This window comes from uncultured Shewanella sp. (genome assembly GCF_947501225.1).
GTDB lineage: Bacteria > Pseudomonadota > Gammaproteobacteria > Enterobacterales > Shewanellaceae > Shewanella.
In genome coordinates, this window is record NZ_CANMUW010000002.1 from 57,672 (window position 1) to 288,357 (window position 230,686).

The 230,686-nt window shown below is 47.8% G+C and carries 208 protein-coding genes and 2 pseudogenes (1 of these 210 running past the window's edge); 85 read left to right on the top strand and 125 right to left on the bottom strand.

Annotation, left to right across the window (positions count from 1 at the left end):
- Positions 1–152 precede the first annotated feature (152 nt).
- The 5 genes from Q1B47_RS03835 to Q1B47_RS03855 all read left to right on the top strand — a co-directional run bounded on the left by Q1B47_RS03835 (position 153) and on the right by Q1B47_RS03855 (position 12,553).
- Positions 153–1,310, top strand: a complete 1,158-nt coding sequence (locus Q1B47_RS03835) for a serine hydrolase domain-containing protein (RefSeq protein ID WP_299788907.1) — start codon at positions 153–155, stop codon at positions 1,308–1,310.
- Between the two features lie 895 nt (positions 1,311–2,205).
- Positions 2,206–7,260, top strand: coding sequence for a caspase family protein (locus Q1B47_RS03840; protein WP_299788910.1), 5,055 nt, complete (start codon positions 2,206–2,208; stop codon positions 7,258–7,260).
- Between the two features lie 883 nt (positions 7,261–8,143).
- Positions 8,144–10,384: a peptidase U32 family protein gene (locus Q1B47_RS03845; RefSeq protein WP_299788913.1), complete on the top strand. Its 2,241-nt coding sequence runs from the start codon at positions 8,144–8,146 to the stop codon at positions 10,382–10,384.
- Between the two features lie 121 nt (positions 10,385–10,505).
- Entirely contained in the window at positions 10,506–11,453 is a 948-nt protein-coding gene (locus Q1B47_RS03850; RefSeq protein WP_299788916.1) for a LysR family transcriptional regulator, read from the top strand.
- Between the two features lie 320 nt (positions 11,454–11,773).
- On the top strand, positions 11,774–12,553 hold the full coding sequence (locus Q1B47_RS03855; RefSeq protein ID WP_299788919.1) for a nucleoside phosphorylase: 780 nt from the start codon (positions 11,774–11,776) through the stop codon (positions 12,551–12,553).
- A gap of 463 nt (positions 12,554–13,016) precedes the next feature.
- Here Q1B47_RS03855 and Q1B47_RS03860 read toward each other — a convergent pair whose 3' ends face one another.
- The gene (locus Q1B47_RS03860) at positions 13,017–13,145 is read right to left on the bottom strand and encodes a hypothetical protein (RefSeq protein ID WP_299788922.1); all 129 of its coding nucleotides are present in this window, start codon (positions 13,143–13,145) and stop codon (positions 13,017–13,019) included.
- Positions 13,146–13,313: 168 nt separating this feature from the next.
- Between Q1B47_RS03860 and Q1B47_RS03865 the strand changes: the two genes are divergently transcribed.
- On the top strand, positions 13,314–13,610 hold the full coding sequence (locus Q1B47_RS03865; RefSeq protein ID WP_299788925.1) for a putative quinol monooxygenase: 297 nt from the start codon (positions 13,314–13,316) through the stop codon (positions 13,608–13,610).
- Between the two features lie 247 nt (positions 13,611–13,857).
- A complete protein-coding gene (locus tag Q1B47_RS03870) occupies positions 13,858–14,073 on the top strand; it encodes a hypothetical protein (protein WP_299788928.1) in 216 nt (71 codons plus the stop codon).
- Between the two features lie 233 nt (positions 14,074–14,306).
- On the opposite strand, the gene Q1B47_RS03875 is transcribed toward Q1B47_RS03870, so the two are convergent.
- Positions 14,307–15,362 carry an isoaspartyl peptidase/L-asparaginase family protein gene (locus tag Q1B47_RS03875; protein WP_299789855.1) on the bottom strand — a complete coding sequence of 352 codons (1,056 nt, stop codon included), beginning with the start codon at positions 15,360–15,362 and terminating at the stop codon, positions 14,307–14,309.
- Positions 15,363–15,534: 172 nt separating this feature from the next.
- Between Q1B47_RS03875 and Q1B47_RS03880 the strand changes: the two genes are divergently transcribed.
- Both Q1B47_RS03880 and Q1B47_RS03885 read left to right on the top strand, forming a co-directional pair.
- Positions 15,535–17,352 (top strand): autotransporter assembly complex family protein, encoded by a 1,818-nt coding sequence (locus Q1B47_RS03880; protein WP_299789858.1) that lies wholly within the window; start codon positions 15,535–15,537, stop codon positions 17,350–17,352.
- Positions 17,349–21,245, top strand: coding sequence for a translocation/assembly module TamB domain-containing protein (locus tag Q1B47_RS03885; protein ID WP_299788931.1), 3,897 nt, complete (start codon positions 17,349–17,351; stop codon positions 21,243–21,245). The genes Q1B47_RS03880 and Q1B47_RS03885 overlap by 4 nt, the downstream gene beginning before the upstream one ends.
- A 50-nt stretch (positions 21,246–21,295) precedes the next feature.
- On the opposite strand, the gene Q1B47_RS03890 is transcribed toward Q1B47_RS03885, so the two are convergent.
- The 3 genes from Q1B47_RS03890 to fadR form a co-directional block, all read right to left on the bottom strand.
- The gene (locus Q1B47_RS03890) at positions 21,296–22,927 is read right to left on the bottom strand and encodes a hypothetical protein (RefSeq protein WP_299788934.1); all 1,632 of its coding nucleotides are present in this window, start codon (positions 22,925–22,927) and stop codon (positions 21,296–21,298) included.
- A 47-nt stretch (positions 22,928–22,974) separates the two neighbouring features.
- Positions 22,975–23,100 carry a hypothetical protein gene (locus Q1B47_RS03895; protein ID WP_299788937.1) on the bottom strand — a complete coding sequence of 42 codons (126 nt, stop codon included), beginning with the start codon at positions 23,098–23,100 and terminating at the stop codon, positions 22,975–22,977.
- Between the two features lie 205 nt (positions 23,101–23,305).
- Positions 23,306–24,055: a fatty acid metabolism transcriptional regulator FadR gene (gene fadR / locus Q1B47_RS03900; RefSeq protein WP_299788940.1), complete on the bottom strand. Its 750-nt coding sequence runs from the start codon at positions 24,053–24,055 to the stop codon at positions 23,306–23,308.
- Between the two features lie 312 nt (positions 24,056–24,367).
- Between fadR and nhaB the strand changes: the two genes are divergently transcribed.
- Together nhaB and dsbB are read left to right on the top strand one after the other, a co-directional pair.
- Positions 24,368–25,951: a sodium/proton antiporter NhaB gene (gene nhaB / locus Q1B47_RS03905; RefSeq protein WP_299788943.1), complete on the top strand. Its 1,584-nt coding sequence runs from the start codon at positions 24,368–24,370 to the stop codon at positions 25,949–25,951.
- Positions 25,952–26,070: 119 nt separating this feature from the next.
- A complete protein-coding gene (dsbB, locus tag Q1B47_RS03910) occupies positions 26,071–26,580 on the top strand; it encodes a disulfide bond formation protein DsbB (protein ID WP_299789860.1) in 510 nt (169 codons plus the stop codon).
- Positions 26,581–26,753: 173 nt separating this feature from the next.
- On the opposite strand, the gene Q1B47_RS03915 is transcribed toward dsbB, so the two are convergent.
- Genes Q1B47_RS03915 through Q1B47_RS03925 form a run of 3 tightly spaced genes read right to left on the bottom strand, consistent with a single transcriptional unit; the run spans position 26,754 to position 28,558 of the window.
- Entirely contained in the window at positions 26,754–27,194 is a 441-nt protein-coding gene (locus Q1B47_RS03915) for a YcgN family cysteine cluster protein (protein WP_299788945.1), read from the bottom strand.
- 44 nt (positions 27,195–27,238) lie between these two features.
- Complete coding sequence (locus tag Q1B47_RS03920; RefSeq protein WP_299788948.1) at positions 27,239–28,240, bottom strand: lytic transglycosylase domain-containing protein; 1,002 nt, start codon at positions 28,238–28,240, stop codon at positions 27,239–27,241.
- 36 nt (positions 28,241–28,276) lie between these two features.
- Positions 28,277–28,558: a YcgL domain-containing protein gene (locus Q1B47_RS03925; RefSeq protein WP_299788951.1), complete on the bottom strand. Its 282-nt coding sequence runs from the start codon at positions 28,556–28,558 to the stop codon at positions 28,277–28,279.
- Positions 28,559–28,680: 122 nt separating this feature from the next.
- On the opposite strand from Q1B47_RS03925, the gene minC reads away from it, so the two are divergent.
- Genes minC through minE form a run of 3 tightly spaced genes read left to right on the top strand, consistent with a single transcriptional unit; the run spans position 28,681 to position 30,440 of the window.
- The gene (gene minC, locus Q1B47_RS03930; protein WP_299788954.1) at positions 28,681–29,346 is read left to right on the top strand and encodes a septum site-determining protein MinC; all 666 of its coding nucleotides are present in this window, start codon (positions 28,681–28,683) and stop codon (positions 29,344–29,346) included.
- 24 nt (positions 29,347–29,370) lie between these two features.
- Positions 29,371–30,180: a septum site-determining protein MinD gene (minD, locus tag Q1B47_RS03935; protein ID WP_299788957.1), complete on the top strand. Its 810-nt coding sequence runs from the start codon at positions 29,371–29,373 to the stop codon at positions 30,178–30,180.
- Positions 30,181–30,182: 2 nt separating this feature from the next.
- Positions 30,183–30,440: a cell division topological specificity factor MinE gene (gene minE, locus Q1B47_RS03940; RefSeq protein ID WP_299788960.1), complete on the top strand. Its 258-nt coding sequence runs from the start codon at positions 30,183–30,185 to the stop codon at positions 30,438–30,440.
- A gap of 91 nt (positions 30,441–30,531) precedes the next feature.
- On the opposite strand, the gene rnd is transcribed toward minE, so the two are convergent.
- The 11 genes from rnd to Q1B47_RS03995 form a co-directional block, all read right to left on the bottom strand.
- Positions 30,532–31,644 carry a ribonuclease D gene (gene rnd / locus Q1B47_RS03945; RefSeq protein WP_299788963.1) on the bottom strand — a complete coding sequence of 371 codons (1,113 nt, stop codon included), beginning with the start codon at positions 31,642–31,644 and terminating at the stop codon, positions 30,532–30,534.
- 97 nt (positions 31,645–31,741) lie between these two features.
- Positions 31,742–33,415: a long-chain-fatty-acid--CoA ligase FadD gene (gene fadD, locus Q1B47_RS03950; RefSeq protein ID WP_299788966.1), complete on the bottom strand. Its 1,674-nt coding sequence runs from the start codon at positions 33,413–33,415 to the stop codon at positions 31,742–31,744.
- A gap of 176 nt (positions 33,416–33,591) precedes the next feature.
- Positions 33,592–34,488 carry an alpha/beta fold hydrolase gene (locus Q1B47_RS03955; protein WP_299788970.1) on the bottom strand — a complete coding sequence of 299 codons (897 nt, stop codon included), beginning with the start codon at positions 34,486–34,488 and terminating at the stop codon, positions 33,592–33,594.
- Between the two features lie 21 nt (positions 34,489–34,509).
- A complete protein-coding gene (locus tag Q1B47_RS03960; RefSeq protein ID WP_299788973.1) occupies positions 34,510–35,340 on the bottom strand; it encodes a methyltransferase in 831 nt (276 codons plus the stop codon).
- A gap of 97 nt (positions 35,341–35,437) precedes the next feature.
- Complete coding sequence (locus Q1B47_RS03965; protein WP_299788976.1) at positions 35,438–36,145, bottom strand: M50 family metallopeptidase; 708 nt, start codon at positions 36,143–36,145, stop codon at positions 35,438–35,440.
- Complete coding sequence (locus Q1B47_RS03970) at positions 36,138–36,509, bottom strand: hypothetical protein (RefSeq protein ID WP_299788979.1); 372 nt, start codon at positions 36,507–36,509, stop codon at positions 36,138–36,140. The genes Q1B47_RS03965 and Q1B47_RS03970 overlap by 8 nt, the downstream gene beginning before the upstream one ends.
- Before the next feature lie 72 nt (positions 36,510–36,581).
- Positions 36,582–37,301 (bottom strand): tRNA (adenosine(37)-N6)-threonylcarbamoyltransferase complex dimerization subunit type 1 TsaB, encoded by a 720-nt coding sequence (gene tsaB / locus Q1B47_RS03975; RefSeq protein ID WP_299788982.1) that lies wholly within the window; start codon positions 37,299–37,301, stop codon positions 36,582–36,584.
- A 214-nt stretch (positions 37,302–37,515) separates the two neighbouring features.
- Complete coding sequence (locus tag Q1B47_RS03980) at positions 37,516–38,223, bottom strand: GMP synthase (protein WP_299788985.1); 708 nt, start codon at positions 38,221–38,223, stop codon at positions 37,516–37,518.
- 63 nt (positions 38,224–38,286) lie between these two features.
- On the bottom strand, positions 38,287–39,453 hold the full coding sequence (locus Q1B47_RS03985) for an iron-containing alcohol dehydrogenase (RefSeq protein WP_299788988.1): 1,167 nt from the start codon (positions 39,451–39,453) through the stop codon (positions 38,287–38,289).
- 103 nt (positions 39,454–39,556) lie between these two features.
- Positions 39,557–41,002 carry an aldehyde dehydrogenase family protein gene (locus Q1B47_RS03990; protein WP_299788991.1) on the bottom strand — a complete coding sequence of 482 codons (1,446 nt, stop codon included), beginning with the start codon at positions 41,000–41,002 and terminating at the stop codon, positions 39,557–39,559.
- A 53-nt stretch (positions 41,003–41,055) separates the two neighbouring features.
- Positions 41,056–42,423: a glutamine synthetase gene (locus Q1B47_RS03995; protein ID WP_299788994.1), complete on the bottom strand. Its 1,368-nt coding sequence runs from the start codon at positions 42,421–42,423 to the stop codon at positions 41,056–41,058.
- A 356-nt stretch (positions 42,424–42,779) separates the two neighbouring features.
- Here Q1B47_RS03995 and Q1B47_RS04000 point away from each other — a divergent pair, with 356 nt between their 5' ends.
- The gene (locus Q1B47_RS04000; RefSeq protein ID WP_299788997.1) at positions 42,780–44,081 is read left to right on the top strand and encodes an NAD(P)/FAD-dependent oxidoreductase; all 1,302 of its coding nucleotides are present in this window, start codon (positions 42,780–42,782) and stop codon (positions 44,079–44,081) included.
- A 57-nt stretch (positions 44,082–44,138) separates the two neighbouring features.
- Here the strand turns inward: Q1B47_RS04000 and Q1B47_RS04005 are convergent, their stop codons facing one another.
- The 3 genes from Q1B47_RS04005 to Q1B47_RS04015 form a co-directional block, all read right to left on the bottom strand.
- Complete coding sequence (locus tag Q1B47_RS04005) at positions 44,139–44,351, bottom strand: DUF3955 domain-containing protein (protein WP_299788999.1); 213 nt, start codon at positions 44,349–44,351, stop codon at positions 44,139–44,141.
- A gap of 89 nt (positions 44,352–44,440) precedes the next feature.
- On the bottom strand, positions 44,441–45,319 hold the full coding sequence (locus Q1B47_RS04010; protein WP_299789001.1) for an NAD(P)-dependent oxidoreductase: 879 nt from the start codon (positions 45,317–45,319) through the stop codon (positions 44,441–44,443).
- Positions 45,320–45,380: 61 nt separating this feature from the next.
- The gene (locus tag Q1B47_RS04015; protein WP_299789863.1) at positions 45,381–47,306 is read right to left on the bottom strand and encodes an ATP-dependent DNA helicase; all 1,926 of its coding nucleotides are present in this window, start codon (positions 47,304–47,306) and stop codon (positions 45,381–45,383) included.
- Positions 47,307–48,239: 933 nt separating this feature from the next.
- Here Q1B47_RS04015 and hisG point away from each other — a divergent pair.
- The 9 genes from hisG (at position 48,240) to Q1B47_RS04060 (ending at position 56,617) form a co-directional block, all read left to right on the top strand.
- On the top strand, positions 48,240–49,139 hold the full coding sequence (hisG, locus tag Q1B47_RS04020; protein WP_299789003.1) for an ATP phosphoribosyltransferase: 900 nt from the start codon (positions 48,240–48,242) through the stop codon (positions 49,137–49,139).
- A 4-nt stretch (positions 49,140–49,143) separates the two neighbouring features.
- Positions 49,144–50,463 (top strand): histidinol dehydrogenase, encoded by a 1,320-nt coding sequence (gene hisD, locus Q1B47_RS04025; RefSeq protein ID WP_299789005.1) that lies wholly within the window; start codon positions 49,144–49,146, stop codon positions 50,461–50,463.
- A 1-nt stretch (position 50,464) separates the two neighbouring features.
- Positions 50,465–51,520, top strand: coding sequence for a histidinol-phosphate transaminase (gene hisC, locus Q1B47_RS04030; protein ID WP_299789007.1), 1,056 nt, complete (start codon positions 50,465–50,467; stop codon positions 51,518–51,520).
- A 75-nt stretch (positions 51,521–51,595) separates the two neighbouring features.
- A complete protein-coding gene (gene hisB, locus Q1B47_RS04035) occupies positions 51,596–52,663 on the top strand; it encodes a bifunctional histidinol-phosphatase/imidazoleglycerol-phosphate dehydratase HisB (protein WP_299789009.1) in 1,068 nt (355 codons plus the stop codon).
- On the top strand, positions 52,660–53,316 hold the full coding sequence (hisH, locus tag Q1B47_RS04040; protein ID WP_299789012.1) for an imidazole glycerol phosphate synthase subunit HisH: 657 nt from the start codon (positions 52,660–52,662) through the stop codon (positions 53,314–53,316). Before hisB ends, hisH begins: the two co-directional genes overlap by 4 nt.
- Complete coding sequence (gene hisA, locus Q1B47_RS04045) at positions 53,313–54,053, top strand: 1-(5-phosphoribosyl)-5-[(5-phosphoribosylamino)methylideneamino]imidazole-4-carboxamide isomerase (protein WP_299789015.1); 741 nt, start codon at positions 53,313–53,315, stop codon at positions 54,051–54,053. The genes hisH and hisA overlap by 4 nt, the downstream gene beginning before the upstream one ends.
- Positions 54,054–54,111: 58 nt before the next feature.
- The gene (gene hisF, locus Q1B47_RS04050; RefSeq protein ID WP_299789018.1) at positions 54,112–54,885 is read left to right on the top strand and encodes an imidazole glycerol phosphate synthase subunit HisF; all 774 of its coding nucleotides are present in this window, start codon (positions 54,112–54,114) and stop codon (positions 54,883–54,885) included.
- A gap of 67 nt (positions 54,886–54,952) precedes the next feature.
- The gene (gene hisIE / locus Q1B47_RS04055) at positions 54,953–55,582 is read left to right on the top strand and encodes a bifunctional phosphoribosyl-AMP cyclohydrolase/phosphoribosyl-ATP diphosphatase HisIE (protein WP_299789021.1); all 630 of its coding nucleotides are present in this window, start codon (positions 54,953–54,955) and stop codon (positions 55,580–55,582) included.
- Positions 55,583–55,816: 234 nt separating this feature from the next.
- Positions 55,817–56,617 carry a transporter substrate-binding domain-containing protein gene (locus Q1B47_RS04060; RefSeq protein ID WP_299789024.1) on the top strand — a complete coding sequence of 267 codons (801 nt, stop codon included), beginning with the start codon at positions 55,817–55,819 and terminating at the stop codon, positions 56,615–56,617.
- A gap of 44 nt (positions 56,618–56,661) precedes the next feature.
- Here the strand turns inward: Q1B47_RS04060 and Q1B47_RS04065 are convergent, their stop codons facing one another.
- On the bottom strand, positions 56,662–57,414 hold the full coding sequence (locus Q1B47_RS04065) for a transporter substrate-binding domain-containing protein (protein WP_299789027.1): 753 nt from the start codon (positions 57,412–57,414) through the stop codon (positions 56,662–56,664).
- Between the two features lie 111 nt (positions 57,415–57,525).
- Positions 57,526–57,684, bottom strand: coding sequence for a hypothetical protein (locus tag Q1B47_RS04070; RefSeq protein ID WP_299789030.1), 159 nt, complete (start codon positions 57,682–57,684; stop codon positions 57,526–57,528).
- Positions 57,685–57,801: 117 nt separating this feature from the next.
- Here Q1B47_RS04070 and Q1B47_RS04075 point away from each other — a divergent pair, with 117 nt between their 5' ends.
- From Q1B47_RS04075 to Q1B47_RS04085, 3 genes are all read left to right on the top strand, one after another.
- Entirely contained in the window at positions 57,802–58,908 is a 1,107-nt protein-coding gene (locus Q1B47_RS04075) for a phosphoribosylaminoimidazolesuccinocarboxamide synthase (RefSeq protein WP_299789033.1), read from the top strand.
- 666 nt (positions 58,909–59,574) lie between these two features.
- Complete coding sequence (locus Q1B47_RS04080; RefSeq protein ID WP_299789036.1) at positions 59,575–60,327, top strand: DUF2321 domain-containing protein; 753 nt, start codon at positions 59,575–59,577, stop codon at positions 60,325–60,327.
- 91 nt (positions 60,328–60,418) lie between these two features.
- Positions 60,419–61,180 carry a hypothetical protein gene (locus Q1B47_RS04085; RefSeq protein WP_299789039.1) on the top strand — a complete coding sequence of 254 codons (762 nt, stop codon included), beginning with the start codon at positions 60,419–60,421 and terminating at the stop codon, positions 61,178–61,180.
- Between the two features lie 246 nt (positions 61,181–61,426).
- On the opposite strand, the gene Q1B47_RS04090 is transcribed toward Q1B47_RS04085, so the two are convergent.
- The gene (locus tag Q1B47_RS04090; protein ID WP_299789042.1) at positions 61,427–62,164 is read right to left on the bottom strand and encodes a pirin family protein; all 738 of its coding nucleotides are present in this window, start codon (positions 62,162–62,164) and stop codon (positions 61,427–61,429) included.
- Between the two features lie 180 nt (positions 62,165–62,344).
- A complete protein-coding gene (locus Q1B47_RS04095) occupies positions 62,345–62,788 on the bottom strand; it encodes a DoxX family protein (RefSeq protein ID WP_299789045.1) in 444 nt (147 codons plus the stop codon).
- Positions 62,789–62,944: 156 nt separating this feature from the next.
- Between Q1B47_RS04095 and Q1B47_RS04100 the strand changes: the two genes are divergently transcribed.
- Entirely contained in the window at positions 62,945–63,838 is an 894-nt protein-coding gene (locus tag Q1B47_RS04100; protein ID WP_299789048.1) for a LysR substrate-binding domain-containing protein, read from the top strand.
- Positions 63,839–64,013: 175 nt separating this feature from the next.
- Here the strand turns inward: Q1B47_RS04100 and Q1B47_RS04105 are convergent, their stop codons facing one another.
- The 4 genes from Q1B47_RS04105 to Q1B47_RS04120 are packed head-to-tail and all read right to left on the bottom strand — an operon-like array spanning position 64,014 to position 70,597.
- On the bottom strand, positions 64,014–65,036 hold the full coding sequence (locus Q1B47_RS04105; RefSeq protein ID WP_299789051.1) for a diguanylate cyclase: 1,023 nt from the start codon (positions 65,034–65,036) through the stop codon (positions 64,014–64,016).
- Entirely contained in the window at positions 65,036–65,617 is a 582-nt protein-coding gene (locus Q1B47_RS04110; RefSeq protein ID WP_299789054.1) for a chemotaxis protein CheB, read from the bottom strand. Before Q1B47_RS04110 ends, Q1B47_RS04105 begins: the two co-directional genes overlap by 1 nt.
- Positions 65,618–65,622: 5 nt before the next feature.
- Positions 65,623–66,459 (bottom strand): protein-glutamate O-methyltransferase CheR, encoded by an 837-nt coding sequence (locus Q1B47_RS04115; RefSeq protein WP_299789057.1) that lies wholly within the window; start codon positions 66,457–66,459, stop codon positions 65,623–65,625.
- 1 nt (position 66,460) lies between these two features.
- Positions 66,461–70,597: a response regulator gene (locus Q1B47_RS04120; protein WP_299789060.1), complete on the bottom strand. Its 4,137-nt coding sequence runs from the start codon at positions 70,595–70,597 to the stop codon at positions 66,461–66,463.
- A gap of 333 nt (positions 70,598–70,930) precedes the next feature.
- Between Q1B47_RS04120 and Q1B47_RS04125 the strand changes: the two genes are divergently transcribed.
- Entirely contained in the window at positions 70,931–71,131 is a 201-nt protein-coding gene (locus Q1B47_RS04125) for a hypothetical protein (RefSeq protein WP_299789063.1), read from the top strand.
- A gap of 4 nt (positions 71,132–71,135) precedes the next feature.
- Positions 71,136–71,483, top strand: a complete 348-nt coding sequence (locus Q1B47_RS04130) for a DOPA 4,5-dioxygenase family protein (protein ID WP_299789066.1) — start codon at positions 71,136–71,138, stop codon at positions 71,481–71,483.
- A 114-nt stretch (positions 71,484–71,597) separates the two neighbouring features.
- On the opposite strand, the pseudogene Q1B47_RS04135 reads toward Q1B47_RS04130, so the two are convergent.
- Positions 71,598–72,399, bottom strand: a pseudogene (locus Q1B47_RS04135) (transposase); the annotation flags it as partial.
- A 148-nt stretch (positions 72,400–72,547) separates the two neighbouring features.
- Here Q1B47_RS04135 and nhaA point away from each other — a divergent pair.
- Positions 72,548–73,882 (top strand): Na+/H+ antiporter NhaA, encoded by a 1,335-nt coding sequence (gene nhaA / locus Q1B47_RS04140; RefSeq protein ID WP_299789069.1) that lies wholly within the window; start codon positions 72,548–72,550, stop codon positions 73,880–73,882.
- Positions 73,883–74,199: 317 nt separating this feature from the next.
- Positions 74,200–74,616, top strand: a complete 417-nt coding sequence (locus tag Q1B47_RS04145) for a winged helix-turn-helix domain-containing protein (protein WP_299789072.1) — start codon at positions 74,200–74,202, stop codon at positions 74,614–74,616.
- A gap of 69 nt (positions 74,617–74,685) precedes the next feature.
- Here Q1B47_RS04145 and Q1B47_RS04150 read toward each other — a convergent pair whose 3' ends face one another.
- On the bottom strand, positions 74,686–75,654 hold the full coding sequence (locus Q1B47_RS04150; RefSeq protein WP_299789075.1) for a hypothetical protein: 969 nt from the start codon (positions 75,652–75,654) through the stop codon (positions 74,686–74,688).
- Between the two features lie 163 nt (positions 75,655–75,817).
- Positions 75,818–76,732 carry a LysR family transcriptional regulator gene (locus Q1B47_RS04155; protein WP_299789078.1) on the bottom strand — a complete coding sequence of 305 codons (915 nt, stop codon included), beginning with the start codon at positions 76,730–76,732 and terminating at the stop codon, positions 75,818–75,820.
- A gap of 154 nt (positions 76,733–76,886) precedes the next feature.
- Between Q1B47_RS04155 and Q1B47_RS04160 the strand changes: the two genes are divergently transcribed.
- A complete protein-coding gene (locus tag Q1B47_RS04160) occupies positions 76,887–77,210 on the top strand; it encodes a monooxygenase (protein ID WP_299789081.1) in 324 nt (107 codons plus the stop codon).
- Between the two features lie 10 nt (positions 77,211–77,220).
- Positions 77,221–77,592 carry a hypothetical protein gene (locus tag Q1B47_RS04165; RefSeq protein WP_299789084.1) on the top strand — a complete coding sequence of 124 codons (372 nt, stop codon included), beginning with the start codon at positions 77,221–77,223 and terminating at the stop codon, positions 77,590–77,592.
- A 141-nt stretch (positions 77,593–77,733) separates the two neighbouring features.
- Here Q1B47_RS04165 and lpxM read toward each other — a convergent pair whose 3' ends face one another.
- The 4 genes from lpxM to pheS form a co-directional block, all read right to left on the bottom strand.
- A complete protein-coding gene (gene lpxM, locus Q1B47_RS04170; protein WP_299789087.1) occupies positions 77,734–78,669 on the bottom strand; it encodes a lauroyl-Kdo(2)-lipid IV(A) myristoyltransferase in 936 nt (311 codons plus the stop codon).
- A 385-nt stretch (positions 78,670–79,054) separates the two neighbouring features.
- Positions 79,055–79,351 (bottom strand): integration host factor subunit alpha, encoded by a 297-nt coding sequence (gene ihfA, locus Q1B47_RS04175; RefSeq protein WP_299789090.1) that lies wholly within the window; start codon positions 79,349–79,351, stop codon positions 79,055–79,057.
- Positions 79,352–79,356: 5 nt separating this feature from the next.
- Positions 79,357–81,744, bottom strand: coding sequence for a phenylalanine--tRNA ligase subunit beta (gene pheT / locus Q1B47_RS04180; protein ID WP_299789093.1), 2,388 nt, complete (start codon positions 81,742–81,744; stop codon positions 79,357–79,359).
- A gap of 15 nt (positions 81,745–81,759) precedes the next feature.
- Positions 81,760–82,743, bottom strand: a complete 984-nt coding sequence (pheS, locus tag Q1B47_RS04185; protein ID WP_299789096.1) for a phenylalanine--tRNA ligase subunit alpha — start codon at positions 82,741–82,743, stop codon at positions 81,760–81,762.
- Between the two features lie 403 nt (positions 82,744–83,146).
- Between pheS and Q1B47_RS04190 the strand changes: the two genes are divergently transcribed.
- Positions 83,147–84,652 (top strand): methyl-accepting chemotaxis protein, encoded by a 1,506-nt coding sequence (locus Q1B47_RS04190; protein WP_299789099.1) that lies wholly within the window; start codon positions 83,147–83,149, stop codon positions 84,650–84,652.
- Between the two features lie 153 nt (positions 84,653–84,805).
- Positions 84,806–87,430 carry a PAS domain-containing protein gene (locus Q1B47_RS04195; RefSeq protein ID WP_299789102.1) on the top strand — a complete coding sequence of 875 codons (2,625 nt, stop codon included), beginning with the start codon at positions 84,806–84,808 and terminating at the stop codon, positions 87,428–87,430.
- Positions 87,431–87,501: 71 nt separating this feature from the next.
- On the opposite strand, the gene Q1B47_RS04200 is transcribed toward Q1B47_RS04195, so the two are convergent.
- From Q1B47_RS04200 to speA, 9 genes are all read right to left on the bottom strand, one after another.
- On the bottom strand, positions 87,502–88,371 hold the full coding sequence (locus Q1B47_RS04200; RefSeq protein WP_299789105.1) for a RimK/LysX family protein: 870 nt from the start codon (positions 88,369–88,371) through the stop codon (positions 87,502–87,504).
- Between the two features lie 328 nt (positions 88,372–88,699).
- Entirely contained in the window at positions 88,700–89,065 is a 366-nt protein-coding gene (locus Q1B47_RS04205; RefSeq protein ID WP_299789108.1) for an STAS/SEC14 domain-containing protein, read from the bottom strand.
- Positions 89,066–89,097: 32 nt separating this feature from the next.
- Positions 89,098–89,391: a hypothetical protein gene (locus Q1B47_RS04210; protein WP_299789112.1), complete on the bottom strand. Its 294-nt coding sequence runs from the start codon at positions 89,389–89,391 to the stop codon at positions 89,098–89,100.
- Positions 89,392–89,570: 179 nt separating this feature from the next.
- The gene (locus tag Q1B47_RS04215) at positions 89,571–89,927 is read right to left on the bottom strand and encodes a DUF3802 family protein (protein ID WP_299789115.1); all 357 of its coding nucleotides are present in this window, start codon (positions 89,925–89,927) and stop codon (positions 89,571–89,573) included.
- Positions 89,928–90,057: 130 nt separating this feature from the next.
- Entirely contained in the window at positions 90,058–90,633 is a 576-nt protein-coding gene (locus tag Q1B47_RS04220) for a YceI family protein (RefSeq protein ID WP_299789119.1), read from the bottom strand.
- A gap of 173 nt (positions 90,634–90,806) precedes the next feature.
- Positions 90,807–91,448, bottom strand: a complete 642-nt coding sequence (gene pdxH / locus Q1B47_RS04225) for a pyridoxamine 5'-phosphate oxidase (RefSeq protein ID WP_299789122.1) — start codon at positions 91,446–91,448, stop codon at positions 90,807–90,809.
- Positions 91,449–91,512: 64 nt separating this feature from the next.
- Positions 91,513–92,433 (bottom strand): agmatinase, encoded by a 921-nt coding sequence (gene speB / locus Q1B47_RS04230; protein ID WP_299789125.1) that lies wholly within the window; start codon positions 92,431–92,433, stop codon positions 91,513–91,515.
- Between the two features lie 31 nt (positions 92,434–92,464).
- Complete coding sequence (locus Q1B47_RS04235) at positions 92,465–93,394, bottom strand: adenosylmethionine decarboxylase (protein WP_299789128.1); 930 nt, start codon at positions 93,392–93,394, stop codon at positions 92,465–92,467.
- 55 nt (positions 93,395–93,449) lie between these two features.
- Positions 93,450–95,363 carry a biosynthetic arginine decarboxylase gene (gene speA / locus Q1B47_RS04240; RefSeq protein ID WP_299789131.1) on the bottom strand — a complete coding sequence of 638 codons (1,914 nt, stop codon included), beginning with the start codon at positions 95,361–95,363 and terminating at the stop codon, positions 93,450–93,452.
- Between the two features lie 435 nt (positions 95,364–95,798).
- Here speA and Q1B47_RS04245 point away from each other — a divergent pair, with 435 nt between their 5' ends.
- The 4 genes from Q1B47_RS04245 to Q1B47_RS04260 all read left to right on the top strand — a co-directional run bounded on the left by Q1B47_RS04245 (position 95,799) and on the right by Q1B47_RS04260 (position 99,295).
- Positions 95,799–96,632: a S1-like domain-containing RNA-binding protein gene (locus Q1B47_RS04245; RefSeq protein WP_299789134.1), complete on the top strand. Its 834-nt coding sequence runs from the start codon at positions 95,799–95,801 to the stop codon at positions 96,630–96,632.
- 123 nt (positions 96,633–96,755) lie between these two features.
- On the top strand, positions 96,756–97,421 hold the full coding sequence (locus Q1B47_RS04250; protein WP_299789137.1) for a DUF480 domain-containing protein: 666 nt from the start codon (positions 96,756–96,758) through the stop codon (positions 97,419–97,421).
- A gap of 141 nt (positions 97,422–97,562) precedes the next feature.
- Positions 97,563–98,399, top strand: coding sequence for an ABC transporter permease subunit (locus Q1B47_RS04255; protein ID WP_299789140.1), 837 nt, complete (start codon positions 97,563–97,565; stop codon positions 98,397–98,399).
- A complete protein-coding gene (locus tag Q1B47_RS04260) occupies positions 98,396–99,295 on the top strand; it encodes an ABC transporter ATP-binding protein (protein WP_299789143.1) in 900 nt (299 codons plus the stop codon). Before Q1B47_RS04255 ends, Q1B47_RS04260 begins: the two co-directional genes overlap by 4 nt.
- 354 nt (positions 99,296–99,649) lie before the next feature.
- On the opposite strand, the gene Q1B47_RS04265 is transcribed toward Q1B47_RS04260, so the two are convergent.
- The 3 genes from Q1B47_RS04265 to Q1B47_RS04275 form a co-directional block, all read right to left on the bottom strand.
- Positions 99,650–99,856: a cold-shock protein gene (locus tag Q1B47_RS04265; RefSeq protein ID WP_012155714.1), complete on the bottom strand. Its 207-nt coding sequence runs from the start codon at positions 99,854–99,856 to the stop codon at positions 99,650–99,652.
- A gap of 299 nt (positions 99,857–100,155) precedes the next feature.
- Positions 100,156–100,968, bottom strand: a complete 813-nt coding sequence (rlmA, locus tag Q1B47_RS04270; RefSeq protein ID WP_299789147.1) for a 23S rRNA (guanine(745)-N(1))-methyltransferase — start codon at positions 100,966–100,968, stop codon at positions 100,156–100,158.
- A 23-nt stretch (positions 100,969–100,991) separates the two neighbouring features.
- Complete coding sequence (locus Q1B47_RS04275; RefSeq protein WP_299789150.1) at positions 100,992–101,813, bottom strand: hypothetical protein; 822 nt, start codon at positions 101,811–101,813, stop codon at positions 100,992–100,994.
- Positions 101,814–102,130: 317 nt separating this feature from the next.
- Here Q1B47_RS04275 and sbcB point away from each other — a divergent pair, with 317 nt between their 5' ends.
- Entirely contained in the window at positions 102,131–103,543 is a 1,413-nt protein-coding gene (sbcB, locus tag Q1B47_RS04280; protein ID WP_299789153.1) for an exodeoxyribonuclease I, read from the top strand.
- Between the two features lie 96 nt (positions 103,544–103,639).
- Complete coding sequence (gene cdd, locus Q1B47_RS04285) at positions 103,640–104,530, top strand: cytidine deaminase (protein WP_299789155.1); 891 nt, start codon at positions 103,640–103,642, stop codon at positions 104,528–104,530.
- Positions 104,531–104,598: 68 nt separating this feature from the next.
- Here the strand turns inward: cdd and Q1B47_RS04290 are convergent, their stop codons facing one another.
- The 11 genes from Q1B47_RS04290 to yceD form a co-directional block, all read right to left on the bottom strand.
- Positions 104,599–105,474, bottom strand: coding sequence for an NAD(P)-dependent oxidoreductase (locus Q1B47_RS04290; RefSeq protein ID WP_299789157.1), 876 nt, complete (start codon positions 105,472–105,474; stop codon positions 104,599–104,601).
- 120 nt (positions 105,475–105,594) lie between these two features.
- Complete coding sequence (locus Q1B47_RS04295; RefSeq protein ID WP_299789159.1) at positions 105,595–106,071, bottom strand: acyl-CoA thioesterase; 477 nt, start codon at positions 106,069–106,071, stop codon at positions 105,595–105,597.
- Positions 106,072–106,176: 105 nt separating this feature from the next.
- Positions 106,177–106,545 (bottom strand): hypothetical protein, encoded by a 369-nt coding sequence (locus tag Q1B47_RS04300; RefSeq protein ID WP_299789161.1) that lies wholly within the window; start codon positions 106,543–106,545, stop codon positions 106,177–106,179.
- Positions 106,546–106,789: 244 nt separating this feature from the next.
- Positions 106,790–108,028 carry a beta-ketoacyl-ACP synthase II gene (gene fabF, locus Q1B47_RS04305; protein ID WP_299789163.1) on the bottom strand — a complete coding sequence of 413 codons (1,239 nt, stop codon included), beginning with the start codon at positions 108,026–108,028 and terminating at the stop codon, positions 106,790–106,792.
- A 224-nt stretch (positions 108,029–108,252) separates the two neighbouring features.
- Positions 108,253–108,486: an acyl carrier protein gene (acpP, locus tag Q1B47_RS04310; protein ID WP_011496723.1), complete on the bottom strand. Its 234-nt coding sequence runs from the start codon at positions 108,484–108,486 to the stop codon at positions 108,253–108,255.
- A 159-nt stretch (positions 108,487–108,645) separates the two neighbouring features.
- Positions 108,646–109,392: a 3-oxoacyl-ACP reductase FabG gene (gene fabG / locus Q1B47_RS04315; protein WP_299789165.1), complete on the bottom strand. Its 747-nt coding sequence runs from the start codon at positions 109,390–109,392 to the stop codon at positions 108,646–108,648.
- A 9-nt stretch (positions 109,393–109,401) separates the two neighbouring features.
- Positions 109,402–110,328 carry an ACP S-malonyltransferase gene (fabD, locus tag Q1B47_RS04320; protein WP_299789169.1) on the bottom strand — a complete coding sequence of 309 codons (927 nt, stop codon included), beginning with the start codon at positions 110,326–110,328 and terminating at the stop codon, positions 109,402–109,404.
- Positions 110,329–110,379: 51 nt separating this feature from the next.
- Positions 110,380–111,339 (bottom strand): beta-ketoacyl-ACP synthase III, encoded by a 960-nt coding sequence (locus tag Q1B47_RS04325; RefSeq protein WP_299789171.1) that lies wholly within the window; start codon positions 111,337–111,339, stop codon positions 110,380–110,382.
- An 11-nt stretch (positions 111,340–111,350) separates the two neighbouring features.
- Positions 111,351–112,379 (bottom strand): phosphate acyltransferase PlsX, encoded by a 1,029-nt coding sequence (gene plsX / locus Q1B47_RS04330; protein ID WP_299789174.1) that lies wholly within the window; start codon positions 112,377–112,379, stop codon positions 111,351–111,353.
- Positions 112,380–112,394: 15 nt separating this feature from the next.
- Complete coding sequence (gene rpmF / locus Q1B47_RS04335) at positions 112,395–112,565, bottom strand: 50S ribosomal protein L32 (RefSeq protein WP_020913118.1); 171 nt, start codon at positions 112,563–112,565, stop codon at positions 112,395–112,397.
- 17 nt (positions 112,566–112,582) lie between these two features.
- Positions 112,583–113,107: a 23S rRNA accumulation protein YceD gene (gene yceD / locus Q1B47_RS04340; protein WP_299789177.1), complete on the bottom strand. Its 525-nt coding sequence runs from the start codon at positions 113,105–113,107 to the stop codon at positions 112,583–112,585.
- 338 nt (positions 113,108–113,445) lie between these two features.
- Here yceD and Q1B47_RS04345 point away from each other — a divergent pair, with 338 nt between their 5' ends.
- Both Q1B47_RS04345 and Q1B47_RS04350 read left to right on the top strand, forming a co-directional pair.
- Entirely contained in the window at positions 113,446–114,051 is a 606-nt protein-coding gene (locus tag Q1B47_RS04345) for a Maf family protein (RefSeq protein WP_299789180.1), read from the top strand.
- 139 nt (positions 114,052–114,190) lie between these two features.
- Entirely contained in the window at positions 114,191–115,546 is a 1,356-nt protein-coding gene (locus Q1B47_RS04350; protein ID WP_299789183.1) for a GGDEF domain-containing protein, read from the top strand.
- 60 nt (positions 115,547–115,606) lie between these two features.
- Here the strand turns inward: Q1B47_RS04350 and Q1B47_RS04355 are convergent, their stop codons facing one another.
- Both Q1B47_RS04355 and rluC read right to left on the bottom strand, forming a co-directional pair.
- The gene (locus Q1B47_RS04355; protein WP_299789186.1) at positions 115,607–116,251 is read right to left on the bottom strand and encodes an HAD-IIIA family hydrolase; all 645 of its coding nucleotides are present in this window, start codon (positions 116,249–116,251) and stop codon (positions 115,607–115,609) included.
- Positions 116,248–117,207, bottom strand: coding sequence for a 23S rRNA pseudouridine(955/2504/2580) synthase RluC (rluC, locus tag Q1B47_RS04360; protein WP_299789189.1), 960 nt, complete (start codon positions 117,205–117,207; stop codon positions 116,248–116,250). The genes Q1B47_RS04355 and rluC overlap by 4 nt, the downstream gene beginning before the upstream one ends.
- Before the next feature lie 592 nt (positions 117,208–117,799).
- Here rluC and rne point away from each other — a divergent pair.
- Together rne and Q1B47_RS04370 are read left to right on the top strand one after the other, a co-directional pair.
- Positions 117,800–121,402 carry a ribonuclease E gene (gene rne, locus Q1B47_RS04365; protein WP_299789192.1) on the top strand — a complete coding sequence of 1,201 codons (3,603 nt, stop codon included), beginning with the start codon at positions 117,800–117,802 and terminating at the stop codon, positions 121,400–121,402.
- A 133-nt stretch (positions 121,403–121,535) separates the two neighbouring features.
- Positions 121,536–123,095, top strand: coding sequence for a SulP family inorganic anion transporter (locus Q1B47_RS04370; protein ID WP_299789195.1), 1,560 nt, complete (start codon positions 121,536–121,538; stop codon positions 123,093–123,095).
- A gap of 63 nt (positions 123,096–123,158) precedes the next feature.
- Here Q1B47_RS04370 and Q1B47_RS04375 read toward each other — a convergent pair whose 3' ends face one another.
- Entirely contained in the window at positions 123,159–124,061 is a 903-nt protein-coding gene (locus Q1B47_RS04375) for a bifunctional methionine sulfoxide reductase B/A protein (RefSeq protein ID WP_299789198.1), read from the bottom strand.
- A gap of 309 nt (positions 124,062–124,370) precedes the next feature.
- On the opposite strand from Q1B47_RS04375, the gene Q1B47_RS04380 reads away from it, so the two are divergent.
- A complete protein-coding gene (locus Q1B47_RS04380; RefSeq protein WP_299789201.1) occupies positions 124,371–125,210 on the top strand; it encodes a 2OG-Fe(II) oxygenase family protein in 840 nt (279 codons plus the stop codon).
- A gap of 188 nt (positions 125,211–125,398) precedes the next feature.
- Positions 125,399–126,337 carry a ribosome biogenesis GTPase YlqF gene (gene ylqF / locus Q1B47_RS04385; RefSeq protein WP_299789204.1) on the top strand — a complete coding sequence of 313 codons (939 nt, stop codon included), beginning with the start codon at positions 125,399–125,401 and terminating at the stop codon, positions 126,335–126,337.
- A 34-nt stretch (positions 126,338–126,371) separates the two neighbouring features.
- Here ylqF and Q1B47_RS04390 read toward each other — a convergent pair whose 3' ends face one another.
- Positions 126,372–126,875, bottom strand: a complete 504-nt coding sequence (locus tag Q1B47_RS04390; protein WP_299789207.1) for a low molecular weight protein-tyrosine-phosphatase — start codon at positions 126,873–126,875, stop codon at positions 126,372–126,374.
- A gap of 22 nt (positions 126,876–126,897) precedes the next feature.
- A complete protein-coding gene (locus Q1B47_RS04395; RefSeq protein ID WP_299789210.1) occupies positions 126,898–127,743 on the bottom strand; it encodes a DNA ligase in 846 nt (281 codons plus the stop codon).
- Between the two features lie 299 nt (positions 127,744–128,042).
- On the opposite strand from Q1B47_RS04395, the gene Q1B47_RS04400 reads away from it, so the two are divergent.
- From Q1B47_RS04400 to Q1B47_RS04410, 3 genes are all read left to right on the top strand, one after another.
- The gene (locus tag Q1B47_RS04400) at positions 128,043–128,414 is read left to right on the top strand and encodes a diacylglycerol kinase (RefSeq protein WP_299789213.1); all 372 of its coding nucleotides are present in this window, start codon (positions 128,043–128,045) and stop codon (positions 128,412–128,414) included.
- A 225-nt stretch (positions 128,415–128,639) separates the two neighbouring features.
- Complete coding sequence (locus Q1B47_RS04405) at positions 128,640–129,545, top strand: hypothetical protein (protein WP_299789216.1); 906 nt, start codon at positions 128,640–128,642, stop codon at positions 129,543–129,545.
- A gap of 342 nt (positions 129,546–129,887) precedes the next feature.
- Positions 129,888–130,322 (top strand): hypothetical protein, encoded by a 435-nt coding sequence (locus tag Q1B47_RS04410; protein ID WP_299789219.1) that lies wholly within the window; start codon positions 129,888–129,890, stop codon positions 130,320–130,322.
- Between the two features lie 52 nt (positions 130,323–130,374).
- Here the strand turns inward: Q1B47_RS04410 and Q1B47_RS04415 are convergent, their stop codons facing one another.
- The gene (locus tag Q1B47_RS04415) at positions 130,375–131,601 is read right to left on the bottom strand and encodes a spore maturation protein (protein WP_299789222.1); all 1,227 of its coding nucleotides are present in this window, start codon (positions 131,599–131,601) and stop codon (positions 130,375–130,377) included.
- A 178-nt stretch (positions 131,602–131,779) separates the two neighbouring features.
- On the opposite strand from Q1B47_RS04415, the gene rsmF reads away from it, so the two are divergent.
- Complete coding sequence (gene rsmF, locus Q1B47_RS04420; RefSeq protein ID WP_299789225.1) at positions 131,780–133,216, top strand: 16S rRNA (cytosine(1407)-C(5))-methyltransferase RsmF; 1,437 nt, start codon at positions 131,780–131,782, stop codon at positions 133,214–133,216.
- A 222-nt stretch (positions 133,217–133,438) separates the two neighbouring features.
- Here rsmF and Q1B47_RS04425 read toward each other — a convergent pair whose 3' ends face one another.
- The 8 genes from Q1B47_RS04425 to apbC all read right to left on the bottom strand — a co-directional run bounded on the left by Q1B47_RS04425 (position 133,439) and on the right by apbC (position 140,102).
- On the bottom strand, positions 133,439–134,227 hold the full coding sequence (locus Q1B47_RS04425; protein WP_299789228.1) for a YchF/TatD family DNA exonuclease: 789 nt from the start codon (positions 134,225–134,227) through the stop codon (positions 133,439–133,441).
- Between the two features lie 159 nt (positions 134,228–134,386).
- On the bottom strand, positions 134,387–134,713 hold the full coding sequence (locus Q1B47_RS04430) for a PilZ domain-containing protein (protein ID WP_299789231.1): 327 nt from the start codon (positions 134,711–134,713) through the stop codon (positions 134,387–134,389).
- A 7-nt stretch (positions 134,714–134,720) separates the two neighbouring features.
- Positions 134,721–135,635, bottom strand: coding sequence for a DNA polymerase III subunit delta' (gene holB / locus Q1B47_RS04435; RefSeq protein ID WP_299789234.1), 915 nt, complete (start codon positions 135,633–135,635; stop codon positions 134,721–134,723).
- A complete protein-coding gene (gene tmk, locus Q1B47_RS04440; protein WP_299789238.1) occupies positions 135,635–136,267 on the bottom strand; it encodes a dTMP kinase in 633 nt (210 codons plus the stop codon). The genes holB and tmk overlap by 1 nt, the downstream gene beginning before the upstream one ends.
- Positions 136,264–137,271, bottom strand: coding sequence for an endolytic transglycosylase MltG (mltG, locus tag Q1B47_RS04445; RefSeq protein WP_299789241.1), 1,008 nt, complete (start codon positions 137,269–137,271; stop codon positions 136,264–136,266). Before mltG ends, tmk begins: the two co-directional genes overlap by 4 nt.
- Positions 137,268–138,083: an aminodeoxychorismate lyase gene (gene pabC / locus Q1B47_RS04450; RefSeq protein ID WP_299789244.1), complete on the bottom strand. Its 816-nt coding sequence runs from the start codon at positions 138,081–138,083 to the stop codon at positions 137,268–137,270. Before pabC ends, mltG begins: the two co-directional genes overlap by 4 nt.
- A gap of 255 nt (positions 138,084–138,338) precedes the next feature.
- Entirely contained in the window at positions 138,339–138,974 is a 636-nt protein-coding gene (gene udk / locus Q1B47_RS04455; protein WP_299789247.1) for a uridine kinase, read from the bottom strand.
- A gap of 12 nt (positions 138,975–138,986) precedes the next feature.
- Entirely contained in the window at positions 138,987–140,102 is a 1,116-nt protein-coding gene (apbC, locus tag Q1B47_RS04460; RefSeq protein ID WP_299789250.1) for an iron-sulfur cluster carrier protein ApbC, read from the bottom strand.
- Between the two features lie 161 nt (positions 140,103–140,263).
- Between apbC and metG the strand changes: the two genes are divergently transcribed.
- Positions 140,264–142,330: a methionine--tRNA ligase gene (gene metG / locus Q1B47_RS04465; RefSeq protein ID WP_299789253.1), complete on the top strand. Its 2,067-nt coding sequence runs from the start codon at positions 140,264–140,266 to the stop codon at positions 142,328–142,330.
- A gap of 106 nt (positions 142,331–142,436) precedes the next feature.
- Here the strand turns inward: metG and Q1B47_RS04470 are convergent, their stop codons facing one another.
- The 3 genes from Q1B47_RS04470 to Q1B47_RS04480 form a co-directional block, all read right to left on the bottom strand.
- A complete protein-coding gene (locus tag Q1B47_RS04470) occupies positions 142,437–142,937 on the bottom strand; it encodes a CreA family protein (protein WP_299789866.1) in 501 nt (166 codons plus the stop codon).
- 120 nt (positions 142,938–143,057) lie between these two features.
- Positions 143,058–144,431, bottom strand: a complete 1,374-nt coding sequence (yegD, locus tag Q1B47_RS04475; RefSeq protein WP_299789256.1) for a molecular chaperone — start codon at positions 144,429–144,431, stop codon at positions 143,058–143,060.
- Positions 144,432–144,692: 261 nt separating this feature from the next.
- Complete coding sequence (locus tag Q1B47_RS04480) at positions 144,693–145,202, bottom strand: aminoacyl-tRNA deacylase (RefSeq protein WP_299789259.1); 510 nt, start codon at positions 145,200–145,202, stop codon at positions 144,693–144,695.
- Positions 145,203–145,412: 210 nt separating this feature from the next.
- Between Q1B47_RS04480 and Q1B47_RS04485 the strand changes: the two genes are divergently transcribed.
- A complete protein-coding gene (locus tag Q1B47_RS04485) occupies positions 145,413–146,906 on the top strand; it encodes a nodulation protein NfeD (protein WP_299789262.1) in 1,494 nt (497 codons plus the stop codon).
- Positions 146,887–147,687, top strand: a complete 801-nt coding sequence (locus Q1B47_RS04490; protein WP_299789265.1) for a slipin family protein — start codon at positions 146,887–146,889, stop codon at positions 147,685–147,687. The genes Q1B47_RS04485 and Q1B47_RS04490 overlap by 20 nt, the downstream gene beginning before the upstream one ends.
- 125 nt (positions 147,688–147,812) lie before the next feature.
- On the opposite strand, the gene Q1B47_RS04495 is transcribed toward Q1B47_RS04490, so the two are convergent.
- Positions 147,813–148,808 carry a rhodanese-related sulfurtransferase gene (locus Q1B47_RS04495; RefSeq protein ID WP_299789268.1) on the bottom strand — a complete coding sequence of 332 codons (996 nt, stop codon included), beginning with the start codon at positions 148,806–148,808 and terminating at the stop codon, positions 147,813–147,815.
- 211 nt (positions 148,809–149,019) lie between these two features.
- On the opposite strand from Q1B47_RS04495, the gene Q1B47_RS04500 reads away from it, so the two are divergent.
- From Q1B47_RS04500 to ilvN, 8 genes are all read left to right on the top strand, one after another.
- Positions 149,020–149,682: a glutathione S-transferase gene (locus Q1B47_RS04500; RefSeq protein WP_299789271.1), complete on the top strand. Its 663-nt coding sequence runs from the start codon at positions 149,020–149,022 to the stop codon at positions 149,680–149,682.
- 80 nt (positions 149,683–149,762) lie between these two features.
- Entirely contained in the window at positions 149,763–150,251 is a 489-nt protein-coding gene (locus Q1B47_RS04505; RefSeq protein ID WP_299789274.1) for a glutaredoxin family protein, read from the top strand.
- A 77-nt stretch (positions 150,252–150,328) separates the two neighbouring features.
- The gene (locus Q1B47_RS04510; RefSeq protein ID WP_299789277.1) at positions 150,329–151,285 is read left to right on the top strand and encodes a DUF523 and DUF1722 domain-containing protein; all 957 of its coding nucleotides are present in this window, start codon (positions 150,329–150,331) and stop codon (positions 151,283–151,285) included.
- On the top strand, positions 151,282–151,785 hold the full coding sequence (locus Q1B47_RS04515) for a hypothetical protein (protein ID WP_299789280.1): 504 nt from the start codon (positions 151,282–151,284) through the stop codon (positions 151,783–151,785). Before Q1B47_RS04510 ends, Q1B47_RS04515 begins: the two co-directional genes overlap by 4 nt.
- Before the next feature lie 118 nt (positions 151,786–151,903).
- Entirely contained in the window at positions 151,904–152,536 is a 633-nt protein-coding gene (locus Q1B47_RS04520; protein ID WP_299789283.1) for a class I SAM-dependent methyltransferase, read from the top strand.
- A 337-nt stretch (positions 152,537–152,873) separates the two neighbouring features.
- Positions 152,874–154,100, top strand: coding sequence for a multidrug effflux MFS transporter (locus Q1B47_RS04525; protein ID WP_299789287.1), 1,227 nt, complete (start codon positions 152,874–152,876; stop codon positions 154,098–154,100).
- A gap of 516 nt (positions 154,101–154,616) precedes the next feature.
- On the top strand, positions 154,617–156,338 hold the full coding sequence (locus Q1B47_RS04530; RefSeq protein WP_299789290.1) for an acetolactate synthase 3 large subunit: 1,722 nt from the start codon (positions 154,617–154,619) through the stop codon (positions 156,336–156,338).
- Complete coding sequence (gene ilvN, locus Q1B47_RS04535; RefSeq protein ID WP_299789293.1) at positions 156,338–156,832, top strand: acetolactate synthase small subunit; 495 nt, start codon at positions 156,338–156,340, stop codon at positions 156,830–156,832. The genes Q1B47_RS04530 and ilvN overlap by 1 nt, the downstream gene beginning before the upstream one ends.
- A 130-nt stretch (positions 156,833–156,962) precedes the next feature.
- Here ilvN and Q1B47_RS04540 read toward each other — a convergent pair whose 3' ends face one another.
- The 3 genes from Q1B47_RS04540 to Q1B47_RS04550 all read right to left on the bottom strand — a co-directional run bounded on the left by Q1B47_RS04540 (position 156,963) and on the right by Q1B47_RS04550 (position 160,453).
- The gene (locus Q1B47_RS04540; RefSeq protein WP_299789296.1) at positions 156,963–157,403 is read right to left on the bottom strand and encodes an Hsp20 family protein; all 441 of its coding nucleotides are present in this window, start codon (positions 157,401–157,403) and stop codon (positions 156,963–156,965) included.
- Between the two features lie 305 nt (positions 157,404–157,708).
- Positions 157,709–159,415, bottom strand: coding sequence for a bifunctional UDP-sugar hydrolase/5'-nucleotidase UshA (gene ushA / locus Q1B47_RS04545; RefSeq protein ID WP_299789299.1), 1,707 nt, complete (start codon positions 159,413–159,415; stop codon positions 157,709–157,711).
- Between the two features lie 366 nt (positions 159,416–159,781).
- Positions 159,782–160,453: a dienelactone hydrolase family protein gene (locus Q1B47_RS04550; protein ID WP_299789302.1), complete on the bottom strand. Its 672-nt coding sequence runs from the start codon at positions 160,451–160,453 to the stop codon at positions 159,782–159,784.
- A gap of 169 nt (positions 160,454–160,622) precedes the next feature.
- Between Q1B47_RS04550 and Q1B47_RS04555 the strand changes: the two genes are divergently transcribed.
- Positions 160,623–161,642, top strand: a complete 1,020-nt coding sequence (locus Q1B47_RS04555) for a glutathione S-transferase family protein (RefSeq protein ID WP_299789305.1) — start codon at positions 160,623–160,625, stop codon at positions 161,640–161,642.
- A gap of 74 nt (positions 161,643–161,716) precedes the next feature.
- Here the strand turns inward: Q1B47_RS04555 and Q1B47_RS04560 are convergent, their stop codons facing one another.
- From Q1B47_RS04560 to Q1B47_RS04575, 4 genes are all read right to left on the bottom strand, one after another.
- Positions 161,717–161,938, bottom strand: coding sequence for a DUF3389 domain-containing protein (locus tag Q1B47_RS04560; RefSeq protein ID WP_299789308.1), 222 nt, complete (start codon positions 161,936–161,938; stop codon positions 161,717–161,719).
- 83 nt (positions 161,939–162,021) lie between these two features.
- On the bottom strand, positions 162,022–162,504 hold the full coding sequence (locus tag Q1B47_RS04565) for a peptidylprolyl isomerase (protein ID WP_299789311.1): 483 nt from the start codon (positions 162,502–162,504) through the stop codon (positions 162,022–162,024).
- Positions 162,505–162,586: 82 nt separating this feature from the next.
- The gene (locus Q1B47_RS04570) at positions 162,587–163,459 is read right to left on the bottom strand and encodes a WYL domain-containing protein (protein WP_299789314.1); all 873 of its coding nucleotides are present in this window, start codon (positions 163,457–163,459) and stop codon (positions 162,587–162,589) included.
- 151 nt (positions 163,460–163,610) lie between these two features.
- Entirely contained in the window at positions 163,611–164,771 is a 1,161-nt protein-coding gene (locus tag Q1B47_RS04575) for a lytic murein transglycosylase (RefSeq protein WP_299789869.1), read from the bottom strand.
- Positions 164,772–165,053: 282 nt separating this feature from the next.
- On the opposite strand from Q1B47_RS04575, the gene Q1B47_RS04580 reads away from it, so the two are divergent.
- Together Q1B47_RS04580 and Q1B47_RS04585 are read left to right on the top strand one after the other, a co-directional pair.
- Positions 165,054–165,413, top strand: a complete 360-nt coding sequence (locus Q1B47_RS04580; RefSeq protein WP_299789317.1) for a DUF2750 domain-containing protein — start codon at positions 165,054–165,056, stop codon at positions 165,411–165,413.
- 95 nt (positions 165,414–165,508) lie between these two features.
- Positions 165,509–166,168, top strand: a complete 660-nt coding sequence (locus tag Q1B47_RS04585; protein ID WP_299789320.1) for a hypothetical protein — start codon at positions 165,509–165,511, stop codon at positions 166,166–166,168.
- Positions 166,169–166,213: 45 nt separating this feature from the next.
- On the opposite strand, the gene Q1B47_RS04590 is transcribed toward Q1B47_RS04585, so the two are convergent.
- Positions 166,214–167,152: a chemotaxis protein CheV gene (locus tag Q1B47_RS04590; RefSeq protein ID WP_299789323.1), complete on the bottom strand. Its 939-nt coding sequence runs from the start codon at positions 167,150–167,152 to the stop codon at positions 166,214–166,216.
- A gap of 726 nt (positions 167,153–167,878) precedes the next feature.
- Between Q1B47_RS04590 and Q1B47_RS04595 the strand changes: the two genes are divergently transcribed.
- Positions 167,879–168,052 (top strand): hypothetical protein, encoded by a 174-nt coding sequence (locus Q1B47_RS04595; RefSeq protein ID WP_299789326.1) that lies wholly within the window; start codon positions 167,879–167,881, stop codon positions 168,050–168,052.
- A gap of 308 nt (positions 168,053–168,360) precedes the next feature.
- On the opposite strand, the gene Q1B47_RS04600 is transcribed toward Q1B47_RS04595, so the two are convergent.
- Positions 168,361–169,281, bottom strand: a complete 921-nt coding sequence (locus Q1B47_RS04600; protein WP_299789329.1) for a 1-aminocyclopropane-1-carboxylate deaminase/D-cysteine desulfhydrase — start codon at positions 169,279–169,281, stop codon at positions 168,361–168,363.
- A 201-nt stretch (positions 169,282–169,482) separates the two neighbouring features.
- Between Q1B47_RS04600 and Q1B47_RS04605 the strand changes: the two genes are divergently transcribed.
- Positions 169,483–169,890: a YccF domain-containing protein gene (locus Q1B47_RS04605; RefSeq protein WP_299789332.1), complete on the top strand. Its 408-nt coding sequence runs from the start codon at positions 169,483–169,485 to the stop codon at positions 169,888–169,890.
- Between the two features lie 58 nt (positions 169,891–169,948).
- Here Q1B47_RS04605 and Q1B47_RS04610 read toward each other — a convergent pair whose 3' ends face one another.
- Positions 169,949–170,656: a transporter substrate-binding domain-containing protein gene (locus Q1B47_RS04610; protein ID WP_299789872.1), complete on the bottom strand. Its 708-nt coding sequence runs from the start codon at positions 170,654–170,656 to the stop codon at positions 169,949–169,951.
- Positions 170,657–170,892: 236 nt separating this feature from the next.
- Between Q1B47_RS04610 and Q1B47_RS04615 the strand changes: the two genes are divergently transcribed.
- The gene (locus Q1B47_RS04615; RefSeq protein ID WP_299789335.1) at positions 170,893–171,120 is read left to right on the top strand and encodes a PGPGW domain-containing protein; all 228 of its coding nucleotides are present in this window, start codon (positions 170,893–170,895) and stop codon (positions 171,118–171,120) included.
- A 230-nt stretch (positions 171,121–171,350) separates the two neighbouring features.
- Complete coding sequence (locus tag Q1B47_RS04620; RefSeq protein ID WP_299789338.1) at positions 171,351–172,343, top strand: cytochrome-c peroxidase; 993 nt, start codon at positions 171,351–171,353, stop codon at positions 172,341–172,343.
- 90 nt (positions 172,344–172,433) lie between these two features.
- Here the strand turns inward: Q1B47_RS04620 and Q1B47_RS04625 are convergent, their stop codons facing one another.
- Both Q1B47_RS04625 and Q1B47_RS04630 read right to left on the bottom strand, forming a co-directional pair.
- On the bottom strand, positions 172,434–172,790 hold the full coding sequence (locus Q1B47_RS04625) for a DUF6508 domain-containing protein (protein WP_299789341.1): 357 nt from the start codon (positions 172,788–172,790) through the stop codon (positions 172,434–172,436).
- Between the two features lie 459 nt (positions 172,791–173,249).
- Positions 173,250–174,143 (bottom strand): LysR family transcriptional regulator, encoded by an 894-nt coding sequence (locus tag Q1B47_RS04630; RefSeq protein ID WP_299789875.1) that lies wholly within the window; start codon positions 174,141–174,143, stop codon positions 173,250–173,252.
- Between the two features lie 291 nt (positions 174,144–174,434).
- Between Q1B47_RS04630 and hppD the strand changes: the two genes are divergently transcribed.
- The 3 genes from hppD (at position 174,435) to ggt (ending at position 178,189) form a co-directional block, all read left to right on the top strand.
- Entirely contained in the window at positions 174,435–175,475 is a 1,041-nt protein-coding gene (gene hppD / locus Q1B47_RS04635; protein ID WP_299789343.1) for a 4-hydroxyphenylpyruvate dioxygenase, read from the top strand.
- A gap of 160 nt (positions 175,476–175,635) precedes the next feature.
- On the top strand, positions 175,636–176,253 hold the full coding sequence (locus Q1B47_RS04640; protein ID WP_299789346.1) for a LysE family translocator: 618 nt from the start codon (positions 175,636–175,638) through the stop codon (positions 176,251–176,253).
- Positions 176,254–176,440: 187 nt separating this feature from the next.
- Entirely contained in the window at positions 176,441–178,189 is a 1,749-nt protein-coding gene (ggt, locus tag Q1B47_RS04645; protein WP_299789349.1) for a gamma-glutamyltransferase, read from the top strand.
- Between the two features lie 86 nt (positions 178,190–178,275).
- Here the strand turns inward: ggt and Q1B47_RS04650 are convergent, their stop codons facing one another.
- A complete protein-coding gene (locus Q1B47_RS04650) occupies positions 178,276–179,850 on the bottom strand; it encodes a PAS domain-containing methyl-accepting chemotaxis protein (RefSeq protein WP_299789352.1) in 1,575 nt (524 codons plus the stop codon).
- A 275-nt stretch (positions 179,851–180,125) separates the two neighbouring features.
- Positions 180,126–181,652, bottom strand: coding sequence for a dipeptidase (locus tag Q1B47_RS04655; protein ID WP_299789355.1), 1,527 nt, complete (start codon positions 181,650–181,652; stop codon positions 180,126–180,128).
- 279 nt (positions 181,653–181,931) lie between these two features.
- On the opposite strand from Q1B47_RS04655, the gene Q1B47_RS04660 reads away from it, so the two are divergent.
- Positions 181,932–184,112: a M3 family metallopeptidase gene (locus Q1B47_RS04660; protein ID WP_299789358.1), complete on the top strand. Its 2,181-nt coding sequence runs from the start codon at positions 181,932–181,934 to the stop codon at positions 184,110–184,112.
- Positions 184,113–184,213: 101 nt separating this feature from the next.
- On the opposite strand, the gene Q1B47_RS04665 is transcribed toward Q1B47_RS04660, so the two are convergent.
- Complete coding sequence (locus tag Q1B47_RS04665) at positions 184,214–185,314, bottom strand: hypothetical protein (protein ID WP_299789361.1); 1,101 nt, start codon at positions 185,312–185,314, stop codon at positions 184,214–184,216.
- Positions 185,315–185,531: 217 nt separating this feature from the next.
- Between Q1B47_RS04665 and Q1B47_RS04670 the strand changes: the two genes are divergently transcribed.
- From Q1B47_RS04670 to Q1B47_RS04680, 3 genes are all read left to right on the top strand, one after another.
- The gene (locus Q1B47_RS04670) at positions 185,532–186,134 is read left to right on the top strand and encodes a DUF938 domain-containing protein (RefSeq protein ID WP_299789364.1); all 603 of its coding nucleotides are present in this window, start codon (positions 185,532–185,534) and stop codon (positions 186,132–186,134) included.
- A gap of 596 nt (positions 186,135–186,730) precedes the next feature.
- Complete coding sequence (locus tag Q1B47_RS04675; protein WP_299789367.1) at positions 186,731–188,866, top strand: 5'-nucleotidase C-terminal domain-containing protein; 2,136 nt, start codon at positions 186,731–186,733, stop codon at positions 188,864–188,866.
- A gap of 129 nt (positions 188,867–188,995) precedes the next feature.
- On the top strand, positions 188,996–190,210 hold the full coding sequence (locus Q1B47_RS04680; protein WP_299789370.1) for a YibE/F family protein: 1,215 nt from the start codon (positions 188,996–188,998) through the stop codon (positions 190,208–190,210).
- Between the two features lie 159 nt (positions 190,211–190,369).
- On the opposite strand, the gene Q1B47_RS04685 is transcribed toward Q1B47_RS04680, so the two are convergent.
- Positions 190,370–192,160 carry an acyl-CoA dehydrogenase C-terminal domain-containing protein gene (locus tag Q1B47_RS04685; protein WP_299789373.1) on the bottom strand — a complete coding sequence of 597 codons (1,791 nt, stop codon included), beginning with the start codon at positions 192,158–192,160 and terminating at the stop codon, positions 190,370–190,372.
- Positions 192,161–192,428: 268 nt separating this feature from the next.
- Here Q1B47_RS04685 and Q1B47_RS04690 point away from each other — a divergent pair, with 268 nt between their 5' ends.
- From Q1B47_RS04690 to Q1B47_RS04710, 5 genes are all read left to right on the top strand, one after another.
- Positions 192,429–193,277, top strand: coding sequence for a D-hexose-6-phosphate mutarotase (locus Q1B47_RS04690; RefSeq protein WP_299789376.1), 849 nt, complete (start codon positions 192,429–192,431; stop codon positions 193,275–193,277).
- 195 nt (positions 193,278–193,472) lie between these two features.
- Positions 193,473–196,898 (top strand): YdbH domain-containing protein, encoded by a 3,426-nt coding sequence (locus tag Q1B47_RS04695; RefSeq protein WP_299789379.1) that lies wholly within the window; start codon positions 193,473–193,475, stop codon positions 196,896–196,898.
- A 440-nt stretch (positions 196,899–197,338) separates the two neighbouring features.
- Positions 197,339–197,539 (top strand): YnbE family lipoprotein, encoded by a 201-nt coding sequence (locus Q1B47_RS04700; RefSeq protein WP_299789382.1) that lies wholly within the window; start codon positions 197,339–197,341, stop codon positions 197,537–197,539.
- 27 nt (positions 197,540–197,566) lie between these two features.
- A complete protein-coding gene (locus Q1B47_RS04705; RefSeq protein ID WP_299789385.1) occupies positions 197,567–197,887 on the top strand; it encodes a YdbL family protein in 321 nt (106 codons plus the stop codon).
- Positions 197,888–198,245: 358 nt separating this feature from the next.
- Positions 198,246–199,547 carry an anaerobic C4-dicarboxylate transporter gene (locus Q1B47_RS04710; protein ID WP_299789388.1) on the top strand — a complete coding sequence of 434 codons (1,302 nt, stop codon included), beginning with the start codon at positions 198,246–198,248 and terminating at the stop codon, positions 199,545–199,547.
- A 201-nt stretch (positions 199,548–199,748) separates the two neighbouring features.
- Here the strand turns inward: Q1B47_RS04710 and Q1B47_RS04715 are convergent, their stop codons facing one another.
- The 15 genes and pseudogenes from Q1B47_RS04715 to Q1B47_RS04785 all read right to left on the bottom strand — a co-directional run bounded on the left by Q1B47_RS04715 (position 199,749) and on the right by Q1B47_RS04785 (position 212,966).
- On the bottom strand, positions 199,749–200,921 hold the full coding sequence (locus Q1B47_RS04715; RefSeq protein ID WP_299789391.1) for a MerR family transcriptional regulator: 1,173 nt from the start codon (positions 200,919–200,921) through the stop codon (positions 199,749–199,751).
- 301 nt (positions 200,922–201,222) lie between these two features.
- Positions 201,223–201,540: an HPF/RaiA family ribosome-associated protein gene (locus tag Q1B47_RS04720; RefSeq protein ID WP_299789393.1), complete on the bottom strand. Its 318-nt coding sequence runs from the start codon at positions 201,538–201,540 to the stop codon at positions 201,223–201,225.
- A gap of 318 nt (positions 201,541–201,858) precedes the next feature.
- Complete coding sequence (locus Q1B47_RS04725) at positions 201,859–202,275, bottom strand: DUF2784 domain-containing protein (RefSeq protein WP_299789396.1); 417 nt, start codon at positions 202,273–202,275, stop codon at positions 201,859–201,861.
- 384 nt (positions 202,276–202,659) lie between these two features.
- Complete coding sequence (locus Q1B47_RS04730) at positions 202,660–203,109, bottom strand: host attachment protein (protein ID WP_299789399.1); 450 nt, start codon at positions 203,107–203,109, stop codon at positions 202,660–202,662.
- A 283-nt stretch (positions 203,110–203,392) separates the two neighbouring features.
- On the bottom strand, positions 203,393–203,815 hold the full coding sequence (locus Q1B47_RS04735) for a GNAT family N-acetyltransferase (RefSeq protein ID WP_299789402.1): 423 nt from the start codon (positions 203,813–203,815) through the stop codon (positions 203,393–203,395).
- Positions 203,812–204,360: a DUF2087 domain-containing protein gene (locus tag Q1B47_RS04740; protein WP_299789405.1), complete on the bottom strand. Its 549-nt coding sequence runs from the start codon at positions 204,358–204,360 to the stop codon at positions 203,812–203,814. The genes Q1B47_RS04735 and Q1B47_RS04740 overlap by 4 nt, the downstream gene beginning before the upstream one ends.
- A 1,127-nt stretch (positions 204,361–205,487) precedes the next feature.
- Positions 205,488–206,462 carry a transposase gene (locus Q1B47_RS04745; RefSeq protein ID WP_299789408.1) on the bottom strand — a complete coding sequence of 325 codons (975 nt, stop codon included), beginning with the start codon at positions 206,460–206,462 and terminating at the stop codon, positions 205,488–205,490.
- A 93-nt stretch (positions 206,463–206,555) separates the two neighbouring features.
- Positions 206,556–206,855 (bottom strand): annotated as a pseudogene (locus Q1B47_RS04750) (transposase); the annotation flags it as partial.
- A gap of 98 nt (positions 206,856–206,953) precedes the next feature.
- Positions 206,954–207,496 carry an RNA polymerase sigma factor SigZ gene (gene sigZ, locus Q1B47_RS04755; protein ID WP_299789411.1) on the bottom strand — a complete coding sequence of 181 codons (543 nt, stop codon included), beginning with the start codon at positions 207,494–207,496 and terminating at the stop codon, positions 206,954–206,956.
- Positions 207,497–207,525: 29 nt separating this feature from the next.
- Entirely contained in the window at positions 207,526–208,185 is a 660-nt protein-coding gene (locus tag Q1B47_RS04760; RefSeq protein ID WP_299789414.1) for a hypothetical protein, read from the bottom strand.
- An 81-nt stretch (positions 208,186–208,266) separates the two neighbouring features.
- Positions 208,267–208,623 (bottom strand): hypothetical protein, encoded by a 357-nt coding sequence (locus Q1B47_RS04765; protein ID WP_299789417.1) that lies wholly within the window; start codon positions 208,621–208,623, stop codon positions 208,267–208,269.
- A gap of 227 nt (positions 208,624–208,850) precedes the next feature.
- Entirely contained in the window at positions 208,851–209,543 is a 693-nt protein-coding gene (locus tag Q1B47_RS04770; protein WP_299789420.1) for an aspartate/glutamate racemase family protein, read from the bottom strand.
- A 120-nt stretch (positions 209,544–209,663) separates the two neighbouring features.
- Entirely contained in the window at positions 209,664–210,227 is a 564-nt protein-coding gene (yfcE, locus tag Q1B47_RS04775; RefSeq protein ID WP_299789423.1) for a phosphodiesterase, read from the bottom strand.
- Positions 210,228–210,398: 171 nt separating this feature from the next.
- Positions 210,399–211,631 carry an iron-containing alcohol dehydrogenase gene (locus Q1B47_RS04780; protein ID WP_299789426.1) on the bottom strand — a complete coding sequence of 411 codons (1,233 nt, stop codon included), beginning with the start codon at positions 211,629–211,631 and terminating at the stop codon, positions 210,399–210,401.
- Between the two features lie 291 nt (positions 211,632–211,922).
- Positions 211,923–212,966, bottom strand: a complete 1,044-nt coding sequence (locus tag Q1B47_RS04785) for a M43 family zinc metalloprotease (RefSeq protein ID WP_299789429.1) — start codon at positions 212,964–212,966, stop codon at positions 211,923–211,925.
- Positions 212,967–213,382: 416 nt separating this feature from the next.
- Here Q1B47_RS04785 and Q1B47_RS04790 point away from each other — a divergent pair, with 416 nt between their 5' ends.
- Complete coding sequence (locus Q1B47_RS04790; RefSeq protein WP_299789432.1) at positions 213,383–213,718, top strand: hypothetical protein; 336 nt, start codon at positions 213,383–213,385, stop codon at positions 213,716–213,718.
- A 112-nt stretch (positions 213,719–213,830) separates the two neighbouring features.
- Here Q1B47_RS04790 and Q1B47_RS04795 read toward each other — a convergent pair whose 3' ends face one another.
- The 10 genes from Q1B47_RS04795 to Q1B47_RS04840 form a co-directional block, all read right to left on the bottom strand.
- Positions 213,831–214,895, bottom strand: a complete 1,065-nt coding sequence (locus Q1B47_RS04795) for a bZIP transcription factor (protein ID WP_299789435.1) — start codon at positions 214,893–214,895, stop codon at positions 213,831–213,833.
- A 335-nt stretch (positions 214,896–215,230) separates the two neighbouring features.
- Positions 215,231–216,487 (bottom strand): ABC transporter permease, encoded by a 1,257-nt coding sequence (locus Q1B47_RS04800; RefSeq protein ID WP_299789438.1) that lies wholly within the window; start codon positions 216,485–216,487, stop codon positions 215,231–215,233.
- Positions 216,484–217,746: an HlyD family efflux transporter periplasmic adaptor subunit gene (locus Q1B47_RS04805; RefSeq protein WP_299789441.1), complete on the bottom strand. Its 1,263-nt coding sequence runs from the start codon at positions 217,744–217,746 to the stop codon at positions 216,484–216,486. Before Q1B47_RS04805 ends, Q1B47_RS04800 begins: the two co-directional genes overlap by 4 nt.
- Positions 217,743–218,942: an efflux RND transporter periplasmic adaptor subunit gene (locus Q1B47_RS04810; RefSeq protein WP_299789444.1), complete on the bottom strand. Its 1,200-nt coding sequence runs from the start codon at positions 218,940–218,942 to the stop codon at positions 217,743–217,745. The genes Q1B47_RS04805 and Q1B47_RS04810 overlap by 4 nt, the downstream gene beginning before the upstream one ends.
- The gene (locus Q1B47_RS04815; RefSeq protein WP_299789447.1) at positions 218,939–219,961 is read right to left on the bottom strand and encodes an HlyD family efflux transporter periplasmic adaptor subunit; all 1,023 of its coding nucleotides are present in this window, start codon (positions 219,959–219,961) and stop codon (positions 218,939–218,941) included. The genes Q1B47_RS04810 and Q1B47_RS04815 overlap by 4 nt, the downstream gene beginning before the upstream one ends.
- Complete coding sequence (locus tag Q1B47_RS04820; protein WP_299789450.1) at positions 219,951–220,637, bottom strand: ABC transporter ATP-binding protein; 687 nt, start codon at positions 220,635–220,637, stop codon at positions 219,951–219,953. Before Q1B47_RS04820 ends, Q1B47_RS04815 begins: the two co-directional genes overlap by 11 nt.
- A gap of 331 nt (positions 220,638–220,968) precedes the next feature.
- Positions 220,969–221,355, bottom strand: a complete 387-nt coding sequence (locus Q1B47_RS04825) for a hypothetical protein (RefSeq protein WP_299789453.1) — start codon at positions 221,353–221,355, stop codon at positions 220,969–220,971.
- 157 nt (positions 221,356–221,512) lie between these two features.
- A complete protein-coding gene (locus Q1B47_RS04830) occupies positions 221,513–221,884 on the bottom strand; it encodes a hypothetical protein (RefSeq protein ID WP_299789878.1) in 372 nt (123 codons plus the stop codon).
- 149 nt (positions 221,885–222,033) lie between these two features.
- On the bottom strand, positions 222,034–222,606 hold the full coding sequence (locus Q1B47_RS04835) for a GNAT family protein (RefSeq protein WP_299789881.1): 573 nt from the start codon (positions 222,604–222,606) through the stop codon (positions 222,034–222,036).
- 171 nt (positions 222,607–222,777) lie between these two features.
- Positions 222,778–223,290 (bottom strand): GNAT family N-acetyltransferase, encoded by a 513-nt coding sequence (locus Q1B47_RS04840; protein WP_299789456.1) that lies wholly within the window; start codon positions 223,288–223,290, stop codon positions 222,778–222,780.
- Positions 223,291–223,363: 73 nt separating this feature from the next.
- Here Q1B47_RS04840 and Q1B47_RS04845 point away from each other — a divergent pair, with 73 nt between their 5' ends.
- The gene (locus tag Q1B47_RS04845) at positions 223,364–223,993 is read left to right on the top strand and encodes a chemotaxis protein (protein WP_299789459.1); all 630 of its coding nucleotides are present in this window, start codon (positions 223,364–223,366) and stop codon (positions 223,991–223,993) included.
- Between the two features lie 52 nt (positions 223,994–224,045).
- Complete coding sequence (locus Q1B47_RS04850; RefSeq protein ID WP_299789462.1) at positions 224,046–224,780, top strand: MBL fold metallo-hydrolase; 735 nt, start codon at positions 224,046–224,048, stop codon at positions 224,778–224,780.
- Positions 224,781–224,884: 104 nt separating this feature from the next.
- Here Q1B47_RS04850 and Q1B47_RS04855 read toward each other — a convergent pair whose 3' ends face one another.
- The 6 genes from Q1B47_RS04855 to Q1B47_RS04880 form a co-directional block, all read right to left on the bottom strand.
- Positions 224,885–225,433 carry an NAD(P)H nitroreductase gene (locus Q1B47_RS04855; RefSeq protein ID WP_299789465.1) on the bottom strand — a complete coding sequence of 183 codons (549 nt, stop codon included), beginning with the start codon at positions 225,431–225,433 and terminating at the stop codon, positions 224,885–224,887.
- Positions 225,434–225,564: 131 nt separating this feature from the next.
- Entirely contained in the window at positions 225,565–226,158 is a 594-nt protein-coding gene (locus Q1B47_RS04860; RefSeq protein ID WP_299789468.1) for a DoxX family protein, read from the bottom strand.
- Between the two features lie 137 nt (positions 226,159–226,295).
- The gene (locus tag Q1B47_RS04865) at positions 226,296–227,324 is read right to left on the bottom strand and encodes a phosphotransferase (protein ID WP_299789471.1); all 1,029 of its coding nucleotides are present in this window, start codon (positions 227,322–227,324) and stop codon (positions 226,296–226,298) included.
- A 70-nt stretch (positions 227,325–227,394) separates the two neighbouring features.
- Positions 227,395–228,036: a nicotinamide riboside transporter PnuC gene (pnuC, locus tag Q1B47_RS04870; protein ID WP_299789474.1), complete on the bottom strand. Its 642-nt coding sequence runs from the start codon at positions 228,034–228,036 to the stop codon at positions 227,395–227,397.
- A 110-nt stretch (positions 228,037–228,146) separates the two neighbouring features.
- The gene (locus Q1B47_RS04875; RefSeq protein WP_299789477.1) at positions 228,147–228,407 is read right to left on the bottom strand and encodes a hypothetical protein; all 261 of its coding nucleotides are present in this window, start codon (positions 228,405–228,407) and stop codon (positions 228,147–228,149) included.
- Positions 228,408–228,501: 94 nt separating this feature from the next.
- On the bottom strand, positions 228,502–230,686 hold the 3' portion of the coding sequence (locus Q1B47_RS04880) for a TonB-dependent receptor (protein WP_299789480.1). The gene runs 11 nt beyond the window's last position; 2,185 of the gene's 2,196 nt are visible here — the last part of the coding sequence; its start codon lies beyond the right edge, outside the window — the gene reads right to left on this strand; its stop codon occupies positions 228,502–228,504.

A 230,686-nucleotide genomic window follows, 5' to 3' on the forward strand; every position in this document is an offset into this window, starting at 1 on the left:
CCGCTAGCCTAATTCAATTAACGCTATGGGCAAAAATGCGTCAGCCAAACCCGATTGCTCATTAAGCTGTATTTTATAGGCAAGGATTATTGTTATAATTATGATCTATTTTCAGGGCAGCCTTCATCTCACATATTGGAGCCATACAATCCATGTTTCGTTCGCCTGTTCCGCTTATCACCCTCACCCTCTTTAGCCTTTTTTTTTCCGCATCCGGTGAGGCCAGATCCCAGTACCAGGGGATCAGTGATGACTTTAAGACACTATTTCATAAACAGCTGAAAAAAAATAAGGTTCCCGGTGGCGCCTTCGTCATTATCGAAGATGATGCCATTTTAAAGTTAAGTACCTATGGCAAGAGGGAGAAAGGCGGCAAACTCAATGTTAACTCCAACACCGTCTTTCGCCTTGCCTCGGTATCTAAAACCTTTGCCGGCTCCCTGGCCACCATGCTGGTCCACGAAAATCGATTTAGCTGGGAAGATCCCCTGATTGACTATATGCCCGACTTCACTCTGGCCGATCCCGTCGCCTCGAAACAGATCAACTTAGGTCACGTAATAGGTCAAAGTACCGGACTGATGCCGAACAGCTACGACAATATTCTCAATGCTAATCGTAAGCTGGAAAAAATCATCCCCAAATTTTCCAAGTTAGAACCTATGTGCGCTCCGGGAAAATGTTACAGCTATCAGAACATCGCCTTCTCATTTATCCAGCCGGTGATAGAACAACAGACCGGCAGCGACTACGCAGATTTAGTGACAGACAGAATATTTACCCCACTTAAGATGACTTCGGCCTCAATCGGCATGGACAAGTTTCTTGCGACCAAAAACCGCGCTAAGCCCCATATCAAGACCCGCTCAGGGTTTAAAAAGGTGAAGGTAAAACCTAACTACTATCAGGTGGAGCCCGCCGCCGGTGTTAACGCCAGTATTCTGGACATCTCTAAATGGCTGATAGCCAACCTGGGCAATAACCCGGACGTACTCAGCCCCAGACTCCTGAATGATATTAAGACCCCGGGGGTACGCACCAGCAAAGAGCTGAGGCGCCGTGCCTGGAGAGACTACCTCAATAATGCCCACTACGGTAAGGGGTGGCGGGTATATGACTTCGAGGGCGAGGAGCTGGTTTATCACGCCGGTTGGGTGGCGGGTTACGTCGCCGAGGTCGCCTACTCTCCACGCCTTAAGATAGGTATGGCCATGCTGCTCAACGGTGAATCCCGGGTCATCGGAGAACTGGGAGCCAGCTTCTGGCACAGCGTGATGAAACAGCAGGCCACATTGACCGCTAAAAAATAATTCCGTTATCTATGCCCATTACCGATGCCCGTTAAACGTAACGGGCAATAAGCTCACCTTCTAATGAAGGCTTGTTATATTTTTTTAATTTAGCTTCTGGCTGAGTCGGTATTGGATAGTTTATTTGAAGGTTTTACCTTCATTGTTATCTACCGCCTGCCCGGAGAGGGGATGTGCAGATACGTCTTCGGGCCGCTGTGAAGCCATCCTTGGCCGCTTAACGAAAACCTCCCTGTTTTCGATACCCTCAGACGCATCTGCACTGACTGATTTACAAAAAAGTTATCTCTTCGATTAGGCTTCAAACTACCCGCAAGCTTCGGGATATCTAACTTACTTCTGCCCCTTTTCGTGTTAACTAGTGACATATCGCCACCAATGAACAGCCAATATAGCCTTATGTTTTTTATCAATGGGTTACTTAGAACCCGAAAAACATTATGCAAATACACAGCGATAATTTTCTCACAGATAACCCGCGACAAAAGTGAGCAAAAACCTGATGTTTATGCTCAATAAACTGCCGTTAAATGTTTAATCAATTGAATTAAAAGGGTTTGATTGTTTGTTGTAGAGACCTCTACATCAACTTGCTCAGCTTTGCGGGCGGCTTATTCAACTTTTCTGGAAACGATGTTGATTTTGTCGCTTTATTTCAGTGTATTAGCATGGCATAGTTGCTGTAAGTTAAATTTTAGGCAGCAGTTTATTGAGCTGCTATTCAATAAGCTGTTAGGTTTAGGACGTAGGTGCGTATAAATCGACTGAATCATTACGCTGATGTAGTTTTAAAAATGTTCATAGGCTGGAAAGTGGGCGATGAGCTAGAAACATTAGCAATATCTGCCAAATGAAGTTACTGAAGCAAAAATTGAGCATTAAAAGAGATTTACAAATGAAGATAAAAGAAGTAATTGATGATTTATTCAATGAAAATACTAATTATGCAACACCAGATCAAGCGACAAACCAAGCAAGCTCTTTAGTGTCTTTATCTACGGATTTATATACAGATTCAAAACGTTTCATTTACGAGCTTTTACAAAATGCAGATGATTCATCAGAGCCAGAAAGTACGGTAAAAGTTTGGATAAAGATATTCGGAAATTCTCTGGTTGTAGCTCATTCAGGCCGAAAGTTTAGTCCTCGTGATATAAGAGGTATTTGTAATGTTAATAATGGAACTAAAAAAGAAGACTCAAGTAAAACGGGCTATAAAGGTATAGGGTTTAAGTCAGTTTTTGGACAGTCTGATAAAGTTACGATTTTTACCGATAATGAATTTTTTAGGTTTGACGCATCCTATCCATTTGATTGGATATGGGATGGTACAAAAGATGAGTGGGAAGCAAAAAGTGATAGAGAGTTTGTTAACCCGTGGCAGATAACTCCTATTTACACCGAAGTAAGTGAAGGGATTTTGAAGCCTATAGAACTATATCTAAATACAATAAAAGCAAATGTAGCGACAATTATAGAATTACATGATAAAGGCGATGTTCTTTTGGCTCTTAAAGAATTGTCAGAAGATGTAAATATGTACCTTTTTCTGAAAAGTATTTCATCAATTAATTTTGACATAGATAATAGAAAGCATATTGAAATAGATCGTTCTGAAAGTAACCGTATAGTTTTAAAAAATGGTCAAAGCGAACAAAACAAATGGTTGACTAGCTCTATAACATTGAGCGTACCTAGTGATCTAAAAGTCGCTCTTCAAGATGAAAGGAATATACCCGACAAGCTATTAAATGCCGAAACCATTGAGTTAACACTTGCTGCAAAAACAGGTACTGATGGAATAGTTAAACTGTATCAGAATGAAAGACGAATATATTCTTATTTACCTACAGAAGAAACTAAATACTCACTACCTGTTTTAGTAAATACTAGCTTTCTTACCAACGCAAACCGAGAGCACCTTCACGCAGACTCAAAGTGGAACCAATGGCTGTTTAAGAGTATTTCGGTTGAAATATTCAAATGGATTGCACGCTTAGTTGAGACTGAATATCAGTATCAAGCTTATAAGTTGATTCCAGATAAAATACACAATGATGAATTGGGAACGCAATTTAATATAGGTAGGCAAGAAGCTATCGAAACTGTTGCTTTTGTGCGAGAGAAACCGAAATCATTAGTTAAAATTAAAGACTCAATAATCGACTTTACTTTCTTATCGAGAAAGTCATTTATTGGTGAGGAAGCGATAAAATCATTTATTGTCGGTTCTGAATCAACAGGGAAAGAAAGTACTAAAGTCTTTGTCGAAAACACTGGATTTGGTAAGGAGTTTAAAGCATTAGGAGCGAGTACTTTTGAATGGAAATGTTTAGCTGAATTCGTCAAATCAAAAGGCTTTATTGATGCTCATTCGATAGAAAACAACATAGAGTTAATAAAGCACCTTAAATTTCTTTCTGAAAAAGAAACTTTTGAAAGCATTACTAACACACAACTTAGTAAATTAGCTTTTATTTGGGATCATAAAGGGGCTTTAAACGCACCATATGACATTTATTTTCCAACAAGTAAGGACACAAGCTGGAATGTAAAAGATAGTGAATTATCTTTTATTCACCAAAGGCTGCAAGATTGGCTCTCAACTGAAATTAATATCAGGTCATGGCTCGGGAATCTTGGGGTGGTTGAAAAAACAGATATCAGTTTTATTACTAAAACAATAATTCCTAATGCAGAAAGTTATATTACAGAAGAAAATGCAGTTAAAACCATGCATGACCTATTTTCTCTTTATAAAAAAGGTGACTTAACTGCAGGTGTGCTTTCAAGTTTATCGAACCTAAAACTAATGACTGTTCAAGGATGCCTACTAAAGGCAAGTGAGTGTTTTTTATCGAAAATATATTCACCTCGTCTAGAAATAGAAGGTATGCTAAATAAAGATATATTTGTTAGTGATGTTTATTTAACTACAAAAGCAGATACAGATGAATGGAAGAGGTTTTTTAAATTACTTGGTGTTCAAGATGGAATAACTTGTATAACAATTGAAGATAAAACAAGCCGAACAGAGCTGGTGACACAAGGCTATTTAAATAATTATTTTGATGGGAGTGATAAAAAATTCAATCCCTGGCAAACAACGTTTACAGCTGATACTTATAGTAAAATATCAACTCTTAAGTTTATAAACGACTCAATTGATAATTACCAATTCTCTCTACAGTTTTGGAGAGATATTGTTGAAAATTGCTCTGCTACAGATCTAATTTCATTTCCAATAGCATTCTGGGGTAACTCTGGTAGGCCAGGTAGAACAAGTGGTGACGAAGTTGGTAGTTATACCTCATGGTTTATCAAAAACCTCAAGTGTATACCTGTTGTCACTAAGGAATGTGAATCATCAGATAAAGTGCTTCTTAATACAGAAGAAATGAAGAAAATTGCAGGTAATTACCTACCCATATTTGATGGTGTTCAATTAACACCTAATTGGCTCTCATTCTTTGACTTTAAAACTTCTTTAGAGATTGCTGACCATCTAAAACTTCTTAAAGAAATATCAAACGACACAACTGATAAAGGTAATGTTAAAAAGAAAAATATCGAAAGAATACAGTTAGTCTATAAAGAGTTATTGACTCAGTGTGTTAATTGGAATGAACAAGAGTTAAAACAAGTTGAAGAGTGGGCCAAAGACTCACAATTGCAAAATACTAGTGGCACTCCTGTAAGTTGCAGTTCTTTGAAATATTTCTTAGATGGAAATAGCAACATATTCCATGATGAGTTTGATTTTTTAGAATTGAATGCAGAAAACAAAAGAAACCCTAATTTAAAATCATTTTTAAAGGCTTTCAATATTAAGGTTTTGAAACAAGGTGATTTTGAGCTAATTAAAACAACCCCTGAAAAATCTAACGGCTTCATAACTAAACTAGAAAATATAATTGCGTATTTTAAAGCTTGGATAACTAATGAATACAGTGATGATACAACTAAAGAAAATATTGCAAAGTTAGACGATAAACTGTCGAAGTTAGAAGCTATTGAAGCTGATGCATTACAGATTAAATATGGTGATATCGACTTCATTAGAAATGTTAATTTGCATTTTGATGAGAATAAGCTTTATGTGACAAAGCCGTGGAATGCGAATCGAGTATTAATAGAACTTTCAGATAAGCTATGCAATTACTTTGAGTTACTAGGTCACGATAAGAAACTAGATTTTCTCTTAAGGTCAGAAAATAGTGAAATAAACGATCATTTCAAAGAATTGTGTATTGAGATTTTAGATACTGAATTATTCATCAATAAGCAAACATCTGTCACAGGTGAAACTATTCAAGCACCTTTGGCTAGTAAAACTATACGCTCATTTGAAGAGCTTGAAGAAGAAGTAGATATAAAGGGTATTTCCCCAAGTTTTTTTCATATCCCTTCAGCAGATTATGAACGGCTAAAGTATGTCCAAGGGTTAATATCAAGAGCAGTAAAAAACATTGTTAACTACTTAAATTCTTTACCCGAATACGATTGCTCTAATCACTATGAAATAGCCAAAAGTATTATCGGAGGTATCACTAAGAATGGAAAAAGTGTAACCGTAGTCGCTAGACCTTCAGATAATGATGAAGTTCTGCTTTATTACACTTCAGAGTTTGATGTGCTGCAGTATGTAGATGCTGAGCTATGGTGCGAAGATGGCAAAAATACGCCCCAAAAGATCACTTTGGGACAACTTCTCAAGTTAACAGAAATAAATAAAATTCCGGTAACCAGGTTAGCTATTTCAAGTGCTGAAGTAACAGAGTTATGTAACAAACAAAAATCTATAACGCACGAATTTAATGCAGTTCCTTTAGCACCTTTTCAGGTTGCTAAAATAATAGCTTCCTTCGCAAATACAGAAGGCGGTACTTTAGTCTTTGGAATCAACGAGGTTACATCAACTCTGAATGAGACAGTTGGTATAAGCTCTGATTACCGAATTGGTGAAATCATGACGGAAGCAATTTCATTCCTCTCACAGAAGCCTGAGGTTATTTGTGATTGGATTGATAGTAATGCAAAACGGCTTTTTGTTATAAAGACCGAAAAGTCCAAAGATATAATATCCCTCGGCGATGAAATATATATAAGAGAAGGAAGCGAAAATAAACTTAAACATGAGACATCTCCTCAAGCAGAGAAAACTTTATCAAAGCCAAGTTTTGAAAAAACAGTAGCACTTATTATTGGTATTGAAAATTACGCTACTAGAGAACAAAACCAGATTCCTCCGGTGAAATATGCTGAGCGAGATGCTCACTTGTTTAAGACAGTTTTAATTGATGAATTAGGTGTAGAAGAAGAAAATATTCATTTAATTCTTAATGAAGAAGCATTACAAAGCAGCTTGCAGTATGACCTACAAAGCCTTTTCTATGGACTGTCCTCAAAAGATCGACTTATTTTTTATTATGTTGGTCACGGCTTTCATAACGGTGTAACTAATTACTTATCTACTTACGATATGCACCCAATGAATGTTGATAAAACTGCAATTTCACTTCGCGATATCTTATTGGATCCTCTGTCTAAGTCGGAGTGTAATTCTGCGATGATTTTTATTGACGCTTGTGCACAGTCATTTGTATGTGACAATAGCAGGAATACGCTGTCAAATATTGATGTGGATGAAATAAAGCTCGTATTAAGTGATAGTAACTATCTGGCATCATATTTCTCGTGTCAACCGGGACAAAGCTCGTATTCATGTGATAACTTGAAGCAAGGGATTTGGACCTACCACCTATCTCAAGCTATAAAAGGTGAGAAGCCTGAAGCAATTTTGTCAGAAAAATACGTGACAGATAGATCGTTGAGTGACTATTTGGCTAAATCAGTAGCATCCTATGTTAATGACGAGCTTGGATATGCTCAAAATCCAAAGTCAATCTTAGATGCGGATAGCGAAAATGTGTTAGTTCAAATTTCATAAGACCAAGGCCAAGCTATAAATTTTCACCTGAGAAAATGGTCATAAACAAAAAGAAAGTTGTGACGTTCAACTTCAATTGTTCGAGTTATTTATAACCCGATAAAATGCTATGTTGGGGTCTTGAATAAAATACAGTACTGGCATAGTAGGGTTCAAACCTAACAAGCAGTTGCAAGCGACACATTTTATTACGCCATTTTTGTGCATTTGTCGCAGGCTCCAATTATTGCACAAAAACGCTACATAAAATGTGCGCCTGAACGGGGCGTTACGCACATACAATTGCCATACTTTTCCAAATCTAAGCTCATGAGCTAGAGATAAGCCTTAAGCTCACTTCTGTCCAAAATCGAGCTACAACCTGAAAACTTAAATCGAAGAAATAAACACTCAGGTGTAAACGCGGCTGTGACCTTCGGCATCAGGGATGATGTCGCAGAGCGTATAGGGATCGCTTTTCAACGAAATCCATATCTAAAAGCCAGCTCGGCATCCATGCCTCTCGTTCATAAGCTCAGAAACCAACCGTTTCTATTCACCGTGTCACAGAAGTGTTTGCACATTCAGGTCGTTTATTGGCATCCTGCCACCACGACATTTGTGCATCCCTGCACGGCACGAGCCGCAGGCTATAGATTAATTTGAAGCCATGCCATTCAATATGGCATGGCTAAATATCCGCGAAGCCAGATGAATAAATGAGAGATACTTGAAACTTGTTATCCGACAAGTAAACAGTTTTTTGTCCAGAGCTGAGTTAAAAAGCGATAAACTTTATCGCCCCCCTCCCCCGATAACCCAGCCCGTTCCGATAGACACACCAGATGGCTAGCGGGTAGAATACGCGGCCGATAAAATGATCTGTGAAGTGGACAGTCTCGCTATGAAAAACCAATTTGAATTGCTGGCACCCGGTGGCGATATAGATTCGATAAAAGCCGCCATAGTGGCGGGCGCCGATGCTATCTATTGCGGTTTAGATCATTTTAATGCCAGAACCCGTGCGGCTAATATCACATTCGAAGACCTGCACGGCATCCTGAGGCTGGCACACAAACACGACTGCCAGATCTTCCTGACCCTGAATATCATCATTTTGGAGAGCGAGCTGCCTGCGCTGATCCGATTGCTCAATGAACTGGTTAATACGGGTATCGATGGCGTCATCGTCCAGGATCTGGGCCTGTTCTATATCCTCTCCAGATACTATAAAAGCCTTGACGTGCATGCATCGACTCAGGTGACGACTCACAACGAGGGGCAGATACTGTTTCTCAATAAGCTAGGCGCGGGCAGAACAAACCTATCCCGTGAATTGAACATCGATGAAATAAAGCAGCTCACAGAGCTTTCTCATCAGAACGATATGATGACTGAGGTGTTCGTTCACGGCTCTAACTGTATCGGCTTCTCCGGTCTGTGTTATATCAGCTCGGCTCATGGCGGTAACTCGGGTAACCGGGGGCGCTGCAGCCAGCCTTGTCGTGATCAGTACCAGACGACACGGGCAGGCAAAGATTTTCCACTTAATCTCAAAGATAACTCCGCTTTCTCGGACATTGCCGCCCTCGCTGACGCCGGCGTCGATTCACTGAAAATTGAAGGGCGCATAAAGAAGTTTCACTACGTCTATACAGTGGTCAGCAGCTGGAGAGAGCAGATCCAGCGCTATTGCCAATATTCGAGTGTAAAGAGTGACAATGAAGAGTTATATAAGGTGTTCAACCGGGACTTTACCAACTCTTATCTTACAGGGGATATCAATAGAAACATGTTTATTGATAACCCGAGAGACAACTCGGTGCAGTATTTCACCGATCTCAAAGGCTACACCACAGAGGCTGAGATCCAATCGGTGAAAAAAGCGCTCTACGATGAGAAAACCGAAATTATTCAGACCGTCGAGCAGAAGATCAGCGATTTAGATATTGGTAAAATCCCACTCAATCTCACTTTCTCGGGAACGCTGAATACCCCCCTGCTCATCTCGGTTCAGACCCCGGATAAGCACTTCACGGTGCAAGCTGACACGGCGCTGTTCAGTGCCGGTAAATATACCCTGGACGACGCCTGTATCGAGCAGAGGTTCAAGAGCCTCAACAATGCGAAACATCATCTGACGGAGCTCAATACTGACAAGCTGGATTCTGATCTGTTTATCTCTTTTAAAGCGCTCACGGCGCTGAAAAACAAGATCGAATACCGGCTGAACGATGAGCAGGCGATAATCAAGCCGATAACCCTGAATAAGCTGCCAAAACAGCGACAAGCCGGTAAGGCCAGGCTCTCCGTACTCATAGGTTCAAGCAAAGATCTCGAGCTGTGCGACACCTGCTCCGCCGATATCTATTATCAGCTTCCCGACTGTATCGAGAGTCAATACGGTGAGCTTATCGAGCTGTTTTCAAACAATGAAGGTTTAATCCCCTGGTTTCCGTCGATCCTTATCGGTGAGAACTACCGGGCCGCGGTAAAACTGTTAGAGACAATTAAGCCTCGGCTTATCGTCACCAATAATAGCGGTATCGCTCACGCCGCTTATGAGAGTGGCATAGATTGGATAGCCGGCCCCTACCTCAACATCACCAACTCCTATAGTTTGTTAGCGTTGAAGGAGGAGTTTAACTGTTATGGCTCATTTATCTCTAACGAGATAAACAGGAAACAGATAAAGCATATTGCCGGCTGTGGTGATATGAAGCTCTATTACAGTATCTTCCACCCTATCCTGTTGTTATCCAGCAGGCAGTGTCTGTTCCACCAGACAACAGGCTGCCGCAAGGAGTCGATGGACGCAGATTGCCTCACCGAGTGCAAGAAGTCTGTCTCAATCATGAATTTGAAAGACACCTCCTTTGTCATCGATAAGCAGATGGGGGAACATAACAACATGTATGGCAGTCAGCATTTCCTCAACACAGAGATCGTGAACGATATACCCGATATGTTCAGCGGCTTTTTTATCGATCTCAGAGATATCAGAACCACGACCCGAGCCGGGCGGGATAAATTGAAGATAGTGACGCTGTTTGAGAGTCTGCTCGAAGGTCACTGTGATGCGGCGACTGAGCTGCACCGGCTTATTGACCACACCACAGACACCCAATATAAGAAAGGGCTGTAGGGCTAACAGTAAAAAGGCATCACTCTTGTGAGCTGGATTAAGAGGTGCGCCGTTTTATCTTGTTTCAAAGTGCTAATAATTTAAAATCTGGCATCAGTTTTCAACCATATGAGGTAAGAAGATGAAGGACGGCCTGCAACATCAAGCCTATCAGATGGTCCTTTTTAATGCCTTAGCAACCACAGGCAGCCTCACTAAGGCCGCAGAGAAGCTCGAGGTCTCAGTCTCTCACGTCAGTAAACAGCTGCATATTCTGGAGGAGAAGCTTAACGTCCAGCTGATCAATCGTAGCACCAGAAGCCAGGCACTGACTCAGGAAGGCAAAGATTTCGCCGATTATTGTGAGCAGATAGTGAGTCTGATCCAAAGTGCCAATACACTGATGACCGACTCCAGAGATGAGATCTCCGGAAATGTTCGTCTGGCGCTCTCCTGCTCATTTGGCACGCTGCACGTTCTGCCGGCTTTAGACCAGCTTCAGAAAAAATACCCTTCGCTCACCACAGAGGTCAGCCTGTTTGACTATAAGGTCGACATGTTGGAGGAGGAGATCGACCTCTGGTTCACGACATTCGAAGAGATCAATGCCGGCTATGTGGCACAGAGAATCGTCGACACACACTTCATTTTATTAGCATCACCCGACTACATACAGGAACACGGCGCCCCGACACACCCGGATGAGCTTAAGAAGCATAACTGCGTCACCTACCATAGCAAGAATCGCAGCTACACCCACTGGCTATTTGCTAAAGAGGATGAGCAACTCGATGTAGAGGTCTCAGGAAATTATCGGGTAGACAAGGCTGAAGCCATTCGTGATGCCGTATTGGCAGGCCGCGGTATAGGCTATATCGCCAGTTATCTGCTGACCGATGAGCTTGAAAACGGCAAACTTGTCCCACTGATGTCAGACTGGAAGCCCACGCAAAAGATGCCTGTCTATGCCGTCTACCCTAAATACCAGAACCTTCCCATTCGACTGAAAACCATCATAGAGTTTGTGAAGCAGGCCATAGGTCAGCCCCCCTACTGGGACAAGAACCTATCTAAATGGCTTAAACGTTAACAATAATACAGACTCTTTACTCACTAAATTATGTGGCAACCGGTTCATTGACTCGGTTGCTAACACTCCCCCTAGCCTTTTGTATCCCACTGTTCTTCCCCTCCTCTTCTCATATGGAAAAACTGTTTCAAGCGATAGCCGGTAGATGAAAAAAGCCGACTTAATTACCATCTGTTTATCGACGGGGAAATGACTTAGTTGAAATCTCCTTTTAATAGCACCGCTAATTTATCAATATTAAAAGCGAGTTTTTATCTCACGTAATCATCCCCTCCATTTAATTGATAAAACAATATTCAATTTATATTCAGAGGTAATTTATGTCAGTCGTTAATAAAAGCGAAAGAACCAGTGGAATAAAACAATATCATATCGGTATGGTGGAAGGGGATGTTGCCGAATATGTGCTTCTTCCGGGAGACCCATTCAGAACAGATATCATAGCCCGCTATTTAGATGACGTAGAATTGGTCGCCCATAAGCGTGAACATAAGACATATACCGGTTATTACAAAGGGGTCAGAGTCTCAGTCACATCGACCGGCATGGGCTGTCCATCGACGGCTATTGCCGCGGAAGAGCTGGCTAATATCGGTGCAAAGGTGTTCATCCGCTTAGGAAGCTGCGCCGCCCTTCAGGATGAGATCAATATCGGCGATCTGGTTATCACCACAGCCGCAATGAAAAATGAGGGCACATCTAAGTTCTATGTTCCGGATAACCTCCCGGCAGTCGCCGATCTCGAGGTCACTTCGGAACTGATACGTGTCGCTAAGGAGATGTCGAACGGTGATGACTATCAGGTTCACTGGGGGATCAGCTCAACCGACGACTCATTTTACGGCGAGACACCTGAGTGGATCCAGAAGCTTATCGATCTGAACCTGAAGAACATCGAGATGGAAGCATCGGCACTCTTTACCGTCTGCCACCGCCGAGGTTTAAAGGGAGCAACCATATGTGCGGTAGCGGCCAACCATAAGCGAGGCGAAAACTTCTGGGGTAAGCGCAATGTGCTGCTCGAAAAAGGTATCGAGAAGGAGACAGAGGTGGCACTGGAGGCCATCTACCGCTTCCACCACGGCAAGAACCTATTCTAAAAATTGACTATCACCTGGTGCTCAAAATATAGCGCCAAGCTATAACATAGAGCACCACCAGATATCGTTAATAAAAGGCAAATATAATGAGTTATGAAATTATTGGTTACTTAGGTTCCGCCATTATTGCAATATCTTTGTTGCTTACTAATGTAAACAAACTGCGATATATTAACTCCCTTGGCTGCGCAATCATGGTGACCTACGCCCTGTTAATTAGTGCATATCCGGTTGTTTTGATGAATTGTATATGCATCATAATTAACCTCTACCACATAGTTAAAGCGAGTTGTAATAATATAAACTCTGATATTCAATATAGCGAAAATAATTAAACGTTGATATCAACAGACAGAGTAAAAAACAGAAAACCGGATAAACACCATGGTTTATCCGGATGATGGATTAGCCTACTGCCAGCAGGCTATTACCGATAGCCTGTGACGAATAAAAGCGCCAAAGTTTAATCGTTACCTCTGCCCGAATCTCTCTTATTAAGATACTCCACTCCCCAGCTTTGCAGCGCCTCTATAACCTCTAGTGTCGCTTCTACCGGACAGCCAAGGTTACAATCATACTGAGTATGAGACATAAGGTTCGCCTATTAACATTTTTACTCAACCGCTCCTGGGACAGCTTCTGGTATACATTAAGTACTGAGTATACAAAGTGTAACTATATATCCAAAATGTGCGTACTTACATCTTTCCTCCTACTCACTTATGCTGGCCCCCTCTCAACGACAATAAGGTTATAGGTAATGAGTAGTACATTGACAATTGTGGCAAGAATTGAAGCGGTCGAAGACAAGGTCGAACTGGTTAAACGTGAGTTACTCAAGCTAATCGCGCCGACGTTAAATGAGCCTGGCTGTATCCAATACGATCTTCACCAGGACAATGAATATCCGGCAGTATTTATCTTTTATGAAAACTGGCAAAGCCGTGAGTTATGGCAAGCCCATATGGGCAGCACACATCTGGCTGAGTATAAGCGCGCGACAGAGGGCGCGGTCGCCTCTTTCGCCTTAAATGAAATGACCAAAATCCGGGAATAAGCGCACGGTAGCGGGGGCTGAGTAAAAACCGACACTGCAACAGACCATGGTTTAGGCGCTGAAAGTAATCTTAGATTAGCCTCTGAGCCCGCTATCTAAACCCAGTGACTAAACAGTGACTAGGCCCTTATCCAGTCCCAATAGATCACTCAATCGTAAAATGATGGTTCATTTCACCAGCGACAACAGTAGTAAGTGTATGGTACAACAGAGATAAGTCGCTAATAATCAAAAAGGAGTTTTGATAATGAATATAAACGCATCGGTCATGGGGCAGGTTATATTATTTACCGCCGTGATAAGCGGAATATTGAGCTTTTATCTGGGCAAAAGAAAGACTCAAACCCCCATTCTGGCCACAGTTATCGGTGTTATTTTATCCTTCATCCCTCCGCTGGCCTTGATCTACCTGGCCGCATTAGTGTTAAAAAACGATGTTAATCAAGTGGGTAAAGAGGATTAGAAGACTTATGCCGGTAGGTGGTATTTGTTAGTGACAATCAGCTTCTCGGCTAAAGCCGCTCCTACATCTGCCTGCTATTGTTTAACGAACAACTTGCTGAATTAAAAAAGGCAAAGCCCTTAGCTTTGCCTTCCCTGTTTGTCGCTTTCGGTCTCTTGTTGAATCTTAATCCGAAACCCTAAATCCTGGCCCGATTACTGAAAACTAAATTCGCGGCTAAAGCCGCTCCGACATTACATATCCCGCCAGATCATCACATCGGCAGGCTCGCCGTTTTTACGCGTGGCACGGTACATCCCTTCGGTATTAAACGGCGTCGCGATATTACCGCGTTGATCGATTGCGATGACGCCGCCGGTTCCGCCAGCCGTGATAAGGCGTTGATTGATCACCTCATCCGCCGCCTGAATTATCGATTTATTCTGATATTTGACCCGTGCACAGATATCGCCTGCCACATGGTAACGAATAAAATACTCTCCATGTCCGGTCGCAGATACCGCACACACGCCGTTTTCGGCATAGGTGCCCGCGCCGATCACCGGGGAATCACCTATCCGGCCGAAACGTTTCGCAGTCATGCCACCTGTAGAGGTGCCGGCTGCCAGATTGCCACTCTTATCCAGTGCGACAGCTCCCACAGTACCAAACTTATAATCCAGATCCAGATAATCGAGCCGCGGAGGCGTGTTCGATGCCTGATAATCCGGTGACTTACTGCCGATTTCCGACTCCGCTTGCTTCAATTTGGCTTTAGCATCCTGTAACTGCTTATAACGGCTTTCTGTGTCGAAATGGTTAGCCGGAACCAACGTAAAGCCCTGAGTCAGCGCAAACTCCTCGGCTCCCGCCCCCGAGAGCATCACATGGGGCGAGCTGTTCATTACTGCATTGGCCAGTTCGATAGGGTTCTTAATATGTTTAACCCCGGAAACGGCACCAGCATTCATGGTCTTGCCGTCCATGATGGAGGCATCCATCTCATGCATGCCATCATAGGTGTACACGGCCCCAACCCCGGCATTAAACAGGGGACTGTTTTCCAGCACACGGATCGCCGCCTGAATCGCCACCACACTATCGCCGCCCGTCTCGAGTACCTTATAGCCCGCATTCACCGCTTCGGTGAGTTTATCCCGGTAAGCTTGCTGCTGCTCGGGTGTGAGCTTAGCCTTGGTTATGGTGCCGGCCCCCCCATGAATTGCTATCGAAAATGGCTTCTCATCGGCCCAGACACTAGAGCTAAACGAAGTAAATGCAGCAAGAGTTATCGCTAATAAGCTTGAAATTCTTTTCACAAAAGGGTCCTATAATTTTTATTTGCACTCTTTGTAACCATTTTCATCCATAATTACAATCATCAACTTGCCTGAGATCAATAATCTAGCGACAATAGAGAGGCATTCGATTATTACTAAAAGAGTCTGATTTTTGAAAAACAGTTCATTGCGATTATGGTCATTGAGCATCATTTTTATCGGCTATCTACTGTGCCCCTTTTCCGCACAAGCTAATGACTGGTTAACTTTGAAAATTGAGGGCGTCGATGATGCGCTAAAGCGCAACATCAAGGCGCACTTAGGTGCTTTGCCAAAATCAAAGGTTCAGCGCCGAGCCTATATCTTCAATGCCGAAGACAATATCACCGCCGCCCTTCACTCCTTAGGCTTCTATCATGGTGAGATCGGTCAGGAGGTTATCTCCTCAGAGAAAGGCGCCTGGACGCTTTTATTGAACATCTCCCCGGGCGAGCCGACAAGACTGGAATGGATTGACATCAATTTCGATGGTGAGATCGCAGATGACAGGTTTATTCTCGACTGGCTGGATACGGTGAATATCAAACCCGGTGACATATTAAATCATGGCGTCTATGAACAGTTAAAATCACAGCTGGTAACTATCGCCTTAGCACGCGGTTATTTCGACGGCGAGTACAAGCGGTCGGCTATCACCATCAACCGCGACCTGAACACGGCAAAGATCACCCTGCATTACGACTCAGGCAAACGGTATCATATCGGTGCAGTCAGCTTCGAAGGGCACACTCTTAACGATGAGTTATTAAATGAACTAATCCCCTTCGACACAAACTCCCTTTTCAGTACGGGTAAACTAAGCAGCCTGAACAGGGAGCTGCTGGACACCAGTTATTTCTCCAATATCAAGGTATTGCCACAGGTAGATAAGACTCAGGGCTTAGCCGTGCCTATCAAGGTTGAACTAACCCCTAAGCCCAGTCACTCAATCGAACTGGGTTTGGGTGCCGATCTTGGTAATACCACAGAAAACAATATCGAACCCAGAGTTCGTGTGACCTGGCGAACGCCTCAGGTCAACAGTTATGGTCACTCTCAGGAGACCACAGCAGAGTGGGCACCGGATAAACCCAAATTTCTAACCACCTATACGATTCCCCTGACCCACCCTCTGGATGACCAACTCAAGATTCGGGTCGGCATGCTCAGGGATAAATATGGGGTGACTCAGGTTTATGATCCCGAAGATAAAAAGTTCGATAACACGGGGGAGCTTGAGGGAAGTAAACGCCTGTTGGGGCTGATCCGTCAGCAGCGGCTGGATAGCCAGTGGCTGTTCAGCTATTCGTTCGAATGGATAAGAGAGTTTTACAATCAGTCTGATATCGATTATGACCCCAAATTTATCCTGTTTGGCACCAGCATCTCAAAGACAACCCGTGGCGATAACAGCCTGGACCCCAAGTCCGGCTTCTTTCAACACTACAGCATTGAACACGCCGACCCTTCATTGGGCTCCAGCGTTCGTCTGACTCGATTACAGACCAAATATAAATGGATCGATACCTTTTTCGACAAACACAGAATCGTCTCCCGTCTCGATCTGGGCGTAAACCTGGCTGCGGATGAGGATCTTCCTTTCATTCCTCCCTCGCTGCGTTACTTCGCCGGTGGTGATCAGAGCATCAGGGGCTATAGTTATCAGGAGCTCGGGCCACACCTGGATTACATCAACAGCGATGGTCAGTTAGCAAGACAGGTGGTCGGTGGACGTTACCTTATGGTTGGTAGTGTAGAGTATCAATACTATCTGACACCCACCTGGCGTGTCGGTAGCTTTATCGATGCGGGTAATGCATTCGATGTAAACCAGATCGAACCGATAGTCTCAGTCGGTGGCGGTATTCACTGGATCTCGCCGATAGGACCGATAAAACTGGATCTTGGTGTCGGCCTGAAAGAGACAGATGTTGTAGATAGACCCTGGCGTATCCATTTAACCATGGGGGCCGAGCTATGACCGGAATTAATGACAATCATAACCAGGATAGCGTTGCAGAAACTCCCGCCACCAGAAGCGGCGGGATTAGCGCCACACTTTGGAGAGGTTTTAAGGCGTTCTCCCGAACCGTTATCTATCTGCCCCTGGGCGCACTGATTATCCTTGCCATCCTATTGGGAACCCCTTTGGGAAGCCGTTTGGCGGTGAGCCTTGCCGATATTTTTGTACCCGATCTTGATATTACCTATGTCTCCGGCACGCTCAACAAGCGACTTGAGGTGACCCGTGCTCATTGGGCAATGGATGGTATCTCTGTCGAAGCAGACGACCTGATTTTAGATTGGCGCCCCATGTGCTTACTGAGTAAACAGTTATGTGTTAACGAGCTGGCCGCCGGTAAAGTGTTGGTATCGATCGATACAGAGATGTTGGGCGATAACAATGATGATATGGCTCTCACAGATGAGGAGCCAATCGATAATCAATTTGATGACGAGCAGCTCGATGAGCAACAGGAGATCCGGCTCCCCTTCGGTATAGATCTAAAACGAGCCGATCTGGCCAACGTTAAGGTTCGCGTCAACGATATGCAGTTCAATGCATCGCGGCTGCAGACACAAGCGCAGTGGCAACAGAGTGGCATCCGGGCCAACTACCTGTATAGCAGCGACCTGCTGGTATCTATCCCCTTGTCCGATACCGGTGAGGAGCTTGAAACGAAGCAGAGCGGGGATCCGACGGCACACGCCGATGCAAACGACTGGCCGATGGCGCACCTGCCCGCCGTATTTATGCCAATACCGGTATTTGTCACAGATGCCGTGCTGGAGCGGAGTCATCTCAGATTAGGTGAGCGCGATGACTTTTTTGAAAGCATCATACTCGACGGCAGCTACCATAGTTTCTTAGTCAACCTCAATCAGCTGCTGGTAGAACATAGCTATGGTAAGGTTAACCTGAAGGGGGGGATCAGCCTCAAAGATGATTACCCTATGGAGATCTCGGCAACAGTCGACGCTCACAGCGTCGCCGAACTTCCGGGCCTGAAACGGCAACAGCTTTCACTTCATCTTTCCCGGGGCTTTAAAAATTTAGCCGTCACGGCAACCGGCAGTGGCCATGTCGATTTCAACCTGCTGGGCGAGATAGCTCTGGCCGACTCCAACCTGCCCTATTCGCTGAATTTTGAGGGCAAGAAACTTGGCTGGCCGTTGGACAAACCCAGCTATGCAGCAGACGGGATAACCCTGGTTACTCAGGGAGGGCTCGACCATCAGGATGTCACACTAACGGCCAATATCAAGACCCCTTTCCACCCCACTCTGGCCGTCGATACCCAGTTCAGCCACACAGGTACACAGCTCGATGTCGCTTACCTTCGACTGCTCGGAGAACCGGGAGAGGCGGAACTCTCTGGCAGTGCACAGTATGATGACGGCATAAGTTGGGATGCCGATATCAAGGCGCAAAACCTGCAGCTGCAGCAGGTAAAATTCAACCTGGAAACTCCGTTACCCGATAGCATCATCAGCGGCCAGGTTCACACCAGAGGCCATGTTAGCAACGAACGCTGGGAGGTCGGGATCAGCGATTCAGACCTTGATGGCGAGATCCAGGGCTACCCCTTCAAACTCATCGGCGATCTCAATGTGGACGACAAGCTACATCTTAGCGCCGAAAACCTAAAGTTAAGTGCACTGCAGAGCATTCTACAGGTATCCGGCACCGCGGATAACAGCTGGGCCGTAGACGCTAAGTTGCAGGTCCCGGATCTTAACCTCTGGCATGCTGAGTCATACGGCAGCATAGATGCATCTATCAATGTCTCGGGTGAGAGCGAACATCCTCAGGTTGCCGTTTCGGCCCATGTGAGTGACATTGAGTTCCAGCAACACAAGATAGAACAGGCGCTGGTGAAAGGGTTTTATCAGCCAAAGGATGAGCATGAATTTGCCCTCTCGGTAAAGGCTAAAGATCTAAACGTCGCGGCAGTAAAGCTTGATTCCGTCACTCTGGGATTTAAGGGTAACGAAAACAAACAAAAATTCGGCCTGCGAACATATGGTGAGCTGCAACTCAATACAAAGATTTACTCCACATACGACACCGAATCGACTCAGCTGGAGGCCGAGGTAAGAAACCTGAGTTTGAACTTCCTGCTGGGCAAGTGGGCGCTCGAAGCACCTATCGATCTGAGCTGGAATAATGATAAACAGACGGGGATAGTTAACCCCTTCTGCTGGCTCAACGAAAATGGCAGACTCTGTCTCGATGATGCCACAGAGCTCGCTGCGAATGGAGAAACCAGCTTGCTGTTCGATGGTGATATCGGTGGTGTATTGAAACCATTACTACCTGAGAATCTGAACTGGCAGGCGCCCGCTAAACTCTTCTCCAATATCAAATGGCAGGAAGGTTCTAAACCCGAGGGGTTCCTGGAGCTGAATTTGGCACCGGGTCAGATCAGTTTAAATAACAATAACCGTATGATCGATGTGGGCTACAAGCTGCTCAACTTCAAGGCGAGCCTGGATCAAGATAAGCTTATCAGCCAACTAAAATTTGACTCCCACGATATCGCCAGTTGGGAAGGTCAGCTGGAGATAAGCGTAGCCCCCGACCGAACCCTCTCCGGATACACTAAGCTCGAGCAGATTAACCTCGATGCCCTCTCTGAACTGATGCCACAGCTTGAAACGCTCACGGGAAAGATCTCCAGCGAGCTTGAGATCTCGGGTACCCTGGCCAAGCCCGATGTTTCCGGCAAAGTAAGACTGGAGCAGGGGCAGTTATTGGCGGCCGCGAACCCCACCCTACTTGAAGATATCGAACTGGATCTTACCCTCTCAGGCCAGAGCGCAACACTGGACGGGCAGTGGAAGATGGGAAGCGGTAAGGCGCAAATAGGTGGACTGTTTAACTGGCAAGGCGATAACTTCAACGGCGACATTCAGTTTGGCGGTGAGAAGCTCGCTATCATTCAGCCACCACTCGCCATCATTACAGCCTCGCCAGAGCTATCGATCAAGTTCGACACACACAGGGCTGACATTCAGGGCTTGATAAATATCGACTCAGGTAACATCAAGGTTAGCCAACTTCCCGAAGGCGGGGTAGCGGTCTCAGATGATGTGGTATTCCAAGACAGCCTCTCCAGCGGAGAAGTTGAGCAGAGCCCCTATGCCATCACTACCAACATAAAAATCAAGGTCGCAGACAGGCTGAGAATCGACGGCATGGGGTTAAGAGGCAAGCTTACCGGAACACTGGATCTCAGACAGGAGGCCTTTCGACCTCCGCTGCTATACGGCGATATCAGAGTGGTGGATGGCAGTTACAAGTTTATGGGGCAAACCCTCAAGATCAATGCCGGCGAGGTGCAGTTTATCGGCCCTGCCGAGGTACCCAGCCTCAATATTGAAGCGGTGAGAGAGATTAAAGATGAGGATGTGGTAGCCGGAGTCAGGATCACAGGCACGCCACTGAAACCGATAGTCACCCTCTTCTCCTCCCCAGTCAAAGAGCAGGCCGAGATCCTCTCCTACATCATCAAGGGGACAGGGTTCCACAGCAACGACGGCGATCAGAACAGTAGTTTAATGATGGGAGCAGCCCTGACGCTGAGTAATCAACTCGGCGGCGGAGCTGTAAATCTGATCGGTGAATCGGCCACCGGGCTGATCGAAAAGGTCGGATTTTCCAACGTACAGCTCGATGCCAACGATGACGGCCGCGTCGCCATCAGCGGCTATATTGGTGAGAATCTTATGGTCAAATATGGTGTCGGGGTATTCAACCCCGGCTACGAGATGACCGTTAGGTACTACCTGTTATCTCAGCTTTATCTTGAAACCGTATCGGGCAGCGTCGAACAGTCACTGGATATCTATTACAACTTCAATATAGATTAGCCACAAAAAAGCCGGCTAACGCCGGCTTTTAGGATTCACTGGAATTAAAGCTAATTTCCCGCAAGGCAAACTACTTCAAATTCTCTGTTTGTAGCCCACACAGTAGACATGGCAGACATTGCAGTATTATGAGCATAGGCAAACTCAGATGATGACATGTCTGACGTCCAAAGGTGAGTCTTTGGCCAGTCACATGCCTCGTGAGTGGCGTTAGCAATAGAGTTAAGCTTATTCAGAGTTGGTAAGGTTGAGCCCATACCAGCACAATACATAACTGCGTCTGCATAATTCATCTCTTTGCTTGCGATGTGAGTAAACTCGGGGCACTTACTTTCCATTCGGAAGTAGCTAACCTCTACCGAGGTTGCCGCCATATCGTGCTTATTTTCAGCTGGGTTTGCTGGCTCCAATATGATCATATCTCTCCAACCATACTTACCCTTCTCAAGCTGCAACTTAACATAGCCATCTTTATCAATGTCACCACCGAAAATCGGAATGGGTTCGTAGTGTTTATCACTCAAGATGCTTCCGTCTGAGCCGATAACCTCAACTGACTTGAATGTCAGTTTCAAATCCGAAGCAGGTTCACTACCCGGCTGTCGAGGTTTGAAATCTGGATTGTTTGACACCTCAACTTGCATCGTGTTCGCACTATTACGAACACCGTCAATTGTGCCTTCAACTTCCAGGGGCGCTCGAATGTACAAGCCTTCCTTGTTGGCCGGAACAGGTACCTCATGAGTGGTATAAGCGGCGGTATTGTAATGATGTATGTATTCGCGGTTAACGGCCGTCCACGGACCAAACGAGGTAAAGGGGGGCGAAAAGCTTTCGCTAGCAGAACCGGGTTCTTTTATGATGCGGTATTCAAATGTAACTGGAACTTCTTCATTATACGTTTCAAAAATGTTCTTAAGTTTCAGTAAATAAGGATGGATCTGTTCCATGCTCCAGCGAGCACCGTCCCCAACTAATGTACCCTGACAAAGTGGTCCTTCTTCAAGGCTAAGAACATTAAACATCACTGCAGCTTTTACCACGTCTTTAGGCAATTTCAGTGGAGTGTATGACACAACTTTGTTTGCAAGATACGCCATCGCTTCATCGACTGCCTCCTCGACAAAGGAAACCCGGGCAGCTGCATTCATCGCATTTTGCCGCTCTATCTCGCACTTCCTCTCAATATTGTCTTTGGTTCTTTCCAGCGCGTCTCGATAGTGACCTTCATCCCGTGACCATGGAGATTTGCTCAAAAACAAGTCCGTCCCGCTACGCAACATTTCAATGGGCTTAGGAGGCAGTCCATCAGCGTGTACCTTAACTCGTAACTCATGCCTACCATTAGAAAGGGGTTCACTCGTGAATTCATCTTTTAAGCCGGCATAGATCCTGTTAACAGGTTCAGGTGGGCTTAATTTATTGCTGGGTGGGGCTATGTTGGACTTAGCTGCCTTACTTACCGAGGCTAGCACTAGCGGTTCAGGCATGGTGTTTTTCGTTACAAACTCGACCCTGGAGATGTTATCTCTGATGGTGATGGTTTCGTTGTTGACCAGGAGTACGATTTCACCGCCATTAAAGCTCAACTCAACGTGATCATCAAAAGCTGTAGACTTCAACGAATCTCCGGTGACAAGATCATTGTAAGCTACATAGCCCTCAGCAATCACCATTTCCATGCCATCTTTCTCGAAAGAAGCGTAAATATCTCCCTGCTCATAAGCAGTTAGGTTGTAGTCGTCCGCACGGTTACTTGTGTGTCGTCATTACCTGTAGCATCTGTCGTTTCAGAGTCCTCTACTTCACACGCCTGCAACGTTAAAAGCAAAGCAATCAGCCAAATCTTTTTCATCTTTCAATTTCCCTTTGTTAGTGAAGCTACCTTTTTATCAGAAACTTAGAGTCGTAAGTGGGATCTATTCGACGGTTTGCATACTCTGTTAAAAAAATGTATCAAGCACCTACAGGGAGAATCCAAAGGAAACATCAAGCACAAAAAAACCGCTTCATGGCGAAGCGGTTTTTTCTACTTATCTCAACTTATACAACCGGGCAGCTTACTCTGCAGCTTCCAACAAGCTGTTTCTGTATCTCTGCCAAACTTTACCACTGTTGATACCATAGCTACGCATCAGGCCAGGAATAGCATTATGATTCTTCTCGAGGGCAAGCTGCAGCAGTGCCTCGTAGAAATCCATCGCAATCTCACGGGCCTTATCGATGGCAAAGTAATCCTCACCGACACGGCTGTAGAGACCTTTGAAGCCATTGAGGATCAGAACATATAACGGGTTGCCGCAGTTATAAGCCAGATCATGGTGCAACTGATAATCGAATTCAACATATGCCTTAGGATCATCTTTTAATGATTTGATCCCCTCTAATACCTGGATCACTTTCTCCGGGTTATGTCGAACCGCCCCCTTGAAATAGATGGCACTGATATTGGTTCTGGCAGAAAGCAGCTGCTCCAGAAGCACCGGCTCACCGGCAGGATTGAGATCGGCAATGGTTTCCAGTACGTTCAAACCTGAGGTTTCCCAGATATCATTGACGCGTGTTGGCTTACCATGCTGAATGGTCAACCAACCATCTCTTGCCAAACGCTGGAGCACTTCTCTGAGCGTGGTGCGTGTCACCCCAATCAGCTCCGAGAGTTCACGCTCTGCTGGTAAAATAGAACCTGGCGGGAATTTCTCCTCCCAGATAGATCGGACAATATACTTCTCGGCAAAGCTCGCAGGTCCTTTGGCTTCAATAATATCTTTGTTTTTTGCCTCGACAGGAGCTTTTTGGACAATTGTCATCAGGTTATTTTTCCCAATTTTTTTAAGTGATATTTAATTTACTGATCATACCAGAGCCGGAAAAAATGGAAACCTTTCTGGAACAATAGTGGCCAAGTTAGATGTTTTGCATCACAAATCGGTCCGGAATCAGTCAGCGGTCAATAAATAAGGGCTGTTTTGCCATGTTAATCGACATTTTAAGTTTTTTTTAAGGTGAAGATGAAGCTAGGGTATTAAATTAGGACTCTCTTTAAGCTAAACTGTTTCGATTCAATTTTTTGAAGTAATAAATCTAATAATCATATCTATCAACAATTTTGAGAGGGTGCCATGCCTGTGACTATGAGTCAGGCGTTTATTGATAACTTCTTGGGAAATTCACCCAAGTGGTTCAAAATCGCAATTTTATCTTTTTTAATTATCAACCCAATTATCTTCTACCTTAATCCGTTTATCGCAGGTTGGTTACTGGTTGTAGAGTTTATCTTCACCTTAGCTATGGCGCTAAAATGCTACCCTCTTCAACCGGGTGGTCTTTTAGCCATCGAAGCCGTCGCTATCGGCATGACATCCCCCAGTCAGGTTCTGCATGAGATAGAAGCCAACCTTGAAGTGATGCTACTGCTTATCTTCATGGTCGCCGGTATCTACTTCATGAAACAGCTACTGCTGTTCGTCTTCACTAAGATGATCACTAAGATACGCTCTAAAATTGTCGTATCTATGATGTTCTGTATCGCTTCGGCCTTCCTTTCGGCATTCCTCGACGCTCTGACTGTTATTGCCGTCATCATCGCCGTTGCCGTTGGTTTCTACTCTATCTACCATAAAGTTGCCTCGGGCAAGAGCTTTGCCGATGATCATGACCACACATCAGATGGTCATCATCAACTGTGCGAAGATGAGTTAGGCGCATTCCGTGGCTTCCTTCGTAACCTGTTGATGCATGCCGGTGTAGGTACAGCTCTGGGTGGCGTATGTACTATGGTGGGCGAACCGCAAAACCTGATTATTGCCGCACAGGCAAACTGGCAATTTGCCGAATTTGCACTTCGCATGTCACCCGTGACTATTCCGGTCTTCTTTGCCGGTATCGCGACCTGTTTCCTGGTCGAGAAGTTTAAGGTATTTGGTTATGGACAACAGCTGCCTAAAGCGGTTCATACTATCCTGTCTGAATATGACGCCCATGAAGATTCCCACCGTACTAAGCATGACAAGGTCAAACTGCTCATTCAGGCATTGATCGGTGTCTGGCTGGTCGTCGGTTTAGCCTTCCACCTGGCTTCGGTTGGTTTAATTGGCCTGTCGGTGATCATCATGGCGACAGCATTCAACGGCATCACCAACGAACATGCCTTAGGTAAGGCGTTCGAAGAGGCACTGCCATTCACGGCGTTATTAGCTGTATTCTTCGCCATCGTGGGTGTGATCATCGACCAGCACCTATTCGCTCCGGTGATTCAATGGGCATTGAGCTACGAAGGCAACACTCAGCTGGTTATCTTCTATATCGCAAACGGCCTGCTCTCTATGGTCAGTGATAATGTCTTCGTCGGTACGGTTTACATCAATGAGGTCAAAGCTGCGCTGTTATCGGGTCAGATCACCCGCGATCAGTTCGATCTGTTGGCTGTAGCGATCAACACGGGTACTAACCTGCCATCTGTGGCTACGCCAAATGGCCAGGCTGCATTCCTGTTCCTGCTGACTTCAGCTATCGCACCACTCATTCGTCTCTCCTATGGACGCATGGTATGGATGGCTCTGCCCTACACAATAGTGTTGTCTATTGTCGGTGTATTAGCCATTCAACTCGGTACTCTGGAGCAGATGACGCAATACTTCTATGACTCACATATGATACTGCATCATAGTGTTAAAGAGATTGGCGGTGCCGTCAGCGGACATTAAGCCCGAAATGATGAGTAATATTAAGATTTAATCTGAACTTTCTTAATTCATTAAAGTCTTATAAAAACGCCCTTTCGGGCGTTTTTTTTATTATATTTATGATTATGGAGATCATGCTCTTGAACCCTGTGACACGATTCGCTCAATCTCGTCTGGCCTGGCTCATTCTTACAGGCACAGCCCTCGGGCTGGAGCTTTGTGCCCTTTTCTTTCAACACGTAATGAAACTCGACCCCTGTGTCATGTGTATCTACCAGAGATTGGCTGTTTTTGGCATCTTAGGGGCTGGACTCATAGGGCTGGTCGGCTACAAGAATCGGTTTATGCGTTTTATCGCCGTACTAGGTTGGGCAATCAGCGCAACATGGGGTCTGAAACTGGCCTTGGAGTTGGTCGATATGCAGACGAACCCCTCTCCGTTTTCTACCTGCTCCTACCTTCCAGAGTTTCCGGAGTGGATGCCACTGCATGAATGGTTCCCCGCGGTATTTATGCCATCAGGTATGTGTACCGATATCCCCTGGCAGATGATGGGAGTCACCATGGGTCAGTGGATGATTGTCGCCTTTTCCGCTTACCTGCTGGCGCTGGCCATCTTTATCATCCCCGCGCTAAGCAAAACCCGTTAATCACTGTTCTCCATGACCCGATGGTCATGGAGCCCTTCGTGAATGCCAAAGGTGGCTCATGAAGCCACTATCACTTAATTTTGAATGGATTAACTTAGTGCAGTCATCTTCGGTGCCGGGCATGGCACCGATTACTGTGAGATTAACAGCGGAACAGATGCAGTGTGCAGGTTTCACTCGATATCTTTTAAAGGCCAAAGTACGATATGGTCTTCTATATATTTCACTTTGGTTTCGCAGGTCACTTTATTCTGAATCGACATCCCCGCCTTATGCATCGCCTCCTTTGAGCCTGTGATTAACGGGTGCCAGGAGGGAAGCTCTCGTCCAAGGTGCAGTCGACGGTAGGCACAGCTGTCGGGTAACCAGGTAAGTTCGGCAACATTATCTACGGTAACCTGAGTACAGGAGGGAACAAAATTAAAACGCTGTACATAGTGGACACAATGCCCGTCAGAGGGATCTAACAACTTACATGCAGCATTTGTATAATAAAGATCTTCGGTTTCATCGTCGATCAACTTGTTTAAACAACACTTACCACAACCATCACAAAGAGACTCCCACTCTTGGGTATCCATCTCTGCTAAGGTTTTACTCTTCCAAAACGACATGATTAATTTCTATAAAAAAGCCCACTTTCGCGGGCCATTTTACACTATTTTATCGCAGGATACTTGATCCTCTCGGAAAGATAGGTCACCGAGATAGCGAAATAGTCCGATTCCTGCCACTTTAACAGGGCCCGATAGTTGTCATAGATAAGGTATTTCCTGCCCTTTTCTCCATCGGGCAGAATTAAGGAGATCTGCATATCTTCACGAGCCGGAAGCTTACTGCCGTCGAAACGGGTCACTCCGAGTGATGACCATTGGGAGAATGTCTTCTTAACCCCAAGCGAAGCAAGCGAGGTGTCAAACGTCTTCGGAATTTGCACCTGTCGCCCCCAGGTGCCGTCACCTTGCCAACCGGCCTGCTGCAGATAGTAAGCCAGTGAGGCGAAGATATCCTGTGTGTTATTCCAGATATCTCTCTTTCCGTCACCATCCCCATCCTGAGCAAACTTGAGGTATTGGCTCGGGGTAAATTGAGTCTGGCCGATAGTTCCGGTCCAGCTTCCTTTGAGAGCATCAAAGTCGATACTATCTCGCTCTAAGATGGCTAATGCCGCGAAAAACTGCTCTTTAAAGAAGGCTTCTCTCTCTCCTTCATAGGCCGAAGAGGCCAGAACAGAAAACAGCGGAAGATGGCCCGAATCTGTGCCAAAATCTGCAATGATGCCCCACAGGGCAAGGATAAACCTGGGTTGAACACCATACTTAGACCCGATAGCTTCCAACTCTGCTCTGTGAGTCTTAAACAGGGATCTGGCCTTTTCGACTTTCCACTCGGGAACGACATGGGGCAGATAGGTTTCCAGTGATGATTTAGGCTCACTCGGTGCCTTATCGGCAAAAACAGCACGTTTAAAGGGTTTTATTTTCGCAACAACACTATCTAGGGTAGTGCTGTCGATCCCCTGCGCTTTCGCATCCGACTTCAATGAATCCAGATATTGAGTAAAACTCTGACTTTCCTGACTCTCTTGTGCTACGGCAATTTGCAATGAACCACTTAGTACGGCTGCAGCAAATACAGCTCCAAGTGTCTTCCAAACCATATCGACTCCCTCTACTTTACCCTATCCTTTGCAGTCCTAATCTCGGCTGTAGCCGATCTCCTGCTTATGTTGTTCCAATAAATTAACTTTCGGTGGGGGGAGTTGCAAGTAATAACCCTTTTCGACAAGCTCGGCTCTGACTTTTTCTATATCGGCGAAGCCTAAATGATCACGCTTCATAATAGGGAGCATCATCACTAACTCCGGATCACCGAACATCTCCATCAGAGCCTCGGGTACCCGCTCAAACTCATTACGCTTTTCAACAAAAAGGTAGCTGTCGACCTTGCGTCGACTCTTATATACAGCACAGATCATATACTATCTATTTTCCAAACTATTCAACTTGCCAGTCACGAAGCCACACTATAACATGGACGGTCATTAATATAATGCAAATCAGCGCCAAGTCTGATTATTTTACAAAGAGCAATGTCGCAATGCAGACACCCAGCCTAGAGTTAAAAGGCTCATCTTTTACGCTTTCTGTACTTCATATCAATAGTATTGATCTGGAAAAGGTGGCGGCAGAACTAGATAGTAAACTTGCTATCGCTCCCCAGTTTTTTATCGGCGCCCCCCTTGTCGTTAATCTCAGCGCTATCACCGACCCGAGTTTTAATCTGGCCGCACTTAAAGATCTACTGATTTCCCGGCAATTAGTCATTGTTGGCATCACCGCGGCCATTAACACCTTGTCTGAACAGGCTAAAGTACTGGGGCTCGCCATCATAAAATCGGGTAAGCAGACTCAATCACAACCACAACTTCCCAAAACAACCAAATTAGTAAAACAAAATGTTCGTTCCGGACAACAGATCTATGCTAAAAATGGTGATCTTGTGGTGATTGGTACTGTAGGTAATGGCGCAGAGGTCATTGCCGATGGTAGCATTCATGTATATGGCACACTACGTGGCAAAGCCATGGCAGGCGCGTCCGGTGATAAACACGCGGTCATCATCGCCCGTTCACTGGAAGCCGAGCTCGTTTCAATAGCCGGTCAATATTGGCTGGCAGAAAATATTCAAGCCAACAGCACAACAAAAAGCGGCTGTATTCGTCTCGATGGTGAGTCACTCACCATAGAATCACTGCCTCTTTAAGACAGAAAAAGGAAAGAACAACACATGACACAAATTATTGTTGTCACCTCAGGTAAAGGCGGCGTAGGTAAGACTACTTCCAGTGCCGCAATTGCAACCGGGTTGGCATTAAAGGGACACAAGACTGTCGTTGTAGATTTTGATATCGGACTTCGTAACTTAGATCTGATTATGGGTTGTGAGCGTAGAGTCGTTTATGACTTCGTCAATGTCATTAATGGCGAAGCGAACCTTAATCAGGCTTTAATCAAGGACAAACGTTGCCCCAATTTATTTGTACTTCCTGCCTCTCAGACGCGTGATAAAGATGCACTTACAAAAGAGGGCGTCGGTCGTGTACTCGATGATCTGGCTAAGGAGTTCGAGTTCATCATCTGCGACTCTCCTGCAGGTATCGAAACCGGCGCTATGATGGCTCTCTACTTTGCCGATATTGCCATTGTCACAACAAATCCGGAGGTAAGCTCGGTACGTGATTCAGACCGAATCCTGGGTATGTTGCAGAGTAAGTCCAAGCGTGCAGAACTGAGTCTGGAACCGGTAAAAGAGTTCCTGCTATTAACCCGCTACTCACCCTGCCGTGTAAGCACAGGTGAGATGTTGAGCGTAGAAGATGTTGAAGAGATCCTGGCTATCCCGTTAATCGGTGTTATCCCAGAATCTCAAGCCGTTCTTAAAGCATCAAACTCGGGTGTGCCTGTGATCATGGATCAGGAGAGTGATGCCGGTAAAGCGTACAGTGACAGCGTCGATCGCTTGCTGGGCGAAGAGCTTCCTTTACGATTTGTAACTGAAGAGAAGAAAGGCTTTTTAAAAAGGATATTTGGTAGCTAACTATGTCTTTACTAGATTATTTCAAAAGTAAAAAGAAGCCTGCCACGGCTGCTACAGCCAAAGAGCGTCTGCAGATCATCGTTGCCCATCAACGGGGAGAGCGGGATGCACCTGATTACTTCCCCCAGATGAAGCAGGAGATCGTCGAGGTGATTAAAAAGTACGTGCATATCGACCCGGATCAGGTCTCGGTTCAGCTCGACCAGAATGATGATAAACTTTCAGTACTCGAACTGAATGTGACTCTGCCTGAGAAGTAGCCGCAGATCACATAAACCATACACAAAAAAACCGCGATTAAATCAATAATCGCGGTTTTTTCATCTATAGGTAGCAAAAATCAGAGCTGAGCTAGCTGATGTTTAACTCGGCCAGTGGTGAAGCTAGGATCTCTGCGCGCCAACCACTCAACAGCAGTGGCAGTTCACCACGCTTACCGTCCCACAGCCACTGCAGGTATTCATGAATGTATCGCTTAGAGCCAAGCAGTTCTATCGCAATATCATGCTGTTCAGACAAGGCGGTCAGGCAGTTCTTAATCGCCTTGAATGATGATTTATAGCCATTTTTAAGCGCTAAAACATCGATCGGTTTAGGAGGGTTGTCGAGATCGGCACTGCCGAGCAGCGCTAACAGATCTTTGCCATGCACTCTCTTCTCCTGATCCGTCAGCTCAATCATCTTATTGAGCTCACTTAGGCTCTTGGGCTGCTTCTTTGCCAATCCAATCAAGGCGTGATCTTTCACCACAAAGCCAACGGCAAGATCCCGCTTCAATGCCTTGTTCAGTCGCCATTTAGCCAACACCTTAAGGTAAGCTAACTGCCTTGAGCTGAGTTGAAAGGCATTCTTGACCTTAAGGTATGCCTGTTCGGGATCCGGTGGCGTTAAGCGCCCCTGGGTCATACGCTCCCCCTCTTCAAATACCCAGTCGAGCCGGTTTCTGTCTTCCAGTTTCTGAATCAATTGAGGGTATAACTCATAGAGGTAGTAGACATCGTTGGCCGCATAGTTGAGCTGAGCATCGCTCAGCGGACGTTTCATCCAATCGGTTCTGGACTCACCTTTATCCAGAGTAATATTCAGTGTCTGTTCGACCAGTTTGGCATAACCCAGCCCATGGCCGAAACCGCACAGGGAAGCGGCGATCTGGCTATCGAAAAGGCGAAACGGCTGACACTTACCATTTCGGGCAAATACCTCAAGATCTTCACTGCAAGAGTGCAAGACAGTGGTAATTTCAGGTTCGGAAAGCAAACTCCAGAACTCTGATAAATTGCCTACAGATATCGGATCGATCAATGCTAACGTTTGGCCATCATAAGCCTGTATTAAACCCAGTCGGGCATAATAGGTGCGAGTTCTAACGAACTCAGTGTCCAATATCAGCAAAGGACTCTGACGGTACTTAGATACGAGCTCAGTTAAGCTCGCATCGTCATCGATATATTGAAACGCTAACAAGGTGTTCTCCCGGAAAATGGCACACTACAAAAATAAAAGCCGGCTGATAGCCGGCTAGAAAGCAAGGTAAAGCACTCAATATGTGCCCCAGAGATCGTTAACTAGGCTTAACTTCATCCCTCAACTCTCTACGCAGAATTTTTCCTACGTTTGATTTCGGTAGCTCGTCTCTGAATTCTACCAGCTTAGGAACTTTATATCCCGTTAAATGCTTACGACAATGTGTGATGAGCTCTTTTTCGGTCAAAGATTTATCATTTCTAACGACAAACACCTTTACCGCTTCACCGGAGAGTTCATTGGCAACACCGATGGCCGCAACTTCAACCACCTTAGCATGAAGGGCTACCACCTCTTCGACTTCATTTGGAAATACATTAAAACCAGAAACCAGAATCATATCTTTCTTACGATCGACAATGAAAAAGTAGCCATCCTTATCCATGTAACCGATATCACCCGTCGCCAGATAGCCTTGACTATCGATAACACTTGCTGTCTCTTCCGGGCGTTGCCAATAGCCTTTCATCACCTGCGGCCCCTTGGCAAACATCTCACCTATCTCACCCTGTGGCAGCACATTACCGGCGTCGTCCCGAATCTGGATATCTGTCATCGCCACCGGAAAGCCTATCGAGCCGTTGTAGCCTTCAAGGTTATAGGGACAACAGGTAACCAAAGGTGCTGCCTCAGTCAGGCCGTAACCCTCCAGTAGTTTGGTCTTAGTGATACTCTGCCACTTATCTGCAACGGCGCGCTGTACAGCCATGCCGCCGCCAATAGACAACTTAACCTGCGAGAAATCCAGGTCGGCAAACTCAGGCGTGTTTACTAAGGCATTGAAAAGTGTGTTAACCCCCGTGATAGCCGTATAAGGATGCTTTTTCAGCTCGCTGATAAATGCCGGAAGATCTCTGGGGTTAGTAATAAGCAGGTTATTTGACCCCTTATGCATAAACAGCAGGCAGTTCACCGTTAATGCAAAGATGTGATACAGAGGCAGCGCCGTGACCACAAACTCTTTGCCGTTTATCAGCAGCGGCGAGTACGCAGCGTCAGCCTGCAGCAGGTTGCTTACCACGTTACCATGGCTAAGCATGGCCCCCTTGGAGACACCGGTTGTTCCCCCGGTATACTGCAGGAATGAAAGATCTTCGCTCACCAGTTCAGGTTTAACGTATTGCAGACGTTTTCCCTTAGACAAGGCCTTTCTCATTGAGATGGCGTGAGGCAGATCGTACTTGGGTACCATCTTCTTGATATATTTGACAACAAAGTTAACCAATGTTCGCTTAGGAGCACTGAGCAGATCACCCAGCCCGGTCAGGATCACACTCTCTACCGGTGTCTGGTCGACAACTTTCTCCAGGGTATGGGCGAAGTTTGATACAACAACAATGGCTTTGGCACCGGAGTCATTCAGCTGATGCTTCAGCTCCCTTGGCGTGTAGAGCGGGTTAACATTGACGACTACGAGTCCGGCACGCAATATACCGAACAGCGCAATCGGATATTGTAGTAAGTTGGGCATCATGATGGCGACCCGGTCGCCTTTAACCAGCTTAAGCTCATTTTGCAGATAAGCGGCAAAAGCACGGCTGCGCTCTTCCAGCTTACGATAAGTCAGCGTGGCACCCATATTTACAAACGCAGGCTGATCCGCATACTTCGACACTGATTTCTCAAACATATCGACAAGCGAATCATACTGGTTTACGTCAATTTCCGATGGTACATCATCGGGTAAGTTATCTATCCAAAGCTGTTGCACAAATCTCTCCTAATATCCCACATGCAGTGGATACAGACCACACTAGTCTGTAAAAAGCTTGTAAAACAACAAGCAATAACACTGGCTTTAATTTTTATTGTAAGCTCACCCTATTCATACGGGCGTTTTAATTTTGATCATCATCACATAAATAGAGTAAAAATCCTAGTCTCTTTTTAATCTGCGTCAGCGACATCCTCAGATAAATAATCTCTTATGGCCTTAGCCGTATTGACGGCATTCCCCATGTGCAGATGATGGTCACCTTCCAGCTCTACATATGAAAGCCGTTTAAACCAGGACTTTGCCTTAGGCAAAAGTGTATTTATTTGAGAGTAACCCCGATCCGCTATTATAAGTAATGTATTGGTGCTGTGGCCACTCATCAATGCATCAACTTGTTCAAATGTCAGCCGAATAGGCGAATCTAATTTTAATCTGGGATCGCTGCGCCAACTAACGCCTATATCATGTTTCTGCATATTTCTGTCGACTAATAAACGACACCAGTTCTCATCCAGTCCGGTTAAACGCATTCTGGCTTTGACTGCGACCTCGATAGAGTCATAAACAGCCGGATCTTCATCTCGCTTCATTAAAAAGCGCCCATGGCTGATAAAGCTGTGCCTTAATCGCTGATTATTCCTGGATGCCTCCTCAAATAACGGACTGATCGCCTCAATCAGCACCAGCTTACCTACCCTCTCAGGAAACGCGGCAGTATAAGCAGAGGCGACGATGCCGCCTAAGGAGTGACCCACGATGGCCACAGGAGACTGTCGATGTGACAACCTGTCAACCAATAGCTCAAGATCATAGAGGTAATCGACCCAATGGAGAGGGTAAGCGCCAGGCCTATGCTCTGAGCCACCATGGCCCGGCCAATCGATCGCTAATACTTGGTATTCAGAAGACAACTCTTCAGCTAAGGGCTCAAAGCTGTTGGCATTATCTAACCAGCCATGAAGAGCGAGTATTAATGGCTTATCGGGCGCCCCCCATAGGCGGCCTGAAAGTCGGATATGAGGCAGTTGAAACTCAACCTCATTTTCGGGGGCGCAAGATTGCCACATATAACCTCAGTAGTCTGTTGCTTATTGACTGTTTTTGATGAATTTTAACGTCATGCGATCGCTCTCACCTATGGAGAGATAGCGCGCTTTATCCTGTGAGCCCAGCGCTAATCTGGGCGGCAGGGTCCAGACACCTTTAGGGTAATCCTTGGTGTCTTTAGGGTTGGCATTCACCTCTGAGCTCTCAACCAGGGTAAAGCCCACCTTTTCGGCCAGTGCTATCACTTCAGCCTGATCCATGTAACCGGTTTTTACATCCATTCCCGGCTTGGCCCTGTGCTCAACCACCCCGAAGGTACCACCGGGCTTGAGTACACTGTATGCCGACTCAAACACAGGCTCCAGATATCCCTTCATGGCCCAGTTGTGCAGGTTCCTGAATGTCAGAACGGCATCGGCGCTGTTATCATCCCCCAGACGATAGAAGTTGGGCGGATCGAAGGTTACCGTGCGCGCACTGCCTAGGTGAGTCTGATTTTCACTTAACCAGAGTTCAAACCTCTTGCCGGCCTTAGCCCGAAAGCCATTGCGCTGTTTTTCATCAACAGGGTTGGTATCGAAATTACCGGCGATATAACTGCCGTGCTCGGTAAGATAGGGAGCAAGGATCTCGGCATACCATCCGCCTCCGGGCCACAACTCAATCACGGTATCAGATGGCTGAATATTAAAAAATTTCAGTGTTTCTAATGGGTGGCGGAACTCATCGCGCGTGATATTTTTAGCCTGCCTGAATTCACTGTTAACCGCATCGGTCAGACCTTGGAACTGATCACTCTCTCCGTGAGCCAGGGCTCCCGTACTCAGAATCGACGCAATTAATACACTTAACCCCACTAGCTTCTTTTTCATTTTCTCTTCCTTGTATGATGTAAAAACACTCAATAAACCTAACAGCTTGATCGATTAAAATCCAAGTTCAAATTGATTCAAAAAGCTTTTTTACATTTCACTGTCGCACTTTGGCTGCACTATCTACCCGTCGCCAACAGAGAAGAAGCATCACCGCACTGATTGCCAACCAAGTCATGACCCATATCCAGGCCGGGATCCAGGTTTGAGAGGCCAGCATGGCCGCATCCCCTTTTCCACTCAGGCCAAATAAGACAGTTGGGCTGGCCAATGCATTAAGCATGATCATCAAAGCCATCACCCGCAGGGCGCTCCCTAAAAATCGGTTGTGACTCAGTTTTAACGGCAGTAAAAACAGCACCGCCAAACAGGCGAGAATAGTGATGGTGAGCGGGTCCCGGCCCCACATCAAGGTCGTAATGACAACGGCAGAGCCCAGCAGAGCAAAGCTCAAACGGATCCCTTTTGGCCAGGTAGCAAGGATAAAGATCAGGTACCCCCACAGCGCGGCCCCCAGATAACCACTGAATCCTATTACAACAGGCGAGCCCCCCTGACTGAAACACAGACCAGCCCCATTAGGAAAAAGTTGAATATGGCTGACCACGCCGCCGGTTAGCAGGGTAGCCAAACCATGTGACAACTCATGGAAATAACTTTCGAGCCATTTAAACGGCACACTGATATAAGGAAGGCGGGTGATAACCAGAGCAAACACCAGCTCTATAAGAAAACGGCTACGCCCGGGGGCACCGGAGATTCTCTCACGCGTCAGGGCACCGACCGATGGCGAGGGTTCAGGCATAGGTATCGATACCGACCATCTGTTGAATGGCTTCTCTTTGCGCCGCATGTTGATTAAATAGGTACTGAGCAACGGCCCCTTCGGCTCCCTGTGTCTGTTGCTCATATTCCAGCTTCGCCCCTAAGCGGGACTCCAGCTCATCTGCTGAGGGAGCTTGAGGCAAGGTCGCCAGAGGCTGTTGCAGCGAACTCTCGACTTCGCCCTGCCCCGCGCCGGGCCTTGTACCGGGCTCAACTCCCGGGCTTTTCTTTGACTGCTCAACCTGATGTGTGACTTCAACCTGAGCCGCGCCCTTAACATTCGCGGACGACACGCTCGAGGCGTTAGCCGCATTAGGTGCAAAAAGATTCGGTTGAATTTGCATTACTTTCATCCTTCACATCAGGTTAATCGGTCACCGGTTATAACAGTTATCCCCGGTCTGCAGTCGTGGCCTCTATTCGCGCCCCGGTAGTTTCTTCCAGGTGACGGTATCACGCAGATACACGGGAGCCAACTCGTCAACGGCTGTGCTCATCCCCTTTTGAAAACCGTCTTTGGCCAGTGCTAACATCGCTTTGGCATCCGGAAACTTAACCGTCTTGGCCGGAACGATATTCTCTGACAGGGTCAATAGCTCAGGATAAGCATCGAAAGCGGTACCACATGCAACAATTGGCTGACTGACATCCAGCGTTAGCGGGACATCTGCCGGGGAGCAAACAAGCTCTGCATCAACAGGTTCAGCCAAGCCATTTTTGACGATAAATTGTCCCCAGTATACCTCACCCATTCTGGCATCGATGGCGGCAATGATCTGCTCTCCACCCTGCTCATCGAATACGGCCTGAGCCATGGTTTGAAGCGACGACAATCCCAGAACCGGTAGGTCCTGCCCCAGGGCCAGACCTTGCGTCATACTGGTACAGATCCTGATACCGGTGAAGCTTCCCGGGCCACGACCGTAGGCGATCAGATCAACATTGTGCAGTTGAATATTCGCCTGAGATAGCACCGAGTCGACCATAGGTAAAATACGTTGGCTATGCTCACGTGGCGCATCGGCCTGCTCGGAATAGATCTTACCGCCCGAAAGCAGGGCCGCAGAACACGACTCAGTGCAGGTGTCTAGTGCTAACACGGTTAGCTCTTCAAGGTTTTTCTGTTTATCTGTCATTTAATACCACAAGCAAATGGGCCTGTACCGACACAGCCTCGAGACTGCGGAGATAGCGGCAATTATGCCTGCAACTCCTGCGTTATCTTCTCAGTGTGTAAACACATATCTCTGAATAATTTAAGCCGATTATACCTAAGAAAAAGTGCATCAATAAGAGTCAAAATTATAAAAGCCCATCAAAAATACCCGTTTCGGCTAAAAAAACGGCAAATCAGCGCCTGTGCCGTAAAAAATTCAGTAGATTTCGGGTCACCCACTCATCATCGACCGCAGAGGAGAGCGACACGATACCTGTCTCGACCCTTTGCGGCGAGATGGCCTCACGTCTCCTTAGCATGAGATCGCGTACATAACTTTTACTGAACTCAGGGTGCCCTTGGATCCCTAAGAAATGGTCGCCTAACTGCATCATATAGCAGGGGCAGAATTCACTACCCGCGATGAGTTCAGCCCCCGGTGGCATCCTTGTCACCTGATCACTGTGACTCACTACTAATGCAAACCGCTCCCGCTCCCCCTCCATCCAGGTGGGCCGCTTTTTTACCGCCGTCGACATCACGCCGATCCCCCAGCCTTTGGCCGAGTTAACGACTTCCCCCCCCAGCGCCTTCGCCATCATCTGATGGCCGAAACAGATCCCGACAAACTTCTTTTTTAACTGATTCAAGCGGACGATAAAAGCCTCAAACTCAGCGATCCAGTGCGCATCATCGTTAACACTGTATCGACTCCCGGTGGAGACATAGGCATCACATTCATCTATCGACTCAGGGTAAAGCCCATCAATCACCGGATACACATTGATCACAATCCGCTCATCGACCGAGCCAAATAGCGTAGCGAACATCTGCGGGTAGCTTCCATGTTTATCTTTCAAAGACTCGGCAACATCGTCACAAAGCAGCAAGCCAACTCTCATCCCCCCTCCCTATGCCCCTTTATGGCCTACTTAAAGTGATTAGTTGAACTGACAGCCCAGCCATCACAATCGCCCCTCAACCGCATCGGTAAAGAGCTCGGCATAATCAGCGGCCGTCAGACTCACCGGATTTCCTCCCGCCGCCGCATCTTTTGCCGCCATCTCACCGACTAACTGAACATCTTCCAGCGTTATGCCAATCTCGGCCAGTGAAAAGGGAATATCCAGCCGTGCCCGAAACAGTAAAACCCATTCAAAAAAGCTATCGAACCCCGGATGATCGAGCTCAAGATATCTGGCTAAGCGGGTGATCCTCTCCTCTATCTCATCTCGGTTTCTCTTTAACACATAGGGCATCAGGATTGCGTTAAGCAAACCATGGTGTTTGTTATACAGAGCGCCGAGAGAGTGAGCCAGAGCATGCATTCCGCCCAGCCCTCGCTGAAAACTGGTGGCCCCCATACTGGAAGCCACCAGCATCTGGGTTCGCGCCTCGATATTTTTACCGTCTTCGAATGCAACCGGAAGAAAGTTCTTAATCAGCCGTATGGCCTCCAGCGCGATCCCCTCTGCCATGGGGTGATAAAGAGGCGCACAAAATGCCTCAAGGTTATGAGATAGCGCGTCCAGGCCGGTCGCAGCGGTGATATGAGGTGGCAGGTCCAGTGTCAGGCGGGGATCGAGCAAGACTGTAGCCGGGAGCATGGCGGGATGAAAGATAATACGCTTCACATGATACTCGCCGTCGGTATCAGTGATCACCGCCGCACGACCGACCTCAGAGCCGGTTCCGGCTGTGGTCGGTACGGCAACCACAGGCACCATATTATCCACATCGATCCGCTTCCAGTTATCGCCAACATCCTCCGCCTGCCAAAGAGAGATCGACTGCTTAGCCATCAGGGCGATCGCCTTACCCGTGTCTAAACTTGAACCTCCGCCCAACGCGATAACACCGTCGAACTCACCGCTGTTGAATACCTCTATCCCATTTCTGACATTTTCGCCTGTAGGGTTGGCTTGTATATCACAAAACAGTCCGGTGACTAAGCCAGCCTCTTTGCATTGAGCCAATACCTGCGACACCAATGGCAGCTCAGCCAGGGCGGGATCGGTCACCACTAATACGTGACTCATCGCTAAATTCAGGCACTTCTCACCTATCTGTGAGATACAGCTATCGCCAACGGTAATGGCGGTCGGATAATGCCAGTTTGCAAATAGTTCCATCTATCGCTCCATAATCTACTCAGGTCAAAAAATCGAGGTCATGCTCAAACCGCTATCTCAAGGGCGTTTGGATATAGTCAGTGCCGTTCTCAAAGGAGATGGCTTACTCATGTTTAATGTAAAATGATTTGGGTCGGGTCAGGTTGTCGAAACCAAATTGAGACAGACTGCAACCTCGCCCGGACTGCTTTACCCCAATCCAGGCCAGAGCCGGATCCAGATAATCACATCGGTTGAGGAAAAAGGTGCCGGTTTCGATAAGCTCGCCCAAGGCAACGCCGGTTTCGACATCTTTGGTAAAGATACAGGCAGTTAAGCCAAACTCACTGTCATTCATCAGCTCAAGCGCCTGTTTATCATCACTGACCTTCATGATCCCCATCACCGGGCCAAATGTCTCCTCTCTCATCACCCTCATCCTGTGATTAACCTCTGTCAGTATCTGGGGCGCAAGATAAGCCGTGCCCTCAACACTCATCTCGAACAGGGATTCATCGATATGTGCCACCGCTCCCTGTGCAATCGCCTCCTTCACCTGGGCGCGAACAAAGTCCGCGGCGCCACTTCTGACCATAGGTCCAAGGGTGGCATCGGGATCGTCGGCCCGCCCCAGTTTATATTGCAGGGTTAATGCCACCGCCTGTGCAACGAACTCATCGTAGACGCTACGATGCACATAGACTCGCTCTATACCGCAGCAGGACTGTCCGGAGTTGAAGAAGGCGCCATCGACGATACTCGCGACGGCTTTTTCAATGTCGGCGTCCTTTCGAACATAGGCGGGATCTTTCCCCCCCAGCTCTAACCCCACTCCGATAAATCGCCCCTGAGCGGCCTTCTCAACCTCAACTCCGCCTTGCACCGAACCTGTAAATGCGACGTAGTCGATCGCTTCAGAGGCGATAAGCTCTTTTGTGCTCTCGTGACTCAGATGCAGGAACTGAAATATCCCTTCAGGTAACCCTGCTTCTTTAAATGCCTGATAAAAACGCTCGGCGCACAGTGGGGTCTGGGCCGAATGCTTCAAGATGACGCAGTTACCCGCTAACAAGGCCGGAATAATGGCGTTAACCGCAGTTAAGAAAGGATAGTTCCAGGGAGCAATAACCAATACGATCCCCACAGGCTCACGTTTGATATAGCGGGTCAGCCCCGGCTTCTCCAGTAGAGTCCGGGTAGCAAGAACTTCGTCACAGATACTGATCATATATTCGCTGCGCTCGGCAACGCCATGGAGCTCACCGCCGCTATAGCGAATGGGGCGGCCCATCATACAGCTCAGCTCCAGGGCGACCTCCTCTTTATGACTCAACAAGATATCAATCGCTCTCTGGCACACCAGTTTACGTTCATCCAGCGCAGTCGCCTTCCAGCTCAACTTAGCCTTAACGGCCCTATCTACAGATGCCCTGACCTCTTCTTTCCCTGCCAGCCGTCGGCTCACATATACGGTGCCATCACTGGGGGAGATGGTCTGTTGCTCAACATCGACGGGCGCTTTGCCACCTTCTCTATTCACTTCCAAACCGGCTTGCTGTGACTTTGTCATCGCCGAAACACCTCTCACTGAAATTGATTTTTATCGATAAACGCCAATATGGGTCAGATAATTTCAAAGTAGCGCTCCATCTCCCAATCACTCACATGTTTTCGGAACTCACGCTCCTCCCATTCACGGGTTAAGGCGTAGTGTTCAACAAACTCTTTACCGAAATAGCGCTTGGCGGCATCAGCTTGCTTAAATTTCTGACTGGCCTCCCAAAGGGTCGATGGTAAAGCGACAGACGCATCATGCGCTTGCTCATAGGCATTCCCTGTGACCTGTTCCCCAGGCTCCAGCTTATTCTCAATGCCATACAGTCCACTTGCTAATGCTGCCGCCAGCGCCAGATAGGGGTTAGCGTCTGCAGCCCCCAAACGATACTCCACACGTTGAGACTTGGCGGTTCCCGGGATAACCCTCAGCGCGGTAGTACGGTTTTCCACTCCCCAGGTCGCATCCGTTGGGGCCCAAAAACCCGGTATCATGCGTGAATAGCTATTTATGCTGGGGGCGATCATGCAGAGAAAATCGGCCATCAGACATTGTTGCCCCGCCAGGAAGTGACGTTGAAGCTGGCTCATATTGTGAGCCTGACTGGGATCGTAAAATGCCGAAGAACCATCTTGATTTTGCAGTGAAAGATGGATGTGACCACTCTGCCCCGGGTAATCATCAGACCACTTGGCCATAAACGTCGCCATCAGGCCACGCCTTTGTGCCAGCACTTTCATAAAGGTTTTAAACAGCGCCCCCTTATCTGCTGCCTCAGCGATACTATCGACGGCGATGGCCGCCTCTATCACGCCCGGTCCGGTTTCAGAATGAATCCCCTCTACGGGAAAATCCATGGTCTCGGCCATAGAGAGAATGTCTTGATACAGATCAGAGTGCACCGAGTTACGGATCATCGAATATCCAAACCAGTCAGGGGTGACTGTCTCTAAATTTCGGTAGTGCTTTTCACGTATTGAGTGCGGTGTTTCATTAAATAGGAAGAACTCATACTCCAACGCCGCCATTGCAGAGAACCCCATCTTACCGGCCTTATCTATCACTCTGCGTAATACTCCGCGGGGACAGAGCGACTCGGCGCCCTTGGCAAATTCGGCGATAAAGAGCAGCATCCCCTCTTCGCCCGCCACATCCCGGCAGGTGTGAGGCAGTATCCGTACCGGTGCATCGGGGTAACCTGTGTGCCAGCCGGTATATTTGGCACTGTCATAGAGCTGATCTTTCATGTCCCAGCCGAGCACGACATCACAGAAAGCAAAGCCGCGCTCTAGAGACGAAAAAAACTTCGCCTTAGACATATATTTGCCGCGCATAACACCGTCGATATCGAACAAACCAACCTTAACATGGGTTAATTTGCGCTCTTCAACAATAGCCATAGCGTCGCTGATACTCTTGACCTGCCTCGCTTCCATAATTGCGCTTCCTTATCTGCGATACCATTGTGTAGATTTCGACATTACAGTGTTTTGAGATCTTGTCCGGAAGATATATAGATTAAGAATAGCCCGTTTATCAAACAGCTGTAGTTCATTTATCAGAGTTTAACGCTCCTTGTTGCCGGCTCACTTCATAGAAAGCTTTACCACTGAACGAGCAGGCTACACCGTGTTATGTGCTGGCGTGAAAGCAGTTTAAATCCCCAAACGAAGCCCTTACACCCGTAAGCAGATATAAACACTACTTTGCAGCCGAAATACAGTCAGAACCACTGGTGCATTTATCATTTTTTTACTCCAATATAAGCTGACGTTAATTTAGGGAGATAACTATGGGTACGACAAAGCCAGTCATCGTCATAATTGGTGGTGGAGCCGGAGGTTTGGAACTTGCCACTCAGTTAGGTCACAAACTGGGTAAGAAAGAGCGGGCTCAAATTATTTTAATCGACAAGAATCGCACCCACATCTGGAAACCTCTGCTTCATGAGGTAGCAACAGGCTCACTGGACTCAGATCTGGACGGCGTCGTCTATTCGGCTCATGCGGCAAAGCACGGTTACCAGTTCCAGTTAGGCACCTTCTGTGGCCTGAATACCGATGCTAAATTGCTCACGCTGGCGGCGATCAAGGATGATGCAGGCTTCACCCTTCTGCCCGAACGTCACATGGAATATGACAAGCTGGTAATAGCAATCGGCAGCGTCAGTAATGACTTCAACACACCCGGGGTCAAAGAACACTGCTATTTTCTCGACTCTCACCAGCAGGCCAACCGTTTCCACAACGCGCTGTTGGACAGCTTTACCCGGATCCATCAGGCAGACACAGGTAATAAGCTCAATATCGCCATCGTAGGGGGCGGCGCGACAGGTGTCGAGCTTTCAGCCGAGCTCTATCATGTGACCGAGATGCTGAAAATCTATGGTCTAAACAAGATGACAGCAGAGAAACTTAACATTCATCTGATTGAAGCCGGTCCACGCATCCTTCCCGCCCTACCCGAGCGCATTGCAAGCTCTGCCAGGCGAGAGCTCGGTAAATTAGGCGTCAATGTGATGGAAAACACCCGGATCGCCAAGGCTATCCCAGAGGGATTTGTCACCGCAGAGGGCGACGTAATACAGGCTAACCTGATGTTATGGGCCGCAGGTGTCAAAGCCCCGGACTTCATCAGGGAGATGGCGCTTTTTGAGCTCAACAGGGCGAATCAGATCTTGGTTAAACCAAGTTTAGTCAGTACGATAAATGAAGCTATCTACGTCATAGGCGATTGCTGCGCCTGCAAACAGGCCGACGGCAGCTTTGTCCCGCCCAGAGCCCAATCGGCTCACCAGATGGCGGAATGTGTTGAGAGGAATCTTAACCATGAACTCAACGGCGAGCCACGTGAGGCCTACACCTATGTCGACCATGGCTCCCTGGTCAACCTGTCCAGATTCAGCACAGTTGGCAGCCTCATGGGCAACCTGACCAAGAATACTATGTTTGTCGAGGGAAAAATTGCCAGGCTGGTGTATATCTCACTTTATCGCATGCACCAGAGGGCGATACACGGGACACTAAAGACCGTTGGCTTATGGTTTGCTGAGAAGGTGATGCGGGTAGTCAGGCCGAGGATGAAGCTGCATTAGCAAATCTTCTCAGTCTGCTAAAAAGCGAATCGACGGGGCTGAGCCTCAGACCCGTTTCTACTCTCGGCCAGTTCTGCCTTTAATTAAACAAGCCACAAGCATCACCAGGCTCAGGAAGATAAATAACAAAGATATCGGTAACAGGGCAAAAGACTCGACCAGAATGCCGTTCTCGTCGACCCTTGAGCCAATGACATAAAACGCAAACTGGCACATTAACCCCAGAAACAGGAACAGGAGTGGCCACCTGAATTTTACTAACTTTTTCATTATCCAATAACCTCAAATCAAAGCCCGACAATCAGACATTGGCTCCTTGCCTGCTTCAACCGGGACACATTCTAACCAAAAAAAAATCACTACTCACTTGTGACCGGCAGCACCTCAGACAGTTCACTGTCGAGCATATTAAGCACCGCCTCGAAGCCATATTTGGGCTGCCAGCCTAACTCTGTTTGGGCAAGGCTTGAATCATACACCCTATCGAGCGATTCGGGCAGCTCCCACCCACGATAGATAAAGGCCTCAGCAAGCGCTGGAGCCGACTCTGTGATCACACGAGGCGCATCGAGATAGAGACCTTCACAGCATGATGGGTTAAATGGGGTGTGCCCGGAGATGATATAACGTCTGAAACCAGGCAGGCGCTTATCAATCGCACAAGCATGAGCAGCGGCAACATCACGAAAGTCGATGCCGCGACTTAAGCGGTATACGGCCATCAGATCGGCTCTCTCTGGGAAGCAACGTGACATCTGCAGTACGGTAACCGGGAGATGAAATAGATCAGATATCTTCTCCAGCAGCTGCTCCGCCGCTATCTTAGATCTGTGATAGACGGTTTTAGGCTGAGGTTTTACCTTTTCATCGATCCATCCGGCGGTGCCAACGGGCGTAGAAGCGTAGCCATAGAGCGCCGTGGTGCTGGTAAAGACAAAATGCTTAACTCCATGTTTCAGCCCCTCTAACGCCAGCCGTTCGGTCGCTGTCACGTTAATCGCTTCAAATTCACTATCGGGAAGCAAGCCGACATGAGGCGCGTGTAGTGCGGCGCAATGGACAATAACATCCACCCCATCTAACGCTTTCTTAAGCAGGCTAATATCACGGATATCGCCAACCAAATCGGCCGTTGAACAGGGCGTGGTGTCGATCCCCACCACATGATGTTGCTGCATCAGCTTGATATAGATGGCACGACCGATTCTGCCGGCGCTGCCTGTCACTAAAACCTTCACGATCACCCTCCTTTTGAACTGGTGAAAAGGTTTCCCCTTTTCCCTTATACGGCTGATATGCCTATTTTATCTGCTTTAAAAAATGGACCGCCTTGTCCATATCTCTGGTTCTTGCCATGGGCGGCAGAGAGTTAAGGAAAGCCTGTCCGTATGTACGGTTAACGATGCGGTTATCACAGAGGATCAAAACTCCCCTGTCTTTCTCATCCCGTATCAAGCGACCGACGCCCTGATTGAGCGAGATCACCGCCTGGGGCAGCGAGAGAGCCCAAAAGGGGTCTTTCCCCTCCCGGGTGATACTATCGGCTCTGGCCTGGTAGAGAGTGTCATCGGGTGACACAAAGGGAAGCTTATCTATGATAACGCAGCTCAGGAGTTTACCGCGTACATCCACCCCCTCCCAAAATGCACCGGTTCCCAGCAGCACACCATTACCGAGTTGACGAAACTTCTTAAGCAGGCTCTGTTTACTCCCCTGTCCCTGAACCAGCAAGGGGTAAGCCACCCGGCTTTGAAGTGCTGCCGCGCAGGCATTCATCATACGATGGCTGGTAAACAGGATAAAGGTTCGCCCCTGAGCGGCATTGATAGCCTGAGTCGCAATATTGACGAGATCTTTAACGGCTGCGGCCTGATTACTCACCTTAGCGAGGTGCCTGGGCACACACAAGAGCGCATTATTGGGGTAATCGAAAGGGCTCTCTAAGATCAACTGTTTGGCTTTAGTTATCCCAAGCCCTTTGGTGAACAGACTCAGATCTCTGTTTATCTGCAGCGTCGCAGAGGTGAAGATCCAACTGGTCTGTGCCTCGAACAGCTTCTCGCACTCTCGGGCGACATTGATAGGAGCGATACGCAGGGTTAGATAGCGATGGCCATAGTCGACACTATAGGCGGCCTGATCATTTTCACATTGAAAGAACACGGTTAACTTACCGATAAAGCCGTTGAGCTTTTCGATGCCATCATCCAGTGCTTCGCTTCGTCCTACATGAGACTGTAATAGTTTTTCGAGCGACTGAAGCTCTTTTAATACTCCCCAGGAGCAAGCAGATAACTCCCTGTCCCCCATCAGATGCCGCCAATCAGAGCCATTAGAGTCAAACATCATCTGATGCCACTCATTAAGCTGGCTGATACACCGGGACGTTAAGGCCTCTATCTGCGGCGAGTCTCTCATCTCGCTGCGATATATGTCGACGATGGCGTTTAGCAGCTCGGTCAGGCTGCGTGTAGAGGTTTGCTGGCCGAAATAGGTCACGGCGATGTCACTGAGCAGATGAGCCTCATCGAACACCACCACATCCGAGTCGGGAAGCAGCTCCGCAAATCCGGTCTCTTTCAGTACCCTGTCGGCAAAGAAGAGATGGTGGTTAACCACTATCACCCTGGCATCCATGGCCCTGTTTCTCGCCTTGCGGGTAAAGCACGCCTCATAGTGGTCGCACCGTTTTCCGGTGCACTTCTCACGGCTGCTGGCAATGAGCGGCAGCACATCGGCATCTTCAGATACCGAAGTTAACCCACCGAGATCGCCGTCACTGGTCTGCCCCGCCCACTGATTGATACGAAGCAGATCGTCTAACACCCTTGGGTCGAGTGAATCACAGCCATTAAGCTGCTTCTCCATCAGTTCCTGGCACAGATAGTTATTTCGCCCCTTCAGCAGTGCGACCTTAGGGGAGATATCCAACATAGAGAGCAGATTAGGCAGGTCTTTATAAAACAGTTGTTCCTGAAGGTTTTTACTGCCGGTACTGACTATCACCTGCCTGCCACTGAGCAGGGCAGGAATCAAATAAGCGAAGGTTTTACCTACACCGGTTCCCGCCTCAACGACCAGATCGCTGCTACTACCTATGGCATCACAAACTGCGTCAGCCATCTCAAGCTGTACGTCGCGCGCGTTATAGCCCCGAATGTGGCGGGCAAGCATGCCAGCTTCGCCAAACGCCAGTGCGACCTCTTTTTTCAGTCTGCTGGTCATTGTGTCAGTCAAGGGATCACTTCTTACATTTATCGGAGGTTAATATCATGTTAGAGCCTGTATTATCCCGGTTTATTCAGCTTCTACAAGCGAAATCCCCGGCCAGAAATTTACTTTGCTCTCCCTGCTGAAATAGATCTCAGACAACTTTCTGTGAAGAAGCCCATCACTGCAATGAAGCAATAATGCAAACAGATGGCGGCGCTGAAACCCGGCCATTTTGCAATTAAGCTGCCACGCCAACCGTTCAGAAATGAGAACGCGAGCAAGGAGGTGTTCATTGTCAGACGCAGTTCCCTCTGAGTACCTATGTTGCTAGAGAGTAATACCCAACCGGAGACCGTATCCGCAACGCAAAGCAATAACACTCAATAACAAGCACTTACCTATTTAGGAGTTAAGCGGGTACACCATCAGCTTGATACGAGTGATTAATCATCCAGTAAGGTGAGATCGCAGCAATATTATCCACGTATACGAACAACACCCTGCCACAACCGGGGAAAAACTGACCGACATGGCCGATAGATGAAGAATATTCATCGGCGGAAATAAGGGGTTGCAATCGATTCTGAAAATGATTAGTTTAAATACAGCGCAGTCAAACAGACTTAATTTCCAGTTATCGGCCACCAGGCTCAATTTTTAAAATATTAATTTTTTTACGATAAGAGAGATGAACATGATACAGCTTACGAACACTATCCATCATCACCATCATCTGCGGTAGCCTTCGGAAGCTCACTGCCGAGGGACTATTTCCTTCCGGCGGTTGATTCAAGAATATCAAAAACCCCTGGAAGGAATTCCAGGGGTTTTTACGTTTTAGGCTAAAATTTTGTTTTTAAAGAGTTTTACATAAGGCTTCTAAGTTAAAAACGAAACAATTTATAAAATTAAACAGATATTGAATCAACTTACGGGAAAGAGAAGATGCCAGAATCAAAGAGATTAAGAATCGCCATCCAAAAGTCGGGCCGTCTATCAGTAGAGTCGATGAAGCTGCTTAAGAGTTGCGGTGTTAAGTTTAATATCAACGAACAGCGTCTTATCGCCCACTCCGACAACATGCCCATCGACCTACTCAGGGTGCGCGACGATGATATTCCCGGCCTGGTCATGGATGGGGTTGTCGATATGGGGATCATCGGCGAAAACGTACTCGAAGAGGAGCAGATCGAGCGTGAAAGACTGGATAAGCCCTCCAACTGTATCAAGCTACGTGAGCTGGATTTCGGTGCCTGCCGACTCTCTCTCGCGGTGCCGAACGAATTCAACTATGAAGACGCCGCCTCCCTCGAGGGACTGAGGATCGCAACCTCCTACCCTAACCTGCTGCGCCGTTACATGCAGCAGAAGGGGATCACCTACCGTGACTGTATGCTCAAAGGATCGGTAGAGGTCGCTCCCCGGGCGGGACTTGCCGATGGCATCTGCGACCTAGTCTCAACAGGCGCAACGCTAGAGGCCAATGGTCTGTATGAAACCGAAGTTATCTACCGCTCCAACGCCTGCATCATCCAATCTTCTCAGACTCAGGAGCCGATGAAACAGGCGCTGATAGACAAGATCCTCTCCCGTATCAATGGTGTCGTGCGCGCCAAGGAGAGCAAATATATCCTGCTGCATGCCCCAACCGAGACATTGGAGCAGATTGTCGCCCTGCTGCCCGGCGCCGAGAACCCGACTGTGCTGCCGCTGAACGACGACACCAACCGTGTGGCTATCCACGCCGTCAGCACAGAAGATCTGTTCTGGGACACCATGGAGGAGCTGACCCAGTTAGGCGCAAGTTCCATCCTGGTTATGCCAATCGAAAAGATGATGGGGTAGAGCAATGCAGATCCTCAATTGGGCATCATTATGTGACAGCGACCGCAAGGCGGCACTCTCCCGCTCCCCCCTGGTGGGTGACGCGACTCTGGAGCAAGATGTACAAGCCATCGTCGATGAAGTACAGCCAGGCAAAGATGCGGCACTTAAAGCGTTCAGCCAACGTTTCGACGGTGTTGCAGTCGAACAGTTAAAGTTATCAGAGGCTGAGATAGATGCAGCCTGTGCCCGGGTCGATGAGGAGATAAAACTCGCCGTGGCGCAGGCGATAAGTAATATCGATACCTTTCACCGGGCGCAGCAGTTTGAACCTGTGAGCGTCGATACCCAGAAGGGGATCCGCTGCGAGCTGCGCTCTGAGCCTATCGAGAAGGTCGGCTTATACATTCCCGGTGGCAGCGCACCGCTGATCTCCACCGTGCTTATGCTGGCCCTGCCGGCCAAAATTGCCGGTTGTGAGCAGAGAGTACTGGTCAGCCCGCCACCTATAAATGATGCCATCGTCTACGCGGCGAAAGCCTGTGGCATCACAGAGATATTTCAGGTCGGCGGCGCACAGGCCATCGCCGCCCTCGCCTTCGGCACCGAATCGGTACCCGCGGTCGACAAGATCTTCGGCCCCGGAAACCGCTACGTCACCGAGGCTAAACGTATAGTATCGCAGGACAGTCGCTGCGTGGTGAGCATAGACATGCCGGCAGGTCCATCTGAGGTACTGTTGATCGCCGATAAGGAGGCCAATGCCGAGTTTATCGCAGCCGATCTCCTGTCACAGGCGGAGCACGGCCCGGACTCTCAGGTCATGCTGGTCACGGACAGTGCCGAGCTGGCAGATGAGGTCAATCTGGCACTCACCAGGCAGCTGGAGCGACTGCCGAGGATGGATATTGCGCAGCAGGCCCTCGAGGCCAGCCGCACCCTGCTGGTCGATAATATGGAGCAGGCCGCCAGAGTCTCAAACCTCTACGGGCCTGAGCACCTTATCATACAGACCCGAGAGCCCCGTGAAGTGCTGAAGACAATCCGCGCCGCAGGCTCTGTATTCCTTGGCGCCTATACGCCGGAGTCGGTGGGTGATTATGCCAGCGGCACTAACCACGTGCTGCCCACCTATGGTTATAGCCGCGCGGTATCCAGCCTCTCTCTGGCAGATTTTTGCCGCCGCTTCACCGTGCAGGAACTAAGCGCCGAGGGATTAACTGGACTCAGCCAGACCGTGATGACACTGGCCGCCGCCGAGCAGCTCGACGCCCACAAAAATGCGGTTGCCGTTCGAATTGCCAGCCTGAACTTTGCTGCAACTCCTGCAGCCAAAGGAGTTTAAGATGACGGTAAATACAGAAACTGAAACCACGCTGGCGCGGCGATTAGCCCGTCCCGAGCTGCTCGAGCTGCAGCCCTATGAGTCTGCCAGACGTATCGGAGGGCGTGGCGATATCTGGATCAACGCCAACGAGTCCCCCTTTAATAACAGTCGGCTCGACAGGGTTAACCGCTACCCCGAGTGCCAACCGCCTGAGCTTATCTCGGCCTACAGCCTTTACTCGGGTGTCGCTACAGACAACATAATCGCAGCACGTGGCGCCGATGAGGCGATAGAGCTGCTCATTCGCACCTTCTGTGTTCCCGGTGTCGATTCCATCGCCTGCTTTGGCCCTACCTATGGCATGTATGCCATCAGCGCAAGGACCTTCAATGTTGATGTCAATGCACTGAGCCTGACCGACAGCTACCAGCTGCCCGAGGATATTGTGGCTCAGGTCGGCAGTGCCAAACTGGTATTTATCTGTAACCCTAATAACCCGACGGGAACTGTGATCGACAGGGCCAGCATAGAGGCGGTCATCTCCGCCCTGCCGGATAGCCTGGTGATCGTCGATGAGGCCTACATCGAGTTTTGCCCCGACTATAGTGTCGCCGACCTCATTGAAAAATATGATAACTTGGTTGTGCTTCGTACCCTCTCCAAGGCCTTCGCTCTCGCCGGGGCCCGCTGTGGGTTTATGCTGGCCAAGGCACCGATCTGTGAGATGGTGATGCGCGTCATCGCCCCCTACCCGGTTCCCCTTCCGGTTTCAGAGCTGGCGTGTGCGGCACTCGGCGAAAACGGCATAGCCTTGATGCGTGAACAGGTCGCCGAACTCAAGGCCAACGGCGAGCGACTGAGCGATGCACTTCGTCGCTGTGGGGCAAAGGTGTTACCGGCAAACGGCAATTTTGTGCTGGCCCGGTTTGATGCTCCCCAAGCGGCAACCGCTCAGCTAAAGCGAGCCGGTGTGGTCGCCAGAACCTATTCAGACCCGCGCCTGAGCAACTGCATACGTTTCAGCTTTAGCAACAGAGAGGAGACCAATTACCTCATCGAACAGCTGTCGCAATAACGATTGAATTACTGATGCAATAACTGTCGTAAAAACAACAAGAAAGCATTTAACCAAATTGAAGGTAGAGAGTTCATGAAGCAGAAAATATTATTTATCGACCGCGATGGCACCATCATAGAAGAGCCCGTCACCGACAAGCAGGTAGACAGCCTGGCCAAATTGGTTTTCGAACCCAATGTGATCCCCGCATTGCTAAAGTTACAAAGTGCCGGTTATCGCCTGGTAATGGTCAGCAACCAAGACGGCCTGGGTACCCCCTCTTTTCCTAAAGACGACTTCGATGCGCCTCAGGATATGATGATGCAGATCCTGACCAGCCAGGGCATTATTTTCGATGATGTGCTTATCTGCCCGCACTTCGACGATGAAAACTGCAGTTGTCGCAAGCCTAAGCTCGGCCTGGTCAAAGACTACCTGACGCTGGGTAAGGTCGACTTCACTCAATCCGCCGTGATTGGCGATCGTGAAACCGACATGGGACTCGCCGATGCCATGGGCATTCAGGGGCTGCAATACAACCCAGAGACCCTCAACTGGAATGCCATTGTCGATACGCTGCTCAACCGCAACCGCACTGCAACTGTGGTAAGAACCACTAAAGAGACCGACATTATGGTCACTATCGATCTCGACTCGCAGGAGAAGGGCAAGATAGCCACCGGCATAGGTTTCTTCGATCACATGCTGGATCAGATCGCCACCCATGGTAACTTCAAGATGGAGGTCAAGGTCGACGGCGATCTGGAGATAGACGATCATCACAGCGTCGAAGATACGGCGCTGGCGATTGGCGAGGCGCTCAGAGAGGCCCTGGGCGATAAACGCGGTATCGCACGATTCGGTTTCAGCATCCCGATGGATGAGGCGAGCGCCGAGTGCCTGCTGGATCTCTCCGGTCGCCCCTTCATCAAGTTTGACGGCGAGTTCGAGCGTGAGATGGTCGGTGAGATGGCAACCGAGATGGTGCCCCACTTCTTCCGCTCCTTCGCCGATGGCCTGCGCTGCACCCTACACCTGAAAACTCAGGGCGATAACGATCACCACAAGGTAGAGAGCCTCTATAAGGTCCTGGGCCGCACCCTGCGTCAGGCGGTTAAGGTTGAAGGTGATCTGCTCCCCTCGAGTAAAGGTGTCTTATGAATCAGACAGACAATACCACCGTTATCATAGATACAGGCTGTGCCAATTTAAGCTCGGTGCGTTATGCCTTCGAACGCATCTGCGATAATGCCATCGTCAGTGATGATCACCAGCTGATTAAGGCAGCAACCCGGGTGGTACTGCCCGGTGTCGGCACCGCCGGGGCGGCGATGGCGGCCTTAAAGGAGAAAGGCCTCGTCGAACTCATTCAGGGCTTAAGCCAGCCCGTGCTCGGTGTCTGTTTAGGCATGCAGTTGATGACTGAGCTATCGAAAGAGCGTGGCGGCCGTGAGATCGACTGTGAATGCCTGGGCCTTATCCCGACCGATGTAGAGGAGCTGGACAGTCAGGGACAGCCGCTGCCCCATATGGGCTGGAACCGAATAACGCCAACGGCACACCCGTTATTTGCAGGCATACCAGATGGCAGCTATCTCTACTTCGTTCACAGCTACCGGGTACCGCTGAGCGACTACACCATAGCAAGCTGTGAATATGGCGAGACCTTCAGCGCCGCCATAGCCAAAGAGAACTTTATGGGCGTGCAATTTCACCCGGAGAAAAGCGCGGCCGTAGGTTCAAAAATATTAAGCAACTTCTTAGCGTTAGACGAAACAACGCTTACCGCGGCAACTCAGGAGGTCAAGTCATGATTATTCCGGCAATCGATCTTATCGAGGGTCAGGTGGTACGTCTGTATCAGGGCGATTACGCTCAGAAGACCACCTTCGACCTCTCTCCTCTGTCCCAGCTCAAAGCCTATGAGTCACAGGGGGCCAACTGGCTGCATATTGTCGATCTCACCGGCGCGAAAGACCCCAATGCCCGTCAGACCCGCTTAATCTCCGGGCTGGTAGCCGGGCTGGATGCCAATATTCAGGTGGGGGGCGGCATTCGTACAGAGGCTCAGCTCGCCGAGCTGCTTGAGATAGGTGTGAAGCGCGTGGTTATCGGCTCTCTGGCGGTAAAGGAGACAGAACTGGTACAGAGCTGGTTTAAAAAATATGGCGCCGATGCCATCTGTCTGGCACTGGATGTCAATATCAACGAACAGGGCGAGAAGATTGTCGCGGTTTCGGGCTGGCAGTCCGGTGGTGGCAAGAGCTTAGAGTCTCTGGTCGAAGCCTTTAAGCCTTACGGTCTTAAACACGCGCTGGTGACCGACATCAGCCGTGACGGCACCCTTAAAGGGGCCAACACCAGCCTTTACCGCGAGATAGCGACGACCTATCCGGATATCGACTGGCAGGCCTCCGGCGGTATCGCCACACTCGATGATGTGGCGGCGGTAAGAGACAGCGGCGCCGATGGCATTATCATAGGTAAAGCCCTGTTGATCGAAAACTTCAGCGTAACGGAGGCGATCAAATGTTGGCCAAATCCAGAGTAAGCCGTGGCTCGGGTGTTTTTACAATTGACAATAAACGAACCTCTTCAGGAGAAGCTCAATGCTAGCTAAGCGCATCGTTCCCTGCCTGGACGTAAAAGAGGGCAAAGTGGTCAAGGGCGTGCAATTTCGCAATCATGAAATTGTCGGCGATATCGTCCCCCTGGCCGCAAGGTACGCCGAAGAGGGTGCCGATGAACTGGTGTTTTACGATATTACCGCCAGCGCCCATGACAGGGTGATCGACAGATCCTGGGTGAGCCGGGTAGCGGAGCGCATCGATATCCCCTTCTGCGTCGCCGGGGGGATAAAAACCATCGCTCAGGCACGGGAGAAACTGGCCTTCGGCGCCGATAAGATATCGATTAACTCACCGGCCCTGACCGATCCCAGCCTGATCGAACGCCTGCAGGACGAGTTCGGCCGCCAGTGTATCGTCATAGGTATCGACTCCTACTACGACTCAGGCAGCAACAGCTATATGGTCAAGCAGTTTACCGGCGATGAAGCGGCGACCAGAGACACTCAGTGGTTCACCCAGGACTGGGTCCAGGAGGTACAAAAACGTGGCTGCGGCGAAATAGTCCTCAACGTGATGAATCAGGATGGCGTGCGTCAGGGCTACGATCTCAAGCAGCTCTCTATCGTGCGTGAGATCTGTGATGTGCCGCTTATCGCCTCTGGCGGTGCCGGCACCATGGCACACTTTAAAGATGTGTTTTCCATCGCAAGAGTCGATGCGGCGCTGGCCGCCAGCGTTTTTCATAAAGGCATCATAGATATAGGCGAGCTTAAAAACTACCTCTATGAAAATGATATCGCCGTCAGGCGCTAACCCATATTTGCTCTTTTCTCTCCCTTGAATAACTTATCAGGCATGAGAAAAGTATAGGAATATCGAAATGACAGAGAGTGCAGAACAACTCGCGAGCCAGCTCGACTGGGAAAAACAAGCAGGACTGATCCCGGCCGTGGTACAAAACCACCTCACGGGGAAGGTCCTTATGCTGGGCTACATGGACAGGGCCGCCCTGGCCAAAACCATAGAGACGAAAAGCGTGACCTTCTTCAGCCGCAGCAAAGAGCGGCTGTGGACCAAGGGGGAAACCTCGGGCAATACCCTGGAGCTTATCGCCATAGATAAGGACTGTGACAACGACAGCCTCCTGGTACAGGTGATTCCCAATGGCCCCACCTGCCACCTGCAGACCGAGAGCTGCTGGCCGGACGGTAACGCCCATACCTTTATCGATAACCTGTCACAGTTAATCGCATCACGTAAAGGAGATGACCCTGAGTCGAGTTATACCGCTCATCTGTTTGAGCGCGGCACCAAGCGCATCGCGCAGAAGGTCGGTGAAGAGGGGCTTGAAACCGCGTTAGCTGCGGCGACCCATGATAAGCCTGAGCTGATAGATGAAGCCTCCGATCTCATCTATCACCTCTTGGTACTGCTGGAAGATCAGGAGCTGGATATCTCAGATATCACCGCAAACTTGCTCAAGCGTCATAGTCAGGCCAATCAAAGCTAATTCAGGTGAACCTGAGCGCCTTATGCGCCCCAAGGCGCTGCAACATCTGGTCACGCCAAGTTAAATAAGAGCGCCTCGGGTGCTCTTATTACATCTGCATACTCAATAAATTCGTGAAGGAGATCACTCCCTGTAATATAATCAGTACATTGCGCTGAATTCCCATAAACCTGAAATTATAAAGAATAAATTCAAACGAAGTTTTTAAATGGCCGTAAAAGGAATTGGCTTATCATGTGGTTAAAAACGCTGTTATCTTTGATGCTTACCCTCACGTTAACTTTACTATCGGGCAATCAGGCCGGAGCCGACGAGCTCACCTACCTGGTCATATCCGATCAAGCCGAGCCCTTTCAGATAGTTGATCATGATGTGAGTCAAGCCGATCCTGAACATAAGGGGATCATCAGTGACATCATTTACGCATCGCTGAAAGAGAGTGAAGTTAAGCTCACCACCCTCGCCTACCCGTTTAAGCGCTACATCCTGATGATGGCTCCAAAGCAAACACCCAGATGGATCAGCTATGGCTCACCGGCCTGGTTGACGGCTCATGGGGAGGAGGCACAAAACAAACGGCTGTCGAAAAATAAGCTGTTCGATGTCTCACATGTACTGGTCACGAAAAAGGATTCGGCGTTCACCGTAAATAGGGTCAATGATCTGTTCGGCAAGACCATCATCACGCTCAAGGGATTCACCTATCCCGGACTCGACCGATATATCAAGGCTGGCCTGGTATTCAAGGTTGAGGTCAATAGTCACGAAAGCGCCCTCAAGGCGGTCGAGACCGGCCGCGGCATCGGCTTTGTCGCCATGAAATGCCGCGCCCTCTACACCATCAATAATACTGAACTTGACCGCAATGACTTTACCTTAGTCGACTTCGCTAAGGTTATCGCCCCCTATCCTATACACATCTCATTCAGCGATGCCGTGCCCGAGCAACTTATCGAACAGGTGGACCAAAAGATATTAAAACTGAAACAGAGTCATAGAATCGATGAGATCATACGCGCCTACATCGGAGAGTAGATATCGAGGAGGTCAGCATTGCGCTATCGGTGATGGTCGTGCTGCTAACGCTCCTTCAGTGATGGGACGACCGAGTAATCGGCGGGAACGTGATATCGCTCTAATATCTCCTGGTACTCTCCGTTTTGCTGTATTCGCCCGAGCCCCATATTCAGTTGCTGTGTGAGCTTATCTCCTCCCGGATAGTCGGGTGAGATCATAAGATGGAATGCCGAGCTGCTTTCGGCCTTGGCGGCTACCGCATAACTGCCGATGTAAGACGGCGCCGTTCTTCTGATCAGGTTCCAGCCCACCAGCTCATCGATGAGGGTAAAATCGATACGTTTAATGCGCAGCATCTCGATATTTTGCCTGTCAGAGGTGACGTAACTCGTAGTTAAACCGGCATTTTTAAAATCTTGTTCATACCAATACCCCCGCACGCCACCCATTTGATATCCCTTGAAATCTGCCAGTGTCTGCCACTCGAATCCATCGGGGAAACGCGAACGGTTATAGAAAAATTTCGGAAAGAAATAGATTATCGGCCCCGAAAACCCGAAAGTCTCGACTCTGGCTTTTGTCTTCAGATAGGGGAAGGTACCAAACGCCTTTCCGGCCTGAACCTCATGCTCTCCCCTGAGCCAGGGCACAAACTGAAATTCGGGGCGAATATGAGTTCCTCTGAAAGCGGCGCGAACAATATCGGGAAATATCCCACTCGCCCTGCCCTCATCGTCGATAACATAGGGCTCATAGGGGCTGGTCACAAAAAGCAGCGACGATGAACTTTCAGCCTCACCAGCGACCGCCCACACCTTTAGGCCCGGGCAAGCTCCCAGACATAAGATTATGAATAAAAAAAGGTACTTAACAGATGTCATCATGACTCAATACTCAGCGTGCTCGTTCAGCTCCCATAAAATTGATCAGATCCGCTGAACACGTTTAATCCTTGTCCCTATCCCGCCAATCATCAACACATTGTCACTCGCCGGAACTCCTTCTACACAGTAAAGATAGTCGGTGAAATGCATCTGTGCTACGACGAACCGGCTCTGTTTGAGCCAGGCAGCAATAGCCGTCATTCAATTCTCCGTTTAGACACATATAAGAACAGACAATTCACCGATTAACATAGTGTTGGAGAATATAAGTTCTGCTACAATTCCCGCCGAAATCATCCAATAAAAAAATAGTACCCTATGAATCTCTCAAATAAAGTTCTAGCAGTTAATGATGATCTTCCTATCCGCACAGATAAGGCCGTTCATTCAGGTAAAGTTCGCAGCGTTTACTGGCTTACTGAGCAAGACAGCGCACGTCTCATCAAAGAGAAAGGTTATGATGTCCCAGCCGATACGCCTCTGGCTATCATGGTGATCAGCGACCGGATCTCTGCATTCGATTGCATCTGGCAGGGTGAAGATGGCCTCAACGGTGTACCCGGTAAAGGTGCGGCGTTAAATGCCATCTCCAGTCACTGGTTTAAGCTCTTCAAAGAGAAGGGCTTGGCCGACAGCCATATTCTGGATGTACCACATCCGTTCGTCTGGATAGTACAAAAGGCACAACCTGTAATGGTAGAAGCCATTGCAAGACAGTACATCACAGGCTCAATGTGGCGCGCTTACACCAAGGGCGAACGTGAGTTTTGTGGCATCACCCTGCCTGAAGGGTTAGAGAAAGATCAGAAGCTGCCCGAGCTGCTTATCACCCCGTCGACTAAAGGTGTGCTGACAGGCCTCGAGGGCGTACCGGAAGCGGACGATGTCAACGTATCACGCGCCGATCTTGAACGTCATCTGGAAGGCTTCAACTTCCACAGCCACTCAGATATCGATCTGTACGAGAAGCTTCTCAAAGAGGGCTTCGCCGTTATCAGTGACGCACTGGCCGGGCAGGATCAGCTGTTCATCGATACCAAGTTTGAATTTGGTTACGTCAATGGCGCCGACGGTAAAGAGAAGCTCATCTATATGGATGAGGTAGGCACACCTGACAGCTCACGTATCTGGGATGGCGCGGCTCACCGCGACGGTCAGATCATCGAGAAGTCTAAAGAGGGCTTCAGACAGTGGCTACTCAATAACTTCCCTGATCCGGATATCCTGCTCAACAAAGAGCGTATGGATGAGCGTTTCGCCCTGGCTCGTGATAACAAGCTACCGCAATCTGTGATGATGGATATCTCAGCCACCTATGTGGGTATCGCCGAGAAGATCATCGGTGAGAAGCTGACGATCAGCGAGAGCCCAAAGCAGGAGATCATCGATATTCTGCGCAACGAATATCAGTTGATCGCCGACTAAGCTTGCCAGAACAGGCCTTGGCTCTGTTCTGATAAAATATTAAGCCGCAGCTTCCTTGAAGGAAGCTGCGGCTTTTTTCTTGTCAAAGATATTCAGGTTATTGCTATTAATAGCCTGCGGCTCGCTTATGTGTAGATACTTCTGCGAGTCGCTGTGAATATGTCCTTATACGCTCTGCGATGACATCCCTGTCATCGAAGCTCGCAGCCGCATCTACACTGAGTTATTCACAAGAAGGCACTCTCTCAGTTTTAGCTTTGTTACCTCTGTCAAAAACATCTGACCTACTGGGACGTAGCGAATGCCGAAAAATGTCTGGAATATTTTCGTCCCTGTTTTCGATACCCTCAACCGCATCTGCACTGAGTTATTCACAAGAAGGCACTCTCTTCGATAAGGTTGCATTCGCGATGAATAGGTACAAGCCATTCTTTTAAAGGAAAAACTTTCAGTAAAATGTGACAAAGCATATTGAATTCAAACTATAAAATCGATTAATGTATGACCACTTAAGGACAGGGTGGGCAAACTCGAACTCAATCATTGGGCACGCCATTTAGGGAAGAAGAAGCAGATCAACTCTCTTAAACAGTTTACTCTGACCCCATTTATTAATTTTTTGCCTTTTAGCTAGGCGTTTTGCTTCCCTACATGTAAGGAGAGAGAATGGGTTCTTATGATGTACAACAAGTCTGTTTAAATGGCCACCAGATTACAGATACTTACAATCAATATCCTCAGCATCGTAAGAATTTTTGTGATACTTGCGGCGAGGCAACAATCCATCAATGCCAAGAATGCAACCATCCAATACAAGGTGACTATCATGTTGATGGTGTCATTGGCTTGGGCAGTGAAACTGAAATTCCAACACACTGCTCCAACTGTGGAAATCAATTCCCATGGACTAAGAAAAAATCCACACTACAAGATAATGTAATGGAGCAAAATGAAGTCAATCATTTTACTCTAATTGAACAAGTCTGTTCACGATTTCATCTTATTTCTCGTCAATTAAAAAATAGGTATAACGATCGTCAAACTCTTGAGATTGAAGATGAGTATGATACACAAGATCTTCTTCATGCATTATTGCATATCTATTTTGACGACATAAGGCCGGAAGAATGGACACCTAGCTATGCAGGAGGTTGTTCTCGTGTTGATTTTCTCCTTAAGCAAGAGGGAATTGTTATCGAAGTTAAAAAAACTAGAAAAACTCTCAAAGCTAAGCATGTTGGAGAGCAATTAATAGTAGATATAGCCCGATATCAGTCCCACCCAGACTGTAATAAACTATTATGTTTTGTTTATGATCCTGATGGTTGGGTTTCTAACCCGAAAGGCTTGGAGAACGACTTAAATCAAAAAGAAGACGAATTTCAAGTAAAAGTTATGATTGTACCAAAGGGGCATTAAGAGCGTAACAAATCAACTACGCTCCTATGGCGCCGGACGCAGCAAAGCTGCGCCGGTTATTTAGGCTTTATATGAATAAATTGGGATTTGAATGAACCTCATCGAAAAAATAACAGAGCCAACATTTACAAACTCATCAAAAGGGTTACTTACACTTTTTTGCATTGGGTTGTTCCAGTTCGCCATCGGAGTTGATTTGACCAGTACTGAGGTAACTATTCCTTGGCTGCCTTCCATAAATTTCCCACATATTGAACGGATTACCTACCTTTACTGGGCGCTTGTAGCCTTTTCTCTTTACCGCTATTCTCTCCACCATTTTCCTGTAATGAGAATGCATTACTTCTTGGCAATGGGGCGCTTTTTTAGGGTAGATAAAAGGGGGGAAGACTTTATCGGTCAAGAGATCCTATCAGGCGAGCTAGCATACAGAGTTTCAGTTTTAGATGACGAAGATTCCCAACCCTCAATTAAAATCGAACACTATCAGCACGGTGATCAAGATTGGGAATTGATGTGTGAATTTGAGTTTGTTTTTAATCAAGATTTTACGTTAGACAAAATCAAATTCTCGGAAAACCCAAACTATCAAATTGATGAAATTGCACTGAGAAAAACAAAGAACCAGCAAAAGTGGGGGTTACAGAGGTTTGTAGATGACGAAGGTAATAAAGAAATGGAGTCAGCATCGATTAAAGACTCTATGTTAGCAAATTATCTTCGCCTTGGGGTTATGCGCAACTATTTCAAAACATTTTTAAGCAGCAAAGATGTATTTGATTTGCTAATACCAATTGTACTTAATGTTGCACTATTTTTGGTTTGGCTGATTATTGTTCTCTTTGCAGCTTAACTTAATTACACCCTCATATAACAAACCAATCATGTGCGCTCTCTCATAGATAAAGGGGTCAGAGCGAATTAGGGGGCTAAGATACCCTTCCTAATCTAACCTCATGGCCAGTGCCTAATCTCTGGTGCCTATCTATCCACTAACTGCCTAGAACAGTATAAAAAATCGCAACTTGCTTGAAGGAAGTTGCGGTTTTTTATATCAAGCGCCGCAGCTGATTTAACAATCTACCTCAAGCCTCGAAGATCACGGCAGGTCAAATATCAGTGCCGTTGTTTGACTGTTCGATGCGTTGACCAAGGTGATGGCCTGCATATCGGTTATCTTGGCTCCGTCACCCGGAGTTAACGACTTGTCCTCAACAGAGAGTTGGCCCGCAACCTGGTGAATATAGAGCTTGCGACCCGGTTCGATTTGATAAACCAGCTCAGATTTTGGTGCCAGAATTAACTGCGACAGTGTCGCATCTTGCTTCAGCTCGAAACCGCCGCTCTCGCTGCCACTCCCCTTCTCGCCCCTCTTTTCATCCCTCCTCTCACCAGCGGGCGATGCGATTGTGGTGAGCCCTTCGTTCTGGCCAAAATGTTTCTGTTGATATCCGGGAGTGCCGCCTAAGGTGTTAGGTTGGATCCAGATCTGTAAAAACTTCAGCGGCTCAGAGTCGGATGCATTGTACTCGCTGTGGGTGATGCCGCTTCCGGCTGACATCAGCTGAAACTCACCGGCAGACAATACCTTGATGTTGCCTTCGCTGTCCTTATGGGTTATCGAACCCGACTGCACATAGCTGATGATCTCCATATCCCGATGACCGTGGGTAGAGAACCCGGCTCCGGGCGTGACTAAGTCATCATTAATCACCCTCAGTGCTGAAAACCCCATATGCTGTGGATCATAATAGCTCGCGAATGAAAATGTGTGTTGGCTGTTTAACCAGCCAAGGTCGGCTTCGCCTCGTTGATCCGCTGGGCGTAATGTAATCATAATATCGCTCCCCCTATCGCGTTAACTCGTTGTTTCGTTAGATAGCTTGCTGTGACTAGCTCTGGGGCTCAAGCCCAAGTGCTCAAGCCAAAGTCCACAAGCCTAGTGCCCAACTGCTTAGGCCAAGTAGTTAATCCTGGCCTTAAATCCTGCTCTTAAAATAACCTGTAAAACAGATAATTAACCCAGTTTGGCCATCAAAGCCTTATCAAGCGCGACTCTGCCTGAGCCTGAAAATGCTAACGATACGCTGGCAGCCAGCAGTGCTAAACCAAACTCATAACCGTTGTTCGACATAAATAAGCCGTTAGAGAGATGTACGCTGACAATCGCGACAATCATGGTAAAGGCTAAGACAACCGCCGATGGACGAGTCAGTAAGCCCAGTAAGATGAACAGGCCACCAAAAAACTCGGCGCCGCCAGCAAGTGCGGCCATCAATACGCCGGGTTCGATGCCGATCGAAGCCATCCATTGTCCGGTGCCCTCAAGTCCATAGCCGCCAAACCAACCAAAGAGCTTTTGGGCGCCGTGGGCCATGAAGATTATCCCGACCGGCAGACGAAGTGCCAGTGAACTAAAACCCGCCGTCGAATGTGTTATCTGCTTAAGTAGTGTTTTCATATCTCTGTCCTCAATAATTTTGTACATAGTCTGTCTCTGTTAGTAAGTCTCCTCACCGGTTGATAAACAGTATATTTGGGCTTGACCGGATAAAAAATCGGAATAAACTGACATCTAAGTTCAAATTATTTGAACTAAAATAAGAGGAGGGTTGAGATGCATAATGCCATTACTATCGATGCACTGCGGGCGCTGGATGCTATAGATCGCAAAGGCAGCTTTGCAGCGGCGGCGTCTTCGCTATACAAGGTGCCCTCGGCACTGACCTATACGATAAAGAAACTCGAGGATGATATCGGCACAGCCCTGTTTGACAGAAGTAAGCAGCGGGCCCATTTAACCCCTGCGGGTAAGCTGGTCCTGGAACAGGGCCGGGAAATTCTACTGGCCACCAACCGCTTAATGGACTCGGTACAGCAGTTAGAGTCGGGATGGGAGGCTGAAATTCGTCTCTCCAGAGACACTGTTGTTTCACCAATGCCCTTGTTTGACTTGGTTAACCAGTTCAATCAACTTGAACATAGTGTCAATATCAGCTTAGACGTCGAAGCGGTGGGCGGCGGATGGGATGCACTGCACAGCCGCCGGACTGACATCGTTATCGGCGCCTCGGGTGAACTCCCCAGAGGCCTGTTTCAAACCCATAAGATTGGCGAAGTCGCCTTTGTCTTTGCCGTTGCCCCGCATCACCCGCTGGCCTTTGTCGATGGTGAGCTCGATGCCACTCTGTTAAGCCATTATCCCGCCGTCGTGGTGGCCGACACCTCACAGATACTCCCCATTCGCGATAGTGGTGTGTTTAAGAGTAAGCAGATGATCCGCGTCAATACCATGGAGGCAAAACTCAAGGCTCAAGTCCAGGGGTTGGGCATCGGTTTCCTGCCCCTGCATATGGCCAAGCCCTACATTGACCGGGGGGAGTTAATTCAAAAGCCCTGCTCTATCCCCAGACAAAATCAGAGTTTGTATATCGCCTGGCATAAAGATCAGCAAGGCCGGGCGTTTGAATGGTTTATCAAGCACCTGCCAAAGGTCGATTGGGGATTGTAACGAGCAATGGCACAACAAGAGATATTACAAATGAGTAAACAGTGCCATAAGCCGCTTTACACAGGAGTGAGGCTGATCTTCGTGGTATTGAACAACATGCCGTTAATGACCATCTTCAGCTTGAACCTTGACACAGTGCGCCGTAAATACTCATAGATAAGCCAACAATGGACCACTAGATCAGCATTAGCTCCTCTTCCGGGCATTTCAGCGGCTTCAGGGTCGATGCATTCCGCCCTCTTCTCTTTGATTCATACAGGGCTTCATCGACAGCCTTTATCAGTATGTTTGGAGCTAACTCACGCTTTGGCACTACCGAACTGACACCAAAGCTTGCAGTTACTTTGCTAAAGGGTGTCTCATGGGGAATATTTAAGCTCTCAATAGCAGTGCGAATACGCTCGGCTACCAGCATTGCTCCTTCGGCTTCGGTTTCCGGTAAAATAAGCGCAAACTCTTCACCGCCGATTCTGGCAACTTTATCCAGGTGGCGAATGTCCATTTTTTTCAGCGCATTGGCAATAGTACGCAGACAATCGTCGCCCTTGTGGTGCCCATAGGTATCGTTATAGAGTTTAAAGTGATCAATATCCAACATGACTATTGAGATAGGTTGTTTAGATCGAGACGCGCGTTGCCACTCCTCCATGTAGATGGCATCAAACTTACGACGATTATACAAACTCGTTAATCCATCGGTGGTAGACAGCATGAGTAGCTGTTCATTCGTCTCTTCGAGTTGCTGTTGAAGCTCCTCCAGCTCGGCAAGCTTTTGGTCAAACTCCAGGGTTTTAAGCCTAAGCGCATTTTTTTGACTGTACAGTTCAATAAATACACTCACCTTACTTCTGAAAATTGCGGCATTCAGGGGCTTAAGAAGATAATCGACGGCTCCCGCCTCATACCCCTTGAATATAAGCTCTTCCCCTCTGGATTCGGCGGTAACAAAAATAATTGGAATATGCTTGGTTCTGTTATTTCCCCGCATCAACTCAGCGACTTCATAGCCATCCATATCCGGCATTTTCACGTCCAGTAACACTAACGCAAAGTCATTATCCAGCAGGTGTGCCAGGGCTTCTTTACCTGAAAAAGCACGTATCAGATCAACGTCGAACTGCTCAAGTAACCGTTCTAATGTTATGAGGTTTTCGAGCTTATCATCGACGATCAATATTTTCAGATTATTACTTTTCATCAGCATTCACATATTTCATTCAAAAATTCACCCATCTCTTCCAGAGGAAGTATATGGTCTACACAAGCCGTCTCTATAGCTGCTGCAGGCATGGCCGGGGCATCTGACGACTCGATACTCTGCACCAAAGTTAAGCCGCCATACTCTTTTATCTTTTTCAGCCCGAGAGCGCCGTCAGAGTTGCCACCGGTAAGGACAATTCCGATCAACTCCTTACCAAAATAATCTGCTGCACTCTCAAACAGCACATCGATAGACGGCCTCGAATAGTTCACCGGAGGGTCGATCGATAACGCGACACAACCATCATATTCAACCAGAAAATGATAATTGGGCGGAGCAATATAAAAATGCCCACGCTTAATCGGCTCTTTGTCTTCGGCTTCTTTAACGGTTAAAGCAGATTTACCATCGAAGTGTGTCGCCAGGTAGCTTTGGCTGTGCGGGCTGATATGCTGTACCAGGAGAATAGGCAAGCAAAAGGTTTTCTTAAGCTTGCCAAGCACCTTTTCAACAGCAGCCAAGCCTCCGGCAGAGGCTCCAATCACTACGGCTCGATAATGAGTACCATTACAGTTCATCGGCATCACCTTCTTTTTTTCCGGTAGATCTTCTCTTTTTCTGAAATTAATTCAAATTTGGAGGCCACATTAGAAAATCTCAAACTTTCTTTAGAGCCCAAACAGAGAAAACCGCCGGGAACCAGGCTCTCATAAAACAGCTCAAAGACTCTATTTTGTAACTCTCGGTTAAAGTAGATCAACACATTACGGCAAAATATTAAGTGCATCTCCCCAAAGACCCCATCCGTTGCCAGGTTATGAGGTGAGAATAAAATCTTCTCCTTCAAGCGTGATTTCATGATGACGCTGTCGTAATCCGCTGTGTAATATTCTGAAAATGATGTCGTACCATTTGCCGCCTGATAGTTATTTGTATATTGACGCACGACATCCATGGGGTAGATCCCATCTTTGGCTTTTTCCAGGATGGCTTCATTGAAATCGGTTGCATATAGCTGGGTCCGCTCCTGCATCAACTCCTCTTCGAGCATGATTGCCATCGAATAGACTTCCTGTCCTGCAGAGCAGCCGGCATGCCACACCTTTACAAATGGATAGGTCTGCAGGTGAGGGAAAACCATCTCCCTCACCTTTTGATAAAACCAGGGGTCGCGAAACATCTCTGTGACATTGATGGACAGATCTAACAGCAGTTGCTCAAAAAAAGCGGGCTCATGCAGCACCTTATGCTGCATGGCGGAATAGTTTGTCATCCCCTCCCGGGCACGACGATACTCCAGCCTTCTACGGGTGTGTGCTACAGAGTACTCTCTGAAATCATAACCATACTTACGATATATCGCTTCCAGCAAGAGCTGTATCTCAATATATTCGTTCGTTGTTTTATTCTCTTCTAACATATCAATACAACCACACTCGTAACATAGACAGTAACTTGTCGGTGTCGACCGGTTTTGCTAAATAATCACTGGCACCAGCTTCTATACATTTGCTACGGTCCCCTTTCATCGCCTTGGCAGTCAGTGCGATAATCGGCAATTTCTTATATTTCTGCTTCTTACGGATAGCTTTCATCGCATCGTAACCATCCATCTTGGGCATCATGATATCCATTAATATCAAGGCTACATCCGGGTTTTGATCTAACTTCTCTATGCTTTCCAGCCCATCCCGGCCGACAACAATCTCGATCCCCTTGTCTTCCAAAATACTCGACAGGGCAAAAACGTTGCGCATATCATCATCGACCAGCAACACTTTCTTACCGGTTAACGCCGTCTCTTTATCATGCACCGCCTTCAACATCCCCCGCTGCTGTGCAGGCAGACGAGACTCAACCCGATGTAGAAACAGTGCTGATTCATCTAACAGACGCTCCGGCGATTTAACCCCTTTGATAATGATGCTTTCGGCATAGCGGCTGAGCTCTTTCTCTTCGTCCACACTCAACTCTCTACCGGTATAAACGATGATCGGAACTCTGGCGGCTGAGTCACTGCGCCGTATTTGATCAAGCAGTTCAAAGCCGGATAGATCTTCGAGGCCTAAGTCTAAAATCATGCAGTCATATCTGTTAGTCTCAAGCTCTTGCAGTGCCTGTCTGCCGGTCGCCACGCCGACAATGTGGATATCCCCTTCACCTAACAGCTGACGAATACTCTCTCTTTGGATCTCATCATCTTCGACAATAAGCAACTTTTTAACGGACTTAGAGATTATCGCCTCTATATCCCCAAAGGTCTTATTCAGCTTGTTCAGATCGACAGGCTTGGTTAAATACCCAATTGCCCCCATTCTCATAGCATCGAGGTTATCATCGCTGGCAGACATAAAGTGCACGGGGATATGACGTAACTCTGAGTTCTCTTTTAACCTTTCCATCACCGTCCATCCATCGATGCCCGGCAGACCAATATCTAAAATAATGGCACTCGGTTTGTAGTAATCAGCAAAGTGCAATCCCGTTTCACCGGTTTCAGCGACGATACATTTAAAGCCGCGTTCACGACCAAAGTCCCGCATTACGCCGGCAAAGGCGCGATCATCTTCGATGATTAATAAAGATTGATCGTCAGCGGTAATCGATAACCTATCATCATCGACATAGCTCTCCTCTTTCACATTCAGCTTCACATCTGGGCTCTGCACAGATTGCGATACCAATGTCTCTTCGCTATTCACGGCACGTTGATAGATGGGGAGCTCACCGACGATACCAGCCTGACCTTCCTCTTTGTGAAGGGCTGTAGCACCTTGCTCCACCTCCCCCATAAGCGGAATGGCCATGGGCTTGCTGACAGGTTCAACGTCCTTCTCCTGATACGCCAGAGGCAGCACAACAGTAAATGTGCAACCTTCTCCCTCTTCACTTTTAAGCAAAATCGTTCCACCCAGAAGGTGAGTAAGCTCTTTCGATATCGACAAGCCCAACCCGGTACCGCCGTATTTGCGACTCGTGCTGCCATCAGCCTGCTGGAACGCCTGGAAGATACCTAACTGCTGCTCTTTCTTTATTCCGATTCCGTCATCTTTTACGGTGAAAGCGACCAAAGACTCCTTTGGCTGTTGCAAGCGCGCCGCAACGTCGTCGTTTGGCTGGGCGATGTTGAGGGAGACAGCGCCTTCATCGGTAAACTTAAATGCATTTGTCAGCAGGTTTCGTAAGACCTGCTGTAATCGTTGCGAGTCGGTTTCGATTACATCGGGGACATCGTCAGCAAGAGTGATATCAAACTCCAGCCCTTTTTCAACGGCGATATCTTTATACAGACGACTGATATCTTGCTCTATCTCGGTAAAGGAGACATCTTCGATTAACAGTTCTACCTTACCCGCTTCAACCTTGGACAGATCTAAGACCTCATTAATCAGCGATAGCAGATCAGATCCCGATGAGTTAATGGCATTGGCAGACTCAACCTGTTTATCATTCAGGTTGCCCGTGTTATTGCTGGCAAGCAACTGAGACAAAATAAGAATGCTATTGAGCGGAGTCCTGAGTTCATGGGACATATTTGCCAGAAACTCAGATTTATACTTACTGGCTGTGGCCAACTCTTTCGCTTTCTCTTCAACGATAGTTTGAGCTAAATGCAGTTGATCATTTTTTTCCTGCATCTCAACCTGCTGCTCTTCGAGCGCCTTGGTTCGCTCCTCGAGCTCCTCGTTTGTCACCCGAAGTTCCTCTTGCTGCGCTTGCAGCTCAGCTTCAGACTCTTTAAGAACTTTGGTTTGCTCCTCCAGCTCCTCGTTGGTGACCCGTAACTCTTCCTGTTGGTGCTGCAACGCTTGCTCTGACTCTCTCAAAGCCTGAGCCTGATCTTTTAGATCATCATTGGCTTTACTCAGATTCTCTTGTTGCTCTTGTGCTTGGGCCAATAGCGTGCGAATGACCAAACGCGCATTGCCCGCTTCAAATAGAATCGCCGCACTGTTAATCACATCTTTGACAAATTGCTTTTGGAGTGAGGTGAACTTTGTCGTTGAGCCAAGTAACACGACGCCGATTAAGTGCCCGTCAACAGTTAAAGGGATCGACATATAACTCTTCAGGCTTGTCTCACCGACGCCATAATTTAATGTCGGCGCATCATCAGAAACATCGGAGAATATAATGGTCTCCTGCTCCAATGCCGCTTGACCTACCATCCCTTCACCCAGTTCAAGCTGATTGAAATTTCCTTGTCTGTCGGTGAAGCAATAACTGGCTCTGAGGTGCAATTTTTTCTCTTCGAACAGATATAGCGCCCCGAGTTGACTCCCCATATGCTTGGTGAAGAAATTTATAAATAGACTGGAGAGTTCTGATAACTCAATATCCCCACGCAACTTATCATCTAAGCCCTCTTTACCTGACTTGATCCAGTCAAGCTCACGTAATTGAACCGCCATACTATTTAACGCGACTCCAAGATCCCCCAGCTCATCTTTGCGCTGTAATGTCAGCTTTGAACTCAGGGTTCCGGCGGAAATATCCCGGGCAAATTGCATCGCCTCTATCAGCGGCTCTGTAACCGAACGGGAAAACTTTATCGCCACAAATACCACGACAAAGATCAGTAGAATCGTTGTGAACACAACGGCTTGATAGAGAGAGATGATCGGAAGGGTCACCTCCGCTTCATTGATTTTAGAGATCAGATACCATTTGTAGCCCGGTACATTCAGCATATTGTAAATCACCAAAACTGAATTACCTGAACTATCGATATAGGTATTTTTACCTCCCCGGGTGCCGGCTTCAATGGCATCAACCCAATAATCCAGATCTCTTTCGAAGCGATAACCGACGACATAACTGCCATCGCCCATGGTGGCAATATCACTACGTAACTCAATCTGGCTGCTTTTGCTGTCGAGGCCGATGATGTAGGACTCACCCGTCTCTCCCATACCCACCCGGGAATTAACAATATTATTGATTAAGCCGGGTGAAACCTGCACTGAAATGACAGCGGTCATCTCACCTTTTTGGTTCCATACCGGGCTGGAGAGGTAGGCACTTTGCTCCTGCTTACGCTCATTACTTGCGTCAAAATCAGAAAAAACTGGTTCACGGGTATTAACCGTTTTTAACCACGCCTGCTTTAGTGCCGGATCACCGCGATATTCTGAGAGCTCTATTCCCACTCGCTCTTTATTGGTTAAGGAGTAAAGCAAGCGTCCCGATTTAGGCTCAAGAATCACCAGGTCATCGTAACCATAGTCATCTAAAAATGGTTTAAAAAAAGTATCGTAACGGTTTGCAATATCAGCGGAAGATAGCTCACGGTTATTGCTCACCTGAACGATAAACTCATTGACTCTTGCGGCCTGAGCCAGGGTGGTTAACCCTGCTATACGTTCATGGAAGAAATCATCGATAGAATGAATTCTCAATGATTGAATTGAGCTGAGACTTTGGTATGACTTATCGATCAGCGACTCTGAACTTAATCGGCTGCCATAGATAGCAACAGCAATCATTGGCAAAATACCAAAAGTCAGTAATAAGCCAAGCATTTTAGGACGTAGACGAATGTCTGCGAATTTGAGCATTAATACACCTGAGTAGAGCATCAGTTTTTATTAATGTTACTTTCTAGCAACTAACAAACTTACTCAACTGTTTAACAAGATAACTTTGATCTTCAACAGCTTTTTTTAATCAAAATAACCAATTGAGTACAAATTGTGACGGGAACCGGCACTAACGCTCGCTTCACTCCAGTTTAATCTTGGTGCCGCAAAAGCAGATCAAACTAAGGTGACTAACTTTTCAATGAATCATCTTTAATGGTGGGCTTGAATGTTGAAGTCTGGTTGTTCTATGGAAGACAATAATGATATTTTTTTGATAGCACTGAAATAAACTAGTTAATGGATTAATTAATGAAGCCCAAAATCTACCTAAATTATCTGGTTGCAGCAATGTTAACGGCCCCCCTGCTTAATTTACTCATCGACAGTGGTGGTATCACAGCCGGAAAGCTTATCTGCATCGTTCTTCTTTTTTCCAACCTGTTACTAGCCTCACTCTTTCATCAGGAGAGAGTGAAGAATCGAGCCACAACGATAAAAACCAGAGGTTAATCTTATGGCATACCCAGCCAATAAATTCTCGGATTACCACGCTCATCTCTATTTTGATGAAAGCACTTTAGTTCAGGCTACTGAGCTCAGAGATAGGGTCTATAATCAGCTTGGCTTTCACGTGGGTAAGTTAAATACCAGACTTGTCGGCCCCCATCCTAAGTGGAGCTTCCAGATCTCATTTAACGGTGAGCAGTTTGATACTTTTCTGCCCTGGATAGACAAGCACCGCAATGGGTTATCTGTATTAATACATCCGGTGACCGGCGATGATTTAAGGGACCATAGTGAGTATGCCGGTTGGCTGGGTCAGCCGCTGACGCTGAAACTATCGATATTCGGCGCACAGTGAAGCCATGTCCGGATGCTGAGTTTCTATCAACCATGCTTAAATGATTTATATACAAGGCGGGGTATCACATGAGCAGGGATGAACCTGTTAAGCAAGGCGACATAATCTAAGCTATGCCTGCCAGGTGATTTCGACAACTTCCTTACTGAGTGACTCTTTCCGCTTTTATAGTTCTGTTGAAATGTTGGCGGCATATCGATAAGTATCTGCGCCTTAAACTAATAATCACCAAGCTCTACTTTTACCACAAGATCATAGCGCCAGAGCTTAACCTGATATTCAAGCCCAATATCGAGTCGTTGTTGGCGCTTTATACGCTCGATAATAGTTTGAATGGCCTCTTGTAAAACGATTTGTTGACACGGATGAGGTAGCACTAATCGTTTGCCAGCGTACGTGTTGCTTCGATCAGTTATCATTTATCTTGTCGTTAATATTTTTGCTTAGGAGCATCGATTTAAGCTGGTGCTTGCCATTTTTGAGGTTTTTCATTGCTGTTTCGCGTGCCCGAGATAAATCTCTTACAGCCTCATCTTCAGGTTCTGAACCATAAATAGGGCTAATATCTCGATTCTTTGTGAGCTGAGCCATTTTAGTACATCTCGCTTATCCGTTTTTACCCGCTCGCCAAGTTTACTCGGGATGAGTGATGTTGCGATGTCATAGCGACAGTGGCCCAGGCTAATAAAAAACGATCTACCCAGTAGCCACAAGACACTGATTAATTAGCAAAATATAGTGTTGCTTGAGGATATTCACACTCGAATTTTCGAGCAAGTTTACGTAGCTGAGCCTTGTTACTGGGAATCCGTCCAAGGTGTACAGGACTATGTTCTCGGCCGTCTTCGACATAGGCAACTTCAACAAATTCTTGGTGGATGTCTAAATCAATGAAAATTATGCTATGTTTTCTAATGCTAGCCTCCATTTGCAATATGATATGGTCACAAATACAGTATGGCTCTGGTGAAAAATTTAACTATTTAGGAATAACCCACGAACTTGAAGGCTAGCAGTTAGTGGGGAGTCTTTATGTCTAGCGCTTGACAATCGGAACGACTTTTATGATCACAGGCCAGCAAACAAATCCAGGAGTCGCCCGATTACCGAAGGCATTTGTTGATCGGCTGGCGACCCCCTTTGTGCGCTTCTTGCGTATTGAGACAGCGGGTGGGGCTATTCTTCTATTGTTTACTGTTGCCGCGCTCGTTCTATCCAACTCACCCTGGGCTTACTCATTCGAGCACGTATGGGAGACACAGGTAGGTCTTCAGGTTGGTTCACTCGGGTTTACCCGTTCGCTGCGGGAATGGATCAACGATGGCCTGATGACACTGTTTTTCTTTCTTGTCTCATTGGAACTTAAGCGGGCATTGGTTCTCGGAGAGTTGCGCAAGCCTCGCATAGCCGCGCTATCCATAGTCGCAGCCCTGGGCGGCATGGTCGTTCCCGCTGCGATCTATTTAGCATTGCAATCAGGACTGCCCGGCCAGCATGGTTGGGGCACTGTCATGGCAACTGACACGGCGTTTGTTATCGGTTGCCTGGCCCTGCTTGGCTCGCGCATTCCTCAAAGCTTAAGGGTGTTTATGCTGTCTTTAGCGATTGTTGACGATATCGGTGCCATACTTGTCGTCGCAATCGGCTACAGTAGCAATATTGCCTGGTGGCCGTTGGTGGTGGCTGTACTTGGCTTTGCGATTATACGCGTCATGGCAATGCTCGGCTTTCGAGGTTTTCTGCTCTACTTTCTTGTGGGCTTGGTTATCTGGCTTGCAGTGGATGCGTCCGGGATCCATGCTACCATCACAGGCGTGATGCTCGGCCTGATGACCCCAGCGCGTCGATGGGTCAGCGATGAGCGGTTATACGCGATATTGGGTCAGGTTATTGCGCATCCAGCCAGCAGCGAAGGCAGCGGGGACACGAAGGACCGACACACGTTACAAATGGCAGAAATTGCCGCTCGTGAAACGCTATCTCCAGTGGAGCGTCTGGAGATTGCGCTACATCCATGGGTGGGTTTTGTCATCATGCCCCTGTTCGCATTTGCCAACGCTGGTTTGCCACTCACGTTAAGCGAATTGGGAAGCTTGCTCACCGTGGCGATTTTCTTGGGTTTTGTGCTAGGTAAGCCTATTGGTATTCTATTGTTCTGTTGGCTGGCTATACGTTTGCACATTGCGATTCGCCCACCAGAACTCAGCTGGAGGTTACTGCTTGGCGGCAGCTTACTCGCCGGAATCGGCTTCACCATGGCGCTGTTCATTGCGAACATAGCTTTCGACAAGAGTCTGATTGACAGCGCCAAGCTGGGAATCTTCCTCGCATCCGTTTTCTCTGCTGTGGCGGGACTTGCAATTTTGATGTGGTTGCCTGCACGTGTAAAAACTCCTTGAACAAGTCACAAATGAAAACTGTACATACCAGCATGGAGCGATGATAACGAGTGCAGTTCATTTTGCCACTGGCGCTGCAACGCCACACAGTGTGTGGCTGTAGCTCCAAATGCCTGGCGGCTTATTACGGCCGCTGCTTACATCGTTAGAAAGCCATGGTTAGTAAAGTCATAAACCGATAAATCAGAGCGCTAATAAGACCAGAACCAAAAGCAAAAAATTTTAGCAAGTTTACAACTTGAAACTCTCAGAGCTATAGAGGGAGTGTTGTTGATGTAATAAATTCTCAAAGTTTTAACTCTTATAATGCCTATGTTATGGGGTTACAACATATTCGTTTGGGGTTAATTTCGGGGGAGGGTTACAAGCCCTCGGGAAGTCGTCACCGGGTCAAGGCCGTGATGCCCCGAGCCGTGAGTCAGACATCTTCAAGTACAGGCGATACTCAGCCGGATGATATTCGACTCGATGAACAGGGGGTTAAGGTCTCTAAGTCCGGTATTCATTGCGAGCGGACCAAGGTCAAATTTTATCTGTTTCATGCGCTGTTTAGTCAGCCCGGGCTAATATTTTCAAGAGATCGGCTGATGCATATCATCTACGATGACCACCACTTCGTCAGTGACAGAACCATAGACAGCCATATCAAGAGGGTACGCAAGAAGCTGGCCTCTATCGGCACCAAGGAGAGCGTCATTCACTCAGTATATGGCGCGGGCTATAAATCTGAATAAGACACTCTCTTGCCTGATTAGAGACGGCAAACTGTCGTTAAGAACGGGGATTATATGAGCTGAAATGTGTTAATCAGATTTATTTGACTCATACTTAGTTAATGAAAACATTGTTTTGTCATCACAATCAGGCATTGGTGTCTCAGATAGCAATTCGGCATAAACCGCAGCCTTAACTTTATCTTTTCTGTGCCACGAGTTAACACTGTACAGCCACATAAACTTAGAATAGATCTCAAAGTGTTCAATATGCTGAACCCGTATAAGGCTGCTAAAGGCACTATCAAAATCTCTTAAATCTATATAATAATCAGCTAAAAACAAACATGGTTGAATATAGGCTTCACATAACTTATCCAGCTCGCGGATTGATTCATCCCGGGGTAACTTGAAAAGCTCACTTTGCAGATTTAACTTATATTTTGCATAAAGGGCTTCATCATCGCCTTGTTCAATGAGTGTATTTATCACGCTTATCGCTTTATTCGAGTCACCTTGTTTATAGATAAAATATGCTGTTTGAGACGTATCAGGGTGCTGCTGAATGTATTCTTGTTGATAAAGGTTCCATTTATCATTTATTGCTCTGCTCGATTCATAACTTTCATCTAACATAGAGTAAATTGTATATAAGGTATTAGCGCGAAGCATTGGGGTAAGCAGTAGAGAAAATGCAGCAAAAAACATAAAATATGCCAGAACTTTAGCTTTACAGCCTCTAGTCACTTTAGTGTCGAATGCAACTTTATGATTAGCAGGGGGATACCTTTGTTCTGTTATGATGGATATTCCAAGGCGAACACATTTATAGGCAAAAAACATAAAGCCTAGTAACACTGCTACATTAATAATCTGAGCATAAATTAACGCTCTCAGCCTGGATTCTATAGCTTCATTTTGACTTAAACCTTCTGTATCGACAGTTAACAGCGCTGAAAAATAATCTGTTTGCACCAAGATCCCTAGAGTAACCAGCAACGCGAATAGAATATAAGCCAGCAATTGTTTTCTTTTATCAGCCTTTACTATTTCCGACACAGACAATCCTTATCTATCAAACACGAGTAAAACACGAAAGATATCATAGTACAAAACAAGTATTCCTTAACAGAGCCTTGCGATAAGCCTAAGAAATTGCGCTAGTCCTAACCACCTACACAAGCCTACACCTATGACTACATTAGTTTTGGTTGATTACATCTCACAACCTAAGCTTTTTACTCTCAATCAATAACCGATACAGCGACATTGCGGCGGGGCCGGTTTTAGCGCCTTTCGGCAGGGTCAGATGCATGGGTACCTGATAGCTTTGAGCATTATCGACATTTAAAACCACGATATTTTCCATCTCTTTACTGCGACTGTTCAGCAGATGCTGCGGCAGACGACAGAAACCTGCGCCCTGCTCTACGGCCTGCCAGGCGTGGTCGAAGTTATCCACCGTGATGCGCTGACGGGACTTGAGCCAGCCCACATCCTGCTTTGCCTCCTGCTTTACACCTGGCATCACAGTGCCGCCAAGATCTCTGACGACTATCTGGCAACTGGTGGTGAAGTCTGCAGAACACAGAGGTTGTTTTTCTGCAAGCGGATGTTGCCTTGCCACCACGGGCAGCATGGTCACAACTCCGAAGGCCTCACAGGGGAAATTGGTGACAGGCAGAGTAACGATGGAGATATCGGCCAGCTCCTCGGTCACCATCTGCGTTGTTTTTGACAGTGAAGTCTCTACCACCTGTATGGAGGTACTGCTATTTTGTTCCAGAAACTGTGCTACAGGTTGATATAGCCAGCTGCGATCGCAGAGATGGTCGATGGCGATGGTTATCTCCGATTCGATCCCTTTCGCGAGCTGTGTGCTTATCTCCTCCAGCTCCCTCGCCTGCTCTAACATGGAGCCGGCCCGGCGCAGCAACGCCTTACCATCGTCGCTCAGCACCGCTCTGCGCCCCTTTATCTGTACCAGTGACACGCCCAGCTGCGCCTCGAGTTTTTTAACCGCATAGATAAGCGTGGTGTGGCTCTTGTTGAGCGAGGTTGCAGCCGCCTGAATACTGCCGGCGCGGTCGATCTCATACAGGGTTAGCCACTGTTCCAGGGTGGTTTTCAATCTCATTGGTCAGTTTTCTCTACATTTAAGCGCAGTTTTATGAACTTTTATGTTCATTTTATACAGGTATTATCTTCCCCATACCAGAGAGCGGCAGAACATTTTTTGAAACCCGCTCTCACGTGAATCAATTCAGTTAAATTTATTTTGGAGATACGAGATGCAAAAGTTACTACAGGTCGATTTTGGTTTTAAAGGTCCTTTTGGTGAAGAGATGGCGACCATGCTTAAGGGGTTAGCCGAGTCAATCAATGCTGAGCCCGGAATGATCTGGAAAATCTGGACCGAAAATGAATCGCAACAGCTCGGCGGAGGCGTGTACCTGTTTGAGGACGAGGCCAGTGCACAGGCCTATCTTGAGATGCACACGGCTCGCTTAAATGAGATGGGGATATCAAACGTCAGAGGAGTGATTTTCGATATAAACCAGACTCTGTCTAAAATTAATCATGGCCCCCACCTGGTGGACGAAGCTACGAAGTAAGGAGTACATGATGAACAACAAGACATTTTTAACGGCTCATGGCACCATCTATGCGGTATTCACATTGGCACTATTTTTTGCTCCAACCGTGATGTGGCCCATGTACGGCGTGGAGATCAACGACCGTTACGCTCATTTCCTCTCACAGCACACATCGATATTTCTGGGAGGGATAGCCGCAATCAGCCTGTTATTGCGTGAGATTGAGACCGGTAAGCTGGCTAAGAATCTGTTTTTGGCCCTGACAATATCAAATGGCCTGGGCGTTATCATCACTCTGTACGCCGGCCTGACAGGCATCTTCGTCGGCTTTGGCTGGAGTGACCCGGCATTCTTCACCCTGTTGTCGGTAATGAGTTTTATGCAGATGAGAAAGCAGTAATATCTATAGCGGTTTCTGGCCGGAGAATAGCCATAGAAGAGCAATAAAAAAGGTGAGGTTTAAGCTTATGCTTAACTTCACCTTTTCACTTTAACTGTTTTCCTTAAAGCGCTAGCCACAGCGGCCATAGTGACTATCTAATCAATACAGCGGCGCTTCGCCCTCAGGGCGGGTCCTGAGCACCTTCAGAAACCACATATACTGCTCAGGATAGGCTAAGATCACCTGCTCCACAGCCCTGTTCAGGGCAAGTGCTTCATTCTCTTTACCCTTCATCTCATCGGGGGCGATGGCAGGCATGACGGTCAGCTCATATTGCCGGCTCACCTGGTTATAGCCGATTTTAACCGGCATCACCTGAGCATTTCCGGCCTGAGCCAGACGTCCGACGACAGGCAGTGTCGCCTTAACCGTACCAAGAAATGGCGCAAATACACTTTTATCCGGCCCTAAATCTTCATCGGGGAGATAGAAGAAACTATTATCGTTTTTAAGCTCAGACAGGAGCGCTCTGATGCCCGCCTCACGCATATAGACGTTTCCCCCCTGACTGCTGCGCATACGGTTGCTAAACCAGTTAAACAAGCCATTTCGATGGGCCTTGGCCATAGTGACCATAGGCAGGTCCAGATTCAGCCTCAACCCCGCATATTCGATGCCCCAGACATGGGGCATGATAAAAATCACAGGTTGTCCTTCCGCTCGAGCCTGCTCAACGTGCTCAAAGCCCATCAACTTAACCCTGCGGCGCAGGTTTGCATCAGAGCGTACCAGCAGCTCTGATTGGGCCAGCAGGATCATAACAAAGTTTTCGACGTTCTCTTTGAGTAGTGCTTCGATCTCCGAAGCCGTTTTATCCGGAAAACAGGCCGTAACATTGACTCTGGCAACCGAAATAGGCTTCTTCGCTATCCTCATCACCAATTTGGCGAGCAGACGCGCCAGGGGGTCACGAAGCCTGGCCGGCATTAAGCCGAAGATAACCAATATCAGGATCCCAATCCAGGTTAACCAGTATTTGGGGTGAAGTAGCTCGGCTTTAAACGTACGATCAAAATACTTAGGCTTTCTTGACAAAAAACGGACCTCAACTAATACCAATCTGCTAGGTTTGGCCGGAGCACACTTACAGACTCTAATCAGGGGGCTTGGTTTTGTAACGCCAGTACCGTTACATCAAGGCAATACTGAGATGGAGTCATTGAAAAGTTTGCGTAGACCGATACGCTGCCAACAGAGAGTGGCAGCCCTCTTTATTTTCTCGTTACCCGGTGCGCCCTATTCCAAAAAGTTTGAACGGGCAGCGAAACTGTTACTTCCAATGAACTGCTTAATCAAATGAAAGTTAATTGATTTCACAGGTAAAATCGTGAGGCTAATGGGGTTGATATAAAAATCACCAACAAAAATATACAGAAAAAGCCACTACTGGAGTGGCCTTGACTGTAACTATTCAACGCGATTATTTTTTCGCGTTTGCCTCTTCGACTCGGCTTTTAAGCTTTTGTCCAGGTCTGAAAGTCACGACTCGGCGAGCTGAGATAGGGATATCTTCGCCTGTTTTCGGGTTCCTTCCCGGTCTTTGATTCTTATCTCTAAGGTCAAAGTTGCCAAAACCAGATAACTTGACCTGCTCACCACTTTCGAGTGCTTGACGAATTTCTTCGAAAAACTCCTCTACCATCTCCTTAGCTACACGCTTATTAATACCTAGCGTTTCAAAAAGATGCTCTGCCATTTCGGCTTTGGTAAGTGCCATATTCTTTAATCCCTCAACAGTGCGTTGAACTCGGACTTGAGTGCAGAAACCACTGAATCTACCATCTCAGCGATCTCTTTTTCTTCAAGTGTACGAGTGTTGTCTTGTAATGTAAGTGCGATGGCCAGGCTCTTTTTACCGGGCTCAACACCTTTACCTTGGTATACATCGAATAAGTTTAAGCCAACCAACTGATTTTGGCCAACTTTTCTTATCATTTTTACAACATCTCCGGCAGAAACATTGTCATCAACCACGATGGCTATGTCACGACGGTTCGCTGGAAACTTAGATACACTCTGGGCTTGCGGCAAGCTAGCATGTAATAAAGCGTCCAATTCAAGCTCAAAAACAATTGTTTTACCATTGAGACCAAAAGGCTTCTCTAAGCTTGGATGTACTGCACCAATGATACCGATTACTCGATCATTCCTTAATATTTCAGCACATTGCCCCGGATGCAGAGCAGGATGTGTCGCACTTCTAAAAGTAAATTCCAGATCGGCAGCTGTCAAGCCGATGATGGCTTCAAGATCGCCCTTAAGATCGAAGAAATCGACCGTTTTAGACTCCATCGACCAGTGCTCATCGTTTTGGTTACCGGAGATCACGGCACCCAACATCGGCTGCTGACGAACATTGGACTCAGCGCTGGTATCCGGAACGAAACGTAGGCCGGTTTCGAATAGACGAACACGGTTCTGTTGACGGCTCTGGTTGTAACCTACGGCACCTAACAGCCCGGTAAACATAGATAGTCGCATCGCTGACATCTCGACAGAGATAGGATTCGGCAATATCATCGCCTCTTCACCCGGATGCACCAGATTCTGTAGCTTAGGATCCACGAAGCTATAGGTTACCGCCTCCTGGAATCCGCGTGAAACCAGCATGCTGCGAACACGTCTGATATTGATGTCAGACTCTTTGTGATCAGGCATGCTCAATGAGGCGACAGGCGCTGTATTAGGGATATTGTTGTAGCCATAGATACGAGCTACTTCCTCAATCAGATCTTCCTCGATAGCCATATCGAAACGATAGGTAGCCGTTGTGACTTCCCAGCTATCGTCTTTAACCACTACTGCAAAGCCCAGACGCTCCAGGATCTCAGTTACTTCCGCATCTGAGATATGGTGACCCAGGGTGCGATCCAGCTTACTGCGGCGTAATAAGATCTCAACAGACTTAGGCAGATGCTCATCGGACTTAGCTTCGACAACAGGACCGGCTTCACCGCCACAGATATCAAGAACCAGACGTGTGGCACGGTCCATCACCTTGTGCTGCAACTCTGGGTCCACACCACGCTCGAAGCGGTGTGAAGAGTCTGTGTGCAAGCCTAAACGACGAGCCTTACCTAAGATCGCCAGAGGAGCGAAGAAAGCACACTCAAGCATAATATCCTGAGTATCGGTAGTCACACCTGAGTACTCGCCACCAAACACACCAGCAAGCGCCAGAGGCTGCTCTTGGTCGCTAATGACTAGAGTGTCTGCTGGAACGGTGATCTCGTTACCATCAAGCAGTGTAAGCTTCTCAGAGCCAGATCCCATGCGCACCTGTATATCGCCAGCTAATTTAGCCAGGTCAAATGCGTGCATTGGCTGACCAAACTCAATCAGTACGTAGTTGGTAATATCGACAATTGGGTCGATTGAACGGATACCACTGCGGCGCAACTTCTCCTGCATCCAAAGTGGTGATTCGGCTTTAACGTTAACATTCTTAACCACACGGCCTAAATAGCGCGCACAAGATGCCGGCTCCTGTAGTTCGATGTTTACCTTGTCATCGATAGTCCCAGTAACCGCTTCCCAGGTTGGCTCTGTCACAGACTGACGGTTAAGTACACCCACTTCACGAGCTAAACCGGCCATACCTAAGCAATCTGCACGGTTAGCAGTCAGGTCCACATCGATAACGGCGTCATTCAGGCTTAGGTATTCACGCAGGTCTGTACCGATTGGCGCATCTTGCGGTAACTCCAGGATGCCGTCGCTTTCGACGTCGATGCCCAGCTCGCCATATGAGCAGAGCATACCAAACGACGGCTCACCGCGTAGTTTGGCTTTTTTAATCTTAAAATCGCCTGGCAAGACTGCGCCGACCATAGCCACCGCAACTTTAAGGCCCAAACGACAGTTTGGTGCGCCACAAACGATGTCAATCAACTCATCTTCACCGACATTGATCTTAGTAACACGTAGTTTATCTGCATCGGGATGTTGGCCACACTCGACAACTTCACCAACGACAACACCGGTGAACTCACCGGCAACAGCTTCAATACCATCCACTTCCAAACCAGCCATGGTGATTTGATGGGATAACTCTTCACGACTAATGCTTGGGTTTACCCACTCACGAAGCCAAGATTCACTAAATTTCATGCTAATACTGCTCCGTTATTTAAATTGCTTGAGGAAACGTAGGTCATTTTCAAAGAAAGAACGTAGGTCGTTAACGCCATAACGCAACATCGACAGACGCTCAACCCCCATACCAAAAGCAAAACCAGAGTACTTATCAGGATCGATACCAACACTGCGCAGTACATTCGGGTGCACCATACCGCAGCCCAGAACTTCGAGCCATTTACCGTTTTTACCCATCACATCGACTTCGGCAGAAGGCTCAGTAAACGGGAAGTATGAAGGACGGAAACGAACCTCTAGATCTTCTTCGAAGAAGTTACGTAAGAAGTCATGCAGTATGCCTTTAAGCTCCGCAAAGTTAACATTCTCAGCAACCAGTAGCCCCTCAACCTGATGGAACATGGGAGTATGAGTCTGATCGTAATCGTTTCGGTAAACACGACCGGGAGAGATGATACGCAGAGGCGGCTTCTCATTTTCCATGGTGCGAATCTGCACACCTGAAGTCTGAGTACGCAACATCACCTTAGGATTAAAGTAGAAGGTATCGTGATCGGCACGAGCTGGGTGATGCTCAGAGATATTCAAGGCATCGAAGTTGTGGAAATCATCTTCGATCTCCGGACCTTCCTTGACACTAAAGCCAAGCTCACCGAAGAAAGTTTCTATTCTTTCGATGGTACGAGTCACAGGATGCAGACCACCGTTGTCGATGCGTCGACCCGGTAATGAGACATCGATGCTTTCCGCTACAAGTTGTGCTTCAAGCTCTTTTGCCTTCAGATTGTCTATTCGTTCAGACAGCTGCTTTTGTACTGCTTGTTTCGCCTGATTAACAGCTTGGCCAAATGCCGGTTTTTCGGCCGGACTTAGCTTCCCCATCATCTTCATCATGTCGGTAATTTTACCTTTCTTTCCAAGGTAATCGACACGAAGCTCATCAAGGGCTTTTAAATCATCTGTCCCTTCAATGGCAGCTAAGGCCTGTTCTACGATCTCTGTTAACTGTGACATCTTCTCTTCCAGTGCGTGCGACCCAATGGCCGTTACTTTGTAGTACTAGCTATTTTTCTTTATGAAAATAGAAAAAGACACGAATTTTACGTGACATCTGCCCTTTTGACTAGTGTAAATTAACTGTTTTATCTGTTAAATCCCTATTTAAGTGAGCTCTTTAGGCTTTAGGGAACATTTTTTGAACGCCCGGTTGTTAACAATAAATTAGCAGAAGGTTACAGTTTTGCTCGCGATCACCAATCGAGCAGGGTAACATCTACCGTGTATCTTATAATTAAACATAAAAACAAGAGTCAATGCGCAAACGCTAGGCAAAACTTAGCATCAGTACATCAACACGCTATCCATGGTTGCGCCATCGATAAATTAATAAAATTAAGATCACTACAGAGAGAGCCTTATGAAAGAAGTTAAATTCCGCTGGATTGATCAGTATCTGATCCACATGACCTTGAAAACTAAATTTTCAATCTTAGCTATAGTCCCTATCATCACTTTGATAGGTCTTGCTTTACTGCTGAATAGTCAGTTTCAATCCGAGCTTAACCAGACTCATCAAAACGCTAACCTCAGACAGGCTCAAGACATTAACGCCATTGTCGATATCGGGTACGACTTCATCGCCGAATCGAAGCGGGCCGAATACCTGCAGGCAGTAAACCGCATAACAGATACAAAACTTGCCAGCAGTGTCGATAGTAAGAGCGAGCGTCTGGCCCAAAGAGGCGGCGGAAACCTCGAATCCTCATCGGGCATGCTCGCGGTCAGTAAGATAAGCAATCACCGTTTAGTAACGACATCTAACTTGTCGGCGCTGAAATCCTCGGACGACAGCGGCCTTTGGTGGTCTATGGCACTGTCAGTAGCCGCCATGATAGTTATCATCATGGTGACCGGTTACTACATATCGACATTCGTCGGTGGCGCACTCTACACCAGTGTTATGGCACTGAAGCGGGCCGCCGATGGCGACCTCACAGGTCGACTCAACTTTTTCGAAGTTAAGGATGAGTTTAGTCTTCTGGCTATCAGTATCGACACCCTGGTCGAACGGCAACATACCCTGGTCAAGCAGCTCACTCAGGCCAGCACACAGATCCGTCAGGTCGTTCAGTCCTTCAGACAAAATGCCCAGGAGGGCCAGTCCCTTGCGGCAAATCAACGCCAGCATCTTGACTCGCTCGCCACCGCCATGGAGGAGATGACCGCAGCCGTGATCGAGGTCGCCAGAAACGCCGAGCAATCGTCGACAGAGACTCAAGAGGCAAACACTCAGGTGGATGCCGGTTCCAAAGATATTGAAACCACAGTAGTCGCAATTGGCGGTTTATCCAATGAGATAGCCAACGCCTCTACAGCAGTACACGAACTGAATGAAAACGCGGCCAAAATTGATGAGGTCGTCACCACGATCAACGCCATTTCGGAGCAGACCAACCTGCTCGCGCTCAATGCCGCCATCGAGGCTGCAAGAGCCGGTGAACAGGGACGCGGCTTTGCCGTGGTTGCCGACGAGGTCAGAACCCTGGCCGGTAGAACTCAATCTGCGACTGTCGAGATAAAATCTATGATCGAGGCACTTCAGTCCGGGGCTCAGAACCTGACTCAGGTGATGAAGCGCACCGTAGATAAGGCCGAAGATGGTAAGAAACATGTATTGGATACGGGTGAAGATCTCAAAGCGATTGCACATCACAGCTCGAAGGTGATGGAGATGAGCGTGCTGATCGCGACATCGGCAGAGGAGCAGTCGTCGGTGGCCAACGAGATAGCGTCTAACCTGATGGAGATCCGCAACCAATCCCATAACGTAGAGCAGTCGGCCAATGAGTCGGTTTCAGGCTGTGATGAGCTGCATGCCACTGCAGAGCAGTTAGACACTCTGTTGGTCGGCCTCAAGCTCTGACCTATTCATATACTCATCTGTGGCGAACAGTTCAGTTTAGCTTGTAACCGAACTGTTCGCGTTTTTAATTCAATAACGTACTGAATAAGCTAATATTAAGTTGTCAGGTGAAAATTAAAATTCGTTGGGTGCCAATTAAGATTGAGGAGAGATATGGGTAACACCAGGATCAGTAAACCTAGCATTCAATCTCCCCATTGGAGTGACAGTTTACCGGTCAAATTTTCAATTATTCAATTTATTATCGCATCACTGATCATCATCTCCAGTGTTTGGCTCCTCTTCACCATAGAGAAAAGCCACCAGCTCCAGGCTCAGGTGACCTTGAGCCAGAATCAAGGTCTGGCCATCGTCGCCAGACTTCAACAAACCACCTCAGGCATTGAGAGCCTGGCTGTCTCTATGGCTTCCCTCGGCGAGATATACCGCCATAACAGTGAGGTGTTGGAGCAATCGATTCCGGCACTACTGGACAAGAATGGCAAGTTCGATCTTATCGCCGGTGGTGGGATCTGGCCCGAACCCGGCAGCTTCGATGCGGCTAAAACCCACCATAGCCTGTTCTGGGCGAGAAACAGCGCTCTGGAACTCGAGCGGATCGATGACTACAACAGACTCAATGGTCCCGGTTATCATTCTGAGAACTGGTACAAGCCGACCCGTTTCTACCCCAGTGGCACTACCTACTGGTCAGAAACCTATGTAGATCCCTATACCGATGAGGCGATGATCACCGCATCTGTGCCTATGTGGGCGGAGTATCAGTTTACCGGTGCATCTACGGTCGATGTCACTCTATCGGGTTTAGGCCACTTCTTTCATCAGGCGATGAATGAGAATCAGGGCTACATGTTCGCCCTGGATCATAGTAACAAGGTATTGGTTTCCCCCATAGAGGAGGGGCAAGACACAGTTTTCGATGACCGGGCACTATTTAAACCCTTCGCAAATTTCACGGCTGAAAACCCGATATATGAACCGATAAACAAAAAGTTAATTGAGCTTGACAGTTCATTGATCGCAACATCACAAGAGAATCCGGCCTATAATCGATCTCAGCTCGCGGATCTGATGAGCACCACCCATGTCTCACAAAGAGAGAAGCTCACGGCGCTGATAAACCTCAACGCTAAAGGAAAACCGAAATCGACCACCTTAGTTGCCTCATTTGAATTAGGTCACGACCCTATCCTGGGTGAACCCACCCTGGTCTCTGTCTTTCTTATGCCTAAGACCTTCTGGAAAATTGTGCTGGTCACCCCGCTCTCCTCCCTTAACGACAAGGCAAATATCATCGCCGCCAGGATGGGCCTGTACCTGCTGCTCATGCAGTTAGCCGCGCTGATTTTACTGTTTATTTTGCAACATAAGCTCTTTATCAGACCTATCTCCAGGATGGTGAATGCGCTCCAGGGCAATCAGGTAGCCAAGCTGGAGTTAGAGGCGGCAATAAGCAAAGATGAACTGGGGCAGTTAGCCCGCGCCTTTATCTCAAGAAACCAACAGCTGGAGGTGGCGTTCGCCAGTCTGGATGCGAGTAACCTGGCCTTAGAGGAGCAGCTGACCGTTCAGAGGTTAGCTCAAACAGAACTTAAATTGAGAAAGGCGCAACTCAACTCACTATTGAACTCATCCCAGAATCTCATCAGCATCAAGGATATCGACGGCTCCTACATTCTGATAAACGACAGGTTCTGTGAGATTATCGGTGTTGAGAGGTGTAATGTCATCGGAACCAGAGACAGCCAGATTTTCCCCTCTCATATTGCCGAGCTGATTTTGAAACACGACAGGGCCGTATTAGACACGCAGAGCCCCTTGAGCTTTGAACAGCCCATCCCTTCTGTTCAGGGAGAGATCATCTATCAAGTCACAAAATTCCCTATTAAAGATGATGACGGCAACATCACTTCCATAGGTAGCATGGCATTCGAGATCAGCTCACAGAAGTTGATCAGCCAGGAGTTACAGGAAAAAAATGTGTCACTTAATCTTGAGTTGGCTAAGTTGGCCCATCGTCTATCGGTTACCGAACAGGAGAGTCATCAGCAGCAACAACTAATAAATCGACTGGAATTTACCATTTTGAAACTCAACAATCTGCAGCAAGTTGAGGTGAAGAATCACGAACTATTCCCGCAGCTGTTTGCCACCTTAATAAAACAACATACCCGGGAACAGAATTCAATGCTGTCGCTGATCTGTAACTATAAAGCCGGCAGCGAACAGAGCAATATCGATGAGATAATCGATCGCTTAACTGAACACACCGATAAGTTGAGGCATTTCGAGCACCTTATCGTGAGTAAAGATATGGCAATCAAGTCTATCAACCTGTCGCACTACCTTTCTCATCTGCTGGTCGTTCTGGATGCGCAGCTCAGCGAACAGCATGTTGAGGCCTCGATAGATTGTGACAGTAAATTAACGGTTAACGGCTCTTCATGGGACCTGTTGCTGATATTTTACTCCCTGCTCAATAACTGCCTGTCTCACGCTTTCACCGGATCGGGAAAGCCGAACAGGATATCGATCAGGGCTGAGTTGGCAGATGAAGATCTGCTCATCACCGTCGAAGACAATGGCCGGGGGATCCCACAGGACAGACTTAAGCTACTTAAGGAACAGTTAGCGTCGAATGCCTACGCAGGCACCCTATCGAGCCTGAATGCGTGGCTGGCATCTGAACTCAGCGGCACGTTGAAGATTGACTCTGAGTTCAATGAGTTCACCCGGGTGAGCTGCAGATTTCCACATGAAAGAGCGGGTAATGGATAACAGCCTGCATTTCGGGCAGTAAAAAAGGTGCCGGAGCACCTTTCAAACAGAGGTTTTGATATCGCTTGCTATCAGAGCGAGACATCGACCATGTAATGGCCCTGTAACCAGTTTCGACCGATGAGAAATTTATAGCTCATCTTAGAGCGGTCTTTCAGGTTAACCTTAACCTTGTACTCCTGCCCGGGCTGACCCACTGTCAGCTCGACCATATAGCGTACCTCACTACCTTGAGCGTTACGGATCAAAGAGGTTTCAACGATCATGGCGGTGACGCGATGAGACTCTCCCTTCTCATTTTCTGTGGTAAAGCTCAGGCGTTTACCGATATTTTTCTCCATATCTTCTTCGCCATTTTCAACCACCAGATCTACGGCATGGAGTGAGTTCTCGACGGCGCCGGTATCGATTCGGGTATCAAAGATCAGCCCCGACTCCAATATGCTGATTGGCGCCACCGGCCCGATAACTTTTTTCTCAGAAACATCGACGACATACCTGCCCTTTAACCAGTTACGGCCGATGAGTAACTTGTAATCCATGTGACTTCTGTCTCTGAGGTTGACCCTGACCTTTCTCTCCTTGCCCTGAAAGCCGACATCGAGATCCACCATATAGCGCGTCTCTCTGCCCTGTGAGTTGCTTACGGTTGATGTTTTAACGATCTTCGCGGTCAGGCGCTTCTGCTCACCCTCTTCATTTTCGGTAGTGAATGATAGATTTTTACCGATATTATCTTTCATCTTCTTTTCACTGCCGCCTTCGACCTCCAGATCGAAAGCATGAAGAGAGGTATTCACTGCCCCGGTGTCGATTCTGGCCTCATAACTCAAGCCGGCCTGCCCGACGGACATCTGCTCCGTAGAACCTATGATGGCTTTATCGCCGGCCCAACAGGTCGTAGAAGCGAGTAACAGACAAAAGCCAATTTTTTTCAGCATTCTTTCTTCCTAATCCTTATTAGCAATTCTACTAAATATAGTATCACTCTCGCATTCACAGACTTGAACTTCAGCTGAATGAACTGATATTTATAGAAATAACACTTATACCAAAAGGTACAAATTTAAACACATTACCGGACATGGTAAGACAGACGTCAATCCGGTAAACCTGAGCTCAATAGCTGAGCTTAAGAAATGTCGGCGACAGGCCGTCACTTTGCGACCAACTGCATCTGCCAGAAAAATTTAGCATGAGTCGCTGACTGCCCATCCATGACTGAGAGTCGAGACGCCAACTGTCGCAGGCTCGCACCGTTTAGTTGGTCTATGACTCTTTGAGCCACTGCACGGCGAGGCCCAAATCGCTGCGCTCGAACACCCGAACCGGACAGGGGATCATATAGGCTAAGGCATGCGCCATCCCCGAAACCATCCGACTGTCGGTAATGAAGGCGACCCGATAAAAATCGGTGAGGTGAAACAGGCCGAGTTTTGCATCATCCCAAAGTGTGCCAACAGATATCCCCTCGAAACGCTCATCAAACTCATACCAGAGCTTAATTGAAGCATGATCTTTTAGCTTCTCTTCGATAACAGGCAACAGATGCTGATCATAATCATCGGCAGTGACCACTCCCGATGCCCTGATCGCGACGGTATCATGATCAAAACCACTTAGTAATTCAAGCATCTCGCACTCCTTGCATCCGCTGACCGAGGAAATTAATACACAAAATGAAATACAAATAAACTAAACAAGGTGGCCGTACAGAAGCAGTGGCAAACATGGATACTTCTGCGTACACCCTCTCTGTAATACCTAAAGTGTCTTGAAAACTGTACCCCCAACCAAACAAGAACAAACGGGATAAAGGGTAAGGTGATCACAAATGGGAAGAAGCCCCAGCCCAAACCGAAGGCATACTGACTGAAGAGGTGCACCAGAGCCCAAAATATCAGTAAGGCAAAATAAACAGCAAAGTGCTGTTGATCGAAAGAGTTACGCCAGATATTCAACTAAATCTCCCTAATGTGAATCTAACTCCCATCCGACTTAAGGTGCGATCTTTCAAAAATGAATCAGAACTGATCATCGGCTAAGTGAAATTGGGATAATCCAACATTAGGTGCCTTCTGCATATGACACAAGTTATCACATGTAAAATTATGTAAGCAATTATAAAGTAAACAGAAGGTTACTCAGCGATAAGAATTTTCGAAATCTCCTGATCGAAGAGGTTTTTTATCAAACCAGAAAATTCAGTGATAAATATCGATTGTTTTGGCGTTGCTTTTCGATTTGCGACACTCGCCAGAATCTCTTCGAGATCATAGACGATAGCATCGATCTCCCGGATAACCTGATTACGTTGAGCAAAGGTCAGAGATGGGTTTTGTCCACACACCATAATGATCTGTGCTGAAAGCTGCTCTTCAAATAGCTCCATTACAGTATCATCAGACACGCCTGCACCTTCTTTTCCCTCAAATAGCCCTAAGTGCTCAGTGAGGAATTGAATTAGATGCATATATCCATCTTTATCTGTAACCATCTTCGACCCTATTCATGTACTCAGTTAGAGCATGGTAGATACCATGCTCATTATCCAGTTTAATAGACATTTTTTTCGCATTATGGAACAGTTTTCAGCTCGAGTCTCGATTTTACTTTGTACTTTGGGCTTAACGACTTAAATTCAAAATAAATGAGACAGGTACAGATTGACTTATCGATGAGAGTCCTGCGATCTCTCTTAATTTCTCGATACCGCTCGTAAATCCGTATTGTGCTGCATTCACAATAATGGGTTGTGTACTCGCAACCAACAGCCGATTATCACTAAGTTTAGCAACTGTGACCAAGAGTGCCTTTCGTTGCATTGTACCATGCAACTTTATATCGGCTGCGATCTCCATCACTTCAGTCTCACCGACTTCAATATTTGACAACTTATCCATGTCTACCACCGCAACGAGCTCCAGGACCGGAAAAGCCCCAACTTCAAACAAGATATCCTTCAACCGGCTATCACGGATCTCAACGTTGGTCCAAACGCTGGCAAGTTCAATATTGAGTGTAAATGCCCCATGCTCAGTCAATTGACCGGAAAATCTTTTAAAGTGATTTATCTCAGCAACATCCACTTTCTTTGTCGTAATAAAGCTGATGGTTGAAGCATCGTCGTCGATAGACCAGGGTGCAGCCGAAGCCATACACCCAAATGTTAAAAGTAATATCCCTATAATCGATGTTTTCATATTCTCCCCTCTTTGGTGCCTGTAATTGATTATGAAGTCACGCGGACAAAATTTGCACAGTTACAAGTATAAGAATGAAAATGAGAATTTGTAAATGTATGCCATCGAAGAGAGGTGAGGAAAGGTTGAGGGATAGATTGACTATCCCTCATAATGAGACAAATGCTAAGCCTCTATGGAGCCAGTCTTGTGACATCCCACTGTGAGTTATCCTTAGAGTAGAGGAAACGGTCATGCAGACGATGTTCCCCCCCCTGCCAGAACTCGATGCTCGATGGTTTTACAAGATAGCCACCCCAAAACTTAGGCAGCGGTACCTCTCCCTGACTGAACTTTGCTTTCATCTCAGCAAACTTAGTTTCAAGTGCCTGCCTTGCAGAAATTTTACTGGACTGTTTAGACACCCAGGCTGCAATCTGACTCTCTTTGGGTCTGGTAATAAAGTACTTCATCACCTCAGCTGTCGATAGCGGCTCGGCTTCCCCCGTGATAGCAACCTGACGCTCAAGCGAGTGCCATGGAAACAGCAAACTTACTTTGGAATTGACCTCAATATGCTGAGACTTTCTGCTCTCAAGGTTGGTGAAAAAGACAAAGCCATCCTTGCCGAAACGTTTCAATAAGACGATTCTCTGAAAGGGTTGACCATCTTCATCTACCGTTGCTACCGACATGGCCGTCGGATCGCTGAGCAGCTCTGAGTCGCGAGCTTCTTCCATCCATTTAGAAAAAAGCTCCAGAGGATCGACGGGAAGGTCCTCTTTATGAAGCCCTCCCAACGTATACTCGCGTCTGATATCACTCAGCTTTGACATTTCTGTTTGTTCCTACTCTTGATTAGATAAAAGATGAGTGATGACTGCTCACCTTTAGTGATATTTATTTATTCGCGTCACACCATACATGCAGTAGTTCAAGACCCAAGGTTGCACCGGCGAGCGCCGTGATCTCTGCGCTATCATAGGCTGGTGCAACTTCAACCACATCCATACCGATAACATTCATACCACTGAGCCCACGGATGATCTTCATCGCCTTATCACTGGTGAGTCCGCCACAGACCGGGGTTCCGGTTCCCGGCGCATAGGCGGGATCCAGGCAGTCGATGTCAAAGGTCACGTAGAGTGGCATATCACCTACCCTTTGCTTGATCTGAGTCACGATCTCATCTGCGCTCATATCGTTGGCAGCACCGGCATCGATAACCTTAAACTTATGGTCATCATGATTGTATTCGGTTCGAATACCGATTTGTAGTGAATTTTCCGGTGCGATCAGCCCTTCATTTGGCGCATGGTAGAACATGGTGCCATGATCGTACTTGCTTCCCTGGCTATAGGTATCGGTATGCGCATCGAAATGAAGCAGGGCCATCTTGCCATGTTTCTTATGGTGCGCCCTGAGCAGGGGTAAGGTGACAAAGTGATCACCACCAAAACTTAACAGGGCTTTGCCCGAATCAAGGATAGCCGTTGCGAAGTCTTCGACACGCTGGGTAAAGTCGGCCGCATCACCACAGTCATAAACCAGATCCCCGGCATCGACAACCTTAAGACGTTCACTCAGCTTAAAATCCCATGGCCAGCGCGTTTCTTCCCATGCAAGATTAACCGACGCCTGACGAATGGCGCCAGGTCCCATCCGCCCACCAGATCGCCCCGTCGTTGCCATATCGAAGGGCAGACCCAGAATAACAACATCGGCATCACTCTGAACCGGGTTAAAATCTAAAGGCTGTCTTAGATAACCAAATGCATTGGAATAGAGAGAGTAATCGGGTTTATCTGCAATTGTGGTCATAAAAGCTCCATAATATTAATAGGAATCATAGTTACAAGGATTCAGGGATCAGCACTTCATTACTCTGCTGATGAAATTGATTGAAGTGAACCGTCTCACCGGGAGCCAGCGTCAGGGAGCAGCTTGCTACCGCTATGCAAGCGGGAAAACCATCGGTGGTAAGCTTGGTATTGAAACCAATCACATCCCAGCTTCTTGGGTTCAACATATTTAACATTTCGGAGAATATATTGAACGACCCGGATTTAAAGTGCAAGTTAGTTTCGACACTCACATAGGAGCCCTTCTCCTGAGGCGTGATATGTATCGTCATATATCTATCCTTGCACAGACCATTGATGGAGTAGCCGAATGGTTCGAAGAGGTGATCATCAAATGTAAAATCGGGAAACAGAGTATCCAGTCTGAGCATATCTCTTATGCCGTTGCTGGTCTGATTATCGCTTCTCAGATACTCTGCTACATCACCTTTAATATGGTACATCAACAGTTCGCAACTGCTCTGTGGCGGGCAGACTTGTTCCCCCCTGTCCGCACAAAAGATGTAATGATGGTGTGTATCTAAGTGACCCACCCTATAGGCTTGCCCGGCAATTTTTTCTCTCAGTCTCGACAGATCACACTCGAAACTGCTCGCTTGCAGATGAGAGAGAGATTCACTCTTTCGCTGGTAGCTGGCAGAGACTATCGACTCCTCTCCCAGCTTATCGACAAACAGAAGTACCGCATCGGCAAGCGTTGTGGTGCCACAGGTTAACATCAGAAATTTATGGTCCCAGACGAACAGGCTGGACTCGCTCAGGATATAGGCATCACAGGAAGTATTGCTCAGCTTAGAAAGTATTTCGGCATTGGCGCTTGCGACCACCTGCGCCCAGAATGCGTCGCCTAACCGACGTAGCGAGGGGTTCGCAGAGGATACGACCACTTCAATTTTCTTTTCTGAACCTTCAAAAAACATACTATTGAGTTACCCGGTTGCAGGCTCATCACAAGCCTGCTCTATTATCATTATCCTATGAGAAATCTTCCAGATAGGTATAACCCTTCAGACCAAGTTGTAACTCTTCGAGAATATTGGCTCTCTCGCTCTCTTGAATATGCTTATTCACCAGCTCTTCATAGGTCCGCATAAAGGACACGGCATCGAGATTGACATACCTGAGTACATCCGCCACCGTATCACCCGCCAACACAGACTCAATGTTAGTTCTGCCATTTTCATCGAGGCGCACTACCGCCGAGTTAGTGTCCCCGAACAGGTTATGCATATCTCCCAGGATCTCCTGATAGGCACCAACGAGGAAGAAACCTATCAGATAGGGACTCTCCGCACTCCACGCAGGTACAGGTATCGTGGTTTCAATTCCCTGGCCATCAACATACTGATCTATGGTGCCATCCGAGTCACAGGTAATATCGAGCATAACAGCACGACGTTCCGGTGCCTTATCCAATCCTGACAGCGGCATAACAGGGAACACCTGATCTATCCCCCACGCATCCGGCAGTGACTGGAACAGCGAGAAATTAACAAAAAACTTATCGGCTAACTTTTCGTTTAACTCATCGATAATAGGCCTGTGGAAACGATACTTAGGGCTCATCACGTCACGAAGCTCATGACAGACCCTGAGGTTCACCTGCTCTGCCCATGCTCTGTCGGACAGGCTAAGTTGGCCTAAGGCAAACAGAGAGTGCACCTCACTCAGATCGCTCTGACAATCGTGATAGATCTCGATCAAGGCGCGCTGATCCGCGCGGCCGCTGACCTCACTCCAGGACTTCCACATATTGTGAAGCAGCTGCGGAGCACCGTTTTCAGGCGGCTGAATCACTTCCGGCTTATAGGCCTCGGTACCGATAACATCGGTGATAAGTACCGCATGGTGTGCCGTCAGGAAGCGCCCCGACTCAGAGATAATTCTCGGCATCGGCTCCTGATATTCATTACACAGGTCGGTAAGCACACTGACGATATTGTTGGCATACTCGGTCAATCCATAGTTCATCGAGTTGGAGCTTTGGCTCCGGGTACCATCATAATCGACAGCCAGACCACCACCGACGTCGAAACACTTAACATTAGCACCGAGTTTTTGCAGCTCACAATAGAAACGCCCGGCTTCACTCACCCCTTGTCGAATATCCCTGATATTGGCAATCTGAGAACCCAGGTGAAAATGCAATAGCTGCAACGAATCCAGCATCTGCTCCTGCTTCAACGAATCGATAACGGTGAGCACCTGTGATGCAGACAGACCAAATTTGGATTTCTCTCCACCACTGGCCTGCCACTTACCCTTACCCTGAAATGCCAGGCGTACCCGACAACCCAGCCTGGGCGTAACCCCTATCTTTTTGGCCTCTTCGAGGATAATCTTAAGCTCGGACAGTTTTTCCAGCACGATATAAACTTTATGGCCTAACTTTTCACCGATCAGGGCCAGACGAATATATTCGACATCCTTATAACCATTACAGATGATCACCGAGCTGGCTTTTTGAGCCATAGCAAGCACAGCCATCAACTCCGGCTTGCTACCCGCTTCGAGCCCCAGTTGCGGCACCTCTTTGGAAACCTGACTGGCAAGGATCTCCTCAACCACCGTCTGCTGTTGATTGACCTTGATTGGATATACAAGGAGATAATCGGCCTGATACTGATACTTTTGAATCGCCTGGTTAAACGCCTGACAGACACTGTTGACTCTGTGATGTAAGATCTGGGGAAACCTTAGCAGCACCGGCAAGGCAACGCCTGACTTGACCATATCCTTGGCAAGCTCATTGAGCCCTATACTGTATTCAGGGTGTGAAGGATCGGGAGAAACGGTAACCTCTCCGCTGTCACTAATCCCATAGAGCCCCTGACTCCAATAATTAACGTTGTACCCGGTGCGGGCATCATTAATAGACCAATCACTCATATTCTTTAAACCTGTATATAAGCCAGATAAGTGAGTATCGTATTCGATTATCGATACTGTTTTTCATACAAAATTAGGAGATCCATTCGTCTGCTGGCGAAGTCGTAAACTTATCTTAAACCAGTTAACATGTAATGAAACATAATTATATCAGTTTAAATCAGTCTGCCATTATAGTCTTAAATGGAGATAACCAAATCAAAGGAGCGCGATTAGACACCTCAAACAACTATTTTGCAAGTAATTACATCACATAATTTTTGCCATTGTTTGTAACCGATATCAAGCCGGATCACCACGAATGTCCGCCAAAGCACTTTGCACGGGTAAATTTCACCCAATTAGTCCCCTCTGATCCAAATCACTTACAGATTAATGGCTCACTTTCCACTATAATCAGCAGCCATAGATATATCGTAAGCAATTGAGAACTCCATGATACAGATAGGCAAAACCAGTACACTCGAAGTCGTCAAGCAGGTTGATTTTGGTGTTTATTTAAATGCTCATGAACTCGGGCAGGTGCTACTGCCGACGAAAGTCATGCCTAAAGAGTGCAATGTAGGCGATAAAGTCGAGGTTTTTCTCTATCTGGACTCTGACGATATGGTCATTGCAACGACACGTAAACCACTGGCAGAAGTCGGTCAATTCGCCTACCTCAAAGCCGTCTCGACAGGCCCCTATGGTGCTTTTCTTGATTGGGGGCTGGAAAAAGATCTTCTGCTCCCCTTCGGTGAGCAACACAGAGAGATCCAGGAGGGTAAATCTTATCTGGTTTATATCTATACCAGCCACGTCGATGAACGTATCGTTGCATCATCGAAGATTGATAAGTTCCTCGATAAGACGCCGCCTCCGTACCACAAAGGTGAAGAGGTTAACCTCATTATCGGTGGCACGACAGATCTTGGCTATAAGGCCATTATCAACCACAGCCACTGGGGCGTGATCTTCAAAAACGAAGTTTACCGCCGACTCAGTTTCGGGCAAAAACTCAAAGGCTACATTAAACAGGTTCGCGGTGATGATAAGATCGACCTTCTACTTCAGAAAGGGGTCAAACAGGAGCTCGATAAACACGCCAACACCATTATGATCAAGCTTAAACAGGCGGGCGGCTTTCTGCCGTTAAATGATAAAACTGATGCGGACACCATCTATGCAACCCTGTCGATGAGTAAAAAGGCCTTTAAGAAGAGTATCGGCGGTTTATATAAAAAAGAGCAGATAACTATCTCTCCTGACGGAATACGTTTAGTGAAATAACTCATCATTTCATAGAATTTGACTAGTTATCGAACACTAATGAGCTAACTTACTGCAAGGCTCTTTGCTTAAAAGCATGACTCTGTTATAACAAAGTCATGCTTTTTTTATGAGTATCACAACATGAAACTATCGCTCCATGAAGCAAGAGTTATCGGCTGCCTTTTAGAGAAAGAGGTCACCACTCCGGAACAGTATCCTCTCTCATTGAACGCCCTGACACTCGCCTGTAATCAAAAGTCCAGCCGTGATCCGGTTCTCTCCATGACTGAGACCGAAACCCAGATGGCTATCGACTCCCTGATGAAGAGACGCCTGGTTACGGATCAAAGTGGTTTTGGTTCCAGAGTCGTCAAATATAAGCACAGGTTCTGCAACACCGAATTCAGCGATCTGCAACTCAGCTCGGCCCAATATGCGCTGGTATGCCTCTTGCTACTCCGTGGGCCACAAACACCGGGAGAGCTGAGAACCAGGAGTAACAGATTACATAACTTCGAAGATGTAGCCTCAGTGGAGAGTACCTTGCTCACCTTGACGCAAGCCGACCCCGCAATCGTCCACCAGCTCGCAAGAGAGCCTGGAAAAAGAGACTCTCGCTACGAAGAGTTGCTTTCAGAGCAGAGCAAGGGAGCCCCGGCCCCCATGGCGCAACATTCGCCTGAGCATAGCGATAACACTCAGCGACATGAAAGTAGTGACGAAGTGGAAAAGCTATCGGCCAGAGTAACGCTGCTGGAGAAAGAGGTCACTATGCTCAAAGAAGCACTGCACGAACTACTTAACTGATACCGACAACACACGATTCATATCGAAACAATCAGTTACGAATCATGCCACTTAGAGTACCATTGAGTTAAACACAGAGGTACTCTAGGGTGTTATTGTACCTACCTGACTCATCGGAATAGCAAATCAAAAGGGATCACATTGGAACCTAACACTGAATCCGGCCTGGTGCGTAATACGCTCATACTGGCCAAATTTGAACTGAGAAAACTCCTGTTTAACCCCAGAGGAGTTATCGCTCTGGTTGCCTTCTCCCTCGTATGGTTACTACTGCTGCTATATCCTATCCGCAGTGCCTCTAACTTCCTGCTCAGTCCCGAGTTCAGGCAACTTATTGCGGGCATTTTCGGTGAAGAGTCCATAAGTGAGTTATTTCAGTGGCAGGTCGCCGAAATGGCAATTCTTTGGATATCGGCGCTCTATATCTTCCCTCTGTTCAGTATATTTGTCTCTGCGGATCAATTTGCTTCCGACAGGCACAGAGGCACCTTCCGTTTTCTGACCCTCAGAACCGGGAGGGACAGCTTATTTCTCGGTCGGTATATCGGCCATATGCTGATCCAGTCTCTGCTGCTGCTGTTTACCATCCTGGCTACGGTGATCCTCGCCATGTCCCGTGACACGGCGCTGCTTCTGCCGGCACTCAGTTCTGGACTTCTCGTCTTTATCAACATGTTCATCATTCTGACCCCGTTTACTGCATTGATGGCTATTCTCTCCCTCTATGCAAACTCGGCCAGACAGGCGACTATCTATGCCATCCTGCTTTGGGCGATCAGCGCAATCGTGCTGGCAATCATCAACAACTATATCCCTTCACTGGCCGGATTGCTCCACTGGACCTTGCCGGGTGCGCAGCTTAGTTTAATGATCAATACACAGGGGATGGGCAGTTTTATCTACGCACCAATTCCGGTTATTCAGGCGCTGGTTCTCCTGTTCATCGGTAGAACTTACATGAAGAGGAGTTCACTATGAGCCTGATAAAATGTGACTCGTTAAGTAAGTCCTATGGCAGCAAACTGGCCCTGGACAGCGTCTCTATTGAGCTCAAAGCCGGAGCACCGGTCGCATTGGTAGGACCCAACGGTGCCGGTAAAACCACACTGTTCAGCCTACTGTGTGGCTACCTGCTCCCAAGCGCCGGCTCGGTGACGATTATGGGGGAAAAACCCGGCAGCACAAAGCTGCTTGGTCAGGTGGCATCTCTGCCTCAGGATGCCACACTGGATCCGAATCTGAGCCTGCTCACTCAATTCACCCTGTTTGGTACACTACAGGGGCTGTCAACCAAGCAGGCTAAGGCTGAAAGCCTTAGAGTACTGTCTCTGGTCGATCTTGCCGATGTAGCGCACCAAAAGCCTCACTCCCTGAGTCACGGCATGAGTAAACGTGCATCTATCGCTCAGGCGCTGATAGGCTCCCCTAAGCTGGTCTTGTTAGATGAGCCGACGGCGGGTCTGGACCCGGCTAATGCGAAAGTGATAAGAGAGCTGGTAAGATCCCTCAGTGGCAATATCACTTTCGTTATCAGTTCTCACAATCTTGATGAACTTGAAAAGTTGTGCGATCAGGTACTCTACCTGGATATGGGGAAGTTAGGCCAGTCAGTCTCAATACAGGAAAACATGACCGACGAATACCTGACTATCTCTATGCTGGAGTGTGAACAGGAGCAGTTTATTGCGGCCGTCGAAGCCCTTAAGGGGATCAAGAGTGTTACCAGGAAGCAGGAGAATGAGTTTTCAATCCACTACAGCGCCGAGGCCATCCGTGATTTAGAGGTACAGCTCTTCACCCTTCTATCACAAAACGGCTGGAAATATAGGGCGCTGCTGAAAGGCCGAACTCTGGAAGACACACTTTTTTCATAAGGCTTTCGCCCAATCGAAACCACCCCAGGCAGCACACTCTGTGCCGCCTGGCGACTCGGCTATACCAGCCCCTCTTCAGTCCTCACTTATCATGGCCCCATAAAGTACAGCCGAAACAGATAAAATTACGGGGGTATCTGATAAGCAAGGTTCTCACCTTGGTTAACCGAGCGCATTACAGAGCCGAGAACGATAAGCCCGGCGACAGCGAACCCTAAGAGCAGTAATACAGCAGGACACTTGTCATTGCCGCCTGAGCTGAAAATTTTTCTACAGATACAAAAAAGAGCTGCGATAAATCGCAGCTCTTAAGAATTCTTTTGGACTAGCTAGACGCTAATCAAAGGCATAAGCTTAAACGACAGTTACGTTCTCAGCTTGTGGACCTTTCTGACCTTGAGTCACAGTGAATTGAACTTTCTGACCTTCGTCAAGAGTTTTGAAACCGTCAGAGTTGATTGCACGGAAGTGAACAAAAACGTCTGGACCAGACTCTTGCTCGATAAATCCAAAACCTTTGTCAGAGTTGAACCACTTAACAACGCCAGTAACTTGAGACATGATATAAATCCTGTAACTTAAATAAAATATAGCCTAAACGGCAGTAGAGCTTGAAAATGCCGGTATTACTTATGTTAGCAGGACGAACAATTCGTATTGGAACATAAAATAAATGCAACCTTCGAGCTGCAACTACTATAAATCATTCTCTGCTCATGTCAACAATCAAATCGACAGAAAAATCATCTTTTCGCTTTGTTATCTGTCGCTTGGTTTTAATCAGCAGATGTAAAAATGGTGTAAAAACACTAAAAACAGGCGCTTGTTCACTTATTGGTCACACATACCAATTTTTTTAATTAAATGGCTTGAAAAACCTCAATTTTGAAATCTAATTCACATTTGAGTCCATTTTTTACCAGTTTGGCTTTCTGTTCGTCGGTCAATTTCCAGCTATATGGCGTCATGTTAAGAAAATGAGTAATATCCATCTCATCGCTGAGCAGCAGTTCTGACTCCAAATTTTCCCTGTGAAGCAACTCAAATCCCTGGATCTGACTACTCTCGGTTATATGGGGTGTCGGCTTGTCATATATCAGCTTTTTAAGTGCAAAATGGTGGTTCTTTCCAGCCGAGGCCGTGATCAATATGCTACCCGCCTTTGCCACCCGTCTTAGCTCTTCATCTAATGAGGGCGCATAGATACGCATCATCAGATCGAAACTCTCATCGGCAAACGGCATCTCAAAGGCGCTCGCGACACAAAAACTGATCTCTGAATATCTTTTCGACGCATACTTCAACGCCGACTTGGAGATATCCAGCCCCTGCAACGAGAATTTGTGCTCCTGAGACATCACGTCATGAAGTCGATGGCTGTAATACCCTTCACCACAACCAATATCCAACCCTGTGGCCGCAGCAGGAGCATGTTGCCGCGCTAACTCATTGACCCGGTCGCTGAGCAGTTGATAGTGGCCCTTATTGAGAAACTCTCTACGGGCAAACATCATCTCCTTGTTATCGCCAGGATCTTTAGAGCGTTTTTTCTGCACAGGCAGTAAATTTACATAACCCTCTTTGGCGCAATCGAACCTGTGGTTGTCCGGACAACACCAGGTTCTCTCTTTCAGCATCAAAGCTTGTTTACATAGGGGACAACGATATTTCATCATATTTCCGTTGGTTTATCTGATTACTCTTCATCAACAATCAACTGTTCAACCATCTCATTGACAGCCGGGGTCGATAACAGTTTATAAAACTCCAGCTTTCGTGCCTGAGCTTCACTCTTCGAAGCTTGGTTAGCCGAGTACTGCCAACTTACCCGCTCAACAGATTGATTATAGCTTCGTGAGAGCCACTGCTTCTTTCTTAACAGCTGCGCATCCAGTTTAGTCACCTCACCACTGAGCTCAGGGTGACGACTCACAAGCTCACTGCGGCTAAAAGCAGTAAGGTCACCTCTGACAACCTCTAGCTCACTTATCTCCAGCAGTAGCTGCTCGGTCGTCGAGTCATGTTGTACCGCCCTGGCTACCAGAGCCTTAGCCTGCTGGAGTTCCCGGGGGCCATGAAACAACCGGTTATCTTGCTCTAACGCGACAATTTGCCACATCCGTGACTCGGCGATAGAAAATTGCGCCCGGTTGTCGAACGCGACGTCGATAAACAGCCCCTCTCTAAGCTGGCGGGCACACATAGACGGCGAGGTACCTAATGCACTAAAGAGCCGCCAACCTTGCCCTACTCCTCTGTCAAGGGTACCTGTGTCGCCATCGAAAACCGATGTAAGCTCCACAGAGGAAGGTTCTACCACGACAGAGAGAAAAGGATGCAGCCGCACCATAACAGACAGCGCATCTTTGGCGACAGAGACAATGATAAACTCGCCGATGTGACCGTTAATGGCTTGCAACAAGCTAAAATCGCTCGTGCTTTCGTGTAAGGTAACAATCAATCTGGAGTGATGATCTAGCGTTAAAATTTCAGGCTGTGTCAGCAGGGGTTCAAACATAGTACAACACCTCTATTGGGGGAGGGATTGTACATGGCTTACTCTATTTGTTCCAGCATTCTAACTGGTTAAGATTAAACCATTTATCCAATTGCTGAGATTTGTGATCACACATGCCTCTCACTATGAGACCACACTCCATAGGCCCACCACCTGAATCAGGGGGAAAAGAGTAACAGCTGTGCTCTTCCCGGGGCAATAATTAAGCTATCGGCAGCCGGAGTGATAACAGACAGCTCCTTAACCGCTACATTAAGGACAAAACGATATACACAGTGCTATGATTAGCCGCAACCATATTCCAAAAAATATTACCTATGTCTCCCAGCAATACCCCAAGCATCTTCTGGCACGATTATGAAACTTTCGGTGCCAATCCGGCTAAAGACCGTCCTTCACAATTTGCAGGGATCCGTACCGATATGGATCTGAATATTATTGGCGATCCGGTGACCTTTTATTGCAAGCTAGCGAATGATTATCTTCCCTCCCCCGAGGCCATATTAATCACAGGTATCACTCCGCAGTTAGCAAACCTGAAAGGGGTTCCCGAGGCCGAATTTATGGCCAAGGTACATCAGCTTTTCAGTCAGGCTAATACCTGTGTTGCCGGCTATAACTCCATTCGCTTCGATGATGAGGTCTCCCGCTACGGATTTTACCGAAATTTTTATGATCCCTACGCCAGAGAGTGGCAACAGGGCAACTCACGTTGGGATATCATAGATCTGGTCAGGGCCTGTTATGCATTCAGACCCGACGGAATCGAATGGCCGGTAAAAGAGGATGGCTCACCCAGTTTTAAGCTGGAGCATTTGACCCAGGCCAACGGCCTGAGTCATGAAAAAGCACACGATGCAATGTCAGATGTTTATGCCACCATAGATATGGCTAAACTGATAAAGCAAAAGCAACCTAAACTGTTCGACTATTACTTTAACCTAAGGCGAAAACAGGAGGCCTCTAAGCTCATCGATGTGCTTAATATGCAACCTCTCGTCCATGTCAGCTCGAAGATCAGTTCGCTTCACGGTTGCACCACTATCATTGCGCCTGTCGCGCATCACTCGACCAATAAAAATGCCATCATCTGTGTCAACTTAGCCATGGATATCTCACCGCTTATCGAGCTCAGCGTCGAGCAGATCAGAGAGCGCATGTATACGCCCAGAGCGGATCTGGCAGAAGATGAACTTCCCATCAGCGTTAAGCAGATACATATCAATAAATGCCCCTTCATCGCTTCGGCAAAGACCCTCAGTGATGAAAATGCCGAGCGACTCAATATCGATAAGGCTTTTGCCAGAGAGCAATTTAAGCGCTTAAAGCAACACCCTGAGCTGAGAGAGAAGTTAGTGGCACTCTTCGATGTGGAGTATGAATCCGCGTCGACGGATCCGGATCTACAGCTATATAGCGGTGGTTTTTTCAGCTCCGCCGACAAAGAGAAGATGGAGATCATTCGTCACACGGCACCAAAGAACCTTGCGGCGCTCGACCTTGAGTTTGACGATGCCAGGCTTAAGGAGATGTTATTCAGATACCGTGGCCGTAACTATCCGGAGACATTCGATGAAGCCGAGTCACTGAAATGGAGAGAGTTCTGTCAGAACAGGCTCAACGATCCTGACTACATGCTGAAGTTGGAAAACCTGGTTAATGAAACCGCGCAAAATGAAGATAAGCAAAAATTACTTACAGCTTTATGTCATTACCTTAGCAATTTGTAGGATTTTACTGAGATAAATGGGAGGTAGATCTCATCATCATTGTAAAACGATTACTAAAATGATCTTCATTATCTTAACAATTATAGGACCACAAACATGCAAGATAGATTTATAAAGTGCATCTCAGAGTTGCCCAAACCACTATCCGATGCATTGGTACCCATGTTGAATGCCGAATTTGCCGGCCATATCGATGCTCAGCAACTTAGCACCCTCATCACCAAGAGCGGGCTCGAAGAGAGTGAGCTGCTGCTCGCTCTGCTTCCGGTCGCGGCCGCACTGGCTAAACCACCTATCAGTGAATTTTATGTTGGTGCCATCGCCAAGGGAAAGAGCGGCGACATCTATATGGGGGCCAATATGGAGCTCTCCGGTGAAGCACTTTTCCATTCTGTGCATGCAGAGCAGAGTGCTATCAGCCATGCGTGGCTCAGCGGCGAGCGTCAAATTGAAGATGTCATCGTTAACTTCTCACCATGTGGCCACTGCCGCCAGTTTATGAACGAACTGGTTGAGGGGCAAAAGGTGAAGATCCACCTCCCTGAGCAGCAGACCCAACCTCTCTCCCATTATCTGCCCTATGCCTTCGGACCTGGCGACCTGAACATCACCGAGCCCTTGTTGTCCAAGCAACAACATGAGCTAACCCTGGACAGTTCAGACCCGATGATCATCGAGGCGCTCGATCACGCAAGTTTAAGCTATGCTCCTTACACCAATAGTTATGCCGCCGTAGTTCTGGAAACGCAAGATGGTGCAACCTATTGTGGCCGTTATGCCGAAAATGCAGCGTTTAACCCCTCTATGCTCCCCATGCAGATGGCACTTTCTACCATGGCGAGACATAACCGAGAGTTCAGTGAGATAACTCGTGCGGTATTGATCGAATCGGCCGGCGGAAAAATCTCTCTGGTTGGCGCGACCATGGATGCGCTGCACGCCGTTGCGGCGGTTGAACTTGAGCATATCGTTCTCGATCCCGAGTAAGCTGGTTTAACTCACAAAAAAAAGGACTGCCGAAGCAGTCCTTTTTTCTTAAATAATTTCTATGGATATTATTTTCTGTTGCGCTCGAGTTTCGCCAGAAGACTCGATGTATCCCAACGATTGCCTCCGATAGCCTGTACCTCCGAATAAAACTGATCGACTAACGCAGTCAGCGGAAGATGTGAACCGTTCTTTCTGGCTTCATCCAGTGCAATGTTGAGATCTTTACGCATCCAGTCAACGGCAAAACCGAGATTATACTCACCCTGCCACATGGTCTGATAACGATTCTCCATCTGCCAGGATTGTGCGGCGCCCTTACTGATCACCTCAACTACCTTCTCACCATCGAGTCCTGCACTGCGGGCAAAATGAAGTCCCTCAGCAAGCCCCTGAACCACGCCAGCAATACAAATCTGATTAACCATCTTAGTGAGCTGACCGGCACCGATATCCCCAAGGCGTTCGATACAGCGAGCATACGCATCGATAACGGGCTTAGCCTGCTCAAAGACTTCGGCATCACCGCCGCTCATCACGGTAAGAACGCCGTTCTCGGCGCCGGCTTGCCCGCCTGAAACCGGTGCATCGAGAAACCCGATCCCCGCTTCAGAGGCTCTCTGGCCTATCTCCCTGGCAACATCGGCCGATGCCGTAGTATGATCGACAAGAATCGCTTTAGGGTTCATCGCCTTAAGCACCCCGGAGCCACCTAAGGTCACCTCTTTCAGATCGTCATCGTTACCGACACAGATAAAGACGAACTCCTGACCCAGTGCGGCAAGTTCCGGCGTAGGCTCATACTTTCCGCCATATTCGTTGACCCAGGCTTCAGCCTTGCTCCGGGTGCGATTGTAAACGGTGACATCGTGCCCTGCGTTCATCAGGTGCCCCGCCATCGGGTATCCCATAACCCCCAAACCGATAAATGCTACTTTTGCCATCTCCATCCCTTATTCGTTTTTGTTATTCCCGGCTAGTTTAGCACCCTGTACATTTTTTATGAAAGCCGGATAGCAAAAAGACACCCGAGGGTGCCTTTTAGGTATCGATAGCGATTCAGTTTAACTTACATGTGCTTCCATCTCGGCACCAATTTTCTTACGCATCTCCATCAAGCGAATGGCGGAATCACGTAACTTAATGTCTTCATCGGTTTGCGGCACCCACTCGGGTACTTGGGTAGGATGCCCGGCATCGTCTACGGCAACCATGATCACCACACAATGGGTAGTGAGGTGACGTTCCGGGTTCTTTGGGTCTCCGGCACGAACATCGATGCCAAGATGCATGGAGGTACGTCCTGTATAGATCACTTTTGCCGTTGTTTCGACAATATTACCCACATGGATCGGTTTCACAAATCTGATCCCGCCTGCATATGCCGTAATACAGTACTTACCACTCCAGCCAGCCGAACAGGCGTAAGCGGCTAAATCGATCCACTTCATTACCGCCCCACCGTGAACCTTACCACCGAAGTTTACATCAGCAGGTTCCGCCAGAAACCTTAGGGTTATCTCTCGATCTTTACCGGCCATTTCAATCTCAAATCAATTAGAGGATAAAATAAGTGTACGCCATAATGAGTCAATGGCGTACCACAATAGAAGAGAATACGGATTATTTAGTGATAGTTTAACCAGTTAGCCTAATTTCATAACGATAAAACTGGAAACGAAAATGAAAGGTATCGCGAGACGATAAACCCAGAGTTGGACCTTGTCACTTAGCAACCTGGAACCTTTGATGGCCGAATAAACAAAGAGCCCCGCTAAGAAAAGCAACAAGACTTCGACACCTGCAACACTATCGGTTTCGCCCCCCGCATAAATCGCGGTCACAAGCAGGGCAAACCATACCATTGCAAACCCTGCAGCTGCGGCTGTGAAGGTCTTCATGCCAATAGTCAGCTTAGGATGTGACTCAAGGGTTTCACCTCTCACAAGCTCATTCAGGTTTGCCGTTAACGCGCCGACAAGCGGCATTAGAGGAAGTACAATAAGATTTAACACGTAAGGTTCCTTAAACCCGAAATTACAGATCGCCAGTATCTGCCTATAACAGGAAAGATCCAATAGAGATGAACTAAGGTTAATCTAATCGTTAGCAAGCGTTAATCTTTTGCTTTATCAGCAAGTTAAGAAGAGTGAGACACATGGTAAATAACTAGATCACTATGGGTTAATTCAGGTTGGTCTTACGTTAACAGAGATAAAAAAAGCGCCGGGCGGCGCTTTTTAATCTCTGACTCGAGAGTTACCCTTTTTTAAACAACAGGGAACCGTTAGTACCGCCGAAGCCAAATGAGTTACAAAGGGCATAATCGAACTTATGATCCCTTGCGGTGTGAGGAACGAAATCTAAATCACAACCTTCATCCGGATTATCCAGATTCAATGTTGGCGGGATCACCTGATCTTTAAGTGCAAGCAGTGTAATGATGGCTTCCACGGAGCCTGCAGCCCCCAACAGGTGTCCGGTCATCGACTTAGTCGAACTGACCAGCAGATCATAGGCATGATCGCCAAATACAGACTTAACGGCAGACGCTTCGGCCTTATCACCCGCAGGGGTCGATGTGCCGTGGGCGTTAATATAACCTATGCTTTCGTTCGCGACCTTCGCATCTTTAATGGCATTAGCCATAGCGGCGGCAGCACCTGCACCATCTGCTGGCGGTGATGTCATATGGAATGCATCGCCGCTCATACCGAAACCAACAAGCTCGCCATAGATGGTGGCTCCACGCGCCTTGGCATGCTCATACTCTTCCATAACCATGACACCGGCACCATCACCGATCACGAAACCATCACGGTCTCTATCCCACGGGCGACTCGCCGCTTGCGGATCGTCATTACGTGTCGATAACGCCTTAGCCGAGCCGAATCCACCGACGGCCAATGGGCATGTCACATCTTCTGCGCCACCGGCAACCATCACATCCGCATCACCATAAGCGATAGTACGGGCCGCAAAACCTATGTTATGCACACCGGTTGTACAGGCGGTCGTAACTGCAAAGTTAGGCCCTGTCATACCGTATTTAATCGAAAGGTGACCAGAGATCATGTTGATGATGGTACTGGGAACGAAAAATGGCGATATTTTACGTGGACCGCCCTTCAGCAGTGCCGAGTGAGCTTGTTCGATGAGCGGCATCCCGCCCATACCCGCACCGACCGCAGTCCCTACCCGAGCCGGATCTAACTTATCCATCTCCAGACCCGAGTCTGTGATAGCCTGAATACCGGCAGCCATACCATACTGGATAAACAGATCCATCTTGCGAGCGTCTTTCTTAGACATATACTGCTCGACTTCAAAATCTTTAACCGAGCCGCTGAAACGAGTAGAAAACTCGCTGGCATCGAATTTTGTTATCGGCGCTATGCCACTTTTACCGGAAACGAGCGCTTTCCAGGAGGAATCAACGGTGTTCCCTACAGGAGTGACTAAGCCAATACCTGTTACGACTACACGACGTTTAGACACACTTTCACCTATATACATTGAGTTAATCGATCACAGCGATTTAATGCTGTATGGAGAATTACTAACCAGAGGAATAAAATATATACCCAAACTGACCCAAGTTACAAAATTGCGCAGATTGAGAAGTGATGAAGTTCAAAACATGAAAAAGTTGAACGGAAAATTCCAATAGCCGGAAACAAAAACAGGCAGCATAAATGCTGCCTGTTTTCTAGAATTCAGGATTACTGATTCTTTGAAACGTAGTCGATCGCTGCCTGAACAGTAGTGATCTTTTCAGCTTCTTCATCAGGGATCTCGGTGTCAAACTCTTCTTCCAGAGCCATAACCAACTCAACAGTGTCCAGAGAATCTGCACCCAAGTCGTCAACGAAAGATGCGGCAGACTTAACGTCTTCCTCTTTAACACCCAGTTGCTCAATAATGATTTTCTTTACACGTTCTTCGATGTTGCTCATTAGTTTCTTTCCTATTCAAATTACGCACTTGCGCAAGATTGCGAGTAGTTTATTCAATTTGGCACACAATGCAAGCTTAACTTTCGTGGTCTAACCACGAATTTAAACACATATTGATGAGGATCATCAATAATTAAGCACATTTTCTGCCATTCACCCTTAAGCCATGTACATGCCACCATTCACATGGAGAGTCTCTCCCGTGATGTATGCGGCGGAGTCTGAAGCTAAGAAAAGCACAGCATTGGCGATCTCTTGTGCCTGACCCAAACGCTCCATCGGAACCTGAGACATAATAGCTTGTTGCTGCTCTTCCGTCAGCTCATCAGTCATATCAGTCTGGATAAATCCAGGAGCAATAGCATTCACTGTTATTTGACGAGATGCAACCTCTCTTGCGAGAGATTTTGTAAATCCAATTAAACCAGCCTTGGCTGCACAGTAGTTAGTTTGTCCCGGATTGCCCATAGAGCCTACGACAGAGCCGATATTGATGATTCGACCATTACGTTTTTTCATCATAGGTCGCATCGCGGCCTTTGAGGTACGAAACAGCGAAGTAAGGTTAGTATCGATAATATCTGACCATTCATCGTCTTTCATACGCATCAATAAATTATCACGAGTGATGCCGGCATTGTTAACTAAAATGTTAACTTCTCCGGTTTTTTCTTTTATTTGTGCGAAAAGATCCGTTACAGACTGGCCATCGGTGACATTAAGAACCAGACCCAGACCATTATCCCCCAGGTACTCCTGAATCGCTGCGGCGCCACGCTCGCTCGTTGCAGTTCCAACAACGGTTGCTCCGGCAGCGACCAGCGTCTCGGCAACGGCACGGCCAATCCCACGGCTTGCACCGGTAACAAGCGCAACTTTGCCTGTTAAATCTATACTAACACTCATGAATAACTCCTATTCGGTCAATGCAGCAAAAGACGCTACATCGTTAACCGCTTTTGCTGTAAGCGATCGGTTAATTCTTTTAGCCAGCCCGGTCAAAACCTTACCAGGTCCAATTTCATAAAGATGCGTAATGCCACTTTCCGCCATTGCGCTCACAGAGTCAGACCATCGGACCGGGCAATATAACTGCCTGACCAGAGCGTCTTTAATCTCTGTCACGGCCTCCGGGCTCGCCACATCGACGTTGTTGATTACTTTAATCTTCGGCGCATTAAACTCGATTGACTCTAGTGCAACTGCCAGCTTTTCCGCTGCTGGTCGCATCAATTCACAGTGAGAAGGAACACTTACCGGAAGCGCCACGGCCATCTTGGCGCCAGCCTCTTTACATGCCGCAGCGGCACGTTCAACCGCGGCCTTACTGCCGGCAATAACGACCTGGCCCGGGCTGTTATAATTGACGGGGCTGACAACCTCGCCCTGCCCTGCATCTGCACAACACTTAGCGATGGCATCATTATCTAAACCTATGATGGCAAACATGGCACCGCTACCGGCTGGTACCGCCTTCTGCATCAACTGACCACGTAACTCAACCAGCTTAACCGCATCTTTAAACTCGATGACACCGCCGCAGACCAAGGCTGAGTATTCACCCAGGCTATGACCGGCAAGTACTGTCGGCATCGGCTTACCTGAGGCTTCATATGCTCGCCAGATTGCAACACTGGCGGTAAGCAGCGCGGGCTGTGTCTTATCGGTTTCGTTGAGCGTTTCGGCCGGTCCCTGTTGAACCAGCTCCCACAGATCGTATCCTAAGACTTCACTCGCTTGAGAAAATGTTTGAGCAACGATCTCATGCTCAGCAGCAAGCTCGGCCAACATCCCAATGGCTTGAGAGCCTTGGCCAGGAAAAATAAAAGCTGAATTTTCCATCATTTATCCTATGACAATTCAAAAATTAATACTGACAGATTTAAACAAGAGTTAAAAACGAATTAGGGCGCTTCCCCACGCAAATCCGGCACCAAACGCTTCGAGCAGGATCAGCTGACCTCGTTGAATACGGCCGTCTCTGACAGCTTCATCTAAGGCGATGGGAACCGATGCAGCAGAAGTGTTACCATGTTTAGCTAAGGTTAATACCACCTTGTCCAAGCTCATATCGAGCTTCTTGGCAGTCGCCTTAATGATTCGGAAGTTAGCTTGATGCGGAACCAACCAATCAATTTCAGACTTATCGATCTGATTGATTCTCAGGGTCTCAGTGACAACCTGTGACAGTTGAGTCACTGCAACTTTAAATACGTCATTCCCCTTCATCGTCATGTAACCGACAGCTGCAGAGGTCTCTCCGCTACGGGGAGGAAAAGAACACTTGAGCAGATCCCCTTGCCTGCCATCGGCATAGATATGCGTAGACAGTATGCCAGGCTCGTTTGAACAACCCACCACAGCGGCACCGGCACCATCACCAAACAGGATTATAGTACTACGATCTTCAGGCTCACAGAGGCGGGATAATACATCTGCACCGATCACTAATATCTTTTTAGCAGCCCCTGACTTAACGAATTGGTCGGCGACTGAAAGCGCATAAACAAAGCCGGAGCAAGCTGCTGCGATATCGAATGCTGGAATGGTGTGAACACCTAGCTTTGCCTGGATTTCACAGGCCGCCGCAGGAAACGCATTGCTGGCACTCGTCGTACCGCAGACGATCATATCGAGTTCACTTGCGTCGATACCTGCCATCTCGAGTGCCTTAACCGCAGCTTCGTAGCCCATAGTTGAAACAGACTCGTCGGCAGCGGCAATTCTGCGCTCTGAAATACCTGTACGTTCAACAATCCACTGGTCACTGGTTTCAACCATCTGTTCCAGATCTTGATTGCTACGCACTTGCGCTGGCAGATAGCTACCAGTTCCAAGAATTTTTGTATGCATATAAGGAGATATCAGTTATTAATGTCTAAAAGAATCGACTCGAGACGTTCTTCAATCATCTGAGGGAGTCGACGTTGTGCCTCTGTAACAGCTAGACTAATTGCTTGTAAATAAGCGGATTCATCGGCACTTCCATGACTTTTTACTACAATTCCGCGCAATCCTATCAAACTTGCACCGTTGTAGTGGTCGGGGTTCATCTGATTAAGGACAGAATTTATACGAGGGGCGATCATTTTGGCCATTAATCGTACAAAAAAACCTTTGGTAAGCCCTTTTTCCAGCTGATGCACCAATAAACGGGCTATACCTTCAGAAGTTTTTAAGGTGATGTTACCCACAAAGCCATCACAAACAATCACATCTACACTGCCGGAAAAGAGATCATTCCCTTCGATAAACCCAGTATAATTGATCTGTGGACTTTGTTGTAAAAGTTGACCCGCTTGTTGAACCTGATCGTTACCCTTTATCTCCTCGATGCCAACATTCAACAATGCGACCTTGGGAGAAGCGTTCTTATCAACGGCTTCACAAAGCACTGAGCCCATGACGGCAAACTGAAAGAGTGTTTCAGAACAGCAGGAGACATTGGCTCCTAAATCGAGAAGATAGACAGGTTTTTTATTAACCGCAGGCAGGCAACTGACGAGTGCAGGTCTGTCGATACCCGGAAGCGTTTTAAGTAAAACCTTTGACATGGCCATGAGCGCACCGGTGTTGCCGGCACTCAAACAGGCTTGCGCCTTACCATCTCTGACCAATTCGATAGCCAGCCGCATGGAGCTTTGCTTTCGGTTTCTGAGCGCATGGGCGGGGCGATCAGACATAGTGACAACTTCTGTCGTATGAACGATTTCAATTCGCCGAAGAACCGCTGTTTCAACTTGAGAAAGGTATCTCTCAATTTCAGCTTTATTGCCAACTAGGAAAATATTTAGAAAGGAATATAAACGAAGTGCCTGCAAGGCTGCAGGCACTGTGATGCGGGGGCCATGATCGCCCCCCATCGCATCTAACGCAAGCGTCAGATTAGTCATAAAGGTAGCAACAAATTACTTGTTGATAACCTTTTGACCACGGTAGAAACCATCCGCAGTCACGTTGTGACGACGGTGTAGTTCACCACTCGTAGCATCCACTGACAATTGAGCAGTGCTCAATGAATCGTGTGAACGGCGCATTCCGCGCTTTGAACGAGATTTTTTATTCTGCTGTACAGCCATTTGACCTGTCTCCTAGATTACTTGCTCTTCAGTTTTTCTAACACTGCAAACGGATTTGGACGCTCCTCTTGAGCGGGTTCAATCTCGCCTACTACTATGTCTTGATCCCCTTGCCCACAACTTTCGTTAGCATGCACAGGTATCAGAGGCATAGCGACTATCAATTCATCTTCAATCAATTGATGCAGACGAACTTCGCCTATTTCATTACACTCAATAGGGTCATACGCATCCGGGAGCTCATCGATTTCAGCTTCACTCCCACAGGGACTAAAGTTGAAGTCGACCGTAACCTCAGTGGTAAATAGCGTCATGCAACGTTGACAATTCAGAGTGAGCTCCGTCACAGCCTTCCCTTTCAGGTAGACTATCCCCTGTATATCTACGCCACATTCCAACGACACTGTCACATCGGAACAGTCGCCGGCACATAATTCATTCAATCGCTTTAACTGCTTACCAGGAATCATGCCCTCATAAGAAAGCTGACTCGCCGAAGCGCGTATAGGATCAATTGAAACCGGTATCTTTACTGTTTGCATAAGGCGCGCATATTATAGTTTGAAATCCTCAGAGTCAAAGGAAAATTTTCCATCTTTAAATAAGAAGGTAAATTGACCGTTCATTTTGACCCTAAAAACAAAAATTGATGGATTAGAAATTTTACCCAAGCGGCCTGATTTACTCAAGTATCTCATGATTAAAATAGAAGCGGTTGCGCCGTTTGATCCATAGAAAAATTAAAACAGAGTGATGTTCAACATGAAACAAAGTGAAACTGCCGCTTAATTTACACCTTTCAGGTACTAAATCTTAGCTTATTGTGAAAAAATCACCTACTCAGACCACAACAACTCCTCTGTTCAGGAACAGATAATTTATGCCCTCTCAGATCATTTTAGCTTCAACCTCACCCTATCGGAAAGAGATACTCTCAAAATTAGGCATTCCATTTTGCTGCTGCTCTCCGGATATTGATGAGACGCCACTCCCGCAGGAGACGCCTGAAGCCCATGTTACCCGTTTAGCGAAAGAGAAGGCCCGAGCAGGCGCACAATCATTTGATCAAGGCCTGGTGATCGGTTCCGATCAGGTGGCCGTTATCAACGGCAAGATAATCGGCAAACCACTCAACCATGAAGCCGCAGTTTCTCAACTGACTTCGGCATCGAATCAGATCATCACCTTTTATACCGGCATAGCGCTACATAATATAACGACCAATGAGACCGAGGCTCGCTGTGAGACCTTTAAGGTTCATTTCAGGGCGTTAACCCAGGCACAGATTGAGTACTACCTGAGAAAAGAGCAGCCATATTTTTGCGCAGGCAGTTTTAAGAGTGAAGGATTAGGGATCGCCCTCTTCAATCGACTAGAGGGCAAAGATCCAAATACCCTGATCGGTCTTCCCTTAATAACCCTTATCGATATGCTTGCACGTCAGGGATATGTGGTATTGGATCATCACCCCAAGAGCGCGTACTAATGCCGGCTCAGGAATAATGTCTGCTTAGCCACTACACTATAGTGAATACAAATGGAGTAAAACTCCGTGAATATTAACTAGCCGGGTGCTGTGTCGTTATACCAATAGGTATCAACCCAATGCTCGATGGAAGTGGTTGATGACAGATATAGAAGAGGCATTAGCGCTGCTGGCAGCGCCATGCACCGATGAACGTTTTTTCCAGCGAGCGTTAAAGGCACTGGCACTGGTCACACAGTGCAGGTGGGCAGCGTTCGGAAGACCCTCGCCACAAAGGGGGATGGCTGAGGTGGTCGCGTTTTGCGATTTGAAGCACAGCATCCCCGGCTTTGAGTTCAGCCTTAAAGGCTCCCCCTGCGAGACCATCTACCGACTACGCTACCCTGATACACACATTCTTTATCCAAAAGACCTTCAACTCCTGTTTCCTGACTTTCAATTAATAAAAGATCTGGGTGCTAACAGCTATCAGGCTGAGCTGATATTAGCCGACGACGGAAGCCCTATTGGGCATATATTGGTCATGGACACACAACCCCAGACAGACTCGGTGAAGTCCCGGGAATTTTTCAGACTACTTGCCCAGAGAATAGGTGTCGAATATAAACGGCTTCTCATCTCACGGGAGCTGGCTATGCATAAAGAGATGATCGCGGTATCTGAGCAGTTTATGTCGTTTGTCGATCACCAGTACCGCTATCATGTTGTCTCCAAAGGCTACGAATCCATATTTGATCGACCGGTTGCGTCATTTATCGGTAAAACGGTTGAATCAATCCATGGCAAAGAGGTGTTTGACCAGCACCTTAAACCTCTGTTGGATCGATCACTGTCAGGAGAAACCCTTAATACCCAAACCTGGATACACCCTCCAAATCAAGCTTCTCCTATGTATCTCAATGTTCACCATAACCCCTACTATGATGAGAGTGGCAATATCATCGGCGTCATAGTCTCGGCACACAACATCAGCGAAATTCATGCTGCAAAGGTGGAGATTGAGCACTTCGCCAACCATGACCCTCTCACGGGTCTGTCTAACCGACGTGCCCTGTTCGAAGAAATAGAGCAGAAGATGGCCGCACAGCAGGCTGACGAACTTAGATTTGCCGTCATGTATATCGATCTGGATGGGTTTAAACAGATAAATGACAGATTCGGCCATCACCAGGGAGATAAGATACTGGTCGATGTAGCCACACGTCTTCAGGATAGTGCCGGCGAGAATGAACTGGTGTCTCGAGTGGGTGGCGATGAGTTTGTGGTAATAGCCAGCTTCAGTTATGGTCAGCCGGAATCGACTTATCGTAAAAAAGTTAAACTGCTCAACGAGAAGTTTTCAGAGCTGTTAGCCATGAAAATAGCGGTCGATGGACAGCACCTGCCTCTGAGTGCCAGCATCGGCAGCTATATAGCCGAAGGCCATGAAACAGACCTATCGGCTATCTTGTGTAAAGCCGATAGAGATATGTATAAAACAAAGAAAGCTAAGTGAGTCATCCAACCTGAAAAGCTCAAACATTAAAATGCCCCGCACATTCAGGCTGGTTCATGATTAAAGGTGATCCAACAGCTCAAGTGGCGAGCTTACGATAACCTTAGGCTTCGCCTGTTGCAGCTGCTCTATGCCATGGGCACCATAGTTAACCCCGATCGCATCGATACCGGCATTGTTGGCCATATTGAGGTCATGCACCGAGTCACCAACCATAACCGCCTTGTCGGGGGAGATATTAAGCTCATTGAGTAGCTGGAAAATCATCTCGGGGTTAGGTTTGCTCTGAGCCTCGTCGGCACACCTGCTGGCCACGAAGTGGGTATTCAGCCCTGTTTCACCAAGAACGCGGTTTAAACCGGCCCTCGCCTTACCTGTTGCTACGGCGATCTGGTAACCAATTTGGTTGAGCTGTGCCAGCAAAGATTCAACACCGTCGAACAGAGGGCTCGGAGTCTTATTGAGCTGCAGATACTGTTGCCTGTATACCTCAATCATCTCACCATGAAAGTCAGAACTCGCATCCGGGTGAAGCACATTTAGTGCTTCACTCATAGACAAGCCAATGATATCCCGAATGGCACTCTCCGAAGGCATAGACACATTCAATGTCACTGCTGTCTGCTGCATACAGTTGACAATTTTGCCGATGGAATCCATAAGGGTGCCATCCCAATCGAAAATCACTAACTCATACTGCTTCATACTTTTACCAGATTATCTAATGTTTGAGTAAGAACAGGATCCAGAGGTGCCTTAACAATTAACACCTCATCGGTTCCCGGATGTGTAAACCTTAACTGGGCCGCATGAAGAAACAAGCGGTTTAAGCCCAGGGCCCTCATGCTGTCATCAAATTTCTGTTCACTATACTTTTCATCACATGCAATCGGATGGCCGGTGTATTGGCAATGAACACGGATCTGGTGAGTCCTTCCCGTGACAGGGCTTGCCTGAACTAATGTCGCCCCTTGATAACGTTGTAATATCTTATAGCGGGTCTCACACTCTTTACCCTCTTGATTGACACGTACTATACGCTCACCGGATTTCAGGGTGAGCTTAAGCAAAGGTGCTTTAATCACCTTATCACGAGCCTGCCAGGTACCTTTTACCAGCGCCTGATAATCTTTCTGCATCTTCTTGAAGCGAAGTTGATCATGAAGGTGCCTTAATGCACTACGCTTCTTGGCGATGAGCAATACACCGGATGTGTCTTTATCTAAACGGTGAGCAAGCTCCAGAAACTTCTGTGTAGGCCGTAGAGCGCGCATGGCCTCAATGATGCCGAAGTCAACACCACTGCCACCATGAACCGCAAGACCGGCAGGCTTATTCAAGACGATAATATGTTTATCTTCGAAAAGTATCCGGTCCTCTAATTGAGAAACCTTACTCAACTTAGCTGATGGGCCGGGACGCTCCTCCTTATCGGACATGCGCACGGGAGGTACACGAACAATATCGCCATCTTGTAACTTGTATTCAGGCTTAATCCGCTTTTTATTGACCCTAACTTCGCCTTTACGCACGATCCGATAGATCATGCTCTTAGGTACGCCTTTTAATTTTGTTAACAGGAAATTATCTATACGTTGCCCGACATGATCTTCATCAATTGTGACCAACTGGACTTTAAGTTTGGGTGCTTCGGTATTCATGGTGCGCCTTTTGTACATCTGGAAGCGCATTGTACATCAAGTTACAAGAATTTTGTTCCTTTCCATTTGCTGAATTTATTGATTATTGCTATATTTCATCCGCTGTTGGGGACAATCAGTGAATAAAGTGTTCACAAATCCCACAACACTCGCGCATGAAGCAGAGACTAAAAACCTTTTCCATTTGTAGCAAATCATTGATTTGCAAGTTGTTTTATCAATATAAAACCGAAAACGAGTTTTAACGACTAAACAAATAGGAAAAGCCACTTTACATGGTGGTTTCTCTAAAAATCGCACCCAAAATTCGAAGTTTAATTTTAACTTATCATCAGACGCACACTAACTCGATTTTGGCATTACCGGAAAGTACAGAATAATTTATGGGGTTGGTTGACGTTTTACAACGAATTCCTTGTTTTTGTAGATATATAAAAAATAAGCCATAAATGGATGCGACACGCAGTGACTGCGTCTTACAGAAATGCGCACCTTGCCTAGACACCGGCCGTGAGGTCTTGTTACTAATGCTAGGCCCGTAATGCACCGATAAAATCGTTTGATGACCTTATTTTAGAAGAATTACGTCATAATGAAACGGATGTTAATTAATGCAACTCAATCTGAAGAGTTGCGCGTTGCCCTTGTTGATGGGCAGCAACTGTATGATCTGGATATCGAAAGCCCAGGTCATGAGCAGAAAAAAGCGAATATTTACAAAGGTAAAATCACTCGCGTAGAACCCTCCCTTGAAGCCGCGTTCGTCGACTATGGCGCCGAACGTCACGGATTTTTGCCACTCAAAGAGATCGCCAGAGAATATTTCCCTAAGGGATACTCTTTCCAGGGCCGCCCAAATATCAAAGAGGTGGTTAAAGAGGGGCAAGAGGTCATCATTCAAATAGATAAAGAGGAACGAGGCAACAAAGGTGCCGCGTTAACCACCTTTATCAGTTTGGCTGGCTCATATCTGGTACTGATGCCTAATAACCCACGTGCAGGCGGTATCTCCCGTCGAATCGAAGGTGATGAGCGTACCGAACTTAAAGCGGCGATGTCTGAACTCCAGGTACCTCAGGGTATGGGCTTAATCGTTCGTACTGCGGGAGTGGGTAAAGACTCAGCAGAACTTAAGTGGGATCTAAAAGTACTGGAGCATCATTGGGCTGCGATTAAAGAGGCAGCGGATGGACGTCCGGCTCCCTTCCTGATTCATCAGGAAAGTAATGTCATCGTACGTGCAATACGTGACTACCTTCGTCGTGATGTCGGTGAAGTACTGATCGATCACCCACGTATCTTTGAAGATGCTAAGCAGCACGTTTCGCTTGTGCGTCCGGACTTTGTCGACCGTATCAAGCAGTATGAGGCCGAAGTTCCGCTCTTTACTCATTACCAGATCGAAACACAGATCGAGTCTGCATTCCAGCGTGAAGTACGTCTGCCATCCGGTGGCTCGATTGTTATCGATCCAACCGAAGCCCTCACCTCTATCGATATCAACTCCGCTCGAGCTACCAAAGGCGGCGATATCGAAGAGACGGCACTGAATACAAACCTGGAAGCGGCTGACGAGATTGCACGTCAACTTCGTTTACGCGACCTTGGTGGTCTGGTTGTTATCGATTTCATCGATATGACTCCCGTCCGTCACCAGCGTGAAGTGGAAAATAGAATGCGTGATGCCGTGCATCATGACAGAGCACGCGTACAACTGGGTCGAATCTCCCGCTTCGGCTTGATGGAGATGTCCAGACAGCGCCTGCGTCCTTCACTGGAGGAGTCGGCTGCTCACCTATGCCCTCGCTGTCATGGTCAGGGAACCATTCGTGGCACAGAATCCTTAGCACTATCGATTCTTCGCCTGATGGAAGAGGAAGCGATTAAAGAGAACACATCTCAAATCGAAGCGATTGTCCCCGTCGATGTGGCTGCATTCCTGCTCAATGAGAAGCGTAAAGCTATACGTATCACAGAGCAGCGCCATGATGTAGAAGTGTATGTGATCCCTGATCCAAACATGACAACACCTGACTACCGTGTCGTGCGTCATCGTAAAGATGACCAGATCAGTGAGTCCAGCTACAAACTGTTAGATAAGCCAGAAGCAAAACTTTACGAGCCGCGCAAGCTTGAACGTGCTGCGCCACCTCAACCTGCTCTGAAAGGCTTCTCTGCGCCCACTAAGAAAGTTGAAAAACCTTCATCGGTCAAAAAAACTGTCAAGGCAGCACCTAAAGCCGATGCCGAGCCAGGCCTGATATCTAAACTTCTCTCTGCAATAGGCGCAATGTTCAAGCCTGAAGAGAAGAAAGAGGAGCCAAAGAAGAAACCTCAAGCCAGCCGCAACAGTCAAAACCGTAGTAACCGACGTAATACCCGTCGCAACGACAATCGACGTAACCGCGATGACAAAGAGCAAACCGGTGACAAGGGTGCGCGTGGTAACCGTAACAAAGGGGCCGACGGTGACAACCTTGATAAACAGGTAAAAGGAAAAGAGGATCAGGCTAAGCGTCAGTCGCGTAGTGACAGCAAGTCTCGTCGCCAGGCTCAAGGCGGTGACAGCGAATCTAAAAACCAACCTAAGCAAGAGGTGGCCAGAGAGCGCCGTCAACGTCGTAATATGCGCCGTAAGGTCCGCGTAGAAAGCGAACAAGCTCAGGTAGTAGATGAGAATCAGGTCGTCACTGAAACTCAGGCAAAAGCTGTTGTGAGTGAAGAGAAGAGTACGCGTACCAAGCGTCAACCAAGAAAGTCTAACAAGGCTAAGTCTCAGCAAGAGGTGGCTCAGGCACCACAGGAAGCCAAGGCAGCTAAAGTTGAAGTGGAAGCTGAAACTCGAGTCGAAGCGCCGATAACTGAAGTTTCAGAGACAAAGAAAGTTGAAGCTCACGGCGAACAACCAGCTGCACCTGCAGTAGAAGAATCGACTAAACCGGTAGCAGACTCAACTACAGCCGAGGTTGAAACTACAGCATCGCAAGCAACTGAATCGTCTGAGGACAAAGATCAACGTGAGCCTCGTGAAGGTCAACGTCGCAGTCGTCGAAGCCCTCGTCATCTTCGCGCCGCAGGTCAACGTCGTCGCCGCGACGAAGATAACGGAGTTGAATCTACCTCAGATTCTGCACCGGCGTTCATTCCCAATGAAACCGAAGTTGAAAATCAAGCTATCGAGAATCAGCCTGCCCCCCAGGTGACGGAAGAGAAACACGCTTCGAAGGCCGCATCATCTGTTGCAGCTGCGCCGACTAAACCGGCTGCACCGGCAAAGCCTAAAGCAAGCGAGAAAGCCGAAGCACAAGCTGCACCGGCAAAACCTGCCACGCCGATTAAGGCCGAAGCAGAAGCCGCGCCTGCAAAACCTGCTGCACCGGTTAAGGCCGAAGCGCAAGCCGCGCCTGCAAAACCTGCTGCACCGGTTAAGGCTGAAGCAGAAGCCGCGCCTGCAAAACCTGCTGCGCCGGTTAAAGCCGAAGCGCAAGCCGCGCCTGCAAAACCAGCTGCGCCGGTTAAGGCCGAAGCAGAAGCCGCGCCGGCAAAATCTGTTGCGCCGGTTAAGGCTGAAGCGCAAGCCGCGCCGGCAAAGCCTGCTGCGCCGGTTAAGGCTGAAGCGCAAGCCGCGCCTGCAAAACCTGCCGCGCCGGTTAAGGCCGAAGCACAAGCCGCGCCGGCAAAGCCTGCTGCGCCGGTTAAAGCTGAAGCGCAAGCCGCGCCGGCAAAACCTGCTGCGCCGGTTAAGGCCGAAGCGCAAGCCGCGCCTGCAAAACCTGCTGCGCCGGTTAAAGCTGAAGCAGAAGCCGCGCCTGCAAAGCCTGCTGCGCCGGTTAAAGCTGAAGCGCAAGCCGCACCTGCAAAACCAGCTGCGCCGGTTAAGGCCGAAGCGCAAGCCGCGCCGGCAAAACCTGAAGTACAGGTTGAAGCAGTTGCTAAAGCCGAGGCAGAGGTTACTCCAGCGGTTGAAACTTCGAGAGTTGAGAGTGAAACACCAACAGCCGCTGTTGCTGCACAGCCAAAGTCCGGAAGCCGATTCGGTACTATGGTGACTTCGGATATGACTAAGCCGGTTGTTGAGACCCGGGAAAATATTGCGACGCCAACCGGACGTCAATATGTAGCCTCCGAATCTTCTGCTCCAACCGAAAAAGCAAGAACGGCAAATACGGCTAATTCGGAAATGGCAAAACCATAACCTATAGTTAAGCTGTTTTTTCTAAAAAGCCATGCATGACAGCATGGCTTTTTTAATTTTCTTACCGCGGATAATTTGATAGTATGCGCGGCCGCAATTAAATCTAATTCAACAAAATTACAACAGAGGCTAAATGTTCGATCTTATTCGTCACAAAACCGCCAGTAGCAAGGCCGATCTTCTATCGGGCTTAACAGTGGCACTTGCACTTGTTCCTGAAGCCGTTGCGTTCGCCTTCGTTGCAGGTGTAGAGCCTATGGTTGGCTTATATGCAGCCTTTATTATGGGACTCATCACCGCACTTATCGGTGGTCGCCCGGGCATGATCTCCGGTGCTACCGGCGCTATGGCTGTGGTTATGGTCGCCCTGGTTGCTGAGCATGGAGTGCAATACCTTTTCGCCGCGGTCGTACTGGCCGGTCTCATTCAGGTCTCATGTGGCCTGTTGAGATTAGGTAAGTTCATTCGTATCGTTCCCTACCCTGTGATGATAGGTTTTGTGAACGGTCTGGCAATCGTCATCTTTCTGGCTCAACTGGGGCAGTTTAAGATACCCGGCGTTGATGGTGTCATGACCTGGTTACCTCAAGATCAACTGATGTTGATGCTTGGATTGGTACTGTTAACGATGGCAATCATTCAGTTTTTACCAAAATTGACTTCAGCAGTGCCCTCTTCGTTAGCGGCAATTGTCACTGTCACCCTATTGGTGGTCTTCCTTGAGCTTGATACCCGTACCGTTTTAGATTTCCTGAAATCTATGAGTGGTGACGAGAATGCGACCATTGCTGGTAGTCTCCCTACCTTCTCGATCCCTGCCGTTGCTTTTAACCTAGAAACGCTTTATATCATTCTTCCATATTCGATGATCTTAGCTGCTGTGGGTTTGATTGAATCATTACTGACCCTGACCGTTATCGATGAGATGACAGATACACGTGGTAAAGGCAACAAGGAGTGTATCGGACAAGGCGTTGGTAATATCACCAGTGGTTTCTTCGGTGCCATGGGCGGTTGTGCGATGATCGGCCAATCTATGATTAACATCAACTCAGGTGGTCGTGGCCGTTTATCAGGGATCACTGCGGCAGTCGCTCTGCTTGCCTTCATCCTTTTCGGTTCCTCACTCATCGAGATGATACCGTTAGCTGCGCTGGTAGGTGTGATGTTTATGGTTGTACTTGGTACCTTCGAGTGGGCCAGCTTTAAGGTAATGAGAAAGGTACCTAAGCACGATGCTTTCGTTATCGTACTGGTGACTATCGTAACCGTATTTACTGATCTGGCATTTGCGGTATTTGTCGGTGTTATCGTGTCTGCTTTGGTATTTGCCTGGGAGCACGCGAAACATATCAACGTCGATATCAGCGAAGATGCCAACGGTTGGAAGGTATATAAGCTCAACGGACCACTCTTTTTTGGTTCTGCCGCCGAGTTTTTAGAACTTTTCCACGCTAACAGCGATCCGGAAGATGTAATTGTAGATTTCCAAAACTCCCGGGTATGTGATCATTCGGCGTTAGATGCTATCGATACCCTTGCAGAGCGTTATGGTTCGAACGGCAAGAGACTCCACCTTCGCCACCTGAGTAATGATTGTAAAAGGTTACTGCATAAGGCTGGTGATCTGGTTGAAGTTAACCTTATCGAAGATCCTCACTACAAGATTGCTGATGATAAATTAGATTCATAATTTTCCTGCTATCTGGCAAGTACTAAAAGGGCGAGTGAAAACTCGCCTTTTTTAATGCCTGAGCTATTTTAATTTGGATGCGAACGCTAAACGAAACTTCTCAAGTTTAGGTTTAATCACCATCTGGCAATAGGGCTGCTCACCATTGAGCTCAAAGTAGTCATTATGGTAGTTTTCGGCGGGATAAAAGCTTTCGAAGGCACTGATCTCGGTAACGATCGGATCTGACCAGAGCTGCGCCTGGGTTAACTGTTCAATCATGCGATTAGCGGCATCTGCCTGCTGCGCATCATGAGTAAAAATGACCGAACGATATTGGGGTCCGACATCATTGCCTTGACGATTGAGCGTTGTGGGATCATGACTCATCCAAAACACCTGCAATAGTTCATCAAAACTGATAATGGCCGGGTCGAATTTAACCTGCACCACTTCGGCATGGCCGGTCGCTGCACTACAGACATCACTATAGTTAGCCGTATCGGCACTGCCGCCACTATATCCGGGGGTCGACTCAATGACGCCACTGAGTTCATTAAAGATCGCTTCGATACACCAGAAACACCCGGCTCCGAATGTTGCTATGCTCACTTGTGGAGTTTGTACCATCTCACCGGCCGCCTTAAAGTTGAGCGAAACAGAGTTAACACAATGCCTGACATTTTTATCGGTTAACCTCTCCCCCTCAAACACATGCCCTAAGTGACCGCCACAGGCGGCACAAACAATCTCTACTCGCACGCCATCCCTATCGGCAACTCGCTTCACGGCCCCGGTGATCTCATCATCAAAGGCCGGCCAACCGCAATGCGCGTTAAACTTACTCTCTGACAGGTACAGAGGCGCGTCACATCGTTTACACAGATAGACTCCCGCCGCATCATGCAGGTGATACTCACCACTGAAAGGCCGCTCGGTGCCCTTCTCCTCTATGACAAACCGCTCAAAATCATTCAATTTATTCATTGTTATGCCTCTATTCCGAACAGCTACACTCATAAGACCTGCCGGCATGATTATCTCTTTCACACGAGTTCCCGGCAACAGTCTGCTCAATGAAACGGGTAATTCCTACTATTTTAGTCGGGATTTGACTGATTTTATTTTTCAAGCCTCGTTTAATATTATCCAACTGTAAATACTAGATTTATTTGGCAAGCCTATAGCATTGATTCAAGTGAAAAACAATTAAAACGTGATTTGCATCACATTTGATTGCAGGGAGTTCATCGGCTGGTTAGAATGCGCCGGGGTCATAAAATAAGAAGAAATTACATGAAACTAGAAACAATAAACTATCAGGCTGAAGATAGCGCAGAAAAATTTGTCCAGTCCTTACGAGATACCGGCTTCGGTGTACTCTCAAACCACACCATAGACAAGTCACTGGTAGAAACCATCTACCAGGAGTGGCAGGTGTTTTTTAACAGCCAGGAGAAACATGACTTTCTCTTTAAACCGGAAACCCAAGATGGATTTTTCCCCTCTGAAGTATCTGAAACGGCTAAGGGTCACACGGTCAAAGATATCAAGGAGTATTATCACATCTACCCCTGGGGGCGTATTCCTGACTCATTAAGAGAGAATATTTTAACCTATTATGATCGCGCCAATGAGTTAGCGGCCGAGTTGCTTCAGTGGGTTGAAACCTATACCCCCGCCGACGTCGCAGTCAACTACTCCATCGCACTACCTAAGATGATAGAGCAGAGTCACAAGACCCTGCTGCGCGTACTGCACTACCCTGCCATGTCAGGCAATGAGGAACCCGGTGCTATTCGCGCTGCCGCCCATGAAGATATAAACCTATTGACCATCTTACCCGCCGCAAACGAGCCGGGTTTACAGGTAAAGACCAAAGATGGAAATTGGTTAGACGTACCCTGTGATTTCGGTAATCTCATCATCAATATCGGCGATATGTTACAGGAAGCATCCGGCGGTTACTTCCCCTCCACGACCCACAGAGTCGTAAACCCTGTTGGAACAGACACAAGCAAGGCAAGGGTCTCACTGCCTCTGTTCCTCCATCCTAAACCTGAAGTCGTTCTTTCAAACAGGTATACCGCGGACAGTTACCTGATGGAGCGTCTCAGGGAGTTGGGAGTGATTTAAGCCCCTGCCATAGTAGGTAGCTGACAGCTTTAAAGCCAGTCAGAACCGCTTAGGGTTTAAAACCGCTTCTCAGTAACCTGCTTAAGCGTAAGCCGAATATAAAAGCGCCATTGGGCGCTTTTTTATTGATGAAATTTTTCCTTAACAAGGTAAAATCCCACCTAACAGAATTAATACAGAGCATTAAGATGGCAATTCAGTGGTACCCGGGACATATGCACAAGGCACGTAAAGAGATCGAAGAGGTGATGCCTCAGGTCGATCTGGTCATTGAAGTGCTGGATGCAAGGATCCCATACAGTAGTGAAAACCCTATGGTTTCAACTCTTCGTGGTGATAAGCCCTGTATTAAACTACTTAATAAATCGGATTTGGCAGACCCGGTAACAACCCAACGTTGGATAGAGTATCTGGAACGTGAGCAGGGGGTAAAAGCGATGGCAATTACCACCCTGCAGTCGGCGCAAGTAAAAAAAATTCCCGATCTATGCCGTAAGTTCGTTCCCAGTCGTGACAAGATTGAAAAAGATATCCGCACCATGATCATGGGGATCCCCAACGTAGGTAAATCAACGATTATCAACACCTTGGCAGGAAGAACCATAGCCAAGACGGGTAATGAACCCGCTGTGACCAAGGTCCAGCAACGTATCAACCTGAGAAACGGTATAGTGCTTTCTGACACACCCGGGATCCTGTGGCCAAAAGTCGACAATGAGAAGAGCAGCTACCGCCTCGCAATCACAGGTGCCATTAAAGACACCGCGATGGAGTATGAAGATGTAGCCATGTTCGCCGCAGAGTATTTCCTGCAGGCGTACCCCGAAGCGATTGCCGAACGTTACAAACTAAAAGAGCTGCCCGATACCGATATCGAGCTACTCGAAGCCATAGGCCGCAAGAGAGGCGCGCTGCGTCCAGGTGGCCGTATCGATCTTCACAAAGTCTCCGAGCTTGTGTTACACGAGTTTCGTTCGGGAAAGATTGGCCAACTGACACTGGAAACCCCCGAGATGGCCGATATCGAAAAGGCTGAGGTCGCTAAGTTACTGGCCGAGAAGGAAGCCGAGAAAAAGGCCAAGCAGGAAGCCGAGAAATTAAAGCGTGCCGGTAAACGCCACAAATAAGGCTATAGAGTAAAGTAACAACTAAGCCTCCCTATTACATAGGCGAGGCTTTTTTATTGCTCGTTATCTGCTCAATTAAATTGTCACAGCTCTGTTCAATCAGATCCAAGACCAGCTCAAAGCCATTACCGCTACCATAGTAGGGATCCGGCACCTCCGATACCGATGAACGACCCACAGACTTGTCACCTGAGAAAGACAGGATCAACTTAAGCTTGTCCCGATGCTCTTCGGGTGAACGCTCCCGAAGATCTTGAAGATTTTGAAGGTCGGCGGCTAAAATAAGGTCGAATCTGGCAAAGTCATCGTGTACCACCTGTCGCGCCGTTATTCCTTCAAAGCTAAAGCCTCGCTTCTCCCCGGCCGCTACCGACCTCGGGTCCGGCGACTTGCCCTGATGATAAGCGATAGTTCCGGCCGAATCGATATCAAGATTCAATCCCCTCATTTCAGCCTTGGCACGAAAAACGGCCTCTGCAGTGGGTGACCTGCATATGTTACCCATACATACAAAGAGGACGGAGGTTATCTGTTTCATTTACGTTTGCCTGTAGGAATCATTACTCCTTGAATCTTACCCTAAGAAAGCTGGCAAACCTAGGCGTCCCTTTTTGAGTCAGCCCAGAGTAACGATAGGTGACGATAGCGCCGACCCGTGGCGGCTCGCGTCTCTCCCTGTCAGTGAAACCGGTTCCTAGCTTAAAGCGAACTCCGTCAGGTGTTTCCACAACTAAGGCACCTAACATCCCTTTGTACTTCCCCTGCCCCTCCTGATGAGCCACAACTCTGGCCTCGGCATCATACATAGGCTTAAGTTTAATCACATCTGTGTTTCTGCCACTCAGGTAAAGCGATGCATGGTGATGTAACATCAGCCCCTCACCACCTTGCTCGATAACTTGATTGAACCAGTGATCAAGCGCTTTGACGTTATCGAATCGTTTCTGCTCTATGACAGTCAGATAGCGGGACGCCTCTGATAACTCCTTTTTGGCTATCTTGTACCGCTCGGAGAACTTCTGGCTGTGGGATGGCAGGTCGAAGACCATAAACCTAACTCCCCGCCAGAGTTCCGGGTCAGGATCTTTTCTTCTTATCAGGGATGAGATCTGCTCAAACCTTCCCCTGCCCATCCATAGCTCACCATCGAGGGCATAGTCAGGAAAACCTTGGGTAAACCATCGGGGCGCCGAAAGCTGCCTTCCGGAACGCGTAAAGAGGTGAGTGCCATCCCAATAGCCTCTCACTCCATCAAGTTTTTCACTGACCAGATACTCACCGATAGGCGCCTGTGCCCGCTGCTCCACCGCCAGCTGTATGTCGCTGACACCGGCATAAGCGGTAGCGATGTAAAGGTAGATGATGGCCCAGATCCGGGCCAATCGACATGTCTGGATACAAAACATAGGGACGCTCCTTCGTATAATGGTTTAAGCTGCTTCCTTCAGCTTCCGGGCGGTAAAGTATTTTGTGATACAGAACCTGCCACTGTTGACAGTGTAGAGTATGATGCCAATAACGACCACTGGCCGTAACACCGACATAGAAAAGCTCAGGTACACTGCAGCCAGCCAGTGCAGATATCACAGGCAGCTCACATTTGTTATAGATATACAATTGGTATGAAAATTTCGCGATGATATACTCTCGCCCAACCGATTCGCACAGTGAACACATCTGTCGAAAATAGAACTTATGAGGTGTTATGAAACCTGAAAATAACCACGGATTAAAGCGCATATTCAGAGCCACAGGTTTCTCAATGCAGGGACTAAGACTGGCATGGAGTCATGAAGCCGCATTCAGACAGGAGCTGATGTTAGCCGCAATCATGCTTCCTATAGCCCTTGTTGTGGACATCAGCACAGTCGAACGTCTTTTTCTGATTCTGACACTCTTTATTGTGCTCATCACAGAGCTATTAAATTCGGCAATAGAGGCCGTTGTCGACAGGATTGGTGATGAGATCCACCCACTGAGTGGTCAGGCGAAAGATGTCGCTTCCGCCGCAGTTTTTATGAGCCTGGCCCTGTGCGGCATCACGTGGACAATTATACTCGCGAGCCGATACCTCTGATCTTAACCGGGGTCACCTTTGGGTGACTCCAGCTTTACCTGCCTTCCAGCCAATAAGCTACACCACCTACAAAACCGCAATAAAGATGCATTACTTTTGACATTTTTTGATACAAGTCATTCACAAAATGAAACAAGATGCTAGTATAAGTCCCATATAACGGTTCGTTTATACCGAATCAATGACTTAAATATAATAATAAGAAAAGTGATGGAGCCGCCTTCAATGGTAAAAAAGTTCGGCATCTCGGTTTTGGCCATGATAGCAGCCAGCCCCTGTTTCGCGACAGAGGAGAGTGAACTGATCAGCAGTACTGGCGCTATGACTGATGGCAAGACTGTGATTAGAGTCGGAGGTTTTTACTCCAATTCCAACTCTACAATGGATGTTACAGATCCAGTCTTAGGCGAAGATTTCAAGATTGATTTCGAACAGGATCTGAATCTGGAAGAGTCTCAGTTCCTCCCTTTCTTCGAGATATTTCATCACTTCAACGATAAACACTTAATCTTTATAGATTGGAAACAGCTACATAGAAGCGCCGAGGTTCAGAGCCTCTCTAAGCCTTTTCAGGTCGATCTCGATGACAAGATTTTCGATGTTAAAGTTGGCAGCCAACTCAAGACCACGCTCAACATCGATATTGCCCGAATCGGGTATGGCTATAATTTTTACCAGGGTAATAACTTCAATTTAGGCGTGTCCCTGGGTCTTCACGCCATGTTTGTTAAAACAGGGTTCGAGGGCACGGTCGGTGCCTGTGTCGAAGGCGAGAATATTGATGGCTGTGAAATCGCTCCGATCCCCAATGTTGTGGATGAAAAGATCACCGCGCCGCTTCCCGACATAGGGCTATATGGCACCTATGAATTCTCACCAGGATTTAGTTTCAAGGCGCACGCACAGTATTTTCAGATAAAACTCGACGACTTGGATGGCCGTTTGATAGATGTAAGAGCCGGAATTGAAGCCGAGATCTCCAAGAACTGGCATATGACAGCCGCATTCAACTATTATGAGGTCGATGTCGACTACGAACAAAAATCGAACTTCGAAGGGGTAAATATTGCCAATTACAACCTCTCATATAGCTTTATCGGGCCTATGCTCTCTGTGAGTTACCATTTCTGAATTCTTTAACCCCAGACACTAACCACAGCTACTCACTATAGGCACTACTCACGCACGCGCCCTATACAAACGGGCGAAATAACCGCGATCGGTGCTGGCACACTCTCTCATTCGAAGTATATTCCAATAAGTATTATCAAACTTAGAGGAAGTCACTAAAAAATCTAGCACACTCCTCCACGCAACCCATTGATATTTACTAAAAAGATGATTACTCACAAACCAATTTAAAAGCGACTTGGATTATCATGCCCTTACGAAGTCCGGCACTTGGATTCTTTCTTCTCCAACAACTACATTAGGTATTACCAATCGATAAAAGTAGTCAATTGAGGAAAAAAGATGAACAAACTAACCCATTGGCGTCACCTTGGCCTGTTTACAATAATTTTAAGCCTGTTAACCGGGTCAGCTAACGGCGCAACAGATTCATTTTTCGATGTTTTCTTTGATATCGAAGTGGCCGAATCTACCTCTCCAACCGACTTGCGGGGAGTAGCGACAATAATGAAGGGGGAGCGGGACACTGTTACCGTCCCGATTGAAATCATAGCGATGGATTTAACATCATCGGCACTTCCTCCCGCCAGCGATGGCAGTGCGGGAAAGCGATATAACGGTATAGTCAAATATCATTTATCAAATATCGGATCGTCGGGACAAGATGGCGTGAGGCTTGTGGAGGTAGATATCGTCTGTGATCCCGCCTGTATGGTGGTTGACACCCGAGCCAAGGGAAAAAAGAGGTATAAACGTCATATGCCCGACCACGATTAGGCTTCCTGCTTAAACTGGACAGCCTTGCCTGTTTCCGCCAAAGGCTGTCCGATTAACCATAGAATTGATAACAGACGAGGATTGCGGCCAGAATACCTGCCAGGTCTGCCGTTAAGCCACAAGCCAGAGCATGACGACCATTACGGATCCCGACCGCACCAAAATATACTGCCAGAACATAAAAGGTTGTTTCCGTGCTGCCCTGAAAAATCGCGGCTAAGCGCCCGGCAAATGAGTCGACACCATGGTGCTCCATGGTTTCTAACATCATGGCTCTGGCACCTGAGCCACTGAATGGCTTCATTATCCCGGTCGGCAAGGCGTCGACGAATCGTGTGTCTCCCCCCAGCACAGAAACCATGACTGAAATCAGATTCAAGAGATAATCTAATGCCCCGGATGCCCTGAGCATGGCGATCGCCAGTAACATAGCAAGCAGATAGGGGATTAGTTTAATCGACTGTGAAAATCCCTCTTTAGCACCGTTAATAAACTCATCATAAACAGCAACCTTTCTAGCGCCTGCAACAAGAATAAAACTAAACACCAGAAGCAGGAGTACACCGTTGCCCATAGCGGTCGACAGCGTGCCTATAGCCGACGTGGTCAATGTGCCTAAATAGAAAACCAGCGCCATTATTGAGCCAAATATTAACGCCCCATAGCCTAAGATAACGCTATTTAACAAAGATAAACGCTGGAACATCGCGACCACCAATACCCCCGCAATCGTCGAAGCTGACGTGGCCAGCAAAATCGGCAAAAAGATATCGGCCGGTGCTGCGGCCCCCTGTTGAGCACGATACAAAAAAACCGTAACGGGCACTAAGGTCACCGAAGAGGTATTGAGAACCAGGAACAGGATCTGCGCATTGGTAGCGACACTTTTTTGCGGATTCAGTGTCTGAAGATCCTGCATCGCCTTAAGCCCGAGCGGCGTCGCGGCATTATCTAACCCAAGAATGTTAGCCGTCAGATTCATAGTGACACTGCCATAAGCCGGATGCCCCTTCGGCACCTCGGGCATTAACCGGGACAGGAGCGGCTCAAAAATCCTGGCAAAGAAACCAACCACACCGGCTTTCTCACCGACTCGCATCAACCCCATCCATAAAGAGAGCACACCGATAAGGCCCAGCGCGATTTCCGCGGCCAGTTTAGCGCTGTCAAACAGTGCACTCACCGACGCGGACAGCACATCGAGCTGCCCATTGAAGAGTTGGACACCGATAGCCAGCATGGCGGTCATAAAGAAAAAAAACCAAATCCGATTTAGCACACCATTTCCTTTTAATTAAACTGAGCCTGTATCAACCGATAAAACCTAATCCCGGCTCCACACAGTGAATAAAGCCTGAGCCACTGATAACCACAAGGTTCCAGCTAAAGAGCCAGTGCCATAATGCTATGGTATAATCGCGCCAAAAGACACACCGTCATATAACTGTCAGAGTCCTATGGTTCAACTAAATCAAGATTTTATCAAGAGCATTGCTAAAGATATGCCTGCTCACCTCTCAATGGATGATTTTATCAGCTACAGCAGCAAACCCTTGAGGCCCTCTATCAGAATAAACACCCTGAAAATTTCGTCTGAAGAGTTCATCTCCCTGATGGCGCCAAAGGGGTGGACGCTTGAGCCCATCCCCTGGTGTGAGAACGGCTTCTGGATCTCCCTCGACAACGAAGTGCAGTTGGGTAACACGGTTGAGCACCTTCAAGGCCTGTTCTATATCCAGGAAGCAAGCTCCATGCTCCCCCCCGTAGCGCTCAGCTCATCATTGCTGGATGGCAGCGAGCTCTCCATACTGGATATGGCATCGGCTCCCGGCTCTAAGACCACCCAAATTGCCGCGATGATGAACAACAAGGGCCTGCTGGTTGCCAACGAATATTCATCGAGTCGTGTAAAAGTTCTTCATGCCAACCTGGTCAGAATGGGAGTCAGTAACACGGCCCTTACCCATTTCGACGCCCGAGTCTTCGGTGAGTACCTGTTTGAGCAATTCGATACCATTTTACTCGATGCCCCCTGCAGTGGCGAAGGCACCATCCGCAAAGACCCTTTAGCATTGAATAATTGGGGATTGGAGGAGAGTATCGCCATCGCCGATACCCAGAAAGCCCTGATCGAATCGGCCTTTTTGGCTTTAAAACCCGGTGGCAGCCTGGTCTACTCGACCTGTGCGCTGAGCAGGCTAGAAAACCAGGATGTCTGCAACCACCTGAAAGAGAAGTTTCCACAGGCTGTAGAGTTTGAATCTCTCGCCAATCTGTTCCCCGGAGCGGATAAAGCCTGTACAGATGAAGGATTCCTTCATGTATGGCCACAAATTTACGACAGTGAAGGTTTTTTCATCGCGAAGATAACAAAGAGCCGTGAAGTTGACAGACAAAAGCCTCAACCCAGAAAACAGAAAAACTTTCCATTTACCCCGATCACCTCGAAAGTTGAAGTCGAACTTCGCCACTACTTCAAACAAACCTTCGATATTGAGCTTCCCATTGATGGACTCATCATGGTACGCGACCTTGAGTATTGGCTGTTTCCGGCCGCGATGAAGGAGTTGATAGGAAAGATGAGGTTTCAAAGGATCGGTGTGAAGCTCGCAGATGGACTCAAAAAAGGGTTCAAGGTAAAACATGAAGCAGTTGTCGCACTGGCGGGGAACTCAACTGGCTTTGAACTGAGTCAGACTCAAGCCATACAGTTTCTGATGGGAAGAGATATCCCTCTCGTTGATGGTGGCAAGCCGCAGGGAGAGGTTATCGTGACCTATCATGAATGTGCACTGGGCGTGGCAAAACATCTGGGAGGCCGTCTGAAAAACAACCTTCCGAGGGATTTGGTGCGCGATAGAGTGGCCGATTCAAACGCCACCACAGCCGACTGAAACATTTAGTTACAAAGCGGGGTTAAAAAACCTGCATATTCCCGATAGGAGTTTTCACTCTCGACTACACTAATAGCCAGAGAGTTATTTCCCGCGAGGAACTCAACAGTAGCGCACGGCTCTTTAGTTAGAGCCATTCCCCTGGACCCAGAACAATTGGAATAGTTTTGGGTCTTTTTTTGTCTGTTTTTCGAGCTTGCTCTTCAATAGCAACCGGAATGACTAGCGTCCAACCAGCTTGGCGGCATCACTAAACAGGTTAAAGAAGTTGTCTGTGGTGTATTGAGCCAACTCCTCAAAACTCTCACCGCGTAGTTGAGCAATGAACTCAGCAACATCTCTGACGAAAGCAGGCTGGTTCTCTTTTCCGCGATGAGGAACAGGAGCAAGATATGGCGCGTCGGTTTCAACCAACAACCTGTCTTTAGGCACTTTTCTGATAACGGTTCTCAAATCACCGGCATTTTTGAACGTTGCTATACCCGATACCGAGATATAGAAACCTAAATCTATAGCAGCCTTAGCCATCTCCCAGTTCTCGGTGAAACAGTGCAACACCCCACCCACTTTATCTCCATGGCCATTTTTTAAAAAGTTAAGGGTATCTTCACGGGCATCTCGGGTATGGATGATCAGAGGCTTATTCACCTGAACGGCCAACTCTATCTGCTGCTCGAAACAACTTTGTTGCAACGCCTTGGTTTCGTTGGCATAAAAATAGTCCAGTCCGGTTTCGCCTATCGCTACCACTTTTGGATCTTTAATGTACTCATTAAGTCCGGTGATATTTAATCCCTCCTGAACATCCAGGGGGTGAACACCGGCCGATAGAAATACCTGATCGAACTCAGCCATCTTATCGCGCATAGACTCAAAGCCATTTTGGCGGACATTGACACATAGAAAGTAATCAACTCCTCTGGCTTTAGCCTCATTGAGGATCTGTTGAAGGCTTTGATGATCGGGGGCCGCTTTTAAACGGTCAAGATGACAGTGAGAATCGATGAGCACGGGAGTTTCCAGCAATTAATGTGTAAAAAGAAGAACTATTCACGCTTTTCCGGCTTAGCTGTTAAGGGCTACATTTAGCCTGATATTGACAGCTCTTCCTGATGTCATGATAAATCGGACAATATAGTGACTAGTTACAGAGCAGGGAAGGATACAGACCTACATGGTGCAGGTCAAATCACCTGATGCGAGTTCCCGTGATAACAGGTTTTCAATATGGTGTTTATGGGTATCGGGATCAGTTAAGATTTTAACTCCGATCCCCGCAGGGCGCCCACCGGAAGCCCCTAACGGATTTATCCAGACCACGACCCCCTCAAATTGGTGCTTAGCGGTTGAACCCGGAAGTTGATAGGCGATAGTTAACTCTTGCCCTAGGAAGTGACTCTCGGTAGTCGCGACAAACAGACCTGCCGGTTGAATAAATGGCATGTAAGCACGGTAGAGCTGATGTAGGGTGTCAAAATTAACAACTAAATCTATCATAAACCGATTACTTTTCACTCAACTTATTATATTCTAATATAAATGATTGAAATAAAGCTAAATAATTTACGTTTGGCATAAGCTGCAGGCGGTGGTAAGTATCCATCACCTTCATGCTGAACTCCGTTATTTTCGCTCTCAACAATGCATTCAGATCTGTCTGCTTCACCAGTTTTTGCCTTAAAAGTAAGTACAAAACCTTAAGTGCATCAGAAACTTGCTTTTCATTTATATTAATTAAACTAGCACACAGGTGACCGGAGGACAAACTTTGAGCCCAGTCTTTTCTCAACTGAAGCAGCTCAGAATAGCGTTCGCTCTCTAATGCCCTGGCCAACTCAAGTGGCCCGCCCATCACAGGCAGACACCAGGTTACATCGGATGTGATACCCGAGCTCTTTGACAGCCAGAGCTTGATCTCCTCATGAGTTGGGATCTTAAAATGAATCCGTTGACAACGACTGCTTATGGTCGCCATCAACCTCGAAGGTGTATCCGATTGCAATAGTAGCAATGTATCTTTCCCCGGCTCTTCGAGCGTTTTTAATAGCGCATTCGCCGAGGCCTGATTTAACTTCTCACAATTACTGATAACGGCAACCCGCCTGCCCCCCTGCTGTGAAGTAGACGTTAACTTTTGACAAAGTTCCCTTACCTGATCGACCTTGATTTGATTTCCATCGGCGGTTATATGATAAAAGTCGGGGTGATTATCCGCCTCAAGCAGCTGACAAGCCTTACAGAAACCGCATGCTCCCAGAGATGTCACCGTCTGACACAGAGCCGCCTTAGCTAAAGCTATGCTGAGAAGTTCACCACCGTAACCATTATGCACGCCTATGAGGTAAGCATGACCGATATGTTGTGATTTCAGTTGCTCACTAAAATCACCGATAACAGGGGTCAACCAAGGCAGGTCCATTACCACTCCAGCGACTGTAATAGTGCAAGAATATCTTTATGCACTTCGGCCATGGTTTGACCGGCATCGATCACAGCGATGGAATCATCTTTCGCAGCAATCGAGAGAAAGGTGCCACGGGCACGCTCAAAAAAATCCAGCTTCTGCTTCTCTATCCTGTCCAGTTCTCCACGACTCGCGGCGCGGCTCAACCCCAACTCCGGGTCGATATCCAGATAGATAGTCAAATCCGGCTTGAACTCCCCCAATGTGGCCTGGCTTACAACTTCAACCAACTCCATCAAGCCACGCCCTCCGCCCTGGTAGGCAAGCGACGAAAGGTTGTGCCTGTCACCGAGTACCCATTCACCACGATTTAGCGCAGGTTTAATCACATTAGCGATTAACTGGGCTCTTGCCGCATAGAGAAGCAGACACTCAGCCTCATCGCAGAGAGGATCAGATTCATCGGCAATTTTTACGAGATCTCTCATACGCTCGGCCAGTGGTGTGCCACCGGGTTCGCGGGTACACACCGGCGCCATGCCTGTATGCTTCTCAATAAAATCCCGAACCAGGGATATCGCGCTGGACTTTCCGGCACCTTCCAACCCCTCGATCACAATAAATTTGCTGCTCTTTTCGCTGTTCATCGATTTCTCTGATACTTGTTTACGGCACGATTGTGCTCGACTAATGTTCTTGAAAATACGTGGCTGCCATCATTTTTTGAGACAAAATAGAGGTAATTCACATCTGCCGGCTTAGCTGCTGCAAGCAGTGATGCGCCACTTGGTGCCGCTATCGGTGTAGGTGTTAACCCATTAATCCTATAGGTATTAAATGGAGTCATCTCCCTGAGATCCTTACGGGTAATGTTACCTTGATACCTATCACCCATACCATAAATAACTGTCGGGTCGGTTTGTAAACGCATCCCCTTATTGAGACGATTAATAAATACCGCTGAGATCCAGGGACGCTCGCTGGCCTTACCTGTCTCTTTTTCAATTATCGATGCCATGATCAGCAGCTCGTAGGGTGAGTTAAGCGGAAGATCGTCCGCCCTTTGCGCCCAGGCCGCGGCTAACTCTTGCTGCATCTTCTGATAGCTTTGGGTGACGATCACCCGAATATCATCTCCAGCGACATAGTGATAGGTATCGGGATAGAATTTACCTTCGGGCAGACCGGACTCATCTCCCTGTTCCAACAACACCCGATTAAACACATCATCTACAAACTGGATCTGTGGCAGCGCTTTCAATACGGCTGACCACTCCTTAATACTCTGCCCTTCGATAAGGGTCACACTAAAGACTTTCTCTTTTCCCTGAACCAGCTTTTCAAGCAGTTCAGCCACACTCTCACCCGGCTCGATAACATAGAATCCAGAGCGGATCTTAGCGAGTTCGGGTTTAAGCCGCGCTAATACCTTAAGTTTCCATCCATGAGCAACTAACTCCCGCTGCTCCAGAGTCGTCACGAGTTGTGAAAAGGAGGTACCACGTTTAACCTCAAGATCCTGCGGCTGAGTTGCGTTTAGCTCAGACTGGCCAAACTCGATAATATGTTTATAGCCCCAAAAGCCAAACCCACCGGCAAGTGTAAGCAGAGTAAGTGCTGTCGCGGTAAATGCTATAACTAATTTTTTCATAGATTAAGGTTTAAAGAGTGCCTGATTGAATCTGTAAAGGGGGCCCGCTCAAACTTGATCTCATCGATCCGATTGATATCGACGATGCCAAACAGGCTGTTAGTAATAAAAGCATGCCTGCAGCGGCTCAATTGGCTATATGTTACCTCACCGACATGCAGATCAAACCCCAGCTCAATGAGCGCGTAGATAACCTGCTCTCTCATCATGCCTGCCACACCGGCCATCGAGATGTCCGGTGTGAAAACACAGTGTTCACCGACCAGAAACAGGTTAGCCATGGATGACTCGATAACAGTGTGCTTTCTGTCCATCACCAACCAATCATCGAAACCTACGGGCAGTTGCTTCGACTTTATTAATACCTGTTCGAGACGATTAAGGTGTTTTATTCCGGCGAGCAGAGGTTGCCCGGCAAGCATTACCTCACTGGTTTTTAACGATATCCCCTCAGTTTGCCATCGGCCGTAGTGGCCGGGTATGGTAGACAGGGAGAGAACTTCGGTAACCGAAGCCTGCTCAGGCGCAGTGTAGCCGCGCCCGCCCACGCCACGTGTCAGTATCAACTTCAAGCAGCCATCAACATGGGTAGTGGCCAGTTGTTTAATAAGGGTAATAAGTGCATCACCGGCACACCAGTCTAGTCCTAATCGTCTGGCACCCTGGGTAAGCCTCTGCAGGTGGGCGGTTAGAAACTGAAGCTCACCGCCACTGAAACGCATGGTCGCAAACAGCCCATCACCGTAGGCCAGCCCACGATCCAGCGGACTTACCTGACTCGCCAGCTCTCCATCGACCCAGACCTGATTCATCCCAATACAGCCCTGTTTTTGACGAAAACAATAGCCACTCGCTTACTCCCTTTTAAACCCATACCCGCCAAAGCCCCTAGCTTTGATTATTTGCTTGTTACCGGAACGAAAATCGAATCAAGATTCAGACTCGTCCTCTATGGCCAAACGACTTTAATATGCACATCTAAAGAACGTTAGTCACCCAAAAGTTAACCGCATCTTCGCCATCCATGGCGGTCCGACTCAATAGCTTGGATATTGGTATATAGTGTATTATTTAGCTAACAGATGTTGAATTCTCGTCTTAAGAATATCCGTGGCGATACGGTTCTTACCACCGCGGGGCACAATGATATCCGCGTACTGTTTAGATGGCTCGATAAATTGCAGGAACATAGGACGAACCGTCTCTGTGTACTGCGACATCACAGACTCCATGGTGCGGCCACGCTCGGCTACATCGCGGGAAAGACGGCGCATGAAACAGATATCCAGCGGCGTATCCATAAAGACACTCGCATCCATGGTATCTCTGAGCACAGGATCGGTCAGCAGCAAGATCCCCTCTAAGATAATCACCTTCTTAGGCGTCATCTTAATGGTCTCTTCCATACGAGTATGTTCGCTATAGCTATAGGTCGGGATCTCTACGGCTTCACCCGACTTAAGCGCCGATAGATGACTACATAAAAGCTCATGATCGAGTGCCTTAGGATGATCGTAGTTAGTCAGTACACGCTGCTCCATAGACAGGTGGCCTTGATCTCTGTAATACGCATCTTCTGCGATAACACCGATCTGATCGGTACCCAGATCACGACACAACTCTTCGTATATGGTTTTTGCGATTAAACTTTTTCCCGAGGCAGACGCCCCCGCGATACCGATAATGACACACTGAGAATTCATGCTGATAAAACCTTATTCGTCATCTGAAATACTGATTGAAACACTGGATTGAACTTTAGTAAGCGCGAGCTGAGCCCCCACTTTTCTGGCAATTTCTCGATACAGAGCCGCCACTTCACCATCTGGATCGGCTACAACCGTCGGCGCCCCCTTATCTACATCTTCACGTATGTTGAGTTTAAGAGGCAGCTCTCCCAGAAGCGGAACCTGATAACGCTCTGCCATCTTACTGCCACCATGACTACCGAATGGATGCTCTTTATGACCGCATTCGCTACACATATGGAAGCTCATGTTCTCGACGATCCCCAGCACAGGAATATTCACTTTACGGAACATGCTGATCCCCTTCTTGGCATCGGCAAGGGCGATATCCTGAGGAGTCGTGACCACTACCGCACCCGTTACAGGTACTTTTTGCGATAAGGTAAGTTGAATATCACCGGTTCCCGGTGGCATATCGATAACCAAGTAATCGAGCTCTGGCCACTGAGTCTCATTTAACAGCTGGGCTAAAGCCCCCGCCGCCATAGGACCACGCCAAACCGCGGCTTCGTCATCACTCAACATAAAACCGATAGACTGAGCCGTGATTCCGTGAGCTGTCGCTGCGGTCATCATCTTACCATCGGGCGAAACAGGCTTGAACTCTGTCACACCCAGCATTAACGGAATCGAGGGACCATAGATGTCGGCATCTAAGATCCCCACTTTTGCACCTTCAGCGGCTAAGGCCAGTGCCAGGTTGACTGCGGTTGTAGATTTACCCACGCCACCTTTACCCGAGGCGACGGCAATCACCTGCTTTACATTCTCAATCGGCTCAACACCTCCAATGGCGGAGATGGCCGCGGGCTGGAAGTCGATTTCACACTCCACTTCGTCGATCGCGTCGAGTACAGCAAGCTTTTTGGTTATCGCCATGACAGTATCACGATACTGAGTCATGCAAGGGTATGGATAACACAGACCCAGCTGTAAACGTTTACCATCCATCGATAACTTATTTACGCAGCCTGCGCTGACTAATCCTTGCGCTAAATACGGATCTTGATACGCATCCAAGATGGCCAAAACAGGCCCTAGAAGATCGTCGTTGAGACGGTAATTCTGAGAAGCTGAAGACAAAAGTGCTACCCCCTATAAAAAATTTGATCAAGTGTACCAGAAAATGAGCTAAACATTCGTGTAGATTTAACTCACTTAAATCACCTTTTGATGAAAGTCTTGTTAGGATCGGTTAGTATCTATGCCATTCTTTTTGGGCTCCTTACTGATTTTGAGACAAGATGGCAAATTCACAACGTAAAATTCTGGTGACAAGCGCACTCCCATACGCCAATGGACCTATCCACTTAGGCCATATGCTGGAGTATATTCAAACCGATATCTGGTCACGATTCCAAAAGCTTCGTGGGCATGAATGTCACTATATCTGTGCAGATGATGCCCATGGCACGCCTATCATGCTTAAGGCTCAGCAGCTGGGTATTGAACCGGAAGAGATGATAGCTCAAGTCAATAAAGAGCATCAGCAGGACTTTGCCGACTTCAATATCAAGTTCGACAACTTCCACAGCACTCACAGTGAAGAGAACCGTGAGTTGTCCAGTGACATCTACATCAAGTTGCGTGAAGCCGGCTACATTAAAACCAAGACCATCTCTCAGCTGTTCGATCCTGAAAAATCGATGTTCCTGCCTGATCGCTTCGTTAAAGGCACCTGCCCTAAGTGTAAGTCAGAAGATCAATACGGTGATAACTGCGATAACTGTGGCGCGACATACAGCCCTACAGATCTGATAAATCCAAAATCAGCCGTCTCGGGTGCCACGCCCGTGATGAAAGAGTCTGAACACTTTTTCTTCGACCTGCCGGCCTTTGAAGGCATGCTTAGTGAGTGGACCCGCTCGGGTGCGATTCAGGATGAGATCGCAAATAAACTTGGTGAGTGGTTCGAACAGGGTCTGCAGCAGTGGGACATCAGCCGCGATGCGCCATATTTTGGCTTCGAGATCCCTGACGCGCCGGGTAAGTACTTTTATGTATGGCTGGATGCGCCTATCGGCTACATGGGTTCATTCAAAAACTTATGTGACAGACGCGAAGACCTTAATTTCGATGACTTCTGGTCCAAGGACTCAACGGCTGAAGTTTATCACTTCATCGGTAAAGATATCGTTAACTTCCACAGCCTGTTCTGGCCAGCGATGCTAGAGGGCGCGGGTTACCGTAAGCCAAACAGTGTCTTCGCCCACGGTTATGTGACCGTCAACGGCGCCAAGATGTCTAAGTCCAAAGGCACCTTTATCAAGGCCCGTACCTACCTGGATAACTTAGATCCAGAGTACCTGCGCTATTACTATGCCGCTAAACTCAGCAGCCGTATTGACGATCTCGACCTGAATCTGGAAGATTTTGCCCAACGTGTGAACTCTGACCTAGTAGGTAAACTGGTTAACCTGGCCTCACGTACCGCTGGCTTTATCAGCAAGCGTTTCGATGGCAAACTGGCAAAAATTGCCGATACCACTCTTGAAGAGACCTTCCTGGCAAAACAGGAGGTCATTGCCGACTTCTATGAAAACCGTGAATTTGGTAAGGCGATGCGTGAGATCATGGCTTTGGCCGATATCGCCAATGCCTATGTTGCCGACGCCGCGCCATGGCAGTTAATCAAGCAGGAAGAGAAACAAGATGAAGCCCATCAGGTGTGCAGTAATGCACTGAACCTGTTCCGCATCCTAGTGACTTACCTTCAGCCGGTACTGCCTAAGCTTGCCGAGAATGTCGAAGCCTTCCTGCAGTTCCCGCTCACCTGGGATAACCTGAGTGCCGATCTTGCGGGCCATGAGATAGCTAAGTTCAAGGCCTTGATGCAACGCGTCGATATGAAAAACATCGAAGCTATCATCGATGCCTCGAAAGAGAGCCTGCAAACCGGTGGTGAATCAGCAGCCAAAGAGAAGAAGGCTGAAACAGAAACCGCATCCGAAAGCCGCAGCCCACTGGAAAGCGATCCTATCTCGGATGAGATAAGCTTCGATGATTTCGTTAAGCTGGATCTTCGTATCGCCCGTATAGCTAAGGCCGAGCATGTACCGGAAGCCACCAAGTTGCTGAAGCTGCAGTTAGACTTAGGCGGTGAGACCAAGCAGGTCTTTGCCGGCATCAAGTCAGCCTATGCGCCGGAAGATCTGGAAGGCAAACTCACCGTGATGGTGGCCAACCTTGCACCACGTAAGATGCGCTTCGGCATGTCAGAGGGCATGGTGTTAGCCGCAGGTCCGGGTAACAAAGATCTCTGGATACTCGAGCCTCACGAGGGCGCACAACCTGGCATGCGAGTTAAGTAACCGCTGTGGCTAATCCGCTATGAGGATTCGTTAAATATAAGAAAGGGCCGCATTAAGCGGCCCTTTTTTACTCTCTGTGCCCTGCTGAAACAGCATTCGGGCTCAATTACAGCCCCTCAGCCTTCTCTATCGGCACACCTGATTCTACCCAGGCATCCGTGCCATAGAGCGGCACGGTCGACAGCGCATGTTTATGACTGCCCTCGGTCTCTTTTGTCGAATAGGAGAGGTAGAGTAAGGTTTGATTGTCAGCATCGTAGATGCGACGCACTTTCAGCGTCTTAAACAAGATACTCAGCGACTGTTTAAAGACTATCTCACCATTCTTGCTCCTGTCGATATTGGCGATATCCTTCGCCGTGATTGGCCCCGTCTGCCGGCAGGATATACTCATGTCTGAGGGATCGGCCAGACTCAGATTGGCTTCTACCCGGCTGATATGGCAAGTTACGCCGGCTATCTTAGGATCCTGTCTGGCATCGATAATCACATCTTTAGTGGTAAACAGGCCCAGACTCACTTTGCCTACATCGTCGCCACAGGCACTCAGCCCTCCCAGCAAAATGGCTGCAGCGGTTAATCTTGTGAACGTCGTCAATAGTTTCATCATCTCTTCCTTAAACATCAAAACTGCATTCCAGCGGATCTCAAAGCCTGATTTAGCCAGGTTCCGCTCGAGGCCAAGCTTTTTAACCTTATTAGCCAAACAGTTAAACCACCTAATAGCTTAACTGAAAACTTTCTGCGCCCAACGTGTTAAACCTGCGGTTACACTACCAAAATGATCGCCTACAACGATAGGTATTTCGGGGTACATTCCGGCGATCTTGTCATAGATAGCCGGACTCCTCGCCGTACCGCCGGTCACATAGATCACATCCGGCTCAACACCCGCTGTCGCCAGCGCTTGCTGCATCAGGGCTTCAATTTTTGCGCTCGGTGCAGTTACGGCATCGGCGAACAGCTCCCGGCTCACATCGGCGCTGAGCTCGGAGCAGATATAGCCGAGCTGCATGGTGACAGCTTCATTATCTGAGAGCGCTATCTTCGCCTGCTCTGCACTGCGTACGATTCTATAACCCAGCTGATCTTGCTGAACCTTGAGTAATCTGGATAACAACTCAGGTCTTTTGGCGTCTTTGATCAACTCCTCGATCATCTTACGGGAGCTCAGAGATGAAAAGTCACGCTGGGCACTGATATCGTTGACGGCCACCGCATTCCAAAATGGTTTACTGGGCACCGGCAAGCCATTGACCATATGACAGCCTAACCCCATGTGAGCCATGAAAGCCTTCATCGACAATGCGATATCCAGATCGTTGCCACCGACTCTTTGACCGCTGTGACCGAGAAAGTCACCGCTTCTGTCCTTGGTACCAATATGTGAAGGCCCCATCTTAACGACCGAGCAATCTGTGGTACCACCGCCGACATCGACGACCAATACGACTTTGTCATCATCTAAACCGGCTTCAAAGTCCATTCCCGCCGCTAAGGGCTCAAACAGAAAGTCAACATCGGTGAACCCGGCTCTTTTAGCCGCCAGGCGTAAAATGGCTTCAGCCTGTTTATTACTCTCTTCACCACCGATCCCCTGAAAATTCACCGGCCTGCCGATGACAGCATGGGTGATTGAGTTTGCGCTGTTTATGCCCTGCTTTGACTCGGCGACCTGTTTTATATGCTGCATCATCATAGTGACAATATCTTCAAACAGGGCCACCTGATCTGTCCTCAGGCCGGTGGCACCCAGGAAAGATTTTGGCGAACGGACATAGAAACCCTCTTCCGGCATATCCAGGTAGGCCTTAACAGCCTGTTCTCCGACAAAAACAGCCTGCTCATCAGCATCTAAATCTAACTCGCGCCTGGCAAGGCGCGCACGACTCAATTGAGCAGAACGGGCTCTGGCGTAATCGGCTTTAAGATGGGTGGGCAGCTGCCGATAAACAGCTTCGGCAATAAGCTCTCTATCGAGCGCATAAAGCGTAGAGGGCAGATAGTCAGAGTCCGCTGACAGAGGCAGCAATCTTGTACCTTCCCCTTCCATAACACCTACGGCACAGTTTGCACTGCCATAATCAAAACCAACAAACATTCACTCGCCTCAAAGGTAAAAGCTACAAATAAAAAAGCCGTGAAAAATAACACACTATGGCGGGAGTACAAAGGGGGAAAACACCATTTCATGGCAAAAGTTAACGCTATCGCCATGATCCGGCCACATTCACCGAAGACCGTAGTATACAGGCCATTCTTTTCGAGCAGTTATTAATAGAGGACGGCGCTCAGACGCCACAAATGACGAATGAGAACAGGTATGAAACCGGGCAGCAGACTCTGCTGCCCGGTGTTGCAGTTAAGCAATTTCGCTGTCGCCAAACTCGGGAGCGCCAATCTCAGCGCCTCCGATATCGGCCAACAATGTGCCCGACAGAAGGGGGCTATATTGCTGATGATTGATCTCTATCAGGTGGCAGTGGTCTCCGGCTTCCAAGTACACCTTCTCTTCATCGAAGAGTCGCTTATCCAGCATCATCTTCAATCCATAGGCCTCTGCAAGCCCTGGGATCGCCCCCTGCTCACAATCGGTAAACTGAGTCGAGATCTCAGCTTCATCAGCCAGGTGATAAGCTTCCCCCATCTCTTCGCTGAGTTTTAACACCGACAATCTTCTACCCGAACCGACGCCGGCCATCAGGTAATCACCATCGTTATTCACCAATAACACGGCTTTCACCACCTGAGAGCTAGGTAGATGCGCCGATGCCGATGAGTCCAGAGAGGCTAAAGTCTTACGGTGTTTTATCAGGGAATATTTAACTTTATGCTCATTGAGAAATGATTCCAGCGTCACTGCTATAGCCATGATAAATACCTCCTGTCGGTCACCATTTCTACGTGAAACGTTACTAGCCTAATTATAGCCAAGGCTGAGCAAACATCGCATTCAGAGGGACAAATTATCCCTCAGTCTCTCTCAGATATCCCCGCAGCTCTTTGGAAAAACAACAGATATTTATACGAGGTGGTCGTATATCGCCTAAACTAAAAGATAATGCCATCGAAGAGTCCTCTTATGTGTGCATCTACTTATAAGTTATCGGCTTTCGGGTTAACGCCCCTCAGGCTGATCACGCTTTTACTTCCCCTTTTTTTCCTGGCTTATGTACAGGCTCAACCAGACTCGGCTGAAAAAGCCTCCGAACTCACCGACTCCCATGCCGTGCCGGTTTTAAGTATCAAGGGGGCCATCGGCCCTGCAGTGAGTGACTACCTGATCACCGAGATCAGATCGGCAAATCGTGACTCTGAGCCACTGCTTATCATAGTTATCGACACACCGGGCGGCCTGGTATCCAGCCTGCGCGATATCAACCAGGTCATTCTCAATTCAGACGTCCCCATCGCCTGTCTGGTACACCCTCCCGGAGCACGCGCGGCCAGCGCCGGGACCTATATTCTCTATGCCTGTCACATAGCGGCCATGTCGTCGGCAACAACATTGGGCGCGGCGACTCCGGTCAGTATCGGCGGTCCCACCGCCCCCCCCTCTCCCACAGGCAAAGACAGTAAAGAGGACAAAGAACAAGACAAGTCAGGGGCCAAGTCGGCGATGGAGAAAAAAGTACTCAACGACTCAATCGCATATATTCGCTCGCTGGCACAACTACGTGGCCGCAATGAAGAGTGGGCAGAGTTAGCCGTAAGGGAAGCGGCTACCCTGACCGCCAAGGAGGCGCTTGAAAAAAATGTGATCACCCTGATGGCCGACTCCCCTCAGGATCTTGTAAAGAGACTCGATGGCTACGAGGTGAAGGTCAAAGACCAGTCACGCACCCTGGCCTTAAAACAAGCAAGGCTTAAGCCTGTCGCCCCGGACTGGCGCAATGAATTTATATCCACCATCACTAACCCCAATATCGCCTATATTCTGATGATCATCGGCATCTATGGCATATTACTCGAGTTTTATAGCCCGGGAATTGGTGTTGCCGGTGTCACAGGTGCTATCTCATTAGTTATCGCTCTCTATGCATTTCAGCTCCTGCCTATTAACTACGCAGGTCTGGCGCTACTGCTGCTGGGAATCGGTCTGCTTGTCACCGAAGCCATGATACCCAGCTTTGGCATTTTCGGCGTAGGCGGGATCATCGCCTTTACCGTGGGCTCCATATTCCTTATCGATACCAAGGAAACTCAATTTCAAATATCTATTCCTGTCATCGCCGCCGTCACCTCTGTCAGTGTGGTCTTCTTCCTCTTCGTATTGGGCTTTTTGTGGCGTTCACGGAAAAGCCGAATTGTCAGTGGTCAGGAAGCAATCATCGGAGGTGAGGCTGAGGTGCTCGACGACTTCGATACACAGGGTTATGTGATGTTCGGTGGCGAGCGTTGGGCAGCTAAAACCGATACTCATCTTCATAAAGGTCAACGTGTCACCGTAGATGGTATTAAAGAGTTAACTCTTATTTTAAAAGCAACCAAGGACAAGACTCAGGACGAAAAGCAACCGGACGTTGAGGATTGTTCAAACAACAAGGAGCCTGACAATGGATCCCATTCTTCATAATGGCGCTATGTTCAGTCTTGCGGTCGTATTTCTGGTCGTCGCACTGCTATTGAGCGCATTCAGAATTTTACGAGAATATGAGCGAGGCGTGATCTTTCTGCTCGGACGCTTTTACAAGGTGAAAGGGCCTGGCCTTATCATCGTCATCCCCATCATTCAACAGATGGTCAGAGTCGATCTGCGTACTGTTGTCATGGATGTGCCGACTCAAGATGTGATCAGCCGCGACAATGTATCTGTCAAGGTAAATGCTGTGATCTACTTTCGGGTGATCGATGCTCAAAAAGCCATCATCAATGTTGAAGATTACTTCCAGGCGACGTCGCAACTGGCTCAAACGACACTTCGTTCGGTACTCGGACAACACGAGCTCGATGAGATGCTGGCCAACAGGGAGATGCTCAATACTGACATTCAGAGCATACTGGACTCTCGCACCGATGGCTGGGGAATTAAAGTATCTAATGTTGAAATAAAACATGTAGATCTGAACGAAACCATGGTGAGAGCTATAGCCAGACAAGCCGAAGCCGAACGTACCCGTAGGGCCAAGGTTATTCATGCATCCGGTGAGATGGAAGCGTCGGCCAAATTGGTTGAAGCCGCCGGTAAACTCGCTATGGAACCTAATGCGATTCTGCTGAGATATCTGCAAACTCTGACCGAGATAGCCGGTGAGAAAAACTCCACTATCCTGTTCCCGTTACCCATGGAGTTACTCAACGGTGTGCTGAATCAGGTAAAGGATGAGACCTCAAAAACAACGGGTAAACAGGGCTGAAAGTAAGGTACTGCCAACAATAAAAAAGCCGTCTATCACAGACGGCTTTTGGATCTCTTTAATCAACGTGAGCCATCGCCCGATGCAGCGTAACGTTTCACGTTATCCCTGAGTGTAGGCGATGCTCAGCTTTCAGGCTTTTTATTTTGTTTCTGTTGCGCCAGCCTCCGGCTCTCTTTCTCACTGCGCCTCGATAAGATCACCTGACTGACATCACTACCGATGTGAGCCTCTCCCCGTTCGGCTGCCAGTAGGAGCTGCCGTTCACGCTCTTCGAAACGACGGCGCTGTTTGTCTGAAGTACTCTCTATGCAGTGGGGACAACTCACTCCCTGCACGAAGGCTGCACTCTCTTTATCCGCTTCTGTTATCGGCATACGGCATGCGTTACATTGATCGTATGTTCCTTTTTCCAAACTATGGTTTACAGCCACACGATTGTCGAAAACAAAACACTCTCCCTCCCACATGCTCTGTTCCTGCTTGATCTCTTCGAGGTATTTAAGCACGCCCCCCTCAAGATGGTATACCTCATCGAATCCCTGCTCTTTCAGGTAGGCAGTAGACTTCTCACAACGAATGCCACCGGTACAGAACATCGCCACTTTCTTGTGCTTCGATGGGTCTAAATGCGCTTTCACATAGTCAGGAAACTCACGAAACGTGTCAGTTTCGGGGTTAACAGCATTCTTAAAAGTGCCTATCTGCACCTCATATTTATTACGGGTATCCACCAGCAACACATCGGGATCGGATATGAGCTCGTTCCAGTCTTTCGGCTTTACATAGGTCCCCACCACTTTCAGGGGATCGATCCCCTCAACTCCCATGGTGACGATCTCTTTTTTTAGTTTCACCTTAGTGCGGTAGAAAGGCATCTGCTCATCGAAAGAGCACTTATATACCAGATTATCGAGCCCGGGTTGCTGATTCAGCCAAAGCAGTAAACGGTCGATGGCGACCCGCTCTCCGGCAACAGTACCATTGATCCCCTCACTTGCCAGAAGCAGGGTTCCCTTAACGCCCGACTCCTCCATCAACGCCAATAACGGTTTCTGTATAGATTCAAACCGGGGCAGAGAAACAAACTTATATAGCGCGCAAACGACAACCTGTGACATATCAACCTCTACTGCTCGCCGGAGCTTAATCTCCGGTGCACAAAGCCAGCCCCAAACGGTGAGCCGGAACACAAAAACAGTCGGGAAGTCTACCTTAGTCACACACCGACAAACAGATACAAACTGTAGGGGTATTCACCAACTAAACCTGAAATTTGTTTTTTTATGTAAAAAGCCACAACATATATATAAAAGATAAAATGAGCCTCATATGATACTACCAACCCTATACTCGTTCAGACGTTGCCCCTATGCCATGCGCGCCCGACTGGGGATCTACCTGTCAAGAGCTCAGGTTTCCCTGCGTGAAATAGTGCTCAGACATAAACCTGAACCTATGCTCAAAGCCTCTCCCAAAGGAACGGTCCCCGTTTTGATTCTGCCGGACGGTAAGGTTATCGATGAGAGTCTGGATATCATGTTTTGGGCACTGGAGTGCGGTGATCCCTGTCAGCTTCTGCTAAGAGAGTCTCCCCAAAAGCTGGAGATAGCTAAGGCATTAATAGATACCAATGATAATGAATTCAAACCTTGGCTCGACAAGTATAAGTATGCCGACAGGCACCCTGAGCAGCGTGAAGAGAACTATAGAGAACAGGGAGAGCGATTTATCAGCCAGTTGGAGGAGCGACTCTCGAAACATGGGCAACTGCTGGGGCCAACTCCCTCTATTGCCGACTACGCGATCTTTCCATTTGTGCGCCAATTTGCCCACGTTAACAAGCCTTGGTTCAGAGCCTCCCCCTACTCAAATGTACAATTGTGGCTCAATGAACACCTGACAAGCACTACATTCACTCATATCATGAAAAAATATCCCACCTGGCTTGAAAGTGAAGAGGAATTTCTGTTCGGCAAGGAAACTAAGCGATGAGCTAAAGAATATAGCCGGAACCACCGGACAATAGCATAGCTTTAGTTTATATGACGGAATCATTGACAAAGGACTGAAAAATGAACAACAAGAGAGAGAAAGCATTCTCGCTCATTCTGCTCCCACTTCTTATCGGCTTGAGTGTTGGTGCCGGCGCTGACGTGTACCGCTGGACCGACAGTAACGGAAACACCCATTTTGGCGATCGTCCTCCGGCAAAGGACGACATAAAAGCGCTCGAGGTAGAGCTGAGCCCGACGACTAAGCTTTCACTCCCCTCACCATCTTCAGAAAACTTTGACTCAGACAAAATACTCAACAGGGGAAAGAAGAGCGTTGTCATGTACGCTACCTCCTGGTGCCAATACTGTCAAAAGGCCAGAAACTACTTCCGGGAAAACAAGATCCGCTATGTTGAATATGATGTTGAAAAGAAACCTAAGCGTATGAGGGAGTTTAAAAGGTTCGGCGGCAAAGGTTATCCGTTAATACTCATAGGTAAACAACATAAGATGCAGGGATTCAGTGTCTCCGGATTTGAACGGCGGTACGCCTCTCCTGACAATTAACACGACTTAGCATGGCCCATCAAATTGACTAAAATTAGTCATAGCCCTATTTCCGGCGCGCGGGAGAGATAAACAACATGAGTGACTCAAATATCCCTAAGATAAAAGTTGGTATTAGCGCATGTCTTATGGGAGAAAAAGTTCGCTTCGATTCAGGGCATAAGAAAAACTCCTACATCAACAGTACCTTAGGTGACTATTTTGAGTTCTCCTCTTTCTGCCCTGAAGTAGATATTGGTCTGGGAGTTCCCAGGCAAGCCATTCGACTGGTTTCATCTGATAAAGGGGTAAGAGCTGTCGGCTCCAGAACTCCTGAGCTGGATGTCACTGAACTTCTATATCATTCGGCGGAAAATAGAAGGGAGTGGCATGAGGAGCTATGTGGCTACATATTAAAAAAGGACTCCCCCAGCTGTGGAATGGAGAGAGTAAAGCTCTACTCATCGCAGATGGCTGAACGTAAAGGTGTCGGCCTCTATGCCGCACGCTTGATGAAGAATTTTCCTCACCTTCCGGTTGAGGAGGAGGGACGACTGGGAGATGCCAGATTAAGAGAAAATTTTATTCAACGGGTCTACATCTATTCAAGATGGAGGGCGCTGAATCAAGAGGGGCTATCACTGAGCAAGTTACAGCACTTTCACGCCCGCCATAAATATATTTTCATGAGCCATGATCAGAACAAAGCTAAACTGCTGGGAAATCTGCTTGCCAATGGTAAGAGCTCAGATCTGAGTACACTCTCTTTAACCTACCTAGCAGAGATGATGAGCTTATTGAAAAAAGTCGCCAGCAGAAGTAACCATGTCAACACATTGCAACATATTCAGGGATATCTGAAGAAGCAGTTAACGGCTGACGATAAACAGGAGATGCAGGCATGTATAGAGGACTATCGAAAGGGGTTACTGCCCTTAATTGTACCTATAACGCTACTGCGTCATCACTTCAGGCTCTCTCCCGATACCTATATCACTGAGTCCTATTATATGCAGCCCCACCCGGGTGAACTTATGTTGTTAAATAACTTATGATAAAAGTGTACGTCAACGACAAGATGCAGAGTGGCTATTGCTATGAAAGGGTTGCGCCCATAGGCAGTGAATTTGCCCCCGACTTTAAGCCGGAATTGACGCCGAAAGAGATGCTTCAACTGGGAGTATTTGGCGGCAAGTATCTGAACGACTGCAAGGCGGAATTTCCCGACGATTGGTTCACCGGTGCCAAACTTGCCACACATGAAAAAGATAGCAGTCTGAATTACTTCTCTGTGGACGCCTCTCTCCCTCTAAGGGAGTGGATAAAAAAGGGGTGGATCCACCCACAAGATCCCAGAGGTTGGTTTCAATGGTACTGTCGCTACTATATGGGCAGACGAACCGAGGCTGAAGACATTCGCCAGATAAAAAGGTGGAAAGCGTTTCGCCGCCATGCCGGGGCAGTAAGAAAGTACTGCGAGCCCTATGACTATCAATGTCGAAAGAAGCAGAGGCAGGCATTATTACACTGGGCCTACGACGCGAGAAATATATAGAGCAGAAGCGATATCGTGCCCTGACAAGCTCCCTCCATTGAAAAGAGAGATATCTCTGTATTATTCATCGCTAATATGTAAATCTAACGACAATCAGTCATTACCACTCAGGCCTCAGTTGGATAAATATAGCATCACCGTCAATACATTTAATAAATACGCTCAGAAGTATCAAGACAAATATATGGATATGGCGCTATATGACGATACATTCGATCTCTTCTGTCAGCATCTCAACGATAAAGAGAAACCGGCACTGTTCGAAATTGGATGTGGACCGGGAAACATCAGCCGGTTTCTGTTAAATCAATGCCCCGAACTGACCATCCATGGCAGCGACCTTGCCCCGCAGATGGTTGAACTGGCAAAACTGAATAACCCAACAGCAACCTTTGAGGTGATGGACTGCAGAGAGATCGATAGGCTCGATGGCAGCTACGATGGCATTATGTGTGGCTTCTGCCTTCCCTACATATCTAAAAATGACGCGGCAAAACTGATCGCCGATTGCGCAGGTTTACTGAGAGATAAAGGTATTATCTATCTCAGCACCATGGAGGGTGATGAAAAAGATTCGGGATTTGATACAAACAGCAATGGTGACAGGGTTTTCACCCATTATCATAGAGCCGACTACTTATCCCATTTTCTCATTGAGAATGGATTAAAGGTTATCGATATCAAGCGTAAAGTCTCACTTAAAGGAGATGGAACGGAAAACACAGATCTGTTTATCGTCGCACAGCGTTGAGCTCAAGCAGAATAAGCATATCAAAACGCCAACTTAGGCTGATGCACCTTCAAGCTTCAGGTGCACCTCAGGCCTTGCCGTGTAGCATCAGATAATGCTTCACCAGCAAAGTGATATCACAGCTAAAGTTTGGTTACAATTTTTTGCATTCAAACAGCGTGATTGAGAGGAAATAGCCATGGCTAATATTCCCTATTAGCCGTACAATATTTACTCTCTCAAATAACAGGCACCAGCTCTGGTTCCAGCCCTGTTTAGATAGTGTTTCAGATAATTAAATTGCCCCCGCCGGCAAGCTGTTATCCATTTGTTTAATTTCTTCTCCTAAGAGGTATCAGTGCCAACAGAACCAATTCAAGCGCAAGTCGTTTCCAAACAAACAAGTGTCATAAATCTCGCATTATTAATCCCTATGTTATCGGCAATAGTGGCCATAACCCCGTTGGCAATCGACATGTACCTGCCTGCCATGTCAACCCTGGCCGCGAGCTTTCACTCTGACATCACGACGGTACAGCAGTCTTTGAGCCTATATTTGGCTGGTTATGCACTGGGTATGCTCAGCTTTGGGCCCCTGGCCGATCGCATCGGCAGACGCCCGCTGGTGATAACAGGTTTAACAGGCTTTATGCTTATCAGTCTGGCATTGGCTTTTGTTACCAGCATAGAGTTGTTTCTCGCGCTGCGATTCCTGCAGGCATTTATCGGCGCCGCCGCAACCGTGGTTGTGCCCGGATATATCAAAGAGGTCTACGGAGAAAATACGGCCAAAGGCATGTCCTATGTCAGCCTTATCATGATGTTGGCACCATTACTGGCACCGAGCCTGGGCAGTATAATTCTTGAGTTCGGTGAATGGCAGCTGATCTTTTTTATTCTGGCCTTCTATGCCCTAACCTTGCTATCACTGGTGTTATGGAAACTAAAAATGCCCAGTGACGGCGATAAGGCCAGTCGCAGCCAGAACTCTTTCTTCGGTGCCTATGGGGTTGTTTTTACCAAACCAGGAGTCAAACTGCATATTGCCAGCGGCGTATTAACCTCCTTCTCCTTTTTCTGCTACCTCACCGCCTCCCCCTTCGTCTATATGGAGGTGTTCGGCCTGGATAAATCTTTGTTTGCGATACTTTTCAGCACCAATGTTGGTGCCCTGATGTTAGCGAACGTAGTTAATAGCCGTATCGTGGGGCGCTATGGTTCCAGGCGAATGCTCAGGGGAGCGACCATGCTCGCCATACTCGCCGGTTCTGCGCTATTTGTGGTCAACTGGTTTGAATTAAGCCTCGGCTTTACCGTGGCGACACTCATTCCCTTCATGGGGTTTCTCGGCGTCATGTCAGTCAATGCCGATGCGATAGTATTAATGAAATTTAAAAAGGAAACCGGCACGGCTACCGCCGTCATCGGCACCTTACGATTCGGTTGCGGTGCATTGGCCGGCCCGTTATTGGCCCTGTTTTATACCGGAACCGCAGTTCCCTTCTCGGCCTTAATGCTGAGTTCAGTGCTATTGGTAGGGGTGTGTCAGTTTTATGCCCCAGCGGGAGTACAAAATCAAAGTTAAGTTGGTTGAGATCGACTCCGGGTTAATATGAAGCCCGGGGCTGATCTGTACCTGAATTATAATTTTGTCCCTTAGCTCCTCTTTTTCATGATTAAGGGTAAAAAAAACCATTTACCTTTGCCCAGCCAGCTATTTTCCTCTCAAATAATCACCGATTTCCCCCTCGAACAGAACTTCCGTTCAAAGATGAAGACCCGTGTTTACCCCTTAAATATTCAGTACTTCTCAATTTACAGCTCAGAATTGTTCAATTAACCTCTGAGGTGAACAGTGAATTTTTTTCATTTATCGCTCTTTTTTAAACAAATCACTTGAATTGCGTTGTTAATTTTATATGATGAAATTCTGTTCATTTGAAACAGGTGTCGCACCTTACAAGGTGAACCTTAACTTTATACCTAAAGTTATCGACACATCGGGAGTTTAGGATCACCATCCAAACTCATAAATTCAAGCGATTACCGTCGCTGTAGCGAGATACTGCATACCGTAGCGGTAACTTATGAGGGTTTACAAATGGAAAAGCTATCAGGCGCCAGCATGATCGTCCGTTCTCTTATTGACGAAGGCGTAAAACATATATTCGGCTATCCCGGCGGATCCGTGTTGGATATCTACGATGCCCTGCACGAAAAATCAAAAATCGAACACATTCTCGTCCGTCATGAACAAGCTGCCGTACATATGGCCGATGGCTATGCTCGTTCTACCGGCGAAGTGGGCGTCGTTCTGGTCACATCCGGTCCCGGTGCGACAAATACAATCACAGGTATAGCAACAGCCTATATGGACTCTATTCCTATGGTCGTGTTATCCGGACAGGTGCCGAGTAACCTGATTGGTAATGACGCATTCCAGGAATGTGACATGATAGGTATCTCCAGACCTGTGGTTAAACACAGCTTTCTGGTCACCGACGCCAAAGATATCCCCACCATAGTTAAAAAAGCCTTCTTTATCGCATCCAGCGGTCGTCCGGGCCCCGTGGTTATCGATATCCCCAAAGACTGCATGAATCCGGCAATGTTACATGAGTACCATTACCCCGATGACATCAGCATGCGCTCCTATAACCCGACGACAACCGGACATAAGGGGCAGATCCGTCGCGGTGTTCAGGCACTGTTAAAAGCGAAGAAGCCGGTTCTCTACGTCGGTGGGGGCGCAATTGCCTCCGAGTGTGATAAACAGATTTTGGCTCTGTCGGAAAAGTTGAATATTCCGGTTGTGAGCACCTTAATGGGACTGGGAGCATTTCCCGGCACCCATAAAAATAGTTTAGGTATGCTTGGCATGCACGGCTGCTATGAAGCCAACATGGCGATGCACAATACCGATCTGATCTTCGGCATAGGGGTTCGCTTCGACGACCGCACCACTAACAATATCGACAAATATTGCCCCAATGCCACCATATTGCATATCGATATCGACCCCTCTTCCATCTCAAAAACCATTCGGGTGGATATCCCTATCGTCGGCTCGGCCGAAAAGATCCTCGATGAGATGTTGACTCAATTGGACTCGAGTAACGAAACGAGTACAGATGAGGCGGCAATCGACTTCTGGTGGAGTGAGATCAGTCAGTGGCGTAGCCGCAAGAGTCTGGATTACGACAGGACCAGCGAAAGGATCAAGCCTCAGCAGGTGATCGAAACACTCCACAAGTTAACCAAGGGTGAGGCATATGTCGCATCCGATGTGGGCCAACATCAGATGTTTGCCGCACTCTACTATCCATTCGATAAGCCGCGTCGCTGGATTAACTCAGGCGGACTGGGCACCATGGGGTTCGGTCTCCCCGCCGCCATGGGAGTTAAGATGGCAAAGCCCGATGAAACCGTCATCTGTGTTACCGGTGACGGGTCGATTCAGATGAATATTCAGGAACTTTCTACTGCGCTACAATATGATACGCCGGTCAAGATCATCAACCTCAATAACCGTTTCTTAGGCATGGTTAAACAGTGGCAGGATATTATCTATGCCGGACGCCACTCCCACTCCTATATGGACTCGGTGCCGGACTTTGCCAAGATAGCAGAAGCCTACGGCCATGTGGGCATGACCATCACAGATCCGGCAGAACTCGAATCCGGGCTGGAGAAAGCCCTGGCCATGAAAGATAGGCTGGTATTTGTCGATATCAATGTCGATGAAACTGAACACGTTTACCCCATGCAGATCCGCGGTGGAGCGATGAACGAGATGTGGCTGAGCAAAACGGAGAAAAGCTAATGCGTCGTATTATATCTGTACTACTTGAAAACCAACCGGGCGCACTTTCAAGGGTTGTGGGCCTTTTTTCTCAGCGTGGCTACAACATTGAAACATTAACCGTTGCTCCTACCGATGACATCACCCTGTCTCGTCTGAATATCTCTTTGGTGGCCGATGAAGCGGCGCTCGAACAGATAGAGAAGCAGCTGCATAAGCTTATCGATACCCTTAAGGTTTCAAACATCACAGAGTCAGACCATATCGAAAGAGAGCTGGCACTGGTGAAGGTAAAGGCCAAGGGCGTTATGCGTGATGAGATTAAACGTACGGCGGAGATCTTCCGTGGGCAGGTCGTCGATATTACCGCCGATCTCTACACGGTACAGCTCACCGGTACCAGTGAAAAGCTAGATGCGTTTATTAGTGCCGTAGGCGATGTGACCAAAGTCGTCGAAGTCTCACGCTCAGGTGTTGTGGGCCTCGCCCGCGGTGAAAAGGCGATGAGAGCCTGATACCCCTGGCAATATTGAACCACTAACTCACACACTAAAAAAGGGAGCCGATGCTCCCTTTTTTGACACGCTTTTCCAACTGAATCTTTTTAGCTCGCAGAGTCCAGGCCGCTAACTAAAACCGTGGAACCTATTCAGAGTCGAACAATCTCGAGGTGCCGATCTCAATTTTACGTGGCTTGAGTGCTTCCGGGATCTCACGCTGAAGATCGATGTTGAGTAAGCCATTTTCAAGGTTTGCACCTATGACAGTAACATAGTCAGCAAGCTGGAATGTACGCTCGAAACCACGTTCGGCGATACCTTGGTACAGGTATTTACGCTCTTTGTCTTGTTCGGCCTTAGTGCCTTTAACCAGTAACTTGTCACCTTCACTGGTAATATCGAGTTCAGCCATGCTGAAGCCGGCAACAGCCATGGTGATGCGATAACGGTTTTCGTTCAGCAGTTCGATATTATACGGGGGATAACCTGAGTTGCCTTTGTTCGAGGCCGCATGCTCTGCAAGCTGGGCTAAACGATCGAAACCAATGGCACTACGGTAGAGGGGAGTAAGATCATAATTACGCATATGTATATCCTTTTATAAAGCAATATAGTTAATTTAAGTTGGCCGATATCTGCAAGCTTGACCGCAATCAATCGCACCTGTTTTGTTGGTTAACGCTTTGACCCCGAAGGCATCAAGATTCTGATTAACCAGGAACCTCATATGAGCGTCCCATACTCAATATATGTAGCCGTATTTTTCGTTTTCAAGGGAAAATTATCAAATTTATTAAAAATTATTTTTTTATATGGGAATAGGCATTGGCAGGTATGAAGATATAAAAAAAGCAGCCCGAAGGCTGCTTTTTAAGAAAGTGCAGTGCTAAATTAGCGCTGACAAGCTAACGTGCTGTTACTGTTCAGGAACTGAATGTCACTCGCTACAGGAGCGAAATCAGCAATCTTGATATCACTTCTATCTTTGATGAAAGTGTACATAACTTCAGCATCGACATAACCGGTCATAACAGGAGTCAGTACAGGGTAGCCATCACCACCTGCCGCGTTGTAGCTAGGTACGGTAAAGGTGTAAGTTGCATCAGCATCGTAACCCTTGCCATTGATGTCGTTAATGGCGACTGTTTTAGCTTCACAATCAACGTCCATCTTAATACCCGCTAGCTGAGGGTATGCGCCAGAACCAGTTTCACCGATATCGACAGTTGCAACTACGTTCAGGTACTCAGTGACCTCTGCACCAGTCATAGTGCTCAATGTGATTGAGTTGCCAAATGGCTGTACAGTCAGAACATCTTTATATGTGATGTCACCGAGTTCGATAGAGTCACGTACACCACCTGAGTTCATTACCGCAAAGTCGGCATCAACTTTAGTACGCTGCGCTTGGGCAATCAGTTGACCCAGGTTAGTCTGCTGTGTACGGACAACGAGACGGTCACCTTCAAGTTTGCCATCGGTAGTACCGATAACTTCAAGAAGCTCTTCCTGACCCTTATCCTGATACTGCTGCATGATCTCAAGTACGGTAGCATCCGGTGTGATAGCTTCACCGATGAGGACACGCTCGCCCTCTTCGTTCTTCTTCTTCAAGTTAACAGGGATCAACTTGTAGCTGGCCAGGTGCAATTTACCGTTGAAGTATTCGAAGTCAGCCTGTCCAACATACTTACCCCATTCGTGAGCCTGCATGATGTAGGTACCGTTCTGAACGTCTGGTTTACACTCGCCACCAGCTGTGAACTCAGGGTCGTATGCATCACCTTCCATACAAACCGGGTTCTGAGAGTGACCACCGATAACGGCAGCTAAATCACCTTCAGCCATTGCGCGAGCCAGTGCAACATCACCTGGAGCGTTGTTACCGTTGGCGCCATCAGCATAGTGACCCATATGGGTAGTAGCGAAGATCAAGTCAGCTTCATCGGCATCTTTAATATCTTTGATAACTTTCTTAAGTTCTTCTTTAGGATCGGTAAACTCAAGACCACCGACAAACTCAGGGTTAGCGATTTTAGCCGTATCTTCAGTCGTTAGACCTACAACAGCGATACGAAGTCCGTTTACATCGAATACCTTATATGGTTCGAAGTAGCGAGCGCCAGATACCTTGTCATAGATGTTAGCCGCTAACATTGGGAAGTTAGCAAGTTCACGCTGCATATCTACAGTCGACAATGGGTTATCGAACTCGTGGTTACCAACGGCCATAGCGTCATAACCGATCAGGTTCATACCGACGAAGTCAGGACGTGCATCCTGAAGATCAGACTCTGGCACACCTGTGTTGATGTCACCACCTGAAAGCAAAATGCTTTCGCCGCCATTTGATTCGACTTCTGCGCGGATCTGATCGATCAGCGTCTTACGCGCCGCCATACCATATTCGCCATACTTGTTTTCAAAGAAACGACCATGGTTATCGTTGGTGTGAAGTACGGTGAAAATTGTACAAGCTTCACCCGCTTCAGCACAGGTTGCCGGCAGCGGCTTAGGATCATCGTTGTCACTTCCACAACCAGTTAATGCCACTAGTACTGCAGATGCGACTAAACCTTTTATTAGCTTATTTGTCATTACTATCAACCCCTAGATTATCTTTATTAGTTACCATCATTTTTTACAATTACGGATTCTATGATCTCGCTGACAAGCATCATAGCAAAGAATATATCGAATTTGTGTCAATTTTATGAATAATCGTGAGCTAAACGTTTATTTTTAAAGCATATTGTATAAACCATTGTCCTCATTTAAGAACAGGCATAACAGGGAGATTTGGATAATATTGAGGGGGATTTTAAAAGCCTGAATCCATCTCAGGCTTAGTTTTTTATTTCAACGCCTTAGCGCTTTACACCTTATAAAACGATTGTTTTGATTCGTGAACAGGTCATTGCATTTTAGTAACCCGTAACAGCATCTTTTTAACCAAACATTAACTTAAACTAATCTACTTATGAGCCATTTTGCGATCTCTGTCAGCTGTTGAGGCATAACACTGTGAGGCATAGGGTAGGTTTTCCACTCTACATCGTACCCGTTAGAGACCAGCAACTGGTTAGCCGCCCTGCCGGCCGCTACCGGTACGACATCATCCTGTTCACCGTGATGTTGTAAGATAGGTGTCATCTTATTTGCCTCACTCAGCTCAGTGGGCATCTGATCTGCATTAGGAAGATAACAGGATAACCCCATGATCCCCGCCAACTTCTCCGGATATCTTAGTCCACTGAACAGGCTCATGACTCCCCCCTGACTAAAACCAGCCAGTACAATTCTATCGGCCGGGATACCGGAATCTATCTGCTCCTGTATCAATCCGCGAACGGCGATCTCAGACTCCAGCACGCCGGACATATCGGCCCTGTTATGCAGTTCCATGCTCTTAATGTCATACCAGGCCCGCATCACATATCCCTGGTTAATAGTTACAGCCTGCTCCGGGGCATGGGGGAACAAAAAGCGGATGCTGTGATCATCCGGCAAGCCTAAAGCCGGTACAACCGGCGCAAAACCCGCTCCCGAATCACCCAAACCATGTAACCAGATGACACACGCCGTAGCTGTCGATTCAGGTTCGATCGTAATGCGCTCTAACACTCTTGTAGACATTCTTTTCCTTTAAACTCATCAACATTTTTGTGACCGATATCATATCAAAGTGACAGCCAGGACCCAAACGTTCGATAAAATCATTCATTTCTGTCGACTCTTTTCGCTTTTACTGTTCTATATCAGCGCCTACACTCATTACATCAACGACACGGCAAGAGAGAAAGATATGGGATTACTTCATGATGGCGTCTGGAAAAACCAGTGGTATCCGACCAAGAAGAGTGGCGGAAAATTTATCCGCGAAAAATCACAGTTCAGACACTGGATAACCAGTAAAAGTGAAGGTGTATCTGCAAGTGAGAGTGTACCCGAGTTTATCGCCGAGCCTAACCGTTACCACCTCTATGTATCACTCGCCTGTCCATGGGCCCACAGAACCCTGATCTTCAGGGAGCTGAAATCTCTGCAAGCCTATATCAGTGTCTCAGTGGTAGAGCCTCACATGTTAGATAATGGCTGGGAGTTCTCCGGCCCGAATCAAAGTGACGCCGCTTCACACATCAAAGGGGCAGAAACAGACAGGTTAAACGGTAAAGATTTCCTCTATCAGATCTATCAGGCAGCAGCTTCCGATTACACCGGCCGGGTAACGGTGCCCGTACTCTGGGACAAGAAAACCAAAACAATTGTGAATAATGAGTCTGCGGACATCATTAGAATGTTTAACTCCGCCTTCGACCACCTAACCGGAAACACACTCGACCTTTACCCTGAAGCACTAAGAGCTGAGATCGATGAGATCAATGATTGGGTCTACTCCTCGATAAATAATGGCGTCTACCGTGCCGGATTTGCCACCAGCCAGGAGGCCTATGACGAAGCCTTTGACAGCCTATTCGATGCCTTGGACAAGGTTGAGTTAATTCTGCAGAACAAGCGATATCTGGTCGGCGGAACAATAACGGAGGCCGATTGGCGTCTGTTTACCACCCTGATCCGCTTCGACTCTGTATATGTGGGCCACTTCAAAGCAAATAGGCAAACGATAGAACAATATCCGGCAATTTCAGCTTATCTCAGAGAGCTATACCAAGTTGAAGGGATCCAGGCGACGGTTAACTTTGAGCATATTAAGCAGCATTATTATTTCAGCCACGATCTGATCAATCCGAGCAGAGTCGTCCCTAAAGGGCCATTTATCGATTACCTGACTCCCCATGGCCGGGAGCTAATCGACAAGGGCTAACCTATGCCCCACTCTGCGCGGACCGCATTAAATAGTTCGGCACAACATCCTCGTTCTCAGAGCTCGTATGTCGGTTACCCGATACCAAGCTCTTCACGAATAGCGTTAAGCTGATCCATAGAATCGAGTCTCAGGCTCCACCTGACCGCGCCGGCATCGGCATTGATGATCAATGCCTGATCAACGAACTTTATATCCTCCACCATGGCATACATGGTCGTACCCGAAGTGGATAACCTCACCTGAACTTCGAAAGGAGTGAGAATAATTTTACCTTGTGAAAATTCAATGATCATTCGCCGACCTTAATGTTGTGTTTGAATAAAAAAACCAGCAATAAGTTGCTGGTTTCTTCTCACTCACCATGCTGTGAAACAGTTTAGTGCTGATGACCGCCTTTACCGTGGGCATGACCGTGTGCCTTCTCTTCGTCTGTCGCATCACGGGCACCGATGATCTCAAGATCGAAGGTCAACTCCCGGCCGGCCAGGGGATGGTTAATATCGACCGTAGCCATAAACTTACCGACTTTGATAATGGTAACCTGACGCTGCCCTTGATCTGTGTTAATCAATGCACGCATTCCCGGCTTCCAGACTTTCGCGCCCTGAAGATGCTTGACCGATACACGCTGCTCGCAATCTTCATTACGCTCGCCGTAGGTTAACGACGCAGGCAAGGTAACTGAAAACTTCTCACCCACCTCTTTACCGTTAATAGCATCTTCAACACCCGGCATCATATTGTCATGGCCATGCAGATACGCGATAGGATCGAGCCCCTCATTTGTCTCTAACACCTCTCCCTGTTCATCGCGTAATGTGTAATTAAACTGAACAACCATATCGTTTTTAATGCTCATTAAATGTCCTTAACTGCCTACTGACTCAATCTTGTGTCGCAGCTTAGCAAAACTGATCTGTACTCTCTAGCCCTAAACTGAATTAACGTCCGCCACCGGGCACTATGGTAAGGTGTTCGACCTGGCTGAGAATATCCAGATTCGACAAGGCTAACTGGCACACGCCCGAGCTAATTTGATGTTTAGCGGAGCAATCTACACTCCACTGCCGCAGGAGGTACCCGGCTAACGCCGCCCTTGTCACGACCTCGAGCCTGTTATCCTGCATCTGATAATCCAGTGCTATCGCTTCCGGGTGCTTAAGACTCGGATGGGGGATCAGAGTCAAGGTGATCATATTATCCCACTGGCTGTCCTTTACCTGAGTCTCGCTGAACTTGGGTTCACAACTCGCACCTGAGATGGCTTTGATACGGGTAACCACAAAGTCGGTAAACACCTCATGGGTTCTGTCAAATGCCCTCACATGCCACCTCTGGCCGTTATTGACCAGTGCATGAGGGACTATCTCCCGCTCACTCTCTCCCGAAGAGATAGAAACATATTTAATCTTTAAGGCCTGTTTGTTTTGAATCGCGCGCATCAAGGCCGCAATAATCTCCGTATCGGGGTGGATAAGCTGAACCGCATCGATACAGATCTCACTGGGCGAAATAGGCTGAGACAAGCCATCGCCAAACCCCTTGGCTAAGCCATGTAAAATCCCCTCGGGTTCATGTTGAAACAGTACCTTAAACTCAGGTTTTCTATGGTAGCTCTTGGTCTGGTGAATCAGTGCCATATTATCCGGGGCAAACTCTCGATAACTCGCAAAATCACGGGTGGCAGCCGCCAGCCCCGTGGCAAACTTCTTAATCAGATCCTGACGGGAAACCTGACCAAAATACTGCAAACTGAAATCGATAAAAGCGAGACGTTGCTTTTGTGCGTGAGAGAGGTTATCCATTGAGTTCATAAGCTTTGTGGGCTTCCATATTCAGGTATGAGAGATCGTTGTGCGTGCAATGTTTTAACGGCGACTAAAAGGATAATGTAATAGATAAAACAGCAAGGTGCAATCATATTGATTACACCTTGCAGATTCAGGCTCGCAAGAGAGAGTGGGCTTAAATAACGCCTAAGGCCTTAAAGGTGGCTTCACTGGGAAAGCCATCTGGCACCAAGCCTACGCTCAGCTGAAAAGCCCTTAATCCATTTTTGGAGTTTTTCCCCATCACGCCATCAGGCTTACCGACATCGAACCCCTTCTCGTTCAGCTTGGCCTGCAGCGACTTGACCCGGGCGCGACTTAAGTTGTCCTGTTTAGGTGGCTTAACAACCAGGCCCACCCCTCCGTTGATCCGATCGGCCAGATGACCGACGGCAATGGCATAAAATTCGGAACGATTCCATCGCATGATCACATCGAAATTCTTATAGCCTAAGAAAGCCGGGCCTGTATGCCCTGCCGGCAGGTACAGTGCGGCCTTCATATCCGGCGTAGCCAGAGGTTGCAGATCGCTCTTTGTCACCCCTAACTTTGACCACTGAGTCAAAGACTGTGCATTATCTCTTCCCAGGTGTTCATAACTGAAGTCGCCGGGAAGCATGACTTCCCTCCCCCATCGCTCATTACGTTGCCAACCGAGTTTATTTAAGAAGTTTGCCGCCGAGGTCAAGGCATCGGCGGTGCTGTTCCAAAGGTCGGCTTTACCATCGCCATCACCATCGACAGCATATTTTGCATAGGCGCTGGGCATAAACTGAGTGTGCCCCATGGCCCCGGCCCAGGAACCGACCATCTGAGAAGACGCAAACTGATACTCCTCTTTGAGCTTCAAGGCCTTCATCAATTCACCTGTAAAATACTTACTCCGTCTGGGATCGCAGGCCAGAGTCGCTAAAGAGTCCAGTACCGGCATCTTACCTTTGTAGGAACCGAAGTTCGTCTCCAGCCCCCAGAACGCCATCAGATATTGAGGCGGGACCCCATATTTTTGAAAAAGCTCATCCAGCAGGGCACGATTCTCTTTCATTAATCGTCTTCCCTGCTTCACACGCCAGTCGGTGACCCGCTTGCTGAAATAGTTATCGAAGGTTTGGCTAAATTCCGGTTGTTTCCTGTCGAGCTCGATAACCCGGGATACATATTTAACTTTGGCCAGGGTGTTATCTATGGTGTCTTTCGATAATCCCTGAGCTTGCGCCGTCTCCTTTAACCTGACAACACAGGAATCGAAATCACCGGCCAACGTGGGCTGTATATATAAACTTGAAATCAGTAACAGGGAAGCTAAGGGGGCACGTTTAATCAAAATGAATACTCCAGGAATGCAGAAAAAGATATCGGCCAAAAATAAGAGTCACGCTTATGTACAGCGTTTGTCGGCTACCCACCATAATAACGATACAGACAACAGATATTAAGTAATATCCCCTATAAAATGACAATAAACGGCAATTATTATCCTCAGGGTAAATTTGCCCTTATAAATCCAAAGATTTTCTTGGCGAATGCCGGTCATGCCGTATAATGACAAGGTTAAATATTCATATCTAAGAGACCTAACATGACTGAGACAAATCCATTGCTTACCAACTTTATTGAAAATGTAAAAGAACACCAGGCCGTCTGGGGACTGCAGGATGAAACAGGTGAAGGTTGGGTAGTATGTGATTCTTCAGAATATGAAGACACAGATGTGATGCCACTATGGTCAACACAGGAGCAAGCTAAGGTACATTGCAGTGAAGAGTGGGCTGACTACCAGCCGGTCTCTATCGCATTAGTTGAGTTTCTGGAATTTTGGGTATCCGATCTTAACGACGATGGCGTACTTGTCGGCACTGACTGGCAAGCAGAGAAAGAGTGCTTAGAGGTCGACCCTATCGTACTTGCACAATCTTTGGTTAATGTCGAAACCGAATAAGCTTCGCAAAACGATTATAGCTTCTTAATCCGGCACTCCTTATAGGTGCTGATTAAGAAGCCCGTTCTCCCGTCATCAGTTCGAGCATCGCCCTTATGCTGTCCCCTATCGATGTCCCCTTTGATTGCCGACATAGCTGTTGGTTTTGTGCAGAACCTTGTAACTGCACCTTCGAATACCACGCCACGGCGAGCACGCCTCATCAAAGCTTAACTATCCCAGCCTGCAAAGAGTGTTTAACCCTGGCGAAACAGAATCGGTTAACGTCAATATGGGACTGCCGGATCGCGGTAAAAGATGAGCTTATGCGGATCTATGCCAAACATCTCGCGATCGGCATCAACTGGACAGAGCAGGAGCTCATCGACTCGGAATTTTCATGTAAAGTTTTCGAAGGATTCAAGAAAAGTGCCTGGATGATGTACCTCATCGCTAAAGAGAGAGTCAATGCACCGGGCTGGCCATTGAGTGTTGATGGTGTCCCACTGGATAACGGTAATCATGAACCGGGTTTCGAGTTTGATGGTGTCAAATACGCCTCACTTTCAAAGGCGGTGAATCATTACTCTCGCACCTTAGGACTAGATAAACTATTTTTTGAAGCCATATTGTCGCAGGTTGGACGAAGTCGGTTTGGCTACGCAGTCCGGATAAGCCGGATTAACATCGCATCAGATAAACGGGTCAAGCAGCAGGTGCTGAAAGATATCGCACTCGAGCAAGGCCAACCCCTGCACAGAGATACCTGGTTTTAATAAAAAGCTATAGTCTATTATGGCCAGCCAGCAGTACAGTACGGCTTAAACGATCTCTCTAAGCCTCTGCTGCACCACATCCACCAGTAGATCGGGTTGGAATTTTGAGATAAATCGATCACAACCCACTTTTTCGACCATGGCATTGTTAAAGCTACCACTCAAGGAGGTGTTTAAGGTGATGAAGAGGTCACTCATACGCTTATCAGTTCTGATCTCATGTGTCAGTTTATAGCCATCCATCTCAGGCATTTCGGCATCGGTGATCAACATTAAGATCTCATCCTCAATAGTCTTGCCCTGATCACACCACTTCTTAAGAACATTGAGTGCCTGCAGCCCATCTGAAGTCTCTAAAACTTCGATCCCCAAAGGCTCTAATGTCTCTTTGATCTGACGGCGAGCGGTAGAGGAATCATCGGCAATCAATACCCTGCGTCCAGGCATCTCACTGACCAGGGATTCATCTAGCACACCTTCAGATAAGCGAATATCGTAATGAATAATCTCTGCAAGCACCTTTTCAACATCGATAATCGAGACTAACTGGGTTTGACCACCAATCTCGATACGGGTGATAGCCGTTAGGTAGTTGTTAGCTCCGGCGCTTTTGGGAGGAGGTAAGATATCTCCCCAGGTCATATTAACAATATGCTCGACCTTTCCGACCCGAAAGCCCTGAACGCTTCTGTTGTACTCGGTAATGATTAGATTGGACTCTTGATCATCTGACATAGGTTGAAAACCGATGGCTGCACGCAGATCGATGACCGGAATGGATGAACCGCGAATATTGGCGACGCCACTGATATGAGGGTGACTGCCCGGCATGGCACTTAACACAGGAAGTTTAACAACCTCCTTGACTTTAAAGACATTAATTGCAAATAACTGAGTGGCGTTTATCCGAAACAATAAAAGCTCTAACCGATTCTCACCAACGAGTTGAGTACGCTGATCTACTGAATCAAGAATTTTTGCCATAATACAACTCTCAAGGTGAAGGAATGATGATTAGCATCCAAAATAATCTTTCTTAATTATAGTCTTTATCTTAATCCCATAACTGAGTTACAGATCTAATTAAAACAAATACGCACACTAGCACTTTAGAAATTGAAAAGGCTACTGTTTTGCTATTATCGGCAGAGCCGGGATAATTCCGACCACAATCTCCATGATTGTATGACACAACTCTTCGGCGGTCACCAGATTACAGAGAAAACAGCTAGTGCCCACATAGGCAAAAATATTCACAAACTCTATCACTTATAATCATAAGTGACAGTATTTGTAACCAAAATCGCCGCAATCAACCATACAAGAGAGCCTTTAATATAGGAGTTGACAAGCACAGTATTGCCGATATAATAGCCAGCGATTTTGAGATACCCTTGTAATTTTCTTTTGTTAGTCCGACTCCTCTCGTCACCGCCTCACAAAATACATTAATACGCTCGGTTCAACATCTAACGGCTCGTCATTTTACTGTCATACATTTATGATTTACTTTGACTCAATCCAGCATATCCGAATCGCATATGTTACAAACGTTAACAAATGCAATTTATATAAATGCTTGATTACGCCGTTAAAGATGAGTAATCTCGATATACACACAAGCTTCATCTTTCGCAAAAAATGCTAAGGATATTTTATAGTTAAATAGACGCTGTAAAAATTACAGCCAGATAAAAAGGAATATGACATATGTCGTACAATATTAATGGTCATGAGATCACAGTAAATTTCCCGGTAGACTCTATCTCTCTAAATAAGTCTTCTATCGCTTTCACCGATAGCCAAGGGAAGAACAGACAAACGTTTTCTAAACGCACCGAAGCGTTATCGTTTATGAAATGGCTTCTATCCGGTAACAAATAAAGGATAGATAACCTTCATTAACAGGAATCTGTTCGTCATACAAAATGTAATAACAACAGTAAAAACAATGCCAATCGATACACTTCCTCTCACTGGTATCGAGTGACCCTTCTATCGAAAGCAGGGAACAGGTAGGACTGACATCATATGGTCAGCTATCGGGCAGCAAGATAAGATCTACCTTTGGTTCAGGCTGTATCAATTTCACAGATACCAAGCCTGACCAAATGGTAAAAACTTCAAGTAATATTCATCACAACTTCCACTTCATACCCGGTTCAACGGGACAATTAAGTTTTGTCATCTGCTTAATCAGCAAATTTTCGCTGGTAACGAGGTAGCATACTGATATTTCCCAGTAGCCCCCCTTGATGAATATAGATAATCGGCGTCCTATCCCCGCTGCTTTTCAGGTAGTGCTCGAGTGCCATCCAACCTAACGGATCATAGAGCAGTTCAAACTCGATACCTGTACTGCACACCCGTTTCCACATCTCAAAGAACTCCCGATAAAGCTTACCGAAATGATACTTCTTAGGCATGGCAACAATTTCAGGATGATGGTGCGTCTCATCACTTAACGCTTTAAATTGCAACTTCAGATAGTCATCTCCTCCGACAGCGGCACACGTTAACACCCTTATTGCAGCTCCCCGCTCCACGAAGTATTTGTTAAGAAATAACGCCGTTGTACCGGTACCTGAGGGCAGGAACACGATAAGAGAGGAGAGCCCCCGCTGTTTAAACCAAGCACGGATCTCCTCTGCGAGTTTAAATACACCATATTCAGCATAACTACATCGTCCCCCTTCGGGGACAAATACCGCCTGCTTCTGTGTAGGTAATACCTGCTCCTGAATATAGGTTAAGCTATCGCGTCCCTCTCTATCATCTGTCTCGCTAAGATCTATGATGTTTGCGCCATTTTTACAGGCTGCGGCATAGTTTCCCTGACTCTGGGTTTTGATATGAGAGGCGATATGGTCGACATAAAAATCCAGCTGCCAGCCCCTCATCTTGGCCAGTGCAGACATAGAATAGAGCGAATTTGCCTGAGCAGAGCCGTAGCCGATCAATTTATCAACGCCCGGAAAATCATGTTCAAGAAAATAGGCAAACTTACGCGCCTTATTACCGGAAAACTCCGGATGAAGCAGGTCATCTCTCTTAACGAAGATCTCTCTGTCAAACATCTCGATGGCGTCGACCGGAGTATGGCTTAATCTCATAATAATTTAACCTGAATTTATATATCGGAGAGTTTATCACTCCCCCGCAGCGGGCAAAACCACTAAAATCTGGTGTTTTTCGCTATAAACAGTTTTACAACAAACAAAAATAACTTTAATTTCAGCAGCATAACTAGTTGGCATATTTCTAGCTTACTATCTTATAGCGCATCCTTTTTTTGCCCTTATGAGGAGTATTTAATGGCAGTATTACGTTTGATCTTTAACATTGCATGGTTTGTTCTTGGCGGGTTTGTAATGGGGTTAGCATGGTGGATAGCAGGCTTACTCTGCTACATCAGTATTATCGGCATTCCATTCGGTCGCGCCTGCTTTGTGATAGGTGAAATGACTTTCTGGCCCTTCGGTCAGGATCATATGAGTCGTAAGAGTCTCACCGGCGTCGAAGATCTGGGTACAGGGGCCTTTGGCACCGTGGGGAATATCATCTGGTTCCTGCTATTTGGGATCTGGCTGGCGATAGGACACATTACTCACGCGTTAGCCTGTTTCGTTACCATTATCGGGATCCCCTTCGGTATTCAGCACCTGAAGCTGGCGATTTTAAGCTTAACCCCTATCGGACAAACCGTTGTCACTAAGGCATAACTCTCACTCAGACACGCCGAGTTATCTTTTAACTCGGCATTTTACCCACTAAATACATCTACTTACTGCCAGCTTTCACCTCTGACATGTATCCATCCAGAATCGATTTTTCATCGATCTTTGATAAACCGGTATTAAATATATCCCGCCAATAATGGCCTTCCGGCGTATTTTTGAACGCAATAAACATCTGCTTATCTTCCAGGGTCTTCTTGTTTATCTGTAATTTTCCGGCAAGTGGTTTCAACTTCTTTTGAGATAATAGATAACCAAAGACATGCAGATCTATGACCGCTGCATCGATTCTGGCCGTTGCGACCTTTTTGACGTTATGCTCATCTGAATTAACAACTTCGACATTTTGAGTGCCAAGTTTAATCATGGCATCGAGTTCGGCAGTGTTTCTATAATCCCTGACCACACCGAGTCGGTACTGATTAAGATCGGCCAAGCTTGACCAGCTGATGGGGTGCTGGTGCTGCTCAACTAATCCCAACGGGCTGGCTCCAAGCGGGTTTGAGAAGATAAACTCATCTGTCGGATAGCTGTAGGCCGGCAGGTAGCCGATATACTCAGAACCGGCGCGATTGACCAACCTTATCGCTCTGCTCCAGGGGAAAAAGCCGACTTTCAGTTCATGTCCTACCGCTCTTATCGCGGCGCGGGCAATCGCAATTGTTGCTCCCTGCTCTTTTAAGGTACTGCCTGAATAGGGCGGCCAGTGAAGTGAGGTCAGATAGAGGGTATCGGCTTTTGCAGCAGACATGGCTAAAGTTCCGCTGAGCAGCATAAGCTGACACAGAATAACGATAAACCACCTGCTCGTGCGCACGCCAACTATCACTCGCTTCACCCGGAGCTCATGTCCCATCTAAAGAGTACTCCTACTCAGTATAGTCGCTATACCGGCTGCGCAAATTATGCTTTGTTACAATTGTTGGCTGGTCTACCGGCATCTGAAAATGAGACAGTACCATTCAGCAACAAAGGTAAGGAGTCCCTATGTTACGTAAAACGTTGATAACAATAGCGGGTGGTGTACTCACCATAGCCGGCGCGGCGTTAATCATTTTACCCGGGCCTGCCTGGTTACTGCTCCCCATAGGTTTAGCCATCTTGAGCATGGAATATCCGTGGGCCAAGGTGTGGCTACGCAAGAGTCAACGCCAACTCAATGCTTCGGCCGCCTGGCTCGATAGAAAAATTCTATTAAGAAAAATGAAATCCTGATCTGCAGTTCGCCGGATATCGGCGAAGATCACAAAAAAGACAATCTTTTGAGGCTGCACAAACAGCCTGCCTGATAATTACAATTCGAACCGAGACATTCTTCACGAAAACCCAATCCAAATCCACGATAGTCCTCATCGAAACAAAGCGTTATCTATGTTCCGTCCAGATTAATAAGATACCCACATCAAATAACCACATGAAAAACGTGTCTTAATGTGAGGTCTAAAATGAAACTACTCTCCCCTCTTTCTCTGGCAATCATGGCAGCCATGAGTGCTGCACCGGCCATAGCAAAAGAGCCGATCGAAATAATTAAGCCTGCAAAGATCACCGCACCAGAAAAAGTTGAGTTAGGTAAGATGCTGTTCTTCGAGCCAAGGCTATCGAAGTCGGGCTTCATCTCCTGCAACTCATGCCATAACCTGTCACTTGGCGGTGTAGATGCGCTTCCAACCTCAATCGGCCACAACTGGCAAGAGGGCCCGATAAACTCCCCTACCGTATTGAATGCCGAGTATGGTCTGGCGCAATTTTGGGATGGCCGGGCGAAAGATCTTAAGGAGCAAGCCGGCGGGCCAATCGCTAACCCGGGGGAGATGGGCTACACCCACGAACTTGCCGTCTCAACCGTGAACTCTATGCCGGCCTATCAGGCAAAGTTTGAAGCCATCTATGGTAAAAACTCGGTTAACATCGACAATATCACCGACGCCATCGCCGAATTTGAGAAGACCCTGGTGACACCAAACAGCCCATTCGATCTATACCTTCAGGGTGATCAGACTGCTATCACCAGTGAAGCTAAAGCGGGTTATCAGCTATTTAAAAGCAGAGGCTGCACCAGCTGTCATAATGGACCGGCTGTTGGGGGCACCATGTATATGAAGATGGGGCTGGTGAAGCCGTTTCACACCGACAACCCGGCAGAGGGGCGTATCGCAGTTACCGGAAATGCAGCCGACAAATATGTGTTCAAGGTACCGACACTGCGCAATATCGAATTAACTTACCCCTACTTTCATGATGGGGCGACCTGGACCTTAGAGGAAGCGGTGAACACAATGGCAGATATCCAACTCGGCCAGCAGTTATCTGAAAAAGAGACTCATGAGATGGTAGCATTCCTTAAGTCCCTGACCGGAGAGCAGCCTGAGATAGTACTGCCGATCCTGCCGCCGTCGAATGCTAATACACCTAAGCCAGTGCCTTTTGAGAAATAGCGTTAATTAACTGACAGAGAGCTTCATCGCAGGCTCTCTGTAAAGCAAAACGCCGGCACATTGCCGGCGTTTTATATATAGGCAGCTCTTTTAACCAACAAGCTTTAATGGAAGACTATTAAAACGTTCAATAATCGCCAGCAGTACCCCCTGGCGACGCATATTGTCCATCACTCCGGGGCTAAAACGTTCTAGTCGCGTCATGGCAGTCAGCAGTAACTTACACTCATGCAGCGTCGCATCGGCGATATACTCCGGCCTGTCAACTAAATGACTATTTTGGTACCAATCGGCCCATTTGAATTCGCTTAACAGCATTGAGTCCTTAGCTAGATCATCCATAAACTCATTAATGCGACAGACCGAAATGGGTCGCTCTCCACATGCTAAATCATTAACGTATTTAGTATAAAGAGTCGATGTATGCTTCATAAATTGATGGTTCATCTAACACCTCCAAGGAGCTCGGAATACTCAGTGTTATGTAATACATATCGGCATATTCATAACACTCTGTAGTGTTTAAATAGGTGCTGCATATGCCGTACCACTCATCCGAGTTTTTTAATCTGACACCGATTATACCGGTACTAATCTGTACTCAAACTTAACGGTATGCCATATGGATAAAGAGAGGGGTTAAATATAACTCTTACTATACAATCATTTAAAAATATCGATTGAATGCAAAATCTTTATACTTGATGGGTAACAAAATGAGTAAACAAGCCGACCGCCCCCCAGGGTAATGGCGTCGTTGCTCCCGATTCCCACTTTGCCATGAAATTTGCAAAACCTTCTATACACTGAAAAAGCCAACACGTGGCTGAGGGCTCGGGCATATGGAACGGGGCTTAATATTCCTGCAATTCGCCTTGTCGTTATCCTCTCAGGCTCCGCCTGGGATTAAAATTTTGCGTCTGCAAACTCCTCCAGAATCAGCGCTGTAAATAATCTCCCCGCCTTGCCGAGCGGACGCTCCATAGTCGACACCAGCTGGGGGGTGAAGCTATATCGGCTCCCCCCTCTAAAATCGACCTCGACCAACTCTTTACGACTCAACTCTTCATTGATCAGAAAATCGGGCATCCAACCAAATCCAAGCCCCATCATCAATGCATTCTTCTTCATGATAAAACCGGACAGATAGAATACTTTATCGCCGCCAAACTGCAATTCGTCCCGATAGCTGCTCTGCGGGGAGGAGTCTTCTATCGTCAACTCCACATGACGCTGCAGATCAAACAGGGACACATCTCTCTCGGCAGCGAGCGGATGATCGCGACTAACCACAAGGACACTCTTAATATCCGGCAGCGCTTGAGCACGATAGTTTGGTCCGCTGCTGTACTCTTTTACCAACATAAGATCGGCATTGTCTCGTTCAAACCTGTCCTGAACCCCTCCCAGAAACTCCATATTTAACTGGATCTTGGTTGGGATCTGCTGTGATGCCATACGCTTGAGAGCTTTCATAATCGGCTCCATCGGCAGGGCCCCATCAACCACCAATTCAAGTTTAGCTTCCCAGCCCTCACTGAATCTGCTTGCTAAATGTTCAATGTTTGCAAGGTTTTGCAGTAACTTTTGCCCCTCAGCCAGAATCACCTTTCCCTCAGGTGTTAATTCTGCCCGATACCGATCTCGACAAAATAGGTTTACACCTAAGTGCTGTTCGAGTTTTTTCACCTGATAACTCACCGCAGATTGCGCCTTATGCAATCGCTCTGCAGCCTTAGAAAAACTCCCCTCTTCGACCAAAATCTGCAGCAGTTTAAATGCATCAACATCGACACGCATAGTCACCTCTCCCAGTGTAAACCACACAATACAATCTAAAATTTAGATTATCTCCAAGGAATTATTATTCTTTTTTTTGCTGATTTGAGCAACTAAATTGATAGATAGATCACGAATTAACCGAAATTTGCCACCCCCATCGGATGTCGGCGGCCAGATAGTTAATTTACATGAATGACACTTTGAACATGTAACCCATTACACCACTACTTTCACTTCGGGTGAAACGCACAGAGGCAAGCCATCGAAAGAGTGGCAGTAAGTAGTAATAAATAAAACGAGGACAAGATAATGGCAAGCGAACAAAACCCACTGGGCTTACTAGGCATAGAGTTTACAGAATTTGCCACCCCCGAACTCGACTTCATGCACCAGGTATTTATCGATTTCGGCTTTTCCAAGTTAAAGAAGAGTAAGAATAAAGATATCAGCTACTACAAGCAAAATGACATCAACTTCCTGCTGAACAACGAAGCACGCGGCTTTTCTGCCGAATTTGCCAAAAGCCACGGTCCGGCGATCTGCTCCATGGGCTGGCGCGTAGAAGACGCCAAGTTCGCTTTCGAAGGCGCTATAGCACGTGGAGCCAAACCCGCAGCAGAGGAAAACAAAGATCACCCCTACCCCGCTATCTACGGAATAGGCGACAGCCTGATCTACTTCATCGACCGGTTCGGTAGTGAAAATAATATCTATGAAACTGATTTCGTCGATCTGGAGGAGCCGGTGATCACACAGGAGAAAGGCTTCATCGAAGTCGATCACCTCACCAACAATGTATACAAGGGAACAATGGAGCATTGGGCTAACTTTTACAAAGATATCTTCGGTTTCACAGAAGTTCGCTACTTCGATATCAAAGGGTCGCAAACAGCCTTAATCTCCTACGCACTGCGCTCCCCGGACGGCAGCTTCTGTATTCCAATCAATGAAGGTAAAGGTAACGACAAAAATCAGATAGATGAATACCTCAGAGAGTATGACGGACCGGGAGTTCAACATCTCGCATTCAGAAGCCGGGATATCGTCGCGTCGCTGGATGCGATGGAGGGCTCATCGATTCAGACCCTGGATATTATTCCTGAATATTACGACACCATCTTCGATAAGCTGCCACAGGTCACCGAAGACAGGGAGAGAATTAAGCATCATCAGATCTTAGTCGATGGCGACGAAGAGGGCTACCTGTTACAAATATTCACTAAGAATCTGTTTGGCCCGATATTTATCGAGATCATCCAGCGTAAGAATAACCTGGGATTCGGCGAGGGCAACTTTACCGCCCTGTTCCAGTCTATCGAACGGGATCAACAACGCCGCGGTGTGCTTTAACCGATATAACAGCAACGCAGATACCTTCTATGTTGTGCATAACTGTTAAATCAGGTTAAGTCGATGTAAAACCAGCCCATATGGCTGGTTTTTTGTTTTCACAAGGCGGATATTTATCTACACTGTTGCCCCGATACAAATAACAGACAGTACCAAACTGATGCCAGATCTCGCTCTACTCGCGGTGTTTATCCCAACCTTCTTCTTTGTTTCCATCACACCGGGAATGTGTATGACCCTCGCCATGACTCTGGGAATGAGCATAGGCATCAAACGCACCCTCTGGATGATGATAGGCGAGCTCGTTGGGGTCGCTTTAGTGGCCGTGGCCGCCGTCATGGGGGTAGCCGGCATCATGCTCAACTATCCGCAACTCTTTGAGGCGCTGAAATGGGTGGGCGGACTCTATCTGGGCTATATCGGCGTACAGATGTGGCGTGCTAAAGGTAAGATGGCCAAGCTCGATGATCAATCAGACAGCATCAGCAACGGCGCTCTAATCTCACAGGGCTTTATCACTGCCATCGCTAACCCTAAAGGTTGGGCCTTTATGATCTCCCTGCTGCCTCCCTTCATCAATGTCGACAAGGCACTGGCTCCGCAATTTATCGCCCTTCTGAGTGTGATCATGTTTACCGAGTTTGTCAGCATGACCGCCTATGCCACCGGCGGAAAGAGCCTCAAGGTTTTCCTGACCAGAGGCGATAATATCAAATGGATGAACCGTATCGCCGGTTCGCTCATGGTAGGCGTAGGCTTATGGCTGGCACTGGGTTAAGCCACGGCTGAACACCTCCGGGGCTTGAAGATGACACCTGGCATTCGAGCCCTTCTCCCTCACTGAGAGATTCAACTCATATCTCGCAATCTTTCCAACCATTCCCTACCTTGGTCGACTTGCTTTTTTCATTCTTTCACGTCACATTGCACTGATAATTAATTAAAAAAACTAAAAGGGATAACTCATGCGGGCGTTAAAGACCCTGTTCGTCGCCATATCTGTCGCTATACCTCTGTTCACTATCTCCGCCGGTATCAATGTTTCATCCGTCGAGGCTGCCGAGTCTTCGATATTCAGCCATATGGCAACGGCTCAACCCATCTGGGCCGAACATGGCATGGTCTCCTCTCAGGAAGCACTGGCGACCCGTGCCGGAGTGGAGATCTTAAAGCAGGGAGGAAATGCGGTGGATGCTGCCGTTGCCGTCGGATTCAGCTTGGCAGTCACCCTGCCAAGAGCCGGTAACTTAGGCGGCGGTGGTTTTATGTTGGTGCACCTTGCAGAGCCCAACAAGACCATAGCTATCGACTATCGTGAGATGGCCCCCGCCAAGGCGCATAAGGATATTTTTCTCGATGAAAACGGCGAACCGAACCCACGCTTGAGCCGGGAACATGGTTTGGCCGTTGGCGTACCGGGAACAGTCATGGGAATGGAGCTTGCCTTGGAGAAGTACGGCACCATGACGATGAAACAGGTCACCGCAGCGGCAATCAGGATGGCAAAAGAGGGGATTAGGGTAACGCCGGACCTCGCTACCTCCCTCGCAGGTCTCAAGAGACGCATCGCCCAATGGCCCAGTTCGGCAGAGATTTTTTATAAACCGGACGGAAGCAACTATCGTGTAGGCGACACACTCAAGCAACCTGAACTTGCACACTCTCTAAGCCTCATCGCCACACATGGCAGCAAGGGCTTCTACCGGGGTGAGACGGCACAGAAGATTGTCTCGGCGATTCAGCAAGCCGGGGGGATCATGACTCTGGACGATCTGAAAAACTACCGGGTGGTTGAGCGTCAACCGGTACAAGGCGATTACAGAGGTTACCGGGTCGTGTCTATGCCCCCTCCCTCTTCCGGTGGCATACACATCATAGAGATGCTCAATATGTTAGAGCAGTTCCCTATCGATAAGATGGGTCACAACACGGCGGCAACCCTTCATCTGATGGCTGAATCGATGAAACGTGCCTATGCCGATCGCAGTGAATACCTGGGCGATCCCGACTTCTATAATGTACCGGTTCAGGCGTTGATCAGTAAAGATTATGCCAGGAAGCTGGCCGCAGAAATAAAAACAGATAAGGCAACACCGAGCAGCATTATCAAGCCGGGTAACTTAGCCCCCTATGAAAGTGACCAGACTACCCATTACTCGGTTGTCGATCGGTGGGGGAACGCCGTTTCCAACACTTATACCCTGAACTTCAGCTATGGTTCCGGCCTCGTCGCTAAGGGCACAGGAATACTGCTAAATAACGAGATGGACGATTTCTCGGCCAAGCCCGGCACCCCAAATGGCTATGGACTTGTCGGCGGTGAAGCCAACGCGGTCGAAGGTAACAAACGCCCCTTGAGCTCAATGAGCCCAACCATAGTGATGAAGGACGGCAAGCCGTTTATAGTCACAGGCAGCCCGGGAGGCTCACGCATTATCACCACCACGATGCAGGTGATCATGAACGTTATCGATCACAAGCTTAATATTGCCGAAGCGACATCGGCACCGCGGGTACACCATCAATGGCTGCCGGATCTACTCAGAGTAGAACAGAGTCTGAACAGGGACACCATAGATCTTCTCAAAGCCAAAGGGCATGAGGTAAAAGTGAACAATGCCATAGGCTCAACCCAATCGATCATGGTCACCGAGCAGGGGATTTTCGGGGCATCGGATCCAAGACGTTCGGGTAGTGAAACGGCAGGGTATTAACTTATAGCATTGGTATTAACCTACAAATAAAACGGGGGACGCGTAATGCGTCCCCCGTTTTTACTTTCTGTTGGCGGTGACCGGAGTTAATAGTTTCTCTGTACGCTCTGACGCCAAAACTGTTTAGAGAGGTTATGGGTCTTGGTCGACAACCTCGATACCTGTTGACCACGCTCCGTGGCATTTTGAGTCTGCTCCAGACTTTCCAGTGCCAACTCGTTAATCACCTGAATAGAGTGGCTGATGTCATTGGCTACCGTCGTTTGCTGTGACATTGCCGAAGCATTTTCATCGCTCATCACATTCATCTTGCCGATTGAAGAGCAAAGCTCTCCAAAAGATTCATCCACCTCTTGGGCCAGGCCGACAGAAAGCTCAGCCTTACGCTGGCCCGACTCCATGGTTTGAGTGGCTCTTAGCGTACTCTCGCGGAATTTACTCACTATGGTTTCGATATGTGAGGTCGACTCACTCGTACGACTGGACAGCTGACGCACCTCATCGGCCACAACGGCAAAGCCCCGGCCAGACTCGCCGGCTCGGGCGGCCTCGATAGCGGCATTCAGGGCAAGCAGGTTGGTCTGCTCCGCAATGCCTCTAATCACCTCGAGCACATTATTGATATCCTGACTATCCTGCTCGATAGAAGCTACGACCGCAGAGAAGTTACCCACTTCATCATTGAGCTGGTTGATGGCTTCAATCACCATCTCCATCCGCTCATGTCCCTTCTCGGCAAACTGATAGCTGGTCGACATCTCTTCTGCCGCACTGTGAATATTGCTGCTCACCTCGGCAAAACTGGCGCTCATCTCCTCCATGGCGGTGGCCGCCTGACTCGTCTGCTGACTCTGGCTGTCGGCGCGCTCACGGGTATGTGAGATGGTATCGTTCAGACTTGCACTCAGACTCTCAATCGAACCGGCAGAATCGGCCATTCGCCCAACCACTCCGCCCGTTTCGGTAATAAGGAACTGCAGAGCAAAGCTTATCTTACCCAGCTCATCCTGCCGACCGGCGTAGACCCCTGTCGCGAGTGGGTCATCGATAATATTTTTCGCCATCTCCACCACGGCCTTAAATGGATCAAGAATAAACTTCAACCCTATGGCCCCGAAGATTGCGGCCCCGAAAAATGCCGCCAGTGGCGAGTAGCTGGCGAGCCCCACCGCTAACATTATCGTAAGCAGCAGGCCGAGAAATAGCTTACCGCTAAAGCCCAGCACCGCGGGTCTGAGAGCCTTAGGCTTCTTCCCGGCCTCTAAATCAGCATATATGCGTGTCGCACTATCGATCTGTTCGCTGGTCGCCTTCCTTCTGACAGATTGATATTCATGAATTTTACCATCTTCATAAACAGGGGCTACATAGGCATTGACCCAGTAATGATCACCACTCTTGGCTCGGTTCTTCACCACACCGATCCAGGGTTTACCCTGTTTTATCCTATCCCACATCGACTTAAATGCAGCCTCGGGCATATCCGGATGCCGCACTATGTTATGGGGCTGACGATGTAACTCATCGAAGCTGTAACCACTGACACTGGTAAAGCCTTCATTGGCATATTTTATGTTGCCATCGAGATCTGTGGTGGAGAGCAGAATGCAGTTATCGGTTAACGTTTTTTCCCTTTGCGTCACTGGCTGATTATTGCGCATAGATATTATTCTTATTGCTGGTGAAGGAATGAACAGCATTGTTACAAATGTCTAATGTGGAATAATTGATTGTTGTCAACTTTTATCAAGAAATTCAAACTAATTAACACTTTCGGAGCTGGTGATAAGGGATAATTCAAATGCATGATTTAAGGGGTTAATTTGGATGATTCACAGCCAGCCCTTTACATCGAATCACCCAAGCTGCCAGCCCTAATTTTTATAACTAAGATCTTTATAATCAAGACTGGCATCGACGACGCTGATGGCTTTGCTTAAATTGAGTTCGATGACCTTTCTGCTGCTAACTCAATAAATGCAGCCGTATACATCTTCAGATTCAACATAAACTGTTTATGGGTCATAAATTCATATTCGGTATGTCCTGTATACTCTACTCCTGGCATGGTGGGACCAAAGCTCAAGGCGTTAGGGAAGAGTTTACTGTTGGTAGACCCACCTATGGCAACGGGTTTCGGGTCTTTTATGCCGGTAAAGTGAGAAAACACCTCAAGCAGGGTTTCCAGATGGGGCGCATCATCCATCACCATAGGTTTGCCCCAATAGGTATCGATATCCTTAAGCACAGTTTCATGTTTATGCTGCCAGGTATCCAGCGCTGCCATAGCCTGTTTATCGAGTAGCTCGGGGGACTTACCTACCGGCCTGCGCAGGTTCATCATCACCTTAGTACCGGTATGGGTTTGGCTGATAACTGTTGGAGCTAACGTCATCGGCCCCATAAAGCTGTCCCGATATGCTATCTCACCAAACTGCTCGGCATGGATACCCAGGCCGACCATCTCATGAATAAACTTCTGAGTCAGCGCCGCCTGAGTTTTTGGCCACTCATATATTGAGAGTAACTCGGCCAGGTGGGTAACGGCGTTAACACCGTCTTCCGGGGCCGAAGAGTGGGCGGCCTTGCCATCGGCAAAGATGGTGAATCGCTCACCCTCTGATTCAAAACGGTACCGCATGCCCGGATGCGTCCCGGCATGCGCCTTAAGCGCCATCTGCAGCTCATCACTCACCCCATTGAGCTCCGCCCTTGCTTGCTGCGGTACCTGACTGGAAAAGTAACCACCTGAGAAAACGGTTAATCTGGCTTTATTACTTTTCGCCGAATCGGTTTGCGGCGGAATAACCAGACTTATCTTACTCCAGCCCTTTTCGGCCGTAACGACCGGATATTCCGCATCTATGGTGATATTAATATCTGCCGGGGTATAGTCTTGCAAAAAAGCCCTGAGAGGATCCCAATTAGTCTCCTCGGCCAGATAGACCATCAGCTCTATCCGCCTATTCAGTTTCAACCCCCTGTCTTTTATCGATTTCATCGCATACATGGCGGTGACTATGGCCCCTTTATCATCTTCGGTGCCCCGTCCGATCAGCTTGCCCGGTTCAGAAACGTCATCGAGCTGGAAGGGATCCCGCGGCCAAAGCTCCGGGTTAGCAGGCTGTACGTCCCCATGGGTGATAACCCCCAACTTCTTCTCACTGTTACCCAAACCGATTAAAATCACGTATCCATGATCAGAATAGTCCAAACCCAGCTTTTGACTCAATTGACTCAATTCACGCTTAAAACCGATGAACTCAGGATTTGTATCCGGCGTATAGCCCTCCTGGGTCACTGTTTTATAACTGACCAACTTAGTTAATGAGCCCAGCATCGCCCCTTCATAGGTTTTAACAGCATAGTCCGCCGTCGACTGAGCCTCAGAAGTTAAGGCTTGGGAGGCAAAAGGGAGTAGTGATGTGAGGGCTAAAGGCAAGAGAAGCGCTAACTTTTTCATACATTTCCAATTGTTATTGTTTTCAAATATCTTAGCTAGTTTGCCATAAAAATAGCCACTTGATGTATAAAAACAGCCTTTTCGAAACATTTGTTACAAACAAAACAATAAATTGATAGCCTTAACACCTTCAACCATGATATTTAAAAGACTTTAACGCCATATTAAGACTTTTCACTTAAGGTAAAAAGCCACCATTATTGTTAAAAACCATCACCATTGCAGTGATTAAACCTATTAACACAAGCAAAATATAAACAATCAACCGGGGATATAAATATGAAGGGATTAACCCTCAAACCACTCGTGTCAGCAATCGCACTGACTTTTGCTCTTGGCGCATGCAGCTCGTCTACTACCGCAACGAATGAAGCCAATGCAGCACCGAATGTAGTTGCACAACAGATCATCGAAAATAACGCAACGAATCCTTTCTTCAAACCCTACGATACCTATATGGGTATTCCTGATTTCGATAAGATCAAGCCTGAGCATTATCTGCCTGCATTCAAAGCCGGTATCGCACAACACAAAGCCGAAATTCAAGCCATCATTGATAATCCGGATGCACCAACTTTCGCCAATACCATCGAAGCGATGGAGTTCTCGGGTGAACTCACGACCAAAGTTGCCAGCGTCTTCTATAACCTGACCGGTGCAGACACTAACGACGAGCTACAGAAGATCTCTAAAGAGGTTTCACCGCTACTTTCGGCGGCCGGTGATGATGTCCTGCTGAACGATAAACTATTCCAAAGAGTCAAGGCAGTTTACAACCAACGTGAAAGCCTGGACCTAAACGTTGCTCAGTCAAAATTACTTGAAGATACTTATAAATCCTTCACTCGCGGTGGCGCAAACTTAAGTGAAGCAGACAAGGTTAAACTTCGTTCCCTGAACGAACAGATCGGCAAGCTAAGCCTTGAGTTCGGTGATAACCTGCTGGCTGAAACCAACGCATTTGAGTTAGTCATAGATAATAAAGCTGACCTTTCCGGCCTTCCTCAGGATGTGATCAACACGGCTGCCGAAACGGCAACAAAACGTGGGCATGAAGGTAAGTGGGTATTTACCACTTCACGCCCCTCTATCACGCCATTTTTAACCTATGCCGATAACCGTGAGCTTCGTAAAGAGATCTATAACGGTTATATCGAGCGTGGTAATAACGACAACGCTAACGATAATAAAAAAATCCTGGCTAAGATGGCGGCACTTCGTGCCGAACGCGCGCAGCTGATGGGTTATAAGACTCATGCTCACCTTGTTCTGGAGGAGCGCACGGCTCAAACTCCTGAGAATGTTTATGAGTTGCTAAACAAGGTTTGGCCTGCCGCTCTTGGTCAGGCAAAAGCCGAAGTCGCCGTAATGCAGGAACTTATCGACTCTGAAGGTGGTAACTTCAAGTTAGCAGCATGGGACTGGTGGTACTATTCAGATAAGATCCGTGTCGCTAAATACAGCTTCAATGAGCAGCAGACCCGCCCGTATTTCTCACTGGAAAATACCCTTAAAGGCGTGTTCTACACGGCTAACCGCCTGTTCGGTATCACTGTAAAAGAGCGTACCGATCTGCCTAAATACAACGATGAGGTCCGCACCTGGGAAGTGTACGATAAAGATGGTTCACTGATGGCTATCTTCATGGGTGACTACTACGTACGCGACAGCAAACGTGGTGGCGCATGGATGAACTCATACCGTCAACAGTACAACATGAACGGCGTTGACTCTAAGCCAATCATAGTCAACGTACTTAACTACCCCCGCCCTGCGGGTAACGAACCGGCCCTGCTGACATTCGATGAAGCCAGCACCCTGTTCCATGAGTTCGGCCACGCGCTGCACGGCATGTTGTCTGATGTTCAGTACCGCTCTCAGGCCGGTACTTCTGTACCACGTGATTACGTAGAGTTCCCGTCACAGGTGATGGAGAACTGGATGACCCAACCTGAAGTGTTAGCGCAATTTGCCAAGCACTACAAGACAGGTGAAGTGATCCCGCAAGAGCTTGTCGAAAAGATCCAGGCTGCCAGTAAGTTCAACCAGGGCTTTGCAACTGTCGAGTATATGGCCGCAACTAAGCTTGATCTGGACTGGCACACACTCACAGATTTCACCCCGAAAGATGCAGCCAAATTTGAGGCCGAATCACTGAACAAGATGGGCTTGATCGAAGAGATAGCGCCGCGTTACCGCAGTACTTACTTCTCTCACATCTTCTCAGGTGGATACTCTGCGGGTTACTACAGCTACCTGTGGTCTGATATTCTTGGCGCAGACGCTTTCGAAGCGTTCAAAGAGAATGGTATTTTTGATAAGGCTACCGCCGATGCATTCAGAAATAACGTGTTATCTCAGGGCGGCAGTGAAGATCCTATGAAGCTTTATAAGCAGTTCCGTGGTAAAGAGGCGGGCATTGACCCTCTGCTTCGCAGCCGCGGTTTACTTGCTAAGTAAGCTTTCAGTTCAATAGCTATCGATTCAGCTATTAACAGACCAGCTAAAAGCACGGCGATTGCCGTGCTTTTTTATAGCTCAAACCTATCCCTGCACAGCACTCATTGGCCCGTATAGCCAACCCCTCCGGTGAAGGCCTCCTCGGGACACCACTTCTCGGTGATCGTCGGATCGGTAATTCTGGATATCACAGTCGGCAAAGCGATGAAGACAGCCATAAATCCCATCAAAAACTGAAAAATGCCGATATTGACCACTAAGCCTGCCAGCGTCAAAAATGAGAGAAAGGCCATTGACGGCAATGCCGCCTTTAATCGGGTTCTTTCATTTCTGTGATAGCCCAAATGGTCAGGAATGAATGGTTTTAACCTATCGAGCGCGTGGGACTTAACCAGATGACTAATGAACTCTATCCGCTCTTTCCCGCCAACATGCTCTATCTCAATCACAGCCGAATTATGGTCGCTGGACACAGAGGAGATATCGTCGAAATTGATCCGCTTAAGCCTGTCAGGTCGGCTCATGGCGATCAGGTTTTCTGCTGGCCAATGCTGGTCGTAAGCACGCTCGATAACGGCTGACTGTTTATCATCGAAGTCAAAATATACCAGTTGTTCAGAGAGTTTAAGCACAAGATTTCTATCTTCAAGATTCAACCAGGAGTTTTCGCTGTATAAACCTTTAGGCAGGAGATTTTTCGACTCATGATTAAGAAGAGAACTCATTATAAAATAGAATATCAGCGCACAGGGGACACTCAGGCGCAGTGCAGTCAATAGATGCTCGGTTATCTGCCCATTATCCATCCCGGATGTGAGGTGGCTCTTTAAGCCGCTGAGCTCCGGGTCATCTATCGAGTAGCAGACAGAAACATAAGTTTCTGCCTCGAGTGTCAAAAAGCGCTCGCTGCTGATCTTAACCGTATTGAAAAACTCCTCCCCTTCGAGCTCAAATTGATAACTCAGATAATAGTTATCCCTTGTTCGTTTATCGCCATTAGCGTCGATAAACTCCTCCTGCCGATAAAAACTATCGGTCACACGAGCCTGGGTAACTTTATGGGCATCCATCCATCGGTGAGACAAAGAGTCGAAATATCCGCTCAGGTAGGTTCCGAAGAGAGTAAACAGGATGAAGATGAATATTGAAGCTGAACGAATATATATCTTACGTTTCAGCCTGGCTGAGCTGTACTTTTGCATTTTACTTTCCCTGGTATTTGGAACAAGAAGGCTAACCTCTGCTTACACAACTCCCTCCATGGAGCAGATAGATACCGCTGGTATTAACTATAGCATTTGATGAAGAAGGTGAGACAGCTCTTACAAAGCGCCAATCTTTATTCCCGCTCCGAATCAGGCTAAAGTATAAAAACAGGCATAAAAACCGCTCCCTCTTTCAACTGAATAAGCTGTCACTATGAGCCAACTCCCCTTCTCTCAATCCTGCGAGAACAATAAAGACCCGATTCTCGATATCATCAAGACCACATTTGCACAATCGACCCAGCTACTGGAGATTGGCAGTGGCAGCGCACAACATGCCGTTTATTTTGCTGAGCACCTGCCTCACCTTGTCTGGCAAACCAGTGATCAACCGGCCTATATAGAGGGAATAGAGATGCGATTGGCACAGACAAGCCTCGCTAACCTGAGAGCTCCGTTAGCCTTAGATGTCACCAGGCCTTGGCCATTACCAGAGCAAGCTAACATCGATGCCATCTTTACGGCTAACACGCTGCATATCATGTCACAACAGATGGTTGAAGCCCTCTTCGACGGCATAGGTAAACACTTAATTCCCACAGGACAAGTGTGTATTTACGGTCCATTTAATTATGGAGGTGAGTACAGCAGCGAGAGTAATGCCAGATTCGATATTTGGTTAAAAGAGAGGGACCCGCGCAGTGCAATTCGTAATATCGAGTGGATACAGACACTGGCAAAAATGAATGGGCTTAAATTTTGTGCCGATCATCCCATGCCGGCAAATAATCGATTGTTGCACCTGACAAAAATATAAATACAAATACTTTTTTCAAATATTAAATTCAAACATTAAACCATATTAAATATATTATTTATCAAATTTATGTTTATTCATTGTCTGCCAGGCAGAACAATGAATAATCAAAAAACAAATACCCCTAAATGTTCATATAATTACAGTTAGTATAAAATATTTCTAATATCATTATCTCGATACCATGCTCAACCACTCCACTCGTACAAAATGGTTGTCGAACGCTCAATTGTGTATTTTTACAACGCAAATGTATCTTTTTGTAGCGCGTTATGTGTGAAACCGATCACTATCATTAATATTCAAGCCGATATAATCCAGTTCGGTTAATTAAAAGTTATTAAAAAGTAGCTAATTAATTAGATGGTAATTAACCGACACGCTGAGGCGTATTTTTTAGAATTTTCCGAACAATTTTCACTATCAAATTCCACATCTTCAGTCATGAAGAGTCACATAAATTGATAACGGAACTTTATCGGAAATTTTGTAAATATTGAGATAATTTTTTAATCACAATATTTAAATTAAACACAATTCGCCTTAGTTAATACATGTGCAATTAATGCACAATTAAAAATAATATGGGGTTGATAATGAAAAAAACTAATCGCAGTGTACTGTGCTTAGCCGTACTCGCAGCTTTAGCCGGGTGCTCGGATGATGAAACAATAATTAATACGGACAGTGGTTATGCCCCTGTGGTAACACAGGGAAAAACGCTGACAAACACACCCGATATCGTAGTAAAGAGTCAAAACGAAGTCGACGAAGTCACCATTACTATCGGTGCAACATCGGATCTCCACGGCCGTATCTTTGGCTATGATTATGCTGTCGATGCGACCGATTCAGATGCAGGCTTGACACGTATATCAACCTTGCTTGAAACCGAAAAAGCCAATAATCCAAATATGATCTTGATCGATATCGGCGATACCGTTCAAGGCAACTCGGCTCAACTGTTCAACGATGACCCAACCCACCCGGTCGTATCAACCTTAAACTCGCTGGATTTCGACCTCTGGGTTCCAGGTAACCACGAGTTTAACTTCGAGCGCAGCTTCATCGACCGTAACCTGAATCATTTCAACGGCGCCGTCGTATCGAGCAACATCAAGTGGGAAGAGAACAGTGCGAACTACATTCGTGGCTTCCAAATCTTTGAAGTCGATGGCGCCAAGGTTGCTATCGTTGGTGTGACCCCATCTAACGTGCCTAACTGGGAAGCTTCGGCCCCGGGACACTTTGCCGGACTTAAATTTGATGAAGAGCTGGCCTCTACCCGCGCCGCGGTTGATGAGTTGATCGAAAAGTTCAGCCCTGATGTTATCGTCGGTGCTTTCCACCTGGGTCGTAGTTCACAGGCGGGTACCGGCGTATATAAGATTGCTGCTGAGATGGCCGACAAGTTCGATGTCATCCTGGCCGGACACGAACATGCAACTTATATCGAAAGTGTACAGAAACTAGCTGAAGGTGGAGAGATCGTATCGACCGATATCTCCGTCGAAGCAGGTGACACCGCCGAAGATAAGACGCTATCCGGCACCTATGACGAAACAAATCGCACCCAGAGCGTGAAGATCATCGAACCGGGTAAATGGGGTTGGGCACTGGCTAAGGCTGACATCAAGCTTAAGAAGAGCAGCGACGGCAAGTGGGAGATGGTCGATACGACATTAAGCAATGTCACATCTAAGAATATCGAAGAAAATCAAACTACAAGTGCACAGTTCCAATATGTTCATGACATCTCCAGAGCCGATGCTCAGCTCGTGCTAGGTCTGGTCGGTGGTGACTTCACACCGGGTACCGGAGCCGATGAGGCGGTACATGAAGATTACGATAACGAAGCCGGACGTCTCTACTCAACTATTCATACCGCTAAGGTGATGGATACGCCATTGATGGACTTCATCAACCAGATCCAACTTGAGAAATCCGGAGCCGTGGTCTCTGCAGCGTCGCTGTTCTCTGACCGTTCTAACCTGATTGATGGTCAGGAGTACGCGAAGAAAGATTCGACTAACCTCTACAAGTATGACAATACCCTTATCGGTATTAACATGACCGGCGCAAACCTTAAGCGCTATATGGAGTGGTCTTACACTTACTTTAATACCTATAAAGAGGGTGATATCACCGTATCTTTCAGGAAAGGTGCTAAAGCTTACATGTACGATCAGTTCGACGGTAAGATTGAGTTCGTTGTGGATCTGACCGGCGAGTCGTTCGCTATGGATGAGAACTACACGGTAACCAATGAAGGTAGCCGTATCGAAATCATCGAGATTGACGGCAAGCCATTCGATGCTAATGCCACCTACAAGGTGGCCCTGAACAGCTATCGCTGGGGCTCGAACATCAAGAAGTTTGGCTGGGCAAGTGGTGACGATGTCTATTATGACTCAGTCAACGAGCCGGTCTACGCTATCCGTGACATGCTTACCGAGTATGTTGCTGAAAACAAAGGCGTTAATGCCAGCGACTTCACTAATCCAAATTGGGAGATCAAACAGTACCAGGATAACGGCGCTATCACACTACTTCGCACAGACAACGGCCCGGGTCAGGCGCTGTGGAACAGACTGGTAAGCAAAGATATCTGTGTCAAGATTGATCCGGATAACCCTAAGTATCCGGGAATTTTGGACGCGGTGAACGTCAATGACGCGACCTCATACTTTATTAACCCGACTAAAGATTATGCAGGTTGTGCACCTGAGTAAGTCGCACCCGATAAAGGCCTGGTAACAGGCCTTTTTTATCTTCAGGCCAGCCTGACGTTATCAGAGTTACAGTGACGTCAGCCTGCCTGGAGATGATTATTTTTTGACAACTCCAGTTACGAATAAGCTATGTTAAAAGACTATCGATTTACCCTATTTATCGCGCTGATTTCGACCTTGATTTTCTACTTCTCTCCCGGCTTGAGCGATAGTTTGAAACCTAAGACCCCGCTACAACAGGAGTTTGTAGAGGCCCGTGTCGTCGATGTTATCTCAAATAATCTGGCACCCGATGCCAGAGTCCCCTCCATCTTAACCGGTAAGCAGATATTCACAGCCGAGATCTTAGAGGGAGATGAGACGGGTAAGGTAGTCGAAGTACAGAACCCGTTGAGCAGACAGCATAATGTCCTGGTCGGCGAAGGGGATATCTTTATCATGATGATAAGAGATACACCTAACGGCACCGTGTATTGGGCCTATAATCATAAGCGCTCGACAGCTATCTACTGGATGTGTTTTGCCTTCCTGTTGCTGCTGCTCTCATTTGGTAAGAAGGAGGGATTGAACTCGGTTATCTCACTCTACTTTACCGCGGCGCTCATCATTGGCGTCTTGATCCCAGCAATTTTTGCCGGTTGGAATCCGGTGCTGGTCACCATCTTCCTCATGGGGTTAAAGATTGTCGTCAACTTCATTCTGGTTTCGGGTTATAACCAGAAGAGTTTCTGCGCCATGGGCGGCACCCTGCTCGGCGTCATCGCCGCAGGCATCATGGCTCAGGTATTTGGTGAGTTTGCCAACCTTTCCGGCATCTATCTGGATAAGGGGGAGGATGTTATCTATCTGGCGACCCAACCTATTCAGATCCGCTGGCTGATGTTTGTGGCTATCATGGTCTCGGCCCTTGGTGCGGTGATGGATGTCGCCATCTCCATCGCATCGGCCTATAACGAACTTAAAATTACCGATCCAAAACTCAGCCCGAGGCAGCTGATGAGGGCGAGCATGAATATCGGCCGCGATATCATGGGCACCATGACCAACACCTTGATACTGGCATTTGCCGGCAGCTCTTTAACCACCATCATGATGGTGTGGGGCCTGGATATGCCGCTGACGCAATTTATCAACACCCCGGTTATCGCCCTGAGTATCATCCACGCCCTGGCCGGTAGTGTCGGCATAGTATTGACCATTCCGCTTACGGCCTGGCTCGCACGCTATATGCTCAATGAGCCTGACGGTGTTGCCGAAGCACCTAAAGTCGTTTCTGAACAGCCCGGGCCGACTCAGCCAGCAACAGCGGCTGTTACTGTAAAAGTTCAGGAGTTAGAGGCTTAATAGCTAAATACAAGTAAATAACCAAATAAAAAGAGGACGAGCTATCTGCTCAGTCCTCTTTTTTGCCTTGTCATCTACAACAGCATAAACAATTGGATTCATCCAGCTGACAAACTGAATCCAACTGGACGTCGATTTAATACCAAGCGGGATAAGAGATTAAAAATCGGACTCATCCAACTCGGTGAGCTGTTCACAGCCGGACTCGATCTGTTTGCGCAGGCTACGTGTCTGCACCGCCCAATAACCCATGTAGAATTGAGCCGTTTTCAGCTTGCCCTGATAAAACGCGCTGTCGCCGGTACCTGTCTCGAGCGCCGCCAGTGCAGTAGACGCGGTGCGAGTCCACATCCAGGCTAAGGCCGTGATCCCTAGGATTTGCATATAGGGCATAGACGCGGCGCCGAGCAGATCCGGATTCTTCTCCGCGTTCATGGCGATATATTGGGTCGCTTTCTCCAGATCCTTCGAGGCATCCATCAAACCGGCGAGGTAGGGCTGCATCGAATCGTTGCCCATATTCTGCTCGATAAGCTGCTTAACAAGCGACGACCAGTGCATCAAGGTTGCCGCCTTGTCTGACAAGATCTTACGGCCGACCAGATCCAGCGCCTGTACACCGTTTGTACCTTCATAGATCATAGCGATACGAATATCACGCACGAACTGCTCCATGCCCCACTCATGAATATATCCATGCCCGCCGAATACCTGCTGGGCATCGACACAAGCGTTGAAGCCCCTGTCGGTCACAAAGCCTTTGACTATCGGGGTAAACAGCGCGGCTAACTTGCCCGCAGCTTTGGCTTTTTCGCCATCGCTGTGACGCTCGGCCTCATCCAGCCATAACGCCTGTTGACCTATCATCGCCCTCGCCCCTTCATTGAAAGCTTTCTGCGACATCAGCATGCGCCTTACATCACCGTGAACCAGGATAGGATCCGCAGCCATCTCCGGTGACTTTACCCCACTCAGCCCACGTCCCTGAATTCTCTCCTTGGCATAGGCGAGCGCGTTTTGGTAGGCGATCTCTGACACGCCCAGCCCCTGAACCCCGACACCGAGCCTCGCCTGGTTCATCATGGTAAACATCGCCCTGAGACCCTGATGTGGTTCACCCACCAACTCGCCGAGGGCACCATCGAAGTTCATCACACAGGTCGAGTTACCATGGATCCCCATCTTGTGCTCGAGTCCGGTGGCGGACACTGTATTGACATCACCCGGAGTGCCATCTTCATTGATTAAATACTTAGGCACGACAAACAGTGAGATCCCCTTCACCCCGGCCGGCGCGTCAGGCAGACGGGCCAGCACCAGATGGGCGATGTTTTCGGCCAGGTCGTGATCGCCGGATGAGATAAATATCTTCTCACCCGAGATAGCATATTGCCCCTCCCCGGCCTCAACCGCTTTGGTGCGTAACAGGGCAAGATCGGTACCGGCGTGTGACTCGGTCAGGTTCATGGTCCCCGTCCACTCGCCTGTCACCAGCTTCTCCAGATATTTCTGTTTGAGCGCTTCACTGCCATGGGCATGAATTGCTGCATAGGCGCCGTGCGTCAACCCCGGATACATAGCGAAAGCCATGTTGGTCGCCGTTTTCATCTCGGTAGCGAACACACCTATGGCTTCGGGCAGCCCCTGGCCGCCATATTCAGGATCACAGGTCAAGGTGCCCCAACCATTATCAACATATTGTCGATACGCCTCTTTAAATCCTTCGGGCGCGATGACATCCCCATCGACCAACTTACAACCTTCGACATCGCCGCTAGCGTTGAGCGGCAGCATTATTTCGGTTGAAAAGTCGGCCACACCTTGCAAAATTGCATCGGCGAGCTCGGCATCAATCTCATCGAAACCTTTGAGTTCGCTACGCTCATAGATATTAAGAAGTTCATTTAATACAAACTGATAATCACGAAGTGGCGCTTGATATGTCGGCATTCCCTGTTCCTTTTATTTTTTATACTAAGACACAAACACTCTGACCTTTCATACACTGGTTTCAATCATGCGTTTAAATTTTTTCTTTTACAAGAGGCGTCTGATTATTAAACAGAGTAAATAGCAAAAATACTCCTTCACCTTGGGTCTGCTTTTGATCTCAAACAGGGTAAACATGAAATGAAGAGAACTTCCCCTTATGAAAGCCATTAAAACGCTGTAAGCTAACGCTCAATGAGTACGACATTAGGGAATGAGGAACAAGTAGATGGGTTCTGTAACGACAAAAAAACACGCCAACGGATTAGAGTACGTGGATATTGACACTCCCCTGTGCACGGCGAGAATTTTTATGCAAGGCGCTCAGATAGATCGCTTTCAGCCTAAGGGAAAAAAGCCGCTACTTTGGGTCTCCTCTGCCGATGATTACCAACCGGGAAGTGGTATAAGAGGCGGAGTTCCTATCTGCTGGCCCTGGTTTGGCATGAATGACAATCCCGACTGGCCACAACATGGTTTCGCTCGCACCAGTCTATGGACACTGGAATCGGTACAGATGCGATCTGATGTGGCAGAGCTTAAGTTCGCTCTACAGATAACCGAAGAAAATAGGGCATATTGGCCCCACGACACCCGTGTCGAGGTGCTGTTTACCTTAGGCGATACACTTACCGTGTCGTTAACCAACACCAACCTGGGCGATCAGGCCGTCAGCCTGACTCAAGCACTGCATACTTATTTCCCGATAAATGATATACATCAGCTCAGGGCCAGCGGGTTTGCAGGCGCACAATATATTGAGTTCGGTGAAGGGCCCTATCAACAGGATGGAGATGAGGTGACATTCGACAGGGAAACCGACCGGGTTTACACCCGGCTTGGCCAAAACCAACAGCTGCATACACCCGATGGCACCATAGAAATCAGCCGTGAAAACAGCGAATCGGCGGTGCTGTGGAATCCATGGATCGACAAGTCACAGCGCCTGTCACGCTTCAACAGTGATGACTATCTCTGCATGGTCTGCCTCGAAGCGGCGAATGTATTGGAAGACAAGGTCACCCTTCTCCCCAATGAATCCCACACCTTAACAACGAAGATTGGTTGGAAGGCATAGCGCTGAACTCAAGCAAACAGATATTACCAAGGCCTGCTTCACTCACTGAGCAGGCCTTTTTAATGCCGCAAATGCCAAATTCACACCCGCTCTCTGCCAGTTTATAGACACCGAATAGATCAGAATATCAGTTATTTGAACTTATACCGTGCTAAACTCAGAGTTCATTATCATCAATACCGAAACTCGCTATCCATGCTGCGGCAATTATCTCGTGCAAAGCGACTCACACTGGCTTTCACTCTCATATTACTGACTCTCTGCGTCGTTCTGGCGAGCAGCTACGAGAGGCTGGCCATCTCTCTGGCAAACCGCTACCTCGTAGAATACGACACACAGATAACCGAGCTCAGCATCACTCCTGACTCGCTCAAGGTATGGCATGTTCCGCATTTGAGCCTGAAGGTTCACGACTCTCGGGTCGCGATCACAGATCTGGTCATAAGATTGGATAGCAGATCTTCGCCTCTTCAGCTCTTCACTGAGCCGCTATCGCTGAGCCGGATAGATAGAATATCGCTGGCACAAGTTGAGGTTGCGCTCAACCCGGCGGTAATCACCGAGCAGCGCGGAAATCTGGATGAGCAGGGACCGGCGCTGGCACTGGATCCAGACCAGCTGCCCGAGATAGATATCGGCAAAACCTCACTGACCCTGCTCGGCACAGATCCGTCTCGCTTGAGTCTGGTCATGGATAGACTGCAACTCGATGATACCGGGCGGCTCAACACCAGTTTAAGCCATCAGGGAAACCGCTTATTCGATTTAACGGCTCAGCTGAGCGGGCAGCGCTGGCAAGTATCCACCAGCTTAGTATTTCATGAGTTAGCCATACTCCTGCGTCGTATACCGACTCAAGATCTAAACATTGATGGCCTGGCTCCCCTGCTCGAACTACAGCAACAGATGGCTGATGCAAACATCGAACTCAGTGGCACAGTGAGCTCCACAGTCGACCTTAATCTTAAAACCGCCGAGCTGATGTCCCATCATACACTCCAAGGCGCGCGTATCGTCCTTGGTGAGCTGGAGGGACTGACAGTTGCACCACATTCGGCCGTAAGCTCCGAAAAGACAGAAAAGGGAAGTGACAGCAGCAAAGCCGGCCTGGAGTTTGAGCTTAATGGCCACCTTGCGGACCTATCCTTTAGTCTGCTTCCCTTTTCTTTGAGTGTGTCGCCCAACCGGCCTCAGCAAGAGGTCCTGCTCGACCTCATAGCCGATGAAGCAGTGAAGACCCGGATAAAACAGAGCATTCTGGCTTTAACTACCGAGTCATCCCCGCAGATAAAGCTGAGCCTGGGGCAGCCTCTCATCTACTCGCTGCAAGACAAAAAGGTTAGCTGGGAAGCGCTTCGACTCAGTGTCGCTCGCTCAAAAATTGAAGTCACCGCCTCGCTGGATGAAGGGACACTGTCGCTGCCCAACCAAAACAGAGAGACCTTGAATTTTAACAGTAAATGGCAAATGAGTGCTGAGCAGAGGCAAGCTGTGTCGATAGATGCGCTCTTAGCCGAATTTGAAGATAACGCCCTTGCTGATATGACCCTCGGCGGCTCTTCGCTGGCATTGAAAGGAGATTTAGCCGTAACGGCGAACAATGAAGCGCCCAGAAATAAAGTCACACCACCTCTCTCCGTTGAGCTTCATGTGAGTAAAGATGCCCGGTTTTTTGCCAACCAGTTAGTAATAAAGGAGCGACAAAGTTCACCATCGAGCCAAGGCCTGTCCGACTTCTCCTTCAGCAATCAGATGGCTCAACTTACCCTTGCCGACCCCCTTACCCTGCGCTATGACGATAAGGGGCTACTCGAGATTGTGCTCCCTGAGCTGACGATGAGTCTTGGCCCCATCTCCTATCGCCACCTCCGCCCCTCATCCAAACATAAAACACTGGAGTTTGATGCAGATGAGCTTGTGTTAAACACCTCAAAGCCGAGTCTGCTCACAATGGGTCTTGGCGAGGCACTTCATAGATATAAAGACAACGGCAACGCGGATGCTGAATTCGAATTTACCGCAGCGCCCTTCACCCTTGAGTCTTCATCCATCCGCTTTGCAGATCTTAGCCGGGATATCGAACAGAGCAGTCACGACAATCTGATCACAACAGGGCATATTCAATTTAAGAGCCAAGGAGGTACGCGGCTTGCCATCTATGATACTCAAGGTAATGACCCCCTTGAGAAAGACAGCAAGAGGGTCGAGATAACGCTCCCCACTCTATCATTGGAGCAAAGCCAAACAGAGTTGAGCCACAAGGCATATAGCGACTCGGAGGATTTCTACCTTCTCTCTCTGCCCCGTTTAGCGGCTAAACTGGAGCACCCCAGCTCGGCCTCATTTGCACTCGCTGCGCCATCTGAGCCCAACGGATCTGAGGTGGAGCTGGGCTTACCGGGGACGGATCTGGTCAATAGTCTGAGTTATGAGGTCGATGGGGCGGAAATTCATCACAGCTACATTAAAAATAAACGTAAGAGAAAACAGAAGCTGCTGCACATCTACCGCGCCACCCTGGAACAAGCGGTGAAGATGAGCTGGGAGGAGTTTCGGCTGGACTCTCATGAGAACTGGTCGATCGATGGTCTGGAATTTTCCAGCGAACACAGGCTGCAGCCCGGAGCCGGTGAGCAGGCACTGCTGAGTGGAAAACTGGAGCTCGATACCGAGCTCAGCACACTCCTTTTTCCGATTCAAAACAGCTACTCTCTGCCGGACAACCTCTATATCGACGGTCAGACGAGGCTGCTGGCAAGTTACCGGCTCAATCAACTGGCACAAACAAGGCAGCTCGATATCGATCTCTTTCCCAGACTCACCGCGTTAAACGGCAGCATTAACGACCTCCCCTTCGACGGTGTCGAGATCTCGGCGAACTGTCACCTCAATCTCGAACAGGAACAGGGCGGAGCGAATCGAGCCGCCTTCTCCTGCCCGCAGATGGCGCTCGCGGCCGATGCGTTTAATCCCGGAGTGTTAATAACAGACCTTAAGGCCGAAGGCGCGCTCTCCCTCAGCCGCGATGATGCGCTAACCGAGGAGACAGCAGATAGCGCTGTTAAACTGAGTGATGCCGAGATATCCGTTAATGCCACAGGCGACCTTCTGGGTGGCCAATTTTTACTGCCACAATTTAACCTGAAGTTGCGCGACCGCTCTCACGCTTACCTTGTATTACAGGGGCTGAGTTTAGCGGAGCTACTCGCCATTCAGCCTCAGGTGGGAATTTATGCCGACGGTATCTTCGATGGCGTACTGCCGGTCGAGCTAATTGACGGCAGAGTCTCTGTCAATGGCGGGCGGTTAGCGGCACGGGCACCGGGGGGGCTGATTTCGGTCAGTGGTAACCCGGCTGTCGACCAGATGCGTCAGTCACAGCCCTATCTCGACTTTGCCTTTTCGACCATGGAACATCTCCAATACACCGAGCTGGCCAGTACTTTCGATATGGAGCCATCGGGCGACGCCCTGCTTAAGGTCAATGTCAAAGGCCGCGGCAAAGGTATCGAACGCCCCATTCACCTGAACTACTCGCAAGAGGAGAACATGCTGCAACTGCTGAAGAGCCTGCAGGTGGGCGACAAACTGCAGACTCAGATTGAACAATCGATGAACTGAGAAAAAACATATGGAATCAAGTCACAAAGCCGGTTCGTTAGTGCGATAATAGGGGCGATATTTGATGCTCAAAATAATCGTTCAGCTTAGTGTCATCTTTCGATCAATATAATAGACTGATACCAATCAGTATAAGAAAGTGATCTACTCAGCGTTTTTTTTGGCCACTAATTCAAGGCGAATGGATGATGGAATGGTTGTTCCCTTGTGAGGCCATTCAACGCTGAAGTAGGCAGTCAAAAACACGCCTAACAGGCGAGTTTTAGCGCATCCGATGCTGTGTTAACGAGCTTGAACGTAGAACAACTATGTTCTTCACTCGTTGCCTTGCCTCAGAAGCACTAAATTCTCGCTGAGCGATCACATCTTTATACTGATTGGTATTAAATGAAACATCGGCTGTTATCTGTATCCGCCGATTAGGATAAAAGGAACTCCCAGTGAAAAGATTGCCTTTTTTACGAACGTCCGTAAGCGCAATAGTTGCACTCCTGGCTCTGACCGCCTGTACGCCCACGGTCAAGATAGAGCCACCCGATAAACCCATAGTGATCAACCTCAACGTCAAGATTGAACATGAGATCAAGATAAAGGTTGATAAAGAGCTGGATGAACTGCTCACCAACGATGAGCTATTTTAATCAGGTTCGGTTAATTAGGAGTACACAATGAAATCAAAATTACTGGTGCTAGCCGCAGGTCTGCTGCTGAGCCTGAACGCCTTTGCCATCTCCCTTCAGGACGCCAAGTCTCAGGGACTCGTTGGAGAACAACCTAACGGCTACCTGGGCGTAGTTAAGAGTAGCCCGGAAGCCAACTCGGTCGCTAAACAGGTCAATGCCAAGCGTAAAACCCATTATGAGAAGATCGCCAGAAAAAATGGCATCTCGGTTGAAGATGTCGCTAAGCTGGCCGCCGAAAAAGCGATGAAGGCGACGAAAAAGGGGCAGTACATCAAAAATACGAGTGGTAAATGGATAAAAAAGTAACGCCCATCATCTTTATATCTGACCAATGATCCCCCTTGGTACAGGAGCCCGCACAGCGGGCTTTTTATTGTTTAAGCTGGATAATACCGGCCGAAATATTTAACTCCGCTTTTTGTCTGACTTCCCCCGATAGAGATCATAACTGTGCACTAAGCACCACTTAAACGCAGCTGCATGTGAGCAGAATCACAGCTTCAACAAATAGTGAATTAATCATCCCTATATAAGCAATAACGATAGTAAAATCCTCTAATCCAGGGAAAAGCGGTACCAAATCTCCTAATAAGCTTCACCTGAACTTTTATCACCTCCTGCCCGGCAGGTATGTGTTTCCTCTTAGCTTCAGATTAGGCTGTTTATGGTTTTTGTTGAATTGCTCGTTGTCCTCGCATTTATCTATCTCGGTGCCCGAATCGGCGGAATAGGCATAGGTCTGGCCGGTGGTGCCGGCGTGCTGGTACTGTCACTGTTTCTTGGTGTCGACACGGGCCACATTCCGGTTGATGTCATTCTCATCATCATGTCGGTGATCGCCGCCATCGCCGCAATGCAGGTGGCGGGAGGCCTGGAGTGGCTGGTCGATCTATCAGAGACTTTCCTTCGGAAAAACCCTAAACATATCACCTTCTACGCCCCGGTCGTCACCTACTTTATGACCCTGCTGGCGGGTACCGGCCATACGGCGTTCTCGACACTGCCGGTTATCGCCGAGGTCGCCAAAGAGCAAGGCATAAGACCATCGAGACCACTTGGGATCTCGGTCGTTGCCTCACAAATCGCCATTACCGCCTCGCCGATATCGGCCGCCGTGGTGTTCTTCTCCGGCATCTTAGAGCCTATCGGCGTGAGCTATCTGACGCTGCTGGCCGTCTGTATCCCAACCACCTTTATCGCGTGCATGATAGGCGCAGCAGTCTCCAACTTTTTGGGCTGCGAGTTATCGGATGATCCGGTATATCAGGCGCGGCTGGAAAAGGGGTTGGTTAAGCTGCAGGGTAAGACTCAAAGGGATATTCTGCCCACCGCCAAACCCGCAACCTATATCTTTATCTCGGCCATTATCGGTGTCATCGTCTACGCCACTCTGATCTCAGACACGGTCAACCTGATCCCGGACCCATCTCTGGGTCGTAACGAGGCGATCATGGTGTTTATGCTTGCCGCTGCAACTGCCATTGTCACCTTCACCAGGATAGATGCCTCAGAGATCGCCAATGCCGCCACCTTCAAGTCGGGGATGAGTGCCTGCATCTGTGTCTTGGGTGTTGCCTGGCTGGGAGACACTTTCGTCTCCAGCCACATCAACGATATCAAAGCACTTTCGGCCGATGTGCTTAATCAGTATCCCTGGATGCTTGCGGTGACTCTGTTTTTCGCCTCTATGCTGCTCTACTCACAGGGCGCGACCACAACCGCATTGATGCCGGCCGCCATAGCCATAGGCGTCGCCCCCATCACGGCTATCGCCTCTTTTGCCGCCGTCAGTGCCCTGTTCGTGCTGCCGACCTACCCGACACTGTTAGCCGCGGTGCAGATGGATGATACCGGCTCGACCCGCATCGGAAATATGGTGTTTAACCATCCATTTCTTATTCCGGGCCTGGTCACCATAACCACCTCTGTGGCATTAGGGTTTGCGTTTGGCGGGATGATGCTTTAATCAGTGAGTGTCCTTCTTAGCCAATTGCTTATCCGATAACAAGTCTCAAGTATCTTCTTAGGTTGGGTTCATTGGGCTGGTTTGGTACTTAGAATGTCTGCTAGGTACCATAGCAGCTGGATTGTATATCCGGGAACCAAGGCAACAGTTAATGCCACCTCGGTGTGATGCTTGATTCTGTGAAGAGAGCTAGTCGCGAGTTTAACGACGCTTTCTCAGGATAAACATCTGATAGCCAAACTGACCAAGGTAGTTATTGTAAATGTCGACCTCTTTACTGATATCTTTTATTGCCTGTGAACCTTGCATCTCCGGTTGTAGCTCTTCAATGCGCGATTTCAATGGTTCATAGTAGTTCTGCCATGCTTGGTGACTGAGCGTAAAGCTGTTAAGGACTTCATAACCAGCAACTTCCATCTGTTTGGCTCGAGTAGTAACCGTCTGAATATCAGGATATTCATGCTTCCAAAACTCGACAGCTTCCTCATTCGGCGTATCGGTCAACCAAACTAAATCGCTTATCATCAAAATTCCGTCCTCATCAAGCAGAGGCTTCCATTGTGATAGTGCGTGGGTCACGCCCATAATGTAAGCACTGCCTTCTGCCCATAAGAGGTCGAAACTTGCATTGTTAAAAGGCAGTTCCGTCATACTGGCACAAACGGTTGTGAGTCGAGATGACAAGCCATCCGCCTCAAAACGGTCACTGAGTCTTGTCAATGCTGACTGTTCGTTATCAACCGCTGTGATAAATGCTGTAGTATTATTTGCCAGTACTGTCGTGGACAACCCTTTACCGCAACCAATTTCAAGAATCTCTTTCGGTTGCTCAGGCAAAAGCGATAGCGCTTTCAGTGTTTCACTTTCGCTACCTGGCGCCCACCGTTCAAGTGCTTCATAGATCTTCATAAATTCAGCCATATACTGTTCGTGTTCGTTCATGTCTTTTGATAACCATTTCAATCGCAGAGCCTCTTTTTCACTGAAACCCTGCTTTATTAACCAATCTAAGTGCGCATCTGGAGCTAATTTATCCACGCTTTCATGCCATGCTTTCAGGTTGCCCTCGCCAAGCATAGCCGCGAGAAGCTGTCGTGACTGCTGTTTTTGCGCAATTTCCTCATCCAACTTATGCAGGCGGCTTTCCAGAAGTTTGCGATCGACTTTTGCTTCCAAGCACGCTTTGCACTCTTTGAGGGTTAACCCTCCAGCCTGAAGCTTCTGAATTAAACGGATACGCTGGAGATCTTTGTCGCTGTAAATCCTATAGCCGTTACTCTGCCTTTGACCTTTTATAAGTTGTTGTTTCTCATAATAGAGCAGAGCAGTACGTGATAATCCCACTTCTACCGCGAGTTCAGAAATTCGATACACCGTTTTTCTCCATTCCATTATTTGAATATGAGCACTTTAAACTATGAAGCTATAGACAGGTCAATAAGTACTTTGGAAATGACTAACTATAATTGCATGAGACTGTTATTCCCCGACTGTTCCGATTCAATAGTACTGGATATTTTTTAGTGATATTAAGAATAGTATGGCAAACCCGCTCACACGGATTACCTATGAGTCAAAACTCTAAATAAATTTGGGGCAAATTTGGCTTAGAACGGTCACTCTAAGCCGTAGATGGACAAAAGTTTATTGGACTTTCTGTTCAAAGGGCTCGCTGCTACCTCTTGCCATGCTTATCCAACTCAGTCTCTAACAGATTAATCATTTGCTGGCTTGCGCCGGCTACCGCTTCCTCAACTGTTTCCGCCTGCTCGCTGATAGCAATTGGGCGTTCACCGGCAAGCCTCACCTCCAGCAAACATCGCTTGTCCGTCACTCCGGACTTAGCCAAGCTGTTCTCATCACTTAGATGTACTTCAATGCGGGTGATCTGCTCACTGAAATGGCTCAGATCTGATCTCAAAATATCTTCAACACTTTGAGCAAGCGCACCTTTTCCGGAGATGTTCTTATCTGTATTGATCTGGATTTGCATGGCAATGATCTCCGGTAATTTGACTTTACAGTGAGGCTAACCTCTTAGCACAGTGCGTGCGAACACTCAGTTTGCTCGTTAAACCGCTAACAACTCGCACTGTTAATCTATTGTATTAACAGCGAAAAACAATATCAGCCTAAGTTCTTTCTGGTGTAAATGCGTATGCACGTTTTCCAAATGTATCATATAAACCAGCTCAGCTTTAACTATCTGAAAAACACAGTATGATATTAGGTCACAAGTAAAAAATGCGCATAATTTAAAGCGTTATTTCTTAATAATAAGCCAAAAGATACGACCATATTTTTTGAAAGCTTAGTTGGGTGGTACATGGTTTTCGCGTCTGATAAATGAACGCGGACGCACCCAAAACCAACAAGCCAAAACAATCAATCCAAATGTCGTATAACAAACGATAAACACCCACTCCGGGGCCTGATAGTATAAAAGTTCAGTTAACCAATGAGATATAAATGAACCCTCATACACGGCATCACCAGCCTTAGAACGGAGCGCCATTTCCAGAGTTGTGAGCGGGCAAATCACACCAAGCCATGACTGGATCACGACAACCGCAAGACCAGTAATATGAACCAAACGAAACCATGGATTTCGAACCCAGGACCATGAAAATAGCTTACCGGCTAAGATAAGAAGCAGACCAAATATTACAAACCCAACAAAAAGAGCGTGAGTAAACAGCATAACTTCCGCTGCAAATATATAGAGCACCTTAATTTTCCCCCAGCCACCTGCTTTTTCGGGTTCCTATGGCTGGTCTCGTTAGAGCAGCCCTGATTTTTGCGCAATCACGTAAGCAAAATTTCAAAATGCTATGACAGCAGGGTGCATTGACATTGCTATATGAACAATAACAAAGAAGATAACCAGAAGATTGATATGAGGAGATCTCTTTGCAGAGAGTAATGAACTGCCCCTTGGCAACCGGTTCTGCGCAGCCCTCGATAATTGCTCCTGCGTTATCCTACATTCTCCCAACTATAGGCTCGTATCTCCTGAATCTAACCTCCAGGAAAGGAGGCTAGATATCTACGGCTACCCGATTCGATTTTTTGCATCGCCAGATATGCATGAATAAAACATGGGTTAGCAAGCTTATGTGGTCAGGTGGGGAAGAACAGTTGGAAGGTGTCCTCTAATCGAGTCAACGTCCTGTTCAACGATATCTTTGTCAATCTCCAACGTAACAAGCTTAGCGACGTTACTGCTCATCTCCTTGCGCAACAGACCAAGGAACGATGGTGCGGCAACAACAATCAGGTGGCTGAATTTCTGCGCATGATGTGCCTCTTCAAGGTGTTTACAGAGGTATCTGGCAAATTTTACCGCCTCATACTCTTTGGGATCGGTTTTACCACCAACAGAGTGGCGACTATCAATTGCCCCACCTGTCTGACTTCCTGGCAGATCCGAGGTTAGCTTCTGTTCGTGCTGCTGTGCCTCGGGATGGATCATGCTCTCAATCTCACTTAATGCTGATTTTGCTGTTTCTGCGATAAATAGACGTGCATGCGCGCTATCTGCGACCAAAACCCAACTGTTCATTATATCTCTCCCGGTTAGTTCATAATTAATAACCTATCTATATTTACAACCAGATAATTCGAGCCACTTATATTGTAGGCAATATCGGTCAGCTCGCCAGAGAGATGGCGTGTGAATAATTGCTTATCAGACGATTCAGCGTATGGTTAACTCTTCAGTATTGATTTCCACCGGCTTGCCTCCTCGAATCTGAAGGCTACCAAGCCATATATGTAATTAACCGGTTATTTAGGTGAGCTGTTCAGCCCCTATCTGCATGCAGACAGGGGCTTTGTTTCATTACTTATGTGTCAGTAAAGGTTTTCATCAGAAAATAGCGCGCCGGGCTTCCTGAGAACTCAGGTACAGAGCCGACGATCTCAAATCCAAGTTTTTGATAAAAAACCGGGGCCTGAATTGACAGGGTATCCACCTGGGAAACTAAGCAGCCTCGCCCTACAGCTTCGGCTTCGGCTAACTGCATCAGCCGGCGCCCCAGTCCGCTGCCTCGGTGTTTTTTATCGACCCAAACCACTCCAATTAAGAAGTTTCTGTATATGGTCCGCCCCGATACGCCGCCGATTAACTCCCCGCTATCACCGCGTGCGGTGACTGACAGCGGACGCGTTAATTCATCCCCCAGCTGTTCATGGACATGTTCCCGCACTCCGTTAACCAGTTCATCTACCAGCTTGGGAGCTTCTTCATTAATGACCTGAAACTTCACTTTACACTCTCCCGGCCATCACGCTGCAATTGGCCAGGCCAGAAATCGGCCAGAGTCTCAAGACCTTCGGGAGGCGTTGCAGAGGCGCGCCAATAGGTCCGCCCATCATAGGTGCGTTTAAGCAGTTTATGGTTGCAAAGCTCACGGCGGATCAGAGCAAAATCACCGAAATCGAGATACTCCTTCAGGATCTCATTCACTTGCCTTTCGCTATAACTTTGCTGGTACTGAAACCGGCACCAGAAGAACCACAAACTCTGTTGCTGGATAGCATACTTCGAAGGCCAGCTATGCATGATGTAGTCTGCGCTCATAAAGGGCATCAGCCGTTTAGGGATAGGAGCGGATAGAGTGGATTGAGAAGACAGTTGCTCACCGTGCTGCTGGCGCAACTGCTGATAGTTTTGTAAACCCGTCGCTTTGGCAAGCATGTTGAGCATCTCCACATGGCTGGGAAACGTCTCATGTTGTTGCAACTGTTTACGTAACGATTTAGCTAACGCGGAGATATCGTCGCAGCTAAAAGGGGTCAGATTTTTTGACATAGGATTTACCCGTTTTCTGGGTGCCTGATAACCGAATGCAGCAGCATTCAAAGGTCAGTGGTGATCGCCATTCCAAACAAGGCACACAAATCTTCAGGTAGCCTGATATCTATAATTTGATATCCATAGTAATGTCAGCAGGTTTAGCGCTGCGCTCGAAAAGTGCAGTGGCGATGCCTGGGTGAACTGCCGACCCAGGCATTATCTTAACGACGTAAGGAGAAATTGCAATACTCAAGGTTAGGCACTTGTGCGATATCAAGTTTCAAATATCTTCTTAGATAGGCTTCATTAACCTTGTTTGGTCTAGGATTTACTCATGGGACACCATAGCCCTACTTGTGCCAATTGCTGGCAGCAGGTGTTATGTATAGATATATCAATGTCGTGATCACAAGGTCAGAGATGCCCCTACACCTCAAGACACTTCCCATATCCCTATGGGGCAGATGTAAATGAACGAGCTTATGTGCAGATACTTCTAAGGGCTGGAGAATAGAAACCTCAGGTTTCTGAGCTTATGAACGAGAGGCATGGACGCCGAGCAGGCTTTCAGCTGCGGATATCCTTGTAAAGCCATCCGTGGCCGCTTAACGAAAACATTCATTTTTTAATCCCTTCAGCCGCCTCAACACCTAATCATCTATCTCTTCGATTGAGTATTATCAGGTTAGTTACTCGTTTTTGGAAATAAATGAGCTAGAGATTTGACTCTAGCTCATGAGGTTTTGATTAGGAAAAGTATTGCAATCGAATATCCGATAACGCAGCCATCACGGGAGCTAAAACCATAGAAAAGTGGCGGTTTTGGCTTCCTGTGCTTGGCCTTGGTAGCTCAATTTAACAACAGCTACTATTCGCACATTAACCACAACTACCAAGCCACCCATCTAACCACAACTACCAAGCCACCCATCTAAAGATATTTCCTCAAACTCATCTTATGCGGGTTGAGAGCGAACACTCTAAGACTGCCACTCTAAACGGTTATATGACTAAATAACCCGACAAACCTAACAGAACGGCAAATTTTGTCATCAAACGCTCGCAATATACAAACTGAAGGCGTGACTGGTTAGTCGGGTAAATGACTTTGAAGAGAAGAAGTTAAACCACAGCGAGATATGTCAGCTATGCCAGTATCGGCAACTACTGGCATTGGCAATACGCTTTTTATCGAGGTGCTCGCAATAACGAGTTAACTCTTCCAAGGTCCCTACCGGGCCTTTGAAGAGATATTTGAATTCATTGGTTACTTTAAGCCAGTTTTCAAGTGGAATATTTAGTCGATTCAGTATCTTCACCGTACCGGGTTTAATCGCACCACGCTTATCATCACGTATTACACGGCCGGTATCATCAACCAGCTCTAAGTAATCTTTAATATCAAACATTAATCCCTTGGGCATATCTTTACGTTCATTGCCCACAAATGGCAGCAGTACATCTGGTTGCTTACCTTTGAAGGCGGCCTTGATTCGGCGCTGAATACTTGTGAAGTCAGATTGCTCCGGTGTAGCAGCCATCTTGGCTCTGATTGGGTTGAGGTCAACATAAGCCATACAAGCGAGCACGGCGGCTTCGTCAAGTAGTGCCTGAGACTTGAACCTCCCCTCCCAGAAGCGCCCGGTGCAGTTGTCCTCTTTATTGGCTTGCCTCGCTATCGGCTCGTTAAGTGCGCGCATAAACCAACTAATATCCATCAACCTGCGTCGGTACTCAGCTATCGTATCGTTCAGTGTTTCCAACTCATAAGACTCAATGGCACCACCTTTAGCGAATTTTTGTGTCAGGAGTGTGCCTTTGAACAATTTATGCCATTGATTTACCACATCGATACTTGTCCAGGCTTGTGCCGATTCTGAATCGATTCTCAACACGACATGCAAATGATTCGACATTACCGCATAGGCTGCAATGTCGATGGCAAAGATAGACGTCAGCAGTAAAAGCCTATCTTCAACCCATTCTCTTCGGTGCTCGAAAGATTGGCCAGAGTAATTATCAATTCCACATAAAAACGCCCTCCTCACCGTGCGGCTCACGCAGTGATAAAAGGGCGTATCTTCCAAACTTACTTGTGTACAACGTGGTCTAGGCATCCTTGCCTCCTGAAACATCCAAAATCGAATCTATCAAGTGTAGATGTCAATCCAAATGCTTGCCAACTAACGTGGGTGGCCTATTAGTTCCTATTTGAACAATTTATGCCATTGATTTACCACATCGATACTTGTCCAGGCTTGTGCCGATTCTGAATCGATTCTCAACACGACATGCAAATGATTCGACATTACCGCATAGGCTGCAATGTCGATGGCAAAGATAGACGTCAGCAGTAAAAGCCTATCTTCAACCCATTCTCTTCGGTGCTCGAAAGATTGGCCAGAGTAATTATCAATTCCACATAAAAACGCCCTCCTCACCGTGCGGCTCACGCAGTGATAAAAGGGCGTATCTTCCAAACTTACTTGTGTACAACGTGGTCTAGGCATCCTTGCCTCCTGAAACATCCAAAATCGAATCTATCAAGTGTAGATGTCAATCCAAATGCTTGCCAACTAACGTGGGTGGCCTATTAGTTCTAAATTATTTAGCATTTTTTACAGCTGTCCGATTTTTGCTCAAAATCGATAAGATTACCTTGCTTATCCAAACTATAGTGACAGCAGTCTTCAAACAAAGCCTGTAATTCTGATCGCCCTTTTTGTACCCGAGATTTTAACGTGGAATAACTAATCCCCAATTCCTGAGCATAGGCTTTTTGAGACCTTTCTCCCAGATCTACTGACCGCAATAATTCAGCCACTTCTTCAGGTAATGCCTTGAGAAAAGGCTCAATACAATGTGAAAGATCTGTCTTAACGTCATACTCACTTTCGCCATACCACAGATCTTCAGAGTCTATCTCGTTGAGACGACCATTCTTTCTATAAAAATCAATCGTTGTCCGATTCGCGATTTGAAATAGCCAAGACTTAATACTCTCTCCTTTTTTAAGATCATCCATGCTGTTATGTGTCTTTATTAATATCTCTTGGAGCAAGTCGTCGACATCAGATGGATTAGAAATTTTTGAATGCAAAAACGCTTTTAAGCTACTTCGATATGAAGACCATATATCTTCAAGTTTCATCTATAAACTCCGTTGAGCTAACGCCGCATTCAGTGGCTTGTCCGCTGCAATGCCTTGTTAACCCTTTTTGACGTCAAGCTTTCTACAGGATAGTGAACAATATCCTCTTCTCTAGCGGCAATCCTGTATTTCTCAACAAAATACGGAATATCTCTATCTTCAGGCCAGTATTTTTCTGAAATGGATGAAGCAAAGAGTCCGATATCTTTTTCTCCAATCGACCAGCATATTTTTCGAACTGAGGTTCTAATTTTAGATATTTCTTTCACAAGTTCATCTTTAGATAAACTCTTGTTTGATTCTAATCGATCAACAGCAAGTAAAACCCTGCGAATTCGGTCAGGATCACAATGCATTCGCTTACTATCGATAATGTCAGATTCATTTAATCCATTTTTAACAACCTGACTTGAAACAAGTTCTTTAAGTGATTTTGCATCTTGAATCAAATGATCAATACCAGATCGAAATGAGCCGTATTGACCAATCCCAATATATATGGCTCCAACAATTGCCAACCTAACTCTTAAACTACCTTCCCATAGTTGGACATGGACTTCTGTATTTTGTCCATATATTAAATCGGAGTATTGAGAGACAACATTTTTTAAGTAAGCTTCTGTCTCATTTAGATCTAGCTCATTGAAGTCCAGATCAAAACGAAATTCCATTCCTGCTATAAGAGCCAATTTTTATCCTTATTGGGTTAACAGCTTATTCAATAGCAGCACGATAACCCTCTTCGCTGCTTTCTCAGTTAGGTAAAGCTATCATCTACAACCTATTGCTGCAAAAGGATTATTTTTTGTTTCGTGAACAAAAACATCAGAGCTGTTCTGATAAAAAGATGCATGGATGTTTATGAGGTCTACATAACACTCCCCAATAAACTTTAACTCACTGATATTGCGATACAAAACAAAACACCACTGCGTTAAAGATGCGTCCAATGCATCTTTATTGCACGATAATCTTCTGATTTGGTTATAACTGTACAAAATCACAGCTCTATCGGAGGGAAAACCTTCTTGTGAATAACCCAGTGCAGATACGGCTGTGAGCTTCGGTTTCAGGGATGAAACCGCAGAGCCCACAGGGCCCATTTTGTTCCATACAAAATTAGGCATTCCCTCCATCCTTGGCGGTCAGATATATTCACAGCGGTCCGAAGAAGTATCTGCACTTACGTCGCTCATTCACATCCTTGTGATCACGACATTTGTGCTTCCATGCACGGCACCCTCGCCGGAGGCGATAGATAACAATGAAGGCACGACCTTCAAACACACACTCAAATACCAGCTAAACCAAAGACAAAATGTAATCAGCCTTCATTCGAAGGCTTCGGCTACGGCTATGAGAGGGCCAGTTGAACTGCGGCTTTAGCGTGGATCTCTGTGGTGTCATACAGAGGCACCTTGGTGTCTTGCTGAGACACCAACAGAGCAATCTCGGTGCAGCCGAGAATGACCGCTTCGGCTCCCTGGGCCTGCAGGTCGTGAATGATCGCGAGGTAGGCTTCACGGGATGTGGTATTCACTTGGCCCTGACAAAGCTCTTCATAGATGATCTGATGCACGCAAGCTCGCTGCTCGCTGTCAGGTATCACCACTTCGATACCGAACTTATCGGTCAGGCGCCCACGATAGAACTCCTGCTCCATGGTAAATTGAGTGCCCAGCAGACCCACCTTCTTAACACCATCACTGACTAACTGCTCTGCCGTGGCATCGGCAATATGCAGCAGTGGGATAGACACCCGAGCCGTGATCTCATCGGCGACCTTATGCATGGTGTTGGTGCAGATCATGAAGAAATCGGCACCGGCGGCTTCGACCGAAACGGCGGCATCGCTAAGAATATCCGCCGTCTTGCCCCACTCACCCAGATGTTGCAGCCGCTCGATTTCGGCAAAGTCGACGCTGTTCAGCACAACCTTGGCACTATGCAGGCCGCCGAGTCGGCACTTTACCCCCTCGTTGACAGCCTTATAGTAACTTAACGTCGACTCCCAACTCATTCCGCCTATCATGCCGATTGTTTTCACTGTTATCCCCCTCTTTCTAAACTGAACCTAATCGCGAACCTCATCACGAATATGAATTAACAAGTAACACAGAAAAAACAATCAGGTCAATGAGTTAATCGATGGCGTGACAACTATTTATTAATCGAGTGACACGGAGCAGAGTTCTTCCCCATCGAAACTCATCACACTGAGGGTGTTGTCATCCAGTAGGCCATAACTTGCCGTGTTTCCGCCGCGGGGAATAGCCACTGATCCCGGATTAAATTCGATATAATCACCCTTTGGCGCGGCGACGGGAAAATGGGTATGACCGGAGGCGATGATGTCGCCCAGGCACAGACGCGGATGGCTGTTACTGCTACAGCTATCGATGTTAAATAGATGACCGTGGGTCAAAAACAGGCGTCTGCCGTTTGGCAGCAGCACCAGGTTATAGTCAGACATGATGGGAAAATCGAGCAGCGCCTGATCGACCTCGCTGTCGCAGTTTCCTCTTACGGCGATGATCTTATCACCATAGCGGTTAAGCAGCTCGGCCACCTTGAGTGGGGCGTAGCCTGATGGCAGCGCATTTCTGGGACCATGATTGAGTATGTCCCCTAATAAGATCAGATGCTCGGCGCCGCTTCGCTCGAAGGCGGCAATCATTTTAGCAGTGCTGTCGAAGCAGCCATGGAGATCGGAGGCAAAAAAAAGTTTCATAAGAGGTGCACCATAAAAAACAGGAACGGCATATTACGCCTAATCATCATCTTTTTCTATGAGTGAACTCACCTCTTTTATGGGTAAGCCACCCTCTTCTATGAGCAAGCTCACCGTTAACAAGGAGTAAGCTCAGCTATCCGCTGGCCCCTGATAGCCGAGCAATTCCGGTTACGCCACCAGCATCTGCCTGATAAGCGTTTCACACTGGTCCTGGTCCATATATTTCGGCACAGGATAGTTAAAATGCGCCTCCTTTAACGCCGCCCCGGCCAACTCGGGGACATCTTCAAGCTTAAGCTGATCCAGCTGTGAAGCGATACCATACTCTTTCAACATCCCCTGAATATGCTCGATAAAACACTGCGCCAAGGCCTCCTCTGTGTCTCCATCTGCGCCAAAACCGCAGGCTCGTGACAGCTCGGCCAGACGTGGCACGATTTCGGCCTTTGAGTAGTCGAGAACATAGGGCAACACGATAGCATTGGCCAGCCCATGGGGAATGCCATATTTTGCCCCCAGGTTGTGGGAGATGGCATGCACATAGCCTAAACTGGCCTTGGTAAACGCCAGACCCGCATAGTAAGAGGCCATCGCCATGTTGTGCCGCGCCTCGATATCTGTGCCGTCACTGACCACCTTAGATAGATTCTGCATGATCAGACGCGTCGCCGCGATGGCATAGGCATCGGTATCGGCCGAAGCATTCATCGAGATATACGCCTCTACTGCATGGGTCAGCGCATCCATTCCCGTCGCGCTCGTGACATGGGGAGGCAGGCCTGTCATTAACGAGGCATCTAATGATGCCATCATGGGTACAAGTTTAGGATCGATAAGTGGTGTCTTTTTATGGGTGACAGGATCGGAAACCACCGCGGCGATGGTCACCTCCGAGCCCGTACCGGCCGTTGTAGGTATGGCAAACAGCGGCGCTGGCGCCTTCCAGACTCTGAACAGCCCGGTGAGCTTTTTGATTTTGCGGTGATTAGTGACTCTGGCCGCGATCACCTTGGCCGCATCTATCGGCGAGCCGCCGCCGACTGCAAGAATGGCGTCACAGTCATGACTCCGATAGAGGGCTAAACCGGACTCAACCTGGGTATAGCTCGGGTCCGGCAGCACACCATCATAGATAACATATTCCACATGATTATCCGTCAGCCTTGCCTGTATCGCCTCTAACAAACCCAACTTAATCAAGACGCTGTCGGTGACAATCAGTACCCTTTGGGTGCCCATCAGAGCCATGGCTTCACACAACTCAAGTGATGAGCCTGAGCCTGTAAACAGGGTCGGCTTAGGCATGGGGATGACCCTGGCTGCCAGTTTCAGCAGCTTCATATACCTCTTATATCCGGCAACCTGAAGGCGAAAAACCATACTCTTACTCTGTTGTTCCATGGCGAATGTCCCTTATTATATGTCCCTGGCGATAGTCCGTTGCGTCTTTTTGGTATAGAAGGAGCAGCAAAAAGCCGATTCACTTCAATGAAATTCGAAAGATATTCATGCAATTGTCGAATAACTACTCTAACACCTCGGCGAAAATTGAGAAGTGAAATTGAAGGGCAGCGACAGCCTAAGCGCCATTAGCTTAACGAAAAGACAACAGCTGCCTGCCGGTTAACACTTAAGCAGGCAGTGCCGGGATAAAAACCGCGTCCTTGCGGTTAAGGTTTTACCTGACGCCGATTAATAATCGGTGCCCGTCGCCACCAAATTAGACGCAGACCAGAGTGTTTGACGCGCCGGGCTGCCTAAGCCGTTAACCATGCGATCGACCTGATCCTGAGTGTAGTTGGCATATTGATCCGAATAGGCCATGAAGTTCTGCCAGTTAATCGTCTCGCCCAGGCAGTTTAATATTCCGCCGTCTCCCGGGTTCATCTGCCAGCTGTTTTGCTGCGGGGTGTCACAGCTCTTATCCCCTGTGCTGGCACAACGCTTGACCGCGCCCCGCTTACATCCGCCTTCGAAGGTATGGATAAGGTCGAGGAAGTGACCAAACTCATGGGTTAACACAGAGCGAAAGTTCTCATCTGTGTTGGTGCCCAGATAGGCGCCGTTGTAAGTAACGCGGGCCAGGCCGTCATCTGACATGCCGGAGTCCGGGTACCAGGCGACACCCGAGTTGTTGGTCACGCCATCGGCGTAGAGATCGTTTTGAATGTACACATTCATGTACTTATAGTTATCCCAATGATCATTTTTCACATCGCTGCTGGAGTAGTTACCGGCACCGGAAGATTCCGGATAGTAGATGATCCCCGAGGTCGGATTCCCCTCAGGATCCAGCCTGGCTAGGCGGAACTCGATGTTTAAGCTGTCTTTTACAGCTGCAAACTCAGGGTCGATATCGGCAAAATCTGCCGTCTGTCCCTGAAAGTCTTCATTGGTTTTATACAGGGCGTCTATGATAACTGCATCGTTAACCGTGTCGCCATTGTGAACCGTGCCATAGACATGGAACACGACCGGGATGATGTATTTAGGGCTTGCTGATATCCCCATAACCGAGACCTCTGCCGCGCTATTCTCCCTGGCTTGTTTAACCGCAGCTAAGCCCTGCAGTCTCTGCTCGGCCTCCTCGAGGGCGGCGGGGAAGTTTCTGTAGTGCTGAGCATTGATTTCACCGGCCTTACAGTGATGAGCGGCGAACTCAGGCTGTTTAGCCTGAGCGTATGAGGATGTGCCGATAACCAAGGCACAGATCGAAAGTGTCAGTTTATTTATCATATCAATAGTTTCTCTTATTGTTTTAATCCTGCCTTGTTAAACCGTAAATAACATCAATTAAAGCAAGGAGGTATAGGTGAGCGCTGCAATTAAGTTGTGACTCTTTGCAGCAGTATTGAATGACAGCATTATCTGTTCTGCGACCAAACCAGATAAAATATCCAATATTCAATATACAGATCATCTGAGCTTTGTAAAGCGAGAATGGCTAAATTAGCGTTTAATAAAATCTGAATAGGCACATGCGAGTGGACTTAGGATGATTCCCGAGATATACAAACCTTGATTAACTTGAATAAGAGTAACAACTTGCTAAAAAATAGGGCTTTAGCTGACAGCAAACGATTGCTATTCTGTTTATATTTCAAACAGAACCAGAGTTGATAGCAACAACAGGTTGAGCACAGGGAGTGCATATGAAAACCATCGCGATATCCATAATTTGTTTTATTGCCGGTTTAGCCCTCGCGGGATATATAGGCTTAAAGTTTTTCGTTTATGGAGGCCAAAGTGTTTCGACTGCCGAGATTCAGATCTATTCCCATACGCTTAAAATGATTGAGTCAAATGATATAGAGTCTATAAAAAACAGGGCTTGCCTGGTTCTTCCCATAGCGATCGAACAGAAAGCTGAATGGGATAATTCATTTTTCGCCAACGATTTTTTTCACGGGTGGGAAGAGAAGGGAAAGGACCTTGAAGAGCTGTCCCGCAAGCACCTGTCTGAAGGCGGTATTTGCAATCCTGCCTGACAGGCAAGTTACACAATCCTAACGAGTAAAAGAGATACACTTCACCAGATTAATGGTAACTCACCACATCTGATGAAGTGCCGATATCCGTCAGGAGGTATTTCGCCCGCTATTATATATTGACCTGCTGCACCCCGTGCCACTGAAAATGGTTATTGGGTTTCTTACTGACAATGCCCTCTTCAAATAAGCGGCCAAATATCTCATCCACCTCATCGCCGGAGAGGTTGAGATATTTACTCACCGCCCGCTTACTGCAGTTAACCTGATTTGCGCTTAATGCTTCGATAGCTTGTTCATAGCTACTCTTTGGAATCACAGGCGCGGCAGTCACATCTTCAACTTCGCCGGCATATTGCATCGAGTTGGCTTCATGGGGCTTGAAGTGACTGAGCAGATCCGGCGCCTTCATCTGCGTCATGGAGAAGCCATCAATGGTGACCGGATTAGTGTGACGGAATTGATGTCTGAAACGGTTCTCCTCACCGATCAGTCCTACGAAGAAGGCGGCAAAAAAATCCAGCAACACAGAGAGAAACACCACCAGCCCCAATTGAGCCGTTTGAGTCGGGACACTCAGCGAATTAGCCAGGCCTTCTATCAAGCCGATCACCGATCCCTGATTGATAAGCGGCAAGCTGTCCCGCTCCATCGCGAGGCGCTGCTGCTCGCTCCTGAGCTTATCGTTCTCTTTTTGAATACGCTTAACGCCGGTAGCGATGCGCTCCATCTGGATATACTTCTGCGCGGCAACATTATTCAGCTCGATCTGCTTCTCGATCGATTCGATCTGCATGTTGTAAGCGTTCACTTTACTCTGATGGACGTTCGCATGCTCCTGAGCCTTATTGGTGGCGCTATTTATGCCCCCAACAGAGCCGCCTATGGAGATGGCTGCCAGTACGGCATAGAAGGCTAAGGCAAATAGCATCCCGCTATAGTTGCGCCGCGCCTGACGCTCGCCGACCTCATACCAGGCGAAGAACTTACCCAGCTCAAAAATCACCGCAAGGGAGCCGAACATCACCTGCATAAATGGATCATCATCGATGGAGAGAAACAACAACATGGAGAATACGATGGAGGCGAGAATCGATGCTCCGGTGAAACTATAGACGCTCCACATGGCAAAATTCCCTTTCGGGTATCTAACGGCTGAATTTTCGGTGTAAAACATAACAGACTTCTTTATCGGTGAGCGACTGGCTTATAACCTGTCGATCGGCTGGCCAGGAAAAAATGGTGCGTAAGGATATATCATAAAGTCCCTGATGCCCTTATAAATCATGGCCATCGGCGTGCTTTTGCTGCTATTTCAAACGTGATTTTTTTAACTGTTTAAAAGCTGCCCGGTCGCTGTCGAATTTACAGCCGCTTACCTACAGGGCCAGGCCAGCTTGCCCGATGAGAGCCGGTAACGCGCGGAAAGAGTAAGATGAAGAGGGCCGCTGTTGCGGCCCGATTTGAAGTGAAGCCAGCCATAGGTATCAGGCGGCCGGCTTAGGTAACGCATTAGTCCCGTTGCAGCGCCACTATGGGATCTAACTTCGCAGCCTTCTTCGCCGGATAGAGTCCGAAACCGACACCTATGGTCATACAGACCCCCAGTGAAAGTATGATGGCGAAGGGCGACCAGGCAACCGGCCAGCCCGCAGCAGCCGATATCACCACCGCCAGCAGCAGGCCCACGCCGATACCGATGATGCCGCCGGTAGCCGAGATGGCGATACTCTCAATCAGAAACTGACGGGCGATATCCTTGCGTCTGGCGCCAAGCGCCCTGAGCAGGCCTATCTCCCCGGTTCGCTCTAAGATGGTGGCTAACATGATATTCATGATCCCGATCCCCCCCACAAGCAGGGATATGCCGGCGACACAGGCCATGACAATATTGAAGATCTGCTGAGTCTTCTGATGCTGAGCCAGCAGATCGGCAGGCACCACGATATCATAATCTTTTTCACCACCGTGGCGGCGGTTAAGCAGGTGTCGCAGACTCTTTGCCGCAAGTGAAGGTTCAACATCCTCCGAGATGGAGACCTTAAATGCATCCAGTTCATCTTCCAGGGATTTAAAGTTCAGCTTCTTCAGCGCCGTTGTCAGCGGAATAAAGACCTGATTTCGCTCACCGCCGAGCTTAACCCCCTGAATTTTTGAGGTGCCGCTGTCGCTGTCGCTGAGCACACCCACCACGGTAAACCACTGGTGGTTAATCTTGATCACACTGCCGATAGCCTGCCCCTGAGGAAACAGGCTTCTCGCCGCCTCCGGCCCCAGAATCGCAACCTGGCGATAGTGGCTTTCATCCGGACTTTCGAAAGTTCTCCCGGCGCTGAGCTTAAGTGCACTGAGTGAAAAGTAGCTCGGTGTCACCCCTTTTACTTGTGCGTCGCTGCGCCCTTCGAGGCTAAACAGACTGAAGGTCTTTACCTGCTTCTCGGCGCTCCAACTCTCGACAAATGGCAGGGTATCTTTAGCGCTTTCTACATCCCTGATACTAAGGCCGATACTGTGCTCACGAATAGACTTAAGCGCCTCGCCGTCGGCCGGGCGGGCATTGACCACAAGGTTTCTGACACCCATAGACTCGATCATCTTCAAGGCTTCACGCTCGGCGCCCTCTCCCACGCTCAGCATGGCAATGACCGCACCGACACCGAATATCATCCCCAGCAAAGTTAATGCGGTGCGCAATTTATGATGACGCATCTCGTCGAACGCCTGCTTGATGCCTTCGATGTAGACTCGACTCTCACTCACAAGGCTCATACCCGGCTCCTTTTTGGTGGTGTGGTCAGGGCAATGACATCCCCCCGGTTCAGCCCATCGGTGATGACGGTACGATTCAGGCTGCGACTGCCGGGCGTGACCTCCTGCTTGATAAAGCCTTTAGCGGTTTTCAGGTAGACCCAATATAACCCCTCTTTTTGAAACAGGGCCTGGTTAGGGACCGTCACTACGTCCTTCAGGTTGAGTGAATGTACCTGCGCCCTAACCTGGCGTCCCGGCTGCATGATATCGGCCGCGGTATGGTCCAAACTGATGGTAAATTGAAAATAGTTGACCGGACTGTCCTTCTCCTTGGGCTTAGCCAACGCATCGAGCTGGGTCACCTCGCCGGTGAAGGGCCTGTCCGGATAGGCATCGAGATAGACGGTCGCTTTTTTCCCGATAGAGAGCCCCGCCGCCTCAGATTCCTGCACATAAAGTTTGGCTTGCATCACCGAGGTATCAGGAAGCAGGCCGATGGGGAAGCCCGACCACATCATGTCGCCGACCACAGGGAAAGCACCGTCCCACCCCGCCTGGTAGACGAAGAGACCGTCATGGGGAGCGGTGATCTCCATCTGGTTGAGGTTGTTCTCAAACCGGTTGATTTTTGCTGCGTGCCCCTTCTGTTTGAGCTTGATCAGCTCCTGCTCCGCCTGCGCCTGGGAACCGTGTTTATCCAGGCCCCAATCGAAATAGTGCATCTTGGCGACCAGGTAATCCTGATTGCGCATCTGATCGATGATCTCAATCTTAGTGTAGACCCGCTCATCCTCACTGAAATAACGTTCGGCCAACGCCTTCTCTTCGCTGGTCACCTCGGTTCCGCTCGAGAGTGTCTGACTGATGGTCCTGTCCCTCTCTGTCTGTATCCGGCTGTCGAAATCCAGCCTGTCGAAATCAAACTGCTCCATCTTCAGGCGATAACTCTCACGGGTTGGATCCATACGCGCAACCACATCTCCCGCCTTAACCGGGGTAAAGTTATCCAGGATCCAGGCCAAAGATTGTGGTCCCCTGAGGCCTGAAGGGACAGTCACGGCCGTCGACTGACTGGCCTCGAGTTCTCCCACTGCGGGGATCTCGACATTGAAGTCCGAGCGCTGCACATCCATGGTTAATACGCCGTCGGCGGCTTGTTGACTACAGGCTGTGAGCCACAATAGCCCGAAAATGGACACTGCCTTTGCCAATGAATTGATTTTTACGGCCCCTGTGGCGGCCGGCTCAGCCTCTCTGTGTTTATTTACGGCTATCATGGCAACAGCACCTCCTGACCCACTTCCAGACCGGAGGTGATTGAGACCAGCTCCTTACCTATCTTTCCGACTGTGATCATCCGTTTTTTCTCTCCAAACAGCCCCGGCGTTAACACATAGGCCTCCCCCCCATCATAATGCACCGCATCGAGTGACAGCAGCAGCTGCTCTTCATCGTTGGCGATGTCGATAGATATCTTGGCTGTCATCCCCGGACGCATAAGCTCGGTATCGACCTCATCGATACTGGCTACGGCATCGAAGATGACCAGAGGGATCTCCTGATTTTTATTACGGAATACGGCGCCGAGTTCGGTGATCTTGCCGGTGAAAACCCGATCCGGGTTGGCATCCAGGCGAATTTTCAGTGTCTGACCCAGCTTGACCCGCCTCGCCTCCACCTCCGGAATGGTCATATTCACCTGCATGTTATTTAAATCGGGAATACTCAAGACAGTATCTCCCATAAATACAGATTGCCCCTCCTTGATTTTATTACCCTGGGAATCGTTGCCATAGACCACCATTCCGGCCCTTGGAGCCTTAAGAGTCAAGGATGCTATGCCACGTTTGAGTGCATCGACCTCGGCGGCAAACTTCTGTTGATCGCCCATCAGCATCGCCTCTCTCTGTCTGGCACTTTGTGCCTCCAACTCCAGCTTCTGCTTGGTCAAAATGACTCGATCCTTGGCGATAACGGCATCTTTTTCATATTTCACCTTATCGATTGCAGCAACCGTATCATCTGAGAGGGTAAATTTTCTCTGAGCCTTCTCGAAGTTCATCTGCGCTTCAGCCAGCTCGAGTCGCAACTCCTCGAGCCGCTTCGCATTGCGCAATTTGGAGGTTTCAATATCCTGAGTCGTCGCCTCCAGCTTCGCCATCTTCACCGATAGGCGTTGAGACTGCTCCGAGGTATCCAATTGGGCAACGACATCCCCCAGCTCCACTTCAGAGCCCTCGGGCGCAAGCTGCTTCACCTGATATTGCCAAACCCGGCGCAGCGACGGAGGCATCATAGAGATAGTATCGGCCGAAACCAGCTCCCCCGTGACATCGATACTCTGTTTAAGCACGCCGCGTTCAACCTTAGTCACGGCCGCGCCATTACAACCACCCAGCAGGAGCAGGGATATCAACACAGCGGGGATCACCGGCCTGGAGTAACGCTTCTTACACACATCAGTTAACATCATATCTGTCCCTTGGCCGTGACTAAGACACTCATTCCCGGAGTAATTTTTACCCTGTCATCGGGCTCAAATCGGATCTCAACCTTAAACCAGTTGCTGCTTCCCCAGCCAATCTGTTTCTGAGCCTGTCGGCCAATCAGCTTTACCTCACCGGTGAAACTGATCTCTGATTGCGAATCCAGCCTCAGGGTCACAGGCTTGCCGACACCTATTTTATCGACGTCGACCTCATTCACCCAGGCCACCACCTCAAGCTCCTCCATTGCCGGCAAGCTGGCGATCTGCCTGCCGATCTGCACTGTATCGCCTACGGCATACTTTTTTTGCGACCATGGGTCACTGCTATAGAGCAGGGGCCCTTTTATCTCGGCTTTCAACGCCAACTGCTCTAAGCCACTCAGTGCCTGTTGCAGCTCCAGGTTTGCACGCGCTTTATCGATGGCAAGTTGCGCCTTACTCGCTGTTTGTCGGTCCAGCGCCTCTTTAAGCGCCTGCTCGGCCTTAGCGAGTTCACTCTGTGCTTTCATCAGCTTGAACTGGTTTTCGGCATAATCCTTGGCGGCAATATAATCTGCGGGGACAGCCGCATCCAGCTCGCTCTTCTCAAGCTCAGAGGTCTTCTGTTTAAGATCAAATTTTGCCTGAAGCACGGCGGAGTTAAGATCGATAGTCTGGCTCTGCTCCTGAGCCGTCACTCTCAGCAGGCTGGCTTCGAGCTGCTCAATCTGATTGGCGAGTTGACTCTTATCGAAAATAATCACCGTCTGTCCCGGCGTCGCTATCGAGCCTTCGGGTAACATCCACTGGATCTGATAACGCCAGGCATCTCCGGCCTTAGGCACCATAAACGACTGTGACTTCACCGATGAGATCTTTCCTGTCAGCAGCAGAGCTTCTTTCCCGGGCGGGTTCATCGTCGACGCGAAACCGTCGGCAACAGTCACAAGGCTAAGGGGCAGCAGTGAAGCTGTCAGCAAGAGTGAGCGACACCAGGCCGGCAGTAACGAACGACTAAGCGGCATATTCACCTCGCTCCTCTATCTCCACAATATGCCCGTCACGCATGCGGATCACCCGCTGTGCATATGCCGCAACCTCCTCCTCATGGGTCACCAGAATAATGGTTTGCCCCGCCCTATGCAGTTCGGTAAACAGAGCCATGATCTCCACCGATGTCTTACTGTCTAATGCCCCGGTTGGTTCGTCCGCCAACAAGATGGCCGGACGATTAACCAAAGAGCGGGCGATAGCTACTCGCTGCCTTTGGCCACCGGATAACTGATTCGGACGGTGATCCTGTCTGCTGCCGAGTCCCACCCGGGTCAACAACTCACGGGCAAAGTTGGTATCATCACTGGGGGGATTTGAGAAACGCAGCGGCAGTAACACATTCTGCAACGCCGTCATGCGGGGAAGCAGATGAAAACTTTGAAAAACAAAACCAATCTCCCTGTTACGCACTGCCGATAGTGCATCATCATCGAGGCTCGCAACCTCCTGTTGATTGAGCTGGTAACTCCCGTCACTGGGCTTATCAAGACAGCCGATGATGTTCATCAAGGTCGATTTACCAGAGCCTGACGGCCCCATAATTGCGACGAACTCATTGTTATTAATGGTAAAGTCTACACCTCTGAGGGCAAACACAGAGGTTTCTCCCATTCGATATTCTTTTTTTAATCCGCTGACCTTAATCATAATAATCTCTTACTGACACACGTTTAACTCTGTCAAATGACACACTCATTAACGCTTAAAATCTGGAAAATTGATAATATTCGGGCTCAAGTAGCAAAGCCTCAGGTTAACGGGCGCCATCCGTCTGAATTCAGACATTTGAGAGCCGCCCAAGTTCAAGGCAAATGAAATATGAACCAGAGTAGTTGAGCTACAGATTGACAGATATGTGAATGGAATAGCAATCGAATTTAATTAATTTGCAATTAGTTAAGAATGGCTCTCAACTAATTGCAATTATTGACAATAAAAGGTTATCAATGTAAAAAAAACCGGAACTTAAGGTAGCAAGTTATAGGTAGACTCCCATCAAGCTCATAACGGCGATACCCAGGAAGAGTACCCACTGAAAGAGATGCCTGAATGGAGTTTTTATATCGCTGACAAAGGCGATATAGATCTGCCAGATAGCAAAGATGCCAAAGTTTAGCGCCACAAACAGTACCAGACTGAAACCTTGCATGTTAGAGACCAGCTCAAAGCCACAAGAGGCTAACACTAAGGTTGATAAGACCAGAAAAACCGACACGTAATGAAACACACAGTGTAGAACCGCTTTAGGCACCGCTTCAAACTGAGCATTTAACATTGGCGTTAAAAAATGCTTCACGCCATAGGTAAAGTGACCGATACAGGTGATAAGTCCCAAACCGGCCGCAGCGATAAAATATAGATTCATGGAGTTTAACTAACCTTCTTTCACTCATTAACGGCTAACCTTGCCTAATTAGACAGGAGAGAGGATCTAAATCTTTCAAATAAATTCTAGCCCTGAGTAAATTAGCTACTGCTAAATAAATTGCAGCGATATCCGTCTCTGGCAGGTGTAACACATTCTACATGGTCGCCATGGTCCAATACTCCAGTCGACGTTGAGGATCTGCCAGCAGGCTTTTACACCTCTCCTTATACTTCCCCATCAGGCCCCCCAGACTCTTACTGTTGGGTAAGGCCGCCAATTGCTGCTCTTTGACACTCGCGAGAGTATCGGCCACCTGTTGCTTACTTTGATATTTCTCGGCCAGCGCTACCGCATCAATCGATGACTTTAACAAACGCTCACCCACGGCTTTCATCTGCGGAGCATTCATCTGCGAAATGGCATCGGAACTGATTTGATAGTATGAAGCACACTCCAGAACCTCGCGGTTAAAAGCAATTTCAGCCTCCGAAGCTTCAGGCGCCGCGACGGCCGGGAGTTGAACCATGAGACAGAGGCCGATAAGAGATGATTGACCGCTAAATAGGTATTTTTTTGTCACCGACGAGGGAGAGGTTGGAGCCTGCATTTGTGAGTCCTTGCTGCAATGGTTAATTATTAAAACGCTTATTGTTTATATTTTTATTCAGTTCTACGCTAGTCTCGGTATTGCTGCATTCTGAATTTCAGGTTCTGTTTTACCGAGGCCCATTCCGAATCTATGATCGAGTACACCACGGTATCCCTGACTGTGCCATCCTTTAACAGTTTGTGGTTTCTCAAGACGCCATCCTGTTTCGCGCCGAGGCGGGTTATCGCCTCTCGTGAGGCTTGATTGTGCCAATGGGTTCTGAACTCCACCGCCATCACATCCAGCGTCTCAAATGCATATTCGAGTAGCAGAAGTTTGGCCTCTGTATTCACCCCGGTTCGTTGTGCGCGCTTGGCGTACCAGGTATAACCTATCTCCAGACGCCTGTTCGCCTGATCCCAGTTACAGATCCTGGTAGAACCAATAATCTCACCGGAAAGCCTGTCTCTCACGGCGAAGGCCAGTGCCTCACCTCTCTGTTCGGCTGCTAAAGCGGTTTCAATATACTGTTTCATCTCGTCGGGGTGAGGAGCATTGGTATACCATAACTGCCATAGCTCACCGTCTGAAACAGCCAAAGACAGGGCGGCAATATGCTCGAGGCTTAAAGGTTCGAGTAGGATATGTTCGCCGGACATACATTCAGAATGAACTTCACTTTTCACAACACTCTCCCTGCAGGCGTTAATGTTTATCATAAAAAGGTAAGATGATTCGCCGACACAGGCTAAAAAACCCGTTCAAAAAAGCGACAACATTGATTTATATCAATAAAAGTAACACACTTTTGTGCCTTCTCCCACCACAGTTTACATGTCGATCTCTCTTGTATAGATGAGAACCTGTGAATTGTCCTCTTCCCAGAGCGCCCTCTCTTTAAAAATCATACCGACTTTTTCCAACACCGAAATCGAGCTATCGTTTCCGGGGCTCACGATCCCCAGTACCCGCCTGATCTTCAGCACCTTACAGTGAAGCAGTACGGCCTCAGCAGACTCAAGGGCGTAACCCCTGCCCCAATAGGCAGGCAAGAGTGCATAACCCAGATCCGGGCTGTCGAACACAGGCCTTTTCACCAGACCACACAGACCTATCGGCTCCCCCGTCTCTTTCAGCTCCACCAGATAGAGACCAAAGCCATGTTGACGATAACTGGCCAGGGGGCCATCGAGCAGATAAGTTTCCGCTTGCAGCCGATCTCTGACTCCCCTGTCGCCGATATTTTTCAAAAAGCCGGGAGTGTTGAGTAGGTTCAAAATAAAATCAGCATGAGCCATCTCTAAATGGCGCAGAATCAATCTGGATGTTTCCAATACAATCAAATGAATGCCCGAGATAGTGACATGAAATAATTAGACTATACTTTGTTCAGTCAAGCAGAGGAAGCAGCACACCATGTCAAGGAAACGAAGCCAAGTCAGCCAGTATTATGTTATCGCAGCCGTTGTCGCTGCAGAACTTAACCATACATTGACCTACTGCAAACAGATCAATCTGACCGCAAGCAATGCTCAGGCTGCATCGTCTCGGGTGGGTAATGCCGCTTTAGGGTTTAAGGCCTTAACAGGCTTTATCGATGATCTTGCCTGTTACACAATGAAAGCCGCTACCGACATCAACAACCTGGCCCACAAGGCAAGCAAGTTGGCTACAGAGACCGCCAGAGCCGCTACAGCGCTAAAACACTTTGAAAAAGCCAAGAGAGATGCGCAAGAGGCAAAATATGCATCGACCATAGCCCCGGCCGTAGAGAAAACCGCCAACAACTACCGGCAACTGCAAGCCTCATTTCAACAACTCATCAACCAGATGGAGCTTCAACTCCATGAGCTGAAACGGAACCTGAGAACGGCGAACATACTGGCGTCCATATGCAGAATTGAGGCATGCCGGGTCGATGTCGCCAATCAGGCGACCTTTAACGATGTCGCTAATCGCGTCGATAATGTCGCTAACCTCATTCGCCAAAGGGTCGATAATGCAATCGCGCTCTTTGATGGAACAAACGAACAGCAAGCCGCTTAACATTGATGTAAGCACTCTGATTTTTTAGTCACACTGACAGGGAAAACCGCAGATGAAGAGTCAACTTATCGTTGAAACCCCCACCCATAAATGGATCTATTTTGGCCGGGATCCCGAAAAACCGGAAAAGATCATCGACACTAACCAATATATGCTTGTGACCGACAAGAAAGCCCTGTTGATGGACCCCGGCGGAGTGGAGTTGTTTGCCCCCATGTTAGCCAATATCGTAAAGCATATTGGACTGGAACAACTCACTCACCTTTTTGCGTCTCACCAAGACCCTGACATCATCTCATCCCTCGGTCTTTGGGATCAGACCCTGCCGGGTGCCAAGCTCTACTCGCCTTGGCTCTGGGAGGGGTTTATCAGGCACTTTGGCATGAGCAATATCAGTTATGAGCCAATTCCCGATGAGGGGAGCCGGTTAGTGCTGGATCAGGTTGAAATACAATTTATTCCCGCCCATTACCTGCACGCTTCCGGAAATATGCATGTCTATGATCCAGCCGCCAGGGTGCTAATGTGCGGCGACGTAGGTGCAGCATTAGAAGACCACGATGTCGATATCTTTGTCGATGACTTCCAGGCACATACCAAGAAGATGAGCTTCTTCCATCAACGCTGGATGCCTTCTAACAGGGCCAAGAATGATTGGATAAACAGAGTCAGAAAGCTGGACATTGATTTCATGTGCCCTCAACACGGACGCATCTTCACCGGGGAGCAGATCCCACAATTTTTAGATTGGTTCGAGCAGTTGGATGTGGGTAAGGCGGTGACCTAATCTCAGACAGCATCGATCCCGGTAAAATAAGCAAGTAACGCCCGCCCTTCAGCGGGCCTTCTTTATGGGGGATACACCACCGACTGGTTCAACTGTGATATAAGTTAGAGGTAGCGAACGAAATCCGCGCCCGACTTAGTCGCCTTAACGGGAGCCTTTACCGCCGGTGTCCCCAGATAGAGGAAACCGATAATTTGATCATCCCCCCCGAGTTCCAGGGCTTGATGCACATGTTCATCGAATGCCATATCCCCCGTACGCCATATGCCGCCAAGCCCCATAGCGAAGGCCGCCTGCTGCATCGCCATCGTCGCACAGCCCGCGGAAAGTAGTTGCTCGAGCTTTGGCACCTTAGCGTGCACCTTAGGTTTTGCAACGACAACAATCACCATAGGGGCGCGCAGCGGCATTCCTCTTACCTTGCGTTGCAGCACTTCATCCCCCCCCTTTTTTACCACGGCATTGTAAAAGGCGCCCCCTAAGCGGGATAAGCCCTCACCCTGTGCAATGATAAACTCCCAGGGAGAGAGTCCGGCATGATCGGGGACCCGCACACCGGCATCTAAAATGGTTTGTAGTTGTGCCTCATCCGGGCCTGGCTCTACCAGCCGCGGAGATGACTGTCGTGTAAGCAGTAATTCGATGGCGTCCAAGGTATTATCCCTCTTATACCGATAGGTATTTTTATCTGTTTAAATACAGAATAACAAAGCTTTAAACGTAAATCCCACCAATTTGGTGGGATTTACAAAAATGTCATGATGACAGAGACAGAGTAGACTTATTAACGCTTGCTGAAATGCCTGGCGATATAGTAGTCCAGACTGGTATAACGCCCTCCCCCCATGAAGAGCAGTACCATCAGCATGATGAAATAGGTGATCGCAAATTCTATCCCGTTGTTTAACACCACGAAATTTCCTGAGCTCGTCAGCCACTCGTAGTTACCATTTTCCTGCAGTAACTCCCTGGCCTTGCTCAGCTTATCGCCCGCAGCGAGAACCTGCTCATTGGCGAGCCAGGAGTTAACATCGGCGATCGCCAACCAGCCATTCTGCCAATGAACCGTAAAGGCGGCGACTAGCATAGTTACCATCAATGGAATGGAGATAAAACGTGTGGCCAGCCCTAAAATCAAAAGGATACCGCCGAAGAACTCGGAACCCGCTGCGAGCGCGACCATGACCTCGGGCATCGGCAAGCCTAACCCCCATTCCGGATTGCCGAACCAGGCTGCGGTGTCACTGAAGTGTGACAGTTTGTTGTAACCTGCCTGCATCAACACGGGGGCTAAATAGAGTCGGAGGGCCAGAGGAGCCACACCTTCACTATATTGCAGCAGATCTACAAATTTCTGATATGTTTTAACGAGTGGCATAGCTAATCCTTATTGTCACTATTGTCAGAATAGACCATCGCAGAAGCAAATATCTTTCACCTGAAATTAACTTTATGACAGCATTAGAGAAACAACCAGAATTTACGACGGGTTTGATTAGGGGGACAGGCTCAGACTTAGCAGATTAGCGCCAAGAAATTATCAAAACAGTCCAGATACTCCTGCGCGCTATGGGGATTTATCGCGACCTCGGCCTCTTGGCCGCAGAGCAGGTCTCCCTCCCGCTTGTCTGCCGCCATCAACAGAGACCAGCAGGCGGCAAAGACCCAATAGATATTGATGGCAGCAGGCAGAGCCGCCATGGCACCGGCCGTTAATTTGGGATGACCGTCCAGGTACCCCTCTATCAGATAGTGACGCTGGGAGGTGGAAAGTGCATGTGTAGACAAGACCCCGGCGAGATCGAACAGGGGGTGAGAACTGCAGGCATACTCAAAGTCGATACAGTACAAGGTGCCCTCTTTATAGAGCAGGTTATGGGGATTCAGATCTCTGTGGCTGTATTGGTTTGCCAGACAGCAATCATTAAGCTGTTCCAGCCAGAGACTTATCTCGCTTTGCAACGCCAACAGCTGCATATGGCTCGCCTGCCACTGCTTTACCAGACTTAGATTGTGAACCGTGCTGAGTTTTCCTTCGAGAGAGGCCAGCTTATCCCGGTAAATATTCCACTGCTCACTCACGCCTATGATATTTCCGGGCACGGCTAAGCGGGAAATATTTTTTAAAAAGGGTAACAGCAACGTCTCGGCATCGGGCCATATTGACGACTCATCAAGCAGGGGATGTGCCGGTTTTGCCGTTAACAGATCTCCCCACTGGGCTTCAGGGGGCTGGTTAATGTATTCGCTGAGATAGTAAACACGATCCGGGCTGACATAATGGAGCTTAGGGGCCAGCCCTCTGTCCGCAGCAAGCCTCCAGTTTTTAACCTCCGCATCCCTGTCGCATAACTGACTGCTCGCCGGTGAGTTGATCCTCAGTACCCAATCCCGCTCACCACCATTAATGAGAAAGTTTTGATTACTCAAGCCATGCGCGAGAGGTGTCACAAGGGGCTCTGCGGGAAAATTTACACCCGCAGACTTGATCTCATCGAAGACCGTTTGTGGCAGCAGCTCGAACAGCTGCTTGTCTGAGTTCATGGTTTACTCACCTTTCACGCTTCAGGCTGTCACGCTCTACAGCTCTTTACAACCAAGCATAGTGGTAGTGTTAATAAGAGAGAGCCTGACTCTGCTCACGCATCGACGATCGCCATAGAAAATATCCGCCAATTGCCAGGCCGACATAGAGAATGAACAGCAGCGAAGTCAACATCAGGCCTTTCTGTAAGTATAGGTAGATAGAGACAAGATCTATGACCACCCAGTACAGCCAGTTTTCCAGCACTTTCTTGGCAACAAGATAGGTCGTCATTACCGCGAAACAGGTCGTGGCCGCATCCAGATAAGGATAGGAAGCCTGAGTATGGTTAGACATCAAATAGCCTACCGCGACCGAGATTGCCGCCGTTACCGCAATGATCTGAGTATGGCGGGTCAGACTCCAGGAGATAACCGTACTGCCATGCTCATCCTGTTTTCCCCGGGACCACTGCTGAAAGCCATAGACGGCCATCGCCATGTAGTAGACATTCAACACCGACTCCATCAGCAGTGACACCTTCCAAAAGAGGGCGGTATAGATGGCGGTACTGAAAAATGCCGCAAACCAACACCAGATACTGCCTTTCATCGCCAATACCAGGTAGCCTGCCGCCAGAATAACGGCAACGGCCTCCCACGCCGTCAAGGCATTAGCCTCGACTAAAGCACCACTGACCGTATTCAACAGTGCAGCCCAAAAATCTGTCATTACTCTATCCGCTTTCTATATTCTGAACATTGATGTTTCAATAGACTCACATCAATAGGTTAAGTGGCATCAGAGTCGGGGCCTGATGCCACCTGCCGGACTAATACCGGTTATTCGCTGTGAGAGAGATCCAGCTCTCCGCCGATAAACTTACACACGAAAACCGCCTTGCCCCACTTCTCATGGGCCGCTTGCATCTCAACGGCAAGCATAGACATCACATCGCCGTACTCACCACAAACCTGTGTCGCCATCGCATTGGTTTTGCGCTCGATATTTGCGTAACTGTCGACCCGGCCGATAAACCACCTGATGGGGTCCAGATAGTTATCTTGCAAAGGGTAACAGCTAATTTCTGCAGTTAATTTCATTTTATTGACCTCAGGCAGTTATCTTCATCTAAAGGTAACTGCCACAATTAAATTAAGAAAACACTATATAGTCAGACAGTTAAAACAAGCTGCCCTACATAAATTTAACGCTGACGGTTAACCCTAGCTGGCGCGGGTCTCCATAGCGAATATACTGCTTATCGGCCCAATCCTGATCAGGTTCATTACCGAAGTAGAAGCCACGGGTTCCATACTTTTCATCAAACAGGTTACGTCCCCAGAGATAGGCAGACCAGAGATCGGTCTCATAGCCCAAGCGCGCATTGAAGATAGTATAGGCCTCAGACTTAGACTCGTTGCTGTCAGAGTAGTAGAAATCACTCTTGCCACTGGTCGTCAGGTTAGCAAACCAACCCGAATCGGTGCGATAGGTTGCGCCGGCACTATAGGTAAAGTTAGGAGAGTGAGCGAGTTCACGACCGGACAGATCCACGGTTCCGCCATACTTATCCTGATACTGGTAATCACCATAGGCGGTTTCTAACCAGCCCAAAGTGGCATAGAGCTTGAGGTTATCGGTCGCATACCAGTTCCCCTCCAGCTCGGCACCATAATTGTGTGAGCTACCCGCATTTTCTGTATATAAGATAAACTTCTGAGGTTCATCCGGGTTTTGTTGAGAGGCCGATACCTGTTGATCTTGTCTGTCCATATAGAAAAATGACAGGTTAGTCGATGCCTGTCCCTCTAACCAGTTGGACTTGAGTCCGACCTCATAGTTATACAGGGTCTCGGTGTCGTACTCTTTCTTGTCCGACAGCTCGGTAGGCAGTGACATGTTAAAGCCGCCGGCTTTATATCCTCGTGCCACTCTGACGTAGGCTTGTTGGGTATGGCTCAATGTCTTACTCAGCGCGATATGTCCGCCCCACATGGTCTCACTCGGGCTGAACGCATCACCGGCACTGTCACTATATTCGCTGTCGCGCCTCTCGACTCTGGCCCCCACAGATAGGGTGTAACCATCGCCTAAGTCTGAATCTGTTTGCGCAAACAGTGCCAGGTTTTCGGCTTCATATTCCGCCTTCAGCGCATCTTCCCAACCGTTATAGATCTCTAACGTGTCGTTATCTTCATCGAGCTTCATACCATAAATACCCACTAACCAATCGGTACTTCCGGCAAAGATGCGCCCGGCTTCGGTTGAGCTTAATCGGAACTCCTGGCTGACAGTTTTGCGCTCACCCTCTTTGTCCCAGGTATAGTCATATTGGCAAGCTTCGCCATAGCAGGTCAGTTCTCCCCAATAATCCGGGTTGGCCCAGTCACCATCGTAACCATGATGATGCTCGGTTTTCGCATAGGAGGTCAAAGAGACCAGTTCAAATGCATCGGCGCCGGAATAGGTCAGCTTCAGTGAGCTACCTGAGGTACGCTGCTTATCGACACCCGGTTCATCGGTGAGCGTATCGAAGCCATTGTTATTCAGTGTCCAGGCATCGTAGCCATTATTATAATCGGCGTGTAGCAGGGTAAGGTCGAGTTCAAGGTTATCGGTCGCGTACCAGCGTAACTTGGCACGGCCGGTAAATTCATCACGTCCGTTGGTGTCCTCAACGCCTAGATAGAGATTATCCCTATAACCATTTTGCTTATGTTGCTGCAACGAGACCCGATAGAGTAACTTACCCGAATCGGTCAACGGACCAGAGCTGAAACCGCTGAATGTGGTCAGGTCATCGTCTCCCACAGACACCTCGGCCCCATGCTCGAACACATCGGTGGGGTCATTACTCTTCAGATAGATAAGTCCTGCCAGGGCGTTAGCACCATAACGGGTGCCTTGAGGTCCCCGAAGGACTTCCACCTGTTGGAGATCATACATGCTGGAGATCATGCCAAGGCCGGACATATCGATATCATCTATGATGTAACCAACCGAGGAGTTAGGTGCCCCCTGATACTCCTCCTGCTCTCCCACACCACGGATCTGAAAGTATTTAGGCCTTGAGCTTCCACCGGACCAGTTGAAGTTTGCGATCGAGTTGAGCACCTCTTCGAAATGCTGGGCTCCCTCATCTTCAATCTGCTGCTGATCGATAACGGTAACACTCGACGGCATTTTTTCTAAAGAAGCGCCCCTGAAATCAGAAGTGACGACAATCACCTCCATATCATCGGAAGTAGCACTCTCATTGACTGGTTCGGCAGCAAAGGCATAGCCACTGCTAAGAGCAGCAGAGATAGCGAGTGCTACGGGTGATACGCTTTTTAAGGTATCGGGCTTGAAACTTAATGGTTTAAAAGCAAACGGTTTA

What these genes read in the sequence shown, in the direction of transcription:
- Q1B47_RS03835 (WP_299788907.1), top strand. Translation starts at nt 153, where the DNA reads ATGTTTCGTTCGCCTGTTCCGCTTATCACCCTCACCCTCTTTAGCCTT.
- Q1B47_RS03840 (WP_299788910.1), top strand. Translation starts at nt 2,206, where the DNA reads ATGAAGATAAAAGAAGTAATTGATGATTTATTCAATGAAAATACTAAT.
- Q1B47_RS03845 (WP_299788913.1), top strand. Translation starts at nt 8,144, where the DNA reads ATGAAAAACCAATTTGAATTGCTGGCACCCGGTGGCGATATAGATTCG.
- Q1B47_RS03850 (WP_299788916.1), top strand. Translation starts at nt 10,506, where the DNA reads ATGAAGGACGGCCTGCAACATCAAGCCTATCAGATGGTCCTTTTTAAT.
- Q1B47_RS03855 (WP_299788919.1), top strand. Translation starts at nt 11,774, where the DNA reads ATGTCAGTCGTTAATAAAAGCGAAAGAACCAGTGGAATAAAACAATAT.
- Q1B47_RS03860 (WP_299788922.1), bottom strand. Translation starts at nt 13,145, where the DNA reads ATGTCTCATACTCAGTATGATTGTAACCTTGGCTGTCCGGTAGAAGCG.
- Q1B47_RS03865 (WP_299788925.1), top strand. Translation starts at nt 13,314, where the DNA reads ATGAGTAGTACATTGACAATTGTGGCAAGAATTGAAGCGGTCGAAGAC.
- Q1B47_RS03870 (WP_299788928.1), top strand. Translation starts at nt 13,858, where the DNA reads ATGAATATAAACGCATCGGTCATGGGGCAGGTTATATTATTTACCGCC.
- Q1B47_RS03885 (WP_299788931.1), top strand. Translation starts at nt 17,349, where the DNA reads ATGACCGGAATTAATGACAATCATAACCAGGATAGCGTTGCAGAAACT.
- Q1B47_RS03890 (WP_299788934.1), bottom strand. Translation starts at nt 22,927, where the DNA reads ATGGAAATGGTGATTGCTGAGGGCTATGTAGCTTACAATGATCTTGTC.
- Q1B47_RS03895 (WP_299788937.1), bottom strand. Translation starts at nt 23,100, where the DNA reads ATGAAAAAGATTTGGCTGATTGCTTTGCTTTTAACGTTGCAGGCGTGT.
- fadR (WP_299788940.1), bottom strand. Translation starts at nt 24,055, where the DNA reads ATGACAATTGTCCAAAAAGCTCCTGTCGAGGCAAAAAACAAAGATATT.
- nhaB (WP_299788943.1), top strand. Translation starts at nt 24,368, where the DNA reads ATGCCTGTGACTATGAGTCAGGCGTTTATTGATAACTTCTTGGGAAAT.
- Q1B47_RS03915 (WP_299788945.1), bottom strand. Translation starts at nt 27,194, where the DNA reads ATGTCGTTTTGGAAGAGTAAAACCTTAGCAGAGATGGATACCCAAGAG.
- Q1B47_RS03920 (WP_299788948.1), bottom strand. Translation starts at nt 28,240, where the DNA reads ATGGTTTGGAAGACACTTGGAGCTGTATTTGCTGCAGCCGTACTAAGT.
- Q1B47_RS03925 (WP_299788951.1), bottom strand. Translation starts at nt 28,558, where the DNA reads ATGATCTGTGCTGTATATAAGAGTCGACGCAAGGTCGACAGCTACCTT.
- minC (WP_299788954.1), top strand. Translation starts at nt 28,681, where the DNA reads ATGCAGACACCCAGCCTAGAGTTAAAAGGCTCATCTTTTACGCTTTCT.
- minD (WP_299788957.1), top strand. Translation starts at nt 29,371, where the DNA reads ATGACACAAATTATTGTTGTCACCTCAGGTAAAGGCGGCGTAGGTAAG.
- minE (WP_299788960.1), top strand. Translation starts at nt 30,183, where the DNA reads ATGTCTTTACTAGATTATTTCAAAAGTAAAAAGAAGCCTGCCACGGCT.
- Q1B47_RS03955 (WP_299788970.1), bottom strand. Translation starts at nt 34,488, where the DNA reads ATGTGGCAATCTTGCGCCCCCGAAAATGAGGTTGAGTTTCAACTGCCT.
- Q1B47_RS03960 (WP_299788973.1), bottom strand. Translation starts at nt 35,340, where the DNA reads ATGAAAAAGAAGCTAGTGGGGTTAAGTGTATTAATTGCGTCGATTCTG.
- Q1B47_RS03965 (WP_299788976.1), bottom strand. Translation starts at nt 36,145, where the DNA reads ATGCCTGAACCCTCGCCATCGGTCGGTGCCCTGACGCGTGAGAGAATC.
- Q1B47_RS03970 (WP_299788979.1), bottom strand. Translation starts at nt 36,509, where the DNA reads ATGCAAATTCAACCGAATCTTTTTGCACCTAATGCGGCTAACGCCTCG.
- tsaB (WP_299788982.1), bottom strand. Translation starts at nt 37,301, where the DNA reads ATGACAGATAAACAGAAAAACCTTGAAGAGCTAACCGTGTTAGCACTA.
- Q1B47_RS03980 (WP_299788985.1), bottom strand. Translation starts at nt 38,223, where the DNA reads ATGAGAGTTGGCTTGCTGCTTTGTGACGATGTTGCCGAGTCTTTGAAA.
- Q1B47_RS03985 (WP_299788988.1), bottom strand. Translation starts at nt 39,453, where the DNA reads ATGGAACTATTTGCAAACTGGCATTATCCGACCGCCATTACCGTTGGC.
- Q1B47_RS03990 (WP_299788991.1), bottom strand. Translation starts at nt 41,002, where the DNA reads ATGACAAAGTCACAGCAAGCCGGTTTGGAAGTGAATAGAGAAGGTGGC.
- Q1B47_RS03995 (WP_299788994.1), bottom strand. Translation starts at nt 42,423, where the DNA reads ATGGAAGCGAGGCAGGTCAAGAGTATCAGCGACGCTATGGCTATTGTT.
- Q1B47_RS04000 (WP_299788997.1), top strand. Translation starts at nt 42,780, where the DNA reads ATGGGTACGACAAAGCCAGTCATCGTCATAATTGGTGGTGGAGCCGGA.
- Q1B47_RS04005 (WP_299788999.1), bottom strand. Translation starts at nt 44,351, where the DNA reads ATGAAAAAGTTAGTAAAATTCAGGTGGCCACTCCTGTTCCTGTTTCTG.
- Q1B47_RS04015 (WP_299789863.1), bottom strand. Translation starts at nt 47,306, where the DNA reads ATGACCAGCAGACTGAAAAAAGAGGTCGCACTGGCGTTTGGCGAAGCT.
- hisG (WP_299789003.1), top strand. Translation starts at nt 48,240, where the DNA reads ATGCCAGAATCAAAGAGATTAAGAATCGCCATCCAAAAGTCGGGCCGT.
- hisD (WP_299789005.1), top strand. Translation starts at nt 49,144, where the DNA reads ATGCAGATCCTCAATTGGGCATCATTATGTGACAGCGACCGCAAGGCG.
- hisC (WP_299789007.1), top strand. Translation starts at nt 50,465, where the DNA reads ATGACGGTAAATACAGAAACTGAAACCACGCTGGCGCGGCGATTAGCC.
- hisB (WP_299789009.1), top strand. Translation starts at nt 51,596, where the DNA reads ATGAAGCAGAAAATATTATTTATCGACCGCGATGGCACCATCATAGAA.
- hisH (WP_299789012.1), top strand. Translation starts at nt 52,660, where the DNA reads ATGAATCAGACAGACAATACCACCGTTATCATAGATACAGGCTGTGCC.
- hisA (WP_299789015.1), top strand. Translation starts at nt 53,313, where the DNA reads ATGATTATTCCGGCAATCGATCTTATCGAGGGTCAGGTGGTACGTCTG.
- hisF (WP_299789018.1), top strand. Translation starts at nt 54,112, where the DNA reads ATGCTAGCTAAGCGCATCGTTCCCTGCCTGGACGTAAAAGAGGGCAAA.
- hisIE (WP_299789021.1), top strand. Translation starts at nt 54,953, where the DNA reads ATGACAGAGAGTGCAGAACAACTCGCGAGCCAGCTCGACTGGGAAAAA.
- Q1B47_RS04060 (WP_299789024.1), top strand. Translation starts at nt 55,817, where the DNA reads ATGTGGTTAAAAACGCTGTTATCTTTGATGCTTACCCTCACGTTAACT.
- Q1B47_RS04070 (WP_299789030.1), bottom strand. Translation starts at nt 57,684, where the DNA reads ATGACGGCTATTGCTGCCTGGCTCAAACAGAGCCGGTTCGTCGTAGCA.
- Q1B47_RS04075 (WP_299789033.1), top strand. Translation starts at nt 57,802, where the DNA reads ATGAATCTCTCAAATAAAGTTCTAGCAGTTAATGATGATCTTCCTATC.
- Q1B47_RS04080 (WP_299789036.1), top strand. Translation starts at nt 59,575, where the DNA reads ATGGGTTCTTATGATGTACAACAAGTCTGTTTAAATGGCCACCAGATT.
- Q1B47_RS04085 (WP_299789039.1), top strand. Translation starts at nt 60,419, where the DNA reads ATGAACCTCATCGAAAAAATAACAGAGCCAACATTTACAAACTCATCA.
- Q1B47_RS04090 (WP_299789042.1), bottom strand. Translation starts at nt 62,164, where the DNA reads ATGATTACATTACGCCCAGCGGATCAACGAGGCGAAGCCGACCTTGGC.
- Q1B47_RS04095 (WP_299789045.1), bottom strand. Translation starts at nt 62,788, where the DNA reads ATGAAAACACTACTTAAGCAGATAACACATTCGACGGCGGGTTTTAGT.
- Q1B47_RS04100 (WP_299789048.1), top strand. Translation starts at nt 62,945, where the DNA reads ATGCATAATGCCATTACTATCGATGCACTGCGGGCGCTGGATGCTATA.
- Q1B47_RS04105 (WP_299789051.1), bottom strand. Translation starts at nt 65,036, where the DNA reads ATGAAAAGTAATAATCTGAAAATATTGATCGTCGATGATAAGCTCGAA.
- Q1B47_RS04110 (WP_299789054.1), bottom strand. Translation starts at nt 65,617, where the DNA reads ATGAACTGTAATGGTACTCATTATCGAGCCGTAGTGATTGGAGCCTCT.
- Q1B47_RS04115 (WP_299789057.1), bottom strand. Translation starts at nt 66,459, where the DNA reads ATGTTAGAAGAGAATAAAACAACGAACGAATATATTGAGATACAGCTC.
- Q1B47_RS04120 (WP_299789060.1), bottom strand. Translation starts at nt 70,597, where the DNA reads ATGCTCAAATTCGCAGACATTCGTCTACGTCCTAAAATGCTTGGCTTA.
- Q1B47_RS04125 (WP_299789063.1), top strand. Translation starts at nt 70,931, where the DNA reads ATGAAGCCCAAAATCTACCTAAATTATCTGGTTGCAGCAATGTTAACG.
- Q1B47_RS04130 (WP_299789066.1), top strand. Translation starts at nt 71,136, where the DNA reads ATGGCATACCCAGCCAATAAATTCTCGGATTACCACGCTCATCTCTAT.
- nhaA (WP_299789069.1), top strand. Translation starts at nt 72,548, where the DNA reads ATGATCACAGGCCAGCAAACAAATCCAGGAGTCGCCCGATTACCGAAG.
- Q1B47_RS04145 (WP_299789072.1), top strand. Translation starts at nt 74,200, where the DNA reads ATGGGGTTACAACATATTCGTTTGGGGTTAATTTCGGGGGAGGGTTAC.
- Q1B47_RS04155 (WP_299789078.1), bottom strand. Translation starts at nt 76,732, where the DNA reads ATGAGATTGAAAACCACCCTGGAACAGTGGCTAACCCTGTATGAGATC.
- Q1B47_RS04160 (WP_299789081.1), top strand. Translation starts at nt 76,887, where the DNA reads ATGCAAAAGTTACTACAGGTCGATTTTGGTTTTAAAGGTCCTTTTGGT.
- Q1B47_RS04165 (WP_299789084.1), top strand. Translation starts at nt 77,221, where the DNA reads ATGAACAACAAGACATTTTTAACGGCTCATGGCACCATCTATGCGGTA.
- ihfA (WP_299789090.1), bottom strand. Translation starts at nt 79,351, where the DNA reads ATGGCACTTACCAAAGCCGAAATGGCAGAGCATCTTTTTGAAACGCTA.
- pheT (WP_299789093.1), bottom strand. Translation starts at nt 81,744, where the DNA reads ATGAAATTTAGTGAATCTTGGCTTCGTGAGTGGGTAAACCCAAGCATT.
- pheS (WP_299789096.1), bottom strand. Translation starts at nt 82,743, where the DNA reads ATGTCACAGTTAACAGAGATCGTAGAACAGGCCTTAGCTGCCATTGAA.
- Q1B47_RS04190 (WP_299789099.1), top strand. Translation starts at nt 83,147, where the DNA reads ATGAAAGAAGTTAAATTCCGCTGGATTGATCAGTATCTGATCCACATG.
- Q1B47_RS04195 (WP_299789102.1), top strand. Translation starts at nt 84,806, where the DNA reads ATGGGTAACACCAGGATCAGTAAACCTAGCATTCAATCTCCCCATTGG.
- Q1B47_RS04200 (WP_299789105.1), bottom strand. Translation starts at nt 88,371, where the DNA reads ATGCTGAAAAAAATTGGCTTTTGTCTGTTACTCGCTTCTACGACCTGT.
- Q1B47_RS04205 (WP_299789108.1), bottom strand. Translation starts at nt 89,065, where the DNA reads ATGCTTGAATTACTAAGTGGTTTTGATCATGATACCGTCGCGATCAGG.
- Q1B47_RS04215 (WP_299789115.1), bottom strand. Translation starts at nt 89,927, where the DNA reads ATGGTTACAGATAAAGATGGATATATGCATCTAATTCAATTCCTCACT.
- Q1B47_RS04220 (WP_299789119.1), bottom strand. Translation starts at nt 90,633, where the DNA reads ATGAAAACATCGATTATAGGGATATTACTTTTAACATTTGGGTGTATG.
- pdxH (WP_299789122.1), bottom strand. Translation starts at nt 91,448, where the DNA reads ATGTCAAAGCTGAGTGATATCAGACGCGAGTATACGTTGGGAGGGCTT.
- speB (WP_299789125.1), bottom strand. Translation starts at nt 92,433, where the DNA reads ATGACCACAATTGCAGATAAACCCGATTACTCTCTCTATTCCAATGCA.
- Q1B47_RS04235 (WP_299789128.1), bottom strand. Translation starts at nt 93,394, where the DNA reads ATGTTTTTTGAAGGTTCAGAAAAGAAAATTGAAGTGGTCGTATCCTCT.
- speA (WP_299789131.1), bottom strand. Translation starts at nt 95,363, where the DNA reads ATGAGTGATTGGTCTATTAATGATGCCCGCACCGGGTACAACGTTAAT.
- Q1B47_RS04245 (WP_299789134.1), top strand. Translation starts at nt 95,799, where the DNA reads ATGATACAGATAGGCAAAACCAGTACACTCGAAGTCGTCAAGCAGGTT.
- Q1B47_RS04250 (WP_299789137.1), top strand. Translation starts at nt 96,756, where the DNA reads ATGAAACTATCGCTCCATGAAGCAAGAGTTATCGGCTGCCTTTTAGAG.
- Q1B47_RS04260 (WP_299789143.1), top strand. Translation starts at nt 98,396, where the DNA reads ATGAGCCTGATAAAATGTGACTCGTTAAGTAAGTCCTATGGCAGCAAA.
- Q1B47_RS04265 (WP_012155714.1), bottom strand. Translation starts at nt 99,856, where the DNA reads ATGTCTCAAGTTACTGGCGTTGTTAAGTGGTTCAACTCTGACAAAGGT.
- rlmA (WP_299789147.1), bottom strand. Translation starts at nt 100,968, where the DNA reads ATGAAATATCGTTGTCCCCTATGTAAACAAGCTTTGATGCTGAAAGAG.
- Q1B47_RS04275 (WP_299789150.1), bottom strand. Translation starts at nt 101,813, where the DNA reads ATGTTTGAACCCCTGCTGACACAGCCTGAAATTTTAACGCTAGATCAT.
- sbcB (WP_299789153.1), top strand. Translation starts at nt 102,131, where the DNA reads ATGTCTCCCAGCAATACCCCAAGCATCTTCTGGCACGATTATGAAACT.
- cdd (WP_299789155.1), top strand. Translation starts at nt 103,640, where the DNA reads ATGCAAGATAGATTTATAAAGTGCATCTCAGAGTTGCCCAAACCACTA.
- Q1B47_RS04290 (WP_299789157.1), bottom strand. Translation starts at nt 105,474, where the DNA reads ATGGCAAAAGTAGCATTTATCGGTTTGGGGGTTATGGGATACCCGATG.
- Q1B47_RS04295 (WP_299789159.1), bottom strand. Translation starts at nt 106,071, where the DNA reads ATGGCCGGTAAAGATCGAGAGATAACCCTAAGGTTTCTGGCGGAACCT.
- acpP (WP_011496723.1), bottom strand. Translation starts at nt 108,486, where the DNA reads ATGAGCAACATCGAAGAACGTGTAAAGAAAATCATTATTGAGCAACTG.
- fabG (WP_299789165.1), bottom strand. Translation starts at nt 109,392, where the DNA reads ATGAGTGTTAGTATAGATTTAACAGGCAAAGTTGCGCTTGTTACCGGT.
- fabD (WP_299789169.1), bottom strand. Translation starts at nt 110,328, where the DNA reads ATGGAAAATTCAGCTTTTATTTTTCCTGGCCAAGGCTCTCAAGCCATT.
- Q1B47_RS04325 (WP_299789171.1), bottom strand. Translation starts at nt 111,339, where the DNA reads ATGCATACAAAAATTCTTGGAACTGGTAGCTATCTGCCAGCGCAAGTG.
- plsX (WP_299789174.1), bottom strand. Translation starts at nt 112,379, where the DNA reads ATGACTAATCTGACGCTTGCGTTAGATGCGATGGGGGGCGATCATGGC.
- rpmF (WP_020913118.1), bottom strand. Translation starts at nt 112,565, where the DNA reads ATGGCTGTACAGCAGAATAAAAAATCTCGTTCAAAGCGCGGAATGCGC.
- yceD (WP_299789177.1), bottom strand. Translation starts at nt 113,107, where the DNA reads ATGCAAACAGTAAAGATACCGGTTTCAATTGATCCTATACGCGCTTCG.
- Q1B47_RS04345 (WP_299789180.1), top strand. Translation starts at nt 113,446, where the DNA reads ATGCCCTCTCAGATCATTTTAGCTTCAACCTCACCCTATCGGAAAGAG.
- Q1B47_RS04350 (WP_299789183.1), top strand. Translation starts at nt 114,191, where the DNA reads ATGACAGATATAGAAGAGGCATTAGCGCTGCTGGCAGCGCCATGCACC.
- Q1B47_RS04355 (WP_299789186.1), bottom strand. Translation starts at nt 116,251, where the DNA reads ATGAAGCAGTATGAGTTAGTGATTTTCGATTGGGATGGCACCCTTATG.
- rluC (WP_299789189.1), bottom strand. Translation starts at nt 117,207, where the DNA reads ATGAATACCGAAGCACCCAAACTTAAAGTCCAGTTGGTCACAATTGAT.
- rne (WP_299789192.1), top strand. Translation starts at nt 117,800, where the DNA reads ATGAAACGGATGTTAATTAATGCAACTCAATCTGAAGAGTTGCGCGTT.
- Q1B47_RS04370 (WP_299789195.1), top strand. Translation starts at nt 121,536, where the DNA reads ATGTTCGATCTTATTCGTCACAAAACCGCCAGTAGCAAGGCCGATCTT.
- Q1B47_RS04375 (WP_299789198.1), bottom strand. Translation starts at nt 124,061, where the DNA reads ATGAATAAATTGAATGATTTTGAGCGGTTTGTCATAGAGGAGAAGGGC.
- Q1B47_RS04380 (WP_299789201.1), top strand. Translation starts at nt 124,371, where the DNA reads ATGAAACTAGAAACAATAAACTATCAGGCTGAAGATAGCGCAGAAAAA.
- ylqF (WP_299789204.1), top strand. Translation starts at nt 125,399, where the DNA reads ATGGCAATTCAGTGGTACCCGGGACATATGCACAAGGCACGTAAAGAG.
- Q1B47_RS04390 (WP_299789207.1), bottom strand. Translation starts at nt 126,875, where the DNA reads ATGAAACAGATAACCTCCGTCCTCTTTGTATGTATGGGTAACATATGC.
- Q1B47_RS04395 (WP_299789210.1), bottom strand. Translation starts at nt 127,743, where the DNA reads ATGTTTTGTATCCAGACATGTCGATTGGCCCGGATCTGGGCCATCATC.
- Q1B47_RS04400 (WP_299789213.1), top strand. Translation starts at nt 128,043, where the DNA reads ATGAAACCTGAAAATAACCACGGATTAAAGCGCATATTCAGAGCCACA.
- Q1B47_RS04405 (WP_299789216.1), top strand. Translation starts at nt 128,640, where the DNA reads ATGGTAAAAAAGTTCGGCATCTCGGTTTTGGCCATGATAGCAGCCAGC.
- Q1B47_RS04410 (WP_299789219.1), top strand. Translation starts at nt 129,888, where the DNA reads ATGAACAAACTAACCCATTGGCGTCACCTTGGCCTGTTTACAATAATT.
- rsmF (WP_299789225.1), top strand. Translation starts at nt 131,780, where the DNA reads ATGGTTCAACTAAATCAAGATTTTATCAAGAGCATTGCTAAAGATATG.
- Q1B47_RS04430 (WP_299789231.1), bottom strand. Translation starts at nt 134,713, where the DNA reads ATGATAGATTTAGTTGTTAATTTTGACACCCTACATCAGCTCTACCGT.
- holB (WP_299789234.1), bottom strand. Translation starts at nt 135,635, where the DNA reads ATGGACCTGCCTTGGTTGACCCCTGTTATCGGTGATTTTAGTGAGCAA.
- tmk (WP_299789238.1), bottom strand. Translation starts at nt 136,267, where the DNA reads ATGAACAGCGAAAAGAGCAGCAAATTTATTGTGATCGAGGGGTTGGAA.
- mltG (WP_299789241.1), bottom strand. Translation starts at nt 137,271, where the DNA reads ATGAAAAAATTAGTTATAGCATTTACCGCGACAGCACTTACTCTGCTT.
- pabC (WP_299789244.1), bottom strand. Translation starts at nt 138,083, where the DNA reads ATGAATCAGGTCTGGGTCGATGGAGAGCTGGCGAGTCAGGTAAGTCCG.
- udk (WP_299789247.1), bottom strand. Translation starts at nt 138,974, where the DNA reads ATGAATTCTCAGTGTGTCATTATCGGTATCGCGGGGGCGTCTGCCTCG.
- metG (WP_299789253.1), top strand. Translation starts at nt 140,264, where the DNA reads ATGGCAAATTCACAACGTAAAATTCTGGTGACAAGCGCACTCCCATAC.
- Q1B47_RS04470 (WP_299789866.1), bottom strand. Translation starts at nt 142,937, where the DNA reads ATGAAACTATTGACGACGTTCACAAGATTAACCGCTGCAGCCATTTTG.
- yegD (WP_299789256.1), bottom strand. Translation starts at nt 144,431, where the DNA reads ATGTTTGTTGGTTTTGATTATGGCAGTGCAAACTGTGCCGTAGGTGTT.
- Q1B47_RS04480 (WP_299789259.1), bottom strand. Translation starts at nt 145,202, where the DNA reads ATGGCTATAGCAGTGACGCTGGAATCATTTCTCAATGAGCATAAAGTT.
- Q1B47_RS04485 (WP_299789262.1), top strand. Translation starts at nt 145,413, where the DNA reads ATGTGTGCATCTACTTATAAGTTATCGGCTTTCGGGTTAACGCCCCTC.
- Q1B47_RS04490 (WP_299789265.1), top strand. Translation starts at nt 146,887, where the DNA reads ATGGATCCCATTCTTCATAATGGCGCTATGTTCAGTCTTGCGGTCGTA.
- Q1B47_RS04495 (WP_299789268.1), bottom strand. Translation starts at nt 148,808, where the DNA reads ATGTCACAGGTTGTCGTTTGCGCGCTATATAAGTTTGTTTCTCTGCCC.
- Q1B47_RS04500 (WP_299789271.1), top strand. Translation starts at nt 149,020, where the DNA reads ATGATACTACCAACCCTATACTCGTTCAGACGTTGCCCCTATGCCATG.
- Q1B47_RS04505 (WP_299789274.1), top strand. Translation starts at nt 149,763, where the DNA reads ATGAACAACAAGAGAGAGAAAGCATTCTCGCTCATTCTGCTCCCACTT.
- Q1B47_RS04510 (WP_299789277.1), top strand. Translation starts at nt 150,329, where the DNA reads ATGAGTGACTCAAATATCCCTAAGATAAAAGTTGGTATTAGCGCATGT.
- Q1B47_RS04515 (WP_299789280.1), top strand. Translation starts at nt 151,282, where the DNA reads ATGATAAAAGTGTACGTCAACGACAAGATGCAGAGTGGCTATTGCTAT.
- Q1B47_RS04530 (WP_299789290.1), top strand. Translation starts at nt 154,617, where the DNA reads ATGGAAAAGCTATCAGGCGCCAGCATGATCGTCCGTTCTCTTATTGAC.
- ilvN (WP_299789293.1), top strand. Translation starts at nt 156,338, where the DNA reads ATGCGTCGTATTATATCTGTACTACTTGAAAACCAACCGGGCGCACTT.
- Q1B47_RS04540 (WP_299789296.1), bottom strand. Translation starts at nt 157,403, where the DNA reads ATGCGTAATTATGATCTTACTCCCCTCTACCGTAGTGCCATTGGTTTC.
- ushA (WP_299789299.1), bottom strand. Translation starts at nt 159,415, where the DNA reads ATGACAAATAAGCTAATAAAAGGTTTAGTCGCATCTGCAGTACTAGTG.
- Q1B47_RS04550 (WP_299789302.1), bottom strand. Translation starts at nt 160,453, where the DNA reads ATGTCTACAAGAGTGTTAGAGCGCATTACGATCGAACCTGAATCGACA.
- Q1B47_RS04555 (WP_299789305.1), top strand. Translation starts at nt 160,623, where the DNA reads ATGGGATTACTTCATGATGGCGTCTGGAAAAACCAGTGGTATCCGACC.
- Q1B47_RS04560 (WP_299789308.1), bottom strand. Translation starts at nt 161,938, where the DNA reads ATGATCATTGAATTTTCACAAGGTAAAATTATTCTCACTCCTTTCGAA.
- Q1B47_RS04565 (WP_299789311.1), bottom strand. Translation starts at nt 162,504, where the DNA reads ATGAGCATTAAAAACGATATGGTTGTTCAGTTTAATTACACATTACGC.
- Q1B47_RS04570 (WP_299789314.1), bottom strand. Translation starts at nt 163,459, where the DNA reads ATGAACTCAATGGATAACCTCTCTCACGCACAAAAGCAACGTCTCGCT.
- Q1B47_RS04580 (WP_299789317.1), top strand. Translation starts at nt 165,054, where the DNA reads ATGACTGAGACAAATCCATTGCTTACCAACTTTATTGAAAATGTAAAA.
- Q1B47_RS04585 (WP_299789320.1), top strand. Translation starts at nt 165,509, where the DNA reads ATGCTGTCCCCTATCGATGTCCCCTTTGATTGCCGACATAGCTGTTGG.
- Q1B47_RS04590 (WP_299789323.1), bottom strand. Translation starts at nt 167,152, where the DNA reads ATGGCAAAAATTCTTGATTCAGTAGATCAGCGTACTCAACTCGTTGGT.
- Q1B47_RS04595 (WP_299789326.1), top strand. Translation starts at nt 167,879, where the DNA reads ATGTCGTACAATATTAATGGTCATGAGATCACAGTAAATTTCCCGGTA.
- Q1B47_RS04600 (WP_299789329.1), bottom strand. Translation starts at nt 169,281, where the DNA reads ATGAGATTAAGCCATACTCCGGTCGACGCCATCGAGATGTTTGACAGA.
- Q1B47_RS04605 (WP_299789332.1), top strand. Translation starts at nt 169,483, where the DNA reads ATGGCAGTATTACGTTTGATCTTTAACATTGCATGGTTTGTTCTTGGC.
- Q1B47_RS04610 (WP_299789872.1), bottom strand. Translation starts at nt 170,656, where the DNA reads ATGTCTGCTGCAAAAGCCGATACCCTCTATCTGACCTCACTTCACTGG.
- Q1B47_RS04615 (WP_299789335.1), top strand. Translation starts at nt 170,893, where the DNA reads ATGTTACGTAAAACGTTGATAACAATAGCGGGTGGTGTACTCACCATA.
- Q1B47_RS04620 (WP_299789338.1), top strand. Translation starts at nt 171,351, where the DNA reads ATGAAACTACTCTCCCCTCTTTCTCTGGCAATCATGGCAGCCATGAGT.
- Q1B47_RS04625 (WP_299789341.1), bottom strand. Translation starts at nt 172,790, where the DNA reads ATGAACCATCAATTTATGAAGCATACATCGACTCTTTATACTAAATAC.
- Q1B47_RS04630 (WP_299789875.1), bottom strand. Translation starts at nt 174,143, where the DNA reads ATGCGTGTCGATGTTGATGCATTTAAACTGCTGCAGATTTTGGTCGAA.
- hppD (WP_299789343.1), top strand. Translation starts at nt 174,435, where the DNA reads ATGGCAAGCGAACAAAACCCACTGGGCTTACTAGGCATAGAGTTTACA.
- Q1B47_RS04640 (WP_299789346.1), top strand. Translation starts at nt 175,636, where the DNA reads ATGCCAGATCTCGCTCTACTCGCGGTGTTTATCCCAACCTTCTTCTTT.
- ggt (WP_299789349.1), top strand. Translation starts at nt 176,441, where the DNA reads ATGCGGGCGTTAAAGACCCTGTTCGTCGCCATATCTGTCGCTATACCT.
- Q1B47_RS04650 (WP_299789352.1), bottom strand. Translation starts at nt 179,850, where the DNA reads ATGCGCAATAATCAGCCAGTGACGCAAAGGGAAAAAACGTTAACCGAT.
- Q1B47_RS04655 (WP_299789355.1), bottom strand. Translation starts at nt 181,652, where the DNA reads ATGAAAAAGTTAGCGCTTCTCTTGCCTTTAGCCCTCACATCACTACTC.
- Q1B47_RS04660 (WP_299789358.1), top strand. Translation starts at nt 181,932, where the DNA reads ATGAAGGGATTAACCCTCAAACCACTCGTGTCAGCAATCGCACTGACT.
- Q1B47_RS04665 (WP_299789361.1), bottom strand. Translation starts at nt 185,314, where the DNA reads ATGCAAAAGTACAGCTCAGCCAGGCTGAAACGTAAGATATATATTCGT.
- Q1B47_RS04670 (WP_299789364.1), top strand. Translation starts at nt 185,532, where the DNA reads ATGAGCCAACTCCCCTTCTCTCAATCCTGCGAGAACAATAAAGACCCG.
- Q1B47_RS04675 (WP_299789367.1), top strand. Translation starts at nt 186,731, where the DNA reads ATGAAAAAAACTAATCGCAGTGTACTGTGCTTAGCCGTACTCGCAGCT.
- Q1B47_RS04680 (WP_299789370.1), top strand. Translation starts at nt 188,996, where the DNA reads ATGTTAAAAGACTATCGATTTACCCTATTTATCGCGCTGATTTCGACC.
- Q1B47_RS04685 (WP_299789373.1), bottom strand. Translation starts at nt 192,160, where the DNA reads ATGCCGACATATCAAGCGCCACTTCGTGATTATCAGTTTGTATTAAAT.
- Q1B47_RS04690 (WP_299789376.1), top strand. Translation starts at nt 192,429, where the DNA reads ATGGGTTCTGTAACGACAAAAAAACACGCCAACGGATTAGAGTACGTG.
- Q1B47_RS04695 (WP_299789379.1), top strand. Translation starts at nt 193,473, where the DNA reads ATGCTGCGGCAATTATCTCGTGCAAAGCGACTCACACTGGCTTTCACT.
- Q1B47_RS04705 (WP_299789385.1), top strand. Translation starts at nt 197,567, where the DNA reads ATGAAATCAAAATTACTGGTGCTAGCCGCAGGTCTGCTGCTGAGCCTG.
- Q1B47_RS04710 (WP_299789388.1), top strand. Translation starts at nt 198,246, where the DNA reads ATGGTTTTTGTTGAATTGCTCGTTGTCCTCGCATTTATCTATCTCGGT.
- Q1B47_RS04720 (WP_299789393.1), bottom strand. Translation starts at nt 201,540, where the DNA reads ATGCAAATCCAGATCAATACAGATAAGAACATCTCCGGAAAAGGTGCG.
- Q1B47_RS04730 (WP_299789399.1), bottom strand. Translation starts at nt 203,109, where the DNA reads ATGAACAGTTGGGTTTTGGTCGCAGATAGCGCGCATGCACGTCTATTT.
- Q1B47_RS04740 (WP_299789405.1), bottom strand. Translation starts at nt 204,360, where the DNA reads ATGTCAAAAAATCTGACCCCTTTTAGCTGCGACGATATCTCCGCGTTA.
- Q1B47_RS04745 (WP_299789408.1), bottom strand. Translation starts at nt 206,462, where the DNA reads ATGCCTAGACCACGTTGTACACAAGTAAGTTTGGAAGATACGCCCTTT.
- sigZ (WP_299789411.1), bottom strand. Translation starts at nt 207,496, where the DNA reads ATGAAACTTGAAGATATATGGTCTTCATATCGAAGTAGCTTAAAAGCG.
- Q1B47_RS04765 (WP_299789417.1), bottom strand. Translation starts at nt 208,623, where the DNA reads ATGCCTAATTTTGTATGGAACAAAATGGGCCCTGTGGGCTCTGCGGTT.
- yfcE (WP_299789423.1), bottom strand. Translation starts at nt 210,227, where the DNA reads ATGAAACTTTTTTTTGCCTCCGATCTCCATGGCTGCTTCGACAGCACT.
- Q1B47_RS04780 (WP_299789426.1), bottom strand. Translation starts at nt 211,631, where the DNA reads ATGGAACAACAGAGTAAGAGTATGGTTTTTCGCCTTCAGGTTGCCGGA.
- Q1B47_RS04785 (WP_299789429.1), bottom strand. Translation starts at nt 212,966, where the DNA reads ATGATAAATAAACTGACACTTTCGATCTGTGCCTTGGTTATCGGCACA.
- Q1B47_RS04790 (WP_299789432.1), top strand. Translation starts at nt 213,383, where the DNA reads ATGAAAACCATCGCGATATCCATAATTTGTTTTATTGCCGGTTTAGCC.
- Q1B47_RS04795 (WP_299789435.1), bottom strand. Translation starts at nt 214,895, where the DNA reads ATGTTTTACACCGAAAATTCAGCCGTTAGATACCCGAAAGGGAATTTT.
- Q1B47_RS04800 (WP_299789438.1), bottom strand. Translation starts at nt 216,487, where the DNA reads ATGAGCCTTGTGAGTGAGAGTCGAGTCTACATCGAAGGCATCAAGCAG.
- Q1B47_RS04805 (WP_299789441.1), bottom strand. Translation starts at nt 217,746, where the DNA reads ATGATAGCCGTAAATAAACACAGAGAGGCTGAGCCGGCCGCCACAGGG.
- Q1B47_RS04810 (WP_299789444.1), bottom strand. Translation starts at nt 218,942, where the DNA reads ATGATGTTAACTGATGTGTGTAAGAAGCGTTACTCCAGGCCGGTGATC.
- Q1B47_RS04815 (WP_299789447.1), bottom strand. Translation starts at nt 219,961, where the DNA reads ATGCCGCTTAGTCGTTCGTTACTGCCGGCCTGGTGTCGCTCACTCTTG.
- Q1B47_RS04820 (WP_299789450.1), bottom strand. Translation starts at nt 220,637, where the DNA reads ATGATTAAGGTCAGCGGATTAAAAAAAGAATATCGAATGGGAGAAACC.
- Q1B47_RS04825 (WP_299789453.1), bottom strand. Translation starts at nt 221,355, where the DNA reads ATGAATCTATATTTTATCGCTGCGGCCGGTTTGGGACTTATCACCTGT.
- Q1B47_RS04830 (WP_299789878.1), bottom strand. Translation starts at nt 221,884, where the DNA reads ATGGTTCAACTCCCGGCCGTCGCGGCGCCTGAAGCTTCGGAGGCTGAA.
- Q1B47_RS04835 (WP_299789881.1), bottom strand. Translation starts at nt 222,606, where the DNA reads ATGTCCGGCGAACATATCCTACTCGAACCTTTAAGCCTCGAGCATATT.
- Q1B47_RS04845 (WP_299789459.1), top strand. Translation starts at nt 223,364, where the DNA reads ATGTCAAGGAAACGAAGCCAAGTCAGCCAGTATTATGTTATCGCAGCC.
- Q1B47_RS04850 (WP_299789462.1), top strand. Translation starts at nt 224,046, where the DNA reads ATGAAGAGTCAACTTATCGTTGAAACCCCCACCCATAAATGGATCTAT.
- Q1B47_RS04860 (WP_299789468.1), bottom strand. Translation starts at nt 226,158, where the DNA reads ATGCCACTCGTTAAAACATATCAGAAATTTGTAGATCTGCTGCAATAT.
- Q1B47_RS04865 (WP_299789471.1), bottom strand. Translation starts at nt 227,324, where the DNA reads ATGAACTCAGACAAGCAGCTGTTCGAGCTGCTGCCACAAACGGTCTTC.
- pnuC (WP_299789474.1), bottom strand. Translation starts at nt 228,036, where the DNA reads ATGACAGATTTTTGGGCTGCACTGTTGAATACGGTCAGTGGTGCTTTA.
- Q1B47_RS04875 (WP_299789477.1), bottom strand. Translation starts at nt 228,407, where the DNA reads ATGAAATTAACTGCAGAAATTAGCTGTTACCCTTTGCAAGATAACTAT.